The following is a 172,888-nucleotide window of genomic DNA, read 5'->3' as shown; positions in this document are numbered from 1 at the left end:
GCGCCCCCCCGCCTCGCCATTCCCGAGTTGCAGGCGCTCCTCGCGGCCCCGGTGCGGCTGCTGGCGGGCGGCCTCGCCGCCTGGCGCGAGGCCGGGCTGCCCTTCGCGGCCAATCGCCGCACCCCGGAGGATGCCGACTGCATCGACACCTATCTCCGCCCCTATGACCGCAACGAGGGCGTCGAGGCGGCGATGCACGAGTACCTATCCTGGGAGATCGATCTGGTTCACGAGGTCGCCCGCGACGGCGACGCCCGCTTCGGCCGGATGTGAGCGGCCTCGCCCGCCTCGGCATCCGGGTTTTGGATGCCCTTCTGCCGCCCCACTGCCTCACCTGCGAGGCGGAGGTCGGCGAGCAGGGCACGCTCTGCGAGGCCTGCCATGGCGGCCTCGCCTTTCTCGCCGAGCCGCTTTGCCCGCATTGTGGCGTTCCCTTGGGTGGCGTTCCGCTCGCCGCGCCCGCCCCGCTCTGCCCCGGCTGCGAGGAAAGCCCGCCCGCTTTCGCCGCCGCCCGCGCCGCCCTGCGCTACGACGCCGCCGCCCAGCGCCTGTTGCTGCCCTTCAAATATGCCGACCGCACGGAATATGCCGGCTTCCTCGCCCGGCAGATGGCCCGGGCCGGCACGCCCCTGCTGGCCCGGGCCGACCTCATCGCTCCGGTGCCGCTGCATTGGCGCCGCCAGTTCGCCCGGCGCTACAACCAGGCTGGGCTGCTGGCCGCCCGCCTCGCCCGCCAGGCCCGCAAGCCCTATGCCCCGCGGCTGCTCCGCCGCATCCGCCGCACGGTCCCGCTCGGCGAACTGGGCGCCGCCGAGCGCGAGGAGGCCTTGCAGGGCGCCTTCGCCCTCGGCCGCCGCGCGGCTCCGCGCATCGCCGGCCGCCGCGTGCTGCTGGTGGATGATATCCTCACCTCCGGCGCCACCGCCGATGCCTGTGCGCTGGTGCTGCTGGCGGCCGGCGCCGCCGCGGTCGATGTGCTGGCCGCCGCCCGCGTGCCCGATCCGAGGATTCCGGCTTCACAATAACCTCGCCTTAATGGGGATCGGCGAGACTGCCCGCATCAGCCAGTACGGACGGATGCGGCAAGATGCCCGAAACCCCCGAGCCCGACCCCTTCACCATCCCGCCCCCGCCGGCGGAGCCCATCCTCAGCCGCCGCACCCCGGCGCCGGCGCCGCCCGAGCCGCCCCACCCCGCCGCAGGGCCATCACGCTCCGGCCGCAGCGCGGAGGAGGAGCATGCGCTCCGCCATTTTGCCCTTGCCCTTGCCCTGGTCTTCGCCCCGGCGGCGATCCTGCTCAGCCTCGCAATCCTTCCTGGCCCTTGATCCGCGTGGGTCGGGTGCCAAGCTCCAGGCCATGCCCAAGGTCGAAATCTACACCATCCCGTTCTGCCCCTACTGCGACCGCGCCAAGGCGCTGCTCGGCAGGAAGGGCGTGGCGTTCGAGGAGATCGACGCCCCCACCGGTTCCCAGGCCCGGAAGGACGCCATCGCCCGCTCCGGCGGCCGTACCACCGTTCCGCAGATCTTTATCGACGGACAGGCGGTCGGCGGCTCCGACGACCTTTCCGCCCTCGACCGCGCCGGCCGGCTGGACCCGCTGCTCGTCGCCTGAATTCCGCCGGCGCAAAGGCTTGGCACTCGAATTGCTCGACTGCCAGGCTATATTGCAGGCCGGTTGCGGCCCATCGGTGGGCCCAGGGATGAGCGGGGAATGATCCACTACGATCTGCGCTGCGGCGCCGGGCATGACTTCGACAGCTGGTTCAAGGACAGCGAGGCCTTCGCCGCCCAGGCGAAGGCCGGCTTCGTCGAATGCCCGGCCTGCGGCTCGAAGGATGTCAGCAAGCGGCTGATGGCTCCGGCCATCCCGAAGAAGGGGCGTAGCCGTGCGAAGGAGGTTCCGGCCCCTGTCGCCGAAGCTTCCGTCGCCGAGGCCCCGGCGCCTGCCCCCGCCGCTCCGCCGCCCCCCATCCCGGCCCAGATGGTCGCCTTCCTCCAGCGCATGCGTTCCGAGATCGAGAAGCGCGCCGACTATGTCGGCCGCGACTTCGCCGAGGAGGCCCGCAAGCTCCATCGCGGCGAGAGCGAGCGCACCGCCATCTACGGCGAGGCCTCGGATGCCGATGCCGAGGCGCTGCGGGACGAGGGCATCGAGGTCGCCCGCATCCCCTGGGTGCCGCTGGCGGACTGAGCCCGCGACGGGTCCCCGCGGAGCCGCGTCGTGGGGAGGTCAGCGCGCCATGACGATATAGTTGACGCCCACATCGCGGCTGACCCGCCAGCCGCCGCCCGCGCCCATGCTCAGCCCGGCGATGTCCGCAACGCGCAGCCCGGCCGCCCTGAGATCGGCACCCAGCTCCGCCGGCCGGACGAACATCCGCCAGTCATGCGTCCCCACCGGCAGCAGCCGCAGCAGGTATTCCGCCCCGAGCTTCGCCATCAGGAAGGAGCGCGGCGTCCGGTTCAAGGTCGAGAGGAAGACCGGCCCGCCCGGCTTCACCAGCCGCGCCAGCTGCCGGCAGAACTCCACCCGGTCCGCCACATGCTCGATCACCTCGAGGGCGATGACGGCATCGAAGCCGCCTGCCTCCAGCGTCTCCGGCATCCCCTCCCGGTAGTCGATGGCGAGACCCTGGCCGGCGGCATGCGCCCTGGCCGCCCCGAGCGCGCCGGCGGCGGCATCCAGCCCCGTCACCCGCGCCCCGGCCCGCGCCAGGGCCTCGCTCGCCAGCCCCGCCCCGCAGCCGACATCCAGCACCCGCATCCCGTCGAGCTTTCCGCCGAGCCGCCCGATGATCCAGCCCATACGCGCCGGGTTCATCGCGTGCAGCGGCGCCATCGGCCCCTTCGGGTCCCACCATTCGGCCGCCAGCCGGTCGAATTTGGCGATCTCCGCGCCGATCGCGGTTCCGGGTCCCGGCATGTGCGCTCCTCTTCCGGTTGCGGCCCGCGGGCCGGATCGGTATCTGTGCCGCCCTTCCCGTGGCCGCAACTGCCGCCACGGCCCTAATTCGGACCCAGACGCCCCGCCATGGCCCGCATCGTGATGAAGTTCGGCGGCACTTCCGTCGCCGATCTCGACCGTATCCGCAACGTCGCCCGCCGCGTCCAGCGCGAGGTGGAGGCGGGGAACGAGGTCGCCGTGGTGGTCTCCGCCATGTCCGGCGTGACGAACCAGCTCGTCAAATGGTGCCAGGAGCTCTCGCCCCTCCATGACGCCCGCGAATACGACACGGTTGTTGCAACCGGCGAGCAGGTGACGATCGGCCTGCTGGCCATCGCCCTCCAGACCATCGGCGTCGATGCCCGCTCCTGGCAGGGCTGGCAGGTGCCGATCCTGACCGATGCCGCCCACGGCAAGGCCCGCGTCGAGAGCATCGACGGCTCCCTGCTGATCGAGCGGATGCAATCCGGCCAGGTACCCGTCATCGCCGGCTTCCAGGGGCTGGAGCCGGAGCGCAACCGCATCACCACCCTCGGCCGCGGCGGCTCCGACCTCTCGGCCGTCGCCATCGCCGCCGCGGTGAAGGCGGATCGTTGCGACATCTACACCGATGTCGACGGCATCTACACCACCGACCCCCGCATTGTCCCCCGCGCCCGCAAGCTGGAGCGGATCAGCTACGAGGAAATGCTGGAACTTGCCTCGGTGGGTGCCAAGGTGCTGCAGACCCGCTCGGTCGAGCTCGCCATGAAGCAGCGCGTGCGGGTGCAGGTGCTATCCAGTTTCGAGGACAAGCCAGGTTCCCTGGTGGTGGATGAGGACGAGATCGTGGAACAGCCGGTCGTGAGCGGCATCGCCTATTCCCGTGACGACGCCAAGGTGACGCTCCGCCGCGTACCGGACCGGCCGGGCGTTGCCGCCAACGTCTTCGGCACGCTGGCGAAGGCGAACGTCAACGTGGACATGATCGTCCAGAACATCGGCGCCGACGGCACCACCGACATGACCTTCACCGTCGGCAAGGCCGACCTCGCCCGCGCCCAGGACGTGCTGGAGAAGGCCCGCGCCGATATGGGCTTCGAGAGCCTCGTCGCCGACCCCGACGTCGCCAAGATCAGCGTCGTCGGCGTCGGCATGCGCAGCCATGCAGGCGTCGCCAACACCATGTTCGGCGCGCTCGCCGAGCGCGGCATCAACATCCAGGTCATCTCGACCAGCGAGATCAAGGTGAGCGTCCTGGTCGGCGCCGACTACACCGAGCTCGCCGTCCGCGCCCTCCACACCGCCTACGGCCTGGACGGGCCCGGCTGATGGACGGCATCACCCCCGCCGCCACGCCCGGCATGGCCGCGCTCGACCGGCTGATGGCCCGTGGCGCGGCTTTCCTCGGCAGCCGCTACGCCATCCTCGGCGGCGCCATGTCCTGGGTCAGCGAGCGCAACCTCGTCGCCGCCCTTTCCAATGCCGGCGCCTTCGGCGTCATCGCCTGCGGCGCGATGGAGCCCGACCGGCTTGCCCAGGAGATCGCCGGCACCCAGGCCCTCACGCGCCGCCCCTTCGGCGTCAACCTGATCACCATGCACCCCCGGCTGGAGGCACTGGTCGAGACCTGCCTCGAGGCCAAGGTCGGCCACATCGTCTTCGCCGGCGGCATCCCGCCCGGCTCCGCCATCAAGCGGGCGAAGGAGGGCGGCGCCAAGGTCGTCTGCTTCGCCCCGGCCCTCGCCTTGGCGAAGAAGCTCGTCCGCTCCGGCGCCGATGCCCTGGTCATCGAGGGCTCCGAGGCCGGCGGCCATATCGGCCCCGTCTCCCTCAACGTCCTGGCGCAGGAGATCCTCCCTGCCATGGCCGACCAGGTGCCGATCTTCGTCGCGGGCGGCATCGGCCGCGGCGAGGCCATGCTCTCCTACCTCGAGATGGGCGCCGCCGGCGCGCAGCTCGGCACCCGCTTCGTCTGCGCGACCGAATGCGTTGCCCACCCGCTGTTCAAGCGCGCCTTCATCCGCGGCGCGGCGCGGGACGCGGTGCCGACGCTGCAGATCGACGAGCGCTTCCCCGTCATCCCCGTCCGCGCGCTCACCAATGCCGGCACCAAGCGCTTCATGGCCCACCAAGCCGAGATGCTCGCCAAATTCCAGTCCGGCGAGCTGTCGAAGGAGGCCGCCCAGCTCGAGATCGAGCATTTCTGGGCCGGCGCCCTCCGCCGCGCCGTGGTCGATGGCGATGTGGAGAACGGCAGCCTGATGGCCGGCCAGTCCGTCGGCATGGTGGACCGCGAGGCCCCGGCGGCCGAGATCATCGCCGAGCTGATCGGCCAGGCCGCCGCTGCCCTCGCCCGCCGGGGAGGCTGAGCCGCAGCGGGTGACGGGCGCATAGCACGCGCAACCGGGGATGCGATTCGGTTTGCCGCAAGGCCGGCCAGGGTCTAAATCCCAGTGACGTGTTGGACACCATGAAACGCCCCGAACCCACTGCCGGCGAGGCTGCCCGGCTTGGCGAGGAGTTGCGCGACGCTCGCTTCGCCCTAGCAGCTTGTCGGATTCCCATCTGGCCTGAAATGGGCGAATCTGGCGGGCATGACAGGGTTCATTCCGTTCAGCCGCGAGCAGGCCTTTCTGCTGCCGCCGGATGCCAAGGACTGGTTGCCGGCGGACGACGTGGCGCACTTCGTAGTGGCGGCGGTGGACCGGGTGCCGCTCGGCGCCTTTGCGGTGCGGCCGATCCCGGGCGGCAAGGCGCAGTATCACCCGCGCCTGCTGCTGGCGCTGCTGATCTACTGCTATGCGAACGGCATCTTCTCCTCGCGGCGGATCGAGCGGGCGACCCACCGCGACATTGGGGTGCGCTACGTGGCGGCGAACCTGCACCCCGACCACGACACCATTGCCGCCTTCCGCCGGGCCAACCGCGCTGCCTTCGAGGCGGCCTTCCTGCAGGTGCTGCTGCTGGCGCGCGAGAGCGGCCTGCTGCGGCTCGGGACGGTTTCGATCGACGGCACCAAGCTCGACGCCAACGCCTCCAAGATCCGCTCGGTGCGGTATGACCGCGCCAAGGCGCTGCGCGTCAGGCTCGCTGCCGACATCACCGACCTGACCAACCGCGCCGAGGCGGCCGACGCTGAGGCCCAGCCCGACCCGCAGGCGCTGCCCGCTGAGATCGCCAGGCGCGAGGCGCTCAAGGCCAAGCTCGATGCCGCCTGCGCCCGGCTGGAGGCCGAGGCCCGTGCCGAAGCCGAGGCCGCCCGACCCGAGTATGACGCCAAGCGCGCCGCCTACGAGGCCAAGACGGGCCGGCGGGGCCGCCCGCCCAAGCCGCCCAAGGACGATCCGCCGCCCGAGCGGCAGTCCAACCTCACCGACCCCGACAGCGCGCTGATGCGCCGCTCCGACGCCCATGAGTACCGCCAGGCCTACAACGCCCAGGCTGTGGTCTGCGCCGAGGGCTCGCAGCTGATCCTCGCCACCGGCGTCGTCGCCACCTCGGCCGATGCGCCGAGCTTTGCCGCAACCATCCTCGGCATGGAGGGCGGCATCGGCCTGCCACAGACCGTCCTCGCCGACACCGGCTTCGCCTCAGGCGAGGCAGTTGCCGCCCTCGAGGCGCACGGGATCGAGCCGCTGGTCGCCATCGGCCGGACCCAGCCGCACCGCGCCTACGACTTCCGGCCGCCACCCCAGCCCAGGACGCCACGCCGCATCACCGAGCCCTGGCGCCTCGCCATGGTGGCCAAGCTCGAAACCCCTAATGCCAAAGCCCGCTACGCCCGTCGCAAGCAGACCGTCGAGCCCGTCTTCGGCACCATCAAGTCAGCCCTCGGCTTCACCCGCTTCCACCTCCGCGGCCTCGCCAAGGTCACCAGCGAGTGGACCCTCGTCGCCCTCGCCTACAACTGCCGCAGGCTCCACAACCTGCGGCTCGCAGCCTGATCGCGCCTCAACCCTCGGCCTGACACCAAGTGCAAATCCGACAGGCTGCTAGGCCTTTCCGTCGAAGACATTGCCGCCTCGCTCCGCATCCGCCGCCCCTATCTGGTAGCGCTGGAGGAAGGACGCGTGCGCGATCTGCCGGCCCCCGCCTATGCCGTCGGCTTCGTCCGCACCTATGCCCGCACCCTCGGCCTCGACGAGGACGAGGTCGTCCGCCGCTTCCGCGAGGCCAGCGGCCCGGCGGTGCAGCGCAAGACCGATCTCGTCTTCCCCGAGCCGGTGCCGGAGCGCGGCCTGCCTGCCGGCGCGGTGGTCCTGGCCGGCGCCGTGCTCGCGGTCGGCGCCTATATCGGCTGGTACCAGTGGTCCGGCAGCGGCGACCGCACCGTGGATGCCGTCGCTCCGGTCCCGCCCCGCATCGAGCAGGCCGCCCGGCTGGAGCCGGCCCCGGCGCCCAGCCTCGCCACGCCGCCGCCCGCCCCCTCGCCGACAACCGCGCAGGCGGCGCCGGTGCCGCCCCTGGCCCCTGCCGCGGCACTACCCGCAGCTCCGGCCGCAGCCCCCCCGGCCGCCGCCGCAACCGAGGGCCGCATCCTCATCCGCGCCAGGGCGGATAGCTGGATCCAGCTCCGCGACCGCGGCACCGGCACGGTGATCCTCAACCGTGTCCTCCGTCCGGGCGAAACCTATGCCGTCCCGCCGCGCGAGGGCCTGCTCTTCTCCACCGGCAATGCCGGCGGGCTCGACATACTGGTGGATGGCCAGCCGATACCCGCCCTCGGCGGCGCCCAATCCGTCCGCCGCGACCTGCTGCTGGAGCCGGACCGGCTGAAATCCGGCCAGCCGCCCCAGCCCGCCGCCACGCCGCGCCCGGCGCAATAGGCCACCAGGCCGCTTGGGCAATCCGGCCCGCGCTGCCATATTGCCCGCCAGGACCCAACCGGGATTTTCACCGCATGAGCTATCGCCCGTACCAGATGATCACCCGGCGCAAGTCGCGCCAGATCATGGTGGGCAAGGTGCCGGTCGGCGGCGACGCCCCGATCACCGTCCAGACCATGACCAACACCCCGACCGAGGATGCCGCGGCGACCATCGCCCAGATCCGCCGGGCCGAGGTGGCGGGCGTCGACATCGTCCGCGTCTCCTGCCCGACGCCGGAAAGCACCGCCGCGCTGCATGAGATCGTGCGCGAGGTGAACGTGCCCATCGTCGCCGACATCCACTTCCACTACCGCCGCGCCATCGAGGCGGCGAAGGCGGGTGCGGCCTGCCTCCGCATCAACCCGGGCAATATCGGCAGCCCCGAGCGGGTGAAGGAGGTGGTGAAGGCCGCGCGCGACTACGGCTGCTCCATCCGCATCGGCGTCAACGGCGGCTCGCTCGAGAAGCACCTGCTCGACAAGTATGGCGAGCCCAACCCGGATGCGCTGGTCGAGAGCGCGCTCTGGCACGCCGCCCACCTGCAGGACAACGACTTCCACGAGTTCAAGATCAGCGTGAAGGCCAGCGACGTCTTCCTGGCCGTCGCCGCCTACCAGCAGCTGGCCGAGGTCTGCGACCACCCGCTGCACATCGGCATCACCGAGGCGGGCGGCAAGCGCACCGGCACGGTGAAGAGCGCCATCGGCCTCGGCAACCTGCTCTGGTCCGGCATCGGCGACACGCTGCGTGTCTCGCTCTCGGCGGAGCCGGAGGAGGAGGTGCATGTCGGCTGGGAGATGCTGAAGTCCCTCGGGCTGCGGCACCGGGGCGTGAAGATCATCTCCTGCCCCTCCTGCGCCCGGCAGGGCTTCAACGTCATCAAGACGGTGGAGACGCTGGAGGAGCGGCTGGCCCATATCGAGACGCCGGTGACGCTCTCGATCATCGGCTGCGTGGTCAACGGCCCCGGCGAGGCGCTGATGACCGATATCGGCCTCACCGGCGGCGGCGCCGGCCGCCACATGATCTACGCCTCCGGCAAGACCGACCACACCATCGACGAGGCCGCCATGGTCGACCACCTGGTCGAGCTGGTGGAGCGCCGCGTCGAGGCGATCAAGGCCGCGGACGCCGCCGAGAAGGCCGCGCTGGCGGCCGAATAGCGGTGAACGGCCTCGGCTTCTCCGCCCTGCTGCTCGGCCGGCTGAAGCCGCGGGAGGAAGCCGCGCCCCGTGACCTCCGCCGCTTCGGCTGGATGCTGCTGGCCGAGCTGGTGCTCTTCCTCGCCCTCACCCTGGCGGACCGCCTGCCGCGCTGAGACGGCAGGCGGTCCCGGGGTGCCTCAGCGGTGGCTGTGGCTGGCGGTCCGCGCGCTCGTCCGCGCCCCCTCCAGCCGCTGCGCCGCCTGCAGATGCTCCTGCAGCAGCGGCAGGTGGCGCTGGGCGAAGGCCTTCACATCCGGGTCCGTCCCGTCCCGCGCCTCGGTCTGGAAAGCCGTCACATCCTCCTGGTGGTCCGCGACCATCGCCTGGGCGAAGGCACGGTCGAAGGCCCGGCCGCGCATCCCGGCCAGCCGGTCATACATCGCCTGGTGATGCGCGCCCATGCTGTCCGGCGGGGTGATCTGCTTCTGCTGGGCGAGGGCCAGCATCTCTTGGTTGATCTGGGTGTGGTCCGTCACCATCCGCTCGCCGAGGCGCCGCACCGCCGGGGAATGGCCGCGCTGCTGGGCCAGCCGGCCCATCTGCACCTCGGCGATGCCACCGCGGGTCGCCGTCGTCATGAAGCCGGCATCGGTGGTGGAGAGGGTCGGGTTCACCTGCGCCTTCGCCGCGGCGACCGTGGTGTCCGCCGCCTGCTGCGTCTGCGCGCAGCCCATGAGCAGGGCGGGCATCAGCGCCGCCGACCAGAGCCATTGTCTCATCCTGCGTCTCCTTGGCCGTATGATCCCGTAAACGGGCGGTGTAACAGCGCCCGAGAACCGGCACCGTTCCGTTGCGTCGCTTGCCCTCAACGGGACGGAGGGCTATCCGGCATCCCCATGAGCTCCCTGCAACCCGCCCGCGGCACCCGTGACCTGATCGGCGAGGAGTTCCGCCGCCATCACCACGTCATCGACACCGCGCGCCGGATCGCCACCCTCTACGGCTTCGAGGAATGGGCGACGCCCATCTTCGAGGATACCCGTGTCTTCGCCCGCGGCCTCGGCGACACCTCGGATGTCGTCTCGAAGGAGATGTACAGCTTCGAGGACCGCGGCGGCGAGAGCGTCACCCTGCGCCCCGAGAACACCGCCGGCGTCTGCCGTGCCCTGGTCAGCAACGGCCTCACCCAGGCCAACCTGCCCCGCAAGGTCTTCTATGCCGGGCCGATGTTCCGCTACGAGCGCCCGCAGAAGGGCCGCTACCGCCAGTTCACCCAGATCGGCATCGAGGTCCTCGGCGCCGCCGAGCCGCTGGCCGATGCCGAGGTGATCGCCTGCGGCTGGCACATCCAGCAGGCGCTCGGCATCACCGAGGGCACGATCCTCGAGATCAACACCCTGGGCGATGCCGCCAGCCGCGACGCCTACCGCGCCGCCCTCGTCGCCTACTTCACCGCCCACCAGGACCGCCTCTCGGCCGACAGCCGCATGCGCCTCGAGCGCAACCCCTTGCGCATCCTCGACAGCAAGGACGAGGGCGACCGCGCCATCATCGCTGACGCCCCGACCATCTTCGACCACCTGACGCCCGAGGCCGCAGGCTTCTTCGACGCCGTGCAGCGCCACCTCGCGGCCTTCGGCGTGCCCTTCCGCATCAACCCGCGGATCGTGCGCGGCCTCGACTACTACAGCCACACCGCCTTCGAATTCGTCACCGAACGCCTTGGCGCCCAGGGCACGGTGATGGGTGGCGGCCGCTACAACGGCTTGGTCGAGGAGATGGGCGGCCCGCCCACCCCCTCCGTCGGCTGGGCCGCTGGCGTGGACCGCCTCGCCCTGCTGCTGGAAGCCATGGACCTCACCCCGCCCGCGCCGCGCCCCGTCGCCGTGATCCCGGTCGGCGACGCCGCCGAAGCCCCCGCCTTGCAGCTGCTGCAAAGCCTCCGCCAGGCCGGCATCACCGCCGAGATCGCCTACAAGGGCAACCTCAAGCGCCGCATGGAGCGCGCCAACCGCCAGTCCGCCCGCGCCGCCGTCATTCTCGGCGAGGAGGAGCTGGCGGCCGGCGCCGCCCAGCTCCGCGACCTCGACGCCGGCACGCAGGAGACGGTCCCGCTGGCGGAGATTCCCGGCCGCCTCGCATGAGTATCGTCGCACCGGAGGTGCGCCCGTGAGCATTTCAGACAAGCTCGACCGCGTCCTGACCCGCGCCGAGGAGGTCCGTCACCTCCTCGCCACCGCGGATGGCAGCCAGTTCGGAGCCCTCTCCAAGGAATTGTCCGACCTCGAACCCCTCGTCGAGAAGGTCGAGGCCCTCCGCGCCGCCATCCGCGCCCGCGACGAGGCCGAAGCCATGCTCGGCGACCCCGAGCTGCGCGAGCTCGCCGAGGATGAGTACCTCGCCCAGAAGGAGGCCGTGCCCAGGCTGGAGCGCGAGGTCCGCCTCATGCTCCTGCCCAAGGACAGCGCCGACGAGCGCAGCGCCATCCTCGAGATCCGCCCCGCCGCCGGCGGCGACGAGGCCGCCCTCTTCGCCGCCGAGCTGTTCCGCGCCTACCAGCGCTACGCCGAAAGCCGCCGCTGGCGCTTCGAGGTGCTGGAGTATGACGAGGGCGAGCTGGGCGGCGTGAAGGGCGCCACCGCCGAGATCGCCGGCACCGGCGTCTTCGCCCGCTTCAAATACGAGAGCGGCGTCCACCGCGTCCAACGCGTCCCCGCCACCGAGACGCAGGGCCGCATCCACACCTCGACCGTCACCGTCGCCATCATGCCGGAGGCGGAGGAGGTGGACGTCCAGATCAACGAGAGCGACCTCCGCATCGACACCTACCGGGCGAGCGGCGCCGGCGGCCAGCATGTCAACAAGACCGACAGCGCCGTCCGCATCACCCACATCCCGACGGGCACGGTAGTGGCGATGCAGGAGGAGCGCAGCCAGCACAAGAACCGCGCCAAGGCGATGAAGGTGCTGCGCGCCCGGATCTACGAGGCCCAGCGCGCCCGCCTCAGCGAGGGCCGCGCCGCCGACCGCAAGTCCCAGGTCGGCACCGGCGACCGCAGCGAGCGCATCCGCACCTACAATTTCCCCCAAGGGCGGGTGACCGACCACCGTATCGGCCTGACGCTCCACAAGATCGACAAGGTCATGCTCGGCGATTTCGACGAGATCATCGACGCCCTGACGCAGGAGGACGAGGCCGCCCGCCTCGCCGCCGAGGGCGAATGAGCCGTTGCGATCGCGAAGCCCTGCAGGCCGCCCCGCGGCCGAGGAGCGCAGCGTGAATCGCAACGGCCCAACATGTGCCGACCCGGCGGGAACGGTCGGCTTCTTCCTCTGCCGCGCCGGCCAGGCCCTCCGCACCGCCGCCATCGAGACCCCGCGCCAGGAGGCCCGCCTCCTCCTTGCCCACAGCCTCGCCTGCCGCGAGGAGGACCTGCTGCGCGACCCCCGCGCCCCCGTTCCCCCCGAGGCCGCCGCCCGCTTCGCCGCCCTGCTCCGCCGCCGGCTGGACCACGCCCCCATCGCCCATTTGCTGGGCGAGGCCGAATTCTGGTCGCTCCCCTTCCGCGTCTCCCCCGCAACCCTGATCCCCCGCCCCGATACGGAGAGCCTGGTCGAAGCCGCCCTCGACGTCTTTCCCGACCGCTCGGCTCCCCTCCGCCTGCTCGACCTCGGCACCGGCACCGGCTGCCTGTTGCTGGCGACCCTCACGGAATACCCGGCCGCCACCGGAATCGGCACCGACCGCATCCCGGACGCCGCCGCCCTGGCCGCGGAGAACGCCCGCCGCCTCGGCCTCGCTGGGCGGGCCCGCGTCCTCGCCGCCGACTGGGCCGCCCCGCTCGCCGCCCGCTTCGACCTGATCCTTTCCAACCCGCCCTATATCGAGACGGATGCGATCCCCGGTCTGATGCCCGATGTTGCCCGGCACGAGCCCGCATCCGCCCTCGATGGCGGCACCGACGGCCTCGCCGCCTACCGCCACCTCGCCACAATCCTCCCCACCCTGCTCGCCCCCGGCGGGCGGGCGGTGCTGGAACTCGGCGCGGGCCAGCGCCCGGCCGTCGAGGCCCTGGCCCGCGCCGCCGGCCTCGCCCCGATCGCCTGCCGCCCCGACCTCGGCGGCATCGACCGCGCCCTGGTCCTCGGATGACCCAATCTTGCGCGGCGCTGCAAAAAAACAGTTTGGCGCCGGGCCCGGCAGCGACTAGCTTGAAGGCAGGCCTTCGTGAGCCGGCGGGCATGTCCCACGCTGCGCAGGCCCCAATCCGTAGGGCAGCCCTGGCAAGCATGGCGTCCGCGGCGCTTTGAACCACATCGACCGCCACTGCCGATCCGGCCCGACAATCGGGCAGGGACGGGGCGGTCAAGCTGCGAGACGGCAGACGCAATACCGATGAACATGAAACGGATTCGCGGTCGCAGCCACCGGCACGGTGGAGGCGGCGGGGGCGGCGGCGGTGGCGGTGGCGGCGGCGGGCAGTACCGCCCGGCCTCCCATCAGCCGATGAGCCGGAACCACGTCTTCGACTCCAACGGCCCGGACATGCGCCTGCGCGGCACCGCGCAGCAGCTCTTCGAGAAGTACCTCCAGCTCGGCCGCGACGCGACCGGCTCGGGTGACCGCGTGATGGCCGAGAGCTACTTCCAGCATGCGGAGCACTATTTCCGCATCATCAACGCCATGAACCAGGTCCAGCAGCAGCAGGGCGGCCAGCAACAGCAGCCCCGCCGCTACCAGAACGGCCCGGACGGCAGCGAGGGCGGCGAGAACCAGGGCGACCAGCAGCCCGAATTCAACGGCCACGCCCAGAACGGCCAGCCCTACGTCCAGAACGGCCAGTCCAGCGACAACGGCCAGGACGAGGACGAGCCGCAGCCCCAGCCAACCCTCCGCGAGCGCGAGCAGCTCTGACTTCGCGTTGACAGGGCCGTGCGCCGGCCCCAGGCTACCGGATGTTCCAAGGGGGGCCCCAGCAGGGGCTGAGAACGGCGTTGCCGCCGTGACCCTTCGAACCTGATCCGGGTCATGCCGGCGTAGGGAACGGAACAAGCGGGCAGCGCCCCCGGGGGCCATGCCCGCCCCCGCACGTCACACCACCCGGATCTCCAACTCAGGAGGTCCAAGAATGCCCGATATCTTCCCGCCCGAGACCCTCGAGGTCACCACCGGCCCGCTGCCGGCCTCGCGCAAGATCCACGTCGCCGGCACCCACCACCCCGACATCCGCGTGGCGATGCGCGAGATCGCGCTCGACCCCTCGGCCAACGAGCCGCCGCTCCGCGTCTACGACACCTCCGGCCCCTATACCGACCCGCTGCACCCGACCGACATCCGCCGCGGGCTCCCTGGCCTTCGCGCCGGCTGGATCGAGGCGCGCGGCGATGTCGAGGCCTATGAGGGCCGCGACCCCAAGCCCGAGGATGACGGGTTGAAGCCCGGCGAGGCCCGCCGCGTCCCCGTCTTCGACCGCGGCCAGCGCCAGCCCCTCCGCGCCCGCGCGGGCTCGGCGCCCACCCAGCTCGCCTATGCCCGCGCCGGCATCGTCACGCCGGAGATGGAATACGTCGCCATCCGCGAGAACCTCGGCCGTGCGAAACTCTGCGAGGCCGCCGAGCGCGACGGCGAGAGCTTCGGCGCCGCCATCCCCGACTACGTGACGGCGGAGTTCGTCCGCGACGAGGTCGCCCGCGGCCGCGCCATCATCCCCGCCAACATCAACCACCCGGAATCGGAGCCGATGGCGATCGGCCGCAATTTCCTGGTGAAGATCAACGCCAATATCGGCAACAGCGCCGTCGCTTCCTCCGTCGCGCAGGAGGTGGACAAGCTCGTCTGGGCCATCCGCTGGGGCGGCGACACCGTGATGGACCTCTCGACGGGCCGCAACATCCACACCACGCGCGAATGGATCATCCGCAACAGCCCGGTGCCGATCGGCACCGTCCCCATCTACCAGGCGCTGGAGAAGGTCGGCGGCAAGGCCGAGGACCTGACCTGGGAGATCTTCCGCGACACGCTGATCGAGCAGGCCGAGCAGGGGGTGGACTACTTCACCATCCATGCCGGCGTCCGCCTCGCCTACATCCCGCTGACCGCGAAGCGCGTCACCGGCATCGTCTCCCGCGGCGGCTCCATCATGGCGAAGTGGTGCCTGGCGCATCACCAGGAGAATTTCCTCTACACGCATTTCGCCGAGATCTGCGAGATCATGCGCGCCTATGACGTCAGCTTCTCGCTCGGCGACGGCCTCCGCCCCGGCTCCATCGCCGACGCCAACGACGCCGCCCAATTCGCCGAGCTCGAAACCCTCGGCGAACTGACGAAGATCGCCTGGGCCCGCGACGTGCAGGTGATGATCGAAGGCCCCGGCCATGTGCCGATGCACAAGATCCAGGTCAACATGACCAAGCAGCTCGAGGTCTGCGGCGAGGCCCCCTTCTACACCCTCGGCCCGCTGACGACCGACATCGCCCCCGGCTACGACCACATCACCTCGGGCATCGGCGCCGCCATGATCGGCTGGTTCGGCTGCGCCATGCTCTGCTACGTGACGCCCAAGGAGCATCTCGGCCTGCCCGACCGGGACGACGTGAAGACCGGCGTCATCACCTACAAGATCGCCGCCCACGCCGCCGACCTCGCCAAGGGCCACCCCGCCGCCAAGCTCCGCGACGACGCCCTCAGCCGCGCCCGCTTCGAATTCCGCTGGCGCGACCAGTTCAACCTCGGCCTCGACCCGGAGACGGCCGAGCGCTTCCACGACCAGACCCTGCCGGCGGAAGGCGCGAAGCTCGCCCATTTCTGCTCCATGTGCGGCCCGAAATTCTGCTCGATGAAGATCAGCCAGGAAGTCCGCGAGGCCGCCCAGCAGGGCATGGAGCAGATGTCGGAACGCTTCCGCGGCAATGGCGGCGAGATCTACTTGCCGCCGGTCGCGCGCTGAAAGGAAGTCCGGGGAGAAGGTATTCTCCCCGGACCCCTCATCTGTTTCTCCGGGTTTACCGAATACCCTATCCTGCACCCGGAACGGCGCTGCAGCAGGAGGGTAAGCAATGCCGAAGAACACGATCTGCCTCTGGTTCGACAAGGATGCCGAAGAGGCCGCCCGCTTCTACGCCGCGACCTTCCCCGACAGCGCTGTCCGGGCCGTCCACCGCGCCCCCGCCGACTACCCGGCCGGCAAGCAGGGCGATGTGCTGACGGTGGAGTTCACCGTCGCCGGCATCCCCTGCCTCGGCCTGAACGGCGGCCCCGCCTTCCGGCACAGCGAGGCCTTCTCCTTCCAGATCGCCACCGGCGACCAGGAGGAGACCGACCGCTACTGGAACGCCATCGTCGGCAATGGCGGCCAGGAAAGCGCCTGCGGCTGGTGCAAGGACCGCTGGGGCATCTCCTGGCAGATCACCCCCCGCGTCCTGACCGAAGCGATCGCCGCCGGCGGCGAGGCGGCGCGGCGTGCCTTCGAAGCCATGATGACCATGCGGAAGATCGACGTCGCGGCGATCGAGGCCGCCCGGCGCGGCTGACGCCCGGCCTCGGCGCTTGCATCGGCACAGGCCCGAGTATATAGGAATAAAAGCCACAAGCCGAGCCGCGCCCGCTGCCCCGCGGCAGGGCGCCTAAATCCCTAAAACCTTGAATTCCCTGCTGAACCCCTAGCAAGATCAAAGCCTTGGCGCGGGCCCGCTTCAATTCTTGAGCCCCGGCACCGCCCTTCGGGGAAGTCTTGAACGACTATCTAATCGGCCCTTGCCCGATGTCTCCCCGCAGCTTCGTCATGGAAGGCTGTGCAGGGCTTGGACGTTGAGCGCCATCCGGCCCCCCGCAAAACCGCGAAGCGGTTTCGCGGGGAAGTCTCAGTGCAGCAGCTCTCCCTGCAACGGCTCCAGCGCATCCCCCACCGCCAGCCGCCCGCCCTCGATCACCTCGGCATAGACCCCGAGATCGGCATGGCCGAAATGCTCGCGCAGCACCTTGGGCGGCTTCGCATCCCGCTCCGCCGTCTCCGGGTTCACCTCCGTCGCCGGGCAGCGGATGATCCGCTTGAACACCCTGAGCCGCGCCCCACCGAGCTGGATCTCCTGCCCCACCAGGCCGAACTCCGCCCAGGGGATGCTGCCCGAGACATAGACATTCGCCCGGAACCGCAGCGGGTCGAGCCGCATTCCCGCCGCCTGCTCCAGCGCGGCGAGGCTGGCGAGCCCGATGATGGAGACGCACTTCGCCGCCACATCGGTGAAATTGTGCCCCAGCGCCTCGACGAAATGCGGCACCCCGCGCGCCTCTTCGCCCATGAAATCGGCGAGGAAGGCGGCGATGGCGGCCCGCCCCGCCTCGCTTCGCGTATCGCCGAGGAAGGGCTCCCCTTCGGGCGGCCGGATCAGCAGCTGCCCGCTGCGCGGGTCGAAGGCGCTGTGCAGCAGCGCCAGCCGGGCATTCGCCGCGAGGCAGCCAAAATGCCGCTTCTGCAGCCAGGTCGGCGCCGCCGGGTCGAAGGGCGCATCCCCCTGGGCGAGGGCGAAGCGCCGGTCATGCGGCAGGCACTCGCCCTCGCGCAGCGTGACCTCCTCCATCGCCTCGGCGGTGAGGCCCTTCACCGGATACCGGTAGATATGTTCGACCCGCATCGGAATAAATTCTCCCGCCTCTTGACCCCGCGCAAGGCGAATTACCACATCCTATGGCGAACTGGGTGCCGTCGTCGCCTCTTGAGGGGCGGTGGAACCCGTCGCCTCGATGAGGGACAAGACTGATGGACATCGAAAAATTCACCGAACGGTCCCGCGGCTTCCTGCAGGCCGCCCAGACCATTGCTATCCGCGAATACCACCAGCGCGTCACGCCCGAGCACCTGCTGAAGGCGCTGCTCGACGATGAGCAGGGCGCGGCGGCCGGGCTGATCCGCGCCGCCGGCGGCGACCCCGCCCGGGCGAAGCAGGCTATCGACCTGGAGGTAAGCCGCCAGCCGAAAGTCACTGGCGGCGGCGCCGGCCAGCCGCAGTTCACGCCGGACATCGTCCGCGTGCTCGACGCCGCGCAGCAGCAGTCGCAGAAGGCCGGCGACGAGTACGTCGCCCAGGACCGCCTGCTGGTGGCGCTTGCCGCCAGCGACGGCGCCGCCGGCCGCGTCCTCAAGGGGGCCGGCGCCGACGCCCAGCGCCTGGAAGCCGCCGTCGCCGACCTCCGGAAGGGCCGCAAGGTGGACAGTCAGAACGCCGAGCAGAGCTTCGACGCGCTGAAGAAGTATGCCCGCGACATCACCGAGGTCGCCCGCGAAGGCAAGCTCGACCCGGTCATCGGCCGCGACGAGGAAATCCGCCGCGCCATCCAGGTCCTCGCCCGTCGCACCAAGAACAACCCGGTACTGATCGGCGAGCCCGGCGTCGGCAAGACCGCCATTGTCGAGGGCCTGGCGCTCCGCATCGTCAAGGGCGACGTGCCCGAGGCGCTGAAGTCGAAGCGCGTCATGGCGCTCGACCTCGGCGCCATGGTCGCCGGCGCCAAGTATCGCGGCGAGTTCGAGGAGCGGCTGAAGGGCGTCCTGTCGGAGGTCGAGAAGGCCGCCGGCGAGATCATCCTCTTCATCGACGAGATGCACACCCTGGTCGGCGCCGGCAAGGCGGATGGCGCGATGGACGCCTCCAACCTGCTGAAGCCTGCCTTGGCTCGCGGCGAGCTGCACTGCATCGGCGCGACGACGCTCGACGAGTACCGCAAGCATGTCGAGAAGGACGCGGCGCTGGCCCGGCGCTTCCAGCCCGTCTTCGTCGGCGAGCCGAGCGTAGAGGACACCGTCTCGATCCTCCGCGGCATCAAGGAGAAGTACGAGCTGCACCACGGCGTCCGCATCACGGACGGCGCGCTGGTGGCGGCCGCGACCCTCTCCAACCGCTACATCACCGACCGCTTCCTGCCCGACAAGGCCATCGACCTCGTGGACGAGGCGGCCTCCCGCCTGCGGATGCAGGTCGACAGCAAGCCGGAGGAGCTGGACGCGATCGACCGCGACCTGATGCGCCTCAAGATCGAACGCGAGGCGCTGAGGAAGGAGGAGGACGCCGCTTCCCGCGACCGCCTGACGAAGCTCGAGAAGGAGCTCGCCGACCTCGAGGAGCGCTCGCGCCAGATGACGCAGCGCTGGGAGGCTGAGAAGGGCAAGGTCGTCGAGAGCCAGAAGCTCAAGGAGGAGCTGGACCGCGCCCGCACCGAGGTCGAGCTGGCCCAGCGCCGCGGCGACCTGGCGAAGGCGTCCGAGCTGCTCTACGGCACCATCCCGACGCTCGAGAAGCAGCTCGCCACCACCGGCGACGGCGATGCGCGGCTGGTGAACGAGGCGGTGACGGAGGAAGGCATCGCCGGCGTCGTCAGCCGTTGGACCGGTATCCCGGTCGAGAAGATGCTGGAGGGCGAGCGCGCCAAGCTCCTCAAGATGGAGGACAAGCTGCGCGAGCGCGTGGTCGGCCAGCCCGAAGCGCTGGAAGCGGTCGCCAAGGCGGTGCGGCGCGCCCGTGCCGGGCTGCAGGACCCGAACCGGCCGATCGGCAGTTTCCTCTTCCTCGGTCCCACGGGCGTCGGCAAGACGGAGCTGGTGAAGTCGCTCGCCGCCTTCCTCTTCGACGACGAGCGGGCGATGACGCGCATCGACATGTCCGAGTACATGGAGAAGCATGCCGTCTCCCGGCTGGTCGGCGCCCCTCCGGGCTATGTCGGCTATGACGAGGGCGGCGCGCTGACCGAGGCGATCCGGCGGCGCCCCTACCAGGTCATCCTCTTCGACGAGGTCGAGAAGGCGCATGAGGATGTCTTCAACATCCTGCTCCAGGTACTTGACGACGGGCGGCTGACGGATGGCCAGGGGCGGACGGTCGATTTCCGCAACACCATCATCGTGCTGACCAGCAACCTCGGCAGCCAGGCCATCGCCGAACTCCCCGAGACGGCGGATATCGAGGCGGCGCGGCCGGCGGTGATGCGCGCGGTGCGCGAGCGCTTCCGGCCGGAATTCCTCAATCGGCTGGACGAGATCGTGCTGTTCCGCCGTCTCGCGCGGGGCGACATGGCTTCGATCGTGGACATTCAGCTGGCCGGCCTCCGTCGGTTGCTGGAGGACCGCAAGATCGCCCTGGTGCTGGACGACAAGGCGCGCGAATGGCTGGCGGAAGCTGGCTACGACCCCGCCTACGGCGCCCGGCCGCTGAAGCGGGTGATCCAGCGGAACCTGCAGGACCAGTTGGCCAACCTGCTGCTGGAAGGCCGCATCCGCGACGGCGAGACGCTCAACGTCACCGCCGGCACGGATGGGCTGATCGTCAAACAGGCGCCGCTCGCCGCTGCGGCGTAACGGCAGGCGGGAGGGCGGTGCCCTCCCGCCTCGCGAAACTGCCATAGCACCCGGGTTAGCTTCGCTGCGTTGCGGCGAAGCGACCGCTGACCTGGGGGCGACATATGAATTCTGGCCCGCAAAGGCGCCTTGCCAGCATAGTCTTGCTGGCGGCGCCGCTGGCCGCTTGCAGCGGTGGCCCGCTCGATCCGCATGGGCCGATCGCCGAACAGCAGCGGCTTCTCATCTTCAATGCGCTTGCGGTGATGCTGGCGATTGTCATTCCGACAATCCTAGTCGCGGTCGGCTTCGCCTGGTGGTTCCGCGAGGGCAATCCGCGCGCGAAGCGCCGGCCCGACTTCGTCTATTCCGGCCGCGTCGAGATCGTCATGTGGGCGATTCCGCTGCTCACTGTCATCTTCCTCAGCGGACTGATCTGGACCGGGACCTACAACCTCGATCCCTACAAGCGCCTCGTCTCCGACCGGCCAACGACCGAGGTGCAGGTTGTCGCCCTCGATTGGAAATGGCTGTTCATCTACCCGGAGCAGCGCATCGCCAGCGTGAACGAGCTGGTGGTGCCGGCCGGGGCGCCGGTGCATTTCGACATGACCTCGGCGAGCGTGATGAACACCTTCTCCATCCCGCAGCTCGGCGGGATGATCTACGTGATGAACGGCATGGTCACGCAGATCAACCTGCAAGCCAACCATCCCGGCGAGTTCTATGGCCGCTCCGCGCATTTCAGCGGCGATGGCTTCTCCAACATGCGCTTCACCACGCGCGCCGTGACCGAGGATGACTTCGCCCGGTGGGTGGAGGGCGTGCGCGGCGGCGAGCAGGTGCTCGACCGCGCCGCCTATGAAGAGCTGATGAAGCAGAGCATCCCCGAGCGGCCTTTCACCTTTCGGGATGTCGATCCTCACCTGTTCCATGCGGTGACGACTCAACGCATCCCACCCGCCCCCGGTCCCAGCGAAGGCCGCGGCGGTCCCGGTATCCAGGAGAGGGCGCAGAAATAGATGCTCGGCAAGCTCACCTGGGACGCGGTCCCCTGGGACCAGCCCATTCCCCTCGTCGCCGCCGGCGTCGTCGGCCTCATCCTGCTCGGCGTCATCGGCTGGATCGTGGTCAAGGGCTACCTGCCCTATCTTTGGCGGGAATGGATCACCAGCGTCGACCACAAGCGGATCGGCGTGATGTACACGCTGCTCGGCCTCGTCATGCTGCTGCGCGGCTTCGTCGACGCGATCATGATGCGGTCGCAGCAGGCGCTGGCCTACCAGGCGGCCGGCTACCTGCCGCCGGAGCACTACAACCAGGTCTTCTCGGCGCATGGCGTCATCATGATCTTCTTCGGCGCGATGCCCGTCATCATCGGCCTGATGAATTTCGTGGTGCCGCTCCAACTCGGCATCCGCGACGTTGCCTTCCCGACGCTGAACTCGGTGAGCTTCTGGCTGACCGCCTCGGGCGCGCTGCTGGTGAACATCTCGCTCGTCGTCGGCGAGTTCGCCCGCACCGGCTGGCTGCCCTACCCGCCGCTGTCGGAGGTCAGCTACTCGCCCGGCGTCGGGCCGGACTACTATGTCTGGGCCTTGCAGATATCCGGCATCGGGACATTGATGTCAGGGATAAACCTCGTCACGACCATATTGAAAATGCGCGCCCCAGGCATGGGCTATTTCCGCATGCCGATGTTCTGCTGGACGGCGCTCACCTCCAACCTGCTGATCGTTGCCGCCTTCCCGATCCTCACCGCGACGCTGGCGATGCTGACCCTCGACCGCTACCTCGGCTTCCATTTCTTCACCAACGAAGCCGGCGGCAACATGATGATGTTCGAGAACCTCATCTGGGCCTGGGGCCATCCGGAGGTCTACATCCTCTTGCTGCCGGCGCTCGGCATCTTCTCCGAAATCATCTCCTGCTTCTCCGGCAAGCCGCTCTTCGGCTACCGCTCTATGGTGCTGGCGACGCTGTGGATCTGCCTCAACGGCTTCATGACCTGGCTGCACCACTTCTTCACCATGGGGGCGGGGCCCGGCGTCAACACTGCCTTCGGCATCTCGACCGCGCTGATCTCGGTGGCGACCGGGGTGAAGGTGTTCAACTACATCTTTACCATGTATGGCGGCACCATCCGCTACACCACGCCGATGCTCTGGGCCGTGGGCTTCATCGTCGCCTTCGTCATCGGCGGCATGACCGGCGTGCTGCTGGCGGTACCGCCGGCGGACTGGCAGCTGCACAACAGCCTCTTTCTCGTGGCGCATTTCCACAACGTCATCATCGGCTCCACCGTCTTCGGCGCCTTCGCCGGGCTGACCTTCTGGTTCCCCAAGGCCTTCGGCTTCAAGCTCGACGAGACCTGGGGCAAGCGCGCCTTCTGGTTCACCTTCGGCGGGCTGTGGGCGACCTTCCTGCCGCTCTACATGGCGGGGCTGCTCGGCATGACGCGGCGGATGCAGCAGTATGACGTGCCGGAATGGCGGCCCTGGGTGCTGGCGGCGGGCGTCGGCACCATCGTCATCTTCATCGGCGTCGCCTGCCAGGTGATCCAGCTCGTCGTCAGCATCCGCAACCGCCATGCGCTGCGCGACGAGACGGGCGACCCTTGGGATGGCCGCTCGCTGGAATGGTCCACCACCTCGCCACCGCCCGCTTTCAACTTCGCCATCATGCCGAATGTGAAGGACGAGGAGCCCTACTGGACGATCAAGCAGAAGGCGATCGAGAGCCAGAACCTCGCGGACGAGCCGGACTACAAGCCGGTCCACATGCCGCGCAACTCGCCGACCGGCTTCATCTGCGCCTTCTTCTCGACTATCACCGGCTTTGCGCTGATCTGGCTGATCTGGTGGATGGTGATTGCCGGACTCGTCGCCGCCTTCGCCACCTTCGTCGTCTTCGCCTGGTGGGACAAGCGCGAGTACGAAATCCCGGCCGAGGAAGTGAGGCGGCTCGACCGCGAGCGCCGCGCCGCCCGGCAGGTCTGGCTGCGCGACAAGGCAGCCAGCCTGGAGGAGCCGGCATGAGCGCCGCCGGCACCGTCGCCGCCCCGCATGGCCACGATCCGTACAAGCTCGGCTCCGGCCGCGGCGAAGGCGGCGGCCATGGCGGCGGACCGCATGACGAGGCCACGGGCCATGGCGAAGGCGGCCCGGCCTCGCCGCGCGTTATCGTCGGCTACGGCTTCTGGATCTTCCTGCTCAGCGACATCATCATGTTCTCCGCGTTCTTCGCCGCCTATGCGGTGCTGGCGCCGAACACCGCGGGTGGGCCGAGCGGGCGGGAGCTGTTCGAGCTCGACCGCGTCGCGATCGAGACCGGCTTGCTGCTGCTCTCGAGCTTCACCTGCGGCCTCGCCAACGTCGCCGCGGATGCCCGCAACAAGCTCTGGACAGAGGTCGGACTGCTGGCGACGGGGCTGCTCGGCGCTGGGTTCCTGCTGCTGGAGCTGCAGGAATTCGCCGGGATGATCGAGCAGGGGGCCGGGCCAGACCGCAGCGCCTTCCTTTCCGCCTTCTTCGCGCTCGTCGGCTGCCATGGGCTGCACGTCTTTGCCGGTCTGCTCTGGCTCGGGACGATGATGGCACAGGTCTGGGTGAAAGGCTGGCAGCCGCACATCGTCCGGCGGCTGCTCTGTTTCAACCTGTTCTGGCACGCCCTCGACATCGTCTGGGTGGCGCTCTTCACCATCGTCTATCTGATCGGATCCGGCGCATGACCAGCTCCCCGGGCGAGCCACGCCCCGTCGACGAGGATGACAGCGCCCCGGGCGACGGGGGCGTGGCGAAGGGCATCACCAGCTACCTCACCGGGCTCGGCCTGGCTGTGCTGCTCACCGCCTGCTCCTTCGGCCTGGCGGGGACGAATTTCATCTATGGTCCCGGCCTGCCGGTGGCGCTGGTGGTGCTCGCCATCGCGCAGATCGGCATCCACCTCGTCTTCTTCCTGCACATCACCACGGCGCCGGACAACACCAACAATGTCATGGCGCTCGCCTTCGGCGTGTTCATTGTCTTCCTGGTAGTCGGCGGCTCCGTCTGGATCATGAGCCACCTGAACCACAACATGATGCCGATGGAACACTCGATGCCGATGTGAAGGCCTCACTCGGCCCAGGCGACCTCCTGCATCGGCTCCAGATGCGCGATCTGGGCAAGGATCGCCCGGCGCGTGCGCTGGAAGGCCTCGAGCTCCGCGCCGGCGAGCTGTACTCTCGCCGCGGGCCGGGCGATGGCGGGATCGACCGAGCGGCCGTTCTCCACGATCTCGTAGTGCAGGTGCGGCCCGGTGGCGAGGCCGCTGGAGCCGACGCGGCCGATCACCTCTGCTTGGCCGACGCCGGTGCCAAGCTTGAGCCCGCGGGCGAAGGCCGAGAGGTGAGCGTACCGCGTCATCGATCCATCCGGATGGCGCAGCTCGATCAACCGGCCATAGCCGCTGACGAAGCCGATGCGCTCGACGACGCCCTCGGCCGCGGCCAGCACCGGCGTGCCGTGCGGCGCGGCGAAGTCGATCCCCTGATGCATGCGGGTGAAGCCGAGCACCGGATGCCGCCGCTGGCCGAAGCTGGAAGAGATGGTCGCGCCATCGAGCGGCGTGCGGAGGAAGTTGCGGCGGAGGCTGCGCCCGTTCTCGTCGAACCATTCGGGCCCGTTCGCCGTCTCTTGCCGCCAGAGCGAGAGGTGGCGGGTCGACATGCGGAACCCGGCATGCAGCACGTCGCCGTCGCGCAGCAGGCCGCCCTCGGCGTCGCGGAAGCGTTCGAAGAGGACGGTGAAGCCGTCACCCGGCTGCAATTCGCGCTGGAAGTCGACGGCATGGCCGAGCATGCGCACGAGGTTGAGGCTGAGCGCCGGGGGCAGCCCTGCCGCCTCGAGGTCTTGCAGCAGCGCGCCGCTCACTTGCCCCTCCGCATAGACGAGGTGGCGATGACGCGTCGCCTCCTCCTCGACGGCCTGCCAGCCGGAGGGGGTGCGCGTGACGGTGACGGTGCGGCCCGGCGCGGCATCAAGGATGAGGGCGGTGAGGGCGTCGTCGCGGCTCGGGTCCTGCCGAAGGGTGACCTCATGGCCAGGCCGGAGCCGCCGTGGCGGGAAGATCGGGGCGAGCGCACTGATCGCGGGGCGCGCTTCCTCCGGCTCTACCCCGGCGCCGGCGAGGAGCTGGGCGAGGGTATCGCCCGGCCTGGCGACGATGACGCGAACCGCTTCGGTTTGCGCCGAGGGGGTGGGTTTCGGCGGGTCCGGCTGGGCCGGGGCGGCGGCGGGGCTGGCGAGCAGGATGACGAGACAAGGCAGCCAGCGCGCCCGGCGCGCGATGCGGTGCAGCATGAAACCCCTCCCAGGGCTGAAATATGGCGAAATCCTTTGAGGGAAAAATAAGTAAAGTCAACGGGTTGACGTGTTCGCCTGCGTGATGAGCTCAAGCGCATGACGATTTTCGAAAAAAGGGCTTTGACAGGCCTGGGCGAGGGGCCTAGAAGCCGCCTCCCGACGACGACGGCAACGCCGATCGCCGGGCCGCTGAAAAGAGGGCCTTGACGCCGGTGACGCTGGTCACTAAGTTGAGCGCCCCGCTGATGAGGCGGTTCTCCTAACCCGGCAGGGTGCATCGCCGGTCGATACTTTGGGTGGAAGCCTAAAGTCGGCCGCGGAGGAGTTTTGTTCTTTTAAATCTGCATCTGGTTTTGGAAGCGCGTATTGGATGATGTGTGCTTGTTGGTTCATTCTTCTGCGGTAGTGGGAGGATGGCTGGTGAGCGTTGGGTTTGGTTGGGGTTAGGTTGGGCATTGGGTTTTGTATGCTGGCAGAGATGCTGGTGTATGAACCTGAGAGTTTGATCCTGGCTCAGAGCGAACGCTGGCGGAATGCTTAACACATGCAAGTCGCACGGGGGCTTCGGCTCTAGTGGCGGACGGGTGAGTAACGCGTAGGAACGTGTCTTGGGGTGGGGGATAACGCTGGGAAACTGGCGCTAATACCGCATATCTGCTGTGGCAGAAAGCCTTCGGGTGCCTTGAGAGCGGCCTGCGTCCGATTAGCTTGTTGGTGGGGTAATGGCTTACCAAGGCGACGATCGGTAGCTGGTCTGAGAGGACGATCAGCCACACTGGGACTGAGACACGGCCCAGACTCCTACGGGAGGCAGCAGTGGGGAATATTGGACAATGGGCGAAAGCCTGATCCAGCAATTCCGCGTGGGTGAAGAAGGTCTTCGGATTGTAAAGCCCTTTCGACAGGGACGATGATGACGGTACCTGTAGAAGAAGCCCCGGCTAACTTCGTGCCAGCAGCCGCGGTAATACGAAGGGGGCTAGCGTTGCTCGGAATTACTGGGCGTAAAGGGCGCGTAGGCGGCGGTGTTAGTCAGGCGTGAAATTCCTGGGCTCAACCTGGGGACTGCGCTTGATACGGCATTGCTTGAGGATGGAAGAGGCTCGCGGAATTCCCAGTGTAGAGGTGAAATTCGTAGATATTGGGAAGAACACCGGTGGCGAAGGCGGCGAGCTGGTCCATTACTGACGCTGAGGCGCGACAGCGTGGGGAGCAAACAGGATTAGATACCCTGGTAGTCCACGCCGTAAACGATGTGCGCTGGATGTTGGGTGGCCTAGCCACTCAGTGTCGTAGCTAACGCGGTAAGCGCACCGCCTGGGGAGTACGGCCGCAAGGTTGAAACTCAAAGGAATTGACGGGGGCCCGCACAAGCGGTGGAGCATGTGGTTTAATTCGAAGCAACGCGCAGAACCTTACCAGCCCTTGACATGGGCAGGATCGGCGCAGAGATGCGCTTTCCCCGCAAGGGGCCTGCTGCACAGGTGCTGCATGGCTGTCGTCAGCTCGTGTCGTGAGATGTTGGGTTAAGTCCCGCAACGAGCGCAACCCTCGCCTTTAGTTGCCATCAGGTTAGGCTGGGCACTCTAGAGGAACTGCCGGTGACAAGCCGGAGGAAGGTGGGGATGACGTCAAGTCCTCATGGCCCTTATGGGCTGGGCTACACACGTGCTACAATGGCGGTGACAGAGGGAGGCCAGATGGCGACATCGAGCCGATCCCGAAAAGCCGTCTCAGTTCGGATTGCACTCTGCAACTCGGGTGCATGAAGGTGGAATCGCTAGTAATCGCGGATCAGCACGCCGCGGTGAATACGTTCCCGGGCCTTGTACACACCGCCCGTCACACCATGGGAGTTGGTTCTACCTTAAGCAGGTGCGGCAACCGCAAGGGGCTAGCTTGCCACGGTAGGGTCAGTGACTGGGGTGAAGTCGTAACAAGGTAGCCGTAGGGGAACCTGCGGCTGGATCACCTCCTTTCAAGGATGGCGCTGTGGGGTAGGGGCCTTGGCCTCTGGCTGCAGACCTCCGCGATATGACTAAACACGGACCAAGGCCTTGCCTGGTTCTGGCCGCCCCGGATGGGGTGGCTGGTGATCGGGCGCCTGTCCTGGTCGAGCCCAACGTTCGCCATCCATCCTCGGGCCCGGATTGGCCTGAGTGAGTGCGCATCATCCTGTTGATCTGTCGTTATGGCCTTGGCTGGGCGATGGCCGTTCCGGCCTCGGCATTGCCGAGGTTTGGGGCCAGTAGCTCAGTTGGTTAGAGCACACGCTTGATAAGCGTGGGGTCGGAGGTTCAAGTCCTCCCTGGCCCATTTTCCCTGTTGAAGACTACGGGGGCATAGCTCAGCTGGTAGAGCACCTGCTTTGCAAGCAGGGGGTCACCGGTTCGAATCCGGTTGCCTCCATGTCTGCGCAGGTTGGCCTGGCGGCAGAAAGAGATCCTCGCCTGACCTTCTTGGTCGGGTTGAGTTGCGTGCTTCCAAAGCCGCCACATGGCGAGCCCCTTGGGGCTGGCCCGGTGGATTGTTCTTTTGACATTTGAAGATGGAATGGTTGGTTAGTTGATTGGTTGAGTGTGTGTTTTGCGCTGGCCTGGTTTTGGGTTTTGCGCGTGGGGCGCGGTTTGGTCCTGCGTGCGGGCTGAGGCTTGGGTTGGTGGAGAAAGAGAAGGGCGTTCGGTGGATGCCTTGGCGCCAAGAGGCGATGAAGGACGTGGCACGCTGCGAAAAGCTGCGGGGAGATGCGAGCGATCGTTGATCCGCAGATATCCGAATGGGGAAACCCCTCCTTTATGGAGATCGTGGGCTGAATACATAGGCTTACGAGGCGAACCTGGGGAACTGAAACATCTCAGTACCTGGAGGAAAAGACATCAACGGAGATTCCGCGAGTAGTGGCGAGCGAAAGCGGAGCAGGCCAGTGGTTCATGTGTGTTAAGCCGAAGCGTCTGGAAAGGCGCGCCAGAGTGGGTGATAGCCCCGTAGGTGTATGGCACGCATGGATCCTTGAGTAGGGCGGGGCACGTGAAACCCTGTCTGAACATGGGGGGACCACCCTCCAAGCCTAAATACTCCTTGGCGACCGATAGTGCACAAGTACCGTGAGGGAAAGGTGAAAAGCACCCCGATGAGGGGAGTGAAAGAGACCTGAAACCGAGCGCCTACAAGCAGTCGGAGCCCGCAAGGGTGACGGCGTACCTTTTGTATAATGGGTCCGCGAGTTTCTGTTGGCAGCGAGCTTAAGCCGTGAGGTGAAGGCGGAGCGAAAGCGAGTCCGAACAGGGCGTCCAGTTGCCGGCAGAAGACCCGAAACCGAGTGATCTAGCCATGGCCAGGCTGAAGGTGCGGTAACACGCACTGGAGGGCCGAACCCACGCCTGTTGAAAAAGTCGGGGATGAGCTGTGGCTAGGGGTGAAAGGCCAATCAAACTCGGAAATAGCTGGTTCTCCGCGAAATCTATTGAGGTAGATCGTCGTTCGATTACCGCCGGAGGTAGAGCACCGGAAGGGCTAGGGGGGCCCAAAGCCCTACCAAACCCTACCGAACTCCGAATGCCGGCGAGTACAGGGCGGCAGACAGACAGTGGGTGCTAAGGTCCATTGTCGAGAGGGAAACAGCCCAGACCACCAGCTAAGGCCCCCAAATGATGGCTAAGTGGGAAAGCATGTAGGACGGCCATAACAACCAGGAGGTTGGCTTAGAAGCAGCCATCCTTTAAAGAAAGCGTAATAGCTCACTGGTCTAATAGCTGTCCCGCGGCGAAAATGTAACGGGGCTCAAGCCATCTGCCGAAGCTGTGGATGCTCGAAAGAGCGTGGTAGCGGAGCGTTCCCTAAGCCTGTGAAGCGGTACCTGCGAGGGGCCGTGGAGGTATGGGAAGTGCGAATGCGGACATGAGTAGCGACAAGGAGAGTGAGAAACTCTCCCGCCGAAAGTCCAAGGGTTCCTGCGCAAGGCTAATCCGCGCAGGGTGAGCCGGCCCCTAAGGCGAGGGCGACAGCCGTAGCCGATGGAAACAGGGTGAACATTCCCTGGCCCGCCAGATGTGACAGCCGTGAAGTTCTGTATGCCCTTACTGGATTGGGTATGCAGCTGGATCGGCTCGGGAAATAGCACTGGCATTACGGACCGTACCCTAAACCGACACAGGTGGACTGGTAGAGCATACCAAGGCGCTTGAGAGAACCATGCTGAAGGAACTAGGCAAATTGCTCGCGTAACTTCGGGATAAGCGAGACCCTACTTTGGGCAACCAGGGTGGGGTGACACAAACCAGGGGGTGGCGACTGTTTAGTAAAAACACAGGGCTCTGCGAAATCGAGAGATGACGTATAGGGTCTGACGCCTGCCCGGTGCCGGAAGGTCAAGGGGAGATGTGCAAGCATCGAACCGAAGCCCCGGTAAACGGCGGCCGTAACTATAACGGTCCTAAGGTAGCGAAATTCCTTGTCGGGTAAGTTCCGACCTGCACGAATGGCGTAACGACCTCCCCACTGTCTCCAGCATGGGCTCAGCGAAATTGAATTCCCCGTGAAGATGCGGGGTACCCGCGGTCAGACGGAAAGACCCTATGAACCTTTACTGCAACTTCGCAGTGGCGCCAGGAAGGGACTGTGTAGGATAGGTGGGAGGCTTTGAAGCCGGGGCGCTAGCCTTGGTGGAGCCAACCTTGAAATACCACCCTGTGCCTTTCTGGCGTCTAACTGAGCCCGGTTATCCCGGGCCAGGACCCTGCGTGGTGGGCAGTTTGACTGGGGCGGTCGCCTCCCAAATGGTAACGGAGGCGCGCGATGGTGGGCTCAAGCCGGTCGGACATCGGCTGTTGAGTGCAAAGGCACAAGCCCGCCTGACTGTGAGCGCGACAGCGCGAACAGAGACGAAAGTCGGCCTTAGTGATCCGGTGGTCCCGCGTGGAAGGGCCATCGCTCAACGGATAAAAGGTACTCTAGGGATAACAGGCTGATCTCCCCCAAGAGTCCACATCGACGGGGAGGTTTGGCACCTCGATGTCGGCTCATCGCATCCCGGGGCTGGAGCAGGTCCCAAGGGTTCGGCTGTTCGCCGATTAAAGCGGTACGTGAGCTGGGTTTAGAACGTCGTGAGACAGTTCGGTCCCTATCTGCCGTGGGTGTAGGAGACTTGCGAGGATCTGTCCCTAGTACGAGAGGACCGGGATGGACGCACCTCTGGTGTACCAGTTGTTCCGCCAGGAGCATCGCTGGGTAGCTAAGTACGGACGGGATAACTGCTGAAGGCATCTAAGCAGGAAACCCCCCTCCAAACGAGGTCTCCCTCGAGGGCCGTGATAGACCATCACGTCGATAGGCCGCAGGTGGAAGTGCAGCAATGCATGCAGCCGAGCGGTCCTAATCGCCCGATAGATCTCCACCACACCAACACCACAGCAGCCGTCCCCCTCAACAAGGGACAGCACCGCACGCAGCACCAAGCCGCGCACACACCACACTCAACCCAACACCCCATAACCAACCATCCCATCTCCCACATCCAGGATCCTGTTCGGTGGCCCGGTGGTCATCGCGGGGATGATACACCCGATCCCATCCCGAACTCGGACGTGAAACACCCCAGCGCCCATGGTACTGCAGCTCAAGCTGCGGGAGAGTCGGTCGCCGCCGGGCCACCCAACAGGATCCTCGATACTAACCATTCCACCGCGGGGTGGAGCAGCCCGGTAGCTCGTCAGGCTCATAACCTGAAGGTCACAGGTTCAAATCCTGTCCCCGCATCCCATAACCCCCAGCACATCCGTGACTGGGGGTTTTTTGCGCCCAAAACACAATCATTCAGCCAGAAAAAAGGGGTCGGACCAGCCGTCGCACGTCGACGTTGGGCGATCCCGCTGCGCTCGAGGGCTGAGGCGAAACCGCATCTCCAGCGCGCATGGATGCGAAAACGTCGAGCGCCCTCACGTCCTTATCCCCCCTATCCTTTCCTTTTCAGTCAGGAATCCGGCCCGTAAGGCCCGGGCGTCGGGCCTTTCCGCTGTCCAGCCCAGGCCGGCCGCGAAAGCGTGCCCAGCGCGGGAACGAAAAGATCATCGCACTGTTGTGCTGCGGCGATGAGGAGAGGTGCTGAAGCATGAGTAACCGGGTCGAGATGCCGGCGCCGCAGGTCGGACGGCGGTCGCGCATCAGCGAGGGCATGCCCTTTCCGCTGGGTGCGACCTGGGATGGGCTTGGCGTCAACTTCGCCATCTTCTCGGCCCATGCGACGAAGGTAGAGCTTTGCCTCTTCGACGATGCCGGCGAGACCGAGATCGAGCGCATCGAACTGCCGGAATTCACCGACGAGGTCTGGCACGGCTACCTCCCCGATGCGCGGCCGGGCACGATCTATGGCTATCGCGTCCACGGCCCCTACGAACCGGAGGCGGGCCATCGCTTCAATGCCAACAAGCTGCTGCTCGACCCGTATGCGCGGACCATCGTCGGTGAATTGCAGTGGGGCCCCGAGATCTTCGGCTACCAGTTGGAATCGGAGGATGATCGCACCTTCGACGAGCGCGACAGCGCCGCGCTCATGCCGAAATGCCGCGTCATCGACCAGGCTTTCACCTGGGGCCGCGAGCGCAGCCCGGCCGTCCCCTGGGACCGCACCATCTTCTACGAGACCCATGTGAAGGGGTTCACCAAGCTCCGCACCGACCTGCCGGAGGAGATGCGCGGCACCTATGCCGGCCTCGCCGCGCCCGAGGTCGTCGCCTATCTGCGCGGCCTCGGCGTGACCTCGGTCGAGCTGCTGCCCATCCATACCTTCGTCAACAATGGCCCGTTGGTGGACAAGGGACTTACCAACTATTGGGGCTACGACACCATCAGCTTCTTCTCGCCGGCGCGGCGCTATGCCCGCAACCCGGCCTTCGCCTTCTCCGAATTCAAGGAGATGGTCGCCCGGCTGCATGATGCCAATCTCGAGGTCATCCTCGACGTCGTCTACAACCACACCGCCGAGGGCAACGAGCGCGGGCCGACGCTGTCCTTCAAGGGCATCGACAATGCCAGCTACTACCGGCTGATGCCCGACGAGCCGCGCTACTACATCAACGACACCGGCACCGGGAACACGGTGAACCTCTCGCACCCCCGCGTGCTGCAGATGGTGACGGACAGCCTGCGCTACTGGGCGACCGAGATGCGCGTCGACGGCTTCCGCTTCGACCTCGCCACCATCCTCGGGCGCGAGCCGCACGGCTTCGACGAAGGTGGCGGCTTCCTCGATTCCTGCCGGCAGGACCCCGTGCTGTCGCGCGTCAAGCTGATCGCGGAACCCTGGGATATCGGCCCGGGCGGCTACCAGGTCGGCGGCTTCCCGCCCGGCTGGGCGGAGTGGAACGACCGCTTCCGCGACACCGTGCGCGCCTTCTGGAAGGGCGACGAGGGCATGGCGGCGGAGCTCGCCGCGCGCCTCACCGCCTCTGGCGACAAGTTCAACCGCCGCGGCCGCAAGCCCTGGGCCAGCGTCAACTTCATCGCGGCGCATGACGGCTTCACGCTGAACGACCTCGTTTCGTACAACGACAAGCACAACATGGCCAACGGCGAGGACAACCGCGACGGCCACTCGAACAACCACTCCTGGAACCACGGCGTCGAGGGCCCGACCGACGACCCCGAAATCCAGGCGCTGCGCGAGCGGCAGAAGCGCAACATGATGGCGACGCTGCTGTTCTCGCAGGGCACGCCGATGATGCTCGCAGGCGACGAGCTGGGCCGCACCCAGCAGGGCAACAACAACACCTACTGCCAGGACAACGAGCTGAACTGGGTGGACTGGGCGGGCATCGACGCCGAGGGGAAGAGCCTCGCCGCCTTCACCCGTAAGCTGATCGCGCTGCGCCAGGCCTTCCCTATGCTGCGCCGCAGCCGCTTCCTCACCGGCGCCTATAACGAAGAGCTGGAGATCAAGGACGCCACCTGGATCACGCCCGATGGGGCTGAGATGGATGGGCAGCATTGGGACGACCCGAATACCCGCTGCTTCGGCGTGGTGATGGACGGCCGCGCCCAGGCGACCGGTATCCGCCGCCCCGGCTCGGACGCCACGCTCCTGATGATCCTGAACTCGCATCATGAGGCCGTGGAATTCTCGCTGCCGGAGCCCCCGGCCGGCCAGCGCTGGCTGCTGCTCATCGACACCAACCGTCCGGACCTGGATGAGCCGGAGCCCTTCGAATTCGGCCATCCCTATATCGTCACCGGCCGGTCGCTGCTGCTCCTGGTGCTGCGGCCGGAACGGGGCGGCACCGGCATCCTTGCTGCGGCGCGCTCGGCGTTGCTGGCCGGCAAGGCCGCTCCGCCGCTGCCCGCGGCATAAGGCGATGGCTTAGGCCGGGGCCGGGGCGCTACTGGCGCTCGATCCCGGCCTTCGCCGCCACCTCGGACCACTTCGCCACCTCGGCGGCGACGAAGCGCTGCGCCTCCTCCGGGGTGCTGCCCACCACCTCGGCACCGAGTCCCATCAGCCGCTCCCGCACCGAGGGGATGCGCAGCGTGCCGAGGGTTCCGTCGGCGATCGCCTGTACCACCGGAGCCGGAATGCCGGCGGGGCCGATCAGCGCACCCCAGGTCGCCGCCTCGTAGCCGGGATAGCCGCTCTCGGCGACGGTCGGAACCGCGGGCAGCACCTCCACCCGCCGGGCGGCCGTGACCGCGAGCGCCTTCAGCTTGCCGCCCTGCACATGGCCGAGCACCGCCGGCAGCGTGTCGAACATCACGCCGATCCGCCCCGCCATCAGGTCGGGATGCGCCGCCGTGCTGCCGCGATAGGGCACATGCGTCATCTCCACCCCGGCGCGGCTGGCGAACATCTCCGCGGCCAGGTGCACCGCCCCGCCCGTGCCGGCGAAGCTGACCTTGCCCGGCGCCTGCCGCGCCAGGGCGGCCAGCTCCTGCGGGGTATTGGCCGGGAAGTCGGGTGCCGCCACCAGCACCAGCGGCACGGTGTAGACCACCGTCAGCGCCTCGATGTCGCGCAGCGTGTCGAAGGGCGTGCGGTAGAGCGGCACGTTGACCGCATGGTTCACCGAGACGAGGCCGAGCGAGTGCCCGTCCGCCGGCGACTTGGCCACCGCCTCGGTGCCGACGATGCCATTGGCCCCGGCGCGGTTCTCCACCACCACGGGCTGGCCCCATGCCGACGGCAGGTGCTCCGCCAGCAGCCGGGCGGCGATGTCGGACGCACCGCCCGGCGTGTAGGGCACGATGATCCGCACCGGCCGGCTGGGGAAGGCCGGCTGGCCATGGGCGCGCCCGGCCAGCACGAGAGCGGGCAGGGCAAGCGCCGCGCGGCGGGGGAGTGTCATGGGCGTCCTCCTTGTCTCGACGGCCGCAGCACCTGGGTCGCGCCGGCCTCCCGCTCGATCGCCGGCCATGAATAGCGCATCGGCACCATCCGGCAGGCGGACCAGGCGGCGTTCTGGTCGGCGTAGTGCGGGCTGCCCGGCCGGCCGGAGACGCCGTGGAAGACGGCCCAGAGGCTGTTGTCCCAGTCGCCCACATCGAAGGCGTAGCGCGCCAGCGCGCCATAGGTGGCGGCGGTGCCGGCCGAGGGCAGCATCCCCACCGCCAGCACCGTGTCGCCATCGCCGCCCAGCGGCCGCGCCGGCGGGTCGAGCCCCGCCTCGGGGAAGAGTGGCGTCAGCGGATGGGTGAGGCGCGGCGCATGGGCCTCGCCCCAGGGCCGCAGCGGCTCGGCAGCGGCGCGGCGCAGCGCCTCGGCCAGGGCCTCTGCCCAGGACCAGTCGCCGAGCAGCGCCGCGTCGCCCTCCCGCAGCAGGCGCGGCAGGCACCACCAGAGCTGGTTCATCGGCACCACGCCGGGCGGAACGGCGAGATAGGGATGGCCGGCAACCCCGGCGAGCCCGCTCCGCTCGGCCAGCAGGGCGGTGAGTGCGCGGCGCAGGGCGATATAGGCCGTGGCCGCCTCGCTGCCCGCCGCCATCCGCCCGTCCCAGCTGAGCAACATGGCACGAAGCCGCGCGGCGGCAGGCTCCATGGGCTCGGGCAGCGCCGCCAGCCGCTCGCGCAGCAGCAGCGCATTGGGCGAAAGCACATCGGCATGCACCGCCGCCGCCCCTGCCGCGGTCAGCGACTCGCCCGCCTCGATCAACTCGGCGATCCGCCGGGCGCGGTAGGGCGGGTGGCAGTCGGTGCAGAGATAGTCGGGATGGTCATCCGCCACGACACGGTTGTTGGCGGTGACGATGACGCCGCCCGGCGGGTCGATCACTCGCGGCATCTCGGCATGCGGGATCCACCCCTCCCACTCATGCTCCCCGGTCCAGCCCGGCACCGGCAGCCAGCCATTGGCGCGCGGCCGCCGCGGCAGGGTGGCGCGCACGAGCTGGCCGATATGCCCCGCCGTATCGGCCGCGACCAGGTTGTGGTCGATCAGCCCCCAGCCCGCCGTCGCCGCATAGAGCTCCTCCAACGAGCCGGCGCGCAGCATGCGCGGCAGGCAGTCGAAGGACAGGTCGGTCTCGGCGGTCTGCACCGTCCGCAGGGCGAGCGCCGTCCCCCGCGCCGGGTTGCCGGCGATGACCGCGCCATGATCCGTCTCGATGATCTCGATCTCGCGCGGCGCCGCCCCGCGCACCGCGATCGTCTCGTGGCGCCGCGCCACCGGGCGCCATTCGCCACGGAACAGGGTATGCGCCGCGCCCTCGTCGAACCGCTCCACGAAGAGGTCGAAGAGGTCCATGAAGGCATGCGTCACGCACCAGGCGACGCGACCGTTATGGGCGAAATGCGGAAAGGCCGGCACGCCCGGCACCGTCAGCCCGATCGCGTCGAACGCATCGCAGGCGACATGGTGCTGCGCATACATGTTCGGGATCTCGAAGACCCGGTGCGGATCGCCCGCCAGCACCGGCCGGCCCGTGGCGCTGCGCCCCGGCCCCACCGCCCAGTTGTTGCTGCCGCCGCCCGCCGCATCCGGCGCCGCTGCCTCCAGCAGCGCGGCGACGCCCGGCGCCAGCTCGGCCAGCGTCGCCTCCCACCGTTTGGCGTCCACGCCCGGCGGGATGATGAGCGCGTCCAGCCCGCCATCGTCGTAGCGCAGCTTGCCCACCTGCTCCGCCCCCACCACCGGCAGCGCTGCCGCGCGCCAGAGCTTGAACCAGACGGAGCCCATCAGCAGGCCGAGGCGGCGCATCACCGCGATGCTGTGCCAGCCCTCCCAGGGCTCCGGCCGCTCGCCGAGCAGCGCGTATTCGACCGGCAGCGGCGTGTCGCTCCCGATGAGCGCATTCACCCCCTCGGCATAGCGGTCGAGCATCGCCCGCGTCTCCGGCGCGGCGGCCTCGTAGTCGCGCCGCGAGGCCCGCTCCACGCCGAGCCGGCGCGCCAGCGCATCCGCCTCCACCGCCTGGGGGCCAAGGAATTCCGCGGCCCGCCCCGTCGCCCTGCGGCGGGTGAGGTCCATCTGGAACAGCCGGTCCTGCGCATGGACGAAGCCGAGCGCGAACCATGCATCATGCTCCGTCTCAGCGCGAAGATGCGGCACGCCCTGCGGATCGCGGTGGATGGTGACGGGCGCGGCCAGCCCCGGCAGTTCCAGCACCCCGTCCAGCTTCGGCAATGCGGCGGCGAAATCGGTCATCCGCGCCTCACCGCGTCGGCCATGGCCGGGCTCGCAGGCAGCATCGGGGCAAGGATCAGGCATCGCATGGCTCTTCCTCCCGGGGTTATCATGCGGGGAGTTGTGGAGGGGCGCCATGGACGACCTGCCGAATTCAGTCGACGTCGCATTGCGCCGGCGCGCCGCCCAGGTGATCCCCGGCGGCCTCTGGGGCCATCTCGATGCGGCCCGGCTGCCAGCCGGCTACCCGCAATTCTTCCGCAGCGCCGAGGGCTGCCGGCTGACCGATGTGGATGGGCACACGGTCATCGACTTCATGTGCAGCTGGGGGCCGATCGTGCTTGGCCATCGCCACCCGGCGGTAGAGGAGGCCGTCGCCCGCCAGGCCGCGCTCGGCGATGCGATGAACGGGCCCGGCGAGGTGCTGGTGGAACTGGCCGAGGCGCTGGTCGCGCTGATCCCCGCCGCCGACTGGTGCCTCCTCCAGAAGAACGGCACGGACGCCACCACCGCCTGCGTCACCATCGCCCGCGCTGGGACGAGACGGCGCAAGCTCCTCGCCGCCCGCGGCAGCTACCACGGCGCCGCGCCCTGGTGCTCGCCCTCGCTGGTTGGCGTCACCACGGAGGACCGGGCGCATATCCTCCACTACGAGTACAACGACATCGCCTCGCTCGAGAATGCGGTGGACCAGGCCGGCGGCGACCTCGCCGGCATCCTGGTCGCCGCCTTCCGCCACGACCTCGGCCGCGACCAGGAGATGCCGGAGCCGGCCTTCGCCCGCCGCCTGCGCGAGCTGGCCGATGCGGCCGGCGCCGCGCTGATCCTCGACGAGGTCCGCGCCGGCTTCCGCCTCGACCTCGGCGGCTCCTGGGAGGCGCTCGGCGTGCGGCCGGACCTTTCGGCCTGGAGCAAGGCGATCGGCAACGGCCATGCGCTGGCGGCGGTGACGGGGGCGGAGCGCTTCCGCGCGGCCGCCGCCTCCGTCTTCACCACCGGCTCCTTCTGGTGCGCCGCGGTGCCGATGGCCGCCGCCCTGGCAACGCTCGCCGAGTTGCGGCGCCTCGACGGCCCCGCCCATATGCGGGCGATGGGCGAGCGGCTGCGCGCCGGGCTCGCAGCCGGCGCCGCCCGGCACGGCCTTGCCATCCGCCAATCAGGGCCGCCGCAGATGCCGCTCGTGCTGTTCGAGGGCGACGCCGATTTCGCCCGCGGCAATGCCTTCTGCGCCGCGGCGCTGCGGGCGGGGGCCTATTTCCACCCGAAGCACAACATGTTCCTCAGCTGCGCCCATGGCACGGCCGAGATCGACGCGGCGCTGGAGGCGGCCGAGGCCGGCTTCGCCGCCGCCGCACGAGCCTAGCGGCGGCTCAGCGCAGGGTGGCGACGCTCAGCCCCGCCAATTCCCGCACCGTGCGGCCGCCGCGTTTCTCCCCTGGCAGCACCAGCCGCCATTGCGCCGGCGCCAGGGCCACGCCGTCCTGGCGCAGGGCGACGATCGCCGCGCGGCCGGCGAATTCCGGCGAAACCTCGCCCATGGCCAGCACGGCAACATAGCCGTCCCGCCCCGTCGCCAGCACCGCCTGCCGCACCTGGTCGCGCGGCCGGTCGGCGAGGCCGGCGGCCTCCAGCACCGCCCAGAGCGAGGGCCCCTCATAGACTCGCTCGGCCGTGCCATGATCGGCCGGGGCGCTGACGCGCTGCGCCGGCAGCGCTGCCAGCGCGGCCTCCGGCAGCAGCCGCGCCGGGCCGCCTTCGCGCCCGACCATGAGGCCCGGCTCCTCCGGCCCGGCCGCCGCCAGCAGCAGGGCGGCCGCAAGCAGCCCGCGCCGCCGCATTCTAGTTCGTCCCGACCATGACGTCGGAGGCCTTGATGACGGCCATCGCATCCTTGCCGACCGCAAGGCCGAGCTCATCGATCGCCGCATCGGTGATGGAGGCGGTGATGACGATGCCCCCGCCGGCATCGATCCGCACATGGCCGGTGGTCTGGCCTTTCTCGACGCCGACGACCTTGCCCTTGATCCGGTTCCGCGCGCTCAGCTTCATCCTGTCCTCCTGGGTTGGGCCGGGACGATAGCGACTGCGGGATCCATGGCGAATGAAGCGCGGGTGACGGCACCCGTCCGCCATGCCTAAGCTGCCCGCCAGGGAAACGAGGAGCGGTCCATGCAGCCTTCCACCAGGCGCAACCTCCTGCTCGCGGGCGGCGCCGCGGCGCTGGCCCGGCCTCGCCCGGCGCGCGCCGCCACCACGCTCAACGTGGTGCTGGAATCCGAGGCGGTGATCCTCGACCCGCATTTCACCACTGCCGCCATCAGCCGCACCTTCGGCTACCACGTCTTCGACACGCTCTTCGCCATGGACGACAGCGGCGCCATCCGCCCGCAGATGGTGGACCGCCATGAAAGCTCATCCGACGGCCTGACCTGGCGCTTTACCCTGCGCGACGGCCTCCGCTTCCATGACGGCGCGCCGGTCACCGCGCGGGACTGCGCCCTCTCGCTCCAGCGCTGGGCACCGCGCGACGCCATGGGCCGGCTGCTGCTCGCCGCCGGCGCGCAATTCGAGGCGGCCGATGCCGCGACCCTGGTGCTGACGCTGCGCGAGCCCTTCCCCCTGGTGCTGGAGGTGCTGGGCAAGCCGAACGCGCCGGTGCCCTTCATCCTGCCGGAGCGGCTGGCGCGCATCCCGGGCGACACCCGCATCACCGAGATCGTCGGCAGCGGCCCCTTCACCTTCCGCACCGATCTCTGGAAGCCCGGCAGCAGCATGGTGCTGGAACGCTTCGACGGCTACCGGCCGCGCCCGGAGCCCGCCAGCTTCCTCGCCGGCGGCAAGGCGGTGAAGATCGACCAGCTGGCGCTGCACGTCCTGCCAGACCAGGCGACGGCGGCCACCGCGCTGATGGCCGGCGAGATCGACTACCAGCAATACCTGCCCTTCGACCTGCTGCCCCGGCTGGAGCGGGCGCGCGGCATCACGCTGATGGGCCTCGGCGGGCTGCACATGTTCCAGGGCAATTTCCGCCTGAACCATGCCGCCCCACCCTTCGACGATCCCGAGGTGCGCCGCGTCCTCTGGCATCTGGTGGACCAGCCGGCGGTGCTGCAGGCGATCGGCGTGCCGGGGCGCTTTGCCGTGCAGCGCTGCGGCAGCGTCTTCATGTGCGACAGCCCCTATGAGAGCCGCACCGGGGCGGAGGCGCTCGACTTCTCGCTGGAGAAGGCCCGCGCCGCGCTGGCCCGCACCCGCTATGGCGGCCAGCCGGTGGTGATGCTGGAGGTGCAGTCGAGCATCAGCCAGACCGCCTCCATGGTGCTGGCGCAGAACCTGCGCGCCGTGGGCTTCACCGTGGAGCAGCAGGTGATGGACTGGGGCACGGTGCTCGCCCGGCGGGTGCGGAAGGAGGGGTGGAGCCTCTTCTCGGTCTATGCCAACGGCATCGACATGATCTCGCCGCTGACGCATTTCTACATCGCCAGCACCTGCGCCGACTACACGGGCTGGAGCTGCGACGCGCGCATCCCGCCGTTGCTGCAGGCCTTCGCCCGCGCCCCCGACCTCGCAGCGCGGCGGACACTGGCGGAGCAGATCCAGGGCGTCGCCTATGAGCTGACGCCGGCGGTGAGCTGGGGCCAGTTCACCATCCCGGCCGGCTACCGCAACCGGCTGCGCAACCTGCCGCAGTCAAGCTTCCCGATGTTCTGGAACGTCGAGGTGTGAGGAGTCGATAGGAAAATAAGCTTCCTTATGGCGGACCATTTTGTTACGCTACGCGGCCACTCACCCAGGGAGCCGCCATGCCCCAGCCGCCCGCCAGGCCGCCTCGAAAGGCCCCGGGCATACCCGCCTGCCTATTTGTCCGAAAGCTGCATCAATGGCTTAGCGACCAGCCCCGCCTCGGCGTCCCGCGCCGCCGCCGCCGGGTTCCGCTCCTCCGGCGGGCCGTAGCCGCCGCCGCCCGGCATCTCCACCACCAGCCGCCCGCCTGCCGGGATCACCTGGAAGCCCTTGCCCTTCAGCACCGTGCCATCGGCCAGCGAGAGCCGCCCCGCCGCCCCCGGCTGCCCGCCCTCGCGCCCGCGCGCCGGGTAGTGCACCCGCTCGAAGGTGGCGAAGATGCCGAAGGGCGCGCCATGCCGGTGCTCCACCTCCATCACCTGGCCGAGGCCGCCGCGCTGCCGCCCCGCCCCGCCGCTGTCCGGCCGCAGCTCCTTGGTCCAGACCACCACCGGCGCGACGGTCTCGGTGATCTCCACCGGCACGTTCCGCACGCCCGAGGGGAAAGGCGTGGCCGAGAGCCCGTCCTGCCGCGGCCGCGCGCCCGCGCCGCCGGAATGGAAGGTGGTCACCATGAAGGGCTGGCCGGTGGGGCCGGTGATGCCATGCCCGGCGCCGAGCTTGAGGTTCCAGAGATTGCTCGTCCCCTCCGCCGGCACCCGCCCGGGGATGCACTGGTGCAGCGCGCCGTAGACCACGTCGGGCAGCATGTGGCCGATGGTGGAGCGCGCGTTCACCGCCGCCGGATGCAGCGCATTGACGATGCTGCCCTCCGGCGCCGTCACCCGCACCGCGTCCAGCGTGCCGGCATTGTTGGGGATGGTGGGGGCGGCGATGCACTTCACCCCGAAGGCGGTGTAGGCCTCGGTGTAGCAGATCGGGCAGTTGATCCCGTAGGCCGAGGCGCCGGAGGTCCCGGCATAGTCCACCGCCACATGGTCGCCCGCGATGGTGACGCGGGCGCGCAGGTCGATCGGTGCGTCATAGCCGTCGATCCGCATGTGCCCGTCCCAGCTGCCCTGCGGCAGGGCGCGGATCGCCGCCTCCATCCCGGCCTGCGACCGTTCGATGATATGCGTCCCCAGTTCGTCGAGATCGGCGATGCCATGCTCCGCCATCATCGCGGAGAGCCGCCGCTCGCCGATCAGGTTGCAGGCGACGAGGGCATGGATGTCGCCCTCCACCTGCACCGCCTCGCGGACATTGGCGCGAACCATGCGCAGCAGGCTCTCGTCCCAGACGCCCCCCCGCACCAGCGGCAGCAGCGGGATGAACAGCCCCTCGTGATAGACCTGCCGCCCGTCCGGCGACTGCCCGAGCCCGCCGATATCGACCACATGCGTGGTGCAGGAGAAGAGCGCGACCAGCTTCCCGTCATGGAAGGCGGGCGAGGTGATGACGATGTCGTAGAGGTGGCCGGTGCCCTTCCACGGGTCGTTGGTGATGAAGTGGTCGCCCGGCCTCATCGTGTCGGCGGGGAATTCGTGGAGGAAGTGGACGACGCTGCGAGCCATGGAGTTGACATGCCCCGGCGTCCCCGTGACGGCCTGGGCGAGCATCCGCCCCTCCAGGTCGAAGACGCCGGCCGAGATGTCGCCCGCCTCCCGAGCGCTGGTGGAGAAGGCGGTGCGGACCAGCGCCCTGGCCTGCTCCTCGACGACCGAGAGCAGGCGGTTCCACATCACCTGGAGACGGATGTCCCTCATGACGCGATCTCCAGCACGAGCTGCCCGAGGGCGTTGACGTGGACGGTGGCGCCGCGCGGCACCACGGTGGTGGTGGCATCCTCGACGACCAGCGCCGGGCCTTCGAGTGCCATGCCAGGGGCCAGCGCCGCCCGCTCATGCAGCGCCGCCTCCTCGCGCAGCCCGGTTGCCGGGTCGAGCACCATCCGCCATGCGGCAGGCGCCGGGGCCGGGCGCGACGGCGGCTCGGCGGCGGGCGAGGGCAGGGGGCGGCTGGTCGCCAGTGCCAGGGTCCAGGTCAGCGCCTCCACCTCCAGCCGCGGGATGGTCCGGCCGAACAGCGCGGCATAGGCGGCATCGAAGCCCGCCCGCAGCGCTGCGGCGTCGAGTGTTGTGATCGGCACCGCGATCTCATGCCCCTGGCCGCGATAGCGCATGAAGCCGGTGCGCGTCTCGACCAGCGCCTCCCCCGGCGCGCCGAGGCGGACCACCGCCTCCGCCTCCGCCCGCATGGCGGCGAACAGCGCCTCCAGCACCCCGGCATCCAGCGCATCGAGCCGCATGTGCCGGGTGCGCACCACCTCATAGGCGATCGGCGCCCGCAGGAAGCCATGTGCCGAGCCGACGCCGGCGCCGACCGGCACCACGACGCGCGCCATGCCGAGCTTCCGCGCCAATCGTGCCGCATGCAGCGGCGCCGCGCCGCCGAAGGCGATCAGCGTGCGCTCGGCGGTGTCCTTGCCGTTCTCCACGGCGTGGACGCGAGCGGCGCTCGCCATGGTCTCGTCCACGATCTCGGCGACGCCCGCCGCGGCATCCTCGCCGAGCCCGGCCAGCGCCGCCGCAGCGCGGTCGAGATGCAGCGGGATGCTGCCGCCGGCGAAGCGTGCCGGGTCGAGCCGGCCGAGCGCGGCATCGGCATCCGTCACCGTCGGCTCGGTGCCGCCATTGCCGTAGCAGGCGGGGCCGGGGACGCTGCCGGCGCTGTCGGGCCCGACCTGGATGCGCCCCAGCGCATCCCGCCGCGCGATAGAGCCGCCCCCAGCGCCGATCTCGACCAGCTCGATCACCGGGATGCGGACCGGGATGCCGCTGCCCTGCACGAAGCGATAGGCCCGCGCCACCTCGAACTGGCGCGAGCGCTGCAGCTCCAGCCCGTCGAGCAGCGTCAGCTTCGCCGTCGTGCCGCCCATGTCGAAGGCAACGGCACGGTCGAGCCCGCATTCGGCGGCGACGGCCTGCGCCAGGATGGCGCCACCCGCCGGCCCGCTCTCGACCAGGCGCACGGGATAGCGCCGCGCCGTCTCGACGGTGGTGACGCCGCCCGAAGACATCATCAGCAGCAGCGGCGCGGCGATGCCGGCCTCGCGCAGCCCGCTCTCCAGCCGGCCGAGATAGCCGGCCATCAGCGGCTGCACATAGGCATTGGCGATGGTGGTGGAGGCGCGCTCGTATTCGCGGATCTCGGGCGCCACCTCGCAGGACAGCGACAGGGCGACGCCCGGCAGCTCTTCCGCCAGGATCTCGCCCGCCCGGCGCTCATGCGCCTCATGCGTGAAGCTATGGAGGAAGCAGACGGCCACGGCCTCGATGCCGTCGCGGCGGAAGTCGGCAGCGACGGCACGAAGCGCGGCCTCGTCAAGCGGCTTCAGCACGGCGCCGTCGGCGGCGATGCGCTCCGGCACGCCGCGCCGCCAGGGGCGGGGGACCAGCGGCTCCGGCCGCTCCATGTGGATGTCGTACTGCTCGAAGCGATGCTCCCAGGCGATCTCGATCGAATCGCGGAAGCCCTCGGTCGTCACCAGCGCCGTGCGGGCGCCCTTGCGCTCGATCAGCGCATTGGTGGCGAGCGTCGTGCCGTGGACGACGAGGCCGAGCTGCGCCGGCTGCCGCTCGGCCAGCGCCAGGATGCGCCGCGTGCCCTCCAGCACCGCCTGCTCCGGCGCCGCCGGGGTGGTGAGCAGCTTGGTGGACCAGGACTGCCCGTCCTCTTCCAGCACCAGGTCGGTGAAGGTGCCGCCGATATCGACTGCCAGTCTCAGCATGGGCTAATTGCCATCCACGCGGATGTTGCCAGACTTGACGACGCGGCCCCAGGTTTCGGTGTCGCGCGCCAGGAAGGCGCGGTACTCGGCGATGGACAAGGGCGCCGGATGCAGCCCCGCCGCATCGAACCTCGCCGCCACCGCCGGATCGGCCAGCACATTGCGGATTGCCGCCAAGAGCGTGTCGAGCACCGGCTGCGGCGTGCCGGGCGGTGCCGCGAGGCCGTACCAGTTCTCCGCCTCGTAGCCCGGCACCGCTTCGGCCGCGGCCGGCGTCTCCGGCAGCAGCGGCCAGCGTCCGGGCGAGGTGACGGCCATCGCCCGCGCCTGCCCGCCCTTGATGAGCGTCAGCGTCGCCGGGTCGCCGAAATAGGCATCGACGATGCCGGCGGCGAGGTCATTCAGCGCCGGGCCGGTGCCGCGATAAGGAACATGCACCATGGCGAGGCCCGACATCTGCTTGAACAGCTCGCCAGCTAGGTGCTGGCTGGTGCCGATGCCGCCCGAGGCCCAGCGGATCTCACCGCGGCGGCCGAGCGCCATGAACTCGACGAGTGTTCTCGCCGGCAGGGCGTTGCGCACGGCGAGGATGAAGGGCATGCGCACCAGCCGCGTGACATGCGCGAGGCCCATCGCGTCATAGGGCAGCGTGCGCAGATGTGGCCCGGCCGTCGTCGTGCCCGCGCCGGTGAGGGAGAGGGTGTAGCCATCCGCCGATGCCCGCGACATCGCCTCCACGCCGATGACGCCGCCCGCGCCGCCGCGGTTCTCGATGACGATGGTCTGGCCGAGCTCCCGCTGCAACGGCTCCGCCAGCAGGCGCGCGGTGAGGTCGACGCCGCCGCCGGGCGGGAAGGGGACGACCATGCGGATCGGCCGCACGGGATAGCTCTCCGCCCGGGCTGGCAAAGCAAGACCCGCCGCGATGATGGCTCTGCGCCGAACCCCCTGCCGCATCGCATGCTCCATCGCTGCCCGATGGAGGCTAGCACAACCCGTGCCGGCGCAAAGCCCAGGGGCCTGGCTACACCACAGGCTGCACCTGCCCAAGCGGTGGGCAATGCCCGCCGGTTTGGCCAAGCCGCGATTTATGTTCCACACTCGCCGCGCAAGGCGGAGGTGCAGCATGAAGCGTCGTGATCTCATGGCCCTGGCGGCCGGTGCTTCGTCCCTGGCATTGGCGCGGCCCGGCGTGCTGCGCGCGCAGGGGACGCCGGGCGCGACCTCCGTGCTGCGCTTCGTGCCGCAGTCGGACCTGACGCTGCTCGACCCGGTGTTCAACACGGCGCTGGTGACGCGCAACCATGGCATGATGGTCTATGACCAGCTCTACGGCCTCGACGCCAACTATGTCGCGCAGCCGCAGCTGGTCGAGGGCCATGTCATCGAGGATGGCGGCCGCACCTGGCGCATCACCCTGCGCGAGGGCCCCACCTTCCATGACGGCACGCCGATCCTGGCGCGCGACGCCGTCGCCAGCATCGACCGCTGGACGAAGGCGGATGTGCTCGGCCAGAACATCCGCGCCATCACCGATGAGATGGTCGTCGTCTCGGACCGCGTTTTCCTGGTGAAGCTGAAGCGGCCCTTCCCGCTGCTCGCCACGGCGCTGGCCAAGCCCTCCTCCTACTGCCCGGTGATGCAGGAGCGCTTCGCCCGCAACCCGACCTCGACGCAGGTGACGGAAATCGTCGGCAGCGGCCCGTTCCGCTGGGTGGCGAACGAGCGCATGGCGGGCTCGCGCGCGGTCTACGAGCGGTTCGATGGCTACAAGCCGCGCAACGAGCCGGTGAGCTTCCTCGCCGGCGGCAAGGTCGCCCGCGTCGACCGCGTGGAGTGGCACACCATCCCCGATGCCGCGACCGCCGGCGCCGCCCTCCAACGGGGCGAAGTGGATTGGTGGGAACAGCCCACGGCCGACCTGCTGCCGCTGCTCAAGCGCGCCCGGGGCGTGACGGTGGCGGTGAAGGACAAGGCCGGGCTGATGGGCATGATCCGCTTCAATCACCTGCAGCCTCCCTTCGACAATCCGGCGATCCGCCGCGCCTTCCTGCCTGCCATCAATCAGACCGACTACATGACGGCTGTGATGGGCGACGACCGCTCGCTCTGGAACGACCGCTGCGGCTTCTTCCTGCCCGGGACGCAACTGGCGAGCGAGGCGGGGCTGGAGACGATGGCGGGCGCGCCGGACTACGAGAAGGTCAAGCGCAACCTCCAGGCGGCCGGCTACAAGGGCGAGAAGGTGGTGCTGTCCGTTCCGACCGACCTCGTCGCGCTGAACTCCATGAGCGAGATCGCCGGCGACATGTTCCGCCGGGTCGGCATCAACCTCGACTACCAGGCCTCCGACTGGGGCTCGGTCGCCAGCCGGGTGATGAACAACCGCGACGGGCTCGACAAGGGCGGCTGGAGCGCCTGGTGCAACTATATCCCCGGCATCATCGCGCTGAACCCGGCGACGCAATCCTATGTGCGCGGACCCGGCCGGGCCGGCACCTCCGGCTGGCCCGACCTGCCGAAGATCGAGGCGCTGCGCGAGCAATTCCTCGCCGCCGATGGTCTTGCCGAGCAGAAGCGCATCACCGAGCAGATCCAGCTCCAGGCCTTCGAGGACGTCCCCTACCTGCCGACCGGTGCCTACACGCCGCCCACCGCCTTCCGCAGCAACGTCACCGGCCTGATCGAAGGCTTCCCGCTGTTCTTCAACCTGCAGAAGTCCTGACCCCATGCCGCTCTACGACGACCCCACCGCTCGGCCGGACAGCACCGTCAATGTCGGGCCCAAGCGGATCTACCCGACCTCGGGCGACCATCACTGGCAGGAGATGCGGCCCTTCGAGGCGCCGCGCGGCGACCCGGACTGGCACGAGATCCACCTCTATACCGACGCCATCTCCTACGCGCCGGGCGAGACGGTACGGTTCCACGGCAGCACCAATGCGGCGGAGTGGCGGCTCGAGGTGGTGCGCGACGGGTTGAACCCTACCACCGTGTACCGCGAGGACGGCCTGCCGGGCCAGGCAACGCCGATGCCGGAGGGGGCCTACGAGAAGGGCTGCGACTGGCCGGTGCTGCACAACTGGACGCTGCCGGCCGACCTGCCCTCGGGTTTCTACCTGGTCGAGTCCAGCGTCGCGCGGCGGCAGGGCGGGCGCTTCGTGCAGCACCACTTCTTCGTCGTGCGGCCCGCCCTCGGCGCGCATCCGGGGCGGGTGCTGCACCTGCTGCCGACCTGCACCTACACTGCCTACAACGACTGGGGTGGCGCCAACCACTATGGCGGCAGCCACGGCCCGGAGCGCAACGCGATGTCGCCGCTGCTGAGCCTGCAGCGGCCCTGGACCCGCGGCATGGTTAAGCTGCCGGAGAATGCGCCGCGCATCTGCGCGACCGTCCCCGAACCGATGATGCCGCTGCGCTATGACTTCAAGGAATGGTCCTACGCCAACGGCTTCAGCTACTACTACGCTGCGACCGGCTGGGCGCAGTACGACCGGCACTTCGCCGTCTGGGCCGAACGCGAGGGCTATGCGCTCGACACCATCACCCAGACCGACCTGCACCTGCGCCCGGAGCTGCTGGACGGCTATGCCTGCGTCGTCGTCGTCGGCCATGACGAGTACTGGACGCGGGAGATGCGCCTGGCGATCGAGAGCTATGTGGACAGGGGCGGCCATTTCGCCCGGTTCGGCGCGAATTTCACCTGGCAGGTCCGGCTGGAGGAGGAGGGCAGGCGGCAGGTCTGCTACAAGAGCAATGCCCACAGGATGGACCCCATCCGCGCCACCGGCGACGATGCGCGCCTCACCAGTGCCTGGGAGGACCGGCACGTGCGCTGGCCCGGCGCCACCACGGTCGGGGTCAACGGGCTCGGCGGCACCTATGCGAATTGGGGACGCTTCACCCCGCGCGGCAGCCGCGGCTTCACCGTCTACCGGCCGGAGCATTGGGTCTTCGCCAACACCGACCTCAGCTATGGCGACATCTTCGGCGCCGAGGCCCGCATCTTCGGCTACGAGGTGGACGGCGTGGACTACACCTTCCGCGACGGCCTGCCCTATCCGACGGGCATGGACGGCACGCCCGACAGCGTCGAGATCCTCGCCATGACGCCGGCGGTGATGGGCGAGGCGCCGCTCGAGGGCTACACGCTCCGCGCCTATGTCGGCGCGCATGACTGGTACGAGAAGGCGGAGATGATCCACGGCGTCGCCGATGAGGAGACGCTGGCGAAGTCCTACCATGGCTCGGGCATGATGGTGTCCATGCGGCGCGGCAAGGGCGAGGTGCTGACTGCCGCCAGCTGCGAATGGGTCATGGGGCTCAAGCGGAGCTGCGCCTATACGCAGCAGGTCACCCGCAACGTCCTCCACCGGTTCAAGGCGGCGGCGCTGCCGGACGGGCAGGGAGCATAGACGGGGGCGGCGCATCGCCCCGGGGCGAGGCAGGCCAGGCAGCGCCGCCGCGAGCAGGGCCTCGGCAGCGCCACAGGTGCCGCGGCGCGCTTACCAGCGGTAGCTCAGCGTGGCGTAGACCGCGCGGCCCGCACCGTAGCTGCACGAGTTGTAGGTGTAGCATGCACTGACGGGGGTCTCGTCGGTGAGGTTGACGGCGTTGACCGCCAGCCGCCATTGCCGCCAATCCGCCCGCGCCACTGCATCGAACAGGGTGAAGCTCGGGACGTGGAATTGCGGCGAGCTCGCCGCAGGGGCGCCGTTGCCGAGCGTGTTGCCGATGTAGCGCATGCCGCCGCCGAGGGTGATGCGCAGCTCCTCCGTGACGCCGAAGCTGTAATCCGCCCAGAGCGCGCCGGTATGGGCCGGGATCGCGGCCGGGCGCATGCCGAGATTGCCGGTGGTGGTCTTCGTCACTTCCGGGTCCTGCGCGGTCCAGGCGGCAAGGATGTTGAGCGCCGGGGTCAGGGCGAGGCGCGCCTCCAGCTCCAGCCCCCGCACCCGCACCTCACCGGTCTGGATCGAGAAGGTCGTGTTCGCCGGGTCGGCGGTCAGCACGTTCTGCTGCGTCAGCTGGAACAGCGTGGCGGAGTAGAGGCTCGACCGGCCGGGCGGCTGGTACTTGATTCCGGCTTCGAACTGCTCGCCGGTGGTGGGCGCGAAGGTGCCGCTGCCACGGGCCGGCGAGAGCGTGCCGATATTGGGCAGGAAGGAGGTGGCATAGCTGAAATAGGGCGAGAGGCCGAAGTCGAAGGCGTAGAGCAGCGCGGCGCGGCCGGTGAAATGCGCATCACGCTGGCTGGTATTGGCATTGGTGCGGTTGTTGCGCGTGGCGGTGTCGGCGAAGTCCTGCCGGCCGGTCAGGGTCAGGTACCAGCGGTCCAGCCGTATCTGATCCTGGAGGTAGAGGCCAATCTGCTGCATGGTTTGGTTGTTGGAGGCGGTGAGCGGCAGCACCCCCGGCCGGTAGCCGTAGCGCGGGGCGAAGACGTCGAGCGCGCCGGCCGCCGCCGAATAGGTGCGCGCATGCAGCCCCTGCACGCGGTAGTCCAGGCCGAAGAGCAGCGTGTGTTCCAGCGGGCCGGTGACCACGCGGCCCTCGGCCTGGTTGTCGATGGCGAAGGTCCGGTAGGTCGGGTTCTGGTAGGAGGCGACGCGGGCGATGCTGCGCTGCTGGTTCGCCGGGCTGAAGCCGTTGCCGTAGATGGAGGCGTAATCCAACTCGTGATAGGTGCCGCGAAGGTTGGACCGCAGCGTCCAGTCCTGGTTCAGCCTGTGCTCGATCCGCGCCCCGAGGCCGTATTGCGAGCGGTGGTAGCGGTCCCAGCCCGGCTCGCCGGTGGCGCGGTCGCGCGGGATGGTGCCGTTGCGGTTGTAGAGCGCGGTGCCGAAGGCGGGCAGCCATTGGCCGGTGATGCCGGCATCGTCCCGCATGTAGCTGGCGAGGAGGGTGATGGTGGTGTCGCCTGTCGGTCGCCAGGTCAGGGACGGGGCGAGGTAGATGCGGTTGTCGCGGCCGCCCTCCACATAGGTGTCGGCATCGCGGACCAGGCCGTTGAAGCGCCAGAGCAGGGAGTTGCCCTCGCCGATGGCGCCGCCGACATCGAACATCCCCTGGATGCGGCCGAAGCTGCCGCCCTGGATGGCCATCTGGTTGACTTGGCCAGGATAGGGGGCCTTGCTGACGCTGTTGATGATGCCGCCGAGATTGCCCTGCCCGTAGAGGCCCGAATTGGCGCCCCGCAGCAGCTCCACGCGCTCCATCCCCCAGGGCTCGATGCGGAAGCTGTGCGCCGTGACCGGCACCGGCACGCGGAGCCCGTCGAGGTAGATATCGGGGGTGAAGCCACGGACAGTGCCGTATTCCCCGCGGAAATCGGAAAGGATGCCCTGGCCGCTCGCGGTGTAGCCCAGCACTTCGCCCAGGTTGCGCGAGTTCTGCAGGTCGATCTGCTCGCGGGTGACGACGGTGACGTTTTGCGGCGTCAGGATCAGCGGCGTGTCGGTCTTGGTGGCGCTGGCGCTTCGCTCGGCGGAAATGCCCTGGACGGGTCCCGTCGCGGTCTCCCTCGTGCCTTCGATGCGCAATTCGGGCATGGCCAAGGCTCCGTCCGGCGCCGGCTGGGAGGTCTGCGCCCGGGCCATGGGAGCGGCGAGGGCGAGGCTGGTCGCCAGGAGGGAGACCAGCCTGGTGCGGTCAGGCAAAGGGGCAGCGGTCATGGCGGTTCCGACGAAGGCACTCCGGGCAGCCCCCGGCGGGCACCCTGTCATCGCAATTGCAATTGATTCTCAATATCAGCAAGTCCCCTGAGGGCGGCGATCTGGCGGGCGGAGCGGCACGCACGCACGCGTGAGCCGGAGCGCCGGGCCTTGCCGTGACCCCACCCCAGCGGCAGGCTTGCCCACCACGACCAGGGCTGCGCCGCGATGTTGCTGGGCCTCGATCCCTTGCTCACCCCCGACCTTCTGCATGCGCTGGCGAGCGCCGGGCATGGCGACCGCATCGCCATCGTCGATGCCAATTTCCCGGCCGCCGCGAATGCCCGGCGGCTGATCCGCCTGCCCGGCACGGATTCCGCGGTGGCGCTGCGGGCCATTCTCTCCGTCCTGCCGGTCGATGACTTCGAACCGGACCCGGCCCTGGTGATGGAGGTGGTCGGCGATCCCTCGGCCATGCCGGAGGCCGTCACCGACTTCACCCGGCTGCTGCGCGGCGTCGCGGCCGGGCCGCCGAGGGCGGTGCCGCGGCATGACTTCTACGCCCTGGCGCGCGAGGCTTTCGCCGTGGTGGCGACGGGGGAGCGGAGGCTCTACGGCAACATCCTCGTCACCAAGGGGGTGGTGCGATGAGCCGCTGGCGGCCACAGGGCCCGCTCGGCCTGGGCGGGGCGCCGCTCGGCAACCTCTTCGCCCCCATCGAGGAGGCGGTGGCGGAGGCGGCAATCGAGGCGGCCTGGGATGCGGGCATCCGCCTCTTCGACACGGCGCCGCTCTATGGGCTGGGACTGTCCGAGCATCGCATGGGGCGCGTGCTGCGTCGGAAGCCACGGGACGAGTTCACCCTCTGCACCAAGGTTGGCCGCCTGCTGGAGGCCGATCCGGCGGCGCCCTACGAGCAGCACAGCTTCTTCGGCGGGCTGCCCTTCCGCGTGCGCTACGACTATTCGGCGGAGGCCACGCTGCGCTCCATCGAGCACAGCCTGGCGCGGCTCGGCCTTGCCCGCCTCGACATCGTGCTGATCCACGATGCGGCGGAGGACCCGCACGGCCCGGCCTGGCCGGAGCGCTTCGCCGAGGCGATGGCTGGCGCCGCCCCGGCGCTGACCCGGCTGCGGGAGGAGGGGGTGATCCGGGCCTGGGGCTTCGGCGTGAACTGCGTGGAGCCTTGCCTGTTGGCGCTGGAGCAGGCCGACCCGGACCTCTTCCTCATCGCCGGCCGCTACACGCTGCTCGACCGAGGTGCGCTGGAGGGGCTGATCCCGGCCTGCGCGGCGCGCGGGGCCAGCCTCATCATCGGCGGGCCGTATAATTCCGGGCTGCTCGCGGGCGGGAATACCTTCAACTATGCCCCCGCCCCGGCCGAGCTGCTGGCGCGGCGGGACCGGCTCGCCGAATTCTGCACGGGGCAAGGCGTGCCGCTGAAGGCGGCGGCGCTGCAATTCTGTGCGGCGCCGGAGATGGTGGCGGCTGTCATCCCCGGCGGGCGGACGCCGGCGGAGGTGGAGGAGAATGCGCGGCTGATGGCGCACCCGATCCCGCCCGGCTTCTGGGCAGCGCTGCGCGAGGCCGGGCTGATCCCGCCCGGGGCGCCGGTACCCGGCGGGTGAGGGTCGACGCCCATCACCATGTCTGGCGCGTCGCCCGTGGCGACTATGGCTGGCTGCGGCCGGAGAGCCCGATCTGCCGCGACTACGGCATGGATGACCTTCGCCCGCTGCTCGGCGACATCACCGCGACCGTGCTGGTCCAGGCGGCGCCGACCGAGGCGGAGACGCGCTTCATGCTCGATGTGGCGCGGGACTCGGCGGGGCTGGTGCGCGGCGTGGTCGGCTGGGTGCCGCTCGAGGAGCCGGGGCGCATCGGCGTTCTGGCGGCGGAGCCGTTGCTGCGCGGCCTCCGCCCCATGCTGCACGACCTGCCCGAGCCGGACTGGATCCTTCGCCCTGAACTCGGCCCGGCGCTGGAGGAAATGGCGGCGCGCGGCCTCGTCTTCGATGCGCTGGTGCGCCCGGTTCACCTGCCCTTCATCCGGGCGCTGGCGGCGCGGCACCCGCGCCTGCGCATCGTGCTCGACCATGGCGGCAAGCCGGAGATCGCAGCGCGGCGGATGGAGCCCTGGGCCGAGGAGATCACCACCCTGGCGCGCTGTCCCAATGTCACCTGCAAGCTCTCCGGACTGGTGACGGAGGCGGCGCCGGGCTGGCAGGTGGAAGACCTGCGGCCCTATGCGGCGCATCTGCTGCATGCCTTCGGTGCCGGACGGCTGATGTGGGGCAGCGACTGGCCGGTGGTGGACCTCGCCGGCGGGTATGCGGCCTGGCGGGAGGCGAGCCTCGCCTTGCTGGAGGGGCTGTCGGAGGCGGAGGTGGCGCGCATCCTCGGCGGCACGGCGGCGGAGGTCTACCGGCTGTAGACCTGCGCGACGGGCGGTGTTCACAGCCTCGCCCGGATGGGCCTAACCTGCCGGGAGGGAGGATCAGCCAATGACCGTGCAGCTCACGCCGCTTCATCCGCTCTTCGCCGCCGAGGTCTCGGGCATCGACCTGAGGCAGACGCCGGGGCCCGCCCTCTGCGACGAAATCCACCGGGCGATGGACCGCTATGCCGTCCTCGTCTTCCGCGACCAGCAGCTCGATGACGACCAGCAGATGGCCTTCGGCTCGGCGCTCGGGCCGCTGGAGCAGACGCGGGGCGTGGTCGATGTCCACAAGCAGCGGCTCAAGCACCAGCAGATGGCCGATATCTCGAACATCGACCTCGACGGCAAGCTGCTCGGCGCCGATGACCGGCGGCGGATGTTCAACCTCGGCAACCAGCTCTGGCACAGCGACAGCAGCTTCAAGGCGACGCCGGCCAAGTATTCCATGCTGCATGCGCGGGTGGTCCCGCCCGAGGGCGGCGACACCGAATTCGCCGACATGCGCGCCGCCTGGGACGCGCTTCCCGCGAAGATGCAGGCGAAGATCCGCGACATGGTGACGGAGCACAGCCTGATCTTCTCGCGCGGGCAGCTCGGCTTCACCGACTATACCGAGCAGGAGCGGCGCGACTTCGCCCCGGTGCCGCAGCGGCTGGTGCGGTGGCATCCCGGCTCTCAGCGGCACTCGATCTACCTTTCCTCGCATATTGGCCGGATCGTCGGCTGGCCGGTGCCGGAGGCGATGGCGCTGATCCGCCAGCTCCTCGAGCATGCGACGCAGCGGCAGTTCGTCTACGCGCATCACTGGCGGCAATGGGACCTGGTGGTCTGGGACAACCGCAGCACCATGCACCGCGCGCGGCCCTACGAGGACCACACCTATCCGCGCGACATGCGCCGCGTCACGCTGACGGATGTCGCGCCGACGCTCGAGCAGCAGATGGCGGCTTGAGCGACCGCATCTCGCTGCGGCACGACGCGGCGACCGGTATCGAGGCGATCGAGGCCCGCTTCGCCGCCCATGCCTATGACCTGCACCGGCATGACGAGTGGCTGGTCGGCGTCACCGAGCATGGGGTGCAGGACTTCCATTGCCGCGGGCGGCGGCAGCGGAGCACCTTCGGCCGCGTCATCCTGATCGAGCCGGAGGAGGCGCATGACGGCGAGGCGGGGGCCGATGGCGGCTTCTCCTATCGCATGCTCTACCTGCCCCGGCCCTGGCTACGCGCGGCCCTCGGCGAACCGGCGGGAAGCGAGCCGGGCTTCGCCGCGACCTTGCAGGACGACCCCTTGCTGGGCGGCGCCATCCGGGCGGCCTGCATCGCCCTCTTGCGCCCGGGCGAGCGGCTGCTGCGCGATGCGGCGCTGGATGCGGTGGTGCGGCGGCTGCGACCGCATCTCGGCCGGCCGGAGCGGGCGGCGCCGATGCGGTGCGACGACCGCCTGGCCCGGCGCGTGCGGGACCGGCTGCGGGACGACCCGGCGGCCGATCCGGGCGCCGATGCCCTGGCGCGGGAGGCTGGGGCGGCGGACCGGTTCCAGCTCGCCCGCGCCTTCCGCGCCGCCTTCGGCACCTCGCCCCATGCCTATCTGATCCATGTCCGGCTGTTGCGGGCGCGGCGGCTGCTGGCTGCGGGGATGCCGCCGGCGCTGGCGGCGGCGGAATGCGGCTTCGCCGACCAGAGCCATCTCGGCCGCCGCTTCCGCCGGGCCTATGGGCTGACGCCGGCCGCCTACCGCGCCCTTTGCACGGATGTTCCAGACGCCGGCCGCCGCCCCGGCTGAGATGCCGTCGAGGAGAGCGGCATGGTATTCGATACGAAGGTGGCCATCCTGGTGCTGGACGGGCTGGCAGTCTGGCAGAAGCTCAACGTCACGGCCTTCCTGGCGACAGGCATCGCCGGCGCGGCGCCCGAGGCGATGGGCGAGCCCTATGAGGACGCGGCGGGGCGCCAGCATGCAAGGCTGCTCGGCCAGCCCATACTGGTCTTCGCGGCCACGCCCGAGCTGCTGCAACGGGCTTGGCAGCAGGGCATCGAGCGCGGGCTGACGCGGGCGGCCTATGTGCGGGCGATGTTCTCGACCGGACATGACGCGGCGAACCGCGAGGCCTTCCGCGCCGAGCCGGCCGATGCGCCGGACCTGGTCGGCCTCGCGCTTCGCGGGCCGAAGCGGGATGTGGACAAGGCGACGAAGGGCGCGACGCTGCACCCCTGAGACGGGTCAGCGCCGCCGTTCGAGTCGGTCGAATTCCGAGGCGACCATGCCGGCCGCCTCGGCGGTGCGGGGCAGGCGGGGCATGGTCGCCAAGCGCTGCAAGGTGCCGCCCGGGCCGGCGGTGAAGGTGACGGTGGCCAGCGCGGCCTCGGCACTGGCGCGGCTCCCCGCGCGCAGCGCCTCGCTGGCGCGGCGGAGGGCGGCGATCACCACGCCCGGATCGGCAGCCGGCGCGATGCCGAGATAGCCGCGCATCTCCATGCGTGCCGTCTGCAGGCTTTGCAGTACGGCCGGGTTGATCTCCGGAGCGTAGCGCGGGTTGGTGGCAAGCTCGCTCGTCAGGAATTCGAGCTGCTCCGCCGCCACCGCCGCCTCGGCCGGCCGGCCCGCCCAGCGACCCGTATCGCCGAGGTTGCGCGGGGCATAGAGCGCCGCGCCGCGCACCGGGTCGCCGAAGCCGCCGAGATAGTTGGCGCTCGGGTCATCGGCGCAGCCGGCAAGCGCCAGCAGCAGCGCGAGCATCACGAGGCGCGGAGCCCACGAAGCGCCACGGCGATGCAAGCGTTCCGGTGCCGTTGAAACGCTACGGAGTGCAACCATGCGCGGCATCCTGCTTTGGCTTCTCGGAATCCCCATCCCGATCCTCATCCTGCTTTATCTCTTCAACATCCTCTAGCCGAAGCGGCTGATGCCGAAGACGAGGAGGGCCGCCGCGCCGAGCAGGGCGGCGGCCAGCAGCGGCGAGCCGAGGCGCGGCGGCACCGCATCCGCCGGAAGCGTCTTGCGGCCGGTGACCATCGGCCGCACCAGGTCGTGGCCCTTTAGCAGGGCGTAGGCGCCGACCGCCAGCACATGCAGCGAGGCGGCGACCAGGATGAAATTGAAGATGCGGTGGTGCAGCCCGGTCAGCCAGTCGCTCGTCTCCGAGGCGACGGATTTGGCGAGCGGCCCGTAATCCCCATAGCCGCTGTCGGCGAAGAGTCCCGTCACCGGCTGCGCCAGCAGCAGCGCCAGCAGCACCAGCACCATCCAGCCGCCGGCGGCATTGTGGCCGATCTCCCGGTCCGGCTCCGGCTTCGGGAAGCCGCGGAGGTGATGGAAGGCGGCAAGCGGCGACTTCAGGAAGCGGAAGAACCGCGCCGTGTCCGAGCCGACGAACCCCCAGGCGAGGCGGAACAGCACCAGCGTCAGCACGGCATAGCCGGACCAGTAATGGGTCTTCATCCAGCCATTCTGTATGCTGGCATAGGACAGGCCGATCAGCAGGACGATCGACCAATGGACGAGCCTGATCCAGCCGTCCCAGACCTTCACCTCCCGCATCGGCGCCTCGTCCATCCGGCCTCTCCCTGCTGATCACGCCATCCTAGCAGCGAGACCGGCGCTCGGGCAGGATGGGCCGGATGAGCATCGAACTTCTCCTCCCCTGGCGCGGCGTCGCGGCGGCGCTGGTGGCGTCCCTGGCGTGGGCCGGGCTGTTCCGGCTGCTGCGACGCGGCGACCTGGCCGGGCTCGGCGCCGGGATCGGGCTGGCGGTGGGCTGGGTGCTGGCGCTCGGCCTCGTCACCGGCACGCCGCGGCAGCTGCCGGAGCGGCTGCCGGCCCTGGTCATCGGCGGGGCACTGGCGGGCTTCGTGTTGGCGGTGGCGGGACGGCGTGGCGCGGTGGCCGTGGTGCTGGCGACGCTCGCCCTGGTTGGCGCGGCCTGGTGGCTGGCGGGCGGACCGCTGACCCTGCCCGACCTGCGCCGGGCGATGGTCGTGCTGCTGGCGCTGGCGGCGCTGGGCGCGGCGGGGCTGCTGGCGCTGCGCGGCCCGGTTGGCGCGGCGGCGGCCATGGCGTTGCTGGCGGCCGGGCTGTGGCTCTTTGGTCCTCCGGGGCCCTGGGTCCTGCTGGCGCTGGCCGGCCTGGCGGCGGCGCTCGGCGCCCTGCCAGCCGGCGGATGGGGTGTGGCGGCCGTCCTGCCGGTGGCGATCGGCCTTGCCGCCCTGGCGGCCGGGCCGGTGCTGGCGCGCGGCGGCACGGCCGATTGGCTGGTGGCGGCGGCGCCCTTCGCCGCTCTCTGGCTTGGCCCGGCGCTCGGCGGGCGGATCGGTGGCCGGGCCGGGGAGCCGATCGGCTGGGCGATGGCCGGCCTGCTCCCGCTAATGTTCGTTTGGCTACTGCATCGCACCCACTGACCCTGGGCGCCTTTCCGGGTTATGGTAACATCCGCTGGGCGGATAATGACCGATGCGACCATGGCGTGGGGCATGAAGTGGCTGGGTCTGATCGGGCTGGCGCTGGCCGCGCTGGTGGGTGGCATCCTGCTGCTGCCCGAGGCGCCGCTGCCGGCCGCCCGGCCTGTCGCCCAGGCCCTGCCGGCCCCCGCCGCACTTGCCCCAGCCGCGCCGGCGCCGCCCGCCACACCGGTGCCGGTCCGCCCGAGCTTCGACGTCGCCCGCATCGGCGCCCGGGGTATGCTGGTTTCCGCCGGGCGTGCCATGCCGGGGGCGGAGGTGGTGCTGTTCGATGGCGGGCGGGAGATTGGCCGCGCCCGGGCCGACGGCCGTGGCGAATGGGTGATCCTGCCGGCCGGGGCGCTGCCGCCCGGCATGCGGGAACTCTCCCTGACCGCCCGGCTGGCCGGGGGCGAGCCGCTCTCCTCGGAGGACTCCCTCCTGCTGCTGGTGCCCGAGCCGGCGCAGCCGCAGGCCGCCATGGCGATGCTGCTGCCGCCGACCAGCGGCAGCGCCGCCTTGCCCCGCCTGTTGCAGACCCCGGCCGATGTGGCGCCGGAGCGCCAGCGCCTCGGCCTCGATATTGTCGATTACGACGAGCAGGGCGGCATGCGCTTCGCCGGCAGCGCCCCACCGGGGGCGAAGCTGCGGGTCTATGTCGGCTCCGACCATGCTGGGGATGCGGTGGCCGATGGGGCCGGTCGCTGGAGCCTGACGCCGGACCGGCAACCCGCCATTGGCCGGCACATGTTGCGGGTGGATCAGCTGGCTGCCGCCGGCTCCGTCGCGGCCCGGATCGAGCTGCCCTTCCAGCGCGAGGTCATCCCCGATGACCTGCTGCGCGACGGCAGGCTGATCGTCCAGCCCGGCTACAGCCTCTGGCGCATCGCCCGCCGGGTCTATGGGCGCGGGCCGCGCTATACGGTGATCTACGCCGCCAACCGCGACCAGATCCGCGATCCGCACAGGATCTACCCCGGTCAGTTGTTTGCAGTGCCGGAGAGCGGCACGAGCGCCGAATCCAGCCGGTCCAGATAGGGGTCGAGCTCGAGCGCGAAGCGAACCATGGCGGCGACCAGCTCCGTCGCGGTCGGAGGCTCCGACAGCGGCGCCGAGGCTTCCAGCATCACCCGGTGATCCGGCAGCAGCCGTGCCTTCCAGCCCGGCGGAAGGCTGCCGGGGAGGGAGGCGATGGCCTCGAAGGCACCGGGCCGGCCCGCTCGCGCCTCGGCGGTGGAGGGCACCCGGGCGGCGAAGGCGGCGAGGTGCACCTCCTCCCGTGTCAGGGCCGCCTCGCAGCGCCGGCCGCGCCAGGCAAAGCGCATGGCAGGGCGCAACCCGGGTGCCCGGGGTTGCAGCGTGCCGTCCCGTTCGACAGCGAAGGGACCGAGGGTGAGGTTTGGCATGCGCACAGCTTGCCGCGCGAAGGTGAACGCACCATAAACCCGCCTCATGGCGCTCGGACAAAGTTTGCGGCTCGTGCTGGCCCCGCCCCACAGGGCCGGCTACCCCTTCATCGCGATCGGCCTTGCCGTCGCTGTCATCGGCGGGCTGCTGCTCGGCAGCTGGCTGTTCTGGCTTGGGCTGATCTTCACCTTCTTCTGCCTCTACTTCTTCCGCGACCCGCGCCGCGTGCCGCCGGACCGCGAGGGGCTGGCCATCGCCCCCGCCGATGGACATGTGGTGAGCGTCATGCCGGCCGTGCCGCCGGCGGAACTCGGCCTCGGCCCGGCGGCGCGCTGGCGGGTGGCGATCTTCCTCTCGGTGATGGATGTGCATGTGAACCGCTCGCCGGTGGCGGGCCGGGTGACGCGCATCGCCTACCGGCCGGGGAAATTCGTCAGCGCCAACCTCGACAAGGCGAGCGAGGACAATGAGCGCAACGCCCTCGCGCTGCGCCTGCCGGACGGGCGCGACGTCGCCGTGGTGCAGATCGCCGGCCTCGTCGCGCGGCGCATCCTTTGCGACGTGCGGGAAGGGGACAGCCTGGATGCCGGCGAGCGCTTCGGCATCATCCGCTTCGGCAGCCGGACGGATCTCTACCTGCCGGAAGGCGTGCGGCCCCTGGTCACGGTCGGGCAGACGATGATCGGCGGCGAGACGGTGATCGCCGACCTGGCGCCTGCGAGGCTGCCGCTGTGAGCGGAACGCGCCTGCGAGGGCGGCTGCGGCGCCTCCGGCCCCGCACCAGGCCGCGCTACAAGGGCCCCTCCTTCAACCGGCTGATTCCGAACATCATGACGATGCTCGGCCTTTGCGCCGGGCTGACCGCCATCCGCTTCGCCTTCGATGCGCAATGGGAGAAGGCGGCGGCGCTGATCGTCGTCTGCGCCGCCATCGACGCGCTGGACGGGCGCCTTGCCCGGTTGCTGAAGGCGACCAGCCGGTTCGGCGCCGAATTCGACAGCCTTTCCGACTTCCTCTGCTTCGGCGTGGCGCCGGCGCTGATCCTCTTCCTGTGGACGCTGCATGATGCACGGGGGCTCGGCTTCACCCCCTGCCTGCTGTTTGCCGTCTGCTCGGCGCTGCGGCTGGCGCGCTTCAACGCCGCGATTGACGACGCGCCGGCATTGCCGCTGGCCGGGCCGCCGCCGAAGCCGGCCTATTCGCAGAATTTCTTCACTGGCGTGCCAGCGCCGGCAGGTGCCGGGCTGGCGCTCTTCCCACTCTTCGCCGCGCTGCTGTTCCAGGATTGGGGCTGGACCGGGCTCGCGGCGGCGGTGCGGCACCCGGCCTTCTCCGGCCTGCTGCTGGTGGTGGTCGGCGGGCTGATGGTTTCGACCCTGCCGACCTGGAGCTTCAAGAATTTCAAGGTGCCAGCGGATTACGTGCTGCCGCTGCTGCTCGGCATCGGCGCCTATGTGGCGGTGCTGCTGACCGAGCCCTGGGCGGCGCTGGCCACCGGCGGGCTGATCTATGGCGGCATGCTGCCCTTTTCCACCCGCAGCTACCGGCGGCTGAAGCGCGAGGCGGAAGCGATGCTGGAGCCGGTGGTGGTGAGCGGGAGCGAGGAGCGGGCCTGACCGTTTCGCCCACGTTGCAGCTTCCGGACTTCCCACCCTCTCCGGTAGCAGGCTAGGCTTTTCGGCGAAGAAGGCGGCTCGATCCGCCCGGCGCCTGGAGGAGGCCTGCCATGAAGCTCATGTGGTTCCACCTGATGCCCTATACGGATCTGCCGGAGAATTTCCGGGAGGCGCACCCGTCGGTCTGGGTCGACATCCACTCCTCGCTCTTCGACCCGAAGCGCGCCCACCGCATGTACAACGACTTCATGGACGAGCTCGAATACGCCGCCGATTGCGGCTACGACGCGATCTGCGTCAACGAGCACCACTCGAACGGCTATGGGCTGATGCCGAGCCCCAACCTCATCGCCTCGGCGCTGGCGCGGCGCACCAACCAGGTGCCGATCTGCGTGATGGGCAACAGCCTCGCCCTCTACAACCCGCCGACCCGCGTGGCCGAGGAATTCGCCATGCTGGATGTCATCAGCGGCGGGCGGCTGATCGCCGGCTTCCCGGTGGGGACGCCGATGGACACCTGCTTCGCCTATGGCCAGAACCCGTCGATGCTGCGGGAGCGCTACCTCGAGGCGCATGACCTCGTCATCAAGGCGTGGACGGAGAAGGATACCTTCGCCTTCAACGGCCGCTTCAACCAGCAGCGCTACGTCAACATCTGGCCGCGCCCGGTGCAGCAGCCGCATCCGCCGATCTGGATCCCGGGCGGCGGCTCGGTCGAGACCTGGCAGTGGTGCGCCGAGATGGACTACGTCTACTGCTACCTGTCCTATTACGGCTACAAGGCCGGCAAGGCGACGATGGACGGGTTCTGGGCGGAGATGGACCGTCTCGGCAAGGACCGGAACCCCTATCGCGCCGGCTTCGCCCAGGTCGTCGCCGTGGCCGAGAGCCGGCAGCAGGCGATCGACCTGTATACCGAGCCGGCCGAGTATTTCTTCAACCGCTGCCTCCATGTCGATCCGCGCTTCGCCTCGCCTGCCGGCTACAGCACGGAGGCGACGCAGCGCGCCGGGCTCGAGAGCATGGTGAAGAAGGCGGCGAACGCGCAGACGCTGATCACCGGCGACAAGACCAACCGCGGCATGACCATGGCCGACTTCGTCGACCGCGGCTATGTCGTCATCGGCTCGCCGGACGAGGTGGTGGAGCAGCTCGACGCCCTGGCCGACGACCTGAATGTCGGCCACCTGATGCTGCTCATGCAGTTCGGCAACATGGGCAAGGAATTGACCCAGTACAACACGCGGCTCTTCGCCGAGAAGGTCATGCCGCGCATGCGCACGCGCTTCGCCGAGTGGGAGGATCGCTGGTGGCCGAAGCCGATGGCCGAGGGCGAGCGGGCGACCATCCCGGCCTTCCGCCAGGCGGCCGAGTAGGGGCGCGGGATGAGCGCGCCCGAGCTCTCGACCGTCGACATCAACGGCTTCCCGACGCGCATCTGGCGGAAGGGCAGCGGCGCGCCGCTCGGCTTCCTGGCCGGTTTCGGCGGGCTGCCGCGCTGGGTGCCCGTCCTCGACCGGCTGGCGGAGCAGCGCACCGTCATCGTGCCCTCGCTGCCCGGCTTTCCGGGGGGCGACCGCGGCCATAGCGTGCTCGACAGCCATCTCGATTGGGTGCTGGCGGTGCGGCAGACGCTGCTCGCCGCCGGGCTGGAGGGGGCGGACCTCGCCGGCAGCTCGGTCGGCGCCTCCTTCGCGGCAGAAATGGCGGCGATCTGGCCGAACTCCGTCCGCAAGCTGGTGCTCTCGGCGCCCTTCGGCCTGTTCGATGAGGGCGATCCGCCGACCGACCCCTGGGCGCAGCGCGCGGACCGGGTCGCCGGGCTGATGTGTGCCGACCCCGAGCGATGGACAGCGCTGAAGGCGATGCCGGAAGGGGCGAACTCGGTCGAATGGCCGATCGAGCAGACCCGCGCCACGGAGGCGGCGGCGCGCATCTTCTGGCCGCTCGGCAACACGCGGCTGGAGCGGCGCTTGCCGTTGATCTCGGCGCCCACCCTCATCCTCTGGGGCGAGCAGGACCGCATCATGCCGCCAAGCTATGCCGGGCGCATCGCCGCCCGGCTTGCGGGCCCCAAAGAGATCCGCATGATCCCCGGCGCGGGACATCTCGCCGAACTCGACCGGCCGGACGAGGTCGCTTCCGCAATCCTTTCCTGGACAGGCTGAACCCCATGCCCATCGACCCCGGCGCGCAGCGCGTCCTCGACCTGATCCGCGAGATGGGCCGCCCGCCCATCCATACCCTCAGCCCGGAGGAGGCCCGCGCCGCCTCGGCCAAGTCCCGCAGCGTGCTGCAGCCGGAAGGGGAGGCTGTGGCGGAGGTCGAGGACCTGAGCTGCCCAGGCCCGGCCGGCCCCGTCAGGCTGCGCCGCTACCGCGCCGCCGGCACCGAGGCCGGCGAGGTGCTGCCCTGCCTGCTCTTCCTCCATGGCGGCGGCTGGGTGATCGGCGACCTCGACAGCCACGACCAGCCCTGCCGGCTGCTGGCCAATGCGGCGCGCTGCTGCGTCATCGCCGTCGACTACCGGATGGGGCCGGAACACCCCTACCCCGCGGCGGTGGAGGACAGCGCGGCGGCGCTGCGCTGGGTGGTGGAGAACGCGGCCAGGCTGCGGATCGACCCCGCGCGCATGGCGGTCGGCGGCGACAGCGCCGGCGGCAACCTCGCCGCAGTGCTTGCGATCATGGGGCGGGACGGCACGGTGCCTGCGGTCGGCTACCAGCTGCTGCTCTACCCGGCGACCGACATGGCCGCGCACCGCCCGGCCTATGAGCGCTTCACCGAGGGGCTGATCCTCACCAGCGAGACCATGCGCTGGTTCATCGGCCACTACGTGCCGGAGCCGGAGCGGCGCTTCGAGTGGCAGGCGTCGCCGCTGCGGGCCAACAGCCTGGCCGGCACGCCGCCGGCCTTCGTCATGACGGCGGGATACGATCCGCTGGTCGATGAGGGCGCGGCCTATGCGCGGCGGCTGGAGGAGGATGGGGTGCGCGTCACCTACCTGCATGTCGCCGACCAGATCCATGCCTTCCTTACCATGGGCAAGTTCATCCCCGCCTCGACCCTGGTGCTGCGGCAGGCGGCACTCTCGCTGGCGCATCACTGGGCCGAGGAGTCTGCGTTGTGAGTGGGACGAAGGGGATGCTCGACGGCAAATCGGCGCTGGTGACAGGGGCGGGCTCCGGCATCGGCCGTGCGACGGCGCTGGCCTTCGCCCGCGAGGGCGCCTGGGTGGCGGCGGCCGACATGACGCTGGAGGCGGCGCAGAAGACGGTCTCGGCCATCGAGGCGCAGGGCGGGCAGGCGGTCGCCATCGCCTGCGACGTGACGGATGAGGAGCAGGTGCAGGCCATGGTGGCGGCGGCCGTCGCGGCCTTCGGTGGGCTCGACTGCGCCTTCAACAATGCCGGCATCGCGCCGCACCAGGTCAACGCGACGGGCGTGCTCGCCGCCGACCTGGCCGAGGCCTCCTGGCAGCGGCTGCTCGACGTGAACCTGACCGGCGTCTGGCGCTGCCTGCGGCACGAGGTAGCGCAGATGCGCAAGCAGGGCGGCGGCGCCATCGTTAACACCGCCTCCGTCGCCGGACTGGTTGGGCTGCCGGGGGCGGCGGGCTATGTGGTCGGGAAGCATGGCGTCGTCGGACTGACCAAGGCTGCCGCCGTCGACCATGCGGCGGAGAACATCCGCATCAACGCCGTCTGCCCCGGCTATATCGAGACGCCGATGACCGAGGAGTCGAAGCGCCGCCGCGGCGACCGGATCATCGCCCGCACCGCGCTCGGCCGCTTCGGCGTGCCGGAGGAGATCGCCGAGGCGGTGGTCTGGCTCTGCTCCGAGCGGGCGAGCTTCGTCACCGGCTCCAACTGGACGGTGGATGGGGGCTACTCGGCCCTCTGAAACCGGTTTTTCAGCGGGATGGCGGCCAGCGACAGCGCCGCCAGCCCGCAGAGGGCGCCGAGCACCTGCGGCGTCAGGATGGAGCGGAGCTCGAGCGGCGCGCCCGAATCGAGCACCGAGCCGAGCCCGGCGCCTGACAGCGCGAAGACCGCCGTCGCCGGCAGGATGCCGAGGCAGGTCGTCACCGCATAGACCGTCAGCCGCACCCCGACGAAGGCCGGCACCAAGTTGACGAGGAAGAAGGGAAAGAGCGGCACCAGCCGCAGCACCAGCAGGTAGGACCAGGCATTGCGGCGGATGCCCTCGGCCAGCTTGCGCCCGCGCTCGCCGAAGCGGTCCAGCGCCTTCTCGCCGAAGATCGCCCGGGCAAAAAGGAAGACCAGCACCGCGCCCGCCGTCGCCCCTGCGACCGCCAGGACAGTCCCCGCCAGCGCGCCGAAGAGGAAGCCGCCGGCCAGGGTCAGGATGACGGCGCCCGGGATGGAGAAGGCGACCGCTACGGTATACAGCCCGACATAGGCCAGCGTCGCACCAAGCTGGTGCGCCGCAACCCAACCGGTGAGCTCGGCCCTGTGGCTGCGCAGTGTCTCGAGCGAGAGCAGCCCGCCGAGCCCGGAGAAGCGCAGCCCGAGGATGAGCCCGACTGCCGCCAGCGCAAGCCAGAGCCTGCGGTCGCGCAGCCAGCCGATGGCTTAGAGCTCCAGCCCGGCGAGGAGGAAGAGACCGAACAGCACCGCGATCACCGTCAGGCTGCCGAGGGTATAGCGCAGGGTGCTGATCTTGCCGCTCTCGCCGTAGCGGCTGGTGGTGTGGACAGGCTCGATGATCATCGGCGGAACCCTCGGTGAATGCGGAGGTGGGCCGGAACCGGCCAGCGGCCACCCTGGCTGGTGAACCGTGCCTCCTATATTACTCATGGCTGCAAAGAGCCATCAATTTTCCCGCACCCAGTTCTGCGTCCCGGCCGTAAAATGAGCCCGCCCCTGCTAAGAAGGTGTAAAGGCCGTTCGACATAAGGTTGCGCCGGCAGGTTCGGCTATACATCATGTCGATGGTTCACAGAGGGCAACTCGACCGTGGAGCGTGAAGTCGCCAAGGTAGCTGCTGCCTGCGATCTGAGGGCGTTCCGCTACATTCCTTTTCCGGCCGTCGAGTTCGACCCAATCCCGATTCTCCAGGAGGCGGAACCCGAGCCAGAGCTCGTAGTTGCGCAGGTCGAGCCGATGCCACCCGCCATCTCGGCGCCGGCGCCGGCGCCGGCGCCCGAGCCGGTCCTGGCCGCTCCCGTCCCACTCCCGCCGCCGCCGGTTGTGCCGGTGCCCGAGCCCGTGGCTGCAGTCCTGCAGCCGTCGCCGGTCGAGCGCATGCCCGAGCCGCCGCCTGCCGCCCCGGCAGGCCGGCGCTATCGCATGCTCGAGGAACTCGCCCCGGCACCGGAGCCCATCCCGCCGGCGCCCCGGCCCACCGGCCGGCCGACGCCCCGCCCCGCCATGCCGGCGCTGCCCGGCGCCGCGGCCGCGTACCCGCCCTCGTCCGCCCCGCATTCACCCAGGCCGCGCGGCACCACGCCGCGGCGCGCCTGGCCAGGCTGAAGGCCGCCGATCGCCATGCCGCTCATCGCATTCGCCTCGCCCAAGGGGGGAGTCGGGAAGACGACCCTCGCCGCCCATGTCGCGGCGCTGCTCGCCCAGCGCGGGCATCGCGTGCTGGCCCTTGACCTCGATCCGCAGAACGCGCTGCGCCTGCAATTCAGCCTGCCGCTGCGGGACGAGGTGGGCTTCCTCGGCGAGATCGTGCATCGCCCGCTCTGGCGTCAGGCCGCGGTCGAGAGCGGCTACGGCGTCCGCGTGCTGCCCTACGGCATGGTCGATCCGCTGACCGCGCTCGAGACGACCCAGGCGCTGCATGCCGACCCGGAGCTGCTGGCCGGCCCGGTGCGGGAGATGCTGGCCGACCCGGACCAGGTCGTCATCGTGGACAGCCCGCCGGGGCCCACGCCGGCCATGGGCGCCGTCCTGCCGCTCGTCGACCTGCTCGTCGTCGTGCTGCTGGCCGATGCGGCGAGCGCGGCGCAGATCCCGGTGGTCGCCTCCAACCGCTGGCTCGGCCGCGGCCGGCTGGCGGCGAGGGCCGGGGACAAGGCCGTGGTGGTGTTGAACCAGGTCGATCTCGACGCGCCGCTTGGCAGCGCGGTCTTCGACGGCGCGGCGGAGGCGCTCGGCACCCGGCTGATCGGCGCCGTCTGCCGCGACGAGGCGGTGGCCGAGGCGCTGGCCGACAAGCGCATGCTGCTCGACCCGCGCGACGGGCCGGCGGCGGAAGACCTGCGCGCGGTCGCCGATGCGATTGCCGCCCGATTGCGGCTGGCTCCGCCCGGAAGCCAGGTCAGGCGACGCGGAAGCTTCTCCGCCCTCAGCGACTGGGGCCTGCGATGAGCGCCGCCGCCTTCCCCGCCCCGCCGAAGCTGCAACACCGGGTGCTGCGCGCGGCGCTCGTCGCACTCGGCCTCCTCGGCTGCTTCGTCTACATCACCCTGCCGATGGAGGCAGAGCAGCAGGCGGTGCTGACCACCGGCGGCATCATCGCCTTCCTCATCCTCAACCGCTTCTCCTCGCGCCGCATTGGCCTGGTGCTGGTGGTGATGTCGATCACCATCACCTTCCGCTACCTCTACTGGCGGGCGACGGACACGCTGGAATTCGAGACCTGGCCGCAGATCATTCTCGGCGTGCTGCTCTTCCTGGCGGAGCTCTACGCCGGGCTGCTGATGGCGCTTTCCTACCTGCAGACCTCCTGGCCGCTCGACCGCAAGCCGGTGCCGCTGCCGGCCGACCCGGCCCGCTGGCCGAGCATCGACGTCTATGTCCCCTCCTACAACGAGTCGCTCGACCTCGTGCGGCCGACCGTGCTGGCCGCGATGAACATGGATTGGCCGCGGGACAAGCTGAACGTCTACATCCTGGATGACGGGCGGCGGCCGGAGTTCCGCAAATTCGCCGAGGAGTGCGGCTGCGGCTACGTCATCCGCCCGGACAACAAGGGCGCCAAGGCGGGCAACATCAACCACGCCCTGCGGCACACCAAGGGCGAGTTCATCGCCATCTTCGACTGCGACCACGCGCCGACGCGCTCCTTCCTCCAGCTCACCGTGGGCTGGCTGGTGCGGGATGCGCGCATCGCCATGGTGCAGACGCCGCACTACTTCTACTCGCCCGACCCGTTCGAGCGGAACCTCGCCCGCAAGCGGCCGGTGCCGAACGAGGGCTTGCTCTTCTACGGCGCCATCCAGCCGGGCAACGACCTGTGGAACGCGGCCTTCTTCTGCGGCTCCTGCGCCGTCATCCGCCGCACCGCGCTCGAGGAAGTGGGCGGCGTGCCGCACATCACCGTCACCGAGGACTGCCACTGCTCGCTGCTGATGCAGAAGCGCGGCTGGCACACCGCCTATATCCGCCTGCCGCTGGCCTCCGGCCTGGCGACGGAGCGGCTGTCGCTGCATGTCGGGCAGCGGATGCGCTGGGCGCGCGGCATGATGCAGATCATGAGGCTCGAGAAGACCATCGTCGCCGAGGGGCTCGGCTGGTGGCAGCGGCTTTGCTACTTCATGGGCGGCTTCGGCTTCCTCTTCGCCATCCCGCGCCTGATCTTCCTCACCTCGCCGCTCGCCTTCCTCTTCTTCGGCGAGAGCGTGATCGCGGCGAGCCCGCTCGGCATCATCGCCTATGCCGGGTCGCACATGTTCCACGCGGTTGCCACCACGGCGCGGCTGAACGGCAAGCACCGCCACTCCTTCTGGTCAGAGATCTACGAGGCTTCGCTCGCCTGGCAGCTCATCCCCGTGACCTTCAAGACACTGTGGGACCCGACCAAGGGCAAGTTCAACGTCACCGACAAGGGCGGCATGGTGGAGGAGGGCTATCTCGACCTGCCGACGGTGATGGCTATGGTGATCCTGACCGGGCTGCTGCTGGTTGGCCTCGTCATCGGCATCGTCGGCATCATCATCACCGACAGCTCGACCCTGCAGTTCCGCGCCTATCTGCTCAACACCATCTGGGCGGCGCTCTGCATCATCCCTGCCTCGGCGGCGGTGGCGGTCGGGCGCGAGCGCGAGCAGATGCGCGTCCGGGCTCGTACCGACGCCGTAGTGCCAGCCGTGCTCACCCTGCCGAACGGCGAGACGATCCGGGCGCAGACTTCCAACATCTCCCTCTCTGGCGCCCGCATCACCCTCGCCCGCCCGCTCGGCACCATGGATGGCGACCGCGCCAGCATCGCCTTCGAGACCTGCGGCGAGACCATCTCGGTCCAGGCCGAGGTGCTGCGCTGGGTGGAGGACGAGGTCTTCCTCCGCTTCATCGTGGAGACGCTCGCCGACGAGGCGGCCGTTGCCCGCGTCTTCTTTGGCCGGCCGGATGCCTGGCTGCATTGGGATGACTGGCCTGTGGACAAGCCGCTGCGTTCGCTCTCCAACGTCGTGCTGGCGACGGCCGATGCGGTGTTCCGCAAGTACCGGATCGCCTTCCCGAAGGTGGTGCAGAAGCCGGCTCCGACCGGAGCGGCGGCGCCGGCCGCGCCCGTCCGCGTCTCGGACGTGGTGGAGCCGCGGCGGCGCCAGCAGGTGGCGGCGGCCGTCACCGGCGCGCTGCTCGGCCTGCTGGCCCTGTCGCCCGATGCCTCGGCGCAGCCGCTGCCGGCCCTCGCCCCGGCGCCCGCCGCCCCGGCGCTGCGCGTCGCCACCCCCGAGGCGGGGGAGGGTGTCCGTCAGGTCAACCCGACGCTGCGCGAGCTCGGCCTTGGCGGGCCGATGCAGCTCCGCGGCATCTCCGACCTTCAGGGCGTGCAGTTCGGCCTGCGCGCCGACGAGGTGGTGACCGAGGCGAAGCTCTCCGTCTCGGGCGGCGTCTCGCCGCAGCTCATCCCCTCGCTGTCGCAGGTCGCCATCACGCTGAACGAGCAGTTCGTCGGGACCATCCCGGTCGATCCGGCGCGGCAGAATTTCGGCCCGCTGGAATTCCCGCTCGACCCGCTCTTCTTCAGCGACATCAACCGGCTGAATTTCCGCTTCTCCGGCCGCTATGCGGTGGAGTGCAACGACCCGCTCTCCGGCCTGCTTTGGGCGACCGTGTCCGACCTCTCGACGGTTGCGATGCGGATCGAGCGCCTGCCGCCGACGCGCGACCTGGCCCGCCTGCCGGAGCCGCTCTTCGACCGGCGCGTGCTGCGTGGGGCGCTGACCTTGCCGGTGGTGATCGCCGAGAATGCCGGGCCGAACACGCTGCGCGCCGCCGCCATCGCCACCTCCTGGTTCGCGGTGCAGGCCGATTACCGCGGCGCGACCTTCCCGGTGGAGCGCACCCCGCCGCCCAAGGGTGATGCGGTGGTCTTCGCCCTTGGCACTGATGCCGTCCCGGGCCTTGCCCTGCCGCGCTTCGACGGCCCGACCATCGCCCTTGTCGCCAACCCTTCCGACAGCTTCGGCACGCTGCTCGTCATCGGCGGTCGGACGGAGGCGGAGCTGGCCGCCGCGGCCTCGGTGCTCGCTGTCGGCAAGGCGGCGCTCTCGGGCGAGATGGCGCGCGTCGCGCCGCCCTCCATCTCGCCACGCCGGCCCTATGATTCGCCGCGCTGGGTGGCGACCGACCGGCCGGTCGCCCTCGGCAGCCTGGTCGAGAAGGCCGACCTCCAGGGTGCAGGCTATGCGCCGGCGCCGATCCGCGTGCCGCTGCGCACCGCGCCCGACATCCTGACCTGGCGCAACCGCGGCTTCCCGGTCGACCTGCGCTTCCGCGCGCCGCCCGGGCCGGTGATCGACATCTCCGCCTCGCGGCTCGATGTCTCGGTCTCGGAGACCTATCTGCGCTCGCTGCCGCTCAATCCGGGCGAGCTCTGGTGGCCGCTCGAATCCGCCTGGCGCCGGATCTTCGGCAGCCCGGAGATCCGCGAGGGCCGGGCCAGCGTGCCACCCTACCTGCTGCTCGGGCGGGACGAACTGCAGCTCCGCTTCGACATGCGGCCGCTGGCGCGCGGCGAATGCGTGGCGACGCCCTCCGACCTGCGCGCCTCGGTGGAGCCAGACAGCACCATCGACCTCAGCCGCATCCATCGCTACGCGCGGATGCCCAATCTCGGCTTCTTCGCCTCGGCCGGCTTCCCCTTCACGCGGATGGCTGACCTTTCCGGCACCGCGGTGGTGCTGCCGGAGCGGCCGACCGCGGTGGAGACGCAGGTCTTCCTCGACCTGATCGGCCAGCTCTCGGTCATCGTCGGCCTGCCGGCGACGGGGGTGCAGGTGGTGCATGCCAATGGCCTCGCCGCCGTCGCCGGGCGGGACCTGCTGGCGATCGGGCCGCTCGGGCGCATGCCCGCCTTCGCCTCCCTGCTGAAGGAGACGCCGGTGCGGCTGGAGGGTGACCGCCTCGTGCTCGCCCTGCCGGATGTCCTGCAGGACGTGCGCGCCGTTTTCCTCGGCGAGGCAGGCCGGGGCGAGCGCAACCGCGCCGCCGCCGCCTTCGCCGATGCCGGGGAAGGGCTCGGCGCCATCATCGGCGCGGAAAGCCCCCTGCAGGCGGGCCAGTCGGTCGTCGCCATCACCGGCGCAACGCAGGCTTCGGTCGCCGCGATGGCCGGCGCGCTGCGCGACCCGGTGCAGTCCCGCCGCATCCAGGGCGATGTGGTGGTGATGGCGGGCGGCCCGGTCGCCGCCTACCGCGCCATGCCGCGCTACGAGATCGGCGATCCGGGCTGGTGGCTCTGGCCGCAGATCTGGTTCGGCAACCACCCGGAGCGGGCCTTGCTGCTGCTGGTGACGGCGGCGCTCGCCATGGGCGGCTGCTTCTACTGGATGCTGCGGCGCCGGGCGGCCATCCGGCTCCGCGCACGCACCCCCGTCGAGAAGGCACATTGAGATGCGGACCCGGCTTGTGCCTCTTGGGGCGTTGGCGCTGCTGGCGCCCTGCGCCGGCCTCGCCCAGCCGGCGGCGGAGGCCCCGGCCGCCGCGCAGGCGAGCCTTGCCCCTGCCCCTGGCAGCAGCCGCGCCGGCATCGACCTGCTGGTCCGCCAGGCGGAGCGGTGGCTGAGCCAGGACCGCGCCGACCTCGCGGCTTCCTCCATCGAGCGGGCGCTGCAGGCTGACCCGAATAACACCAATGCCCTCGCCGTCGCAGCGCGGATCGAGGCGGCGCGGGACAACCGCGCGGCGGCGGCGGCCTATCTGGCCCGGCTGCGCGCGGCAGGCGGGACGGAAGAGCAGCGGGCGCAGGTCGACAACGTGGTGCGCGGCGCCACCATCGACCGCAACGCGCTGGAAACGGCGCGCCAATTGGCCCGCGACGGCAAGGCGACCGAGGCGGTGGCGCGCTACCGGGCATTGTTCGGCCAGGCCGGGCCGCCGGAGCAGTTCGCCCTCGAATACTACCAGACGCTCGCCGGCGCTCCCGCCGGGGCGGAGGACGGGCGGCGCGGCCTCGCGGCGCTCGCCGAGCGGGCGAATGCCGAGCCGCGCGCGCGCCTCGCCTATGCCCAGACGCTGACCTATCAGCCCGGGACGCGGGCGCAGGGGATCGAGCGGCTGGCCGGGCTGGTCGATCAGCCGGGCATCGGCACGGAGGCGCGCCGCACCTGGCGGCAGGCGCTGATCTGGGGCATCGGCGACCCGGCCGCGGCGCCGCAGCAGGAGGCCTATCTCCGCCGCTTCCCCGACGACGAGGATCTGCGCCGCCGCATCGAGCAGGCACGGGCCGCGGCGCCACCGCCCGACCCCGGTGCGACGGCCCGGCAGGAAGGCTTCGCCCGGCTCGAGGGCGGCGGGCTGCGCGACGCGACCCGGCAGTTCGAGGCCGCCATCGCCACCAACCCGAACGACGCGGATGCGCTCGGCGGCCTCGGCATCGTCCGGCTGCGCGAGGGCAAGACGGCCGAGGCGCGCACGCTGCTGGAGCGTGCCGTCGCCGCCGACCCGGCCCGCGCCGCGCAATGGCAGCGGGCGCTGGACGGCGCCAGCTACGGCGCCGAACTCGCCGAGGGCCGCGCCCTGCTGCGCGCCGGCAAGCTGGACGAGGCGGATACGGTGCTGCGCCGCGCCGTCCGCCGCGAGGCCGAGGACAGGACCGATGCCGAGGTCGCCCTCGGTGACCTTGCGCTGAAGCGCAACGATCCGGCGGCGGCGGAGCAGCGCTTCCGCACCGCCCTGACCCGACGGCCGGGCTTCGTGCCGGCGCAGCTCGGGCTGAACCAGGCGCTGCGGGCGCTTGGGCGAACCTCCGAGATGGTGGCGGTGGCGACGCCGCGGCCGGTGCTGTCGCCGAACGAGGTCCAGGCGGCGCAATACCGTGAGGAAGCGGCAAGGTCGGGCGACACGGCCGCGGCCTCCGCCCTGCTGCGCAACGCCCTGGCGCTGGTGCCGAACGACCCCTGGGTGCGGCTCGACCTCGCCCGCGCGCTGCGGCGCGAGGGGCGGGCCGGCGAGGGCAGGGCGCTGGTGGAGGAGCTGGCGGCGCGCGGCGCGGGCAACGATGCCGTCATGGCCGCCGCCCTTTATGCCGATGAGGAGGGCCGCGCCGCCGATGTGGAGGCGTTGGTCAACCGCATCCCGCCCGGCCGGCGCAGCGCCGACATGGCGCGGCTGGCGCAACGGGCGCGGGCGACGGCCGAGGTGGACCGGGCGGCGCAGATGCTGCGCGCCGGCAATATCGAGGGACGGCAGCGGCTGCTGATGCTGGCGGCGCGACCCGATCCTTCCGGCGCCACGGCGGCGTCCGTCATTCGCGCCTTCGCCTCGGCCAATGACCGCTTCGGCGCCGCCGAGGCAGGGCGGATCGGCCAGACGGCGAACCGGGCCGGTGGGGCGCGGGCGCAGCTTGCCATCGCCAGCGCCTTGCTGGGTGCCGGGCTGGAGGCGGAGGCAGGGGCGCTGGCCGATGCCGCCGACGGGGCGAGCCTGCCAGCGGAGCAGCGGCGCGACCTCGCCACGCTGCGCACCGGCATCGCCATCCGCGCCGCCGACCGGCTGAACGAAAGCGGCGACCAGGCCGGTGCCTTCGAGCGGCTGCGCCCTGCGCTCGCAGCCAGTCCGGAAAGCCCGGAGCTCCGCCTGGCCCTCGCCCGGCTCTACCAGGGCGCGCGGCGGCCGGCTGAGGCGATGAGGCTGGCCGAGCAGGTGCTGGCGCGGGACCCGCGCGACCTTGATGCCCGGCGGAGCGCGGTGGATGCCGCTGTCGCCGCGGGCGACCGGGCGCGGGCCGAGGCGCTGGTTGCCGAAGGCCGGGCCCTGGCGCCGCAGGATGCGCGGGCGACGCTGATGGAGGCCCGCCTGGCGCGCGCCTTCGGCCAGGACAGCCGGGCGCGGCGGGCGCTGGAACTGGCGGCGGCGCAGCGGCAGCAGGAGGTGGCGCGGCCGATGACCATGGCGCAAGCCGGGGGCGCGACGCCGGTTTCCTTCCCGGGTGGGGAAAATCCCTTCGCCCGCGGCGGCCTCGTCACCACCCCCGGACGGGCGCCGCTGGTGGCGCTGCCGAACGACCCGGTGGCGCAGGACATCGCCACGCAGCTTGCCGCGCTCGAGGACGAGACGGCGCCGCGTATGACGGCGACGGTCGGCGGCCGGGCGCGCTCCGGCTCGCGCGGGCTCGACCGGCTGAACGAAGTGTCGGGGGCGGTCACGGCCTCCGTCTCGCCGGGCTCGCTCGGCGGGCGGCTGAGCGCCACGATCAGCCCCGTCACCATCGACGGCGGCAAGCTTGGCGCCGACGAGAACACGCGCCGGCGCTTCGGCACCAACCTGATCAGCGGCAATCCCCCCGGCTCCGGCACCAGCACGGCGTCCGGCGTCGGCGTCTCCGTCGGCTATACGCGGTCAGACTGGCTGCGGGCGGATGTCGGCACGACGCCGCTCGGCTTCCACACGACGAGCCTGCTTGGCGGCATCGAACTGGCGCCGGCCATCACCGACAACCTTCGCCTGCGCGTCACGGCGGAGCGGCGGGCGATCACCGACAGCCTGCTCTCCTGGTCGGGCGTGCGCGACCCGATCCAGGGGCGGTACTGGGGTGGGGTGACGCGCTCCGGCGGGCGGGCGCAGGTCGAGATCCCGGTTGGGCGCGGCTACATCTATGCCGGCGGCGGCTATGCCATCTACGAGGGCGACCAGGTCGCGCGGAACACCCGGACGGAGGCAGGGCTCGGCCTCGGCTACCCGATCATCCGCGAGGGGGATACGGAGCTGACGGCGGGCGTCGACCTCGTCTACTTCGCCTTCGACAAGAACTTGCGCTACTTCACCTACGGCCAGGGCGGCTACTACAGCCCGCAGAGCTATACGGCGATCAACTTCCCCGTCGACTACCGCAGCAAGATCGGCGACTTCAGCTACCGCGTCGGTGGCACGATCGGCTACGTCAATTGGCGGGAGAACGACAGCGACCTCTATCCGAACAACCCGGACATGCAGGCCCGCGCCGTGGCGCTGTCGCGGACGGACCCGACGGTCTCGGCGCGCTATCCGGGCCAGTCGACCAACGGGCTGATCGGTGGGTTGCGGGCGGATGTCGACTATGCGCTCACGCCGCGCCTCAGCCTCGGCGGCGCCTTCCGCTACGACAAGGCCGCGAATTTCGACGAGACGCGCATCCTGCTGCGGCTGAACAACAGGTTCTGATCCGGCGGGGAGGGCGGCAGCCCGCCCTCCCGCGCCGGTCAGGAGTGGCCCCGCGCCAGCAATTCCCGGGTGCGCTTCAGCGTCGACAGCAGCGCGGCCCTGTAGCCCTTGTCGCTGTCGAACTGCGCCTGCTCGGCCTGCTCCTCGGGGCCGCCCGGTGCCTTCCCGCGCAGGCCGAGGTAGCAGTAGAAGCGGAGCTGGAGCGCACCGGCCTCGTCCTCGAACAGCTCGTTGACGATCGCGCCCTCGCGCGGGCCGGCCGCCTGGAAGAAGGTGACCTTGTTGCCCGTCTCCAGGGTGATGATCTCGCGGAGGTCGGTGCCGCCGATCGTCGCCTCCCGCACGAAATGGGTGGCGCTCTCCTCCACGACCTCGCAGCGGGTGCAGAGGCCGGGCGGCAGGAACAGGCGGGCGTCGCGGGCCTTCAGCACCAGGCCCTCCCAGGCCTGGACGCGCGTCAGGACGGGCTCGCCCTTCGGGTTCACGGGGACGGTGGCGGTCGAGTAGATCATGGTGGCGGTTCTTCCGGTTGAGTGCTGCATTACGCCCGGCCATCAGGCCGCGGCCGCGGTCCCGGCGGCGAAGTCACGGTAGGAGCGCAGCGGGCGGCCCAGCAGCGCAGTGAGGCGTTCGGCATCGCCGGCCTCCGGCCGCATCCCTTCGGTGAGGAAGCGCTCGCACATCAGGCGCATGTCGTAGGCCATCCAACCCGGCATGAAGGCCCGGAGGTTCCGCTCGAACCCGGCGGTGTCGTCGCCGGGATAGGCGACCGGACGGCCGAGCACCTCCGCCCAGATGGCGGCGACGTCGGCGCCGGTCAGCGTCTCCGGGCCGACGAGGTTGATCCGGTCGGCCGGCAGCGGCGCAGCGGCCCGCTCGCGGCGGAGCAGCTCGATGGCCGCGATCTCGCCGATGTCGCGCGCATCGATCATGGCCAAGCCCTTCGCACCGATCGGCATCGGATAAACGCCGTGGCCGGTCACCACCTCCCTGATCGCTAGGTCGTTCTGCATGAAGTAGGCGGGGCGCAGGATGGTGGCGTTGAGGCCCATCCCCTCGATCATCCGCTCGACGGCGAACTTGCCGGCGAAATGCGGCACGTTCACGTAGCGGTCGCTGTGGATGACGGATAGGTAGACGACCCGCTCGATGCCGGCCTCCCGCGCCAGGTTCAGCGCGACCAGGGCCTGGGTGAATTCATCCGGCACCACGGCATTGAGCAGGAACAGGGTCGAGACGCCCGACAGCGCGCCGCGCAGGGAATCGACATCGAGCAGGTCGCCCTGCACCGCGGCGACACCCGCCGGGAGCGTCGCCTTCGCCGGGTCGCGGACGAGGGCGCGCAGGTCGGCGCCGCGATTGATGAGTTGTTCGGCGACCTGGCGGCCGACCGTGCCGGTCGCGCCGGTGACGAGGATGGTCATGGGGGTCACTCCTGAAGGTGTGCCAACGAGGCGCTCCAGAGATGATCGGTCCATTTGCTGGCTAATAGGCGCTATTTGAGGACGAGGTGTCTCTCAGGTGGAACATATGGATCTGCTCGCCCTCGCTGATTTTAACTTGGTCGCCCGGCATGAGGGGTTCGGTCGGGCCGCCCGCGCCTCCGGCCGCCCGAAGGCGACCCTGTCCCGCCGCGTCGCGGAGCTGGAGGGCAGCCTCGACCTGCGTCTTTTCGAACGCGGCGCGCGCCGGCTCCGGCTGACGCAGGAAGGGCGGGCGTTCCACGAGCGGACGGGAGCCCTGCTGGCCGAACTCGACGAAGCTGCGGCGGCGATCACGTCTGGCGTGGACCGGCCGCGGGGCCGGTTGCGGATCAGCGCGCCGCTACTGTTCTCCCAGACGGCGATGGGGAGGCTGGCCGCCGGCTTCGCGCTGAAATTCCCCGAGGTCCGTCTCGAGGTCACGACGGAGGACCGCGCCGTCGACATGGTGGAGGAAGGCTATGACCTGGTGATCCGCGTCAATCCGGACCCGGACGAGGCCCTGGTCGGCCGGGTGTTCCTGCGTGACCGGCTGATCGTCGTGGCCAGCCCTGACCTCCCTCGGCCGGCGGATGGCTCGGCCGTGCCGGTGGTCGCGCGCGGGCCGGGCGACCGGATCGTCGCCTGGGAGGTGACGACGCCGGCCGGATCCTCGCGCATCGCCGTCCATGCAGTCCTCGGCCTGTCGTCGCTCGTCATGGTCCGCGACGCGGTTCGGGCGGGCGTCGGCGCCGGACGGCTTCCGCTCTCGCTCGTGAGCCATGACCTCGCGGCCGGCAGGCTGGTGCATTGGGGCGACGTGGTTGGCCCGGAGATCGGCCTGTGGGCGCTCTACCCGTCGCGCCGGCTGCTCAGCGCGCGCGTCTCCGCCTTCCTCGACCATTTGAAGGGCGCCTTTCCGCAAGGGAGCCCCGACGAGCTGGCGGCCTATATCGAGGGCTGACGGCTGGGCTGCGCGGCCGCGGCACTCCTCGCCAGCCCGGGGCGGTTTCCAACCGGTCCGCCCCATGCATGGCGACGTCGTTGGCGTAGTCGGTCGGCAACCGAAGAAGCGCCGCCGCGCCGGCCATAGCCGCCTTCCGGCGCGTCTCTCGCGCATCGAGGTGCTGAAGGACCGGCCGGGATAGGGATAACAAGATCAACCCCCGTGGGCCGCCGCATGCGGGACGCGGTGATGAGAGCGGCACGCTGGCCTTATGCTGGAGCCATCCGCTCGGCGCTGAACCACCACGTCGAGTTGGTCGGCCTCCCCGAGGACGACCGGATCGAATTCAACAACCTCGATCACGCCATCCGGCCTGAGTGGCTCAGTCGACAGAATGCGCTGTTCGCTCCCGGCGACGATGGTGGGGCCTGCTGGTCAGCCTGTGGATCCAGAGATGTCGAGGCAGAAACGGTAGCGCCGCGACGCAATCGCCAGCCCCGGGCTAGTTCGTAGCTAGGATGATGCCTCTCGCCACCGCCATGTAGCGGTTCCAAATTGCGACGCAGTCCTCGCCGCACCGCTCGATCCACCTTGGCAAGACGACGTCTCGTAGCAATTGCGTCCGACGCCGCTGGTCCTGCGGTGTGTCATTGAGCACGATCATGCGTCCTGCTTCGCCTCGAACGCATTGGGGCAAACCGGCATTGCAAGCGAACCCTTCTTCGGTCTCGCGCTCGGCTGCTTGCCAGATTTCGCCTTCCAATGTCGTTAACCCCTGCTGAAGCTGGGATCTGACCTCCGATGGAAGGGCGGCCCAAGCGCCCAGGTTGGCGCCAAAAAACGAAACCCCCCAACTGATGGCCTGCCGAGACATCGCAGAGGTCAAGATCTGCAGGCCGAGTGCATTGCCTGACAGGCTTCCGGTAATAGCGCACTCAACAGTATGATCCCGAAAAGCGTTGGGGATTTGGGCGAAGGGGATGACAACCGGCATAGCATTGAGCGCCTCGATCATCTCGCTTTGACCGACGGATGAAACCCGAACCCGACGTCCGGCGAGGTCAGCCAAGCCCTTGAACGGCTCGCGGCAAAACAGCACCTGTGCCGGATAGGTGTAGATGGCCAGTAATTTAATACTGTACCGGTCATGGAGAATAGCCTCCAGCCGCGGCCGTAGCAGATCCCGTGACTGACGCAGGGTTGCGATGTCCGGATTGAGTGCTGGTAGATCCATCGCTCCCAGTTCCGGTTCGTCGCCAGCAGCAACGCTGAGGCTAACGGTGCCGAATGGCACCACGCCCAACCGCATCAGCCCCAGCATATCGGATCCGCGGATGCCGCTGCGGTCGAACGGCGCAATCGCCGCCTGGACCCGGCCCTTGGTCAGGCGAGGCACCTCCGTTGCCCAAAATGGGGCTTCGTACCGCATATATTGGGTAACACCGCCAAATCCGCCCGCGATCCTAAGATGGATCGGTGCAGATTCCTCGCCCATGGCTGGCCCAACTCCGAGCAAGACCGCGCCGATGATCGGTAGAAGCATCGATCGCGTTCGAGCCATGATTGAGCGCATATTCATAATGATATCGAAAATAAACATGGTCGTCTACTGGACCTTGAGAAGGCGATTGATCTTTTCAGCCGTCGTGCTACCAGAACGTTAGGTAAAAAGGCGCAAGCCATCAAAAGTTCGCGCAAAAGTTGATTGCGCGGCCACACGAAAATGCGCTCAGGGCAGGCGGAGACCGCAGAGATGGACCGCTTGAGCTGCTTCGTCCATTGCAACTGGCGAAGCCCGGGTCGGCAGCGTTGTTACGGACCTGACCAGTCACGAGGCGACAGGTTCGTTTGGGCTGACGCATCTCCCCACCGTCGATGAGGCCGCAGCGCGGGGCCTGCTGCCTGCCATTCCTTGCAATTTTTCGGGTGACTTAGCCCTGTCACTCAGCATGTAACCGGAAGTGACAACCAACCCATGAGTTATGCGTATCGATAATCGGAGGTGGCGTATGATCGACCCCGATGATCGCGAGACTGGGTTTTACTGGATCCGTATCGCTGGCCAGGAGCCAGAGGTCGCCCAGTGGCAAACCGAGTGGAACCAATGGCTGGTGATGGGGCAAGAACTTCCACTCTCCGACCTTCGCGCTGAAGAGGTGCAGGTTCTGAGCGAGATGCTGGAGCCTCCTGCCGTCAGTGCTCCCGTCGATCAGTAAACGCTCGCCAAACCTGGCAAGTGGGTCGCCAGCGGTCACGCGGCGCGGTCGCCGGTCTATATTCCGGCGGTACCGACAGTAAGGGGATGTGCCAGCACGAAGTCCGTGCCCGGGCTGGTGAGTGCTTGCGCGAAATGGGGCACCCGCCATGCGCATCTGGACGAAGGCGCGTCGCCCTGGCGCTGCAGGGCCTGCAGCGCGACGCTGTCGCGGGAGAAGGCTGCCCAGCACCCAGGCACGCACACTTCGCCGCGGGCGCCGCATCCCTCGTCGAGCTGCGCCAAGCCGGCCCGGATGAGGGCTGCCGCCACCAGCGTGCGTCGGTAGCGGTCGCGGCCAAGCTTCGTGCAACAGCTGCTCCAGCGCGCCATCCAGCCGACGGTCTGCTCCATCACCCAGCGCTGGGCAGGATGTGGAAGCTCCTCCGCCGCTCGCGCTCCAGCATCGGCGCCATGTCGTGGATGGCCTGGAACAGGAGGCGCCGTTGCGAAGCGTCGGCGCACCAACCATGGCCCGACATGCACCGGCGGCATCCACCAGGCGCTGCCCGCTCGGGCCAGCGTGCGGATCGCGTTTGGCTCTTTTGCATGCCAGCGCTTGGTGGCCTGCCGCGCTTGGCTGGATGGGGCTGCAGCGCCCGGAACCGCAACCCAGTTTCTCGTCCGCGAAGTCGGTCGGGTTAGCGTCGACGACGCCCGAATGCGGCCGGCTTCGCCCGGTCTTTCTTCGTCGACATCCCACCCATTGGGCAGCGCCGGAACTCAATTTACCGACTTGCGCGCGCTCTCGAACGGACACCTGAGGACTCAGGCGTTCTGGCCACTCTCAGATGCGCGGTGGAGGGCGTGCCCGTCTCATGGACGATTGGCCTGCATCCATCCTGGGCATGTGGCATCGTTACCTGGTTTCCCGAGCCATGGCATGGTTCCCGGCACGCCCCGAAGCAAAAAGAGACCCGGAATGACCCAGGCAGATCGGTCCGACGCCTTCTCCGAGTTGATGGCCGTCCGTGCCATGCGGGCACCGGGTGCCGGTGAGGTCACCATCACCGGGTCCGATCCGTTCTACCGGACGCCCTTCCGCGTCGGAGAAACGGCGGCCGCCGTCCTGGCCGCCACTGGTGTCGCCGCCAACGACCTCTGGGAGTTGCGCACCGGCCGCCGCCAGGCCGTCAGCGTCGCTGTGCCCGAGGCGGCGGCGACGCTGCGCGTTGTCGACTACACCAGGAAGCGCGAGGCGGACGGGCAGTACCGGTGCCCGCCGGTATCCGAAAGCATGAAGCACATGGCGACGGTGACCCAGCCCTGGCCGACGGCGGACGGGCGCTGGTTCTTGCCGCATTTCAACCTGCCGCACCTGGAGCGCCGCGTGCTGGACGTGCTGGGCTGCGAGAGCACGCCGGCCTCCGTCAGCGCCGCCGTCGCCCGCTGGAACGCCGACGCGCTCGAGACCGCGATCGCCGAGGCGCGCGCCTGCGGCGGCAAGGTCCGGACGCGGGAGGAGTGGCTGGCGCACCCGCAGGGTGCCTATCTCGCCAACCGCCCCGTGGTGGAGGTCGCCAAGGTCGCCGAGAGCCCGCCCGAGCCGCTGCCGCCTGGCAACCGGCCGCTGTCGGGAGTGCGCGTGCTCGACCTGACCCGCATCCTGGCCGGGCCGACCGCCGGGCGGACGCTGGCGGAGCATGGCGCCGACGTGCTGATGGTCACCGCGCCCCACCTGCCGCAGGTGCCCGAATACGTGCGTGACCTGAGCCATGGCAAGCGGAGCTGCTTCCTCGACCTCCGGCATGCCGACCAAGCCAGCCGCTTGGCCGCGCTGACGCACAACGCCGATGTTTTCGTCAACGGTTACCGCCCCGGGCAGCTCGGCGAGCGCGGCTTCGGCCTGAAGGAGTTGAGCGAGCTCCGTCCCGGACTGGTCACCGTCTCGGTCAGCTGCTTCGGGTCGGGCGGCCCCTTCGCAGGGCGGGCCGGGTGGGAGCAGATCGCGCAGTCGGTTTCGGGCATTGCCCACACTCATGGAGAGAGGACCGGCGCCGGCGGGCCGAAGCTCGCCCCGGCCCCGATATGCGACTACCTGACGGGCTACCTCGCCGCCCTCGGCACGATGCTGGCCCTGGCCCGCCGGGCCCGCGAGGGTGGGAGCTATCACGTGCAGGCTTCGCTGTGCCAATCGGCCATGTTCTATCAACGCCAAGGCCTGGTCAGCAGCTTCAACGATGCACCCGAGCGGCTGACCGGGAGCGAGCTCGAACCCCTCTATGTGCGCGAGGACTCCTCCTATGGGGACCTGCTGACGCTAGGCCCGGTGCTCCGCATGTCGGAAACGCCGTGCCGATGGGCGTTGCCGACGCCCAAGCTCGGTGGAGACCGGCCCGAATGGTTGGCTCGGTAGACTGAACTTCGTTGAAGGCATGTCCCTGACCTGGAACCCCTTCGAGCCAATCGCTGGGGGCTGGGTGGCCTCAAGCGGGGCGGCCGCCGTTGGTCAGACCCGATCCTTTCATGCGCCCCCTTGCTCGCCCTGGCGCTCGCCCTCATGTAACCAGAATGAACCAGAACGACGCCATCACTGCGGCTCAATCGTTGACTGCAGAAGCGGAGCGGCTTCAGGCAGACGCGCAAGCCACCCGCAAGGAGGCGGACGCGCTCCGCTCGGCTGTTCAAGGTCCTTCGGAGGTGGTGCAGCAAGTCATTGCGCGGCTTGAAGCGGACGCGGGCGTAAAGACGGAGCGTGCTCGTTCTTTGGAGCGTGCCGCTGCAAGTCTGCTTTCCCGGGATGTGGGGCAGGAAAGGGGGTCGGCGGAAGGGTTTGCCGCTTTCGACGCTTTCGCCAGAGCCAATCTTTCCCCCTTGGTTGCCCGGCTTGCGTCTGCGGTCAGGGGTCAGGACTATGCCGCAGGTCAACCAGGCCCGAATGTGCCCCCTCCGATCAATTTGCAAGGTATCGGCAAGGTCCTGGAGGATGGTCTGCAGTGGTTGGCCAAGGAGAGCAGGCGACAGGGCGGGCGGCCTTAGATCCCTAGGAAAGCGTCGCCCCTGCGTCAGCAAGCCACTGGCGTGATACTGGCGATGGCTGGTTCGATTGGATTGCAACGGCTTAGCAGTTGACCGCGTAACCCTCGCCATGGGGTTGAACCGTCTTATGTTCTGCTGCCTGTTGGACCGGCGGAGAGACGGTTATGGCCGAAAGCGATTTCGCTGCGGCATCTTTCCGACCTATGTGCCGTATGGCGGCACCGAACCCTTCCCGCTGCTTTGGATCGCCTGCTCTTGTCAGGACGGGAGGGACGGTGCCTGGCATTGCCCCAGTCGCCGACGGCGCGGCTGGAGGTTACTAGCATCGGGCCTTGCCCGTGGAGATCATTCAGCAGCCGAAAGAGGAGCCGAAATCGTCGACGATCAGCAATCTCGGCTCTCTGAAGCGTGCGAGACGTTCCGCTGACCTGCGCTTTGTCCAGCTGGCGAGATCCTAAGGGGCAGGGGGCGGGGGGATCCGCCGCCGATCGAGCCGGAGAGGCCGCTGCCGACTTTGCCTGGCGAGCATGCACAGCCCTGGCCACAGCCGCGACCTGCCGGGCGGTACGGGCCACGGAGCCAAGGCCGGCTAACCACCACGGGTCGGAAAAGTCGAGTATGCCTTGCCAATGCGGACCGGCGATGACGTCTGATCGCGCCTCATCTAGGCGACTTCATCGAACTCGCTGAGGTACGCGGCAGCGCTCCGTCCACTGCCTCTGACAAACCGGCGGCTTGCAGGCGAGGTTCTCTTTGACGCTGAATCGCCCAAGCCTGTATGGCACATGCAGGATGATAGGAGATCTGCTTTGACCAAAGACGATTTTGTCGCACTCGTCGCCGAGAAGGGCGCCATGGCAAAAGCTGACGCCGGTCGCGCCGTCGACGCTTTCTGCGGCGCCGTCACTGCTGCGATGCAGCAAGGCGAAGACGTCAAGCTGCCTGGATTCGGCAGCTTCGAGGTACAGGAGCGAGGCGAGCGGCAGGGACGCAATGTCCGCACCGGCGAAGCTCTGACGATCGCTGCCTCGAAGGCGGTGCGCTTCTCCGCTGGCAGCAAGCTGAAAAACGCCGTCAACGGCAAGGAAAGCTAGCCAATTAGCGCCGAGAAAGCTGCAGGCGCTTCCAATCAAGCGAACGCTTGTGGTGAGTGAACAGGCTGGAGCGGCGTCCGTAAGCCAGTGCGAACGGAAGCCGCTCTAGCTCTGCCGCTCCTTTGACAGTCGACCACTGACCCATGGCGCTCGGCATCCACCCTGGATTTAGCCGAAAGCCATCTCTCAACGATCGGTGCCGCTTGAATGAGGTTGTCATTCTTGGGCGCTTGTCCCGGTCGCAGCATCTTCTAGCCCACCTCGGATACGGCGATAGGCCCCAGGGCGATCCACCGAGACGCAACATGGCGATGTAGATGGCCGCTTCGCCGCCTTCGGAACCTGCGATCAAGTTGCCCGAAGTGCAAAGTCATCATGTTAGAGTGAACCGATGTCGTGCAGGCCACGAGCCGGGCTTGTGCCGATGATGCCAAAGAGCACGGTTGCCACAACGATAACCGCGGGAGGCTTGCGATGCAGGACGGCGACAGCACGACCGGGCCAAGGCGCGCCATGCAGGTTGGTGTGCCGAAGGAAATCAAGATCCATGAATACCGCGTCGGCTTGGTTCCGGCCTCAGTGCGAGAGCTGGTGCAGCGCGGCCATCACGTGCTGATCGAGACAGGCGCTGGCGCGGGCATCGGCTTCCCCGATGCGGCCTATGCCGCCGCCGGCGCCAGGATTGCTCCGGACGCTGCCACGGTCTTCGCCGAGGCTGACCTTGTGATCAAGGTGAAGGAACCGCAGCAGGCGGAATGGCCACAGCTCCGCCCCGGCCAGATGCTGTTCACCTATCTCCATCTCGCGCCCGACCGTGAACTGACGGAGGGACTGCTGGCCAGCGGCTGCACCGCCATCGCCTATGAGACCGTGACTGATTCGGCAGGTGGCCTGCCGCTGCTTGCGCCGATGAGCGAAGTCGCCGGCCGCATGGCCATCCAGGTCGGTGCCCGCTGTTTGGAAAAGGAGGCGGGTGGCGCCGGTATCCTGCTTTCGGGCGTACCCGGCGTACCGCCCGGGCGTGTGGTGGTGCTCGGTGGCGGCGTGGTCGGCTCGAACGCTGCACGGATCGCCGCCGGGATGCGGGCCCAGGTGACGGTGCTGGACCGCAATCCGCGGGTGCTCGACACGCTGGACCGTGAGTTCGCCGGCCGTGTCGCCACCGTCTTCGCTACGGCAGAGGCCGTGGAACAGGCAGTAACCGAGGCCGACCTGGTTATTGGTGCGGTGCTGATTCCCGGTGCCGCAGCACCTCGGCTGGTGAACCGCGCCATGGTTGCCGCCATGCGGTCTGGAAGCGTGCTGGTCGATGTGGCAATCGACCAGGGTGGCTGTTTCGAGACCTCCCGCCCCACGACCCATGCGGAGCCGACCTATCTGGTCGATGAGGTGGTGCATTACTGCGTCACCAACATGCCGGGCGCGGTCGCCAGGACCAGTGCCGTCGCACTGAACAACGCGACCCTGCCCTTCATCCTGCAGCTGGCTGACCAGGGCTTCCCTGGCGCTCTGACGGAGAATGCGCACTTGGCACAGGGGCTGAACATCCATGCGGGACATGTGGTGCATCCCGCTGTGGCTCAGGCGCTCGGACTGACGGCGCTGCCGCTGCGAGCGGCATTGGGAGGCTGACGCTGCCACCGACTGCATCAGCCCGATGCATCAGTGGGTTGGCCAAGGAATGGAGATGGCAACCGGTCGCCGAATGGGGGCACCTGCTCCCGAAAGGGGTGGCCGAGCTCACCTTCGGCCTGAGAGCGTGATCGGCTCCGTGCAGCCGTTTGACGCTGCACAGCGATGGTGGGGCTGCCGCGGGCATCGGTGGCGGAGGTTGCCGAAGAGAACGACAAGGGTGCGGCGATGGAAACGGACTATCTGGTGATCGGTGCCGGCTCCGCTGGCTGCGTGGTAGCCGCGCGTCTCGGTGAGAGCGGCGCTCGTGTGGCGCTGCTGGAAGCTGGCCCGAAGGACCGCCACCCCTGGATCCACATTCCCGCCGGCATGATCAAGCTGTTGAGAAACCAGAGACTAGTGAACTGGGGCTACCTGAGCGAACCCGAACCCGGCAGCAACAACCGCGCCATCAAGTGGCCGCGCGGCAAGACGCTGGGCGGTTCGTCATCCATCAACGGCATGCTCTATGTGCGCGGCAATCCCGCCGACTTCGACGGTTGGGCGCAGATGGGCGCGCGCGGCTGGAGCTATGACGAGGTGCTGCCCTACTTCCGCAACTCGGAGACCTACCACGGCGGCGGCGATCCCGAGTATCGCGGTACTGATGGCCCGCTGCAGGTGGAGGACTACCGCACCATTCTGCCGCTGACGCACCGCTTTGTCGAAGCCGCGCAGCAGGCCGGCCACGCTTTTCGCAAGGACCTGAACGGCAAAGAGCAGGAAGGCGTCGGCTACTCCCAGATGACGCGCATCGGCAAGTGGCGTGGCTCCACCGCCCGTACCTTTCTCGCCCGTGCCAAGGGCAAGGTACGTGTGGAAACCGGTGCCCAGGCCACGCGCCTGCTGTTCGAAGGCCGCCGCTGCATTGGCGCCGAGTTTATCCAGGGCGGCGAAACAAAGCGCATCCTTGTGGCCAGGGAGGTGGTGCTTTCGGGCGGCGCGGTGAACTCGCCGCACCTTCTGCAAGTGTCGGGCCTCGGTCCGGCCGACCACCTGCAATCGCTCGGCATCACGGTGCTGGCCGACCTGCCGGGTGTCGGCGCCAACCTGCAGGACCACTACGTCACGCGCGTCCAGCATCGGGTGAAGAGCGCCATCTCGACCAACCAACTGTCACGTGGCTTGCGGTTGGCAGGCGAGGTTGTGCGCTTTTTCCTGCGCGGCAATGGGGCGTTGACCTTCGGTGTTACCACGGCGCAGGTCTTCGCCCGCTCCCGCGAAGGCTTGGCCTCGCCGGACCTGCAACTGCTTTTCACGCCGGCGACCTATGAACTCGGCAGCGTCATCAGCAACCTGGAACGGGAGCCTGGCATGACCTTGGCCATCTGTCCGGTGCGTCCGGACAGCCGCGGCAGCGTGATGGCGAGATCGGCCGACCCGCTGGAGCGGCCACTCATCCGCCCCAACTACCTCAGCGCCATCGGCGACCAGCAGGTGCTGGCGTCCGGGCTGAAGCTGGCACGCGACATCATGGCGCAGCCCGCCATCGCCCAGCATAGCGTACGCGAGATGCTGCCGGGCCCCGAGGTGCAAAGCGAGGAAGAGATGCTGGGCTTCGCGCGGCAATACGGCACCACCATCTACCACCCGGTCGGCACCTGCCGCATGGGCGAGGATCCGCGCGCAGTGGTGGACAGCAGGCTTCGGGTGCAGGGCATCCAGGGTCTGCGCATTGCCGATGCCAGCGTGATGCCGACACTGACCACCGGCAACACGAACGCACCGACCATCATGATCGGCGAGAAATGCGCCGCGATGATGCTGGAGGATGCACGGTGAGCGATGGTGCAAGAGGACATCCTCAAATTGGTCGGAGCGGAGCCAAGGCCACGGTGGCACTCCCCGCTAACGTCGACTTCCATATCGCACCCATATCCTTGCGGATCGATGTTCACCGACAGCGGCGTGGTCACGGCCGAGATGATTGAAATGGGCGATTTGGTCGTGGCCGGACAGGAAACGCAGCGTCCTGAGACGGCTCTCGTCAGCGTCTTGTTGTTCCGGGCGGCCCGGCATGATTATCCTTGGTGAGCCACTGGCTTGGCCCCCGCATGGGCCCGACATCGAGACTGATCCGAGTTCAGGCCGGTTCATGACCAGGGGTTGTCGATGACCTTACCTGCTTTTGCCCCCTACAGCCTCAGCGCTTTCAATATGTCGCAGGCATCGGAGAACAAGATCCACGACGACACCGTCGCCGCACGCCTGGGTTTCGCCGGTGGCCTCGTTCCCGGCGTGGAGGTGTATGCCTACGCGACCCATTTCCCCTTGGCCCTTTGGAGTCGGCCCTGGCTCGAGCGGGGCACGATGGAGTGCAAACTCCTGAAACCGGTCTATGACGGCCGGGTCGTCACGATCACGGCGAACCGGTCTGCAATCGGGCTCGATTTCACCGTGGAGAGCGAGAAGATCTCTTGCGCCTCCGGATCGGCGAGCCTGCCCTGCAAACCACCAGCCATGCCGGACTTGACCTTGTTCCCGGTCGTGCCCGCTAAGCGCGAGAGGCCGCATGTGAATGATGCGGTATTCCCTGTCGGCGAATGGCTGGGTGCCAATCCGCTTGAGGTTACGGAGGACTACGCTTCGAGCTATCTGCGCGATGTGCGAGAGGCGAACTCCCTTTATTCCACCGAGAAGCTTGTCCATCCCGGCATCATCTTGCGGATGTGCAACTGGTCGCTGTCTCACAATGTGCAGATGGGCGCCTGGATTCACGTCGCAAGCGCGGCCCGCAACTTGGGACTGGCCCGCGTCGGCGACGTCCTCACCACCCGGGCGAAGGTGCTGGCCAACTACGACCGCAAGGGCCACAAGATTGTCGAGCTCGACGTCCTGGTCATCGCGAATGGTCATACGCCGGTTGCCCGCGTCCATCATTCAGCGATCTACCGGCCGCGCCAGCTCGCCGAGTTGGCATGAGGTGAGTGGATTGGGTTGGCACCGGCGGATCTTTTGGATAGGCCGGGCTTAGACCCGCATGTCCACTGACGCTGCGATCGTCATGAGCCACGGGTTGGTCTATTACTCCGCCGCCAGCAGTTTGACCGTGAGCCCGTCCAGCTCGCCATCGAAGTACTGACGAAGCACGTCAGCGAATACCGCTGCCTCTGGCCGCGCCACCGCGAACAGCGTCATGGACGATCGGAGCTTGAGATCGTCCGGGCTGCCGAATATCTCATGCGCCGACCGGTGCCGAACCGCACGGACCAGCTCGGTACACTTCACGAGTTGCGGCCCGAGAAGAGGGTGCGCGATATAGGCTTGTGCCTCGGCCAGCGAGGCGATTCCGTAATGCTGGGCAGTCGAGCTTCGGCCGAGGGCGCGGAGCTGCGGGAAGACGAACCACATCCAGTGCGTTCGCTTGCGTCCCGCCCGGAGTTCGCGGTGAACCTCCGCCATCACCGGCTCCTGAGCCCGCACGAAGCGTTCGAGATCGAAGGGGTCGTTCATACCCCAGGCTATGTCGATATTGGCCAGCTTCGGAAGGCTTGCCGTGGCCAAGCCTGCCTCAGCATCGCATGTGATGCCGGGAGGTCGCGGCTGGCAGCCGATGATCACCTGACTGGACGCGCCACCGTCCGGGATGACACCCTTCCTGGCATGACAGCCTCCACCATCCCGAGCACCTGTTGGGAATGCGGCACGCTCTGCGGCGCCTTGCTGACGCTGGATGAGACTGGCCGCGTCGCCAGGATCGCACCCAACCCTGCGCACCCGACATCGAAGGGCGCATTCTGCGTCAAAGGCATCCGCGGCCTGCAGGACTGGACCGACCATCCCGACCGCCTCCTGCACCCGCTCCGTCGGGTGGGCGAGCGCGGCAGCGGCCAGTGGCGGCGGGTGTCCTGGGACGCGGCGTTGGACGAGCTGGCCGACGGCCTGGCCGCCGTGCGCTCCAAGCATGGCCCGCTGGCGCTGGTCGGGGCGGTCAGCGGGGCGTTTTTCAGCCGCGGCGCGGTGGTCGCGCTGCTGCTGCGCAGCCTCGGCTCGCCAAACTGGATGATCAACCAGGACCTGTGCGGCGGCTGCCGCGCGGTCAGCGACCGCCTCACCGGGCTGAATATCGGTCGCGGCGAGGATATCGAGGCGGCCCGTTGCACCCTGCTGGTCGGGCGCAATCCCCATGCCGCCGATCCTATTCAATGGGCCGAGCTCAAACGGGCCAAGGCCCGTGGCGCACGGCTGGTGGTGCTCGACCCCTTCCGGACGCCGGCGGCGGAAATGGCCGATGTATGGCTGCAGCCACGGCCCGGTACCGACGGCGCCATTGGCCTCGCGTTGCTGCACGCGTTGATCCGCGACAGGGCCTACGACACGGATTTCGTTGCGAGATGGTGCCATGGTTTCGAGGCGCTGGCGGAGCGCGTGGCATCCTGCACGCCGGGCTGGGCCGCGGCGATCGCAGGCGTTTCGGCCGAGGCCATCGAGCATGCCGCCAAGCTCTACGCCGAAGGCCCATCCTGTTTCGTCGGCGGCCATGGCATCGATGCGGCGAGCAACGGAGTGCAGACCTACCGCGCCTTTCACGCGCTGGTGGCTATCAGCGGCAATCTGGACCGCCCAGGCGGCAACCGGCGGGTCAAGAAGCCAGCCGGCTTCCGCACCTATCTTGAGCTGCTGCACGAGCCGCGCTTCCGCTTGCCGGAGGAAATTGAGCGTCAGACCATCGGAGCCGACGTCTACCCGCTCTGGGCCGGGCCGAAGGGCTGGCAGACCGCCTGCCACAACCCGTCCGTCATCGAGGCCATGCTGACGGGCCGGCCCTACCCGGTCCGCGCCGCCTATGTCAGCGGCGTCAACATCGCAGTGACCTATCCGGACGCGCGACGGACGTTGGCCGCGCTGCGCTCGCTTGAGGTGCTGGCGGTCGCAGCACATACCATGACGCCGACGGCGGCCATCGCTGACCTTGTCCTGCCGAAGACAACGACGCTCGAGGAGGAGGACGTCACCCTCGATCCGTCAGGACCGAACATCGCCTATACCGCCGCCGTGCCCGCACGCGGCGAGGCGCGCAACGACCTGGAGATCGCGGTCGGTCTGCTCGATCGGCTTCGCGCCCGTGGCGCCCTTTCCGCCGAGCTGCTGCCCTGGCGAAGCCAGGCGGAGTTCAACGCTTTCCTGCTGGGGGACAGCGGCATCTCGCTGGCCAGCCTTCGCCGCGATGGCTATGCGCATTTCCCCTACGAGCTGGGCGACTTCGCCCAACGTGGCTTTGCAACGCCGAGCGGAAAGATCGAACTTTATTCGGAGGCCGCCGCGCGGCATGGGCTGGACCCCCTGCCGGGCTTCCTGCCGCCGCCCTCGGCCGCGACGCCGGGCCATGCGCTGCTGCTGCAGACCGGATTTCGCGAAAAAACCTACCACCACTCCCGCTTCCGCGACCAGGCTTGGGCGCGGAAGGTTTCGCCCGATCCCGAGGTCCGCCTGCATCCGGACACTGCGGCGGCCTGCGGCGTCACCGAAGGGGATTGGGTGGAGGTGGAACTGCCAGGCGGCCCGGGCGTCTGCCGGCTCCGGGTGACGATCACCGACCGGACCCAGCCCGGCGTTCTGACAACCGGCATGGGCTGGTGGCTGCCAGAAGCGCCGGGACCGGAATTCGCTGCGCTGGACATCAACGTCAATGCCGCGCTGAGCTACCGCGGCGCGGCAGATCCCATGAGCGGGTCGGTCGATATCGGCGCGCTGCCGTGCCGCCTGCGCGCCGTGCGCCACGCCGGCGACCATTTTGCGGATACGGCATGACGAGTGCAAAAGCCGGGCCGCATACCCCGCCTGTCCTGTCCTCCTCCAGCGCCGCCAGCCGGCTCGGTCCCGGCATCTTGCTCGGCGAGCACCTGGGCTGGAAGGGTGGCTTCGGCGGCCGTGCTTCTTCGTTGGTCAGACGCCTGCCGGCGCAAGCGGGTGCGGCGATCATGCCGAAGGGTGAGGCCGCACCAGGATGCTTTCCATTCCAAAGGCGATCGGCAGCCCAAGGACTGCGCGAAACTCCTTGTAGCCACTCCTGCCAGGGAAGAAGGCGTGCAGAAAAAGCCAAGGTTGCGCGTCGGGGCCGACAGCGACCGATGGGTGCCCCGGGCCGGACCACTCCGCCGTGGAGCGCAGGAGCGGCTCCCTCGTCTTCCGATACGGACCGAGCGGGTTATCCGCGACGGCAACCCCAATGCCGTACTCGGCCGTTGAAAAGTCGTTTCCGGCGTAGAGCATGTAGTACCTTCCCCCGTGCTCGCTGACCCACACGCCCTCGACAAGGTGGCCCTCCCATTCCTGGTCGTTCTGCAAAACCTGCTTCCGCTCACCGAGGAGGACGAGCATGTTCAGGTCCAGCTTTTGGGCATAGACCGGCGTCCTGGTCAGCCGCAGGATCTCCGTGATGGCTTCCCGCCCGGCTTGGACCGTCTGCTGCTCGAGAATGCCCGACAGGCGCGCCGAGAATGCCTGGAAATCGGAAACGACGGCCTCGACCAATGTCTGCAGGACAAAGAAGCGTTCCATGGGCCCGAGCGACTTTACCCAAGGCCATAGTGCCGAGGCGAAAGCAGCAGTGCGACGGTCCTCCTCGTGCGGAAACAGCTCGTCTATCAGCAGGGTGTGCTCGTGCAAGAACTGGCACAGCCGACTTGGCCAGACATCATTGGTATCCTCCTTCCAGAACAGGTAAGCGCTGCCTTCTTGGTCAAGGAGAATATGCGGGTCGATAACGTTGCCCCGCAGGATGGGCGCCTCAGCAGCGATGAAGGGACCATCAGGCCGGGAGGATTTGGCGAGCCCGATCGAAAAGCTTCCATCCGCCTCCCGTGCGGCGAAGCACAGGAGGAAGTCGCTGCCGATCCGGTGCATCTCGGGCGCCCAGTACTCTCCCCCTCGCCCAATCTCCGCCGCCCACCTGGGCGCATGGCCTTGCGGGAACACGAAGCCCAGCGGCCGCCAGTCCATCAGGTCTTGCGAGTAGAGGATGGGAAACACCTGCGGCGCGTCGTTCGACGTTGCAAGCAGATAGTAGGACGCGGTCCCAGCGCCAGAAAGGTCCTCGACCACGCGGGTCACGGCCGGGTCGCCGTAGCCATAGAGAATGTCCGGCGACACCGCTTCGGTGAGCAGGGGCACGAGCGGTGTCGTCGAGGCCGGCACTTCTGGAGGTTGCCGGCTCCTTGGCAGGCGCGTTCCGTAATCCTTGGCAAGCGCCTCGAAAAGATCGAGATAAGAATGGTGCCCGGTATCAGGCAAATTGTACTTGCGCACCACCTGCGCGTCGGAAGCCGCGTCGAGCCCGGTGACGAGGACAAAGCGCGACGCGCTTTCCGGCTCGGCGGCAGTGATGGCGATCTCGAACCGGACAAGCCCGTCCGGTGCGGAGGTCAGCACGAGCTTGTGGGACGCGGCGACAGGCTGCTCACCTTGCATATCTGTTCCTGGACCTTGAGGCGTTGTCAGGCAACGCCGCTGGTGTGGTGGTGGTCATCGGCGCGCAGGGTAAATTGCGCCGCAATGCGGCACGTTCTTTTCCGTAATCGCGCCTAATGCAGCGTTCAGTGCCGAATGACACCGGTTGAGCATGGCCGAGGCCCGGCTCCCGGTGCGACTACGGAGCGTGTCTGGCGACTGCTTGGTTGTCGCCATCCATCAGGCCGGACTTCACCGGTCAGGACTTGCGGCCAGTGACCTCGGCTGTCTGGAGGAACTGGCCGCTTTCGCCCGTTGCGCCGTCGACCTTCGCCCATGCGCAAGCGTCGTTGAACCTTCGCGCCTTCGGCGGACTGGACGTCGTGGGCTGTCCTAGTTGCGAGGTTGCCACGTTGGGGCGCGCCATTGGGTTGGACGGGAAGATGGCGCCCTCGGACTCGTCGCGGATGTGAGCCGCCTGATGCCACCCAAGGACCGTCCCCAAGCCACGCATCCCATATCGGGGTTGACTGGTTAGGAGTCCTACATATTATCTCCTCTATGACCGCTGTATTCGACACCCTGTCGGACCCGCTTCCCCACCGCCTCGCCGCTGGCCTCTCTCGCCTGTCCGTGGCATTGCGCGCCGGCCAATGGCGCCTTGCCGAGGCGCGCGGGTTGAGCCCTACACAGGCGCAGGCGCTGGCCATCATCGCCGCCCGTAGCGGCCCTGGCCGCCATGCTCCACGCCTGTCCGAGATCGCAGGGCAGCTTGCCATAACGCGCGCGACCGCGAGCGACGCCGTCAGCACGCTTGAACGCAAGGGCCTGGTGGCACGCCAACCAGACCCACGCGATGGCCGCGCCGCTGGCCTGGCGCTGACCGAGCAGGGCCGCACAGCGGCGCGCGAAGCCAGTGACTGGCCCGCCACGCTGCTCGACACCGCGGCTGACCTTTCGCCTGCGGAGCAGGAGGCTCTGCTGCGGCTCGTCGTCAAGATGATCCGCGGGCTTCAGGTTCGGGGCGCGATCGCTCCTGCCCGGCTTTGCGTGACTTGCCGGTATTTCCGCCCCTACGCCCATGAGGACGCCTCGGCGCCGCACCACTGCGCCTACGTCGATGCGCCCTTCGGCGACCGCCACCTCCGCCTCGACTGCCCGGAGCAGGACCCGCTCCCGGACGACGAGGCCGGGGCCGTCTGGACCCGCTTTGCCACCGGAGCGCCAGGCGCCATGCCCACACCCTAGCTGGAGACACCACCATGAGACGGAACAGTCGCCGCGGCCTTCTCGCCGCGGCAACGGGGATGCTTGTCCTCGGCCTGGCGGCAGCCCTGCCCGCTGCCGCGCATGAAGGCCACTCGGGGGCCATCGAGGCGCCCCGCGGCAACGCCCGCATCGCAGACTTCGACATCGTCCGGGCCGCCATCGCCATCGAAGGCGACAGTGCCGTCTTTCGGATCCAGGTCGCCGGGCGGGCCGGCGAGACGCGCCCGGTGGAGACGGGACGCTTTGAGGGTTCTACAGTGCATGCCTATGTCTGGCCCACCAGCCTCGACACGGCCGTTGTCGGCTTCGAGCCGGGCCAGGGCATCCTCGCGCTTGCCGTCACCTTTCACCCCGACTTCGACGACAACGCGCCCGGCCGCGACCGCAACAGGCATGTCTGGCACAGCCATTGGGTGGTGCTTAGTCCCGACGACGCGTGCGGGCCCGGCGCGCTGAAGGTCCGCGACATCCCAGCCGGCGCACAGCCGCGCCTGCCTGGGGATTGGCCGGGCGTGCCGCTGCTTCTTTCCAGCCCCGACCTGCCGCCGCGCCTGCTGGGCAGCACGGTCGAGGTGCGGGTGCCAGTGGCCGAGTTGCCCGGGCTGCACGCCACCCGCTTCGACGGCGTGACGGCCGGGCTCCGCGTCAACGGTAACCTGCACGCGCCGCTGCTTTGCGTGGCCGAGGTGTTCGACGTTGCCTCTGGCGATCTCAGCTTGCCTGGACGGGTGATGCCGGCTGGAACGCGCTGAGCCAGGTCGGAAAGACAGGCGGGCGGCCTCCGCCGCCTGCCCCATGACGGAGATGCCTCCATGAGCGAATACAGGCCGCAACTGCGGCCCGCGCCACCCTGGACGACCGCCGGCCTTTGGCTCAACACGGCCGAGGGGCAGCCCCTCGAGCTTGCGGCGCTGCGCGGTCGGGTCGTCGTCGCCCTTGCCTTCCAGATGCTCTGCCCAGGCTGCGTGCAGTACGCCTTGCCACAGCTTTCGCGCATTCGCCGCGCCTTTCACCCGAGCCGGGTCGCCGTCCTCGGGCTGCACACGGTGTTCGAGCACCATGCGGCGAACAGGCCGGAGACGCTATCGGCCTTCTCGCATGAGTACCGCCTGGAATTCCCTATCGGGATCGATGCGCCGGACCCCCGGGGCGGGCCGATGCCGGTGACCATGGCAGCCTACGCCATGCAGGGGACGCCGACGCTGCTGATCATCGACGCCGCCGGACGCCTGCGCCGTCAGGCCTTCGGCCATGTCGAGGACATCGTGCTCGGCGCGGATGTCGCGCTGCTCGCCGCCGAGGCGGGCGGAGCCGTCCTCTCCGATCCTGCAGCCGGCGAGGCGGTGTCGGCGCGCGAGGCAGCCTGTCGCCTGCCATGAAGACGGCCATCGTCCTCCGCCGCGTCCATTTCGAAGGCCTCGGCGCCTTCGCGCCCGCGCCCGAGGCGGCAGGCTAGGCCGTCACGATGCTCGATGCGGGTGTCGACCGCTTCGCACCCTGGTGCCGCGGCCGGCGAAACCCGCCCCCTGGTCGTGCCGGGTAGCCCCGTCGGGGCCCGGAAGGAGGACCACCAGCCGTTTCTGCGGGAGGTGCTGCATCTGCTCGAAGGGCGCCTCGCCGCAGGCCGCCCCACGCTCGGCGTTTGCCTGGGTACACAGACGTAGGGGCGTCCAGTCGGAAAAACCCGCGCAGACAGGGAATGGCTCATGCTCTTGCGCTATTACGGTGCCAGCAGCCGCAGCAGGGCGGGGTCGTTCCTAACATGATCGGCCGGGCCGCTGAGCGCCACCGTGCCACGGTCGATGACATAGGCCGCCTGCGCGACCGTCAGGGCGAGCTCGACATGCTGCTCGACCAGGATCACGCTCATGCGCCGCGATAAATCGATAAGACGCTCGGCGATCTCGTCGATGACCCCGATCCAGACGCCTTCGGTCGGCTCGTCGAGCATCAGCACGCGCGGCTTGCCGAGCAGGGCGCGGCCGATCGCCAGCATCTTGCGCTCGCCGCCCGACAGGGTCGCGGCGGTTTGGCCAAGGCGGGCGCCGAGCTTGGGGAAGAACTCCAGCACCTCCTCGATCGCCCGCCGGTCGGCACGTGGCCCGGCACCGAGCATCAGATTCTCCCGCACCGACATCCGCGCGAAGATCGCATGCTCCTGCGGGACATGGCCTATGCCGAGGCGTGCGCGCCGTTCCGGCGGTGCCGCCGTCACATCCTCGCCGGCGAGGCGGATGCTGCCTGCGCTGGGCCGGATTTCCCCTGCCAGGGTTTTCAGCAGCGTGGTCTTGCCCGCGCCGTTGCGGCCCAGGATGGCCACCGCGCCCGTTCGCGGCACGCCGAGGGACAGGCCGAACAACACTTGGCTCCGGCCATAGCCGGCTTGAAGATCCGCTACGTCCAGCAGCGGCGGGGTCGCGGGGTCAGACACGGCGGGTATAGATCTCCTGCACGCGTGCATCCCCCTCGATCTCGGCCACGCTGCCGGTCCCGAGGACGCGGCCCTGGTCCAGTACGGTGAGGCGGTCGCAGATGTTCTTGATGAAGTCGAGGTCGTGCTCGACGATTACCAACGCGCAGTGGCGCCGGATGGGCGCCAGCAGTTCGCCGGTGACGCGACGCTCCTCCGGGCTCATGCCGCCGGTCGGCTCGTCCAGCAGCAGCAGCTTCGGGCGCGGGGCGAGCGCCATGGCGATCTCCAGCCATTGCTGCTCGCCGTGGCTGAGCTCGCCCGCCAGGTCGTCGGCGCGGCCGGCGAGGCGGAACCGCTCCAGCGCCCCCATCACCTCGTCGTCCAGCCGCCCGCGCGAGCGGCTGCGGAACAGCGCGCCGTACCCCTCCGTCGCCTGCAGCGCGAGCAGGACGTTGTCATAGACCGACAGCTCGGTCAGCACCGAGGTGATCTGGAATTTCAGGCTGAGCCCACGGCGGGAGCGCTGGTAAGGCGGCATGGCAGTGATGTCGTCGTTGTCGAACAGGATGCGCCCCGTGGTCGGGAAATGGGCGCCGGCGATCGCCTTCAACAGGGAGCTCTTGCCCGACCCGTTCGGTCCGATGAGGCCGTGGAAGCTGCCGGCCCCGATCTCCAGATCGACGCCGTCCAGTGCCTTCAGCGGGCCATAGGTCTTGGTGACGCCCGATACCTGCAGCAGGGCCATCAGCGCGCCGCCTTCCGCGCGCCATAGGTGCCGATGCGCTCCCGCGCCGAGACGGCGAGGCCGAGCAGGCCGGTCGGCTGGAAGGTCACCACCAGCAGCAGCACCAGGCCGAGCAGCACCGGCCAGAACTGCCGGATCGCGTCGATATCGGCCAGCACATAGCTCAGCACCTCGATCGCCACCGTCCCGATCACCGGCCCGATGAGCGTGCCGCTGCCGCCGAAGAGGCAGTAGATCACCGCGGTGGTGGACAGGCCGGGGCCGAGGTTGCTCGGCCCGGTGAAGCCCTGGTGGTAACTGTAGAGGGCGCCGGAGAGCCCCGCCACCATGCCGGCGAGGCTGAAGACCAGCGCCTTGAACACCTGCACGCGGTAGCCGAAGAAGGCCAGCCGCTCCTCGTTTTGCCGGATTCCGGCCAGCACCAAGCCGAGCTGCGACCGCACGAGCATGCGGCTGGCGGCATAAACCAGCACCAGCGCCGTCAGTGCGACGGCGTAGAAGTCGAGGCCTTCGACGAACTCGTACTCGCCGAAGGCCATCAGCTTGATGGCCGAGAGCCCGTTGCCGGCGCCGACATACTGCCAGCCCGCCACCAGCCGCTCCGCCGCATAGGCGCCGGTGAGGGTGCCGAAGGCGACGAAGATGGAGGTCGGCGCCTTGCGTCCGAGCAGCAGGAACGCCGCCAGGATGGCCGCGAGAGCGCCGCCGGCCAGCATCGCCAGCGGCAGCGTCGCCCAGAGCTGGCTGAACTCCAGGTCCCGCCCGACCAGCGCCACCCCGTAGCCGGCGACACCGAAGAACAGGGCCTGGCCGAAGGACATGATGCCGGAGAAGCCCCAGCAGAGGTCGAAGCTGAGGGCCAGCAGCGACAGGATGACCACGTTGGTGAGCAGCGTGATCAGCTCCGGCCGGTCGGCGAGGAGGAAGGGCACCACGAGCAGCAGGGCGAGCACCGCCAGCTCGATCGCCGGCAGGATGCGGAAGCTGCCGCGCCGGGCGGTGGCCGGAGGGGCGGCCCTGGTGGTCGCGGTCATCGCCTCAGCACTCCCGGGGTTCGACCATGTCGGCCTTGTCGACCACCTCGTAGCGCGTCCGGCCGGCATCGTTGCGGCAGATGGCGATGTACATGTTCATCCGCGCATGCATCTTGCCCGGCACCATCTGCGCGCCGCCGCCCGGCCCTTCCGTCAGCACGGCGTTGTCCATCGCTGCCGCGACGTCCTCGCGCCCGAGCTTGCCGCCGGTCGCCTTCACCGCCGCCTCGTAGAGTTTGATGCCGCGATACATCCCCGTCGAGGCGGAACCGGCGGTGAACAGGTACTTCGTGCCGGGGAAGCGCTTCGAATAGGCTTCCTGCAGCGCCTTGCTGAACGGATCGTCCACCGCCTGGAAGTAGTCGAGGCAGGAGACCAGCCCCTCCATCTCCTGCGCCGGGTGGTAGTTCAGCAGGTTCTCGTCGTAGTAGACGCAGCTGACGACGCCGCCGCCCTTCTGGAAGCCGCTCTCGTAGAGCTGCTTCATGAAGGGCTGCAGGCCCGGAGCGATGATAGTGCTGAAGACGCAATCCACCCGCCCGTCGCGGATCTTGCCGATGGTCGCCGAGTACTCCGCCTGGTCGAGCGGGTAGTACTCCTCGAAGACCACCTCGCCGCCATTGGTTTCGATAACCTTGCGGGCATACCTGTTCAGCAGCTGCGGCCAGACATAGTTGGCCGAGGGCATGGCGAAGCGCCGCTTGCCCATGGTCTTGATCAGGTAGGGAATCAGCCGGTCGCATTGCTGCGCCGGCGTCGGGCCGGTGTTGAACAGGAAGCGCGTGCATTCCTGCCCTTCGTAGAGCTGCGGGTAGATGTATAGCGTGCGCCCGCGGTTCACGATCGGGTCCTTGATCGCCTGCCGCATGGCGCTGGTGATGCCGCCGAGCACGACATTGACCCGCCGCTCCTGGATCAGCTTGCGGACATTGCCCACCGCGATCTTTGGGTCGGAGGCGGTGTCTTCCAGGTGGAGCTCGATCGGCTGGCCCTGGATGCCGCCGGCCTTGTTGATCTCCTCGACGACGAACTGGGCCACCTGCCAATTGGCGTTGCCGGAGGGCGCGATGGGGCCGGTGATGTCGGTGGCGATGCCCATCTTGATCGGGCCCGCGGCATGCGCCCAGTTCGGGCGCAGCACGAAGCCGCCCGTGAGCGAGCCGAGCCATCCGGCGGCGGTGAGGGCGCTGGCCCCACCGAGGACGCGACGCCTGGTCATGGTCATGGACGTTCTCCTTGCTGCTACAGGCGCCCGACCGCGATGAAGCCCTGCGGCCGCACCCGGACGATGGCAAGCGCGATGAGGAAGACGAGCGGATCGGCGAGCACCGGCGTCACCACCCAGGGCAGCCAGGCCGCGAGCCCGCCGACGGCCGCCGCCCCCAGCACCGGTCCCTCGAAGCTGCCCACGCCCCCCAGCATGACCGAAAGGAAGGCCTGCACGAGGAAGCGGATGCCGATATCGGCCGAGAGCTGGTAGAGCGGCACGATGAGCGCGCCCGCCAGCCCCGCCAGCGCCGCGCCGAAAGTGAAGGTCAGCGCATAGAGGCGGCTGGTCGAGATGCCGCAGGCCCGCGCCAGCATCGGGTTCTCCAGCGCGCCGCGGACCCTGAGGCCGATCGAGCTGCGCGCCAGCAGCAGGTAGGTGCCGCCGATGACGACGAGGGTCGTGGCGATGATGAAGCTGCGCCAGATGGAGAACTCGATGCCGCCGAGGCTGAAGGCGCCGCCGATCGGCTCCGGGATCGACTTGTAGTGGCCGCCCAGCAGGCCGCGCACGATCTCCCGGATGATGAGGCCGATCGCATAGGTGCCCAGCATGGCGATGATCGGCGTCCGGTAGAAGCGTCGGATGACGGTGCGCTCCAACCCGAAGCCCACCAGCCCCACCACCACCGGGGCGGCGAGCAGGCCAGGCCATGTCCCGAGCCCGGCCTCGCTGCTGAGATAGACCGTGTAGGCGCCCAGCAGGACGAGTTCGCCATGGGCGAAGTTGAAGATGCCCATCATGCTGGCGATCACGCCGAGGCCGAGCACGATCAGCACCATCACCGAGGTGAAGGCGACCATGTCGAAGGCGAATTTGGCGGCGAATTCCATCACGCTGCCAGACCGGGCGCGCGCCTGTGCCGGGTCGCCGCCTCGTAGTCATGCGCGAGGGCCAGCAGCAGCGCCTCGCTCCACATCCGGCCGACGAAGATGAGGCAGAAGGGCGCGCCCGAGGCATGGAACCCGGCCGGCACCGTGACGCCCGGCAGCCCGGCGATGTTGATCTCGCTGACGGTCGTCTCCTGGATCAGCCCGTCGGCATGCAGCGGCGGCGGCGCCTCGCGCATTTGCGGGAAGACCAGCGCATCCAGCCCCTGGCTCTCCATCACCCCGTCGAAGATGCGGCGATAGGCAGCGCGCGCCGCGATGAATTCCGGCATGGGCGGTGGGACGAGCGGATTGGCCAGCGCCGCATCGAAGCCGGGCAGCCGGTGCAGGTAGTGCAGCATGCCGCCCGGCGCGAAGGCATCCCCCGCCGCAGTCGCCCGGGCGAAGTCGGCGAAGCCACGGACCGCGGCCTCGGGGCCCATGCGCTCGAGATAGCGGTGCATGTCGTAGGGCGCCGATTCCAGCCCCCGCGCGTCGAAAGGATACTCATCCGACACGGGCTGGCGCAGCTCGGCGAAGCCGCTGCCAGCGAAGGGATCCGCGACCAGCGTCGCGCCGCGCGCGCGGATCTCGTCCTGCGCGCGGGCATAGAGCGCCTCGGTCTCGGCCGAGAGCGGCTGGTTCCGCCAGCCTGGGCCGTAAAGTCCGAGGCGTCGGCCGGCAAGCGCCGTCTCCGACAGCAGCGAGGCATAGCCCCCTTGGGGGATGTTGCCGACGCCCGCCACCGTCTTCGGGTCCTCCATGGTGAAGCCGGCCAGCACGTCGAGCGTGAGCGCGGCGTCGCGCACGCAGCGCGCGATCGGCCCCACCACGTCGCGCTGGCTGGCCAGCGGCATGACGCCGGCATTCGGCACCAGGCCGAAGCTCGGCTTGATGCCGACCAGCCCCTGCGCCGCGGCCGGGTTCTGGATGGAGCCGCCCGTCTCCTCCGCCAGGCCAAGCACGGCCATGGAAGCGGCGACGGCGGTGGCAGTCCCGGCGGAGCTGCCGCCAGGGACGAGGTCGGGCGCCGCCGCGTTCAGCGTCGGCCCCGCCCAGCTGTTGTTCGCATGCGTGCCGCTGGCGCTGAGGATGGGCACGTTGGTCTTGCCGAGGATGATGGCCCCCGCCGCCCGCAGCCGGGCCACCACAGGGGAATCGGTGCCCGGCATCAGGTCGGTGCCGCCATGCTTCGAGGTCAGTAGGGACCAGCCCCCCGTGCTCGGGAAGCCCACCATGTCCATGGTATCCTTCACCACCACGGGGATGCCAGCCAGCGGCCCCAGCGCCTCGCCGGAGGCGCGCCGCGCATCCATCGCCCGCGCATCATCGAGCGCCGCCTCGTTGAGGAAGATGATGGCGTTCAACCGCGGATTGTCCCGCACGATGCGGGCGAGGAAGGCCGATGTCAGCGCCTCGACGGTAAAGGCGCCGCGCGCGAGCCCATCCTGCACCTCTGCGACGGTCAGCTCGGTGACGTCGATATCCTGGGTCATCGTCCCTGCCTCGTCTGTCGTGGTCAGAGGTATTGCTTGGCGAGCATCATGTGCACGCCCTTGTTGCCGTCGACGGTCTGCGTGATGCGCAGGTCGCCGATCAGTGAGCACAGCATGTAGGCCTGGTTGCGGCTGAGGTTGGTGCGGGCGCAAATCTCGCGCACCATCTCGCGCACCGCCTGCTTCGCCGCGTCGTCGAGATCCTCGTCGAGGCCGATCGACATCAGATGCGTCGCCGTCTCGGCGAAGGGCATCTTCAGGCTGAGGTCCTTTCGCACCGTCAGCCGGAAGCTGCCCTTCAGCCCCGTCTCCAGCGCGGTGATGCAGACCTCGCCATCGCCCTGCACGCCATGCCCGTCGCCCGCATAGAACAACGCGCCCTCGTTGAAGACGGGGAGGTAGAGCGTCGTCCCCGGCTTCAGCTCCTTGTTGTCCATGTTGCCGCCGAAGGCGCGCGGGACATTGGTGGTGCAGGCGCCCCATTCCGGCGGCGGCGCCACGCCGATGACGCCGAAGAAGGGGTCGAGCGGCAGCTCCATCCCCCAGGGCAGGCGGCAGGTGCCGCGCTGAAGGTCGATGCGCGGGTGGATGGTCTCGTACTCGGTGAACTCCTCCGGCAGCGTGCCGAGCAGCGGCATGACCGAGACGAAGCCCCAGTCCATCCAGGGCTCGGCGGAGAGAATGTCGACCTGCAGCACGTCGCCGCGCTCGGCGCCGCGCACGAAGACGGGGCGGTTGACGAAATGCGCCCCCGGCCCCTGCGGCACGCCCTCGACGGCCGCGCGGTACTCGGCCGGCACCAGCGCTGCATCGGGCGGGAAGGAGACCGCGCTGCCGGCCGGCATGGCGACGATGCTGACGACATCGCCCGATTCCACCGTCAGCGCCGGCGGCGTCGCCGCGGCGAGCGTGCCCCAGACCAGCATGTCGGGTGTCGCGGGGATTGCGTGCTCGGTTGGCATAGATCGCTCCTCGATGGCTGGGACGGCGTTACAGCATCAGATGGCGGCGGACATTCTCCGAGGTCACGGCGCCGGGCGGGATGGCATCGACCACCTTGCCCTTCTCCATGACGCAGCAGCGGTCGGCGAGCGTGAGGATCGTCTCCAGGTTCTGCTCCACGAAGACGATGGTGGTGCCGAGGTCGTCGCGGATGCTGCGCAGCACGCGCACGATGGCCTGCACCACATTCGGCTGCACGCCCTCCGACGGCTCATCGAGCAGGATCAGCTCCGGCCCGCCGATGAGCGCCCGGCCGATGGCGAGCTGCTGCTGCTGCCCACCGGACAAGGTGCCGGCCATCTGCCGCCGCCGCTCCGCCAGGATCGGAAAGTACTGGTAGACGAGGTCGGCGCGGCGCTGGCGGCGCGAGGCGCCGATCAGCTCACCGACCGCAAGGTTCTCCTGCACCGTCATGCGCGGGAAGACGTCGCGGCCCTGCGGGATGTAGCCGATGCCGCGCCGGGCCCGCGCATCAGCGGCGGCGCGTGTCAGGTCCTCGCCCGCGAAGCGGATGCTGCCTGCGGTCGCCCGCACCAGGCCGATCAGGCAGCGCATCGTCGTGGTCTTGCCGACGCCGTTGCGGCCGACCAGCGCCACGATCTCGCCGCGCCCGACCGAAAGGTCCACGCCCTGCAGCACCTGGGTGCCGCCGTAGCCGGCGCGCAGGCCGGCGACCTCGAGGATCGGCTCAGGCGGCATGGGGAACGCCCAGGTAGATCTCGGCCACGCGCGGGTCGGCGACGATCTCCTCCACCGTGCCGCGGGCAAAGACCTGGCCGAGATGCAGCACGGTGACGCGCGTGGCGATCTGCTTGACGAAGCTCATGTCATGCTCGACGGCGAGCACCGTCATCCCGCCGGCCGCCAGGCGCTGCACCAGCTCGCCGGTGCGGAAGGTCTCCTCCGGTGAGAGGCCGGCGGTGGGCTCGTCCAGCAGCAGCAAGGTAGGCTTCAATGCGACTGCCATGCCGATCTCCAGCCATTGCTGCTGCCCGTGTGAGAGCTCGCCTGCCGGCCGCGCGCCCTCGGAGGCCAGGCCCAACAGCTCCAGCAGCCGCTCCTCCTCCCGCGCCAGCTCGGCGGGCGGGACATGGTGCTGCATGGCGATGTGCAGGTTCTGCCGCACCGGCAGGGCGCGGAAGACGCTCGGCGCCTGCATCTTGATGCTCATGCCGCGCTGCACGCGGGAATGCGGCGCGTCGCGCGTCACGTCATGGCCGCGGAAATGGATGCGGCCCGCGCTCGGCTCGTAGCGGCCGACCACCAGCTTGAACAGCGTGCTCTTGCCCGCCCCGTTCGGGCCGATCAGGCAGTGGATCTCCCCGGCCGCCACGGCAAGGTCCACCTCGCGCACCGCGAGGAACCCGCCGAAGCGCCGGCTCACGCCCTGCAGTTCCAGAAGGGTCGTCATCCTACACCTCCGCTGCCGCAGCGGGCCGAGGCTCCCGCCGCCGCCGCATCGTCAGGCGGGCCAGCAGGTCGCCGATGCCGAGGACGAAGCCGCGCGGGACGAACAGCACGGTCGCCATCAGCAGCGCGCCCATCAGCACCAGCGCCGTCTCCTGGCTGTAGATCGTCAGGCTCTGGAAGCCGAGCAGCAGCAGGAAGGTGCCGACCAAGGTTGCAGTCAGGTCCGTCCGCCCGGAGAAGGCGACCCAGATGATCGGCATGGAGGCCGCCGGCAGGCCGATACTGGAGGGCGTGATGAACTGCCCCCAGGAGGTGTAGAGCACGCCACTCAGCCCGGCGAGCGTGCTGCCCAACACGAAGACGGCGAGCTGGTAACGCCGCACGTCATAGCCCAGCAGCTCAGCCCGCTCCGCATCCTCGCGGATCGCCACCAGCACGTTGCCGAAGCGCGAGTTGGCCAGCATGCGCAGCAGCAGGTAGACCATGACAAGGCCGAGGATCAGGACGTAGTAGAACAGCGTCTCCTCCAGCACGATGCCGCCATCGGGTCCCGGGAAGGTCAGCGGATCCATCCCCTGCATGCCGTTGAAGCCGTTCAGCCGTGCCTTGCCGATCGCCCATTCGGGCCCGGCGGTCTGGCCGAGGAAATAGGCCAAGGCGAGCGTGACCGAGAGCGTGACGATGCCGAAGAAGACGCCGTTGATGCGGCCGTAGATCATGAAGTAGCCCAGCACCGCGGCGGCGGCGGCGGCAAGCACCAGCCCCGCCGCCAGCCCCGCCATGGTGCCGAGCGGCCCATTGCCGAGGTCGATGGCGATGACGCCGTAGCCATAGCCGGCAAGGCCAAAGAAGAAGGTCTGGCCGAAGGACAGCATCCCGCAGAGGCCCCACATCAGGCAGAGGCCGAGCGCCATGAAGATCCAGACGAAGAAGTAGCCGAAATTGCCGACATCGTAGGGGTCCGCGAAGAGCGGATAGGCCAGTGCGGCGAGCAGGACGAGGCCTGCGGCGCCCCAGAAGGCCGGGCCCCGGCCCATGGTCTGCGGCCCATCGAGAAGCTTGAGCATGCGGGTCCCCCGTCAGGCCGTGCGCCGCGTCAGCCAGCCGGTGAACCCGTCCGGCAGCACGCGGATGATGAGGATCACGGCCACCAACAGGCCGATCTGGCCGATGATCTGGCCGTACCAGGCATTCAGGCCGGTGCGGATGACCGCGAGCGCGACCGCCGCCGGCGCCGTGCCCAGCAGCACGCTGGAGCCGCCGACCACCACCGTGACGAAGGATTCGACGATGAAGCTCGACCCCATGGTGGGGATCAGCGACATGGTCGGCGCGTAGAGCGCGCCGCAGAACCCTGCGAGCCCCGCGCCCACGCCGAAGCTGAGGGCATAGACGCGGTTCCGCCGCACGCCGAGCGCCTGCGCCATGCCCGGGTTCTGCATCACCGCGCGTGCCTGGATGCCAAAGCGCGTGCGGAGGAACAGGAACCAGACGAAGCCGAGCACGCCGATGGCGGCGGCGAACAGCACCATCCGATAGGCGGAGAAGGTATAGTCGCCGACGCGGAAGCCGCCCAGCGGCGTGCCGATGCCGGGGAAGGTCGAGCCCACCAGCACCAGCGTGCCCTGAGTGACCACGAGGCTGAGCCCCCAGGTCACCAGCAGCGAGTCGAGCGGACGCGTGTAGAGAGGCCGGATGACTACCGCTTCGAGCACCATGCCGATCAGGAAGGCCACCGCCGTACCGCAGGCCTGGGCCAGCGGCAGCGGCAGCCCGGCATGATAGCTGGCTGCCGTGACGTAGACGCCGCACATCACGAACTCGCCATGCGCCATGTTGATGACGCCCATCATGCCGAAGATGATGGCGAGGCCTGCCGCGGACAGCACCAGGAACGCGAAGACATCAGCGAACTGGTAGAAGCCCGCAAACAGGTTGCCCAGCATGGTCGCACTCCCCTCGCCAGATCAGCGACGCGGCAGGTTGTCCGGCGTGTATTGCTCGCGCGGGTTGGACTGCAGCAGGTTGCAGCCGACCTGGCCGAGCCAGAAGGGCTGGATGTCGCCGAAGTCCTTCTCGATCTTGATCTTGTTCTCGCCATCCACCGAGATCAGCCGCATGCGGTGCGAGCAGTGCTGGCTCTTCGGGTCGATGACGATGCGGCCCTCGGGCGCATCGACGCCGAGGGTGCCGTCCGCCATGGCGCCGCGCAGGTCGGCGAGCTTGGTGGACTTCGCCTTCTCGGCCAGCTGCTTGTAGAGCATGATGGCGACCCAGGCATTGTAGCCCATGTCGTTGATGTAGACCTCGTCCGGGTACTTTGCCCGCCAGCGGGCGACGAAGGCCTTCGCCTCCGGCGTGTCGAGCTCCTCGAACCAGTTGGCGGCGGCGTACATGTCCTTCATCACGCCAGCCGGGAAGCGCTTGTGCTCGAAGCCGAGCATGATCTTCACCGGGCTCGCCATGGGCAGGCGCACGCCGGCGGCGTTCTTCTGCTCGTAGAAGGAGGATTGCGCCGCGCCGACATCCAGCATGTACAGCCAGTCCGGCTTGGCGCGCTGGATGTTCTGGATGGTCTGGGCGAATTGCGAGACCCCGAGCGGGATGAACTCCTCGCCCACGAACTCGACCCCGAGCGGCTTCATGATGGACTTGCCCCAGGCAGAGGACAGGTGGCCGAAATTATAGTCCGCCGCGACGGTGTAGACCCGCTTGCCGAAGCGCTCGACCATCCAGGGCAGCAGGGTCGAGAGCTGCTGCTCCGGCACGGCGCCGACGCTCAGCATGTTGGCGTCGCAGACGCCGCCCTCATACTGATTGGTGTAGATGTAGAAAGCGTTCTGCCGGCCCACGATCGGCCGCACCGCCTCGCGCGAGGCGGAGGTGATGCCGCCGATCAGCACATCCACCTTGTCCCGCTGCAGCAGACGGCGGGTGAATTCCTGGTAGCGCGCGTTGTCGCCCTGCGGGTCGAGATGGATCAGCTCCAGCTTGCGGCCGAGGATGCCGCCCGTGGCGTTCACCTCGTCCACGGCCATCTGCGTGCCGTGCAGCTTGGGCAGGCCGATCGAGGCCAGGTCGCCCGAGATGTCCTCGAGCAGGCCGATCTTGATCGGCGGGCCGGCCGCCTGGCCGGTCCGGGGCAGCGCGGCCGCCAGCGACGCCCCGGCCGTCCCCAAAAGCAGATCCCTGCGGTTCATGCTGTCCCTCCTTGCGATGCTGTCTCGGTCGCGCTCAGCCGAGCGCGGGATGCTGGCGGTGGACATCCGTCGCGCCCTGGAAGGCGTGGCCCGCCCGACACAGCACGGCCTCGGACAGATGCGGGCCAACGAGCTGGAAGGCGATCGGCGTCCCCGCATCGGTGAAGCCGCCCGGCAGGGTGATGGTCGGGCTGCCGGTCATGTCGAAGGGGCAGGTGTAGCCGAGTAGCGCCTGCATCAGCGCCGCGTCCTCGCCGGCCGTGGCCATCTTCGCCAGGGTGGGCGAGGCGAAGCCCTGCGCGGGCGCCAGCAGAAGGTCGATCCCCTCGAACATTGCGGCGACGCGGCCGCGGAAGTCGATGCGGCGCAGCACGATCTCCTGGTAGCCCATGCCCGTGAGCCCGTGCCCGAGCTCGATCAGGGCCGACAGCGAGGAGCCATACTCACCCTTGCGAGCGGGATAAGTCGCCTTGTGCGCCACCGCCACCTCGGCGCCGCAGAGCGGGAACCAGTCCTCTATCACCGCCGCGGTGTCGGGGAAGCGCACCGGCACCACCTCGACGCCGAGCTTCTTCAGCACGGCGAGCGCCGCCTGCAACACGCCCTGCGTCGCCGCATCGGTCGCTGCCCCCATCCAGGCTTCGTCGATGCCGAGGCGCAGCCCGGCGATGCCGCCTTCCAGCTCCGCCATGTAGTCCGGCACCGGCGCCTGCAACGCCGTCGGATCGTCCGGGTCGGCGCCCGCGATGGCAGCCAGCATCGCCGCGGCATCGGCCGCGCTGCGGGTCATCGGGCCGATATGGTCCAGCGTCGCCGCCAGCTCGAAGACGCCGTAGCGGCTGACGCGCCCCCAGGTCGGCTTCACCCCGGTAAGCCCCTGCGCCGCGCAAGGGAAGCGGATCGAGCCGCCGGTGTCGGAGCCGAGCGAGCCGTAGCAGAGGCCGGCCGCCGTGGCGACGCCGGAGCCGGAGGAGGAGGCGCCGGACCAGTGCTCGGCGCTCCACGGGTTCACAGGCGGCGGGATCTGTGGGTGGTGATCGACATAGGCGCCCTCGGTGAGCTGCAGCTTGCCGAGGATGATGGCCCCCGCCGCCTGCAGGCGTTTCACCACCGTCGCCGTGTCCTGCGGGCGGAAGTCGTGGTGGATGGTCATGCCGGCGGCGGTCGGGACGCCGGTCATCCAGCACAGGTCCTTCACCGCGATCGGCGCGCCGTGCAGTGGTCCCTTGATCTCGCCGCGGGCGATCTCGGCCTCGGCCTGCCGCGCCGCGGCGCGCGCCTCCTCTGCCATCACCAGCGCATAGCTCTTCAGCTGGCCATCGAGGGCCACGATGCGCGACAGCATCGCCTCCGTTGCCTCCACCGGCGAGATCTGCTTCGCCTGGATGCGCTGCGTCAGCTCGGTCAGCTCTAGATAGGGAAGCTCGGTCTGCGTCATGGCGGTTCCTCTCAATTATTGCGCCAGTCGTGGCTGGCGGCGAAAGCGGATGCCAGACGGATCAGCGTGGCCTCCTCGTAGCGACGCCCTACCAGCATCAGCCCGACCGGCAGCCCGTCGACGGTGCCGCAGGGGATGGTGAATGCCGGGTGGCCCGAAACGTCGAAGGGGCAGGTATTGGCCTGCATGTTCAGCGCGCGGTCCACCGCCAGCGCCCGCGGCGCGTCGCGCGGTGGGATCTCGGTCGCGGTGAAAGGATTGGTCGGCATGACCAGCACATCCACCCCTTGCAGCGCCGCGTCATAAGCCTGGGTCAGCGGCACGCGCAAGTTCTGCGCCTTCGAGTGGTAGCGGTTGTGGTAATGCTTGTTCAGGTACTCGCCCAGCAGCAGCACGAGCTTCACCGTGTCCGACACGTCGTCGATCCGGGTGTCGAAGCCGCGCGCGAAGGCCTCCTGCATGCCGACGGGGTAGTAGCCCGGCACGTTGTGGCCGACGCCGTGCCCCTTCAGCATCATCTCAGCGGCGCCTTCGAGGATGATCCCGCTCCAGATCGCCGGCGCCACGCGGTGCATTGGTACGGAGACGCTCTCGACCTGGGCCCCGAGCCGCTCCAGCGCGCCGATCGCGCCGCGCACGCTGGCATCCACCCGCGGGTCGCTTTCTGGATGGCCGAAGCCCTCCTGCAGCACGCCGATGCGCAGCCCCGCGGCGCCGGCACCCAGCGCGCCCATATAGTCGCCGACCTGGGCCGGGATGGTCCGATGATCCCAGCCGTCATGCCCGGCGATGACCGACAGCAGCAGCGCCACATCCTCGACGCTGGCGCAGATCGGTCCGCAATGGTCGACGGAATAGCTGATCGGCATGGAGCCCGTCACCGGCACCAGCCCCCAGCTCGGCTTCAGCCCATAGACGCCGCACCAGCTCGATGGCGTGCGGATGGAGCCGCCCTGGTCGCCGCCGAGCGCCATCTCGACCGCACCTTCTGCTACCAGCGCCGCACTGCCGCCAGAGGAGCCGCCGGCGCTGTGCGTGGGCCGGTGCGGGTTGCGAATGGGGCCGGTGACGCAGGTATGGCTGGCGCCGGAGAAGCAAAGATCCTCGCAGGCCGCCTTGCCCGCGATGGTGCCGCCGGCTTGCAGGATGCGGGTGACGACGGTGGCGTCGACATCCGGGACATATCCCTCCAGCAGCGCCGAACCATTCATCATCGGTACGCCGGCAACACAGATGTTGTCCTTCACCGCGACCCGCTTGCCATGCAACGGGCCGGGCCCGCCGGTGGCGATCTCCGTGCGCCAGTACCAGCCGTTATGGGGGTTCTCGGCCGTGGAAGGACGCCAGCCGGGTGTGCGAGCCGCGACCACTGGCAGCTTGGGCTCGGGCAGTTCGTCGAGAAGCCGGTAGGCCTCCAGCGTGCCGGCCATGATGCCTCGGAACTCCGCGGCATCCTCGGCGGACAGGTGCAGCCCCTGCCGATCGGCCATCTGCAAGATCTGTTCAAGGCTAGGCGTCCTGACAGGCATGGCGCCTCCAATACGTGCGTCGTCCTGCTCCCGTCCGCGAGCGAGCGCAGGGACGGAAGGCGAGATACCGAAAGTCATGCATACTGAGCGCGCAAGGTGCCGGGCCGCGCATGTGAGACATCCTTGTCTCGCGGGCTCAAGCGAAGCGCTCGCCGGCGATCTTCGAGCAGTCCCTTCAGTCCTGTCAACACGGTTGCAGGTACGTCGTGCTCAGCTTTTCGGCTTCCAGAACGCTGGGATGGGATTATGCATAAGGGTGTGAAGCAGTTGCCCGCCCGATGGGCAGCAGCCGTGTTCGTGGAGACCAGCAACGTGCCCGTGTCGCGTGAACGCATCCCGGTTGGCCTGCTCTATTCCGGTACGGGGTTATACGGCGCGGTGGGACAGGAGATGCTGCGCGGGGCCCTGCTCGGCCTTGAGGAGGTCAATGCATGGGTGAGTACGGACTTCGTTCTGGAGCCGCTCATTGCGGACCCAAGCGGCAGGTTGCGTGGCTATTATGAAGCCTGCGACGCGATGCTGCGCCAGCATCGTGCAATGCACCTGGTCGGCTGCTACACCTCGGCCGCCCGTCGCCAAGTCCTGCCCCTGGTTGAGGCTGCGGACGCGCTCCTATGGCATCCGGCGCGCTACGAAGGTTTCGAAAGCAGCGAGAGCGTCATCTATGTCGGCGCCGCTCCCAACCAGCACGTGGTGCCGCTGGCTCGTTACATGTTGCAGCACATCGCCAGCAGCGTGTACTGCATCGGCTCGCACTATATCTGGACCTGGGAGACAGCCCGCGTGCTGCGCGAGATGCTGGGCGCGACCGGAGGACACATGGCGGCGGAGCGCACCTTGCCGCTCGGCGAGACCAGCGTGGAGCATGTCGTGGAGGAGATCGTGCGGCTTCGGCCGGGCGTGGTCTTCAACACGCTGGTCGGCCAGTCGAGCTATGCGTTCTTCCGCGCCTACCACGCGGCCCGGCTGCGCGATCCGCATGCTTCGCTGCCGCCAATTCTCAGCTGCAGCCTGTGCGAGCCCGAACTGCAAATCATCGGTGCCGAGGCGGGGGCCGGGCATATCGCCTGCTCGCCCTGGTTCCAAAGTCTCGACACGCTGGAGAACCGGGTTTTTCTAGGCCGCTACCGCGAGCGCTTCGGTCCCGGCAGTTCGCCCTCAGTGGATGCGCAGGCAAGCTATACCTGCATGCTGTTGCTGGGCCGCGCCATCAAGGCTGCCGGCAGCGCCGATGTGGCAGCGGTACGGCGCGCGCTGTACCGCGACAGCTTCCGCGCGCCGCAGGGGGCGATATGCGTCGATCCGGACAACAACCATACCTATGCCACCCCGCGCATTGCGCGCTCCAATCTTGCCGGCCAGTTCGATCTGTTGTGGGAATCGCCAGCGCTGGTCCGGCCGGACCCCTATCTCGTGTGGCTGGACCAGGCGCTTTCGGAGCATTCGGAAGTATCGGCCCCACCACGGCGGCATCTGAGGATCGTGTCGTGACAGGACCCCGCATCCCGTCTTTCCGGAACCGGCATGCCCTCGTCGTGCATCCCGACGACAATGATCGCCGGTTGCTCGATGGCCGCTTGCGGCGCCTCGGGCTGGTTGTTCATTGTCATGAGAACATGCCTCCGGTGCCGGTCGCCTCGCATGCCGACGTTGTCTTTTTCGATGTCGATACAGGGGCCGGTAGCCCGTTCGAGGGGCTGGCGCCCAGCGTCAGGCTAATCGCCCTCGTCGGAGCGGAGACGCCGGGCAGGCTCGAATGGATGCTGGCGCAGAAGCCCGGAGCCTGGCTGATGAAGCCCATTCGGTCGAGCGGTGTCTACACGGCCCTCGCTATGGCATTTCAACGCCTCGAGCAGCAGCACGACACCGAGCGATACCTGGAGCGGCTGCGCCTCCGTGCGCGGCACCGCGATCCGGTCGAGGCGGCCATCATGCAGATCATGCATCAAAACAATTGTTCGGAGCAGGAAGCCTTCAGCTCATTGCGGAAGGCTGCGATGGACACGAGGTCGAGCCTCGTCACCCTCAGCAAGTCGATCCTTGCCGATGACCTGCCGCCACCCCAACGGGGCCTCCTCCAAAGGGGAGGCTGAGGACGGACGGTACCGTGGGCGTTGCCCAGGGGGCGGGCTCCCTCATTGAGTGGGAGCCAGCTGGAAGGCGGTCGCCGGTGAAGCCTGTGCAACAGGATGCCGTTTCGCCCTGCCACAAGATCCGTACGCGGCCGCCGGGCCGTTCGATAGGTGTGGTCGCTGCCGATAGCCCGTGGCTAAGCTTCACCGCGAGAAGTGCCTGGTGGGAGCGACAACGTTATGAAAATCAAGCTGCATCATGTGAATTTCTGTTCGGCCGATGTTTCGGCAATGAACGAGTTCTACCGCACCGTGCTCGATCTGGAGCCGGAACCCTCACTGCAGGCTGCCCGCGTGACGGCTAGCGGATATGCTGGGAAGGTGGCCTTCGTAACCGATGGCGTAACCCAGCTGCATTTGGCGGAGAGAGATCTCGGGGTCGGCTTCCGCACCAATAATGTCATCAATCCTCTTGAGCGCGGCCATATCGCGTTCCGGACGGACGACCTCGATGCATTCAAGCGGCGTCTGACGGAAAAGGGCATACCGTTCTCGGATTATGGCGCATGGGCGATGAACGGCTGGGAGCAGATCTTCTTCCACGATCCGGACGGCAATGTCGTTGAAGTGCATCAGGATCGCACGTCGAAGATTTCTTGAGTTTTCCGTCTGAACTACGGCAGGTGCTGGTCCATCAACGTTTGCTCCTGAACTCGCGGGAAGCAGCATGATGCTGCAGCTGTGTGCTGATTGGGCGAGCCGGAGCGGCTCGCCACCACTTCTCGGCAGAACGAAAGCGCCGGCGTAGCTGGTGTCAGCACTGTCGCTCCTTCGGCTCAGTTGATCCTGAGATTGAACTCCTGCACCAGCTTGCCGAAGCGGGCATACTCCGCGGCGTGGTAGGCGGTGAAATCGGCTCTGGAGCGGTACTGGATCGGCATGTCCATCCTGCGCAACCCTTCCACGACGGTAGGGGCGGCCATCATGCGTTGGCAGGCCGCCTCAATTCGATCAAGAACCGCGACAGGCGTGCTGGCCGGAGCGTAGAGGCCAGACCAAATGGTGAAGACGAGATCATAGCCCAGTTCGCGCATCGTGGGCGTATCCGGAAATTCCTGTGCCCGCGCTTCGCTGAAAACCGCAAGGGGATGCAGGTTGTACTGCCGGACCAGATTCCCTTGATCGGTAAAAAGCGGGACCTGCTTTGACGCCATGGCTTGCATTACCTCGCCCGAGCCCCGGAAAGGGATATGGTTCATCTCGATTCCGGTGAGGCGCTCCAACGCGATCATGCTGATGTGTGGCGTCCCGCCCGGACCGGTGCTCGCATAGGGCAGGGTGCCCCGTGCTTCGCGGGCACGTGCGACAACGTCCTGCAAGGTGCGGAAGCCCGAGTCCTGTGGGGTCATCATGACAACAAGAGCAGCCGTGACCTGGCAAATCGGCAGGAAGTCGGCCTGCTGGAATGGGGCTCCCCTCGTATGAGGCGTCAGCACGAGCGAGCCTCCTGGCGCAAGCAAGATGGTTGTCCCGTCAGGCCGGGAACGCGCAAGCTCAAGTGCGCCTACCGTGCCATTGGCTCCGGCGGTGTTCTTGATCACAACCTGGCTGTTGAGCGCGATTGCCAGCTCCGGCTGCATGATGCGAGCCATGAGGTCCGTAGCACCACCCGGCGGGTAGCCTACTATCATGGTGACCGCAGTCTGCGCGCGAGCGGGTGTAATCGACAGGGCCACGCACAGCAGGCCCACTGTATGTAGAAGTCGGAGCATGGTGTTCCTTCCCAGGGAGGTTTGTTGCCCCGGATTATGCCGGGCAAGGAGCGGGATGTCTGCATGTCCCGAAGCCGCTTCAGCCGGGCACAGTCCGCTCGGGCTACGCCAGTTCTGGCGAAGTACCTGCGTCGAATGCCGGTTGCGACGACCAGGCCCAAGGTCCAGCCCACCCATAGCATCGAAACCGAGGTGCGCCGTCCCTCAGCGCTGCGCTGCAGCCACGAAGGCGAAGTTCTCGTAAGCGTTCTCCGCTACCCGGAACCACTGGAATTGCTCATCCCGGAAGGCCTTGTAACTCGTCCACATCTTGCGGAAGCGCGGGTTCTGGGCTGCCGTGTCCTCGTATAGCTCGTGCGTCGCGCGCCAAGCGGCTTGCAGGACCTCTCGCGGCCAGGCCTTCAGCTGTGCCCCGCCAGCCAGCAGCCGACGCAGCGCCTTCGGGTTCGCCTCGTCGTAGCGGGCGATCATCTCCAGCGTCGCCTCACCGCAAGCGACCTCCAGGATGTGCTTGTATTGGTCGGGCAGGCCTTCCCAGGCACGATTGTTCATCATGAACACGCCACGGGAAGAGGCGTCCCAGAATCCCGGCGCGTAGTAGTACTTGGCTACGCGCTGGAAGCCGAGCTTCTCGTCGTCATAGGGTCCGATCCACTCCGCCGCGTCGATGGTGCCACGCTCCAGCGAGGGATAGATGTCCGAGGCCGCGATTTGCGTCGGCGCTGCGCCGAGCTTCGCAAAGACCTGCCCGGCGATGCCGGAGATGCGGAATTTGACGCCCTTGAGGTCATCCACGCCGCGGATCTCCTTGCGGAACCAGCCGCCCATCTGGGTGCCGGTTTCGCCGAAAGGAATACCGACGACGTTGTAGTCGCGGTAAAGCTCCGCGGCGATCTCGTTGCCGCCGCCATAGCGCATCCAGGCGGTCATCTGCCGCATGTTCATGCCCCAGGGGATGGCGGCGAAGGCAGCCAGCGTCGGGTCCTTGCCGATGTAGTAGAGGCTGGAGGTTTGGCCGCACTCGATGGTGCCGGTCTGCAGCGCATCCAGAACCTGCAGGGCGGGCACGATCTCGCCGGCCGCGAAGCAGCGGATCTGGAAGCGGTTCTCTGTCATCTGCGCGACGCGACGCGCGAGGTACTCCGCTCCACCGAAAAGGATGTCGAGGTTCTTGGGGAAGCTGCTGGCCAAGCGCCAGCGGATTTCGGGATGCTGAGTCTGGGCGAGGGCGGGCGCCGCCAGCGCCGCCGGAACAGCCACCGCCGCTGCGCCCAGGATGAAACGACGATCCATGACGTTGTTTCCTCGTTGTTCTTTGTTATTGGCATTGTCCTCGAAGTGGAAGCATGCACGGCTGGAACGCCGATGCAACGGGAGTTCGGTGAGATTGGGAAGTGTGCCGCACCGTTCAGCCGAGTTTGTCAGACTGGCGAAAGCGAAGGCGGTGATGCCGGCCATGCTCCTGGTGGCAGACGCGCCAGTGGTTGGCATGCACCGCTGCGTCGCACGCCAGTCCGCGTCGAAGACACCGGCCAACCTGAAGCGACACGGCCGCGTCAATCGCCGCCTCATCGGTGGGCTGACCTTGAGCTACATGATGCAGAAGCACCCAGCAGAGGGTCTTGATGCTTGGCATTAGGCCTTTGTCGACTGCCGACTCTACTCTACCAGCCGCCAGAACACGCCCCGTGCCTTGATCGGCGCGTCACGCTGGGCTAAGGCTTTCCACATAAGATGGCGCGGGGTCAGCAGCTTGCCGGTCCCTGCCTGCGTGCGGTGCCATGCCGATAAAAGACGTATCTTCGCCGCGCAGCCTACGCCAAGGCGTGCAGTTCGCTTCGTATCACCCTCATCTCCGCGGATGGCGGTGAAGCAGACCTTCGGGTGGCCATTGGTCTACGGCGGCGATCTGGACGCGTCGACCGCCGCAGCCCATGGCGTTGAGCCCTGGCGGTTCAGGGTTGGATCTGGATGCCGGTTCTCGCCACCATCTCCCGCATCTGCTCGAATTGCTGCTGCATGAACAGGCTCGCATCGCTCAGGCTATTCTTCTCCTGGATCGGATCGTGCCCGGCGAAGACCATCTTCTCGCGGATGGCCGGGTCACGGAGCGCCTCGTTCAGGCCGCGGTTGAGAGCCTCGGCCACCGGTGCCGGCATGCCTGCCGGTCCAATCAGGATGAAGAAGCCGCCATTCTCGAAGCCGGCCACGCCCAGTTCTTCGAGCGTCGGGATCTCGGGGAAGGTCGGGAAGCGCCGGTTGCCTACCATGGCGACGCCCCGCAGCTTCCCCTCCCGCATCAGGGCAGTGGCGCTGGCCAGCGCGGCAACGCCGAATTGCGTCTCGCCATTCATGATCGACTGCACCATCTGCGCTCCGCTGCGGTATGGCACATGGACGAACCGCGTCCCAAGGCTCTGCGCCAGCATCTCCGCCCGTAGATGCAGCACGCCGCCAAAGCCGGATGAGGCGTAGGAGATGCTGTCCCGTGGCGCTTCCCGCATCGCGGCCAAAACGCTCCGGGCATCGGGACCACCAAAACCCGGTGTCACCACCAGCACGCCTGGCGGCGTGCTGATTACGCCAAGCTGAGTGAAGTCGCTGACGGGGTCGTACCGCGTGCCGCCGACCGTGGCTGCGGGCGCGGCTGCCGCGGCGCCGGTTTCCGTTAGCATGATCGTGTAGCCGTCGGGCGCCTGGCGCTTCAGCCATTCGGTGGCGACGGTGCCCGCGGCGCCGGGCCGGTTGTCGACCAGGATGCGGGCGCTTGGAGCCAAGGCCGCCGCGATCCGATCGGCAAGCAGGCGGGCTGCGATGTCGGTGCTGCCGCCCGGGCCGTAACCTGTTGCCATGGTAATGGGCCGGTCGGGCGCCCAGCCGCGGCCCTGGCTGGTTTGCGAAGCAGTGACGCGTGGCAGGACGGCCGACGCGAGCGCTGCCGTCAACAGGCTGAAGGTATGGCGGCGCTGCATGGGTCATCTCCCGGACGATATTTTTTGTGTCACCACCAAAGCATCGCCAGCGGTGCGACCGGAAGCCTATTTGCCGGATTGCCGAGACAACAGCGCCGATAGGATCCTGCCGTCACCAACCAGCATTTCTATCAGTGATAGATAATAAAAATCATAGCCAAACTCAAGATACTTAAACATCTATGTTACTTGTGAGTTCGACACATCCCGCAACAGAATAGAACGTTCCCGGCGTGCCTTTGATCATAGTCTGGCTGAGCGAAGGCAAAAAAATGAATATGTCAGATTCTTGTGGCTCGCTGTTTATCGGCGGCGGCCCGGCTGGAATTGCGCCTTTGGTATGGGCTGCGCGTACTGGGAGGCTCAAGCTATTAGCCCAGACGGGACTTGTTGTCGTCGAAGCCGGCAACTGTCTGGGCGCCGGCTCCATTGGCGACCATGCAATCGGTTCAGACACGCTGGCCGACACTTTTTTGGAGTGTGTCGAGAACAGCCAGGACGAGCGCTTGTCGGCCCTGCGGACCCATCCAAGCGCCGAAGCGGTGCGACGATACAGCAAAGGGGCCGCCCCGCTCCCTGTAGTCGCCGCCTTCCTCGAAACCCTTGGCAGGACCGTCCAGGACATCATCGAGGCGGCTGGCGGGCAGGTCCTGCTTGGTCATCGCGCTTCCGGGCTGCGGCGGCAACGAACCGGCCGATGGCTTGCGACATTGCAGACGGTAACAGGCGAATCGCTGACCGTCACGGCCTCGAAGGCGGTCCTGGCAACCGGCGCTACGCAGCGTCTTGATGACCTCGCCTCCATCCCCGTCGCCGGCTCGCCGCTCATGCCTGAATTTGCAGGCAAGCTCCTGCTGTCAGGGGAGGTGCTCGGTCATGGCGGCCTCGACGCCATCCGCCGGTACCTGCGAGGGACGGCCGCACCCAAGATTGCCATCGTCGGCGGATCCCATAGCGCGGTCGCATCAGCGAACCGTATCCTCCACGGCATGCCGGAGCTCAGCCTGGCCGCAGGCGCGGTCACCATCCTGCATCGACGGCCGCTGCGGATCTTCTACCCGACGCCCGAGGCCGCCCTGGCGGAGGGCTACACCGATTTCGGGCCGCAGGATGTCTGTGCCGTCACCGGCCGGCTGTACCGCCTGGCCGGCTTCCGCCTCGATGCCCGCGATCTCGTCATGCGCGCCCTGGGCGTCGGTGGCCGGCCGGCCGAGCCTCGGCTGGCATTGCATCGCATCGGCACGGGCGATGCGGACGAGCAGGGCCGATCCCTCCTGCGGTCGGCGGATGTGATCGTGGCCGCGCTCGGCTATCGTCCGACGGCGGTTCCGATCGAACACGCCGACGGCACCCCATGGCGCTTGGCCGCCGGGTCCGGCACGGCACCACTGGTCAACTCCGCATGCGAGGTCCTTGACGACGCGCAGCACGCCATCCCCGGTCTCTACGGCATCGGGCTGGCCGCCGGCTTCGTCCCGCAAGGTGCCGCCGGCGGCGAGCCGAGCTTCGTTGGGCAAACCAACGGTCTGTGGCTCTGGCAAAACCCAATTGGCGCGATGATCGTCGAAGCCCTGCTGCAAGGAGAGTCCGGCCGTGTCGCCGCTTGATGCCGGCGACAGCCAGATACTGATGCCCCTGCGGGTCAGCCTCATCGTCGGAACCCGGCCCGAAGCCATCAAGCTGGCACCCGTGGCGATCGCGCTTCTGGCGATGCCCGAGGTGGAGCCGATGATTTGGTGCACCGGCCAGCATGCGCATTGGGCACCGGAGATGCTCGCCCATTTCAACCTCGAGCCCAGCCGCCTGATGCCGCCACCGCCCTCCGGCCAGGGGCTTACGCAGATGGCCAGCCACATCCTGACCCAGATGCAGGCCAGCATCCAGGATGACCGCCCGCAGGTCATGATCGTGCAGGGCGACACGCTCAGCGCATTCACCGGCGCCGTGGCGGCCTCCTATGCCGGGCTGCCGCTGGTGCATGTCGAAGCCGGGCTGCGCAGCGGATGCCGCAAGGACCCGTTCCCGGAGGAGGCGCATCGCAGGGCCATCGCCGCCTTCGCCGATCTGCATTGCGCGCCGACCGAGGCCGCCTGGCAGACCTTGATCGACGAGAAGCTTCCCGCATCCGAGGTCCTGCTCAGCGGCAACACGGTGATCGATGCCCTGCACCTTATCCGTGACCTGGTGCCGGCCAATGACCTGACCCCGGCGACGGTGGACCCGGCCCGGCCCCTCCTCGTCGTCACCTGCCATCGCCGGGAGAACTGGGGTGCCCGCTACGAAGCCGTCTGCAAGGCTACGCTGCAGCTGGCGAGGCGTGGAGATTGCGAGGTCGCGTTTGTCGCGCATCCCAACCCGGCCCTTTCGGATATCGCTCGGGTGTTGCTCGATGGCCAGCCGCGGCTGCATCGACTGCCGCCCCTGGCCTATCCATCCTTCATGAACCTCCTGGAGCGAGCCGCCCTGGTCCTGACCGATTCAGGAGGCATTCAGGAGGAGGCGGCGGCGCTCGGCGTTCCCACCCTGGTCCTCCGCGACACCACGGAGCGATCGGAAGGCGTTGCGGCAGGCATCGCCAAGCTGGTCGGCACCGTCGAGGCGGATATCGTGTCGGCGGCCAGCAGCCTGCTGGACGACCTGCCGGCCCTGAGGGCCAGCCGGGTGCCATGCGACGCCTATGGCGACGGCCGGGCAGCCTACCGCATCGCCTCGGCGATCAGGGAGCGGTGGAGTGACCGGCGAATGCTTGCGGTCCGTCCTCAGATCAATGATCCTGCCGCGGCCCTGGCATCCAGGCTTCGCGCCCGCGCCTGATCCCAGACGCTGAAGGCCTGCCAGGCAAACATGCTGGCCCAGCTGTTCCGGTCGCGTCGCACCTTGTCGAATTCGACGCCGCCTTGCGGCGACAGGCGACCAGCGAGATTCCGATGGAGCCGTGGCGCCATCGCGCGCCAAGTCTCAAGGGTCGCGGCGTCCAAGGCTGCCGCCGCCTTGAGGATCACGCCGGCGCGCAGCGCCTGGGCCAGGACATCGGCCCGCGCGGCCGCCTCCCGGGTGCCCGCGCTCGGCGGCAGGTCCGCCGTGTCCCGGTCGAACTCCGCGCAGAGATAGGCGAAGGAGGTCGCGGCGCGCTGCAGGCACTGCGCGTCATCCGTCTGGGCCCAGAAGGTCAGCCACCCTTCGATCGAGTAAAGGAAAGGGTGCAGCTCCCGCATCCGCCGCCGCTGCTGCTGGTCGAGCAGGACGCCCTCGTCCCGCGCTGTCTCCTGGGCAATCGCATCAAGCCTCGGCTGGCCGAGCCCAGCCAGCGCGGCCGCGGACTTCACGTGATGGACATCCCGCGTCGTCGACCACTTCACCGGGATGGGCACATCCCGCCGGCCATCCCGCAGAACGTGCGACGCCAGGCGGCCACGTTCCACGATCCGCGCAACCGAGTTGCCGTAGCGGGCCATCATCCTCGCCGGCAGGATGCCCGGCCAACGGGCCTCCGCCATGCCAAGGCCGCGGAGGATGATGGCGAGGTCAAAGGAAAACAGGCAGCGGTTGCGCCAATCCACCGCGCTGAGATCCTCGATGCGGCGATACAATGTCAGGGGCGCGCCCTCGCCGCCCTCGGCATCCAGCCAGCGGATCACCCGCGCCGCGATCTCCCGATGCGGGGCGCTTGGCGACCCCGCCGAGGCATGTGCCAGGAACTGCAGGTAGTAGCCGCAGATCTCGGGATAGACGCCGTCCCACATCCCATCGGCTTCCCGATAGTTGATGATGCCTCCAGAGACATGCGGAGGCTCCGTCAGGACGACGTCATCGGAGACGAGCCACCGCTCGAGCCTCGCCGCGAGCCGGGTGTCGTCCGCTCCGGACGTATCCTGAGAGATTGGCATGTCGCTGACCTTCGGTTGTCGCGCTGCTCAGCGCCGGCTGGCCGGGGGCAACCCGAGCGCCCGCATGACCCCGGGCGGCAGGGTGGTGGATGCCGAATAGCGGCCGGGCTGGATGGCGAAGCCCATGCTGTCCTCCAGCGCCCACAAGCCCCAGCCGATCCTTGCCTGGTCGGCGGCCTGCCGGACCGCTTCGAGATAGGCGTTCCGCGAGTCCTCGTTGAGCGCGCGTACCGCACCGAACTCGGTCAAGGCGACGGAGACCCCGTTGTCGCGTCCCCACCTGACCGCCCGGTTGACGTTCGCAGCGATGGTCGCCGCATCATGGCGCTCCGAGCACCAATAATTGGCGATGTCACGGGTCCGCTGGTGCTGGATCCCGGCGACGGCTGCCCGGCAACGCGCCTGATCCGTGACAGGAAACGGCAGCTTGCCCAGCGACGCGGTATCGACCCCCTGCTCCCATGAGGCCAGCAAGGTTAGAACCTGCGGCTCGTAGGTGTGGAAGGTGTAAACCACATTCCTGTCGGCTACCGGCTTCACCCGCAGCAACCCGTTGATGCTGCTCCAGTCCGCGCCCGCCAGCACGATGGTGTTCCGCGGCAGCGCGGCGCGGATGATGGCGACGAGGTCTCCCTGCATCCGGTCCCATTGGGCCGGGTCGGCGAACATCGGCTCGTTGACCACCTCCGGGAAGGTGAGGGCCGGTGGCAAATGCGCCAGGGCCGGCGCCAGGTCACGCCAGAACCCCAGCAGCTTCCGCCGCGCATCGGCATTGGTCTGCAGGTTCCAGTTGCCGAGATTCTGCGGATGCGGCTCAACCATGACCGCCAGCCCTGCTTTCTGGAAGCGCTCGATCGCGGAGACGATCGCATCGAGCTTGTCGCTCGCGATGCCGTCGCCGCGCATGACCACTTCAGGCCCGACCGCCAGCCGGATATAGGTAAACCCGGCCTGCTTGAGCGACGCGATCGCCGCATCATCCATGTAATTCCGCAGGGCCCGGGTACTGCCGTCCGGCGGGAAGCGGAACCAGTGCGCGACGTTGAGGCCGCGCGCCAGCGTGGCCATCCGGTCGGGCGGCGCTTCGGCGCGCGATGGCGCGGCGCTCGCCAACAACGAGATCAACGCGCCACCGATCACGCCGAGGAGGCGCAACCCCGGGCGCCTGGCAAACCCGCAAGCTGCCTGATGCAAGCCATCCGAAACTGCCATCGATGTCACCACCTCAGAACGCGGTATCCCGTTGTACGCTAGGACGGCAGGCTGCCGACTCAATACGTCGTGCAAACCTCCCGGCAGCGGCAAGCTTGGCCATTCCGTTGCCGGCCTCCTTGATGCACTCTCAACCGGCCGCATGGATTCCGTGTCAGATGCCCTCCGTTCTCCCAGCGCCGAACAAGGACACGGATGCCATTCCCTGCACGATGCTGCTCGGCCTCAAATTCACCGACATGACCGTCGCAGAGGCCGCGGCCCACATCGCCGCACGGCCACCGGACGCACCCTTCGGCTTCATCGTGACGCCGAATGCCGAACATCTCGTGCGGCTCGCCAAGGATCCGGCCCTGGCGGCGGTGTACCGGCGCGCCTTGCTTCGCGTGATGGACTCACGGTGGTCCTCGGAGCGGCAACCCTGCTCGGCTTGCCGACACCGGGCCTGGTTCCGGGCAGCGACCTCACCGTCGAGCTGATGACGAAGCATCTGCAGCCCGGCGACAGGATCACCGTCATCGGCCTGTGGCCCAGGGACCTTCCTCTCCTCCGCCGACGATTTCCCGCCAACCCCATCGCCCATCATTTACCGCCGCTTGGCTTCGAGCGGGATGAGGAGGCCTTTCGGAGGACCATCGCCTTCGTCGAAGCCAACTCGGCGCGTTACTACATCTTCGCCTGCGGCATGCCCCGGCAGGAGCTGCTGGGAGATCGGCTGTCGGCGCGGGGCAAGCTTTGCGGCACGGCCCTGTGCGTAGGCTCTGCGCTGGAGTTCCTGATCGGCGCCCAGCAGCGCGCGCCTGTCAGGATGCAGAAGGCTGGGTTGGAGTGGCTATTCCGCCTGTACCGCGAGCCCCGGCGCCTGGCGAAGCGTTACCTGGTCCAGTCGCCGCCGATCTTCGCCTTGCTGATCCGGGAGAGGCTGCGCCGGCGGGGCCGCTGACGCGGCACCGCTCAGCCGTTCTGGTCCTTGTACCAAGGTTGGCCGGCGATGTGGCTGAAGGCTTCGGAGATGGCCGCCCCGATCTCCGGACGTAGCCTAGCGGAGCCGGCCTCCTTCAGCCGCCACCAGCGCCCCTTTGGTGACCGTCCATTGCGTCGGGTGCTGCTGCCCCAGCCCTGAGCCGCCTGCCGGGTGTGGCCGGGAAACCGCCGGTAGTCGGACGCGGCCCCGTTGCTGTTATCGGGTGGGCCGATTCCCCATTTGCCGCAATAGTTGACGGTGCGGTTGGCATCGGCCCAGTGCTGGATGCGCTCCTGCCAGCGCCGGACGGCATCCAGATTCCCGGCATCGAGCTCGTACATGTGCCACTGGTGCAGCCGCGGCTTATCCGGGTCGACGCGCAGCGTCCCGTCCATCATGGTCGCCGGGGCGCCATAGTCGGCGCCGTCGGTGACGATCACATGGATATAGTCTGGTACTTCGTCCCGCGCCATGAAGCGCTCATCCACGACATCGAGGCAACACGGTCATGCCGGCCTCGATGATGCCTCGGCTGGCTCGCAGCCACAGCGCGAACTGCTCCTGCGACACCAAAGGGAACCGCCCGCCCGAGGGCGGATAGATGCGGATATGGGTAACGCCTGCGGTGTATTCGCGCAGCACCGCATCGGTCAGCCAGCCATTCATGAGTACATCGCTGCGCTCGACATTGATGCCGAACCGCAGCGGCGCCAGGAAGCGCCGGACGCGCGCGGCCGCCGCGCTCTCCGCGGCCTGTGCGGCAAGGGCTACCGGCACGGCGGCCGCAGCGTGAAGGAAAGCTCGCCTGTGCATTATCCCGTCCTCATAAGCCGGGGCTGCGCTGCCTCTTGACAGGTTACCATCCCGGCTCGGCGTGAATGCAGTCACGAAGGATGGACAGCGGGCTCCCCGTCGATGTCGCTTCGGTCCCGGCACCCGTGTTCCCCTCCGGGGCAGGGTCGGGCTAGCGTCGCCGCGCGCCTCACGGAGGAGTCCATGGAATACGTGTGCGACGGGACAAGAGGAAGCACCTGGTTCCGCATTCAAACGGAAGCCGAGGCGGTGCAAGAATCGGAGCGCATGCGGCATGCGGTCGAGAAGCATTTCCGTCGCGCCTCCGAGGCGGCCTCGGAAGCCTTCGATCCAGCCGGGATTCCCTATATCGAGCAGGACATCCGCCGCGCCACCCATATCCGGCGAACGATGCCGGTCTTCCTCACCCTGCGGGACGATGACGGAAGCTCGCTGGTGACGGCCATGTTGCCGCAGCCGGGACGGTCCCAACCGGAACTGCACCCCGTCATAGTCGGCCAAGGCAACAGCGACCCGTACCCTGCCCATGGCGAGGCGATCGCTGCGCTCGGAAACCGCTTCGGCATGACGCTGGACCGGGCCCGGTGCTACCCCTACAGCCGATCCTAGGCGCCCGGCGTATGGCGCCGGAGGAAAGCGACGACGCGCGCCTCCTGCGCAGCCAGATGCTCCGGGCCGCGCCAGTTTTCGAGAACCTCCACCCCGGGCAGCAGGTTGGCCAGTTCCGCACTGGTCGCGGCGGGGTGCGGCGTGTCGCTCCCGGGCAGCAGCATCGTCGGCACCGGGCAGGACCGGGCGAAGGTGCGATCGATTGAGAAGACGAAATCGCCGCCCCACATGTTGTGGCCGAAGGCCTCGATCGCAGCACCGTCGAGTTCGGGTCGCGCCTCGCGCTGCTCCCGGCTCCAGGTGGCATGGCTGTTGGGGAAATACTCCGGATGCTCCGGATGCAGGCCAATCGGGTTCTGCAGCACCGCCGCGGTGACGCGCTGCGGCGCCATCTCCACCGCCTTCAGGCAGAAGCTGCCGCCGATGCAGCCGCCCAGCACGTGGAACCGCCCGAAGCCCAGATGGGCCATCAAGGCCAGATGGTCAGCGGCATAGGTGTGCCATCCGTGATCGGCCTCGATCGTGCTCCGGGAGTTCCCGGCATTCCGCTGGTCCATGGCGACTGCGGTGAAGCCGGCCGCCGGCAGCGCCTGCGTCCAATCGACCCAGGGCCGAGGCGGGCTGCCGGAGGGCGACGACCACATTTCCATGCGGGAACGCAGGCCGCCCGGCGCGAACAACAGGACAGGAAAGCCAGATCCCTGGGCCCGGTAGGCAATCCGGCCGTCAGGCCGGTTCAAGATGGGCATGGCGTGCTCCTGTTTGTCCGATCCTGCCATCGGCCCGCTATCCCGTGTCAAATCGGCACGAGATCATGACAAACCGGCGCAGCGACACGCCACGGATGCAGGCATGGGCCTTGGTGGCCGCCTGCATCCGCGGGACGGGGCTTCGGCAACCTCGCCATCCGCTGTGACGATCGGTTCCGGGTTGCGGCGGGACCAGCGCCATCGGCTTGGGAGCCGATGATGCGGACCGGATCGTCCAGCAGCACGATGTTGGTCGGGATCACGGCCCGGCAGCTACCCGAATGCGCCGGGCCTTCTACAACCGCCATCGTGCGGGTGTCTCGACCCGCACCCCTGGCCTCGGGCCCCGTCAGCAGTCACCTGCCGGAGCGCAACGCACTTGCCAGGAGACAGCTATGTCTCGGCATTGATCTCGGCGAAGGTTTCCCGGGCGACCAGCAATGCCTCCCGCACGGCGGGGGCGCCGATATAGCCCGCGGTGTGCAACAGCGCCTCGCCTAGCTCATCCTCGGTCCAGCCCTGGCGGCGGGCCATGCGGAGATGGATGCGCAATTCCGGCCAGGCGGATGTCGCGGTATCGGTGATGACGGTGATCAACGCCCGGGTCTTGAGGTCGAGCCCCGGCCGCGTCCACAACAAGCCGAAGACCGCCTCTCGCGTCCAGTCCGCGAATTTTTCCATCAGCGGGTCATTATAGACGGTGCTGGCCATCCGTTCGGCCATGGCGTCGCCCATCAGCTCGCGTCGCGTCTCCGTACCCTTGGAATACATCTCGCTCCTGGCCATCGGCTTGGTTCCTCCCTTGCGCATGACAGCCTATCGCATCGCGCGAGAAGGAGAAGGTGGGCCCTCGCCCGAAGGCCCTCTGCAAGGTCCCCTCCGCCTGACAAGGCGAAGCCGCGCCGGCCCGCCGCCGTGCTCAACCGCATGGTCCGTGCTGCGAAGCCAGGTGCCACTCGTCGCCCGGTACCCTGGACCGGGTGGGACCAGCCCACCCGCTCACCCGCGCCTGTGCACCGACTCCCTGATCCGCTGCTCCCAGCGTGCTGCGAGCATGAGGCGAGGGGAACGGGTCATCGCCGCCGTGCGCTTCATCGGATGCGGCGGCGCCAGGACCAGCGGATACCGGAGCGAACCCTCCAGACGGCGCAGTCGTGGTTCAGCGCCGCGGCCGAGATGAGCCATCGGGGCCATCCTGGCGGGAGGCCGAACGGGAAACCGAGGCACGCGCGCAACGTTGGATTTGCATCATGGCTCGTGCACCCGTTGCCCGCGACACCTCCATCGCAACCTATCGCGCAAAGCGCGACTTCGCCGTGACACCGGAGCCAGCCCCAGCGGGGCATGCCACTGGCGCGATGCGGCGCTTTGTCGTCCAGAAGCATGATGCCCGCCGTCTGCATTGGGATTTCCGGCTCGAGCATGAGGGCGTGCTGGTCAGCTGGGCAGTGCCCAAGGGCCCCTCGCTCGACCCGGCCGACAAGCGCCTGGCCGTCCGGGTCGAGGATCACCCGCTCGACTATGCAAGCTTCGAGGGCACCATCCCCGCGGGCAACTACGGGGCAGGTAAGGTCGAAATCTGGGATGAGGGCAGCTGGGAGCCGCTTGGCGACCCCGCCGCTGACCTTGCCGCCGGCGAGCTGAAGTTCCGGCTGTCAGGACAGCGTCTGGAGGGCGGCTTCGTCCTGGTCCGCATGAAGCGCCGGGGCGGGGAACGTGCCGAAAATTGGCTGCTGATCAAGGAGCACGACGACGCCGAGCAGCCCGGCGCCGACGCCGCGGTGCTCGAGGCGCGGCCGGCACCGAAGCCCCATCGCGCCTCGGGCAGCGTCAAGCCGGCGACCAAAAGGCAAGCTTCGCCCGCCGCCGCGCCAGAAGCGCGGCCTGGCACCGTCGTCGCCATGAAGCCGGCAGCCCACTCGCCCCACCCAACCGGCGACGCGCCGGTCGCCGGCGCGGTACCGGCTCCGCTGCCGGCTGATCAGAAGCCCGAACTTGCCACGCTCGTCGAGGAGCCGCCCGAGGGCACCGGCTGGCTGAGCGAGGTGAAATTCGACGGCTATCGCCTGCTCATCCGCAAGCACGGCCGGGATGTGCGCCTGATCACCCGCAACGGCCTCGACTGGAGCGCCAAGTTGCCGGAGGTCGTACGCGCCATCGCGCGGCTGAAGGTCGACAGCGCGCTCCTCGACGGCGAACTCGTCGCGCTGCGGGAGGACGGGCTGTCCTCCTTTGCCAATCTGCAGGCAGCCCTGGCCAATGGTGGCGACCGAGGCGGCCTGTTCCTCTATCTGTTCGATCTGCTGCATCTCGATGGGTGGGATCTGCGCGACTGCCGGCTGACCGACCGCAAGGCAGCCCTGCAACCGCTGAGCGACTGGCGCGGCGTGCTGCGCTTCAGCGACCACCTTGATGGCGGGACCCTGCGGGTCCGCCAGCAGGCCTGTGCCCTCGGCCTTGAGGGTATCATCTGCAAGCGGGCCGACGCACCCTATCGCGGGGTCCGCACCCGCGACTGGGTCAAGGTGAAGTGCCAGGGCCGCGACGAGTTCGTCATCCTTGGCTGGACGCCGCCCGCAGGCAGCCGCCAGGGGCTTGGCGCGCTGCATCTGGGCTTCCACGACGATCGTGCGCGGCTGCACTATGTGGGCGGCGTCGGCACCGGCTTCAGCGAGAAGGAACTGGCATCGCTCAGCCGCCGCCTCGCCCGCATGGTCAGTACGCCACCGGAGGGACTGCTGCTGGCCGGCGAGCCGCCCGATCCCGCGATCAACTGGGTACGGCCGGAGCTGGTGGCGGAGGTACAATATATCGGTTGGACCGGCTTCGGCCGTCTGCGCCATGCCGTCTATCTCGGGCTGCGGGAAGACAAGGGCCCGGAGGAGGTGATACGCGACATCCCCCACCCGGACGTGGACCGCATTTCCTTCCAGCCGAAGCATCGCAGTGGCGCGACCATTGTTCATGCCGTCAAGCCGGTGGCCGGGGCGCAACGCATCGGCGGCACGCAGATCACCCATGCTGACCGAGAGCTCTGGCCGGGGATCATCAAGCAGGATCTTGCCGAGTATTGGCGGCAGGTTGCAGCTCGCGCCTTGCCGGACATCGCCAGCCGGCCGCTAGCGCTGCTGCGCTGCCCCGACGGAATCGAGGGCCAGCGCTTCTTCCAGAAGCACGGCAACCGCGGCATGCCGCCCGCCATCCGCGAAGGTGCCGCGGGCGACCAGCCCTTCCTGTCAATCGAGGACGAAGCCGGCCTGTTGGCCTGCGCCCAGATGGCGGCCATCGAACTGCATGGCTGGGGAGCGAGCGGCGCCGACCCGCTGCATCCGGACCGGCTCGTTTTCGACCTAGACCCCGGCGAGGGCGTGGCCTTTGCGGAGGTGGTGCAGGCCGCGCTGGATCTCCGCAAGCGGCTGCAGGACGGAGGGTTGGAATCGTTTTGCCGGACCACCGGCGGCAAGGGCCTCCATCTCGTGGTGCCGCTGCGGCGGGAGGCCGAGTGGGGCCCGGTGCGGGACTTCGCGCGTGGCTTCGCCCGGGCATTGGAGACAGAGGCGCCGGACCGCTTCATCGCCACCGTCTCGAAGGCCCGGCGCCGCGGCCGCATCCTGGTGGACTGGCTGCGCAACGGTATTGGCGCCACCGCCGTCTGCTCCTACTCGCCGCGTGCCCGGCCTGGTGCCGCCGTGGCGACGCCGCTGGCCTGGCGCGAGGTGACGCCCAGTCTCGACCCGCAGCGCTTTACCATCGCCACCGTACCGGTGCGGCTACGCCAGCAGCGGCGCGACCCATGGGCCGGCATGGCGACCGTCGACCAGCGCCTGCCGAAGGAGTTCCGATAATGGCCGAGCATCAGCACCCCATCTGGCGCGGCCACCTCCGGCTCGCGCTGGTGTCCTGCCCGATCGCCCTCTACAGCGCACGGCAGGCCTCGGCCGAACTGCATTTCCACTTCATCAACCCGAAAACCGGCAACCGGGTGCGCATGGTCACGCTCGATGACGGCACGGAGGAGGAAGTGCGGCGGTCGGACCTGGTGAAGGGCTATGAGTTCAAGAAGGACACCTATGTCTTGCTGGATGATGCCGATTTCGAGCGTGCGAAGATCGACAGCTCCACGGTCCTGACCCTCGACAAATTCGTCCCTGCCGACGCGATCGACCCGATCTACTACGATGCGAGCTACTTCATGGTCCCCGATGGCGAGGCCGGGCAGGACGTCTATGCCGTACTCCGCGAGGCAATCGGCAAGACCGGCCGGGTCGGCTTGGCGCGGCTGGTCATCGCCCGGCGCGAGCGCTCGGTCGCCATCATGCCGCTGGGCCGCGGCCTTGTGCTGCATACCCTGAACGACCCCAAGGAGCTGCACGACCCGGAGGAGCTTTTTGTCGGCTTGCATGCCGGGAAGCCCGACGCCGCCATGGTCCGGCTGGCGACGCAGCTGGTCGATCGTCAAACCCAGCGCTTTGCGCCGGCCGATATGGAAGACCGCTACGAGGCGCGGCTGCGCGAGGTGATCGAGGCGAAGCTTCGCGGCGAGGAGCAGCCGGAGGCTGAGGAGGAACCTCAGCGCGACAACGTCATCGACTTGATGACGGCGCTGAAGCGCAGCCTGGGCGAAGCGGCGGAGGACAAGCCGGCCAGGAGCACGACGCGCAAGGCCAAGGCGCCGGCCGCCACGAAGCCTAAGGCCACGACGGCGAAACGCCGGGCTGCGGCCCCGTGATGCAGGCCAAGCGGTCAATGCTGCGAAGGTGTCGAAGCCGCTGCCTATGCCAGGCGCCAGTGCTGGATTGAAAAGCGCAACTGCACTTCCGTTGCTGTTGCGACAGGACCTTGCGGTACTCCGCGAGGGCGTCGAGGCACAATGTCGCTCGCTACTGACGGGTATCTCTAGTCAGGACGAACCAATTGCATCGGCAGTCGAAATAACGGGGCGGGAAGGACCTGTGGCGCAAGCCCTGCTCGCTGTTACGCATCCGCCTGGATGCAGCGCCGGTGCTGCTGCAGTGATGACTCATCACTACACTGCCGCACGGACACAGGCACGCATTTGGGCCCACGCCTGACGAGGCGCATGGACAGCCGCGTCATCCTGCTCGGGGCCGGGCATGCGCTGGCCCTTGTGGCGCCGGCGGCGGCGTGAGGCGTTGTCCGGGTGCTTTATCGTCGCGGTGTCATGGTTCGGACCGGTGTCCGCGTCGTGCGCCTCGAATCCGGCCAGGCATTGCTCAAGGACGGCGGCGCGATCTCTTTCGACCTGTTCGTCAACCCGACCGGCCTTGCCTCGATCCGATGGTCCGGCACTGCGGCTTCTGCGCTGCGCGTGGACGCCCATCTGCGCTTCGTCGCAGATCCTGTCATGCACCGCATCGACGGACACTTTCTCCGCCGGTAGCTGCGGCTTCGCAAGCGCCACCGCTGTCGGGTTCAACCCTTGCCGGGACGGTGACCAGGGTTGGATGATGGCGCGTTGGGCTCAACGGGAACCTGCATCCGCTCGCCCAGGACGGCGCGGATACAGAGCTCTGCACCAGCACGAAGGCCAACACGGCCCAGGGCGCCGCCAGCACCGTGCCACCGATGCCGAGGACCGCGCCGAACGCCACGATGGCGAAGAGCGGCACCATGGCCAATATGTGGATCAGCCGATAAATGGCACAAACGCCGCTAGAGCACATTGATGTTGTATGGAATCGCGTGTTCTGATTCGACACTGGTGATGCGGTGTCGAGGCGATGATGACGGCACCCCTGTCCGCAGCCTCCGACGGCGGCTGGTTCGTGCGGTTGAGACGTGCAGTTCGGCGCAGGGGGCGGCACGGCGCTTTGAGGGCGCCCGTCGGCGGCGACAAGTTGATGCAGCGGGTCCGGGAGACGGGCAGCGCGGCGCCGGCCAGGATCGTCGGCTACCGGAAGCCCCTGCTGGCCGGGCATGAACCCTTGCTGCGCGAGTTAACCACGGCCGAACCGGGCATCACCCTGGCCGAGATCCAGGCGGCGCTGATCTGGCGCGGCATCCAGACAGGCTCCCTGGCCACCATCTGGCCGACGCTGCGCCGGCTCGGCCTGCGGCATAAAAAAAGTTGCTGAGGGCCGCTGAGCAGGACCGGTCAGATATCGCCGACCGCCGCCGCCAATGGCGGGTATGGCAGCGCTACATGGATCCGGCGCGCTTCGTGTTCCTCGACGAGACCGGTACCTCCACAAGATGGTGCGCCGCTACGGTTGGAGACCGCGGGACGAGCGCCTGGTAGGCCCCACTCCGCACGGCCACTGGTTTTCCCGGCCAGCGCTCATGAAGGAGGTTGTGGCCTATGTGGCGCGGAGCCACGGCACCAGCGAGCGCCGGGCCTGTTCCCTGATGCGCCAGCATCGGTCGACGCAGCGCAAGCCGAGCACCAGGGACCCACGCCTCCAGATTCGGCAGCGCATGCATGAGATCGTGCAGACACGGATCCGCTATGGCTACCGGCGGGTCCACGTTACGCTCAGGCGTGACGGCTGGACCGTGGGGCGCAACCTGGTTTGGCAGCTGTGCCGCGAAGAAGGTCTTGCCCTCCGCAGCAAGCGACCAGGGCGGCGCAAGATGGTCGTGCACCGCGAGGCGCGATGTGTGCCCAAGCATCCCAATGAGGCCTGGAGCCTGAACTTCGTCCGCGACCAGCTGAGCCAGGGCACGAAGTTCCGGGCGCTGACCGTGGTCGATATCTGGAGCCGGGAGGGCTTGGCGATCGAGGTTGGCTAGCGGCTCAAGGGCGAGCACGGGCCGAGGTGCTGAACCGCCTCGTCCGGCAGCGAGGTGCGCAGAAATACCTGTTTGCCGACAACGGCAGCGAGTTCACTAGCCAACTGGTGGACCTTTGAGCCTACCACCACGGGGTGCAGATTGATCTCTCGCGGCCTGGCAAGCCGACCGACAACGCCTTCATCGAGACCTTCAACGGCTCGCTGCGGGACGAGTGCCTGAACCTGCATTGGTTCGAGACACTGGCCGAGGCCCGTGCCATCGTCGAAGCTTGGCGACGGGACCACAATGAGAGCCTACCTCACATGGCTCTCGGACAGAAGACACCGCAGGAATACCTGTTGCAAAGAAATCTTGCGGGTCCACGAAGGGTACGGTGGCCGGCGAAGGCAAACGCTGAACCTGGATCACCAAACCCGAGCGCCTTAAGGAGACCAATTCTCTCCGGAAATCCGGATCCAGTTCAGGGGTACAGGTCATGCCGGACTTAGGAGAGGACTTTATCCCGTCCGATGTGAGGCTGGTGACCGAAGCTTGTCAGGCATGAAGCTTTGCCTCGACCTTCACCGGCCAAGGCAGCCGCCCACGGTGCTGATTGCCGCATCGACAGGAGAAAATTCGTTAGCGCTGTGCGCGTCCACAGCGTTCCTCCAGGCAGCAGCGTTACCGATTTGCCGTAATCCTCCAGACCGTGTTCGACAGGTCATCGGCGACAATCAGAGCGCCCCGCGGGTCCACCGATACCCCAACAGGCCGACCGCGCGCATCGCCCTCGCTGTTCAGGAAGCCGGACACGAAGTCGATCGGGTCACCCATGGGTCGGCCATCACGGAAGGGCACGAAAACGACCCTGTAGCCGACGGGGTTGTTGCGGTTCCAGCTGCCGTGCTCGCCGACGAACACTCCGTCCGCGAATGTTGTGCCCATGGTCGCGGCCGAGAAAGCGACGCCGAGTGCCGCCACATGCGCGCCCAGGGCATAGTCGGGGCGGATGGCTGCTGCCACACGTTCCGGGTTCTGCGGCTGCGCGCGAGTATCGACGTTCTGGCCCCAATAGCTGTAAGGCCAGCCGTAAAAGCCGCCCTCACGCACTGAGGTTAGGTAGTCGGGAACGAGGTCAGGGCCAATTTCGTCTCTTTCGTTCACCACCGCCCAGAGCCGGCCCGTTCCTGGTTGGATCGTGAGGGCTGTAGGATTGCGAAGACCGGTCGCGTAGGGCCTGTGCGCGCCTGTTTGGGGGTCGATCTGCCATACCATGGACCGATCGACTTCGACTTCCATCCCGCGCTCGGTGATGTTGCTGTTGGATCCAATGCCGACATAGAGGAACCGGCCATCGGGGCTGGCGGCCATCGCCTTCGTCCAGTGATGGTTGACCGCCGATGGCAAGTTCGTCACCAATGTCGGCGGTCCGCTCGCCTGCGTCTGGCCCTCGCGATAGTCGAAGCGTACCAGGGCATCCTGGTTGGCGACATAAAGGGCGCCGTTGACGAGGGCGAGGCCATAAGGTCCGTTCAGATTTTCCGCGAAGACGCTCCGGCTCTCATAGGTTCCATCGCCGTCGGCGTCACGCAGCAGCGTCAGGCGGTTGCCGCCCGGCACCGACGTCTTGCCCCAACTCTTGATGATGCCCGCGATGAAGGCCTTGGGATTGAGCCGAGGGGCACCCTGCCCGCCCGTGCCCTCCGTGACCAGGATATCGCCATTGGGAAGGACGAGCGTCTGGCGCGGGATCCTGAGATCCGTAGCTATGGCCTGGATCGTATAGCCCTGTGGCACCGTCGGACGATCATTGCCCCAGGCTGCCGGACGGGGAATCGTCATATCGGGCAGCAGGCCGCGATGCGGCTCCGGGAGGCTCGGATTGGCTCCGTGCCGCTGCGGGGCGGGTTCGCCGTCGCAGGCGGAAAGGGCAAGCGCCGCGACGCTGATCAGAAGAGCTGTGCGCATCACGCTGCCTCCCTCGATTGATAGCCCGAGTAGCCCATCCAAGCCGCAACGAGCGCGAGGATTGTCGCAATGGCGGACAGGTAGAGCGCCTCGGGCATAATTGCGAAGGCATCCTTCGAATGAACGAGCGCGCTGATGAAGCCGAGTATCCACATGGCGAGCAGCACGAAGAAGTAGATGGCCGCACGCTTCCTCCGCGCCGTCCCGCTTCGGATCAGATCGATCAGTGCCCAAAGCAGGGCGAAGCCGCCGATGAACAATCCGCCCGCGAGGAGCCAGGACGAGAAGTTGGCCCACTGGATTTGAAAGCTTGACCGGTAGGCGAAGTCGCTGAGCAATGCGCCGAGGAAGAGCGGGAGCGGGAAAGCGAGCAGAATCGCGTGCAAGGGGTGAAGCGGCCTTGCTGATCCTGGCACGGAGATGGCAGCCAAGGTGGATCCTCTCATTTCTCGGTCCGACCTGGCAATGAGTGAAATCCGACCGGCGTCCGTTGGAGACGCTGATGGCCCAACGGGAGCGCGATCACTTAGTTGCGGCGCCACGGTCTGCCTTCCGACCGAAGCTGCTGCCTCTCTGGGAAGCATAGCACCCGTCGGAATGCTGCACCGCCTATGCCTGCTGTCCACCTAACCCCAACCGACCATCCAGCGAACAAGATTGATCGACCGACGGACGCAGATGGCTATGAAGTGTGTCCGTGGCTTATCCGCAAGCTTCATCCTTATTCGGGAGACAAGATCGGGCTTGATGATATCTGAATTGCACCGAGCGGGCAGCGGCCCTGGCATCCCCAACGCAACTGCTGAAGGACTATCAGTGCGTTGTCTGAGGCGGCGTTGTATGCGCTTGGATCGAGCAAGCTCGAGGCAGGGACAGGAAAGGTGGAACGGGAGACGTGGCCGAGATACTCGAAGCCAACAACGGCTGCGTTGTGACCATAAGGCGTCAGGCCTTAAGCCGGCGTAGTCGAGGGGGATTGACGGTGTCGGGGATGCCCTGACGCGGATTATTTGTCTTGATCCTTAGTAGCTCCTGCTTCGGGAGCTCATATCAGCCATTGCGTCGCTGGATGACCCGGAGGCATGGGCGGTTCATGGCTCCCGTGACGGCCGCCCCTTTCGGCACTGGTTGCTTGGCCACCATGGTGGTTCAGTGACAATACAACGCTTCACGGAGCGGCTGCCGTCCGACACCGCCACGCATCGCTTGCGCTCCATGCTGAAGGAGGTTGCTGGCGTATCGTCTGACGTCTACGGAAACCTCCGCAGGCTTGCGACCGCTCATCAGAAGAATACCTCTCCACGCGCTGGCAGCCTGCTGGCTAATGGCGTTGGCGCAGCGAGCCGCTGGGATCCGAGTGGTATCCCGGCCATGGTTGAGCCGTTACGCGCTTCGGCATGCTGTTCAAGCACAACGCCGCTCGCCGCCACCACATACGAAAAGCCGATACCGGGTCCATAACTGGCCAGCCTATGAAGCCGGCTTGACGCGGCGTGGCGACCTGACGCTCTGGTTCGATGCGGCTGCCCTGAACGGGTGGCAGGCGCCGCGGCGGATCACGCCGGTGGCCAGTCCTGTCCTGGTACCCGGACATGACGACCGAGCTGATGCTGTAGCTCGCCTTGCGCCAAGTGGAAGGCTTCACCACGAGCGTGCTCCGGCTGCTTGGGCAGGAACTGCGGGTGCCCGATCGCACAAGGCTCAGCCGTCACGGCCGCAGCTTTGCTGAACGGCAGCCCAAGGTCATCCCGTGCGGCCCGGTGCCCCTGCTGATCGACAGCACCGGCCTGAAGCTCTTCGGCCAGGGCGAGTGGGATGCGGAGAAGCACGGCCGGACGCGCCAGTCCTGGCGCAAGCTGCACATTGCAGTCGCGCTGGCACCGGCGAGATCGTCGCCTGCGTGCTGACCGACAATGCCGCTGATGACGGCGGTCAAGTGCCGCTGCTCGAGGCGATCGTGGGCAAGGACGTCTCCGTGATAGCAGATGGGCGTACGACGGCGAGCCCGTGTACCAGCCCATTGCCGACCACCAGCCCGATCCCCGCCGGACGTCATCATCCCCGCCACAAGCGTCGATGGTGCCGAGCAGGGAGGACGCCGAGGCGCGGAGCCAACGCAATCGCCACATCTGGCTCATCGCAAAGAGGCTGGAGACCTGGCAGAGGGTGACGGGCTACGGACGGCGCAGTCTCGCGAGAACCGCGGTCGGGTGCTGTCAGGTCAAACTAATGGCGGGAAGGCCGGCCGTCACTGTGCCGATGAGCGCGGCCTCTGCACCCAGGCGGCGGAGTTCCGCGAGGCAGGGCGCGACGGAGGCCTCGGGCAGGCCGGCGATGAAGCCGCCGGCGGTCTGCGGGTCAAGCAGGGCAGCGGGCGGGTTCTCGACAAGGCCGGCGACGGTCGCCTCGTTGCCATCATGCAGGGTACTGCGGATGCCCTGGTCCAGCGCCTCCTGCATGCCGGGGAGGAGCGGGATCGCCGCCGTATCGAGCCGGGCGGAGCAGCGACTGGCGCGCAGCATCTCCGCCATATGGCCGAGCAGGCCGAAGCCCGTCACATCTGTGCAGGCCGTGGCGCCTTGGGCGGCCAGCGCCGCAACCACTGGCCCACCAGGCTGCTGCATGGCCGCGAGGGCAGGCTCGAGCCAGGCCGCTCGCGCCTCGCCCCGCATGGCGGCGGCGAGGATAACGCCTGTGCCGAGCGGCTTGGTCAGCACCAGCCGGTCGCCAGGGCGAAGGCCGCCCTTGCGCAGCAGCCGCCCCGGCTCGGCTGTGCCGGTGACCGAGAAGCCAAGCGTTGGCTCCGCGCCCTCGCCGCTATGGCCGCCGAGGAGGCGGGCGCCAGCGCCCTCCAGCACCTCCTGCGCGCCACGGAGCATGGCGTAGAGATCCTCCTCCAGCCAGGCGGCGGGGGCGTGGGGCAGGGTGACGAGGGCGAGCGCCGAGAGCGGTCGGCCGCCCATCGCATGGACTTCGCCGAGCGCGTGGTTGGCGGCGATGCGGCCGAAGACGTGGAGGTCGGTGACAAAGGCGCGGAGTTGGTCGACGCTCTGCAGCAGCAGTGCGCCAGGCGGCGGGTTGAGCAGGGCAGCATCGTCCAACGGCTCGGGCCCGTCCGTGAGGCCGAGACGACGGAGGGCGCCGGAGAGGACGGGTGCGGCCAGCTTGCCGCCGCCGCCGGCACAGCGCATGGGCGCCGGGGCGGCGGCTGTGGCTGGCATGGCCGGCAGGGCGGCGAAGCGGGCGACCCAGTTGCGGTCGATGTGCCGCTTCCAGCGCCAGGCCCAGCGGCCCGCCAGCGCCAGCCGGCCGCGGAGCGCGATCGCCTCACCATCCGCGGTGCCGATCAGGGCGAGGGTGTGGCGCTGCGGGCGAAAGGGGCGCGGCGCCTCGCCGGCCACTAGCCGGCGGATGGTATCGGCCAGGGCCGGCCCCTGGCGGACAGCGTAGACCCCGGCCTTCTCGCGCGGATGCGCCTGCATGGCGGCGACATCGCCGGCGGCGAAGACCTCGCGGTGGGAGAGGGAGCGGAGGGTCTCGTCCACCTTGATGAAGCCCTGCGAGTCAAGGGTGAGGCCGGTCTTACGCAGCCAAGCCGGGGCGGCAGCGCCGGTGGTCCAGAGGGCCAAGTCGCAGTGGATTCGGCGGCCATCGCCGAGCAGCAGCGCGTCCGGCTGCGCCTCGGCCACCGGGGCGCCGGGGATGACGGTGATGCGGCGCCTGGCCAAGGCACGGCGTACGATCCAGCGCGCCAGCGGCCCAGAATGGGGCAGGATCCGGGAGCCGGGAAGTAGGGTGATCTCCGCCTCCGGGCCGAGACGGTGGCGGAGTGAAAAGGAGAGCTCCACTCCCGCCGCGCCGCCGCCGATCACCGCGGCGCGGGCGGCCGGCAGGGCGGCGCGGAAACGCTCCTCCAGGTTGCGGATAGGGCGAACGGGGAGCAGCGGCCCCTTGCCCGGCGGTAAGGGACGGGCGACGGAGCCGACATCGAGCGAAAGCAGGTCGTAGCGCAGCGGCGGATGGCGAGCGCACAGCAGTCGGCGAGCGGTAGGTTGCAGGCCGGTGACGCGGTCGTGGATCAGCCGGGCGCCGGCGGCGAGCGTCAGGCGCGGCAGCTCGACGACGCAGTCCTCCGGCGCATAGAGGCCAGCGATCAGGCCAGGCACCATGCCGGAATAGATCGGCGCCAGCTCATCGGCGACCAGGGTGACGCGCAGCCCGGGAATGGGCCGCATGGCGAGCGAGCGCAGCAGGCCGAGATGCGCATGACCGCCGCCGACCAGCAGCAATTCGCAACCCTCGGCGAGTGGCATCGGGTCCAGGTCTTTCTGCATCGGCTCCCGTCTATCGGAAGTAATGCGGAGCCGCCAATGGGCAGAGGCGGACAGGAATCGAACCTGCCGCACGCGTTGGGCGTGCCACCGGTTTTGAAGACCGGGAGGGCCACCAGGCCCAGCACGCCTCCGTACTGCTCACCGAGCCAAGATGGCGGTGGCCCGCCCTGCCGTCGAACCACGGATGAGGAAGCGCCGGTCGCCAACCCAGCGGGTGATGCGGAGGGCATCCAGGCGCTCGAGCAGCGGGATGCCGTATTTGAGCGAGATGCCGAGTAGCGTCCCGGCCTCGCTTGCGGTGAAACCTCCAGGCGCTTCGGCGAGGCGGCGCTTCGTCCCCTCGATCGCCTGGCGATGGAAGAGGATGGTGCGGCGCTGCACGGCATCCGCGGTGCGGACCAGTACGCCGCGCTGGAGCAGGAAGCGGAGCGCGGCTCGGCGCCGCGGGTCGCCGGCCGCAGCCTCCGCCGCATCGGGCGGGGCGAGAGGCCGGCGCGGCGGAATAGGGCGGCGAGGCCTAGCGCCAGCTCCCGCGGATCGCCGGACAGGGCGCGGGCTGGGTCGAAGCCGGGGGCGTGCAGCAGGCCCTGCACCCGTTCCGCAGCGCCCTCGGCAAGGAGGGCGGCCAGGATGGGCTCGGTGATGGCAGCGGGCAGGGCTTTGGGGCGGAGGTCGGCCTCCATCAGATGGGCGGCATGGAAAGCGGCGAGACTGGCGCGCAGGGTCTCGCGCAAGGTGACTCAGTCCTCGGGGTGGACGAGGGTGCCGCCGGCGATGCTGTGCGCGGGGGAGGGGAGGCGAAGGATGAAACCATCGCCCGCCATCGCCGCCAGCGGCGGATCGCAGCGGAGCTGGACGAGGGCGGTGGCGCCGGGGGCAAGGGCCTCGCCTTCGGGAAGCCGGAGGTGGGCGAAGGCCTCCGCCATGCCGGTGAGCAGGCAAAGGGTCGCGCCGTCGGCCAGGGGCACGGAGGCGGAGGGGAGCAGGGTGAGCCGCGCGTCCAGCCACTCCGTCGGCTGCACCGCGCCGGACGGGGCGAGCAACAGGCTGCGACGCATGTCGGCCAGTTCTACCCGCGCAACGCCACGGCGACACGGCGGCCAGGCGAAGCGACCGGGACAGGGCGGCGATGCATCTGCGAGCTCCGGATGCGGGCGCGCCGGGCGCTGGGATAGAGCGCGACCTCGTCGCCGAGGGCGAGGCGGCCATGGCGGAGGGTGCCGGTCACCACCGGGCCGACGCCGGGAAGGTGCTCGGTTTGCGCGGCGTCGCTCGGTGCTGGCGTGTCGAGGTACAGGCCCGGCGCTCGCTGGTGCCGTGGCTCCGCGCCACATAGCCACAACCTCCTTCATGAGCGATGGCCGGGGAAATTTTTTTTGACAGGACGTCCTGCAAGACGGTCCAGTCGAGGCTGAGCTTCGCTCCGGCCGCTTCAGCGGGGCATTCTCCTCGGTCAGCTGCTCCAACGCACGGCCCTGACCCGTCTCCAGCCCGGCATACTGCTTCTTCCAGCGGTAGAAGGTTTGTTCCGAGATACCGAGCTTACGGGTCAGCTCGGCCACCGGCAGGCCCAACTCGGCCTACTTCAGCACCGCCACGATCCGCTCCACCGAGAACCGCCGCTCCATGGCCGATCTCCACATCCGTCATGAGAAAACCCGCCGAAAAACCAACACCAGAGCCGGACCACTTTCGCCGCGTCACCTTAACGGCAGGCGCTGCTGATCCGGTTAGGTTCGGGCGGCGAAGCAGCAGGGGCAGGGCCACCTCCGGTGCAGGTGGCCGAAAGCCGAGAGCCCTATGTGGCCTTACGGTGTCGAAGTGCTGGCGCCATTGCCCGATCAGCACCTGAGCCCCTTTGAGCGTCTTGAGCACCTCGCAGTCCAGCCGCCCGTCCCGGAGCTTGCCGTTGAAGGACTCGACATAGCCGCTCTCCCAGGGGCTCCTGGGCTCGATGTAGGCCGTCCGCGCGCCAACGCTGGTAATCCAGTCCTGCGCTGCCTTGGCCACGAAGTTGGGGCCGCTGTCTGAACAGATGATCTCTTCCGTCCCACGAGCGTTGCCGTTGCAGTCTCCCCGACCTGATTCAGCGTGATCCGCTGGAGGAGCGATGATGAGTTCCTTGCCCATGTCCTTGGCGACCTGGAGCGACGCTCCGCGTGTCCGCCCGCTCAACGGCGCGCCGTTGCGAGATGGTCCGTACATCCTTTGCTGGCTGCAGCAAGCGTTGCGTGCCTTTGATAACCCGGTCATCGACGCGGCCGTGCGGCTCGGCAATGAGCTTGGCCTCCCGGTGCTTGTTTACCACGGCCTCCGTGAGGATTATCCCTTCGCATCCGACAGGCTGCACCGCTTTGCCTTGGGCGCCAGCCGTGATGTGGCGCGCGGCTGCGCAGAGCGCGGCCTCGCCTGCGTGCAATATGTCGACCGGGCGGCTAAGCGCGAGAAGGGCTTGGTCTATCGGCTTGCCGCGCCAGCCGCCGCGCTCGTGCTGGAGGACCAGCCTGCCTTCGTCGCACAGTGGCAGGCCGAACGGGTTGCCGCGAAAACCGGCACGGCCGTCTTCGCGGTGAACGCTGCGTGCCTCGTGCCACCCGCTGCATTGGAACAGGGCGTCGGCACTACCTCCGCCTTTCGTCGTCGCCACGAGAAGCTGCGCGATGCGTGGCGAGAGTGGACAGACGAAGAACCATTGGTCGCGCCCTACGGGGGGCCACTACCCTACGAGCCTGACCATCTTGGCCCGATGGACGACGCGGCCATCGACGCCCTCGTTGCATCCTGCGCGATCGACCATGCGCTCCCGCCCAGCGCGATGTTCCCGCCGACGCGGGCCGAGGTTCTGCTGCGCCTATCCCGCCTGCGCGACGAGGTCCTGCCGGCCTATGCGGATGCACGAAACGACGCGCGGCGCCCGGAAGGGGCGTCGACGCTCTCGCCTTACCTTCACTTCGGCATGGTGGGTCCGCGCGAGATCATGGCCGCGATCGCGCAGGCGGATGTGGCGGATGCAAGCCGAGCCAAATTCGCCGACGAGCTTCTCAGCTGGCGCGAGTGGTTTCACTACAAGGCCCGCAGCCTGCCCGTTCCGGAGAGCTATGCCCGCGTGCCGAAATGGGCCCGGGCAACGCTTCAGGCCCATGCGTCGGAACCGCGGCCGCATCTCGAGACGCTCGGTGCGTTGGTTCACGGCGAAACAGCCGACGAAACATGGAATGCGTGCCAGAAGCAGTACCTGCTTGACGGCTGGATGCACAACAACCTGCGCATGTATTGGGCGAAAAGGCTGATTGCGATGACCCCGGATCCCGAGACGGGTTGGGCCACCGCCTGCTACCTGAACGACCGGCTGAGTCTCGATGGCCGTGACCCATCGACTTACGGCAACCTTGCCTGGGCGTTCGGCGATGCCGCCCCCGGTTATGGCGACCGTCCAATCTATGGGCTAGTCTCGACCCGCACCGATCGCTCGATCCGCGAGCGGCCAAGCGGCCCGGAATGGATTGCTGCCGCCGCATCCCGCCCGACGTTCCGGCTGACGGTGCCCGAAAGGCCTCCCGTCGATCCCTACCTCACCACGAAGCTGCCAATCTGAGTGGCGGCCGAATCAACCGGTGTCCTTGGCGGAGACGGTTTCGAACCAGCCGGCATAGGGCGTGTTTCCAACCAGGCGCCGGTTGTAGTCAGGGGCGCCGTCCGTCCACCAAGGCGGTCCGCGCTCACCAAGGGCCCGCTTTGCTGCGTCGACGCTCGACCGCGCGGCACGGAGTGCGTCGGGATCGCCTTTCGCCATCCGGACAGCATGGCGGGCGGTCATCAGTTGCTGCACCAGCCGCTCGCGCTCCGCCGGGTCGAGTGCCGGGTTGCTCAGCCGCCACAACCGGCCACGCACCACGAAGTAGCGTCCGTCGGGTGTACGGGGCTGTTCAGGACCGGCGGGCCTGCGATCCGCGCCTCGATGTCCTGCGTCATCCTTCATGGCATTCCCGTCTGGTCGCTTTGGTGATGCCGCAAGGGACGCGCATGCTGTGATTCTCCAAGGCTGGTGCCCAGGATAGGCGGCCCGGAGCGTTCATCATCGGTTTGCGCCAGACTTGGCGGTGGCGAAGTCGTTGGCGCATTCGGCTGGCGTGCAGGTACCGATGATGATTGCGGTCCTGATGTCCGTGCTGTTGCGGCTGCCAAGGTTGTGCCGGCCGAAGAAGCGCCGCGGCGTGCCGGTTCCAGCGCGGCGAGGGCAGGGGAGGAGGCGCAGATATCTCGTCACGCATCGCCTGCTGCCGGGGCCTGTCCAGCCTTGGGCGGTGCGGGATGGCGTGGTTACTCCCTCGTTTCTGCGTCACGCGCCTGATCCGGCGCCAGGGCTTCCAGCCAGACCACGGCCGCGGCCGCACCGGCATCCGGCGTGCCGAGGGCGCGGTCGCCAAGATAGCTGGCACGGCCCAGGCGCGGGCGCATGGAGGCGGTGGCCTCCGCACCAGCCCGCGCGGCTTGCACCGCTTCCTCCCAGGCCGAGGTGGGCGCCTGCCCGGCCGCCAGCGCCTGGGCGAAGGCCTCTGCGGCAGCATGCAGCGCGTCCAGCATGGTGCGGTCGCCGGGCTTCGCGCCGCCCAGCTCCGCGATCGCGTCCACGCCGGCGGCCAGAGCGGCGGACCAATCGGCGGGCGATGGTGCGGCTGGCAGGGCACGGGCCGCGCGCAGCAGCGCCGTGGCGTAGAAGGGGCCGGAGCTGCCGGCGATGGCGCGTCGCAACGCCTCTCCCATGCGCGCCAAGGCCGTCGGCGCCTCGGCCCAGGCGGACCCCGGCAGGGCGCGCAGGGCTGCAGCGCCACGCGACATGCTGATGCCGAGGTCGCCGTCTCCGGCGGCACTGTCGAGCGCGGTCAGCCGCGCCTCGGCCCCCTCCAGCGCGGTGGCGGCGGCGAGGGCGGCACGGCGCACCACCTCGCCCGCGGGCGTCGCCGGGCGGACCGCCTCGGCCACCTGCGCGGCGGCGGTGCCGACCAGCTGCCGGGTGGGCGTGATCCGGCCGCTGCCGGGCCAGGCGGGAGCCTCGGTCGGCGCGTCCAGCCGCGCCAGCATTCCGTCATCCACCCGCATCACGGTCAGCGAGGCGCCAGGCATCTCCAGCGCGGTGAGCAGGTTGCCGCACCAGGCGCGCTTCACGACCAGCCCGCGCGCCCGCAACAGGGCGAGGGCGCTGCGGGCCACCAAGGCCAGCTCCATCGGCGGGGTGCCGCCGAGGCCGTTCACTAGCAGTGCCACGCGCTCGCCCCCGCGCAGGACGGCGTCGGCCAGGATGGTGTCGAGCATCTCCTGTACCAGCGCGTCCGCAGGGCGCAGGGAGACGCGGCGCACGCCCTGTTCGCCATGGATGCCGAGGCCCAGTTCCACCTCCTGCTCGCCGAGGGAGAAGGCGGGGCGGCCCGCGGCGGGGACGGTGCAGGCGCCGAGCGCGACGCCCATACTGCCGACCGCCGCCGCGGCGGCGCGGGCCTCCGCCGCCACCGCCTCCAGCGGCAGGCCGGCCGCGGCGGCGGCGCCGGCCACCTTGTGCACCAGCACGGTGCCGGCGATGCCGCGTCGCCGCGCGGGCTCCACCGTGTCGCGCAGTGCCACGTCATCGGCGACCACCACCACTTCGGCCGGGATGCCCTCGGCGCGGGCCAGCTCGGCGGCGAGGCCGAAATTCAGCCGGTCGCCGGTGTAGTTCTTCACGATCAGCACCGCGCCGGCGGGCCCGGCCGCGGCGCGGATGGCGGCCAGCACCGCGTCGACACCGGGCGAGGTGAAGACGTCGCCCGCGACGGCCGCGTGCAGCATGCCCGCCCCGACATAACCCGCATGGGCCGGCTCATGCCCGCTGCCGCCGCCCGAGAGCACGGCCACGCCGCGCGCAGCAGGTTCGGGCAGGCCGACGCGCACCACCACATCCTCGTCCCGCAACAGGGCCTGGCCGGGGTGCAGGTCCACCTCGCCTTCGAGCATCTCGCGCACCACGCGGCGAGGGTCGTTGAGAAACTTCTTCATCCTGGCCGTCCCTCTCCTGCGCATTCGAAGCCCGGCTGAAAGGGGCTCGACGCCGTCACCGAGGAGGCATCCTCCTGGACAGCCTTCGCTTCAGCACAGCCTATCCCCGGCAGCCTGCACGCGGTAGGCGGCCTGCCGGCGGCTTAGTGGAAGCCAAGGGCCATTCTCGGAAGGCTGGAAAAAAAGCGGGCCGGTGACGGCGGGCGTGACACCCGCGATCAACCGGCCCGAAGTGGCGATCAGGTACCCAACCCCAGGTTGCGGCACAGATCACTGGGAGGAGACGTCCAAGGCCACGGCCTGAACGAGGGACAGTATACGCAATCACGATAACGTGAACATGGGCTTTTCATTAACTCAAGTTAATTTATGTTTTATGCAGCCGCGGCGGTTGTTTCTGACGACAGATACCCGCCATGGGCGAGCAGCATCCGCTGCACGTCTCGTACCGGTAGCGATCGTGGCGCGACGCCCCGGTCGGCGGAAAGGGCGGCAGCGATGCCGGCAGCCTGCCCGGTGAGCCAGCATTGCGGAATCTCCCGCAGGAAGGAGTGGCTGGTGGCGTCGCAGGACAGGTGGCGGCCGGGAGCGAGCAGGCCGTCGAGTTGCGTCGGGACAAGAGCGCCGTATGGGATCGAGACATTAAGGAAGCGAGGCGAGAGCGGTGGGGAGACGCCGATCTCGTCCGGGGATATGCGACCGTCCCACATCGCCCGTGTCACGGCATCCATGCCGACAAGGCGACGGCCATGGCGGACGCCAATCTGGGGGGCGCTCAGCAGCGGCCAGGCACCGGCAAAGCCGGGGGCGTGGGCGCGATAGAATTCCAGGTGGGCCAGCATCAGGCGGTGGCTGCGGATCTCCACCTCCGTCAGGTCGTCCACGGCGACGGCCGAGAAGCCGGTCATGCGCGGGCCCATGAACAGGGCGACATCATTCCGCCAGGAGACGAAGGCCTTCTCGAACTGGCCATGCGCCGCCCGCCCGCGCTGGAGGAAGTCGGCAAATTGCTGCGGCTGCTCGGCCCTCCAGCGCAGCCAGGCCTCCATGTCGACGCCGCCGAACATCCAGCTCGTGTTTATGGCGTGGTGGATGTCACCCTCCTCGATGTCGTCGGAGCAGCTGGCGCCGGCACGGTGGAGGAGGTCGCCATCGCCGGTCGCGTCCACCACGACCTTGGCAAGGATGGCACGGCGGCCCTGCTTGCTCTCAAAGATGGTGCCGCGGACGGCATCGCCCTCCATCACCGGCTGGGCGCCCCAGGCGTGGAAGAGCGGCTCGGCGCCGGCTTCGAGGACCATCTCAAGTGCTGTGGCCTTCATCCATTCGGGATCGGCCGTCGGGGAGTGGGTGATGGTACCGTGGAAGGCGGCGGTGCGGAGCGCCCACCAGGCGGCGGTCGCGGCGTCGCGGCTGCCCCAGGCCTCGCGCGGCGGGCCGGCGATGGCGTCCAGCGGCATGCGGGCCAGGAATTCCTGGGCAAAGCCACGGATCACGAGCTGGCCGGACCAATCGGTCATGCGGTCGATCCAGATGACGAGGCCGCCGGTGGAGAGGCCGCCGAGATGGTTGTAGCGCTCGATCAGCATCGTCCGGGCGCCGAGGCGGGCAGCGGCGACGGCAGCGGCGGTGCCGGCCGGGCCGCCGCCGACGACCAGCACGTCGCATTCGGCGTGGATCGGCACCTCACACGCCGGCTCGGTCAGGCTGCGGCCGGTGACGCGAGGGTGGCGGACGCGGGCGCTCGAGGCTTCCACGCGGAAGGTCTCACTCTGGAAGAAGAGGCGGCCGGAGGGGGTGTCGCTCATCCGTCGGAGCCTATGGAAGGGGGGCTCGTTGCGCTACAGGGGGGCATGCGATCGATCCTGCTTCTGCTGCTGCTCGGGGCCTGTGCGGTGGCGCCGCCCCGCGCCGCGCCGCTGCCCTATCCGCCCGCGGCGCGGGAGCGGATGGTCCGGATCGCGCTCGGCGAATGGGCGGAATGGGGCAGCGTGGTGGTGGAGGTAGGGGCGCCCGGCACCTCCAGCGGGGCGGAGAGCGACCCGTCGAATTTCCCCCGCGTGCTGGCTTACTGGCGGGCGGTACCGAGGGACGAGGGAGCGATCGAGCGGAACCGGGCGCTTTATGCGGAGGCAATCGGCGGGGTGGGAGGCCAGGGGTTGTGGCGGGAGCCCTATTGGTCGGCGGCGTTCATCTCCTTCATCCTGGCGGCCGCGGGGGTGGATAGGCAGGAGTTTCCGCCTTCCGCCGCGCATTCCGACTATGTCGATGCGTTGATCCGGGATGCACTGGCCTTCCCGGCCTCGGCGCCGTTCCTGCCGAGCGGCCCGTTCGAGGCGGCGCCGCGGCCGGGCGATCTGCTCTGCGCCGACAGGGGGGCGGTGCCGATCAGCGACTGGCGGCAAAGGGCGGCGGATGCGGGGCGGTTCCGGCCCATGCATTGCGACATCGTCGTGCGGGTGGGGGCGGGGGTGGTCGAGGTGGTCGGCGGGAATGTGCGGGACAGCGTGACGATGACCCGTTTCCCCGCGGACGCCGCGGGCTATCTTCTGCCGAGGCCGGCGGGAGAACCCGTCTTGTTCGCCCTGTTCCAGAACCGGCTGGGCCGGTTGCCGCCGTGGAGCCCCCCCTGGAGTCCGTTATCATGACCGACCTGTTCGAGCCGCTCACCCTCCGTGGCGTCACGCTTAAGAACCGCATCGGCGTCTCCCCCATGTGCCAGTATTCCTGCGCGGAGGATGGCAAGCCGACCGACTGGCACCTCCAGCACCTGCTCTCGCGCGCCGTGGGCGGGGTGGGGCTGACCATCACCGAGGCGGCGGCGGTGTCGCCCGAGGGGCGCATCTCACCGGCCGATCTTGGCATCTGGGACGATGGGCAGATCCCCGGCCACAGGCGGCTGGCGGAGGGGATCGCGGCCATGGGCTCCGTCCCTGGCATCCAGATCGCTCATGCAGGGCGGAAGGGAAGCCGGAAGCAGGCCTGGCTGCATGGGCCGGCGGAGCCGGGCTGGGTGCCGGTGGGGCCGAGCGCCGCCGCCTTCCAGGGATATGCGGTGCCGCGGGCGCTGAGCGATGTAGAGATCGGGCAAGTGGTTGCCGATACGGCGGCGGCGGCGCGGCGGAGCATCGCGGCGGGGTACCGCTTCATCGAGCTGCATGCGGCACATGGCTACCTGCTGCATCAGTTCCTCTCGCCCCTGGCCAACCAGCGGAACGATGGCTGGGGCGGGGATTTCGACGGGCGGGTGCGGCTGACCGAGGAATGCGCACGGGCGGTGCGCGAGGCCATCCCCGACGAGGTGCCGCTTTGCGTGCGGCTCTCCCACACCGACTGGGTGGAGGGGGGCTGGACCACGGCGGAGACGGTGGCGCTGTCGGCGCGGCTGAAGGCGCTGGGGGTGGACATGATCGACGTGACCTCTGGCGGGCTGGATGCGCGGCAGGCGATCCCCGTCGGACCGGGCTACCAGGTGCCGGGGGCGGAGGCGGTGCGCGACGGGGCCGGGGTGGCCGTCGCGGCGGTCGGGATGATCACCGAGCCTGAGCAGGCACAGGCGATCCTCAGCGAGGGGAAGGCGGACCTGATCCTGCTGGCGCGGGCGCTGCTGCGGGACCCGTATTGGCCGATCCATGCCGCGGCGGCGCTGGGGCGGACGGAGGCGCTGCGCGTGGCGCCGCAGTATGAGCGAGGGCTTGGGACGCTGGGGACGATGGGGCGGGACGACGGGGTGGGAATGCCAATGGACGTCCTGACCTAGAACGCCTTCTCGCCGCCGCTTGGCAGGCGGCGCCTACGCCCCTCGGCGTCAGCGCCCTGCCATTGGCTTCAACGCGGGGTTCGGGCTGCTGCGCCCGATCAACCGGCGGCCCAATGCGATCCCCGGCACCTCGACGAGGCGATAGCCGAGCGCAGCCGCGATGCAGAGCGGCGGCAGGGTGATGGCGGCGCAGGCCAGGAAGGCCGCGCCGCCCTGCCCGAGCTGCCCCAGGATCCAGCCATAGGCCGGCCGCAGCACCAGGATCAGCAGGAAGTGCGAGAGGTAGATGCTGTAGCTCCGCTCCCCGAGCCAGAGCGCCGGCCGCGACCGCAGCAGCCAGGACGGGCGGAGAGCCTGCCACAGGCAGGCCGCGGCGAAGGCATAGCCGAAGACCAGCACCCGGGAGTCGCCCGGCCCTTCCACTAGGCTCCCTGCCGGCGAGAGCAGCAGGCCGAGCAGGCCGAGCGTGAAGGCGGCGGCGAGCGCCGCGGCGCGGCCCTCCCAGGCGGTGCCGCGCACCGCGTCGAAAATGCGGAAGGCGAGCAGGGCGGCGATGAAGATCGAAAGGTTGCTTGGGAGGGAAGCCAGGTTGTAGTCGCTGCCGGGCAGCCAGGCCGTCAGCAGCCGCCGCGCCTCGTAGGAGAGGAGCGTCGCCAGGGCGGTCACGACAGCCATGCCGGCGATGCTGCGAACCCGCAGGAGCAACGGCAGCAGGAGGTAGAAGAGCATCTCGGTGCCCACCGTCCAGCCGGCCGGGACCAGGCCAGGGTGCCAGCCCGGCACCAAATTGAAGGTGAAGGTCACTTCGGCGATGAAGCGCTCGATCCCCGGCCATCCGGTACGCGATAGGACCAGGACCACGGCAAGAACGATGTAGTAGAGCGGCGCAATGCGAAAGAAGCGCTTGATGAGGTAGGAGCCGGGCCGTTCCGCCGCATGGGGATTTGCCCAGGCCAGCGCGAAGGCCGAGAGCGCGAAGAAAAGGTGGACCCCGAAGCCGAAATGCGTGGCGATCCAGGGAAGCGCCGCCGGCACCTGAAGGCCGGGAATCGCATGCAGATGGTAGAGGAACACCATCAGCGCCGCCACGGCGCGCAGCCCATGCAACCCGGGCAGCAGCCCGCGACCCTGTTCCGGCATGTCCCGCCCGAATGCTTGAAACCAGCCGCTGTGTAACCGCGCGGCATGGGCCTGTCATCAGCACCGCCCGGGCCCAGGACCGGGGCGCAGGGTCGGAAAAGGCGAAGGGCGGCTTGCGCCGCCCTTCCCTGTAATCCTGCCCAGTGCCGGGGCGCGGTCAGCGCCCCGTCAGGATGCGCTCAACCAGCTGCTTGGCGGTCGGGATGAAGCCGTTCGAATAGAACGGGTCCGAGCCGAAGCGGAAGGCGTTGTGCCCGGCGAACATCAGGTTGTGCTCCAGCGCGCCGTCATGGGCCACGTCCTGCAGCGTCTTCTGGATGCAGAAGCTGCGCGGGTCGGCCTTCTTGCCGTTGTCGAAGGTGGCGCTGTGCTGGTCCCAGTTCGAGAAGCGGCAGGAAGAGAGGCAGCCCATGCAGTCGACCTGATCCTGCACGATCTCGGCCTGCTTTTCCGGGGTGACGAAGATCAATGTATTGTCCGGCGTACGCATGGCCTCGGTGAAGCCGCTCGCCTCGAAGCCGGCGACGCGGGCACGGTCATGCGGCGTCAGCCAGACGCGGCGGCGGCGGGGGCCGACGGCGTACTCGGCGACGTGGTCGCCGACGGGCTCCTGCGTGAAGGCGACCTGGCGCTCGTTGCGGGCCTCGAGCTCGGACAGGAACTCGTTGCGGACGGCACTGCTGTAGAAGCCGGTCGGGGAAAAGCGCTGGAGGAGGATATCGCCCTCCTTCAGCGTCAGCAGGCGCTGCTTCCAGGCGTCCGAGATCGGGCTTTCCTGGGTCAGCAGGGGACGGGTGCCGAACTGGAAGGCAATGGGGCCGAGCTCGGGGTTGTCGATCCAGTCCTGCCACTCCTCCAGCCACCAGACGCCGCCGGCCATGATGATGGGCACCTCGCCCAAGCCGAACTCGCGCATCTGCTGGCGGAGCTTGAGGACGCGGGGGTATGGGTCCTCGGGGCGGGCCGGGTCCTCGGAGTTGGACAGGCCGTTATGGCCGCCGGCCAGCCAGGGGTCCTCGTAGACCACGCCGCCGAGCCATTCGCGCGTCTTGTTGTAGCTACGCTTCCAGAGGGCGGCGAAGGCGCGGCCGGAGGAGACGATCGGGTAGTAGTGGACGCGGAACTCCCGAGCGATCTCCGACAGCCGGTAGGGCATGCCGGCGCCGCAGGTGATGCCGTTGATGAGGCCGCGGGCGCCTTCCAGGATGCCGCGGACGACGCGCTCGGCGCCGCCCATCTCCCAGAGGATGTTGGTGTGGATGCGACCCTGGCCGTTGCTGCGCTCATGCGCTTCCTGGGCCTGGGCGATGCCGCCGCGGATGCCGTAGGCGACCAGCTCCTCATGCCGCTCGCGCCGGGTCTTGCCGTGGTAGATCTGGCGGATGACCTCGCCATTCTCGTCGTAGCTATCGGCGTTGACGGCCGAGAAAGTGCCGACGCCGCCACCGGAGGCCCAGGCACCGCAGGAGGCGCCGTTGGAGACCGCGACGCCCTTGCCGCCTTCGACCAATGGCAGAACCTCGACTCCGCCCATGCGGATCGCGTTGATTGCCTTCACGCCCCTGCCCTCGAATTATACCAGTTCAAGCCGTCCGATATGGTACCGCCGGCATCGGAAGGTAGAGCCCTCCCGATGCCGTGCGGGGTCATTCCGCGGCGTCGCTGCGCTCGCGGCGCGGACGGTCGCGGCGGGGGCGGTCGCCGCCGCCTTCGCCTTCCTCGCGCGGGCGGCGGGCGCCGACCTGCTCGGTGATGTCAGCGCCGGTGGCCTGGTCAACGACGCGCATGGAGAGCTTCACCTTGCCGCGATCATCGAAGCCGATGACCTTCACCTTCACCGCATCGCCGACATTGACGACATCGGTGGTGCGGTTGACGCGGTCATTCTGCAGCTCGGAGATGTGGACGAGGCCGTCCTTGGCGCCGAGGAAGTTCACGAAGGCGCCGAAATCGGCGGTCTTCACGACCTTCCCGTTGTAGATGGCGCCGATCTCGGCCTCGGCGGTCAGGCCGCGGATCCAGTCGATGGCACGCTGCGCCTGCTCGATGCTGGTGGCCGCGACCTTGATGGTGCCGTCATCCTCGATGTCGATCTTGCAGCCGGTCTGCTCGGTGATCTCGCGGATCGTCTTGCCGCCGGAGCCGATGACCTCGCGGATCTTCTCCTTCGGCACCTGGATCACGGTGATGCGCGGGGCATTCGCCGCCACGTCGCCGCGGGCGCCGGTCAGGCCCTTCGCCATCTCGCCGAGGATGTGGATGCGGCCGTCACGCGCCTGGTCGAGCGCCTGGCGCATGATGTCGAAGGTGATGGAGGTGATCTTGATGTCCATCTGCAGCGCGGTGATGCCATGCTCGGAGCCTGCCACCTTGAAGTCCATGTCGCCGAGATGGTCCTCGTCGCCCAGGATGTCGGAGAGCACGGCAAAGCCGCGGTCCTCCTTGATCAGGCCCATGGCGATGCCGGCGCAGGGGCGCTTCAGCGGCGTGCCGGCATCCATCAGCGCCAGCGAGCTGCCGCAGACGGTGGCCATGGAGGAGGAGCCGTTGCTTTCGGTGATCTCGGAGACCACACGGAGGGTGTAGGGGAACTTGTCCTTCTCCGGCAGCAGCGGGCGGATGGCGCGCCAGGCGAGCTTGCCGTGGCCGATCTCGCGGCGGCCCGGGCTGCCCATGCGGCCGGTCTCACCGACCGAGTAGGGAGGGAAGTTGTAGTGGAGCATGAAGTGCTCCCGGTACTCGCCCGGCAGCGCGTCGATGATCTGCTCGTCCTGGCCGGTGCCGAGGGTCGCCACGCAGAGCGCCTGGGTCTCGCCGCGGGTGAAGAGCGCCGAGCCATGGCTGCGCGGCAGCACGCCGACCTCGGCCACGATCGGGCGCACGGTCCGGGTGTCGCGGCCGTCGATGCGGAGGCCAGTCTCGAGGATGGCGTTGCGGACGACGTCCGCCTCTAGCTCCTTCAGCAGGCCCTTGGCGGCGCCGGCATCGAGCCCCTCGGTGGTGAGCTGCTCAACCACGGCCTTCTTCGCCGCCGAGACCTTCTCCTGGCGGAGAAGCTTCTGCGTCTCCTTGTAGGCGAGGGCGATGGCGTCGCGGCCGAGCTCGGCGATGCGGGCCTTCAGCGTGGTCTCGGCCTCGGAGGGCTCAGACAGCGGCCAGGGCTCCTTCGCGGCACGCTCGGCCAGCTCGATGATGCCCTGGATGACGGGCTGGAAGCCCCGGTGGCCGAACTCGACGGCGCCGAGCATCACCTCCTCGGAGAGCTCCTGCGCCTCGGACTCGACCATCAGCACGCCCTCGGCGGTGCCGGCGACGACGAGCTCGAGCTTCGACTGCTGGCGCTGGGCCGCGGTCGGGTTCAGCACGTACTGGCCGTCGATATAGCCGACGCGGGCGCTGGCCACGGGGCCGAAGAAGGGGATGCCGGAGAGGGTGAGGGCGGCGGAGCAGCCAACCATCGCCACCATGTCCGGGTCATTCTCCAGGTCATGGCTGAGGACGGTCGCAATGACCTGGACCTCGTTGCGGAAGCCCTCGGGGAAGAGCGGGCGGATGGGCCGGTCGATCAGGCGGGAGACCAAGGTCTCGTGTTCGGAGGGACGGCCCTCGCGCTTGAAGAACCCGCCCGGGATCTTGCCCGCCGCGAAGGCCTTCTCCTGGTAGTTGACCGTCAGCGGGAAGAAGTCCTGGCCCGGCTTCACGTTGCGGGCGCCGACCACGGTGCAGAGAACGATGGTGTCGCCGAGGCGGGCCATGACGGCGCCATCGGCCTGGCGAGCGATCTTGCCCGTCTCGAGCGTCAGGAGCTGGCCGCCCCAGGCGATATCCTTGCGATAGTAGTTTTCGAACATGCGTCGTTCCTTGGCCGGGCGCGAGCGCCGGCATGGTGGATGACCGGAGGCGCCATCGGGGCGGTCCGGGGTGCGACGCGGTGGGTGGCAGTCTGGCCGTTCATTCTCGGCGCTTCGGGCTGCATGGAGTGCGAGACTTCCGCCGGGGAGGGGGGAGGAAGGCCGCCCCCGTTGCCGGGGATCCATGTGGCCGGAAACGCCGTAGCCGCCCCAATCGTCTCGGGGGCGGCGGCTGTCCTGTCAGCCCGCCGCGTGCGGCGGTCGGCCGCCATGCCTGCCATATCGGACAGGCCTCGGCCTCACGGGGGTGATATGGCCCGGCTGGGCCAGGAATACTACGGAAATTTTCAGCCGAACCGCTCGCGGCACCGCCTCAGCTGTCCTTCCGTGGCTTTGCCACGGAAGGCGTGCCGAAGCCTTGGGAGCACAGGGAAAACCCGGGGCCCCCGCGGCGCCGCGAAGCCGTGTCGTGGGGAGTATTAGCGGCGGAGGCCGAGGCTGCCGATCAGGCGCTCGTAGCGGCCCTGGTCCTTCTTCTTCAGGTAGTCCAGCAGGCCACGCCGCTGCCCGACCAGCACGAGCAGGCCGCGCCGGCTATGGAAGTCCTTGGCATGGGTCTTGAGGTGCTCGGTCAGGCCGCTGATCCGCTCCGAGAGCAGGGCGATTTGCACTTCCGGGCTGCCGGTGTCGCCGGGCTTGGTCGCATACTGGGTAATGAGCGCCTGGCGGCGCTCCGCACTGACTGCCGACATCGGGTTGTTCTCCATATTGGCCGCCCCCTTCCAGGGGTTCGGCGGTTCACGCAACCGGCTGCAGACCTTCCTGCGAGACCAGGCGCTCCGCCTTCATCAGGCCGGAGTCCAGGCGGCAGAGCCCCACGAACCGCTCCCCCGCCATGGCGCGCACCAAGCCCCCATCGGGGTTGGCGGCGCCCGGAATGCGGCCCATGAGGTCGACCAGGCTGAAGGCCTGGCCGTGCATCAGGCGCATGGCCTCCGCCTCGGTGAGGGCCAGCGCCGGGATGTCGGCCAGCGCGGTCGCCACGGGAAGGAGGAGGTCCGGGGAAGGAGGCGGCGTATCGCCGGAACCGCCGAGCTTGTCCAGCGGAATCGCGGTGGCCTCGTGGAAGGGGCCGACGCGCATCCGCCGCAGCGTGGCAATATGGCCGACCGTGCCGACGGCGCGGGCCAAGTCTCGCGCGAGCGAGCGCATGTAGACGCCCTTGCCGCTCTCGACGAGGAAGATGGCGGTATCCGCATCGGGGCGGAACTCGAGCTCGAAGCGGTCCACTCGGGCGGGACGGGGCTGGAGCTCAACGAGCTGGCCCTCGCGCGCCAGGTCATAGGCGCGCTCGCCGCCGAGCTTGATCGCCGAGTAGATCGGCGGGATTTGCATGATGTCGCCGATGAAGGCCGGGAGGGCGGCGCGGATGGCATCGTCGGTCGGGCGGGCGTCAGAGGTCTCGATGGTCTTGCCGTCGGCATCATCCGTGTCGCGCAAGTCGCCGAAGCGGAGGGTAAACCGGTAGGACTTCGTTCCGTCCATCACATAGGGGACGGTCTTGGTCGCGGTGCCGAGGGCGATGGGCAGCACGCCGGTGGCCAGCGGGTCGAGGGTGCCGCCATGGCCGCACTTCTGCGCGTCGAAGGCGCGCTTCACCTTGGCGACGACATCGGTGGAGCCGATGCCGGAGGGCTTGTCGACGATCAGCCAGCCATCGATCACGCGGCCCTTCGGCTTGCGGTGGCGGTGGTGGCGGGGCTTGCCGTTGGACATCTAGCGGGCCTCGGGAGGGACAGGACGCGGCCGGCCATGGGAGTCGAGCGCGACAAAGGTGAAGACGGCGGAGGTGACGCGGACGGAATGCTCCTCGGTCCGGCTGCGGCACCAGGCCTCGACCTGGATGCGGAGCGAGGTGCGGCCGGTCGAGACGACGTCGGCATAGAGGCTGACCTCGTCGCCGACCTGGACCGGGGCGTGGAAGCTCATCGCCTCCACCGCGACAGTGGCGCAGCGGCCATGAGTGCGGCGGCTGGCGGCGTTGCCGGCGGCGAGGTCCATCTGCGACATCAGCCAGCCGCCGAAGATGTCGCCGGCCGGGTTGGTGTCGGCCGGCATGGCGATGGTGCGGATGCGTGGCTCGCCCGAGGGCGGGGCGTCCGGTAGGCGGCTCACGCCTCGTCATCCGGGCGCGGCGAAAGATCGCGGGCGACCTCCGGCTGGCGCAGCGCACGGTCGATCTGCATGGCGTAGTCGAGCGCGGTGTCCTGCTGGAAATGCAGGTCGGGCGCGCTGCGCAGGCGGACCGACTTCGCCACCTGGGTGCGGAGCCAGGGGGCAACGCGGCGGAGAGCGCGCATCTGTGCCTCCGGCAGCTCGCGCCCCAGGCCACTGACGAAGGCGGTCATGTGCTTGAGGTCGGGGGAGGCGCGGACCTCGGTCACCGTCACATGCAGGCCGGCGAGGTCCGGGTCGCGGAACTCGGCGCGGGCGAAGACGGCGGAGAGGGCGTGGCGAACCTCCTCCGCGACGCGCAGCTGGCGCTGGGAGGGGCCGGCGGCGGGGCCGGCGGAATGCTTGGGCATGGGCGTCCTCGTGGGGGCTTGAACCCGTTGAAAAGCGAAGGGGCGCGGCACCCTGCGGCACCGCGCCCCCGATGGTGACGGGAACGGCGCCTTAGGTAGCGGCGACCATCTCCGTCTCGTAGCACTCGATCTGGTCGCCAACCCGGATGTCGTTGTAGTTGGCGAAGCTCATGCCGCACTCGTAGCCGTTGGCGACTTCGCGGACATCGTCCTTGAAGCGGCGAAGCGTGGACAGCTCGCCCTGGTGGATGACGACGCCGTCGCGCAGCAGGCGGACGCCGCAGCCGCGCTTCACCACGCCCTCGGTCACGCGGCAGCCGGCCACGTTGCCGATGCGCTTGACCTCGAAGACCTGGAGGATCTGCGCGTAGCCGAGGAACTTCTCGCGCTGCACGGGAGCGAGCTTACCCTTGTACAGCTTCTCGATGTCGTCCGAGACCTCGTAGATGATCGAGTAGTAGCGGATGTCGACGCCATCGCGCTGGGCCATCTCCCGCGCCTGGGTGGTGGCGCGGACGTTGAAGGCGACGACTACGGCGCCGGAGGCCTTGGCGAGCTGGATGTCGCTCTCGGTGATCTGGCCGACCGCCGAGTGCAGCACGCGGACGCGAACCTCCTCATTGCCGAGCTTGCCGAGGGTGACGCCGATCGCCTCGGCCGAGCCCTGGACGTCGGCCTTGACGACGACGGCGACTTCCTTCTGCTCGCCGAGCTGCACGCGGGCCAGCATCTCGGCCAGCGTGCCGCGCCCGGCCGTCGCGGCCGCCGAGGACTTCTCGCGCAGCTTGCGCTGGCGGAACTCGGAGATCTCGCGGGCCTTGGTCTCGTCCTCGACCGCGACGAAAGGCTCGCCGGCGGTCGGCACGCCGCCGAGGCCGAGGATCTCGATCGGCAGGCTAGGGCCGGCATCTTTCAACTGACGGGCCTTGTCGTCGAGCATGGCGCGGACGCGGCCCCATTCGGAGCCGGCGACCACGATGTCGCCCGTGTGCAGCGTGCCCTTCTGGACCAGCACCGTCGCCACCGGGCCGCGGCCGCGGTCGAGCCGGCTCTCGATGACCGTGCCCTCGGCCGCCCGGTTCGGGTTGGCGCGGAGGTCGAGCAGCTCGGCCTGCAGGGTGATGGCCTCGAGCAGCTTGTCGAGGTTCAACTTCTGCGTGGCCGAGACCTCGATCTCCTGGGTCTCGCCGCCGAGGCTTTCCACCACGATCTCGTGCTGCAGCAGCTCCTGCCGCACGCGCTCGGGGCGGACGCCCGGCTTGTCGATCTTGTTGATGGCGACGATGATCGGAACATTCGCCGCCTTGGCGTGGTTGATCGCCTCGATGGTCTGCGGCATCACGCCGTCATCCGCCGCGACGACCAGCACGACCATGTCCGTCACCGAGGCGCCGCGCGAGCGCATGGCGGTGAAGGCGGCGTGACCCGGCGTGTCGATGAAGGTGACGCGCGAGCCGTCCGGCACCGTCACCTGATAGGCGCCGATATGCTGGGTGATCCCCCCCGCCTCGTGGGCGGCGACATCGGCCTTGCGCAGCGCGTCGAGCAGGCTGGTCTTGCCGTGATCGACATGGCCCATGATGGTGACGACGGGCGGGCGCGGCTGGAGGTCGGCGTCCACGTCGGTGGCGCCCTCGATGCCGAGCTCGACATCGCTCTCGCTGACGCGCTTCACCCGGTGGCCGAACTCCTGCACCACCAACTCGGCGGTGTCGGCGTCGATGCTCTGGGTCAGCGTCGCCATGACGCCCATGCGGAACAGCGCCTTCACCACCTCGCCGCCACGGGCAGCCATGCGGTTGGCGAGCTCTTGGACGGTGATGGTCTCGGGCAGGACCACGTCGCGCACCACGCGCTCGGTGCCGGCGCGGAGGCGGGCGAGCTCCTGCTGGCGGCGCTCCCGCTCGCGGGCGCGGCGCATGCTGGCGATGGAGCGGCTGCGGTCGTCCTCGCCCTCGATCGCGGCCTGCACGTCGATGCGGCCGCCGCGGCGGTCAGCGCCGCCGAGGCTCTTCTTGACCGCGGCGAGCGCGGGCTTCTTGGCCGGGGCGACGATGCCGCCCGGGCGGCGGGCGGCGGCGCGGCGGGCCTCGTCCTCCTCCTCGGCGGTACGGGCGCGGAGCGACAGCTTGGCGGCCGGCGATGCGGCGCCGCCGGGTGCAGCCGGGGCAGTGCCAGCCGGGCGGCGGGCAGCGGCGATCTGCGCCGGGGTCAGCGAGGGCTTCGCCACGGGGGCGGCCGGCTGGGCCGGGGCGGGCGCGGCAGCGGCGGGCGCCGGGGCGGCCGGGGGCTCGTCCTCAATGGCGGGCTGCTTCGGGGCGACGGCGGCGGCGATGGCAGCCTTGCGGGCCTCCTCAGCCTGGCGGCGCTCCTCTTCCTCGCGGAGGCGGGCTTCCTCGGCGGCGCGGATGGCCTCTTCCTCGGCCTGGCGGCGCTCCTCCTCCTCGCGGCGGCGGGCCTCCTCGGCGGCGGAGCGGACCATCAGCGCCTGGCGCTCGCGCTCCTCGCGCTGGCGCTGGGCCTCGAGGCGGCGCTGCTCCTCCAGCACGCGCTGGCGGGTGGCCAGCTCGGCCTGGGTGAGGGGACGGCCGCCGGCGGAGGCGGGGGCGGGGCGCTGGCCACCGGGCGGGCGATTGCCGGAGCCACCCGCGGGGCGGTTGCCGGCGGGTGCGGCGGGGCTGGCCTGCGGCGCCGGCGCGGCCGGGCGGGTGCCCGGCGTGACGACACGCTTCTTCACCACCTCGACCTGGACGGTCTTGCTGCGGCCATGGCTGAAGCTCTGGCGGACGCTGCCCGCATCCACCGTCTTGCCCAGTTCCAGGCGGCCACCGGCCGGCCGGAGGCTCAGCCTGCTCTTCGCCGCATCCTGGTCGTTCTGGTCACTCATGCGCTGATCCGAACCCGATCCGTCTGACGTCATTGCCGTCCGTTCAATACCGACGCGAGGGTTCGCGCCGGAGAAATCCTATTTCGCCACCGGGCCGGCGATGCCGGCGAGCCGTGCAGCTTCCACCTCGATGGCCTCGGCCAAGCGCCCGGGCGCGATGGCCACGTGCACGGCCTGGTCGCGGCCGAAGATGCCGCCGAGCATATCGGCCGGCAATGGCGTCACGACCGGAAGCCCGAACCCACCGACATGCTTGGCCCGCTCCCTTGGGCTGCCGTCGGAGGCTTCCATCAACAGCCCGGCCTTGCCGGACCGCATCCATTCCCGAACCGAGTCCCGGCCGCAGATGGCCTGGCCGCCGCGTCGGGCGAAACCGACGAGATCGCGGAGACGGCGCTTCAGGCCATCCTCGATCCGCGCGCGAAGGTCAGGGGGCGGGTTCACGGTGCCGCGAGCCGCCCTGGAGAAGGCGCCGCGCGTCAGGGCGTGTTCTAACACATCGGCCTTGGCCGACAACCACATTCCCCGCCCCGGCAGCTTGCCGGCGAGATCGGGGACCAATTCGCGGTCAGGGCCGAGCACGAAACGGATCATCCGCTCCTTCGGCAGGCTCTCCCGCGTGACGATGCAGCGGCGGAGCGGGCCTTTCTCGGCCTCTTCCGCCTCGCCGGCTACCGCCGGCTCATGCTGGGGGGCCGTCTGCATTCGCGCCATCCTCGGCGAACCAATGTTCGCGCGCCGCCATGATGACGGCGTTAGCCGTCTCCTCGTCCATGGCGTCGGCGCCGACGATCTCGATCAGCTCGTCGGAGGCGAGGTCGGCCAGGTCGTCCAGCGTCTTCACTCCCTTCTCGCCGAGCGCCACGAGCTGCGCCGGGTTGAAGCCGCCGATCTCGGCGACCGCATCCTCGACGCCCAGCTCGCGCCGCTTCTCGTCCAGCTCCACGTCACGGCGCTCGAGCCAGGATTCGGCGCGGCGCTTCAGCTCCGCGGCGACGCTCTCGTCGAAACCCTCGATGCCCGCCAGTTCCTCGTCCTCGACCGAGATGATGTCCTCGACCGAGGTGAACCCCTCGGTCACCAGCAGCCCGGCGATGACATCGTCCACGTCCAGCGCTTCGACGAAGAGGCCGGAGCGCTTGCGGAATTCCTCCTGCCGGCGTTCCGATTCCTCGGCTTCGGTCAGGATGTCGATGTCCCAGCGGGTGAGCTGTGAGGCGAGGCGGACATTCTGGCCGCGACGCCCGATGGCAAGGGATAATTGGTCATCGGGGACGACGACTTCAACCCGCCGCGCATCGTCGTCGAGCACGACCTTGGTGACCTCGGCAGGCGCTAGGGCGTTGACGACGAAGGTGGCGTTGTCGCCGGACCAGGGGATGATGTCGATCTTCTCGCCCTGCAGCTCCTGCACCACCGCCTGGACGCGGCTGCCGCGCATGCCGACGCAGGCGCCGACGGGGTCGATGCTGCTGTCGCGCGAGATCACCGCCATCTTGGCGCGGCTGCCCGGGTCGCGGGCGACGGCGCGGATCTCGATGATGCCGTCGTAGATCTCGGGGACTTCCTGGGCGAAGAGCTTCGCCAGGAAGCCGGGATGGGTGCGGCTGAGGAAGATCTGCGGGCCGCGCGGCTCCTCGCGGACGTCGTAGATATAGGCCCGCACGCGGTCGCCGTTCTTGAAGGCCTCGCGGGGGATGGTTTCGTCGCGGCGGAGCAGGGCCTCGGCGCGGCCGAGATCGACCATGAGGTTGCCGTACTCGGTGCGCTTCACCGTGCCGTTGATGATCTCGCCGACGCGATCCTTGTACTCGTCGAACTGCTTGCGCCGCTCGACCTCGCGCACGCGCTGGACGATGACCTGCTTGGCGGATTGCGCGTTCACCCGACCGAAGTCGATGGGCGGCAGCGGGTCGATGATGAACTCGCCGGCCTGGATGCCGGGCTTGATCTTCTGCGCGATGCGCAGCGGGATCTGCGTCGCCTCGTTCTCGACCGGCTCCTGGTCGACGACCTCGGTCCAGCGGGAGAGGCGGACCTCGCCGTTCTTGCGGTCGATGACGGCGCGGATGTCCTTCTCGTGCCCGTACTTGGCGCGGCCGGCCTTCTGGATGGCCTCCTCCATCGCCTCAAGCACTTCCTCGCGCTCGATCATCTTCTCGCGGGCGACGGCGTCGGCGACCTGCAGCAGCTCGGGGCGCGCGATGGTGATCTCGACGGCCATGGCGCTAGTTCCTCCTGGCGGGCTTGGGGGCTTCGGGTGCCGGATCACCGGCATCCGGTTCTTCCTGGTCAGGCAGGCCGGCCGCGGCGGCGGTGGCCTCGATCAGGGCATCGGTCAGCACAAGCTTGGCGCGGCGGATGTTGCTGCGGGACACGGCGATGTCGGTGCCCTCGTCGAGGCGCATGCGGACAGTCTCGGCATCGGCCCCGAGGATGGTGCCGCGGAAGCGGCGGCGGCCGTCCTGCGGGATCATCAGCTCCATGGTGGCGAGGTGGCCGGCGTAGTTCACCCAGTCCTTGGTGCGGGTCAGCGGCCGGTCGATGCCGGCGGAGGACACTTCGAGCGACCATTCGCCCTTGATCGGGTCCTCGACATCGAGCACGGCGCCGACGGCATGGCTGATCGCCTCGCAATCCTCGACGCGAAAGGGGGCGCCATCGGCGCGGTCGGCCATGATCTGCACGACCGGGCGCTCCTTGCCGCTGACCTGCACGCGCACGAGCTCGTAGCCCATATGTTCGATGGTGGGCGCCACCGCATCGGCGATGCGGGCCTCGAGGCCTTCGTGCTGCGGTCGTTCGGTCGACAAAAACAAAAAAGGCGGCCCGTGAAGGCCACCCCCCTGAGAGCGGATGAGGTTATCTGCCGGGATTATAGGCATCCGCCAGCGCGGGTGCAAGCGGCTGCGCGCAGGGTGGCGGCAAGGGCGGCGGCGGCCTCGCGGGCGGCCTGGCGGACACCCGCCTCCGTCCAGTGGATGCCGTCGAGGCCCGGGAGGATGCCGTCCATCGCGCCGCCGGAGGAGAGGCCGAGGCCGGCCTGGGCCGCGCGGATCGCCTCCGCATGGCGGGCGAGGTCCGGGTCGAGGGGCTGGCGGCGGGCGAGGCTGGGCAGGAGCATCGCCAGCCTGCCGCTGCCGAGCAGGGTTGTGCGGCCGAGCAGCGGCGGGAGCGGGGCGAGGAGGATGGGCATTCCCGTCGAGCCAGCGTGGAGAGTGGCGACGACGGCGGTGAGGCGCTCGGCATAGGAATCGGGTGGGGTGCCGGCGAGGGCATCTGTCGTGCCATGGGCGAGAATGAGGGCGGCGGAGGCGGGCAGCGCCGCCATCCGCTGGAGGCGGGCACCGGCCGGGGTGGCGGGATCGGCAAGCATGGCGGCGCTGCTGTTGCCCCAGGCGGCATTGACGAGGCCAAGCGGAATGCCGGGGCCGAGATGCCGCGCTAGCTCGGCGAGCAGGAGGCGGGCGCCGAGCGGGGCGACAGCCGTGGTCCAACCCGTCGCCTCGTCGGGGAGCATGGCGGCGAGGGGCGGGGCCGGTGGATCGTCCAACCCGGCGGGGAAGGCGCCGGCCGCGGCCGGGGCGGTGGCGAAGAGGGAGCTTGCCTGGGACTGGCCGGTGACGATCACCACGAGGCCGACGGCGAAGCGGCCGCCGAGCGGGGAGGTGGTGCCGTCCGCCTCGCGGCGGAGCAGGCGGTACCAGCCGCCGGGTGGGAGGATGCCCTCTGGCGCAGGGATGAGGTGGCCGGACTCGTCCTCGGCCTGCCAAGCGATGCCGGGAGGGACGGGGAGCGGCCTCCCGATGGGATGGACCTGGTTGGGCGCAGGCTGGGCCGCGGCGGCGGTTGCGAAGAGACAGGCGAGGGTGAGGAAGCGGAGCATCACCCGCGCCGTGTCAGGCTCCAGTAGAGCGGGCTGCGGCCCTCGCGGAGCGCCTTGGCCTCGTAGCGGGTGCCGGGCCAGCCCTCGGGGCGAGCGGTGGCGGGCGGGGGGACGTCGAAGAGCGTCTGCTCGGCCATGACCTCGGCGACCCAGGCCTGATAGGTCGGGTCATCGCTGGCGATGCGCCATTCGGCGCCGGGGCGGAGGGCGCGAGCGACCAGCGGCAGCAGCGTCGGGTTGACGAAGCGGCGCTTGGCGTGGCGGGCCTTCGGCCAGGGGTCGGGGAAGAGCAGGAAGAGGCGGTCGAGCGCACCCTCCGGCAGCAGGCCCAGCAGGTGGCGGGCATCCTGCGGCCAGAGGCGGAGATGGCCGGGCAGCGGGGCGGTGGCTTCCTCGCCCTCCGGGACCAGGGTGGTCAGCAGGGAGCAGAGGCCATTCTCGAAAACCTCGGAGGCGATGTAGCCGACCGTGGGGTTGGTCTTGATCTGGGCCAAGCTGTGCTCGCCGCCGCCGAAGCCGATTTCGAGCCAGAGGGCGGTAACGGGCGCGCTAAAGGCAGCGCGCGGGTCGGCGGCCTGCTCAGGCGAGAGGCGGAGGCGGGGCAGGGTCTCGTCCAGCAGGCGCTGCTGGCGCGGGCGGAGCGGGTGGCCGCGGCGGCGGCCGTAAAGCCGGTCGGGGATGCCCTCGGCGAGTGGCGGGCGGTCGGCGGTCATCGGCGATCCTGCCATGAAAAAGGGGTGGTGCCGTGGCACCACCCCCAAGTCGCGGTCAATGGCGAAGGTTCAGCGGCCGAAGGCGCGCTTCAGCTCCGGGGCGAGGATGTCCGTCCGCTCCCAGGTGAAGGTGTCAGCCGTGAGGTCCGGCGTCTGGCCGAAATGGCCGTAGGCGCTGGTCACCGCATAGATCGGGCGGTTCATGCGCAGCATCTCGCGGATGCCGCGGGGGGAGAGGTTCACCAGGTCCTGGACCACGGCGGCGAGCTTCGTCTCGTCGATGTCCTTCCCCGTGCCGTGCAGGTCGAAATAGACCGAGAGCGGCTTGGAGACGCCGATGGCGTAGGAGACCTGGATGGTGCAGCGGTCAGCAAGGCCGGCCGCGACCACGTTCTTCGCCACGTAGCGGGCGGCATAGGCGGCCGAGCGGTCCACCTTGGTCGGGTCCTTGCCGCTGAACGCGCCGCCGCCATGCGGGGCCGCGCCGCCATAGGTGTCGACGATGATCTTGCGGCCCGTCAGGCCGGTGTCGCCGTCCGGCCCGCCGATGACGAACTTGCCGGTCGGGTTCACGTAGAACTCGGCCTCAGGCACCTCCCAGCCGGCCGGGAGCACGTCCTTCACGATTGGGCGGATCAGCTCCTTGATCTCGGCCTGCTCCATGCCCTCGACATGCTGCGTCGAGACGACGACGCAGGTGACGCCGACCGGCTTGCCGCCGACGTAGCGCAGGGTGACCTGGGACTTCGCATCCGGCTCCAGGCCCTTCGCGCGCGCGTCGCCGGCCTTCCGGTAGGCCGCCATCCTGCGCAGGATCTGGTGCGCGTAGAGCAGCGGCGCGGGCATCAGGTCGGGCGTCTCGTTCGTCGCGTAGCCGAACATGATGCCCTGGTCGCCGGCGCCCTCGTCCTTGTTGCCGGCGGCGTCCACGCCGACCGCGATGTCGGCGGACTGGCCGTGCAGGTAGTTCTGGAACTCGGCATGGCGCCAGGAGAAGCCGTCCTGGTCGTAGCCGATGTCCTTCACCGCGGCGCGGATCTTCTCCTCGAGGCTCTCCATGACCCCGTCAGGACCGCGCACTTCGCCGGCGAGGACGATGCGGTTGGTGGTGACGAGCGTCTCGCAGGCGACGCGGGCATAGGGATCGGCGGCCAGGAAGGCATCGATCACCGTGTCGGAGATCCGGTCGGCGACCTTGTCGGGGTGGCCTTCGGACACGGATTCAGAGGTGAAAAGGTATTCGCCCTTGTCGCGCATGGCTTGGTTCGGCCTCTTGTCGCGGGTAACGGTCCGGCAGACCCCGGCCTGGCTGTCCCCGATCGGGGCGCGCGTGTGTCGCAGGCAGGGGGCAGGGGGTCAAGCGGAAGGGGCAGGCTTCACAACACAGCTTGTTGCGATATCGTTCAGGCCATCCCCAGGACGTGCTTCATGTCGTAGAGGCCGGGGGTGCGGCCCCGCAGCCAGAGAGCGGCGCGGACGGCGCCCGTCGCATAGGCGCGGCGGTCGAAGCTGCGATGGGTGAGGACGATCTGCTCGGCACCGGCAGCGAAGATCAGGCTGTGCTCGCCAATGATCTGGCCACCACGGAGCGCGGCGAAGCCGATGATGCCAGTCCCCCGCGCGCCGCAATGGCCATCTCGGCCACTCTCGGTGCCCGCTTCCTCCAGCGTCGTGCCGCGGCCGCGGGCGACGGCGCGCCCGAGCGCTATGGCGGTGCCGGAGGGGGAGTCCACCTTCTGCCGATGGTGCATCTCGAGGATCTCGGCATCGTATTGCTCGGCAGGCAGCGCGGCTGCCATGCGCTCGGCCATGGCGAGGACGAGGTTCACCCCGGTGGCGAAGTTGGCGGCGTAGACGATGGGGACGGAGCGTGCGGCTTCGGCGAGGACGGCTTCTTGTGCCGTTGACAGGCCGGAGGAGCCAAGGACGAGGGGAGTGCCGGCGGCGACGGCCGCAGCGGCATGGGCCCCGGCCGTGGCGGCGTTGGTGAAGTCTATGATGACGTCGCTGGCGGCGAAGAGCGGCGCGGCGGGTTCGCCCCGGCGGAGGCCACCGGAGAGGATGGCGCCGGCGGCGGCGACTTCCTCGGTAAGGAGCCGCCCCATGCGGCCGGTGATGCCGGCGATGCCGATACGAATGGACATGGGGTGACTTTGGCCGGGCGGCGGACGCCCGTCCAGATGGTCAGGTCAGGGGACCTCGGACCAGTAGGGGCGGACGCCGTAGTAGTCCGAAACGCGCTGGCCCCACTGCCGGTCGGCCCAATCGACCTCGTCGGCCGCGGCATAGCTCGGGGCACCCTCCAGCTGATCGCGGTCGAGGTCGACCACATAGCCGCCAAGGTCCACATCGTAACGCAGCATGGACCAGGGGAGGGGATGGTAGCGCTCACCGATGCCGAGGAAGCCGCCGAAGGCCATCACGGCATAGGCGACACGGCCGGAGCGCTTGTCCAGCATAACATCCTCGACAGTGCCAAGCCGCTCGCCACGCCGGTTGAAGACGGGCGTGCCGCCGACCTTGCCTGCGGCGATAAGCTGGGCGGTTTCCTCGATTGCCACACCAGGGGCCACGGGGCTGGTGGCCATCGGCATCTCCTATCGTGGGGAGGGGGGGCGGGCGGCGGTGCGCTGGGACCAGTGCGCGCCGCCGCCTGCCTAGACCGCCGATTGGGGGGAAGTGCGGCGGTCAGTTGGGAGAACGCCGCGAATCGGCTGCGGTTCCCGCAGCCGAATCATTTCCCAAGCGCCAATCACACCAGCGTCAACGCGCCAGCCCGTCCCAGAACTCTTTCACCTTGGCAAAGAATCCCTCGCTCTCGGGGCTGGTGCGACCCCCCTTGGCGGCCTCGGCCTCGAATTCCTCCAGCAATTCGCGCTGGCGCTTGCTGAGGTTCTGCGGCGTCTCGACCGAGACCTGGACATACATGTCGCCCCGCGCCGCGCTACGGAGGACGGAGAAGCCCTTGGCGCGCAGGCGGAACTGGTCCCCCGCCTGTGTGCCGGCCGGGATGGTGACGCGGGCGCGGCCGCCATCGATCACCGGCACCTCCACCGCGCCGCCGAGCGCCGCCTGCGTCATCCGCAAGGGAACGCGGACGAAGATGTTGGCGCCGTCCCGCTGGAAGATCGGGTGCTGGCGGATGCCGATATCGACATAGAGGTCACCCGCCGGGGCGCCGCGCAGCCCGGCCTCGCCCTCACCCGCGAGGCGGATGCGGGTGCCGTCCTCGACGCCCGCCGGGATGGAGACGTTGAGGTTGCGGTCGCGCTGCACGCGGCCGGCGCCCTGGCAGACCTTGCAGGGGTTCTTGATGATCTTGCCCTGGCCGCCGCAGGTGGGGCAGGTGCGCTCGATCAGGAAGAAGCCCTGCTGGGCGCGGACCTTGCCGGCGCCCTGGCAGGTGGGGCAGGTCTGGGCCGCGGTGGAGCCGGCCTCGGCGCCGGTGCCGTTGCAGGCCTCGCAGGAGACGCTGCTCGGCACGCGCACCGTCGACTTGGTGCCGCCGAAGGCCTCCTCCAGGCTGATCTCGACCGTGGTGCGGAGGTCGGCGCCGCGGCCGGAGGCTTGGCGCTGCCGGCCCCGTCCGCCCCCGCCGCCGAAGCGGCCGAACATCTCCTCGAAGATGTCCTCGAAGCCGGCGCCGAAGGGGTTGCCCCCACCGCCGCCCGCGCCCGGACCGCCGCCGCCCTCGAAGGCGGCATGGCCAAAGCGGTCATAGGCCGCGCGCTTCTCGGCATCCTTCAGGACGTCGTAGGCCTCGTTCAGCTCCTTGAACTTGGCCTCGGCTTCCTTGTCACCCTGGTTGCGGTCAGGGTGATAGGCCATCGCCAGCTTGCGATAGGCCTTCTTCATCTCGTCCTCGCTCGCCTCGCGCGAGACGCCGAGCACTTCGTAAAAATCCCGCTTCGCCATGGCCGGGGCGACATCCCCTGAGGAAGGTGCAGCGAAAAGGGCCCGGAGGAGCTAGTCCCCGGGCCCGAACTCCGACGGACCCGGCCCCCAGGAGCATCCCTTGGGGCCGGGTACGAGTCCGGCTTAGCCGGACTTCTTCTTGGTGGGGTCGACTTCCTCGAAGTCGGCGTCCACCACCTTGTCGGAGCCGCCGCCCGGGCCGCCGGCGCCGGGCTGGGCGCCACCGGCCTGCTGCTGCTCGGCGGCCTGCTGCGCCTTGTAGAGCGCCTCGCCGACCTTCATCGTCGCCTGGGACAGCGCCTCGGAGGCCGAGCGGATGGTCTCCAGCTCGCCGCCCTCGAGAGCGGTGCGGGCCGTGGCGATCGCGGACTCGACCTCGCCCTTCTCGGCCGGGCCGACCTTGTCGCCGTTCTCCTTCAGCGTCTTGTCGGCGCTGTGGATCAGGGCTTCGAGGTTGTTCCGGGCCTCGACACCCTCGCGGCGCTTCTTGTCGGCCTCGGCATTGGCCTCGGCGTCCTTCACCATCCGCTCGATATCGTTGTCCGACAGGCCGGAGCGGGCCTGGATCTTGATCTGCTGCTCCTTGCCGGTCGCCTTGTCCTTGGCGCTGACGGAGACGATGCCGTTGGCGTCGATGTCGAAGGTCACCTCCACCTGCGGCACGCCGCGCGGCGCCGGCGGGATGCCCTGCAGGTCGAAGTTGCCGAGCAGCTTGTTGTCGGCCGCCATCTCCCGCTCGCCCTGGAAGACCTTGATCGTCACGGCGGTCTGGTTGTCGTCGGCCGTCGAGAAGACCTGGGACTTCTTGGTCGGGATGGTGGTGTTGCGGTCGATCAGCCGGGTAAACACGCCGCCCAGCGTCTCGATGCCCAGCGACAGCGGGGTCACGTCGAGCAGCAGGACGTCCTTCACCTCGCCCTTCAGCACGCCGCCCTGGATCGCGGCGCCGATGGCGACGACCTCGTCCGGGTTGACGTTGCGGGCGGGCTCCTTGCCGAAGAACTGCTTCACCGCCTCGATGACCTTGGGCATGCGGGTCATGCCGCCGACCAGGATCACCTCGTCGATCTCGCCGGCGGAGAGGCCGGCATCCTTCAGCGCCTGCTTGCAGGGTTCCATGGTGCGGGCGATGAGGTCGTCGACCAGCGCCTCAAGCTTCGAGCGCGTCAGCGTCATCACCAGGTGCTTCGGCCCGGAGGCGTCGGCGGTGATGAAGGGCAGGTTCACCTCGGTCTGCTTGGCGGAGGACAGCTCGATCTTCGCCTTCTCGGCGGCCTCCTTCAGGCGCTGCAGGGCGAGTTTGTCACCACGCAGGTCAATGCCCTGCTCCTTGCGGAACTCGTCGGCCAGGTAGTCGATGATGCGGGCATCGAAGTCCTCGCCACCGAGGAAGGTGTCGCCGTTGGTGGACTTCACCTCGAAGACGCCGTCGCCGATCTCGAGCACGGAAACGTCGAAGGTGCCGCCGCCGAGGTCGTAGACCGCGATGGTGCCGCCCTTCTTCTGGTCCATGCCGTAGGCGAGCGCGGCCGCCGTCGGCTCGTTGATGATGCGCAGCACCTCGAGGCCCGCGATGGCGCCGGCCTCCTTGGTGGCCTGGCGCTGGGCGTCGTTGAAGTAGGCGGGGACGGTGATGACGGCCTGCGTCACCTTCTCGCCGAGATAGGCCTCGGCCGTCTCCTTCATCTTGCCGAGCACGTTGGCGCTGATCTGCTGCGGCGCGTATTTCTGGCCCTCGACCTCGACCCAGGCATCGCCGTTGTCGGCGCGGCTGATCTTGTAGGGGACGAGGTGGATGTCCTTGTTGACGATCGGGTCGTCGAAGCGGCGGCCGATCAGGCGCTTCACCGCGTAGAGCGTGTTGTTCGGGTTGGTCACCGCCTGGCGCTTGGCGCTCTGGCCGACCAGCCGCTCGCCGTTCTTGGCGAAGGCAACCATGGACGGCGTCGTGCGCGCGCCCTCGGCGTTCTCGATGACCCGCGTTTCCTTGCCTTCCATGATGGCGACGCAGGAATTGGTGGTCCCGAGGTCGATGCCGATAACCTTGCTCATCCGTACTTCTCCTCTGCGGCGGGCGAGGGCGGCCCTGACATGGCACCGCACCCGTCCCCTTGAACTGACCCTGCCCGTGCCTGGGGCGCGGGCGATCTTCGGATGGGAATATTGCCGGAATGCTTCCGGCGACGGTCCCGATGTATGGCCCGGCCAGGGGCAGGACAAGCCCCCTGGCCTGGCTCTGGCTAAATTTTAGGCGGCCGAGGCGCTGGCGGAGCCGCCGGCCGCGACGACGACCATGGCCGGCTTCAGCAGGCGACCGTTCAGCGTCCAGGCCGGGGTCCAGGCCTGGATCACGGTGCCGGGGGCGACGCCGTCGGGCGCGGGCTGCTCGGCCATCGCCTGGTGCAGCGCCGGGTCGAAGGGCTGGCCCTGCGCTTCCTGGCGCTGGATGCCGTGGCGCTCCAGCATGCCGATGAAGCTGCGCTCGACGCCCTCGAAGCCCTCGCGGAGCTTTGCCAGCAGCGGGTCCTCGCCCTCGCGCGGGGCGGGCAGGGCCTCGAGGCCGCGGCGGAGGTTCTGCGCGGCTTCCACCACGTCACCCGCGAACTTCTGGATCGCGTAGTTGCGGGCGTCCGCCACCTCGCGCTGGGTGCGGGCGCGGAGGTTCTGCGTCTCCGCCTCGGCGCGCATCCAGCGGTCGCGGAACTGGGCGACCTCGGCCTCCAGCGCGGCGATGCGCTCGGCGAAGCTGTTGGGCGGGGACTGGTCGGGGCTCGCCTCGGCTTCGGTGGCCGGGGCCGCGGCTTGGGTATCCGCCGGCGCAGTGCCCGGCGGCAGGTCGGTTGGATCGCTCATGCCTGTCTTTGCGAAATGAGGGGAACTGTCCCGCGTCAGGTAGTCGCTGCGGGAAGCCAGGGCAACGGGGTGAGTGTGGTTTACGCAAGCCTCGCGTCATAGAGCCACCGCCGGATCTTGCGGGCGGCGATGCCGGCGCTTGCCGGATGCTGGGGGTTGATCAGGATGTTCCGCTCCTCCGGCACGATGGCCGAGGGGAGGATCAGCAGGGCGGAGCGGCTGGAGCGGAGCCACTGCGTGCCGAAGGCGATGCTGGCGCGTCCGGCGGGCTGGGCATCCCAGCCGACCGGCAGGCTGGCCGGCGTCTCCTGCTGCGCGGCTGCCCACAGAGCCTCGGGGATGGCGATCTCGACCAGGTAGCGGTTGAAGGGGAGGCCGCCGGCATTCAGGTGGACGACCGTCTCCAGGCAGGCGAGGGCGCGGTTCTCCGAGGCATAGAGCATAGGCAGGCCGCGCTCGTTCCAGCGGCCACCGCTCTGCTTGGCGCCGGCACCGGAAAGGTCATCGGCCTCGTAGTCGGGCGTGTCGGTCGCGATCCGCCAGGCGGTGCGGCTCACGCATGGGCCCCGCTCTGCATTTGGGCGAGGGTGGTGGAGACGAGGGCCTGGCCTTCCATCGTGTCCAGCAGGTCGATCGGGCGGCGGCCGCCGAGGGCGGGTAGCGGCGCCTGGAGCCAGCGGGACATCCAGGCAGTGGCGTCGAACCCATCCGGGTTGCCGGAGGCCTGGATCATTGCCTCCAGCTGGCCAACCAGCTTCGCCATGCCGAGCACGCGCTCGCTCTCGCCGGGGGAGAGGGTCCCGTCCTGCTTGGCCTTCTTGTTCACCGTCGCAGGCGATAGGCGCAGCGCCTTGAGAGCAACGCCCTGGCCAATGGCGAGGTCGGCGAAAATGCGCTTGGCCTCGCTGGCGGAGAGGCCGGCCTTGATCATCTCGATCCGCTCGACGGCGGAGGCCTGGTAAAGGCGGAGATAATGGGACAGGCCGGCCGGTATGGCGTGGGTATGCATGCGGCTGCTCCTTTGAGCATATTAGATGCTCAAAGGAGCCAGATAGGTCAAGGGGCGTAGGCGTAGGGGCCGCCGCGCTCCAGCGCCCGGCGATAGGCGGGGCGGGCCTGGAGCTTGCGAAGCAGGCCGAACAGGTCGGGGCGGGAGGTATTCAGCCCGCCGCGGGCGGTGGCGACCTCGAGCGGGAAGCTCATCATCACATCGGCGGCGGTGAAGTCCGGGCCGGCGAAGTGGCCCTCCTTCGCCACCTCCGCTTCCAGGTAGTCGAGTAGGCCGGTGATATTGGTCTCGATGCGGGAGAGAACGGGTGCGGCCGCCTCGCCGACCCGCGTCAGGTAGAGCTTCACCAGCAGGGGCGTCATCGCCGAGCCCTCGGCGAAATGCAGCCAGTAGCGAAGGCGCCGATGGGCCGGCGTGCCGGACGGCGGCGCGAGGCGGCCGGCGCCGTGGCGTTCCAGGAGGTATTCGACGATGGCGCCGGTCTCGGCGACGGTTTCGCCATCCTCGACCACCACGGGGGACTTGCCGAGCGGGTGGATGGCGCGGAGCTGGGGCGGGGCGAGCATGGTCTGCGGGTCCCGCTCGTAGCGGATGACCTCATAGGGCAGCTCCAGCTCCTCCAGCAGCCAGAGGATGCGCTGGGAGCGGGAGTTGTTCAGGTGGTGGACCTGGATCATCGGCTGGCCTCCGGTCGTGCGACGGCAGTCTGGGCGAGCCGGGACCGGTTGTCAGGGCGTTTCGCGGAAGCGCCCGGGCGCAGCCGTGACGATGATCGTATCTCAACCTGAAGTTTATTTTATACCGTTAAGATTATCGCAAGGCGTATGACAGACAGGAAACCAGACTCACGCAATCGCGAAGTCAGAC

General features: G+C 68.9%; 152 protein-coding genes, 4 tRNA genes, 3 rRNA genes, 3 pseudogenes and 1 riboswitch. Of the genes and pseudogenes, 81 read left to right on the top strand and 81 right to left on the bottom strand.

Features of this window, described 5'->3' with window-relative positions; genetic code table 11:
- The 5 genes and pseudogenes from LH62_RS31450 to LH62_RS06905 form a co-directional block, all read left to right on the top strand.
- Positions 1 to 273 (top strand): annotated as a pseudogene (locus LH62_RS31450) (thiosulfate sulfurtransferase); the annotation flags it as partial.
- Entirely contained in the window at positions 270 to 1,025 is a 756-nt protein-coding gene (locus tag LH62_RS06920; protein ID WP_052213828.1) for a ComF family protein, read from the top strand. The pseudogene LH62_RS31450 and the gene LH62_RS06920, both read left to right, overlap by 4 nt.
- 62 nt (positions 1,026 to 1,087) lie before the next feature.
- The gene (locus tag LH62_RS06915; protein ID WP_043360163.1) at positions 1,088 to 1,327 is read left to right on the top strand and encodes a hypothetical protein; all 240 of its coding nucleotides are present in this window, start codon (positions 1,088 to 1,090) and stop codon (positions 1,325 to 1,327) included.
- 31 nt (positions 1,328 to 1,358) lie between these two features.
- The gene (gene grxC / locus LH62_RS06910) at positions 1,359 to 1,616 is read left to right on the top strand and encodes a glutaredoxin 3 (protein ID WP_043360161.1); all 258 of its coding nucleotides are present in this window, start codon (positions 1,359 to 1,361) and stop codon (positions 1,614 to 1,616) included.
- Between the two features lie 99 nt (positions 1,617 to 1,715).
- A complete protein-coding gene (locus LH62_RS06905) occupies positions 1,716 to 2,195 on the top strand; it encodes a DUF1178 family protein (RefSeq protein ID WP_043360159.1) in 480 nt (159 codons plus the stop codon).
- A 39-nt stretch (positions 2,196 to 2,234) separates the two neighbouring features.
- On the opposite strand, the gene ubiG is transcribed toward LH62_RS06905, so the two are convergent.
- The gene (gene ubiG, locus LH62_RS06900) at positions 2,235 to 2,927 is read right to left on the bottom strand and encodes a bifunctional 2-polyprenyl-6-hydroxyphenol methylase/3-demethylubiquinol 3-O-methyltransferase UbiG (protein ID WP_043360158.1); all 693 of its coding nucleotides are present in this window, start codon (positions 2,925 to 2,927) and stop codon (positions 2,235 to 2,237) included.
- A 108-nt stretch (positions 2,928 to 3,035) separates the two neighbouring features.
- Between ubiG and LH62_RS06895 the strand changes: the two genes are divergently transcribed.
- From LH62_RS06895 to LH62_RS31035, 6 genes are all read left to right on the top strand, one after another.
- Entirely contained in the window at positions 3,036 to 4,259 is a 1,224-nt protein-coding gene (locus LH62_RS06895; protein ID WP_043360155.1) for an aspartate kinase, read from the top strand.
- Entirely contained in the window at positions 4,259 to 5,299 is a 1,041-nt protein-coding gene (locus LH62_RS06890) for a nitronate monooxygenase family protein (RefSeq protein WP_052213826.1), read from the top strand. Before LH62_RS06895 ends, LH62_RS06890 begins: the two co-directional genes overlap by 1 nt.
- 225 nt (positions 5,300 to 5,524) lie before the next feature.
- Positions 5,525 to 6,874, top strand: a complete 1,350-nt coding sequence (locus LH62_RS06885) for an IS1182 family transposase (RefSeq protein ID WP_043359747.1) — start codon at positions 5,525 to 5,527, stop codon at positions 6,872 to 6,874.
- Positions 6,875 to 6,919: 45 nt separating this feature from the next.
- On the top strand, positions 6,920 to 7,756 hold the full coding sequence (locus LH62_RS06880; protein ID WP_255360014.1) for a helix-turn-helix domain-containing protein: 837 nt from the start codon (positions 6,920 to 6,922) through the stop codon (positions 7,754 to 7,756).
- Between the two features lie 74 nt (positions 7,757 to 7,830).
- Positions 7,831 to 8,961: a flavodoxin-dependent (E)-4-hydroxy-3-methylbut-2-enyl-diphosphate synthase gene (gene ispG, locus LH62_RS06875; protein WP_043360151.1), complete on the top strand. Its 1,131-nt coding sequence runs from the start codon at positions 7,831 to 7,833 to the stop codon at positions 8,959 to 8,961.
- 2 nt (positions 8,962 to 8,963) lie between these two features.
- Positions 8,964 to 9,116, top strand: a complete 153-nt coding sequence (locus tag LH62_RS31035) for a hypothetical protein (RefSeq protein WP_160299789.1) — start codon at positions 8,964 to 8,966, stop codon at positions 9,114 to 9,116.
- 24 nt (positions 9,117 to 9,140) lie between these two features.
- On the opposite strand, the gene LH62_RS06870 is transcribed toward LH62_RS31035, so the two are convergent.
- The gene (locus LH62_RS06870) at positions 9,141 to 9,722 is read right to left on the bottom strand and encodes a DUF4142 domain-containing protein (RefSeq protein ID WP_052213822.1); all 582 of its coding nucleotides are present in this window, start codon (positions 9,720 to 9,722) and stop codon (positions 9,141 to 9,143) included.
- Positions 9,723 to 9,839: 117 nt separating this feature from the next.
- Here LH62_RS06870 and hisS point away from each other — a divergent pair, with 117 nt between their 5' ends.
- The 6 genes from hisS (at position 9,840) to LH62_RS06840 (ending at position 16,473) form a co-directional block, all read left to right on the top strand.
- Positions 9,840 to 11,087, top strand: a complete 1,248-nt coding sequence (gene hisS / locus LH62_RS06865) for a histidine--tRNA ligase (RefSeq protein WP_043360149.1) — start codon at positions 9,840 to 9,842, stop codon at positions 11,085 to 11,087.
- 25 nt (positions 11,088 to 11,112) lie between these two features.
- Positions 11,113 to 12,168: a peptide chain release factor 1 gene (gene prfA, locus LH62_RS06860; RefSeq protein ID WP_043360147.1), complete on the top strand. Its 1,056-nt coding sequence runs from the start codon at positions 11,113 to 11,115 to the stop codon at positions 12,166 to 12,168.
- Between the two features lie 52 nt (positions 12,169 to 12,220).
- Entirely contained in the window at positions 12,221 to 13,096 is an 876-nt protein-coding gene (gene prmC, locus LH62_RS06855; RefSeq protein WP_043360145.1) for a peptide chain release factor N(5)-glutamine methyltransferase, read from the top strand.
- Between the two features lie 243 nt (positions 13,097 to 13,339).
- Positions 13,340 to 13,858: a DUF4167 domain-containing protein gene (locus LH62_RS06850; protein WP_082012394.1), complete on the top strand. Its 519-nt coding sequence runs from the start codon at positions 13,340 to 13,342 to the stop codon at positions 13,856 to 13,858.
- 39 nt (positions 13,859 to 13,897) lie between these two features.
- Positions 13,898 to 14,004, top strand: a riboswitch (TPP riboswitch).
- Positions 14,005 to 14,072: 68 nt separating this feature from the next.
- The gene (thiC, locus tag LH62_RS06845; protein ID WP_043360143.1) at positions 14,073 to 15,890 is read left to right on the top strand and encodes a phosphomethylpyrimidine synthase ThiC; all 1,818 of its coding nucleotides are present in this window, start codon (positions 14,073 to 14,075) and stop codon (positions 15,888 to 15,890) included.
- 109 nt (positions 15,891 to 15,999) lie between these two features.
- The gene (locus LH62_RS06840) at positions 16,000 to 16,473 is read left to right on the top strand and encodes a VOC family protein (RefSeq protein WP_043360141.1); all 474 of its coding nucleotides are present in this window, start codon (positions 16,000 to 16,002) and stop codon (positions 16,471 to 16,473) included.
- 330 nt (positions 16,474 to 16,803) lie between these two features.
- Here the strand turns inward: LH62_RS06840 and LH62_RS06835 are convergent, their stop codons facing one another.
- A complete protein-coding gene (locus LH62_RS06835; protein WP_043360139.1) occupies positions 16,804 to 17,574 on the bottom strand; it encodes an MOSC domain-containing protein in 771 nt (256 codons plus the stop codon).
- 125 nt (positions 17,575 to 17,699) lie between these two features.
- On the opposite strand from LH62_RS06835, the gene clpB reads away from it, so the two are divergent.
- From clpB to cyoD, 5 genes are all read left to right on the top strand, one after another.
- Positions 17,700 to 20,288, top strand: coding sequence for an ATP-dependent chaperone ClpB (gene clpB / locus LH62_RS06830; RefSeq protein ID WP_043360137.1), 2,589 nt, complete (start codon positions 17,700 to 17,702; stop codon positions 20,286 to 20,288).
- A gap of 143 nt (positions 20,289 to 20,431) precedes the next feature.
- A complete protein-coding gene (gene cyoA / locus LH62_RS06825) occupies positions 20,432 to 21,289 on the top strand; it encodes a ubiquinol oxidase subunit II (RefSeq protein WP_201445439.1) in 858 nt (285 codons plus the stop codon).
- Positions 21,290 to 23,305 (top strand): cbb3-type cytochrome c oxidase subunit I, encoded by a 2,016-nt coding sequence (locus LH62_RS06820; RefSeq protein WP_043360135.1) that lies wholly within the window; start codon positions 21,290 to 21,292, stop codon positions 23,303 to 23,305. It begins immediately after the preceding gene.
- On the top strand, positions 23,302 to 23,997 hold the full coding sequence (locus LH62_RS06815; protein WP_043360132.1) for a cytochrome c oxidase subunit 3: 696 nt from the start codon (positions 23,302 to 23,304) through the stop codon (positions 23,995 to 23,997). The genes LH62_RS06820 and LH62_RS06815 overlap by 4 nt, the downstream gene beginning before the upstream one ends.
- A complete protein-coding gene (gene cyoD / locus LH62_RS06810) occupies positions 23,994 to 24,377 on the top strand; it encodes a cytochrome o ubiquinol oxidase subunit IV (protein WP_043360131.1) in 384 nt (127 codons plus the stop codon). Before LH62_RS06815 ends, cyoD begins: the two co-directional genes overlap by 4 nt.
- Positions 24,378 to 24,382: 5 nt before the next feature.
- On the opposite strand, the gene LH62_RS06805 is transcribed toward cyoD, so the two are convergent.
- Positions 24,383 to 25,609, bottom strand: coding sequence for a M23 family metallopeptidase (locus tag LH62_RS06805; protein ID WP_052213819.1), 1,227 nt, complete (start codon positions 25,607 to 25,609; stop codon positions 24,383 to 24,385).
- A gap of 493 nt (positions 25,610 to 26,102) precedes the next feature.
- Here LH62_RS06805 and LH62_RS06800 point away from each other — a divergent pair.
- From LH62_RS06800 to glgX, 7 genes are all read left to right on the top strand, one after another.
- Positions 26,103 to 27,591 (top strand): 16S ribosomal RNA (locus LH62_RS06800).
- Positions 27,592 to 27,854: 263 nt separating this feature from the next.
- Positions 27,855 to 27,928: transfer RNA gene (locus tag LH62_RS06795), tRNA-Ile, on the top strand.
- 20 nt (positions 27,929 to 27,948) lie between these two features.
- Positions 27,949 to 28,021: transfer RNA gene (locus tag LH62_RS06790), tRNA-Ala, on the top strand.
- Between the two features lie 250 nt (positions 28,022 to 28,271).
- Positions 28,272 to 31,007 (top strand): 23S ribosomal RNA (locus LH62_RS06785).
- 136 nt (positions 31,008 to 31,143) lie between these two features.
- Positions 31,144 to 31,258 (top strand): 5S ribosomal RNA (gene rrf / locus LH62_RS06780).
- Together the 16S, 23S and 5S rRNA genes with 3 tRNA genes alongside form the textbook arrangement of a ribosomal RNA operon.
- A 34-nt stretch (positions 31,259 to 31,292) precedes the next feature.
- Positions 31,293 to 31,366: transfer RNA gene (locus tag LH62_RS06775), tRNA-Met, on the top strand.
- Between the two features lie 352 nt (positions 31,367 to 31,718).
- Positions 31,719 to 33,953 (top strand): glycogen debranching protein GlgX, encoded by a 2,235-nt coding sequence (gene glgX / locus LH62_RS06770; RefSeq protein WP_144404408.1) that lies wholly within the window; start codon positions 31,719 to 31,721, stop codon positions 33,951 to 33,953.
- 28 nt (positions 33,954 to 33,981) lie between these two features.
- On the opposite strand, the gene LH62_RS06765 is transcribed toward glgX, so the two are convergent.
- Positions 33,982 to 34,941 (bottom strand): tripartite tricarboxylate transporter substrate binding protein, encoded by a 960-nt coding sequence (locus tag LH62_RS06765; RefSeq protein ID WP_043360129.1) that lies wholly within the window; start codon positions 34,939 to 34,941, stop codon positions 33,982 to 33,984.
- On the bottom strand, positions 34,938 to 37,238 hold the full coding sequence (locus LH62_RS29110) for a penicillin acylase family protein (protein ID WP_043360127.1): 2,301 nt from the start codon (positions 37,236 to 37,238) through the stop codon (positions 34,938 to 34,940). Before LH62_RS29110 ends, LH62_RS06765 begins: the two co-directional genes overlap by 4 nt.
- A gap of 115 nt (positions 37,239 to 37,353) precedes the next feature.
- On the opposite strand from LH62_RS29110, the gene LH62_RS06755 reads away from it, so the two are divergent.
- Entirely contained in the window at positions 37,354 to 38,580 is a 1,227-nt protein-coding gene (locus LH62_RS06755) for an aminotransferase class III-fold pyridoxal phosphate-dependent enzyme (protein WP_144404407.1), read from the top strand.
- Positions 38,581 to 38,587: 7 nt separating this feature from the next.
- Here the strand turns inward: LH62_RS06755 and LH62_RS28120 are convergent, their stop codons facing one another.
- Entirely contained in the window at positions 38,588 to 39,055 is a 468-nt protein-coding gene (locus LH62_RS28120) for a hypothetical protein (RefSeq protein ID WP_052213816.1), read from the bottom strand.
- A gap of 1 nt (position 39,056) precedes the next feature.
- The gene (locus LH62_RS06745) at positions 39,057 to 39,266 is read right to left on the bottom strand and encodes a molybdopterin-binding protein (protein WP_043360124.1); all 210 of its coding nucleotides are present in this window, start codon (positions 39,264 to 39,266) and stop codon (positions 39,057 to 39,059) included.
- Positions 39,267 to 39,386: 120 nt separating this feature from the next.
- Between LH62_RS06745 and LH62_RS06740 the strand changes: the two genes are divergently transcribed.
- The gene (locus LH62_RS06740) at positions 39,387 to 40,943 is read left to right on the top strand and encodes an ABC transporter substrate-binding protein (RefSeq protein WP_043360122.1); all 1,557 of its coding nucleotides are present in this window, start codon (positions 39,387 to 39,389) and stop codon (positions 40,941 to 40,943) included.
- A 131-nt stretch (positions 40,944 to 41,074) separates the two neighbouring features.
- On the opposite strand, the gene LH62_RS06735 is transcribed toward LH62_RS06740, so the two are convergent.
- The 3 genes from LH62_RS06735 to LH62_RS06725 are packed head-to-tail and all read right to left on the bottom strand — an operon-like array spanning position 41,075 to position 45,612.
- Entirely contained in the window at positions 41,075 to 42,706 is a 1,632-nt protein-coding gene (locus LH62_RS06735) for a hydantoinase B/oxoprolinase family protein (RefSeq protein ID WP_043360120.1), read from the bottom strand.
- The gene (locus LH62_RS06730; RefSeq protein ID WP_043360117.1) at positions 42,703 to 44,730 is read right to left on the bottom strand and encodes a hydantoinase/oxoprolinase family protein; all 2,028 of its coding nucleotides are present in this window, start codon (positions 44,728 to 44,730) and stop codon (positions 42,703 to 42,705) included. Before LH62_RS06730 ends, LH62_RS06735 begins: the two co-directional genes overlap by 4 nt.
- 3 nt (positions 44,731 to 44,733) lie before the next feature.
- Positions 44,734 to 45,612, bottom strand: coding sequence for a tripartite tricarboxylate transporter substrate binding protein (locus LH62_RS06725; protein WP_052213814.1), 879 nt, complete (start codon positions 45,610 to 45,612; stop codon positions 44,734 to 44,736).
- A gap of 244 nt (positions 45,613 to 45,856) precedes the next feature.
- Between LH62_RS06725 and LH62_RS06720 the strand changes: the two genes are divergently transcribed.
- Together LH62_RS06720 and LH62_RS06715 are read left to right on the top strand one after the other, a co-directional pair.
- Entirely contained in the window at positions 45,857 to 47,455 is a 1,599-nt protein-coding gene (locus LH62_RS06720; protein WP_043360112.1) for an ABC transporter substrate-binding protein, read from the top strand.
- A 4-nt stretch (positions 47,456 to 47,459) separates the two neighbouring features.
- Positions 47,460 to 49,148 carry a N,N-dimethylformamidase beta subunit family domain-containing protein gene (locus LH62_RS06715; RefSeq protein WP_052213811.1) on the top strand — a complete coding sequence of 563 codons (1,689 nt, stop codon included), beginning with the start codon at positions 47,460 to 47,462 and terminating at the stop codon, positions 49,146 to 49,148.
- Positions 49,149 to 49,238: 90 nt separating this feature from the next.
- Here the strand turns inward: LH62_RS06715 and LH62_RS06710 are convergent, their stop codons facing one another.
- The gene (locus tag LH62_RS06710; protein WP_052213809.1) at positions 49,239 to 51,407 is read right to left on the bottom strand and encodes a TonB-dependent siderophore receptor; all 2,169 of its coding nucleotides are present in this window, start codon (positions 51,405 to 51,407) and stop codon (positions 49,239 to 49,241) included.
- A gap of 207 nt (positions 51,408 to 51,614) precedes the next feature.
- On the opposite strand from LH62_RS06710, the gene LH62_RS06705 reads away from it, so the two are divergent.
- The 6 genes from LH62_RS06705 to LH62_RS06680 all read left to right on the top strand — a co-directional run bounded on the left by LH62_RS06705 (position 51,615) and on the right by LH62_RS06680 (position 56,043).
- On the top strand, positions 51,615 to 52,037 hold the full coding sequence (locus LH62_RS06705) for an RbsD/FucU family protein (RefSeq protein WP_043360109.1): 423 nt from the start codon (positions 51,615 to 51,617) through the stop codon (positions 52,035 to 52,037).
- Complete coding sequence (locus LH62_RS06700; RefSeq protein WP_043360108.1) at positions 52,034 to 53,014, top strand: aldo/keto reductase; 981 nt, start codon at positions 52,034 to 52,036, stop codon at positions 53,012 to 53,014. Before LH62_RS06705 ends, LH62_RS06700 begins: the two co-directional genes overlap by 4 nt.
- A complete protein-coding gene (locus LH62_RS06695) occupies positions 53,011 to 53,820 on the top strand; it encodes an amidohydrolase (RefSeq protein WP_043360106.1) in 810 nt (269 codons plus the stop codon). The genes LH62_RS06700 and LH62_RS06695 overlap by 4 nt, the downstream gene beginning before the upstream one ends.
- Before the next feature lie 70 nt (positions 53,821 to 53,890).
- Positions 53,891 to 54,778 carry a TauD/TfdA family dioxygenase gene (locus LH62_RS06690; protein WP_043360104.1) on the top strand — a complete coding sequence of 296 codons (888 nt, stop codon included), beginning with the start codon at positions 53,891 to 53,893 and terminating at the stop codon, positions 54,776 to 54,778.
- Positions 54,775 to 55,611, top strand: a complete 837-nt coding sequence (locus tag LH62_RS06685) for an AraC family transcriptional regulator (RefSeq protein ID WP_043360102.1) — start codon at positions 54,775 to 54,777, stop codon at positions 55,609 to 55,611. Before LH62_RS06690 ends, LH62_RS06685 begins: the two co-directional genes overlap by 4 nt.
- A 21-nt stretch (positions 55,612 to 55,632) precedes the next feature.
- Positions 55,633 to 56,043: a DUF2000 domain-containing protein gene (locus tag LH62_RS06680; RefSeq protein WP_043360100.1), complete on the top strand. Its 411-nt coding sequence runs from the start codon at positions 55,633 to 55,635 to the stop codon at positions 56,041 to 56,043.
- A 6-nt stretch (positions 56,044 to 56,049) separates the two neighbouring features.
- Here the strand turns inward: LH62_RS06680 and LH62_RS06675 are convergent, their stop codons facing one another.
- Positions 56,050 to 56,568, bottom strand: coding sequence for a hypothetical protein (locus LH62_RS06675; protein ID WP_201445438.1), 519 nt, complete (start codon positions 56,566 to 56,568; stop codon positions 56,050 to 56,052).
- Between the two features lie 147 nt (positions 56,569 to 56,715).
- Complete coding sequence (locus tag LH62_RS06670; RefSeq protein WP_043360098.1) at positions 56,716 to 57,381, bottom strand: cytochrome b/b6 domain-containing protein; 666 nt, start codon at positions 57,379 to 57,381, stop codon at positions 56,716 to 56,718.
- A 65-nt stretch (positions 57,382 to 57,446) separates the two neighbouring features.
- Here LH62_RS06670 and LH62_RS06665 point away from each other — a divergent pair, with 65 nt between their 5' ends.
- Positions 57,447 to 58,223, top strand: a complete 777-nt coding sequence (locus LH62_RS06665) for a hypothetical protein (RefSeq protein WP_043360096.1) — start codon at positions 57,447 to 57,449, stop codon at positions 58,221 to 58,223.
- Between the two features lie 72 nt (positions 58,224 to 58,295).
- Positions 58,296 to 59,300, top strand: a complete 1,005-nt coding sequence (locus tag LH62_RS06660; protein WP_043365309.1) for a LysM peptidoglycan-binding domain-containing protein — start codon at positions 58,296 to 58,298, stop codon at positions 59,298 to 59,300.
- On the opposite strand, the gene LH62_RS06655 is transcribed toward LH62_RS06660, so the two are convergent.
- Positions 59,243 to 59,668, bottom strand: coding sequence for a hypothetical protein (locus tag LH62_RS06655; protein ID WP_144404404.1), 426 nt, complete (start codon positions 59,666 to 59,668; stop codon positions 59,243 to 59,245). The two genes, LH62_RS06660 and LH62_RS06655, sit on opposite strands and share 58 nt — an antisense overlap.
- A gap of 46 nt (positions 59,669 to 59,714) precedes the next feature.
- Here LH62_RS06655 and LH62_RS06650 point away from each other — a divergent pair, with 46 nt between their 5' ends.
- From LH62_RS06650 to LH62_RS06625, 6 genes are all read left to right on the top strand, one after another.
- Positions 59,715 to 60,404 (top strand): phosphatidylserine decarboxylase, encoded by a 690-nt coding sequence (locus LH62_RS06650; RefSeq protein ID WP_043360094.1) that lies wholly within the window; start codon positions 59,715 to 59,717, stop codon positions 60,402 to 60,404.
- Complete coding sequence (locus tag LH62_RS06645) at positions 60,401 to 61,285, top strand: phosphatidylcholine/phosphatidylserine synthase (RefSeq protein WP_052213806.1); 885 nt, start codon at positions 60,401 to 60,403, stop codon at positions 61,283 to 61,285. The genes LH62_RS06650 and LH62_RS06645 overlap by 4 nt, the downstream gene beginning before the upstream one ends.
- 110 nt (positions 61,286 to 61,395) lie before the next feature.
- Complete coding sequence (locus tag LH62_RS06640) at positions 61,396 to 62,661, top strand: LLM class flavin-dependent oxidoreductase (protein ID WP_043360093.1); 1,266 nt, start codon at positions 61,396 to 61,398, stop codon at positions 62,659 to 62,661.
- Positions 62,662 to 62,670: 9 nt separating this feature from the next.
- Complete coding sequence (locus LH62_RS06635) at positions 62,671 to 63,453, top strand: alpha/beta fold hydrolase (protein ID WP_043360092.1); 783 nt, start codon at positions 62,671 to 62,673, stop codon at positions 63,451 to 63,453.
- A 5-nt stretch (positions 63,454 to 63,458) separates the two neighbouring features.
- Positions 63,459 to 64,415 (top strand): alpha/beta hydrolase, encoded by a 957-nt coding sequence (locus LH62_RS06630; protein ID WP_043360090.1) that lies wholly within the window; start codon positions 63,459 to 63,461, stop codon positions 64,413 to 64,415.
- Positions 64,412 to 65,188 carry an SDR family NAD(P)-dependent oxidoreductase gene (locus LH62_RS06625; RefSeq protein ID WP_236552493.1) on the top strand — a complete coding sequence of 259 codons (777 nt, stop codon included), beginning with the start codon at positions 64,412 to 64,414 and terminating at the stop codon, positions 65,186 to 65,188. Before LH62_RS06630 ends, LH62_RS06625 begins: the two co-directional genes overlap by 4 nt.
- On the opposite strand, the gene LH62_RS31895 is transcribed toward LH62_RS06625, so the two are convergent.
- The 3 genes from LH62_RS31895 to LH62_RS30175 all read right to left on the bottom strand — a co-directional run bounded on the left by LH62_RS31895 (position 65,173) and on the right by LH62_RS30175 (position 66,806).
- Positions 65,173 to 65,670, bottom strand: a complete 498-nt coding sequence (locus tag LH62_RS31895) for a TVP38/TMEM64 family protein (RefSeq protein ID WP_255360013.1) — start codon at positions 65,668 to 65,670, stop codon at positions 65,173 to 65,175. The two genes, LH62_RS06625 and LH62_RS31895, sit on opposite strands and share 16 nt — an antisense overlap.
- A gap of 210 nt (positions 65,671 to 65,880) precedes the next feature.
- Positions 65,881 to 66,018, bottom strand: coding sequence for a hypothetical protein (locus tag LH62_RS31030; protein WP_160299788.1), 138 nt, complete (start codon positions 66,016 to 66,018; stop codon positions 65,881 to 65,883).
- Positions 66,019 to 66,590: 572 nt separating this feature from the next.
- Positions 66,591 to 66,806 (bottom strand): hypothetical protein, encoded by a 216-nt coding sequence (locus LH62_RS30175; RefSeq protein WP_144404403.1) that lies wholly within the window; start codon positions 66,804 to 66,806, stop codon positions 66,591 to 66,593.
- On the opposite strand from LH62_RS30175, the gene LH62_RS06610 reads away from it, so the two are divergent.
- Genes LH62_RS06610 through LH62_RS06600 form a run of 3 tightly spaced genes read left to right on the top strand, consistent with a single transcriptional unit; the run spans position 66,796 to position 75,843 of the window.
- A complete protein-coding gene (locus tag LH62_RS06610; protein ID WP_052213798.1) occupies positions 66,796 to 67,623 on the top strand; it encodes a cellulose synthase operon protein YhjQ/BcsQ in 828 nt (275 codons plus the stop codon). The two genes, LH62_RS30175 and LH62_RS06610, sit on opposite strands and share 11 nt — an antisense overlap.
- Complete coding sequence (gene bcsA, locus LH62_RS06605) at positions 67,620 to 72,095, top strand: UDP-forming cellulose synthase catalytic subunit (protein ID WP_043360084.1); 4,476 nt, start codon at positions 67,620 to 67,622, stop codon at positions 72,093 to 72,095. Before LH62_RS06610 ends, bcsA begins: the two co-directional genes overlap by 4 nt.
- 1 nt (position 72,096) lies before the next feature.
- Positions 72,097 to 75,843 (top strand): cellulose biosynthesis protein BcsC, encoded by a 3,747-nt coding sequence (locus LH62_RS06600; RefSeq protein WP_144404402.1) that lies wholly within the window; start codon positions 72,097 to 72,099, stop codon positions 75,841 to 75,843.
- 38 nt (positions 75,844 to 75,881) lie between these two features.
- On the opposite strand, the gene LH62_RS06595 is transcribed toward LH62_RS06600, so the two are convergent.
- Complete coding sequence (locus LH62_RS06595) at positions 75,882 to 76,355, bottom strand: SRPBCC family protein (protein ID WP_043360082.1); 474 nt, start codon at positions 76,353 to 76,355, stop codon at positions 75,882 to 75,884.
- Between the two features lie 42 nt (positions 76,356 to 76,397).
- Positions 76,398 to 77,267 (bottom strand): SDR family oxidoreductase, encoded by an 870-nt coding sequence (locus LH62_RS06590; protein ID WP_043360081.1) that lies wholly within the window; start codon positions 77,265 to 77,267, stop codon positions 76,398 to 76,400.
- A gap of 106 nt (positions 77,268 to 77,373) precedes the next feature.
- On the opposite strand from LH62_RS06590, the gene LH62_RS06585 reads away from it, so the two are divergent.
- Complete coding sequence (locus tag LH62_RS06585) at positions 77,374 to 78,267, top strand: LysR family transcriptional regulator (protein ID WP_043360079.1); 894 nt, start codon at positions 77,374 to 77,376, stop codon at positions 78,265 to 78,267.
- Positions 78,268 to 78,751: 484 nt separating this feature from the next.
- Here the strand turns inward: LH62_RS06585 and LH62_RS29105 are convergent, their stop codons facing one another.
- Positions 78,752 to 79,849 carry a TRAP transporter substrate-binding protein gene (locus LH62_RS29105; protein ID WP_201445437.1) on the bottom strand — a complete coding sequence of 366 codons (1,098 nt, stop codon included), beginning with the start codon at positions 79,847 to 79,849 and terminating at the stop codon, positions 78,752 to 78,754.
- Between the two features lie 409 nt (positions 79,850 to 80,258).
- On the opposite strand from LH62_RS29105, the gene LH62_RS06575 reads away from it, so the two are divergent.
- A complete protein-coding gene (locus LH62_RS06575; protein ID WP_043360078.1) occupies positions 80,259 to 80,465 on the top strand; it encodes a hypothetical protein in 207 nt (68 codons plus the stop codon).
- 56 nt (positions 80,466 to 80,521) lie between these two features.
- Here the strand turns inward: LH62_RS06575 and LH62_RS06570 are convergent, their stop codons facing one another.
- Both LH62_RS06570 and LH62_RS32305 read right to left on the bottom strand, forming a co-directional pair.
- Positions 80,522 to 80,857 carry a hypothetical protein gene (locus tag LH62_RS06570; protein WP_043360076.1) on the bottom strand — a complete coding sequence of 112 codons (336 nt, stop codon included), beginning with the start codon at positions 80,855 to 80,857 and terminating at the stop codon, positions 80,522 to 80,524.
- A complete protein-coding gene (locus LH62_RS32305) occupies positions 80,857 to 80,985 on the bottom strand; it encodes a hypothetical protein (RefSeq protein WP_255359983.1) in 129 nt (42 codons plus the stop codon). Before LH62_RS32305 ends, LH62_RS06570 begins: the two co-directional genes overlap by 1 nt.
- Positions 80,986 to 81,425: 440 nt before the next feature.
- Between LH62_RS32305 and LH62_RS06565 the strand changes: the two genes are divergently transcribed.
- From LH62_RS06565 to LH62_RS06545, 7 genes are all read left to right on the top strand, one after another.
- Positions 81,426 to 82,859 (top strand): CoA transferase, encoded by a 1,434-nt coding sequence (locus LH62_RS06565; RefSeq protein WP_043360075.1) that lies wholly within the window; start codon positions 81,426 to 81,428, stop codon positions 82,857 to 82,859.
- Between the two features lie 155 nt (positions 82,860 to 83,014).
- Positions 83,015 to 83,482, top strand: coding sequence for a hypothetical protein (locus LH62_RS30170; protein WP_144404401.1), 468 nt, complete (start codon positions 83,015 to 83,017; stop codon positions 83,480 to 83,482).
- Between the two features lie 686 nt (positions 83,483 to 84,168).
- Positions 84,169 to 84,576 carry an HU family DNA-binding protein gene (locus LH62_RS06560; protein WP_369796821.1) on the top strand — a complete coding sequence of 136 codons (408 nt, stop codon included), beginning with the start codon at positions 84,169 to 84,171 and terminating at the stop codon, positions 84,574 to 84,576.
- A gap of 513 nt (positions 84,577 to 85,089) precedes the next feature.
- Positions 85,090 to 86,208 carry an alanine dehydrogenase gene (ald, locus tag LH62_RS06555; protein ID WP_043365304.1) on the top strand — a complete coding sequence of 373 codons (1,119 nt, stop codon included), beginning with the start codon at positions 85,090 to 85,092 and terminating at the stop codon, positions 86,206 to 86,208.
- Positions 86,209 to 86,373: 165 nt separating this feature from the next.
- The gene (locus LH62_RS06550) at positions 86,374 to 88,029 is read left to right on the top strand and encodes a GMC family oxidoreductase (RefSeq protein WP_201445436.1); all 1,656 of its coding nucleotides are present in this window, start codon (positions 86,374 to 86,376) and stop codon (positions 88,027 to 88,029) included.
- A 108-nt stretch (positions 88,030 to 88,137) separates the two neighbouring features.
- Positions 88,138 to 88,281 (top strand): hypothetical protein, encoded by a 144-nt coding sequence (locus LH62_RS31025; protein WP_160299786.1) that lies wholly within the window; start codon positions 88,138 to 88,140, stop codon positions 88,279 to 88,281.
- A 78-nt stretch (positions 88,282 to 88,359) separates the two neighbouring features.
- Complete coding sequence (locus LH62_RS06545) at positions 88,360 to 89,169, top strand: hypothetical protein (RefSeq protein ID WP_043360072.1); 810 nt, start codon at positions 88,360 to 88,362, stop codon at positions 89,167 to 89,169.
- A 102-nt stretch (positions 89,170 to 89,271) separates the two neighbouring features.
- On the opposite strand, the gene LH62_RS06540 is transcribed toward LH62_RS06545, so the two are convergent.
- Entirely contained in the window at positions 89,272 to 89,751 is a 480-nt protein-coding gene (locus tag LH62_RS06540; protein ID WP_369796743.1) for a DUF1810 domain-containing protein, read from the bottom strand.
- A gap of 99 nt (positions 89,752 to 89,850) precedes the next feature.
- Between LH62_RS06540 and LH62_RS06535 the strand changes: the two genes are divergently transcribed.
- Positions 89,851 to 91,998, top strand: a complete 2,148-nt coding sequence (locus LH62_RS06535) for a molybdopterin-dependent oxidoreductase (protein WP_043360071.1) — start codon at positions 89,851 to 89,853, stop codon at positions 91,996 to 91,998.
- Positions 91,999 to 92,166: 168 nt separating this feature from the next.
- Here LH62_RS06535 and LH62_RS06530 read toward each other — a convergent pair whose 3' ends face one another.
- Positions 92,167 to 93,657, bottom strand: a complete 1,491-nt coding sequence (locus LH62_RS06530) for a family 43 glycosylhydrolase (protein WP_082012389.1) — start codon at positions 93,655 to 93,657, stop codon at positions 92,167 to 92,169.
- Between the two features lie 540 nt (positions 93,658 to 94,197).
- On the opposite strand from LH62_RS06530, the gene LH62_RS06525 reads away from it, so the two are divergent.
- From LH62_RS06525 to LH62_RS06515, 3 genes are read left to right on the top strand one after another with little or no spacing between them, the layout of a single operon-like run.
- A complete protein-coding gene (locus LH62_RS06525) occupies positions 94,198 to 94,884 on the top strand; it encodes a MarR family winged helix-turn-helix transcriptional regulator (RefSeq protein WP_043360069.1) in 687 nt (228 codons plus the stop codon).
- 14 nt (positions 94,885 to 94,898) lie between these two features.
- Positions 94,899 to 95,657 carry a hypothetical protein gene (locus LH62_RS06520; protein ID WP_043360067.1) on the top strand — a complete coding sequence of 253 codons (759 nt, stop codon included), beginning with the start codon at positions 94,899 to 94,901 and terminating at the stop codon, positions 95,655 to 95,657.
- A 60-nt stretch (positions 95,658 to 95,717) separates the two neighbouring features.
- Complete coding sequence (locus LH62_RS06515) at positions 95,718 to 96,284, top strand: peroxiredoxin (RefSeq protein ID WP_043360065.1); 567 nt, start codon at positions 95,718 to 95,720, stop codon at positions 96,282 to 96,284.
- Positions 96,285 to 96,625: 341 nt separating this feature from the next.
- Here LH62_RS06515 and LH62_RS06510 read toward each other — a convergent pair whose 3' ends face one another.
- Genes LH62_RS06510 through LH62_RS06445 form a run of 14 tightly spaced genes read right to left on the bottom strand, consistent with a single transcriptional unit; the run spans position 96,626 to position 111,308 of the window.
- On the bottom strand, positions 96,626 to 97,336 hold the full coding sequence (locus tag LH62_RS06510; protein ID WP_201445435.1) for an ABC transporter ATP-binding protein: 711 nt from the start codon (positions 97,334 to 97,336) through the stop codon (positions 96,626 to 96,628).
- Positions 97,329 to 98,063 carry an ABC transporter ATP-binding protein gene (locus LH62_RS06505; RefSeq protein ID WP_043360062.1) on the bottom strand — a complete coding sequence of 245 codons (735 nt, stop codon included), beginning with the start codon at positions 98,061 to 98,063 and terminating at the stop codon, positions 97,329 to 97,331. Before LH62_RS06505 ends, LH62_RS06510 begins: the two co-directional genes overlap by 8 nt.
- Positions 98,063 to 99,097 carry a branched-chain amino acid ABC transporter permease gene (locus LH62_RS06500; RefSeq protein WP_043360061.1) on the bottom strand — a complete coding sequence of 345 codons (1,035 nt, stop codon included), beginning with the start codon at positions 99,095 to 99,097 and terminating at the stop codon, positions 98,063 to 98,065. Before LH62_RS06500 ends, LH62_RS06505 begins: the two co-directional genes overlap by 1 nt.
- A 4-nt stretch (positions 99,098 to 99,101) precedes the next feature.
- Positions 99,102 to 100,322, bottom strand: a complete 1,221-nt coding sequence (locus tag LH62_RS06495; protein ID WP_043360059.1) for a substrate-binding protein — start codon at positions 100,320 to 100,322, stop codon at positions 99,102 to 99,104.
- Positions 100,323 to 100,339: 17 nt separating this feature from the next.
- Positions 100,340 to 101,197, bottom strand: a complete 858-nt coding sequence (locus LH62_RS06490; protein WP_043360057.1) for a branched-chain amino acid ABC transporter permease — start codon at positions 101,195 to 101,197, stop codon at positions 100,340 to 100,342.
- A complete protein-coding gene (locus LH62_RS06485; protein WP_052213788.1) occupies positions 101,197 to 102,729 on the bottom strand; it encodes an amidase in 1,533 nt (510 codons plus the stop codon). Before LH62_RS06485 ends, LH62_RS06490 begins: the two co-directional genes overlap by 1 nt.
- A 23-nt stretch (positions 102,730 to 102,752) precedes the next feature.
- Positions 102,753 to 103,691 carry an acetamidase/formamidase family protein gene (locus tag LH62_RS06480; protein WP_043360056.1) on the bottom strand — a complete coding sequence of 313 codons (939 nt, stop codon included), beginning with the start codon at positions 103,689 to 103,691 and terminating at the stop codon, positions 102,753 to 102,755.
- A gap of 28 nt (positions 103,692 to 103,719) precedes the next feature.
- Positions 103,720 to 104,430, bottom strand: a complete 711-nt coding sequence (locus LH62_RS06475; RefSeq protein ID WP_236552492.1) for an ABC transporter ATP-binding protein — start codon at positions 104,428 to 104,430, stop codon at positions 103,720 to 103,722.
- Positions 104,420 to 105,142, bottom strand: a complete 723-nt coding sequence (locus LH62_RS06470) for an ABC transporter ATP-binding protein (RefSeq protein WP_043360055.1) — start codon at positions 105,140 to 105,142, stop codon at positions 104,420 to 104,422. The genes LH62_RS06475 and LH62_RS06470 overlap by 11 nt, the downstream gene beginning before the upstream one ends.
- A 1-nt stretch (position 105,143) precedes the next feature.
- Positions 105,144 to 106,208, bottom strand: coding sequence for an ABC transporter permease subunit (locus tag LH62_RS06465; protein WP_043360054.1), 1,065 nt, complete (start codon positions 106,206 to 106,208; stop codon positions 105,144 to 105,146).
- Positions 106,209 to 106,220: 12 nt separating this feature from the next.
- Positions 106,221 to 107,087 carry an ABC transporter permease subunit gene (locus LH62_RS06460; protein WP_043360052.1) on the bottom strand — a complete coding sequence of 289 codons (867 nt, stop codon included), beginning with the start codon at positions 107,085 to 107,087 and terminating at the stop codon, positions 106,221 to 106,223.
- Positions 107,088 to 107,108: 21 nt separating this feature from the next.
- A complete protein-coding gene (locus LH62_RS06455; RefSeq protein WP_043360051.1) occupies positions 107,109 to 108,341 on the bottom strand; it encodes an urea ABC transporter substrate-binding protein in 1,233 nt (410 codons plus the stop codon).
- Between the two features lie 34 nt (positions 108,342 to 108,375).
- Entirely contained in the window at positions 108,376 to 109,779 is a 1,404-nt protein-coding gene (locus tag LH62_RS06450; protein ID WP_043360049.1) for an amidase, read from the bottom strand.
- 11 nt (positions 109,780 to 109,790) lie between these two features.
- A complete protein-coding gene (locus LH62_RS06445) occupies positions 109,791 to 111,308 on the bottom strand; it encodes an amidase (RefSeq protein WP_043360048.1) in 1,518 nt (505 codons plus the stop codon).
- 246 nt (positions 111,309 to 111,554) lie between these two features.
- Here LH62_RS06445 and LH62_RS06440 point away from each other — a divergent pair, with 246 nt between their 5' ends.
- The 3 genes from LH62_RS06440 to LH62_RS06430 all read left to right on the top strand — a co-directional run bounded on the left by LH62_RS06440 (position 111,555) and on the right by LH62_RS06430 (position 114,040).
- Positions 111,555 to 112,799 carry a transporter substrate-binding domain-containing protein gene (locus LH62_RS06440; protein WP_201445434.1) on the top strand — a complete coding sequence of 415 codons (1,245 nt, stop codon included), beginning with the start codon at positions 111,555 to 111,557 and terminating at the stop codon, positions 112,797 to 112,799.
- On the top strand, positions 112,796 to 113,401 hold the full coding sequence (locus LH62_RS06435; protein WP_144404400.1) for an ANTAR domain-containing response regulator: 606 nt from the start codon (positions 112,796 to 112,798) through the stop codon (positions 113,399 to 113,401). Before LH62_RS06440 ends, LH62_RS06435 begins: the two co-directional genes overlap by 4 nt.
- Before the next feature lie 219 nt (positions 113,402 to 113,620).
- The gene (locus tag LH62_RS06430) at positions 113,621 to 114,040 is read left to right on the top strand and encodes a VOC family protein (RefSeq protein WP_043360046.1); all 420 of its coding nucleotides are present in this window, start codon (positions 113,621 to 113,623) and stop codon (positions 114,038 to 114,040) included.
- Positions 114,041 to 114,216: 176 nt separating this feature from the next.
- Here the strand turns inward: LH62_RS06430 and LH62_RS06425 are convergent, their stop codons facing one another.
- The 3 genes from LH62_RS06425 to LH62_RS06415 form a co-directional block, all read right to left on the bottom strand.
- Entirely contained in the window at positions 114,217 to 115,020 is an 804-nt protein-coding gene (locus LH62_RS06425) for a tripartite tricarboxylate transporter substrate binding protein (RefSeq protein ID WP_160299785.1), read from the bottom strand.
- A 336-nt stretch (positions 115,021 to 115,356) separates the two neighbouring features.
- Positions 115,357 to 116,445, bottom strand: a complete 1,089-nt coding sequence (locus LH62_RS06420) for a TRAP transporter substrate-binding protein (RefSeq protein WP_043360042.1) — start codon at positions 116,443 to 116,445, stop codon at positions 115,357 to 115,359.
- A gap of 662 nt (positions 116,446 to 117,107) precedes the next feature.
- A complete protein-coding gene (locus LH62_RS06415; RefSeq protein ID WP_052213786.1) occupies positions 117,108 to 118,124 on the bottom strand; it encodes a tripartite tricarboxylate transporter substrate binding protein in 1,017 nt (338 codons plus the stop codon).
- 233 nt (positions 118,125 to 118,357) lie between these two features.
- Here LH62_RS06415 and LH62_RS06410 point away from each other — a divergent pair, with 233 nt between their 5' ends.
- Both LH62_RS06410 and wecB read left to right on the top strand, forming a co-directional pair.
- The gene (locus LH62_RS06410; RefSeq protein WP_144404399.1) at positions 118,358 to 119,731 is read left to right on the top strand and encodes an aminotransferase DegT; all 1,374 of its coding nucleotides are present in this window, start codon (positions 118,358 to 118,360) and stop codon (positions 119,729 to 119,731) included.
- The gene (gene wecB / locus LH62_RS06405) at positions 119,718 to 120,938 is read left to right on the top strand and encodes a non-hydrolyzing UDP-N-acetylglucosamine 2-epimerase (protein ID WP_052213781.1); all 1,221 of its coding nucleotides are present in this window, start codon (positions 119,718 to 119,720) and stop codon (positions 120,936 to 120,938) included. The genes LH62_RS06410 and wecB overlap by 14 nt, the downstream gene beginning before the upstream one ends.
- On the opposite strand, the gene LH62_RS06400 is transcribed toward wecB, so the two are convergent.
- Together LH62_RS06400 and LH62_RS06395 are read right to left on the bottom strand one after the other, a co-directional pair.
- On the bottom strand, positions 120,884 to 122,011 hold the full coding sequence (locus LH62_RS06400) for a hypothetical protein (RefSeq protein WP_144404398.1): 1,128 nt from the start codon (positions 122,009 to 122,011) through the stop codon (positions 120,884 to 120,886). The two genes, wecB and LH62_RS06400, sit on opposite strands and share 55 nt — an antisense overlap.
- A 27-nt stretch (positions 122,012 to 122,038) precedes the next feature.
- Positions 122,039 to 123,166 carry a glycoside hydrolase family 5 protein gene (locus LH62_RS06395; RefSeq protein ID WP_043360038.1) on the bottom strand — a complete coding sequence of 376 codons (1,128 nt, stop codon included), beginning with the start codon at positions 123,164 to 123,166 and terminating at the stop codon, positions 122,039 to 122,041.
- Positions 123,167 to 123,435: 269 nt separating this feature from the next.
- Here LH62_RS06395 and LH62_RS31020 point away from each other — a divergent pair, with 269 nt between their 5' ends.
- Both LH62_RS31020 and LH62_RS29100 read left to right on the top strand, forming a co-directional pair.
- The gene (locus LH62_RS31020; RefSeq protein ID WP_160299784.1) at positions 123,436 to 123,702 is read left to right on the top strand and encodes a hypothetical protein; all 267 of its coding nucleotides are present in this window, start codon (positions 123,436 to 123,438) and stop codon (positions 123,700 to 123,702) included.
- Complete coding sequence (locus tag LH62_RS29100) at positions 123,654 to 124,166, top strand: WecB/TagA/CpsF family glycosyltransferase (protein ID WP_236552490.1); 513 nt, start codon at positions 123,654 to 123,656, stop codon at positions 124,164 to 124,166. The genes LH62_RS31020 and LH62_RS29100 overlap by 49 nt, the downstream gene beginning before the upstream one ends.
- 11 nt (positions 124,167 to 124,177) lie before the next feature.
- On the opposite strand, the gene LH62_RS06385 is transcribed toward LH62_RS29100, so the two are convergent.
- Together LH62_RS06385 and LH62_RS06380 are read right to left on the bottom strand one after the other, a co-directional pair.
- Complete coding sequence (locus LH62_RS06385; protein ID WP_043360036.1) at positions 124,178 to 124,660, bottom strand: hypothetical protein; 483 nt, start codon at positions 124,658 to 124,660, stop codon at positions 124,178 to 124,180.
- Between the two features lie 7 nt (positions 124,661 to 124,667).
- Complete coding sequence (locus LH62_RS06380) at positions 124,668 to 124,964, bottom strand: hypothetical protein (protein WP_043360033.1); 297 nt, start codon at positions 124,962 to 124,964, stop codon at positions 124,668 to 124,670.
- Positions 124,965 to 125,267: 303 nt separating this feature from the next.
- Between LH62_RS06380 and LH62_RS06375 the strand changes: the two genes are divergently transcribed.
- Positions 125,268 to 125,609, top strand: a complete 342-nt coding sequence (locus LH62_RS06375; RefSeq protein WP_201445433.1) for a hypothetical protein — start codon at positions 125,268 to 125,270, stop codon at positions 125,607 to 125,609.
- Here LH62_RS06375 and LH62_RS06370 read toward each other — a convergent pair.
- Both LH62_RS06370 and LH62_RS06365 read right to left on the bottom strand, forming a co-directional pair.
- Positions 125,606 to 126,358, bottom strand: coding sequence for an alpha/beta fold hydrolase (locus LH62_RS06370; RefSeq protein ID WP_052213775.1), 753 nt, complete (start codon positions 126,356 to 126,358; stop codon positions 125,606 to 125,608). The two genes, LH62_RS06375 and LH62_RS06370, sit on opposite strands and share 4 nt — an antisense overlap.
- 393 nt (positions 126,359 to 126,751) lie before the next feature.
- Complete coding sequence (locus LH62_RS06365) at positions 126,752 to 127,144, bottom strand: carboxymuconolactone decarboxylase family protein (RefSeq protein ID WP_043360029.1); 393 nt, start codon at positions 127,142 to 127,144, stop codon at positions 126,752 to 126,754.
- A gap of 464 nt (positions 127,145 to 127,608) precedes the next feature.
- Here LH62_RS06365 and ligD point away from each other — a divergent pair, with 464 nt between their 5' ends.
- From ligD to LH62_RS31890, 5 genes and pseudogenes are all read left to right on the top strand, one after another.
- Positions 127,609 to 130,203: a DNA ligase D gene (gene ligD / locus LH62_RS06360; RefSeq protein ID WP_043360026.1), complete on the top strand. Its 2,595-nt coding sequence runs from the start codon at positions 127,609 to 127,611 to the stop codon at positions 130,201 to 130,203.
- Entirely contained in the window at positions 130,203 to 131,087 is an 885-nt protein-coding gene (locus LH62_RS06355) for a Ku protein (protein ID WP_043360023.1), read from the top strand. Before ligD ends, LH62_RS06355 begins: the two co-directional genes overlap by 1 nt.
- 432 nt (positions 131,088 to 131,519) lie before the next feature.
- On the top strand, positions 131,520 to 131,759 hold the full coding sequence (locus LH62_RS06350) for a hypothetical protein (protein ID WP_160299781.1): 240 nt from the start codon (positions 131,520 to 131,522) through the stop codon (positions 131,757 to 131,759).
- 340 nt (positions 131,760 to 132,099) lie between these two features.
- Positions 132,100 to 132,453 (top strand): hypothetical protein, encoded by a 354-nt coding sequence (locus tag LH62_RS06345; RefSeq protein ID WP_144404396.1) that lies wholly within the window; start codon positions 132,100 to 132,102, stop codon positions 132,451 to 132,453.
- A 196-nt stretch (positions 132,454 to 132,649) separates the two neighbouring features.
- Positions 132,650 to 133,464 (top strand): annotated as a pseudogene (locus LH62_RS31890) (IS3 family transposase); the annotation flags it as partial.
- Positions 133,465 to 133,771: 307 nt separating this feature from the next.
- Here the strand turns inward: LH62_RS31890 and LH62_RS06335 are convergent.
- Together LH62_RS06335 and LH62_RS06330 are read right to left on the bottom strand one after the other, a co-directional pair.
- Complete coding sequence (locus LH62_RS06335) at positions 133,772 to 135,058, bottom strand: sorbosone dehydrogenase family protein (RefSeq protein WP_043360016.1); 1,287 nt, start codon at positions 135,056 to 135,058, stop codon at positions 133,772 to 133,774.
- A complete protein-coding gene (locus tag LH62_RS06330; protein ID WP_236552489.1) occupies positions 135,058 to 135,489 on the bottom strand; it encodes a DUF2231 domain-containing protein in 432 nt (143 codons plus the stop codon). Before LH62_RS06330 ends, LH62_RS06335 begins: the two co-directional genes overlap by 1 nt.
- Positions 135,490 to 136,680: 1,191 nt before the next feature.
- Between LH62_RS06330 and LH62_RS28095 the strand changes: the two genes are divergently transcribed.
- Positions 136,681 to 136,965 (top strand): transposase, encoded by a 285-nt coding sequence (locus LH62_RS28095; protein WP_082012380.1) that lies wholly within the window; start codon positions 136,681 to 136,683, stop codon positions 136,963 to 136,965.
- A gap of 309 nt (positions 136,966 to 137,274) precedes the next feature.
- Here LH62_RS28095 and selD read toward each other — a convergent pair whose 3' ends face one another.
- The 4 genes from selD to LH62_RS31885 form a co-directional block, all read right to left on the bottom strand.
- Positions 137,275 to 139,392 (bottom strand): selenide, water dikinase SelD, encoded by a 2,118-nt coding sequence (selD, locus tag LH62_RS06320; RefSeq protein ID WP_052213771.1) that lies wholly within the window; start codon positions 139,390 to 139,392, stop codon positions 137,275 to 137,277.
- A 41-nt stretch (positions 139,393 to 139,433) separates the two neighbouring features.
- Positions 139,434 to 139,523: transfer RNA gene (locus tag LH62_RS30930), tRNA-Sec, on the bottom strand.
- Positions 139,524 to 139,530: 7 nt separating this feature from the next.
- Complete coding sequence (locus tag LH62_RS31015; protein WP_052213770.1) at positions 139,531 to 139,773, bottom strand: SelB C-terminal domain-containing protein; 243 nt, start codon at positions 139,771 to 139,773, stop codon at positions 139,531 to 139,533.
- 359 nt (positions 139,774 to 140,132) lie between these two features.
- Positions 140,133 to 140,450, bottom strand: a complete 318-nt coding sequence (locus tag LH62_RS31885) for a hypothetical protein (protein ID WP_052213769.1) — start codon at positions 140,448 to 140,450, stop codon at positions 140,133 to 140,135.
- Between the two features lie 71 nt (positions 140,451 to 140,521).
- Between LH62_RS31885 and LH62_RS31880 the strand changes: the two genes are divergently transcribed.
- Positions 140,522 to 140,728: a hypothetical protein gene (locus LH62_RS31880; RefSeq protein WP_236552694.1), complete on the top strand. Its 207-nt coding sequence runs from the start codon at positions 140,522 to 140,524 to the stop codon at positions 140,726 to 140,728.
- Between the two features lie 151 nt (positions 140,729 to 140,879).
- Here the strand turns inward: LH62_RS31880 and LH62_RS32645 are convergent.
- Positions 140,880 to 140,954: pseudogene (locus LH62_RS32645) on the bottom strand (transposase); the annotation flags it as partial.
- Positions 140,935 to 141,522 (bottom strand): integrase core domain-containing protein, encoded by a 588-nt coding sequence (locus tag LH62_RS32640; RefSeq protein ID WP_160299779.1) that lies wholly within the window; start codon positions 141,520 to 141,522, stop codon positions 140,935 to 140,937. The pseudogene LH62_RS32645 and the gene LH62_RS32640, both read right to left, overlap by 20 nt.
- On the opposite strand from LH62_RS32640, the gene LH62_RS06310 reads away from it, so the two are divergent.
- Positions 141,521 to 142,987: a deoxyribodipyrimidine photo-lyase gene (locus LH62_RS06310; RefSeq protein WP_201445430.1), complete on the top strand. Its 1,467-nt coding sequence runs from the start codon at positions 141,521 to 141,523 to the stop codon at positions 142,985 to 142,987. The two genes, LH62_RS32640 and LH62_RS06310, sit on opposite strands and share 2 nt — an antisense overlap.
- 12 nt (positions 142,988 to 142,999) lie before the next feature.
- On the opposite strand, the gene LH62_RS06305 is transcribed toward LH62_RS06310, so the two are convergent.
- From LH62_RS06305 to LH62_RS06295, 3 genes are all read right to left on the bottom strand, one after another.
- A complete protein-coding gene (locus LH62_RS06305) occupies positions 143,000 to 143,371 on the bottom strand; it encodes a hypothetical protein (RefSeq protein ID WP_082012378.1) in 372 nt (123 codons plus the stop codon).
- Positions 143,372 to 143,712: 341 nt separating this feature from the next.
- Positions 143,713 to 145,422: a dihydroxyacetone kinase family protein gene (locus LH62_RS06300; RefSeq protein WP_043360010.1), complete on the bottom strand. Its 1,710-nt coding sequence runs from the start codon at positions 145,420 to 145,422 to the stop codon at positions 143,713 to 143,715.
- Between the two features lie 374 nt (positions 145,423 to 145,796).
- Positions 145,797 to 147,230 (bottom strand): FAD-dependent oxidoreductase, encoded by a 1,434-nt coding sequence (locus LH62_RS06295; RefSeq protein WP_082012377.1) that lies wholly within the window; start codon positions 147,228 to 147,230, stop codon positions 145,797 to 145,799.
- 45 nt (positions 147,231 to 147,275) lie between these two features.
- Here LH62_RS06295 and LH62_RS29070 point away from each other — a divergent pair, with 45 nt between their 5' ends.
- Positions 147,276 to 148,070 (top strand): DUF2272 domain-containing protein, encoded by a 795-nt coding sequence (locus LH62_RS29070; protein WP_236552488.1) that lies wholly within the window; start codon positions 147,276 to 147,278, stop codon positions 148,068 to 148,070.
- Complete coding sequence (locus LH62_RS06285; RefSeq protein WP_043360008.1) at positions 148,067 to 149,182, top strand: NADH:flavin oxidoreductase/NADH oxidase; 1,116 nt, start codon at positions 148,067 to 148,069, stop codon at positions 149,180 to 149,182. Before LH62_RS29070 ends, LH62_RS06285 begins: the two co-directional genes overlap by 4 nt.
- A gap of 48 nt (positions 149,183 to 149,230) precedes the next feature.
- On the opposite strand, the gene LH62_RS06280 is transcribed toward LH62_RS06285, so the two are convergent.
- From LH62_RS06280 to LH62_RS06175, 22 genes are all read right to left on the bottom strand, one after another.
- On the bottom strand, positions 149,231 to 150,322 hold the full coding sequence (locus tag LH62_RS06280; protein ID WP_043360005.1) for an acyltransferase: 1,092 nt from the start codon (positions 150,320 to 150,322) through the stop codon (positions 149,231 to 149,233).
- Positions 150,323 to 150,479: 157 nt separating this feature from the next.
- Complete coding sequence (locus LH62_RS06275; RefSeq protein ID WP_043360002.1) at positions 150,480 to 151,880, bottom strand: nitronate monooxygenase family protein; 1,401 nt, start codon at positions 151,878 to 151,880, stop codon at positions 150,480 to 150,482.
- An 88-nt stretch (positions 151,881 to 151,968) separates the two neighbouring features.
- Positions 151,969 to 154,173 carry a polyribonucleotide nucleotidyltransferase gene (pnp, locus tag LH62_RS06270; protein ID WP_043360000.1) on the bottom strand — a complete coding sequence of 735 codons (2,205 nt, stop codon included), beginning with the start codon at positions 154,171 to 154,173 and terminating at the stop codon, positions 151,969 to 151,971.
- A 479-nt stretch (positions 154,174 to 154,652) separates the two neighbouring features.
- Complete coding sequence (gene rpsO / locus LH62_RS06265; protein ID WP_043365279.1) at positions 154,653 to 154,925, bottom strand: 30S ribosomal protein S15; 273 nt, start codon at positions 154,923 to 154,925, stop codon at positions 154,653 to 154,655.
- Between the two features lie 46 nt (positions 154,926 to 154,971).
- A complete protein-coding gene (gene truB, locus LH62_RS06260; protein ID WP_043359998.1) occupies positions 154,972 to 155,949 on the bottom strand; it encodes a tRNA pseudouridine(55) synthase TruB in 978 nt (325 codons plus the stop codon).
- On the bottom strand, positions 155,950 to 156,291 hold the full coding sequence (locus tag LH62_RS06255) for an acyl-CoA thioesterase (RefSeq protein WP_144404639.1): 342 nt from the start codon (positions 156,289 to 156,291) through the stop codon (positions 155,950 to 155,952). It lies immediately after the preceding gene.
- A gap of 53 nt (positions 156,292 to 156,344) precedes the next feature.
- Complete coding sequence (rbfA, locus tag LH62_RS06250) at positions 156,345 to 156,758, bottom strand: 30S ribosome-binding factor RbfA (RefSeq protein ID WP_043359994.1); 414 nt, start codon at positions 156,756 to 156,758, stop codon at positions 156,345 to 156,347.
- A gap of 91 nt (positions 156,759 to 156,849) precedes the next feature.
- Complete coding sequence (infB, locus tag LH62_RS06245; RefSeq protein ID WP_043359992.1) at positions 156,850 to 159,645, bottom strand: translation initiation factor IF-2; 2,796 nt, start codon at positions 159,643 to 159,645, stop codon at positions 156,850 to 156,852.
- Positions 159,646 to 159,723: 78 nt separating this feature from the next.
- Positions 159,724 to 160,350: an RNA-binding protein gene (locus LH62_RS06240; protein WP_144404393.1), complete on the bottom strand. Its 627-nt coding sequence runs from the start codon at positions 160,348 to 160,350 to the stop codon at positions 159,724 to 159,726.
- Positions 160,328 to 161,869 (bottom strand): transcription termination factor NusA, encoded by a 1,542-nt coding sequence (nusA, locus tag LH62_RS06235; RefSeq protein ID WP_043359987.1) that lies wholly within the window; start codon positions 161,867 to 161,869, stop codon positions 160,328 to 160,330. Before nusA ends, LH62_RS06240 begins: the two co-directional genes overlap by 23 nt.
- A gap of 4 nt (positions 161,870 to 161,873) precedes the next feature.
- Positions 161,874 to 162,458, bottom strand: a complete 585-nt coding sequence (gene rimP, locus LH62_RS06230; RefSeq protein ID WP_369796741.1) for a ribosome maturation factor RimP — start codon at positions 162,456 to 162,458, stop codon at positions 161,874 to 161,876.
- Positions 162,459 to 162,520: 62 nt separating this feature from the next.
- A complete protein-coding gene (locus LH62_RS06225; protein ID WP_043359984.1) occupies positions 162,521 to 163,531 on the bottom strand; it encodes a hypothetical protein in 1,011 nt (336 codons plus the stop codon).
- Complete coding sequence (locus tag LH62_RS06220; protein WP_043359982.1) at positions 163,531 to 164,244, bottom strand: tRNA (guanosine(46)-N(7))-methyltransferase TrmB; 714 nt, start codon at positions 164,242 to 164,244, stop codon at positions 163,531 to 163,533. The genes LH62_RS06225 and LH62_RS06220 overlap by 1 nt, the downstream gene beginning before the upstream one ends.
- Positions 164,245 to 164,313: 69 nt before the next feature.
- Positions 164,314 to 165,501 carry a methionine adenosyltransferase gene (metK, locus tag LH62_RS06215; RefSeq protein WP_043359981.1) on the bottom strand — a complete coding sequence of 396 codons (1,188 nt, stop codon included), beginning with the start codon at positions 165,499 to 165,501 and terminating at the stop codon, positions 164,314 to 164,316.
- A gap of 146 nt (positions 165,502 to 165,647) precedes the next feature.
- The gene (dapB, locus tag LH62_RS06210) at positions 165,648 to 166,388 is read right to left on the bottom strand and encodes a 4-hydroxy-tetrahydrodipicolinate reductase (protein ID WP_043359979.1); all 741 of its coding nucleotides are present in this window, start codon (positions 166,386 to 166,388) and stop codon (positions 165,648 to 165,650) included.
- Between the two features lie 45 nt (positions 166,389 to 166,433).
- Positions 166,434 to 166,832: a PRC-barrel domain-containing protein gene (locus LH62_RS06205; RefSeq protein WP_201445429.1), complete on the bottom strand. Its 399-nt coding sequence runs from the start codon at positions 166,830 to 166,832 to the stop codon at positions 166,434 to 166,436.
- Between the two features lie 175 nt (positions 166,833 to 167,007).
- The gene (gene dnaJ / locus LH62_RS06200) at positions 167,008 to 168,159 is read right to left on the bottom strand and encodes a molecular chaperone DnaJ (protein WP_043359977.1); all 1,152 of its coding nucleotides are present in this window, start codon (positions 168,157 to 168,159) and stop codon (positions 167,008 to 167,010) included.
- 123 nt (positions 168,160 to 168,282) lie between these two features.
- Positions 168,283 to 170,211, bottom strand: a complete 1,929-nt coding sequence (gene dnaK, locus LH62_RS06195; protein ID WP_043359976.1) for a molecular chaperone DnaK — start codon at positions 170,209 to 170,211, stop codon at positions 168,283 to 168,285.
- A gap of 195 nt (positions 170,212 to 170,406) precedes the next feature.
- Positions 170,407 to 171,012 (bottom strand): nucleotide exchange factor GrpE, encoded by a 606-nt coding sequence (locus LH62_RS06190; RefSeq protein WP_043359974.1) that lies wholly within the window; start codon positions 171,010 to 171,012, stop codon positions 170,407 to 170,409.
- A gap of 80 nt (positions 171,013 to 171,092) precedes the next feature.
- Positions 171,093 to 171,569: an RES family NAD+ phosphorylase gene (locus LH62_RS06185; RefSeq protein ID WP_043359973.1), complete on the bottom strand. Its 477-nt coding sequence runs from the start codon at positions 171,567 to 171,569 to the stop codon at positions 171,093 to 171,095.
- Positions 171,566 to 172,021, bottom strand: a complete 456-nt coding sequence (locus tag LH62_RS06180) for an antitoxin Xre/MbcA/ParS toxin-binding domain-containing protein (RefSeq protein ID WP_052213766.1) — start codon at positions 172,019 to 172,021, stop codon at positions 171,566 to 171,568. Before LH62_RS06180 ends, LH62_RS06185 begins: the two co-directional genes overlap by 4 nt.
- A 47-nt stretch (positions 172,022 to 172,068) precedes the next feature.
- Positions 172,069 to 172,698: a glutathione S-transferase family protein gene (locus LH62_RS06175; RefSeq protein ID WP_043359972.1), complete on the bottom strand. Its 630-nt coding sequence runs from the start codon at positions 172,696 to 172,698 to the stop codon at positions 172,069 to 172,071.
- Positions 172,699 to 172,888 lie beyond the last annotated feature (190 nt).

This window comes from Belnapia sp. F-4-1, from assembly GCF_000802185.1.
Lineage (GTDB): Bacteria > Pseudomonadota > Alphaproteobacteria > Acetobacterales > Acetobacteraceae > Belnapia.
The sequence above is the reverse complement of the archived record's forward strand: the minus strand, read 5'-3'. Positions and strand labels throughout refer to the sequence as shown.

Coding starts and splice junctions, on each gene's coding strand:
- LH62_RS06915 (WP_043360163.1), top strand. CDS start 1,088: ATGCCCGAAACCCCCGAGCCCGACCCCTTCACCATCCCGCCCCCGCCG.
- grxC (WP_043360161.1), top strand. CDS start 1,359: ATGCCCAAGGTCGAAATCTACACCATCCCGTTCTGCCCCTACTGCGAC.
- LH62_RS06905 (WP_043360159.1), top strand. CDS start 1,716: ATGATCCACTACGATCTGCGCTGCGGCGCCGGGCATGACTTCGACAGC.
- ubiG (WP_043360158.1), bottom strand. CDS start 2,927: ATGCCGGGACCCGGAACCGCGATCGGCGCGGAGATCGCCAAATTCGAC.
- LH62_RS06895 (WP_043360155.1), top strand. CDS start 3,036: ATGGCCCGCATCGTGATGAAGTTCGGCGGCACTTCCGTCGCCGATCTC.
- LH62_RS06890 (WP_052213826.1), top strand. CDS start 4,259: ATGGACGGCATCACCCCCGCCGCCACGCCCGGCATGGCCGCGCTCGAC.
- LH62_RS06885 (WP_043359747.1), top strand. CDS start 5,525: ATGACAGGGTTCATTCCGTTCAGCCGCGAGCAGGCCTTTCTGCTGCCG.
- ispG (WP_043360151.1), top strand. CDS start 7,831: ATGAGCTATCGCCCGTACCAGATGATCACCCGGCGCAAGTCGCGCCAG.
- LH62_RS06870 (WP_052213822.1), bottom strand. CDS start 9,722: ATGAGACAATGGCTCTGGTCGGCGGCGCTGATGCCCGCCCTGCTCATG.
- hisS (WP_043360149.1), top strand. CDS start 9,840: ATGAGCTCCCTGCAACCCGCCCGCGGCACCCGTGACCTGATCGGCGAG.
- LH62_RS06850 (WP_082012394.1), top strand. CDS start 13,340: ATGAACATGAAACGGATTCGCGGTCGCAGCCACCGGCACGGTGGAGGC.
- thiC (WP_043360143.1), top strand. CDS start 14,073: ATGCCCGATATCTTCCCGCCCGAGACCCTCGAGGTCACCACCGGCCCG.
- LH62_RS06840 (WP_043360141.1), top strand. CDS start 16,000: ATGCCGAAGAACACGATCTGCCTCTGGTTCGACAAGGATGCCGAAGAG.
- LH62_RS06835 (WP_043360139.1), bottom strand. CDS start 17,574: ATGCGGGTCGAACATATCTACCGGTATCCGGTGAAGGGCCTCACCGCC.
- clpB (WP_043360137.1), top strand. CDS start 17,700: ATGGACATCGAAAAATTCACCGAACGGTCCCGCGGCTTCCTGCAGGCC.
- LH62_RS06820 (WP_043360135.1), top strand. CDS start 21,290: ATGCTCGGCAAGCTCACCTGGGACGCGGTCCCCTGGGACCAGCCCATT.
- LH62_RS06815 (WP_043360132.1), top strand. CDS start 23,302: ATGAGCGCCGCCGGCACCGTCGCCGCCCCGCATGGCCACGATCCGTAC.
- cyoD (WP_043360131.1), top strand. CDS start 23,994: ATGACCAGCTCCCCGGGCGAGCCACGCCCCGTCGACGAGGATGACAGC.
- LH62_RS06805 (WP_052213819.1), bottom strand. CDS start 25,609: ATGCTGCACCGCATCGCGCGCCGGGCGCGCTGGCTGCCTTGTCTCGTC.
- glgX (WP_144404408.1), top strand. CDS start 31,719: ATGAGTAACCGGGTCGAGATGCCGGCGCCGCAGGTCGGACGGCGGTCG.
- LH62_RS06765 (WP_043360129.1), bottom strand. CDS start 34,941: ATGACACTCCCCCGCCGCGCGGCGCTTGCCCTGCCCGCTCTCGTGCTG.
- LH62_RS29110 (WP_043360127.1), bottom strand. CDS start 37,238: ATGACCGATTTCGCCGCCGCATTGCCGAAGCTGGACGGGGTGCTGGAA.
- LH62_RS06755 (WP_144404407.1), top strand. CDS start 37,354: ATGGACGACCTGCCGAATTCAGTCGACGTCGCATTGCGCCGGCGCGCC.
- LH62_RS28120 (WP_052213816.1), bottom strand. CDS start 39,055: ATGCGGCGGCGCGGGCTGCTTGCGGCCGCCCTGCTGCTGGCGGCGGCC.
- LH62_RS06745 (WP_043360124.1), bottom strand. CDS start 39,266: ATGAAGCTGAGCGCGCGGAACCGGATCAAGGGCAAGGTCGTCGGCGTC.
- LH62_RS06740 (WP_043360122.1), top strand. CDS start 39,387: ATGCAGCCTTCCACCAGGCGCAACCTCCTGCTCGCGGGCGGCGCCGCG.
- LH62_RS06735 (WP_043360120.1), bottom strand. CDS start 42,706: ATGAGGGACATCCGTCTCCAGGTGATGTGGAACCGCCTGCTCTCGGTC.
- LH62_RS06730 (WP_043360117.1), bottom strand. CDS start 44,730: ATGCTGAGACTGGCAGTCGATATCGGCGGCACCTTCACCGACCTGGTG.
- LH62_RS06720 (WP_043360112.1), top strand. CDS start 45,857: ATGAAGCGTCGTGATCTCATGGCCCTGGCGGCCGGTGCTTCGTCCCTG.
- LH62_RS06715 (WP_052213811.1), top strand. CDS start 47,460: ATGCCGCTCTACGACGACCCCACCGCTCGGCCGGACAGCACCGTCAAT.
- LH62_RS06710 (WP_052213809.1), bottom strand. CDS start 51,407: ATGACCGCTGCCCCTTTGCCTGACCGCACCAGGCTGGTCTCCCTCCTG.
- LH62_RS06705 (WP_043360109.1), top strand. CDS start 51,615: ATGTTGCTGGGCCTCGATCCCTTGCTCACCCCCGACCTTCTGCATGCG.
- LH62_RS06700 (WP_043360108.1), top strand. CDS start 52,034: ATGAGCCGCTGGCGGCCACAGGGCCCGCTCGGCCTGGGCGGGGCGCCG.
- LH62_RS06690 (WP_043360104.1), top strand. CDS start 53,891: ATGACCGTGCAGCTCACGCCGCTTCATCCGCTCTTCGCCGCCGAGGTC.
- LH62_RS06680 (WP_043360100.1), top strand. CDS start 55,633: ATGGTATTCGATACGAAGGTGGCCATCCTGGTGCTGGACGGGCTGGCA.
- LH62_RS06670 (WP_043360098.1), bottom strand. CDS start 57,381: ATGGACGAGGCGCCGATGCGGGAGGTGAAGGTCTGGGACGGCTGGATC.
- LH62_RS06665 (WP_043360096.1), top strand. CDS start 57,447: ATGAGCATCGAACTTCTCCTCCCCTGGCGCGGCGTCGCGGCGGCGCTG.
- LH62_RS06660 (WP_043365309.1), top strand. CDS start 58,296: ATGAAGTGGCTGGGTCTGATCGGGCTGGCGCTGGCCGCGCTGGTGGGT.
- LH62_RS06655 (WP_144404404.1), bottom strand. CDS start 59,668: ATGCCAAACCTCACCCTCGGTCCCTTCGCTGTCGAACGGGACGGCACG.
- LH62_RS06650 (WP_043360094.1), top strand. CDS start 59,715: ATGGCGCTCGGACAAAGTTTGCGGCTCGTGCTGGCCCCGCCCCACAGG.
- LH62_RS06640 (WP_043360093.1), top strand. CDS start 61,396: ATGAAGCTCATGTGGTTCCACCTGATGCCCTATACGGATCTGCCGGAG.
- LH62_RS06635 (WP_043360092.1), top strand. CDS start 62,671: ATGAGCGCGCCCGAGCTCTCGACCGTCGACATCAACGGCTTCCCGACG.
- LH62_RS06630 (WP_043360090.1), top strand. CDS start 63,459: ATGCCCATCGACCCCGGCGCGCAGCGCGTCCTCGACCTGATCCGCGAG.
- LH62_RS31030 (WP_160299788.1), bottom strand. CDS start 66,018: ATGATCATCGAGCCTGTCCACACCACCAGCCGCTACGGCGAGAGCGGC.
- LH62_RS06610 (WP_052213798.1), top strand. CDS start 66,796: ATGCCGCTCATCGCATTCGCCTCGCCCAAGGGGGGAGTCGGGAAGACG.
- LH62_RS30175 (WP_144404403.1), bottom strand. CDS start 66,806: ATGAGCGGCATGGCGATCGGCGGCCTTCAGCCTGGCCAGGCGCGCCGC.
- bcsA (WP_043360084.1), top strand. CDS start 67,620: ATGAGCGCCGCCGCCTTCCCCGCCCCGCCGAAGCTGCAACACCGGGTG.
- LH62_RS06600 (WP_144404402.1), top strand. CDS start 72,097: ATGCGGACCCGGCTTGTGCCTCTTGGGGCGTTGGCGCTGCTGGCGCCC.
- LH62_RS06595 (WP_043360082.1), bottom strand. CDS start 76,355: ATGATCTACTCGACCGCCACCGTCCCCGTGAACCCGAAGGGCGAGCCC.
- LH62_RS06590 (WP_043360081.1), bottom strand. CDS start 77,267: ATGACCATCCTCGTCACCGGCGCGACCGGCACGGTCGGCCGCCAGGTC.
- LH62_RS06585 (WP_043360079.1), top strand. CDS start 77,374: ATGGATCTGCTCGCCCTCGCTGATTTTAACTTGGTCGCCCGGCATGAG.
- LH62_RS29105 (WP_201445437.1), bottom strand. CDS start 79,849: ATGTTTATTTTCGATATCATTATGAATATGCGCTCAATCATGGCTCGA.
- LH62_RS06575 (WP_043360078.1), top strand. CDS start 80,259: ATGATCGACCCCGATGATCGCGAGACTGGGTTTTACTGGATCCGTATC.
- LH62_RS06570 (WP_043360076.1), bottom strand. CDS start 80,857: ATGGAGCAGACCGTCGGCTGGATGGCGCGCTGGAGCAGCTGTTGCACG.
- LH62_RS32305 (WP_255359983.1), bottom strand. CDS start 80,985: ATGTCGGGCCATGGTTGGTGCGCCGACGCTTCGCAACGGCGCCTCCTG.
- LH62_RS06565 (WP_043360075.1), top strand. CDS start 81,426: ATGACCCAGGCAGATCGGTCCGACGCCTTCTCCGAGTTGATGGCCGTC.
- LH62_RS30170 (WP_144404401.1), top strand. CDS start 83,015: ATGAACCAGAACGACGCCATCACTGCGGCTCAATCGTTGACTGCAGAA.
- ald (WP_043365304.1), top strand. CDS start 85,090: ATGCAGGTTGGTGTGCCGAAGGAAATCAAGATCCATGAATACCGCGTC.
- LH62_RS06550 (WP_201445436.1), top strand. CDS start 86,374: ATGGTGGGGCTGCCGCGGGCATCGGTGGCGGAGGTTGCCGAAGAGAAC.
- LH62_RS31025 (WP_160299786.1), top strand. CDS start 88,138: ATGTTCACCGACAGCGGCGTGGTCACGGCCGAGATGATTGAAATGGGC.
- LH62_RS06545 (WP_043360072.1), top strand. CDS start 88,360: ATGACCTTACCTGCTTTTGCCCCCTACAGCCTCAGCGCTTTCAATATG.
- LH62_RS06535 (WP_043360071.1), top strand. CDS start 89,851: ATGACAGCCTCCACCATCCCGAGCACCTGTTGGGAATGCGGCACGCTC.
- LH62_RS06530 (WP_082012389.1), bottom strand. CDS start 93,657: ATGCAAGGTGAGCAGCCTGTCGCCGCGTCCCACAAGCTCGTGCTGACC.
- LH62_RS06525 (WP_043360069.1), top strand. CDS start 94,198: ATGACCGCTGTATTCGACACCCTGTCGGACCCGCTTCCCCACCGCCTC.
- LH62_RS06520 (WP_043360067.1), top strand. CDS start 94,899: ATGAGACGGAACAGTCGCCGCGGCCTTCTCGCCGCGGCAACGGGGATG.
- LH62_RS06515 (WP_043360065.1), top strand. CDS start 95,718: ATGAGCGAATACAGGCCGCAACTGCGGCCCGCGCCACCCTGGACGACC.
- LH62_RS06505 (WP_043360062.1), bottom strand. CDS start 98,063: ATGGCCCTGCTGCAGGTATCGGGCGTCACCAAGACCTATGGCCCGCTG.
- LH62_RS06500 (WP_043360061.1), bottom strand. CDS start 99,097: ATGACCGCGACCACCAGGGCCGCCCCTCCGGCCACCGCCCGGCGCGGC.
- LH62_RS06495 (WP_043360059.1), bottom strand. CDS start 100,322: ATGACCATGACCAGGCGTCGCGTCCTCGGTGGGGCCAGCGCCCTCACC.
- LH62_RS06490 (WP_043360057.1), bottom strand. CDS start 101,197: ATGGAATTCGCCGCCAAATTCGCCTTCGACATGGTCGCCTTCACCTCG.
- LH62_RS06485 (WP_052213788.1), bottom strand. CDS start 102,729: ATGACCCAGGATATCGACGTCACCGAGCTGACCGTCGCAGAGGTGCAG.
- LH62_RS06480 (WP_043360056.1), bottom strand. CDS start 103,691: ATGCCAACCGAGCACGCAATCCCCGCGACACCCGACATGCTGGTCTGG.
- LH62_RS06475 (WP_236552492.1), bottom strand. CDS start 104,430: ATGCCGCCTGAGCCGATCCTCGAGGTCGCCGGCCTGCGCGCCGGCTAC.
- LH62_RS06470 (WP_043360055.1), bottom strand. CDS start 105,142: ATGACGACCCTTCTGGAACTGCAGGGCGTGAGCCGGCGCTTCGGCGGG.
- LH62_RS06465 (WP_043360054.1), bottom strand. CDS start 106,208: ATGCTCAAGCTTCTCGATGGGCCGCAGACCATGGGCCGGGGCCCGGCC.
- LH62_RS06460 (WP_043360052.1), bottom strand. CDS start 107,087: ATGCTGGGCAACCTGTTTGCGGGCTTCTACCAGTTCGCTGATGTCTTC.
- LH62_RS06455 (WP_043360051.1), bottom strand. CDS start 108,341: ATGAACCGCAGGGATCTGCTTTTGGGGACGGCCGGGGCGTCGCTGGCG.
- LH62_RS06450 (WP_043360049.1), bottom strand. CDS start 109,779: ATGACGCAGACCGAGCTTCCCTATCTAGAGCTGACCGAGCTGACGCAG.
- LH62_RS06445 (WP_043360048.1), bottom strand. CDS start 111,308: ATGCCTGTCAGGACGCCTAGCCTTGAACAGATCTTGCAGATGGCCGAT.
- LH62_RS06440 (WP_201445434.1), top strand. CDS start 111,555: ATGCATAAGGGTGTGAAGCAGTTGCCCGCCCGATGGGCAGCAGCCGTG.
- LH62_RS06430 (WP_043360046.1), top strand. CDS start 113,621: ATGAAAATCAAGCTGCATCATGTGAATTTCTGTTCGGCCGATGTTTCG.
- LH62_RS06425 (WP_160299785.1), bottom strand. CDS start 115,020: ATGCAGCCGGAGCTGGCAATCGCGCTCAACAGCCAGGTTGTGATCAAG.
- LH62_RS06420 (WP_043360042.1), bottom strand. CDS start 116,445: ATGGATCGTCGTTTCATCCTGGGCGCAGCGGCGGTGGCTGTTCCGGCG.
- LH62_RS06415 (WP_052213786.1), bottom strand. CDS start 118,124: ATGCAGCGCCGCCATACCTTCAGCCTGTTGACGGCAGCGCTCGCGTCG.
- LH62_RS06400 (WP_144404398.1), bottom strand. CDS start 122,011: ATGCCAATCTCTCAGGATACGTCCGGAGCGGACGACACCCGGCTCGCG.
- LH62_RS31020 (WP_160299784.1), top strand. CDS start 123,436: ATGCTGCTCGGCCTCAAATTCACCGACATGACCGTCGCAGAGGCCGCG.
- LH62_RS06385 (WP_043360036.1), bottom strand. CDS start 124,660: ATGGCGCGGGACGAAGTACCAGACTATATCCATGTGATCGTCACCGAC.
- LH62_RS06375 (WP_201445433.1), top strand. CDS start 125,268: ATGCGGCATGCGGTCGAGAAGCATTTCCGTCGCGCCTCCGAGGCGGCC.
- LH62_RS06370 (WP_052213775.1), bottom strand. CDS start 126,358: ATGCCCATCTTGAACCGGCCTGACGGCCGGATTGCCTACCGGGCCCAG.
- LH62_RS06365 (WP_043360029.1), bottom strand. CDS start 127,144: ATGGCCAGGAGCGAGATGTATTCCAAGGGTACGGAGACGCGACGCGAG.
- ligD (WP_043360026.1), top strand. CDS start 127,609: ATGGCTCGTGCACCCGTTGCCCGCGACACCTCCATCGCAACCTATCGC.
- LH62_RS06355 (WP_043360023.1), top strand. CDS start 130,203: ATGGCCGAGCATCAGCACCCCATCTGGCGCGGCCACCTCCGGCTCGCG.
- LH62_RS06345 (WP_144404396.1), top strand. CDS start 132,100: ATGATGACGGCACCCCTGTCCGCAGCCTCCGACGGCGGCTGGTTCGTG.
- LH62_RS06335 (WP_043360016.1), bottom strand. CDS start 135,058: ATGCGCACAGCTCTTCTGATCAGCGTCGCGGCGCTTGCCCTTTCCGCC.
- selD (WP_052213771.1), bottom strand. CDS start 139,392: ATGCAGAAAGACCTGGACCCGATGCCACTCGCCGAGGGTTGCGAATTG.
- LH62_RS31885 (WP_052213769.1), bottom strand. CDS start 140,450: ATGCGTCGCAGCCTGTTGCTCGCCCCGTCCGGCGCGGTGCAGCCGACG.
- LH62_RS31880 (WP_236552694.1), top strand. CDS start 140,522: ATGCATCTGCGAGCTCCGGATGCGGGCGCGCCGGGCGCTGGGATAGAG.
- LH62_RS06310 (WP_201445430.1), top strand. CDS start 141,521: ATGTCCTTGGCGACCTGGAGCGACGCTCCGCGTGTCCGCCCGCTCAAC.
- LH62_RS32640 (WP_160299779.1), bottom strand. CDS start 141,522: ATGGGCAAGGAACTCATCATCGCTCCTCCAGCGGATCACGCTGAATCA.
- LH62_RS06305 (WP_082012378.1), bottom strand. CDS start 143,371: ATGAAGGATGACGCAGGACATCGAGGCGCGGATCGCAGGCCCGCCGGT.
- LH62_RS06300 (WP_043360010.1), bottom strand. CDS start 145,422: ATGAAGAAGTTTCTCAACGACCCTCGCCGCGTGGTGCGCGAGATGCTC.
- LH62_RS06295 (WP_082012377.1), bottom strand. CDS start 147,230: ATGAGCGACACCCCCTCCGGCCGCCTCTTCTTCCAGAGTGAGACCTTC.
- LH62_RS29070 (WP_236552488.1), top strand. CDS start 147,276: ATGCGATCGATCCTGCTTCTGCTGCTGCTCGGGGCCTGTGCGGTGGCG.
- LH62_RS06285 (WP_043360008.1), top strand. CDS start 148,067: ATGACCGACCTGTTCGAGCCGCTCACCCTCCGTGGCGTCACGCTTAAG.
- LH62_RS06280 (WP_043360005.1), bottom strand. CDS start 150,322: ATGCCGGAACAGGGTCGCGGGCTGCTGCCCGGGTTGCATGGGCTGCGC.
- pnp (WP_043360000.1), bottom strand. CDS start 154,173: ATGTTCGAAAACTACTATCGCAAGGATATCGCCTGGGGCGGCCAGCTC.
- rpsO (WP_043365279.1), bottom strand. CDS start 154,925: ATGTCGGCAGTCAGTGCGGAGCGCCGCCAGGCGCTCATTACCCAGTAT.
- truB (WP_043359998.1), bottom strand. CDS start 155,949: ATGTCCAACGGCAAGCCCCGCCACCACCGCCACCGCAAGCCGAAGGGC.
- LH62_RS06255 (WP_144404639.1), bottom strand. CDS start 156,291: ATGCCGGCCGACACCAACCCGGCCGGCGACATCTTCGGCGGCTGGCTG.
- rbfA (WP_043359994.1), bottom strand. CDS start 156,758: ATGCCCAAGCATTCCGCCGGCCCCGCCGCCGGCCCCTCCCAGCGCCAG.
- infB (WP_043359992.1), bottom strand. CDS start 159,645: ATGAGTGACCAGAACGACCAGGATGCGGCGAAGAGCAGGCTGAGCCTC.
- LH62_RS06240 (WP_144404393.1), bottom strand. CDS start 160,350: ATGCAGACGGCCCCCCAGCATGAGCCGGCGGTAGCCGGCGAGGCGGAA.
- nusA (WP_043359987.1), bottom strand. CDS start 161,869: ATGGCCGTCGAGATCACCATCGCGCGCCCCGAGCTGCTGCAGGTCGCC.
- LH62_RS06225 (WP_043359984.1), bottom strand. CDS start 163,531: ATGCTCCGCTTCCTCACCCTCGCCTGTCTCTTCGCAACCGCCGCCGCG.
- LH62_RS06220 (WP_043359982.1), bottom strand. CDS start 164,244: ATGACCGCCGACCGCCCGCCACTCGCCGAGGGCATCCCCGACCGGCTT.
- metK (WP_043359981.1), bottom strand. CDS start 165,501: ATGCGCGACAAGGGCGAATACCTTTTCACCTCTGAATCCGTGTCCGAA.
- dapB (WP_043359979.1), bottom strand. CDS start 166,388: ATGTCCATTCGTATCGGCATCGCCGGCATCACCGGCCGCATGGGGCGG.
- LH62_RS06205 (WP_201445429.1), bottom strand. CDS start 166,832: ATGGCCACCAGCCCCGTGGCCCCTGGTGTGGCAATCGAGGAAACCGCC.
- dnaJ (WP_043359977.1), bottom strand. CDS start 168,159: ATGGCGAAGCGGGATTTTTACGAAGTGCTCGGCGTCTCGCGCGAGGCG.
- dnaK (WP_043359976.1), bottom strand. CDS start 170,211: ATGAGCAAGGTTATCGGCATCGACCTCGGGACCACCAATTCCTGCGTC.
- LH62_RS06190 (WP_043359974.1), bottom strand. CDS start 171,012: ATGAGCGATCCAACCGACCTGCCGCCGGGCACTGCGCCGGCGGATACC.
- LH62_RS06180 (WP_052213766.1), bottom strand. CDS start 172,021: ATGCATACCCACGCCATACCGGCCGGCCTGTCCCATTATCTCCGCCTT.
- LH62_RS06175 (WP_043359972.1), bottom strand. CDS start 172,698: ATGATCCAGGTCCACCACCTGAACAACTCCCGCTCCCAGCGCATCCTC.